A 230,686-nucleotide genomic window follows, 5' to 3' on the forward strand; every position below is an offset into this window, starting at 1 on the left:
TGGCGGAGTCCGAGTACATCTCGCTGCCCAGCGGGGCGCTTAGGGATAGCGGTCTCGAGTAGGTAGCTCTTAGCGGGCTGCTTACTCTTTGCCTTTCCCTGGGCACTTACGGCCCCCACCGAGAGGATCGTAGCCAGGAGTAGGGAGGCTACTTGCTTGATTGCTTTCATGTAATTGTGTAGAATTAAAATATGGTATTATTTACCGAATTCGGAGGTGAAGTGGAAGCGTATCTTGGGGAAGTCCTGCTGCGCCATCGTCAGTACATAGCCCGAGTCGGCCAGATAGACATCACGACCAATAAGGTCCTTCGCCATGAACTGAGACTTACGCTTCTTGAAGTTCTCGAGCTCTGCGGGATCATCGCTTTCGATCCAGCACGCCTTGTAGAGGCTGATAGGCTCCCAGCGACAGGCGGCGCCATACTCGTGGAGTAGGCGGTACTGGATGACTTCGAACTGGAGCTGGCCGACCGTGCCAATGATCTTACGACCGTTGAACTGATTGACGAAGAGCTGTGCTACGCCCTCGCCCATGAGCTGGTCGATACCCTTGGCGAGCTGCTTGGTCTTCATCGGATCTTGGTTCTCGATGTACTTGAAGAGCTCGGGGGAGAAGCTGGGGAGCCCCTTGAAGTGAAGCTCCTCGCCAGCCGTAATGGTATCACCGATGCGGAAGTTCCCCGTGTCAGGTAGACCGATGATGTCGCCTGCGAAGGCCTCCTCTACCGTCTCCTTGCGCTGGGCCATGAAGGCCGTTGGGCTGCTGAACTTCAAGCTCTTGCCGAGGCGTACGTATTTGTAGCTCGCATTACGCTCGAAGCGACCGGAGCAGATCTTGATGAAGGCGATACAGCTACGGTGGTTGGGATCCATGTTTGCATGGATCTTGAAAACAAAGCCAGTGAAGGCGGGTTCGTAGGGCGACACCTCACGTTCCTCGGCCTTGACGGGGCGTGGAGATGGGGCGATCTCTACGAAGCAGTTGAGGAGCTCTTGCACCCCGAAGTTGTTGAGTGCCGAGCCAAAGAATACGGGAGCAATATCGCCTGACAGATATTCTTCGCGGTCAAACTCGGGGTATACCCCATCAACAAGCTCCAGATCCATACGGAGCTTCTCTGCCTGCTCGGGCGTGATGTGCTGCTCGAGCTCAGAGGAGTTGAGGTCTGTGATCGTGACGCTCTCGGTGATACGCTGCTTGTCAGGCGTGAAGAGATTGAGTGCACCCTCGTGGATGTTGTAGACACCACGGAAGCGCTGCCCCATATCGATGGGCCAAGAGAGAGGGCGTACACGTATCTGCAGCTCCTTCTCGATCTCATCAAGTAGGTCGAAAGGATCCTGCCCCTCGCGGTCCATCTTATTGATGAAGACCATCACGGGCGTCTTGCGCATACGGCACACCTCCATGAGGCGGCGGGTCTGGGTCTCTACCCCCTTAGCTCCGTCGATGACGATGATGACGCTATCGACAGCGGTGAGGGTACGGAAGGTATCTTCAGCGAAGTCCTGGTGACCAGGGGTATCCAAGATGTTGATCTTGTAGCCAGCGTACTCAAATCCCATGACGGAGGTAGCTACGGAGATACCACGCTGCTTCTCAATCTCCATCCAGTCACTCGTCGCGGTCTTCTTGATCTTGTTACTCTTGACGGCACCTGCTACGTGGATAGCCCCCCCGAAGAGAAGGAGTTTCTCGGTGAGGGTCGTCTTACCGGCGTCAGGGTGACTGATGATAGCGAAGGTACGTCGCTGGTCGATCTCTTTCTTATATTCGTTCATGTAGGGGGATCTAATTATGAGTAGTGTCTTCGGCCTCGATGCCCTCTTGCTCCATCTTGTAGCGGTGAGCAAGCATAGCTAGGAAGGCGCTGATCTGCTTCATTGACTTCTTGGTCTCCTCGCTGACCTCCTTATGCTGGAGGCTGAGGGTGATATAGCCGTAGAGGGCATTAAAGCAAGTCTCAAGGTCACTCTCCACTGCTCCGTTATTCTTGCCTCGGAGCTGGATGAGAGCTGGGAGTATCTGCAGGTGCAGTCCCGAGTAGACGATGTCATTGGGATTGCTGATGAGGCGGCGGTGAAGCTCCTCGAGCTGCATCAGCACGATGCGGTTGACATCAAGATGCCCCGACTGTACCTTGCCCTCGGTGCGCATCATTTCGATAAGCTCTAGATACCATAAGCGGATCTTAGCACGCTTCTCTTCGTCGACGTCGTAGCGGGGGAGGAGGAGCTGATCGACTCCCTCAGGGGAGACGCCTGCAGCACGGATGAGGTCCTCTACCTGCCACATATAGAGCAGGTATTCTGCGATATTCTCTTTGCGCTTCTTCTGTGCAATGATCATAGGGGAGAGCGGCTACTTCTTCTTGAGGAGTGATGAGGCGAGGGCTTCGTCTGCATCATGTGCGCCGGGCTGGAGGCCGAGGATACGGCAGACGAGAGGGTAGAGGGTGATATTGGGGATGGGCTTAGAGACCTTTCTTCCAGGCTGGAAGTCTGGACCGACAGCCTTGAAGATGGCGTACATCTCAGGATTCTTATTGTCGAAGCCATGTCCAGCATAGAGGAAGTCCTTGGGGATGCCTTGAGGACGGAAGAAGATCTGCGTGCCGAGGTCTGCGATGAGTACCAGCTCACCGATGCGGGGGCTGCTACCGAAGTGTAGGCGAGCGGGTAGCTCATTCTTGCGGTATACCGATACGTGGGGTACCTTCTTCAGGATCTTATATGCCGTCTCGGTATAGCCCTTCTTGGGATAGAGGTGAGTGAAGGGCCCTGTAGCGACATGCTCAAAGCTATCAATAGGGAGGTAGTCTGCGAGGTTGACCGCCTTGCTGCGGTCGAAGGACTGCATCCCATGGTCTGAGACGAGGATGAAGTCTACCTGCTGATGGATGGGAAGCTTAGCGAGTCCCTTGCGGAAGTAGCCGATGACTGAGTCCATCTTCTCTACCATGCGAAGGGTCTTAGGTGACTCAGGGCCGTTGTGGTGGCCTGTATGGTCGGGCTCTTCGATATACCACATAACCAGATGTGGACGCTCTGCCGTAGGGAGGTTCAGCCAGCTAAGTACCGAGTCAGCACGATCCGTGTAGGGTACCTTGTCGTTGAACTTCTTCCAACGGTCGGGGTGGTGTCCCCCGACGGGTGTCTCACTACCGACCCAGAAGAAGCTGGCGGACTTCACTCCGTGGCGACGCGCTACATTCCACAGTGGCTCGCCCTTGTAGAAGGCGGGATCTGCTACGGCCTTGCGGTCGCCGAGGCGATAGCGTGCACCACGCTCGTCCCAGAACTCATTGCCGACGAGTCCATGATTATTGGGATAAAGCCCCGTAGCCATCGAGTAGTGGTTGGGGAAGGTCAGCGTGGGGTAGGAGGGGCGGAAGCGACCAGCAAGCCCCTCACGATCCATCGCATCGAGGTTGGGGGTAGCGCAACGCCCTTGGTAGTCGGGGCGGAAGCCATCAAGTGAGAGGATGACCACGTAGCGGTCTTGGCGTGGGGTAGGCTGTCTGAGAGCAGCTGTATGTTGTCTGGTCGTACCGCAGCCAGTGATAGCAGTAGCGGTAAGGGCCGTGGCGCAGAGGAGCGCACAGAGACTCGACTTCATCGGAGTGGCAGATCTATTTCGTAAGCGTGAAAAATGCTCCCTGTCGACCGAGGTGGAGGGCAAGGAGACCTATTGTTGTCTTTACTACAAAGTTAATGAAAAAGCCCCTTTGTGCGATGCCTCTTCGTTACGTGAGTGCTGAGCTTGAATATCAGGAATAGTCTCCTCCTATTTCTCTCGGTTATAGGGTCGTGATCCCCCTGGGCGGGGCAGTCGCTTAGTGCGACTTTGGAGGGGCTGTATAGTATCTTGGGATATAGCCTGTTAGAGTGGGGAATATGAAGGAGTACTGGTCACTAAGTAGACCAGTACTGGTCGGTGATATGTACCAGTACTGGTTCGATTGCTGACCAGTACTGCTCACTTCGTCGACCAGTACTGGTTGACATTCCTCTTTCAATCGTTCTTCTCTCAGTATAGGTTCGGATCCATACGTGTAGCCCCTTCTCCGAAGGCTGATGGCACTTTGGAGAAGGGGCTACACGTGTGGTAAAGAGAAGGGTGTCGGACTATGGACGCGAGTAGAGTAGTGGTGCCACCGATGGGCGTACCTCGCTGAGTGCTCCTGCGCGATACGCACAGTCTCCATTGATATAGGTAGCCTCGACGCGGTGACCGAAGGCGTGACCTTCGAAGGGTGACCAACCGCAGAGGGAGATGATGCTCTCAGTCTTGACGGGTGTCTTGCCCTCGGGATCGATGAGGACGAGGTCGGCATAGTAGCCTTCGCGCAGGTAGCCTCGCTTCTCGATAGCGAAGAGCTCGGCAGGGCGGTGTGCCATTTTCTCCACGACCAGCTCCTTCGTGAATACGCCTTCGCGAGCCATGTCAAGCATGGAGATGAGTGCATACTGCGTGAGCGGGCCTCCGCTGGCTGCGGTGAGGCAGTTGCCTTCCTTCTCAGAGAGGAGGTGTGGGGCGTGGTCAGTGGCTACGATGTCGACGAGTCCCGAGCGAACGGCTGCACGAAGCGCTTCACGATCTCGGAGGGTCTTGACAGCTGGATTCCACTTGATGCGGTTGCCTAAGCGGTCGTAGTCGGCATCGGTGAAGATGAGGTGGTGCACACAGACCTCGGCTGTGATCTTCTTCTCAGCAAGTGGGAGGTCATTGCGGAAGAGGGAGAGCTCACGCTCCGTCGAGACGTGGAGGATGTGCAGGCGGCTATCAAGGCGTGTCGCCAGCTCGACGGCTTCACTCGAGGAGCGATAGCATGCCTCTTCGCTGCGGATGAGAGGGTGGTAGTGTACATCGAGCTTCTCTTCGCCTACGGTGGCGAGGTAGTGCTCGCGGTTAGCACGGATGATCTCTTCCTTCTCGCAGTGCGTGGCGATGATGAGGTCGGTCTCAGAGAAGATACGCTCAAGGGTCTTCTTATCATCGACAAGCATATTACCCGTCGATGAGCCGAGGAAAAGCTTGAGCCCAGGGGTACGACGTGCATCAATTCGCTGGATCTCATCGGCATTATCATTACTCCCCCCGAAGAAGAAGGAGAAGTTGGCCCACGAGGTCTCGGCGGCACGCTGCATCTTCCATTCCCAGGCCTCGAGGTTGGTCGTAGGAGGCTTGGTATTGGGCATCTCCATGAAGGAGGTCGTGCCACCAGCGACAGCGGCACGGCTCTCACTCTCTATCGTAGCCTTGTGCGTGAGCCCAGGCTCGCGGAAGTGTACCTGATCATCGATGCAGCCTGGTAGGAGCCAGAGGCTTTCTGCTGGGATTACTTCATCGACTTCACAGAGGAGGCCTTCGGGGAAGCTGTTCTCTCCCTCGTATATGCGCTCGATGAGAGCCCCCGAGGTCAAGAGAGAAGCAGTGAAGGAGCGGCCTTCGTTGATGAGAGTAGCGTTGCGGAAGAGTCGTTTCATTGTAGTATTCTGTGAGATTAAAGGATGGAGAGGAGAGCTAATGTATTGTTGAGAAAGTGGAGGAGTATCGGAAGGCGGAGGTTGCGTGAGTCCACTGCGAGGTAGCCGAGCATCATCCCTAAGAGCATGCGACTGGGAAAGCCCACGATAGCTCCATGGAAGAGGGCGAAGATCCCTGCTGAGAGGATGATCGGGAGCCAACGCTTGTATGGGAGGATACGCTGCAGTGTGCCCTGGAGAAGGCCTCGGAAGAAGAACTCTTCGGTGATGGCAGGGACAACTGCCATCGTGAGGAAGAGTAGGGGGCGAGAGCCTTCTCCACTGCTGAGAAGCTGTAGTAGTCGAGCCTCAACAGCATCCTGTACAGGGTAGCCAAGCTTCTGAGCAAGGACTATAATTCCCATATAGAGGAGCTGAGCAAGAAGAAGGACAAGGAGAGAGAGCCCGAGGATGGTGAAGCTATGCTTAGGCTTTCGGTACTTGGCTGGTAGCGGTTGGGAGATCCTGCTCCAAGCAGCTTTCCCCGAGGGAAGGAAGAAGGTAGGAAGCAAAAAGATGCACAGCGAAATCACAGTATTCGTGATCAGCTGTGCATCTACTGATGGGGTCGGGAGGAGTGTCCCCCCGAGAAGCATGAGTCCAGGAGTGAAGAGACCTAATGAGATGAGTATCCATGCAGCGAGTGCCGCAAGCTCGGTCTGTGGCTTCATTCCTCGAGGTCTTCGGCTGTATCGTCTTGCTGTAAACCTTGTCCTCGGCGAATCTTCAGCGGGGAGAGACCGAACATACGACGGCAGAACGCTGACAGGTAGCCAGGTGAGGAGAAGTAATAGCGCTCAGAGATCTCCGTCAGTGATAGGTTGCTATCGACCAGATCCTTGTACACATGGCGGGCGCGCTGCTGGAGAAGCCACTTCAGTGGAGAGACACCGAACTCATCGTCGAACATACGCGTCAGCGTCGCTGGGGGTACGCCGAGCTTGCTGGCGAGATCCTCTACATTGCGACACGAGAGGTGATGCTTGAAGACCTGACAGCTGAAGCCTGAGCGCTTGCAGTGGAAGCCTCGAAGGAATTCCTCTTGGACGCGGCGAGCATAGTTCATGCGTAGCAGGAGGAAGAGTTCTTGAAGCTTTACGTCAAAGAGGCGCAGGTCAGAGAGGGAGTATTGTAAGTACTCTATGATGGCACATGTCCAGAGGTCAATACCATGGGACATAGGGAGCACCGTGAGATCCTTCCCCTTATGCAAATCTGGGAGCTGGAAGCTCTTCTTCTTTGGACGCTCTGGGCACTGACGAGCACAGAGATGTACGCTGGGGAGGAAGTGGAAGGTAATGCATGAAGTCTCTCCCTCGGCCACGATATTGAGGAGGGTACCCATCGGGACGAAGATCATACTCTTCGCTGCGAAGTGCTGAGACTCCTGCTCTCCATTCATGTAGGTAGTGATCTTCCCTGAGAGGAGGAAGATGAGGTAATAGTCACCTTGGCTCTTCAGATAGAGGTGCTCTCCATCGGCTAATTGCTTGTGCTGCGGGATGGAGATAAGGGCTGCTGACTGGTGCTTGAAGACCGAGTTGCCAGTGAATAAAGGCTCTTCGTCAAACCGAGGAGAGGCTACTGTCGGACGCATAAAATAATGGGTTGCAAAGGGTGCAAGGTAATGGATGCAGGGCTGATATTATAGTTCAAGTAGTCCTGTGGGGATATGCAGATAGAGGCGGTGCCCCTGGAGGTCAAGGCGCTCAATGAGCTCCTCGGAGATAGGGAGGATAAGCTCCTCGCCAGCAGTCGTCTCGACTCGCAGTAGAGTATTGATTGTCGATTCGTCGATCTCTACAGCACGCCCTACATAGCTTTGTGTAGAGGCATCGTAGAGGTCAAAGCCGACAAAGTGCTGAAGGTCGAAGAAGTCCTCGACATCTTCCTCACCAGAGAGGTAGTCACGATCCAGCCAAACGGGACGCCCCGTGAGAGCATCTGCTTCGTCCTTCGTCGTGATACCAGAGAAGGTGATGAGGTCGATATCCTCCCCTTTGGTGCGACGCTTTAGCACACGGTAGGGGATGAGCAGACCTTGCTCCTCCAGCATTAAAAAGAGTGAGGTGTCAGCCCCCTCCCATAGACCAGAGAGGTCTACGGAGAGCTTGGCTGACACTTCACCTTGCGTACCATGGGCACGGCCCAAGGTACCTATATGCTCGAAGTCTTCCTTACGCAGCATCGTTTAGAGGCGGGAGATACGGGCTCCAAGAGCATTCAGGCGGGCTGCGATGTCTTGATAGCCACGGTCGATCTGCTCGATATTATTGATCGTGCTGGTACCCTCTGCACTCATCGCTGCGATGAGTAGGGCGATACCTGCGCGGATGTCGGGAGAGGTCATCTTCGTAGCACGCAGCTGGTGCGACTGACCGAGACCGATGACGACGGCACGGTGGGGGTCACAGAGCATAATCTGAGCGCCCATATCGATGAGCTTATCTACGAAGAAGAGGCGGCTCTCAAACATCTTCTGATGGATGAGTACGCTACCCTTGGCCTGGGTGGCTGTGACGAGGAAGACGCTCAGGAGGTCTGGCGTCAGCCCAGGCCATGGAGCATCTGCTATGGTCAGGATAGAGCCGTCCATAAAGGTGTCGATCTCGTAGCCGTTGGGGTGGCGGGGGATGAAGAGGTCATCGCCCTGCTCTTCGATCGTGATACCCAGACGGCGGAAGGACTGTGGGATAATGCCGAGGTCAGGGATGCTGACGTTGGTGATGCGCAGCTCCGAGTTCGTCATAGCTGCCATACCGATGAAGCTACCGATCTCGATCATGTCGGGGAGCATAGTATGCTCTGCGCTATGGAGCTCCTTCACGCCCTGGATAGTGAGGCGGTTGGAGCCGATACCCTCGATCTGTGCACCCATACGTACCAGGAGCTTGGAGAGCTGCTGGAGGTAAGGCTCGCAGGCGGCATTGTAGATCGTCGTTGTCCCTTCGGCAAGAGCTGCTGCCATGAGGATGTTCGCCGTACCCGTGACAGAGGCTTCATCGAGGAGCATATACTTCCCCTGAAGCTTCTTAGCCTCGAGGATGTAGCTCTTCTTGTCGGAGTCATAGACACAGCTAGCACCGAGCTCCTGGAAGCCGATGAGATGCGTATCTAGACGGCGACGGCCGATCTTGTCGCCCCCAGGCTTGGGGAAGATAGCGTAGCCAAAGCGCCCAAGCAGAGCCCCAGCCATGAGGATGGATCCGCGCAGTGCTCGCGAGCGACTGAGGAACTCCTCACTGTGTAGATAGTCGATGTTGACTTCGTCGGCCTGGAAGGTATAGCTTCCCTCATCATTGAGGCGCGTCACCTTCACGCCGATGTGGCGCAGCAGGTCGATGAGGTTGTTTACATCGAGGATGTTGGGGATGTTGTGGATCGTCACGACCTCAGGGGTGAGGAGGACAGCGGAGATGATCTGGAGCGCTTCGTTCTTTGCGCCTTGGGGACGGATGCTACCCTGTAGGGAATAGCCGCCTTCAATTACGTAGGATGCCATATAGTAGTGAGTGGTATCGGAGCTTGAATTATTTCTTCTTAGCCTTCTTGCTGTTGAGAGGCTTCTGGAGCTTACCTGGTTTGTCTATTGTGTTGGGGTTGATGTTGAGCTTGCAGTTCTCAGGAGTGAGGAGGATCTGACCATCGGAGAGCTCGAAGAGGTCCTTGAAGATCTTGATATCCTCGACGTTCCCTTGGTTCCACGTCATGTAGTCGCGCTTCATCTGCAGTGCGATGAAGTACTCCGCAGCAGCACGCTCGGGTCCCATCTCCATAGCGCATACACGCTGGATCATGCCCTCGATGAAGTGACCGTAGTAGCGGTACTTGATGAAGTGGCCTGGGTACTCGGGCTTTTGCGTCTCGTGCTGGATCGCCTCCTTGGTGATGGTCCCCTCGGGGTAGTCGACATCAAGCTCGAAGTCGGACATGATAGCGAGGTGATCCCAGTAGATGGTCTCCTTGTCGATGCCAGCACCCTTCTCGGGTACGATGGCCTCCATGGAGCGTATGATACTGCGGGCACAAGCATTCCGCTCCTCACGATCCTCGATCGTCTTGCAGTGGGCTACCATATTCTGGATATGGCGGCCGTACTCGGGGAGAATGATGGTGGGCAGTTGATTGTTATATTCCATGCGGTGAGGAGAATTACTTCAGACGAGCCTTGATCGCCTCGGTCTCAGCCTCGAAGCCGGGCTTCTCGAGCAGGGCAAACATATTCTTCTTGTAGGCTTCGACACCGGGCTGGTTGAAGGGATTGACCTCAAGCATGTAGCCACTGATACCGACGGCCTTCTCAAAGAAGTAGAAGAGCTGCCCGATGTAGTAAGCATCCAGCTTGGGGAGTACGATGCGGATGTTGGGGACACCACCATCGATGTGTGCGACGCGTACGCCGAGCTCAGCCATTTTATTGACCTCATCGACGCGCTTGCCAGCGAGATAGTTCAGACCATCGAGGTTGGCTTCGTCTGACTCGATGCGTAGGGTGGTATCGGGCTCAGCGATGCTGACGATCGTCTCGAAGATGGAGCGCTCACCCTCCTGGATCCACTGCCCCATGGAGTGCAGGTCGGCAGAGAAGTCTACCGAGGCATTGAATATACCCTTGTGATCCTTCCCTTCGCTCTCACCATAGAGCTGCTTCCACCACTCACCGATATAGTGAAGACGTGGGTGGAAGTTGCCGAGGATCTCGATCTTCTTGCCTGCCTGATAGAGGCTGTTGCGAGCTGCAGCGTAGAGGGCTGAGGGATTCTCTGCGAAGGGGACGGACTCATCGACGAGTACCTTCATCTCACGAGCACCGCGGACGAGCTCACGGATATCGAAGCCAGCTACGGCGATAGGGAGCAAACCGACGGGGGTCAGTACAGAGAAGCGACCGCCGATGTCGTCGGGGATGATGAAGGTCTTATAGTCCTCCTTGTCTGCGAGAGTGCGCAGGGCGCCACGCGCCTTGTCGGTGACGGCGATGATGCGCTCGCGAGCTTCTTCGCGTCCTACCTGCTCTTCGAGGAGTGCCTTGAGGATGCGGAAGGCGATAGCGGGCTCAGTCGTCGTACCACTCTTGGAGATATTGATCAGACCGAAGCGCTTGTCACGGAGGAAGGCTACGAGCTCACAGAGGTAGTCCTCACCGATGTTGTGCCCAGCGAAGATCACCTGAGGAGCGGAGTGCTTCGTCTGATAGGCTTCGAAGGATGGGGTGAGTGCTTCGATGACAGCGCGTGCACCGAGGTAGCTCCCGCCGATACCGATGCTCACGACATAGTCGCAGCGCTCTTGCAGTCCACGGGCGGCCTCTTCGATGGATGAGAGTTGCTCTTCGCTGATCTCACAGGGGAGGTTGATCCACCCTAAGAAGTCATTACCCAGCCCTGTGCCAGCGTGGAGCTGCTGTTGGTACTGGTTACTCTTTTCTTCCCATGCTTGGACACTCTGGGGTGTGACAGCGGTGTAGATCCCGGAGAGATCTAATGTAAGCGTCTTCATTGTCTCTATGCTTAATTATGTATTCGCAATTATGTATCGCCGAGGCCTACTTGACGTAAGCCCGCGATGTCTCCTTCTCGTTGTGCCCATGACCTAAGCGGTGGGGACAACATGGATTTATGCAAAGATATGAAAAAGCCACTAAATTACACAGTTGCGTGGTCTATTTCCTGCATAAAAGAAGCACCTCCCATGCTCAGTCCTTAGACCAAGTATGGGAGGTGCGATTATCTCGCCTCCGAGGCGGGAGAGATGGACGTCGCTCCTACTTATATAGGTAGCGGCGAATGCTCTGCTTGGGAGTCTTCTCGAAGGGCTCGGTGCGAAGCTCGAAGCGCTGGATCTTCTCGTAGCTACCGACCTGCTCGTTGAGAGCAGCGCGCTGGCTCTGGATAGCTTCCCATGCTTCATCCAGCGTGATGCCTGCCTGCTCGATGAGCTGCATGTTGGGGACGATGAGTGCCTCCAGCTTCCCCTCGCGCATCAGTACGAGACTTTCCTGCACGTAGGGGAGCATACCGATCTTAGCCTCCAGCTCTTCGGGATAGATATTCTGCCCGTTGCTACCGAGGAGCATAGCCTTGGAGCGACCACGGATGTAGAGGAAGTGGTCGCTATCCATCGTGCCGAGGTCCCCCGTGCGCATCCAGCCATCTTCGGTGAAGAGTGCTGCCGTCTGCTCGGGGTTCTTGTAGTAGCCCATACAGACATTCTCCCCACGCACCTGGATCTCACCGATCTCGGAGGCGGTGGCAGAGGGTGTCTGCTCGTCATTGAGAGGAGCGATACGTGCCTCCATATAGGGCTCGAGCACACGACCGCAGGAGCGTAGACGCCATTCCTCAGCTTCGATGAAGGAGATGAGCGGTGCACACTCCGTCATACCATAGCCCACGGTGATGGGGAAACCAATGCGCTTGAGGAATTCGCCGACCTCGGGATTGAGGGCTGCACCCCCGACGATCACCTGACGGAATGCTCCGCCAAGTCCTTCGCAGAGCTGCTCGCGGATCTTACGATAGACCACATTGCGCAGGATGGGCAGGGAGAGCATAAAGCGTACCTTGCGGCTCTTGAGTATGGGCTGAAGCGTATTTTGATAGATCTTCTCCAGGACAAGCGGTACGGATATGATGACCGTGGGGCGCACCTTCTTGAAGGCTACACCGAGGATCTTGGGCGAAGGAATCTTACCCAGCACGACGACATGGGTACCCGAAGCCATCGCGAGGAAGAGGTTGATCATGCAGCTGTAGACGTGTGCCATCGGGAGGAAGCACAGCAGGGTCTCCTTAGCGCGGATGATATTTCGCTCAATACAGAAGGCGAGGTTCCCTGCGAAGTTATTGCCCGAGAGCATGACCCCCTTGCTGAAGCCCGTCGTACCGGAGGTGTAGTTCAGTACGAGAAGCTCTTCATTCGGGGTGTGGTAGTAGCTGACATCCTCGGGGCGCATACCTGTGGGGTACTGCGCCTTGTGGTTAGCCTTGGCATCGGCGAACTGCTGTACAGCTTCGGGCGTGCCGTGAAGGATATGCCCCTCTTGGAAGTCCAGGATCGTAGATGCTAAGGGGATGCCCTCTGGGCGCATGTTGCTCCACAGATTTGCATTGATCGCTAAGAGCTTCGACTCAGAGTGGTCGATGATCTGCATCGCATCAGCAGGAGGGAAGTCCTGCAAGATAGGCACGATCACCGCACCATAGGTAATGACGGCTATGAAGAAGATCGCCCATTCAGCAGAGTCCTTGCCCATGAGAGCGACCTTATCGCCACGCTGTAGCCCTTGGAGTCGGAAGAATTGGTGCCACTCGTCTATGGCTTCGGTCATCTGTCCGTAGGTATAGGTCTGTCCTTCGTAGTTGGACATCGCGGGCAGATCCCAGTGTTTCTTAAAGCTATCTTCGAAGAAGGATATTAAGTTCTTTGCTATCATTTCTTGAGTGGGGTGAGTCCCCATGTTCCGGTAAACCTTTGGGCAAAGGTACGGCTTTTTGCTTAGACCTGCACACTTCTTCTCATTGTGAGCATGTATAAGAGAGTAGCCCTCCCCATCACTGCTAAGCAAGATGATGGGGAGGGCTACTTGGTATCGTGTGGAGGAAGTCTTGCGGAGAGCTCCAGCTCAGAGACGGTAGTTGAAGCCGAAGCTCAGGAGCTCATTGTACTGGAGATGCTTATTCCATCCTGATGCGGGACGCACGGCATCGTCGTATCGGAGGTTGAGATTGAGGCGCGTGGAGAAGAAGCGCGTCAGCGCCATATCAAGCGTGTTCTCCCACTCGGCTTCGACTTGCTGGTAGGAGGTGTTGAAGTAGAATCGTGAGGTCCAAGTGAGGTTCATGTTCACGCGCCACTGCCAGTTCGCACGGATCGTGGAGCCGATGCGCTGATACCAGAGCTTGTCGGAGCTCAGACCGTGACGTCCTAAGTCAATGTGGCTATCCTTCGTCGCGCGGAAGGTGTAGGAGAGTGGAGCGACGTTGATCGAGAGGTCGAAGGAGCGACCGTAGACTCTCTTGGACTTCATCGAGTAGTCGTACTTCATCCCGAGCCCTACGTTGATCGTGTACGGAGCGAGGAAGTCGGACTGCAGGCTGCGCTTATTCTCCAGATAGGAGTGGAGGAGCTGCGTGCGGAGCTCAGCGTCGATGGTATAGTACATCTTGTTCCAAGCCTTCAGACCATAGTTGGAGCGCAGGCGCAGCAGGTCATCTGCGATGCGGTAGCGATGCACGCTATCCTTCTCGGCATTGTAGACGTTCAGCTTGCTCTCTATCTCGTTGGTCCACTGGACACGCTCGGTGACGTAGCGTAGCCCGAAGTACGTCCTCATAAAGAGGTTGAGGTTGGAGGCACCGCCCTTGTACCAGTTGTCCGAGACATAGTTCTGTGAGAACTGTATGCTACTCTCCAGTGCGGGGATCCAGTGGCGCTGCTGCAGGACCGACAGGCTGAGATCCTGGGGTAGCTGTATACCCAGCGTGGGGGTCTCCTTGGTATATTCGGAGAGGGCACGTTCGGCGGATTCGAAGCTGGGACGTGTCAGCACGAGGGTCTTGGGCTTGGAGCTGAACTCTCGTCCACCGATACCATCTCTCGAGGGCAGGATATGCGCGAGCATACGCTGGCGGAGTCCGTAGCTATAGCTATTAAGTCCCGAGAGGTCGATAGGAAGGTGCTCTAAAGTCGGGCCAGATGTCGGGGGGAGGAAGCTCAGCTCGGGGGCAGGAAGCTCAAGGCCTATCCCCGAGACGGGAGAGAAGTCGAGCCGGCTCTTCGTCGTCTTCTTCCTTAGAGTGGGGCTGATGAAGGGGAGGGTAGACTGGTAGGGATTGGTCCCTCCCGCCTGATAGTACTGCAGGAGCTGCTGAGAGAGACTGGGGGCTACGGCGAGAAGCTCCAGGAGAAGAGGCGAAGAGACAGGGGTAGGGGTATAGTAGTCCGTCCCTTGAGTCACGAGGCTGTCCAGGGCGAAGGCTTGGAGGGCGACCTCGTCGGTCGTAGGCTGTACCTGCTGTGCTGCCAGTCGGGGAGCCGCGAGGCTCATACTACTGAGGGTGAGGAGGAGTACGTGTCGTCGTATAAGCATTGTCTTCGTAGCATTGGCGCTCTTCATCGAGCGCTACAAAGGTAGTATAATAAGATGGGGTAATATCGCTCTATTCTGCTGACTCGTCAGTTTGGTGTGAGGTGAGCTGCGTAGATATGTCGCTACGGTGATTCGCCCTCGCTGTCTTTTGAGGTGAGGCGCACTACGGCGACCCTCACTGATCCTCTGTAGGGAAACTTGTTCTTTGCCTTAGATAAAGCTTCATTCTCGCTTGTAAAAAGTTCTCAGGCTATAGCTCTATAGCTTTGTCTATGTGCGAAGACCTAAGGACTACGTGCGTGGATGATAGGCTTCTCGTGCATGGACTTTAAGACTACGTGCATGGATCAAAGTATTTCCCTTGATCTTGAGGAGAATACAGCTATTGCGCGAGAGGAGATACCACCAGCTATCGAGGTTTTTTCTTGTGATGGCAGCCAAGGCTCTGCTATACCGCTCCGAGCGTATCTCTATGGAGGCGTATCGTCCGAGATTTAGTGGTGAGGTGTGAAGGGGAGTGGGGGACCTTCAATGAGGCTTATATAGGCGTCGTCTTTGCCCCAGGGATTCATTATCTTTGCGTAGCTAAGCAATAACAATAAGCATCATGGCATTCATACAGACTGTACGAGGCATCGCGCCTCAGATCGGTGAGGACTGCTTCCTCGCTGTCAACGCTACCATCGTCGGAGATGTCGTCCTCGGGAAGGGCTGCAGTATCTGGTTCAACTCCGTCCTCCGCGGTGACGTCAACTCCATCCGCATCGGCAACAACGTCAATATCCAGGACGGCTCCGTCCTCCATACCCTCTATCAGAAGTCCACGATCGAGATCGGTGACAATGTCTCCGTCGGGCACAATGTCACGCTCCACGGCTGCCATATCCGTGACTACGCCCTCATCGGCATGGGATCCGTCGTGATGGATGATGTCGTCGTCGGCGAAGGGGCTATCGTAGCTGCAGGCTCGGTCGTCTTGTCCAAGACCATCATCGAGCCTTACACCCTGTGGGCTGGCGTGCCTGCTAAGCTCGTCAAGAAGGTCTCCCCCGAGCAGGGACGCGAGCTGAACGAGCGCATCGCCAACAATTACCAGATGTACGCCTCGTGGTTCGACAAGGAAGAGAACCCCTAACCTCGCATACTTCAATAATTATAATAAGACCTATGAAATCAGTCCTAACGACTTCATTAGCCCTTCTCCTCTGCCTCGGTAGCTCTGCGACTGCACTGCACGCTCAGGCCTCGAAGGATGGGGCTATCACCCCCAAGCTCCTCGAAGAGCTTCGTCAGAGTGAGCCTAAGTCCTCTACCGAGAAGGCACTCCACAACGCCATCGCCGTACAAGGAATGCAGGACTTCTTCATCAACAATCAGCGCCCACGCTCGATCGAAGATAAGTTCTCCATCGAGGTACAGAGCTCCGGTATCACCGACCAGAAGCAGAGCGGACGCTGCTGGCTCTTCACGGGGCTCAATGTCCTGCGCGCTCAGCTGATGACTCGCGAGAAGTCCGGCACGTTCTTCTTCTCGCAGAACTACTCCTTCTTCTGGGACCAGCTTGAGAAGTCTAACCTCTTCCTCGAAGGGATCATCGAGACGCGCAAGCTCCCTATCAACGATACGAAGGTAGAGTGGCTCTTCAAGAACCCCATCAATGACGGTGGCCAGTTCACGGGGATCTCCGACAACCTCTATAAGTATGGTGTCGTACCTGCTGAGGTCATGCCCGAGACCGCCTCGAGTAACAATACCAAGCTGCTGGGTAAGATGCTCGCACGCACGCTCCGTCAGACGGGGATCCAGCTGCGTAAGGCTTCCGAGAAGGGCGAATCACTCGCTCAGCTTCGCAAGCGCAAGGAGGACGGTCTGAAGAAGGTCTACCGCCTGCTGAGCCTCAACCTCGGCATCCCTCCCACTTCCTTCACCTATACGCTGAAGGATAAGGACGGCAAGGCGATCTCTACCGAGACCTATACGCCTCAGTCCTTCTATGAACGCTTCGTCGGTGCTGACCTTCGTGGCCAGTTCATCATGCTGATGAATGATCCCTCTCGTCCTTACTACAAGGTCTATGAGATCGAGTACGACCGTCACGCCTATGATGGGAAGAACTGGACGTATGTGAACCTTCCCATGGATGAGATCAAGCAGATGGCTATCGCTTCGCTCAAGGACAATACGATGATGTACTACTCCTGCGATGTCGGCCGTGAGCTGGATCGCTCGCAGGGTATCGCTGCTCTTGATAACTACGATTACGCTTCGCTCCTCGGCTATCCCTTCGACATGGATAAGGCTGAGCGCATCCAGACCTTCGATAGTGGCTCGACGCACGCCATGACCCTCAAGGCTGTGGATCTTGATGCTTCGGGTAAGCCCGTGAAGTGGAAGGTAGAGAATAGCTGGGGTGAGAAGACGGGTGTCAAGGGCCATATCATCATGACAGATGCGTGGTTCGATGCCTACACCTTCCGCCTTGTAGTGAACAAGAAGTACGCTACGCAGAAGGTGCTTGACCTCTTGAAGACGAAGCCCGTACAGCTCCCTGCTTGGGACCCCATGTTCGCTCCTGATGCTCCCTAAGCCCTTGCACGAACATAACAAATAAGGCAGCGCCCCCTTAGCCACGTGCTAAGGGGGCGCTGCCTTATTTGTCCTTGTCTACCTCTTCTATTCGGTCTGCTGCATGATGCAGGGGGCAACTTCCAGCCAGAAGCGAGGGAAGCTCTTGGCTACCACCTCAGGCTCTTGCATCCGAAGCTTGGGGACACGAAGCGCAAGTAGAGCGAGTGCCATGGCTATGCGATGGTCACTATGCGGTGAGAGCGTCGGTGCTGAGCCGTGAGCTGTGAGCGGTGTCTTGCCATCCCAGCTAAGGCTATCGGGGCCAAGGGTGAGCTTGACACTGAGCTTCGCCAGCTCGTCAGCAAGCGCTTGGAGGCGGTCGGACTCCTTGATACGAAGATGAGCTACTCCCGAGAGCATGAATGATTCACCTCGACCGACGAGTGCTGCGACGACGGCAGGGACGAGATCGGGGCAGTCACTCATGTGCGCTGTGAAGTGCACGCGCTTGGCTTCCTCTGCGGTATGGGTGATGCATATCCCTGCTTCGGTCTTCTCGGTATGAACACCCAGCTGCTCAAAGAGCTGTACAAGATGGGCCGCATCCCCCTGTAGTGAGGGGAGTGCGAGTCCCGAGAGCTCGATGGTAGAGCCTATGGGCAAGAGGCTGAGGAGTGCATAGGCATAGGATGCTGCACTCCAATCGGCTTCATAGCCTTGATCAAGAGGCGATGTACTGCGGCTATCCTCTTCCACCTTCCCCCGATAGGCGAAGAGCCCGCTGGGAGCTTCCTCCCAGATGAAGCCTTGCTCTCGGAGCTGGGCTATGGTCATCAGCGCATAGGGGCGAGAGGCAAGGCCATAGCGCCGTGTGTCGACCTCGAAGCCTATGGGAAGTGTTGGCGCAAGAAGTAGGAGGGCACTCAGATACTGAGAGCTGGAAGAAGCATCCAGCACACAGCCCTGCCAAGCGAAGGTGCTGGGCTCGATGAGTAGCGGGGGATAGCCTTCATAGTTTAGGTAGGTGATCTTCGCTCCTTGGCTACGCAGGGCTTCTACCAGTGGAGCGATCGGTCGCTCATGTTGGCGCCCCGTACCAGAGAGCCTCACGGGGCGCTGGGTGGTGACCGCAAGATAAGCGCAGACGAAGCGCATCGCCGTGCCTGACTCTGAGACATTGATCTCCTCCGCTCCCTCTTGGTAAGTACGGAGCGCAGCGTGAAGAGCTAAGATATCCAGTGGAGTACCTTCGGCAAAGTCGAAGTGTGGAAGCTTGCCGCGAAGCGCGTCAAGTAGGAGGGCTCTCGCCCAAAGGCTCTTCGAGGGCGGTAGTGTCCAGCGAAGGTGTAGGGGGGCTGCTGGATCTCGGTAGGAGCGTGTGAGGGATGAAGTGGACTTCACTGCTTCGCCTTGGAGAATAGGGGAGCCAGGAGCAGAGCGATCCGCTCAAGGGCGGGGCGATCTACTTCCTCCGAGAAGTCCGAGAGCTGATCACTATCGATATCCAAGACGCCCGCGATCTCTCCTGCGGTATCTCTCAGCGGTACGACGATCTCGGAGCGTGATGCGGAGGAGCAGGCGATATGCCCAGGGAAGGCATCTACATCGGGGACGACAAGCGTCTTCCCCGTCAGCCAGCTCGCACCACAGACCCCTCGACCTCGTGCGATACGTGTGCAAGCAATATCTCCTTGGAATGGCCCAAGCACCAGCTCATCTCCTTCCACCAAGTAGAAGCCTACCCAGAAGAAGCCGAAGGCCTGGCGCAGTGCTGCCGCCGCGTTGGCAAGATTAGCGATGAGATTGGTCTCCCGACAAGTGAGGCTTTGTAGCTGGGGATAGAGCTCTTGGTAACGCTCTTCTCGAGAGGTCGCTTGGAGGTGAAGTTGCTCTGCCATCGTTGCTTCGTAATAATGGTGTCAGGGGTAGTGGCTACTCCATCTCGCGACGGAGCTCGATACGGAAGGTTGTGCCTACTCCCAGCTCAGAGTGCTTGACGTAGATGTGCCCACGGTGATACTCCTCGACGATACGGCGCGCCAAGGAGAGCCCGAGTCCCCACCCACGCTGACGGGTCGTCACCCCAGGGCGGAAGATATTGCGGTGCATCCCTCTGGGGATGCCTCTCCCCGTATCGGTGACATCAATGTAGACCCACTGATCTTTGAGGATGTACTGGAAGGTGATCTTTCCCTTGCCCTCCATAGCATCGACGGCGTTCTTGATGAGATTCTCGAAGACCCATGCCATGAGCGGCTCACTGAGCTTCACGACGATAGCTTCATCCAGTGATGTGGGAGGAATAAGCTCTACCTGAGAGGAAATACGTGGCTGCATGTAGTGGATGGCACGCAGGACGACCTCTTGCAGGTCAGCCGACTTGAGGTTGGGGGACGAACCGATCTTCTGGAAGCGGTCAGCGATGATGCCAAGGCGCTCAATATCCTTCTCCATTTCGTTGGTGACCATCTCTTCGGTCCCCGTGCTCTCAAGGTACTGCTTCCATGCCATGAGCGATGAGGTAGGAGTCCCCAGCTGATGCGCTGTCTCACGAGCCAGTCCCTCCCAGATGCGGTTCTGGTCTGACTTCTTCAAGCTAACGAGAGCCACGATAGCGACACCAAGGAAGAGGAAGAAGACAGCGAGCTGAATGTAGGGGAAGATGTGTAGCTGCTGGAGGACCTTACTATCGGAATAGTAGAGGTAGAGTGGATCGGTAAGCCCCTCCATGACGATAGGAGGGTAGCCTGTGCGGAAGGCTGCCAGCTTCTGATAGAGGAATTTCTCCGTATCCTCCTTCGGTAGCTCAATATTATTGTAGCTGATGATGCGCCCCTCCTTGTCCGTGATGATGGTCGGGATAGAAGGGTTGGACTCGAGGATACGCGAGAGGTAGATGAGTGTGGTGTTGATATCGTTCGTCGTGGTGGCCTGGGTAGCATTAGCCCAGATCTCCATATTCAGACGCTCAGCCTCTGCCATACGAGTGACCAAGCGGTCTGATGCCCAGAGGGAGACGATGATGAAGATGATCGATGCGATGATCATCCCCGTACGGACGTTGCTGTGTCTATTGAGCCATGCGCCTCCGCCGTGGGCCCACTGCTCTCCTATCTTACTGATGCGCATAGGTAGGGCGTATCCTTGGGCTTAGTGCTTGATCTTATTGGCCTTCATCACCTCCTCTGCGTAGCGGGCAAAAGTCGCCAGCCAGTGGTCACCACCATAGTCAGAGCGGAAGATCTGATCCATCCCGTGGGCATACATCTGAGCTGATGTACGAGCGAAGCGTGCCTTGAGCGGATGCCCCTGGGGCAGGTAGCCAGAGATGCGAGCCATCGTCCAAGCACGAGTATATGCAAGACCTACCAGATGCACGATGGTGTAGTCGGTGAGGTCGCTGACGACGGGCTTCTCGCAGAGGCGGTTGATGCCCTGTGGCGTGAAGTAAGTTGAGAGCCAGCGTACGTACTCTCGCTGGGGGAGTACACGCGTCATCAGGTCTGCTACCATCAGCGTAGGGGAGAAGAAGTCGGTAGCATTAGGCTCCCATTCGGCTGGTGCCTTCTTGTCGCCGAGGTGGAGCTGACGCGCTTTGGCGATGAGGGCCTGCTCGAATTCCTTGTCTCCACGAGCACGGGCAAAGTCAATAGCGAAGGCGAGTGCAAAGGCGGAGTTGGAGTGCGTGCCGATGCGGTTGGGGTAGGTCATCTTGGGCAGATAGGCCTTCCACTTTGTGACGATCTTATCCGAGAGGATATCGACGTGAGTAGCCCAGCCCTTAGCCTTCTCTTGCAGAGCCTTATCTGCACTATGCTCCGCGAGGTCATGTAGCTGTTCGCTGAGCTTTATAAGCCATGCCCAGCCGTAGGTGCGCTCATAGTTGCCCGAGAGCTTACGGTCAAAGTAAGCCGCTTCTCCACGCATCTTCTCCTCTGTGAAGTGCTCATCAAAGGCTGCGATGATCTCGCCTCGAGCAGAGATATCGGGGTAAGTTGATAGGATTTCGGCGAGCATCCAATGGCTATGTACGGAGCTGTGCCAGTCGAAGGAGCCGTAGAAAGCTGGGTGCAGGTCACGTGGAGTGAGTCGTGCATCGAGGCTGTCGAGGATATTGTGGCTCGTCTTATTGGGATACTCCACGAAGATATTTTTCAGGGGCATCTTGATAAGACGGAGTAGCTGGTCCTCGGGAGCCTGCTGTGCCATGCTGAGGGCGGGAAGGGCACAAGCCGTGAGGAGTACAAGCAGAGATCGCTTACAAGCCAAGTGGAGCTGCATAGTAATAGTATATGAGGTGTTAGGCGTTGGTGCTTAGCGTATTCTTATTGGGGAAGCCCTTGAAGCAGTGCCAGTAGCGGAGCTTGAAGACCCCGAGGAAAGCCTCCTTGAAGATCGAGGTATTCATCTTCGATGTACCCAGTACGCGGTCTTCGAAGGTGATGGGTACCTCCTTGATCTTGAAGCCAAGGCAGTAGGCGGTGTACTTCATCTCGATCTGGAAGGCATAGCCCTTGAAGTGTACTTCGGGAAGGACCATCGTCTCAAGTACTCGGCGACGATAGCAGACGAAGCCAGCCGTCGAGTCCTTGACAGGCATGAAGGTGATGAGGCGCACGTAGAGTGAAGCCCCATAGCTCATGAGGATGCGATCCAGCGGCCAGTTCTTCACACGTCCACCACGCGTATAGCGTGAGCCAACGGCTACATCTGCTCCTCCTTCGGCACATGCCTTATAGAGCTCCAGTAGCTTCATCGGAGGGTGGCTGAAGTCACAGTCCATCTCGAAGATATACTCGTAGTCGTGCTGTAGTGACCACTGGAATCCGGCGATGTAGGCTGTGCCGAGTCCGAGCTTGCCCGAGCGCTCCAAGAGATGTACCCGCCCAGGATATTCTGTTTGCTTCTCTCGGACGATGGCCGCGGTGCCATCGGGCGATCCATCATCGACGATGAGCAGGTGGAAGGGCTGGGGGAGTGCGAGTACGGTGTCGATCATCTGGGCGATGTTCTCCCGCTCGTTGTAGGTGGGTATAATGACTATGCTATCGCTATTCATATTAATATATGGGGATCGACTTCCTGCTGAGGTGGAGTCCAATTCCGAGCCTTTTGGTCGATGTCCAAGGCAAAGATACCAAGATTTGGTTAGTCTTGGACTGAAAAAGTACGATGGACTTGGGGGGGATCATGTGATGAAGGCCGAAGTATTTGCGGAGGTTGTTTGATGCGTCGCTACTGAGTGGTGCTTCAAACCAATAGTGGTCTACAATCAAAGCAGTATTGGTACAAGGGGCAAACCAATAGTGGTATGAGGGATAAACCAATATGAGACAGTTGAGAAGAGTCCTGTCCTCTCTTAGAGTGCTAAGACATCGCACGCCCAGCTCCCCGCCATATCTCTCCGAAGTGCTACACAAGCCCATCGCCTTATCGCGCATATTCCTCTTATTCAGCGGAGGGAAAAGTGTCCTTCTCGTGAAGAAAAAAGCGCCTTCACATAGTGGTTTTCCGCTGTCTATGCACGTAGTCTTAAAGACCAGGCACGTAAATCCAAATATCCACGTACGTAGATATTAGATCCATGTACGTAGTCCAAACTTACCTGCCACTCGTCCGCAACTTTTATCCCTACGCGGAGCAACAACCTGATAGAGGTCACTGCACAAAGCTATATAGGAATCAGTCCAAAGTTATATAGTTTGCTTCGCCATCCTATATAGCTCTACGCCACGCACCCATATACCTATTATGAGAGCATTGCGCAAGCCCACCTCTCCATTACTCGACCTTCTTTCCTCGAAAATCGGAGCCTTTAGGTTGAGAAGTTCGAAGGAGGAAAGTGCAAGCTGTAAAGGGATGGCCTTGCACAATGGTCTCAATATTGCTTCGAGTGCAAAGTCGTATTGCTTCACCCGCAGACCACTATTGGTTAGAAACAGCCCCCTGTAATAGGGGGAGCCTTATGAATCGGGGCTTAGGGCCTGAAGAAAGACGGGGCTTAATGAGCCAATGCATAGTGAGCTGTCGCCAATTTAATAGCCTCTTTCCCTCACTTACGGTCCCCAGTCTTAGGGTGTTTAAGAGCGACTGGAGGAGTCTTGCCTATTGGATGTCCGAAGCTCTCTGCTTGCTATTCGGTCAGTAGCTGCTATCGCCTTGTGGAGGAGGGGATGCATCCCCTATGCTTATGAAAATAATTAATTAAGTCGGGGTTTGGTGGGGTGTACTTTATTCGTTAGCTTTGCTTTGCATTTGCAGAACAAAATAAGCAATGGTGGCACGGCATGTCCTCTATCACTAACGGTACTATTCCTCACCAGAAGACACAACCTCCCATAGGTGGCTTTGGCCGTGCTAACATACGTATTATATAATTTGTAGTAGTAAAGCTATGGACGAACAGAAAGCGGTCAAAACCCTTAAAGACATCGTGATCCGCTTCTCCGGTGACTCGGGGGACGGTATGCAGCTCACAGGGACGATCTTCTCTGACCTCTCCGCCATGACGGGGAACACCATCTCGACACTCCCCGACTTCCCCGCTGAGATCCGCGCCCCACAGGGTACCCTGAGTGGTGTATCTGGATATCAAGTCCAGATCGGCTCTCGCTCGGTACGTACTCCAGGTGAGAATGCGGATATTCTTGTGGCGATGAATCCTGCCGCTCTTAAGGTTAGTGTCAAATACCTTAAGAAGGACTCGATCATCATCATCGACACAGACTCCTTCTCCACCAACGACCTGCGTAAGGCTGAGTTCCTGACTGAAGATCCCTTCGAAGAACTCGGACTGAAGACTCAGCAGGTCATCCCTGCTCCGATCTCTTCGATCGTGAAGGAAGGTCTTAAGGACTTTGGCCTCGACGCTAAGTCTGCCCTCCGATGCAAGAACATGTTTGCTCTTGGGCTCATCTGCTGGATCTGTGATCGTCCTCTTGGCCCCGCAGAGCAGTTCCTCGACCGTAAGTTCGGTAAGAAGCCTCAGCTCCGTGATGCTAACATCGCATCGCTGAACCACGGCTTTGACTTCGGTGCTAATACTCACGCCTCTGCCAGCATCTTCCGCATCGAAACGCAGAAGCCTGTACCAGGCCGCTACCTCGATATCAATGGTAACAAGGCTACTGCTTACGGGCTGATCGCAGCTTCTGAGCAAGCTGGTCTCGAACTCTTCCTCGGTAGCTATCCTATCACTCCTGCTACGGATATCCTCCATGAGCTCGCTAAGCACAAGGCTCTTGGCGTGAAGACCGTCCAGGCAGAAGACGAAATCGCTGGTATCTGTACCGCTATCGGTGCTTCGTTCGCTGGTGACCTCGCTGTGACGACTACTTCTGGTCCTGGTCTTGCCCTGAAGAGTGAAGCTATTGGCCTCGCTGTGATGGCTGAGCTTCCTTTGGTTATCATCGACGTACAGCGTGGTGGTCCTTCTACAGGTCTTCCTACGAAGAGTGAGCAGACCGACCTGATGCAGGCGCTCTATGGCCGCAACGGTGAAGCTCCTATCCCCGTCCTCGCTGCGACGACACCTGATACTTGCTTCCTCTATGCCTACTGGGCTGCTAAGATCGCCGTTGAGCATATGACTCCAGTTATCCTGCTTACGGATACCTTCGTAGCTAACGGTTCTTCGGCTTGGCGCATCCCCGACCTCCATGAGCTGCCTACGATCGAGCCTAACTACGTGTCTAAGCTCCCTGAAGGTGCAGCTGAGGGCTGGCGTCCTTACTTCCGCAACCCCGAAACAAAGGTTCGCTACTGGGCTGTACCAGGTACCCCAGGCTTCGAGCACCGTCTCGGTGGTCTTGAAAAGAACTTCACGACCAGTGCTATCAGTACCGACGCTGCTAACCACGCCCTTATGGTCAAGACTCGTCAGGAGAAGATCGACTACATCTCTAATGAGATCCCTCTCCTCGAGGTCGAAGGCGATCAGGATGCCGATACGCTGATCGTCGGCTGGGGTGGTACCTATGGGCACCTCTACGAAGCTTCCCATAAGGTCCGTGAGCAGGGCTACAAGATCGCTCATGCCCACTTCGCTTTCATCAACCCTCTGCCTAAGAACACAGAGGAAGTGCTGCGCCGCTACAAGAAGGTCATCATCGCTGAGCAGAATACGGGTATGTTCGCTCGTCACCTGCGTGGTCTGATCGACAACTTCGTGCCTCATCAGTACAACGAGGTGACTGGCCAGCCCTTCAGCCTCTCTCACTTAGTCGAAGAATTCATCAAACTTATCGAAGAATAGCCCTATGGAAACGAATGCAAACCCAGTGAAGTTAGACGCTAAGAGCTTCAAGAGCGACCAGTACGTACGCTGGTGTCCTGGCTGTGGTGACCATGGTGTCTTGGCTACTCTCCAGAAGTCTATGGCCGAGGTGGGTATCTCGACCGAGCAGACGGCAGTCATCTCGGGTATCGGGTGCTCCTCACGTCTGCCCTACTATGTGAATGCCTACGGCTTCCACACGATCCACGGGCGTGCTGCAGCTATCGCTACAGGTCTTAAGACCGCTCGCCCCGATCTCTGTGTATGGATCGCTACGGGGGACGGTGACAGCCTCGCTATCGGTGGTAACCACTTCATTCACGCTATCCGTCGTAATGTAGACCTCAACTTCATCCTCTTCAATAACCGTATCTATGGTCTGACGAAGGGTCAGTATTCACCTACCTCTGAGCGTGGCTTCGTCTCAAAGAGCTCACCCTTCGGTACGGTCGAAGATCCCTTCATCCCTGCAGAGCTCTGCTTCGGTGCACGTGGTCGCTTCTTCGCTCGCTCACTGGATATCGATATGAAGCTCCTCGGGCAGTGTATGGTAGCAAGTGCTCAGCATAAGGGCGCTGCTGTCGTCGAAGTCCTGGTGAACTGTGTGATCTTCAATGACGGTGTGCATAAGGGCGTAGCTCAGCGTGATACGCGTGAAGACCGCTCCATCGTACTTCGCCATGGCGAGAAGATGATCTTCGGTAAGGAGAAGAATAAGGGTATCGTCCTTGATGGCCTTCGCCTGAAAGTCGTGACCATCGGCGAAGATGGCTACACACTGGATGATGTCCTGACGCACGATGCTCACGAAGTCGATCCTACCCTCCACACGATGCTGGCGATGATGGGTACGAGCGATGATATGCCTGTAGCCTTCGGTGTCATTCGCGACGTCGAGGATATTTGCTATGACCAGGCTGTCACGCAGCAGATCGAGGAGGTCCGTGCTCAGAAGCCCGGTATCCGTAAGCTTGAAGATGTCCTGATGAAGGACGCCTATTGGGAAGTAAAGGAATAAGCTACTAAGGCTTATCCTCCGCTATAAGACGGCGCCCCCTCTCCACGATGGAGAGGGGGCGCTGTCGCTTTATGTGTGGGGTAGGCTTAGTAGCCTCTGCCTCGGGCTGAGCGAGTGATAGGTGTCGAGGATGACTTACTGGTAGAGCTGGCACTGCTATCTGAGGTAGGCTGGCTCTTGGACTTAGACTTGTTCCTCTTCTTGGGAGACTGCTTCGGCTGATGTAGCGTGCTGTCGGGGAGATAGAGCTGCACCTGGAAGTCTGATAGCTCTCGCTCGATATGCTCTTGCGCTTTCTTCTGGGCTTCAGGGCTCTGGTACTCTTGGGATAGCGTACGTCCACGTAGGTTCTCCGTCTTGACTATCTCCCCCTTGTAGAGTCCCAAGCGGAAGAAATCAAAGAGCGTACCTCGATAGGCGCTGTTTCCCTCACTTAGAGCGATGAGCCCCCTCTGTAGGTAAGGAGCCAGGTCACTGTACTTAATCCAGAAGAGAGGGAGGCGTAGCTCCCCATAGTCGCCTACACCTGAGAGGATGGGGCATAGGGCTTCTACTTGCGTCAAGTAGGTAGAGGTCCCTTCATCGAAGATATGTGCTTCCTTGATGTAGTAGCCCTTAACTTCGCTGGATGGGATGCTTTGAGGATCCCCTTCGATATAGCTGATCTGGAAGCGCTCTACGAAATCTTTGAAACTTAGGCGATGTGCCTCATCGAAGCGCTCGGGGCCATCAAGGTATTCATATACGGGGAGTCTGCCAGCAACATAGAGCTGGAAGATCTGTGCGAAGAGGTTCGCCTCTCGCTCAGTAGCTATTTCGGGACTATAAAGCGGAGCATTAGCAGGCTGCATAAGGTCAAGAGCTCGGTAGATCCCTCGGCGCCAGGCGACCTGATCTATCGTGATGGTGTCGGAGGATATGAAGGTCTTAGCGCGCTCAGTGAGCCTATGATTAGTGGCATGCTCTACGGCTTTCTTTTTCTCTCGTCGCTCCGTCTGCTGAGTACCCTTGCGTACGATAGGGGTACGAGGTGCATCTTGAGCAGAGAGCCCAAGTGAGGAGAGAAGAAGGGATGAGATGAATATAGTGGTTGTTCGCTTCATTGCTTTCGTAGGATAGGTGGGCTTTGGTCTATGCGATGACAAGCTCAAGAGAGGGAAGACGACGCTCGACGCCATCAGGGCCTCGAGCGATGATATCTGTGATGAAGAGGCGACGTCCGTGGGGCGTATTTTGGATGAGGCGTATCTGCCGGTCGGAGAAGTTTGCCCCTTGAGAGGGTTCGGGGAGTGCATTGCCCAGAGCGTCGAAGGCTAAGAGCTGGAAGCGCAGTACGCTGTAGTTGATATCAAGGAAGGAGTCATCAAGGGCTGCGCGGACACCGCCTGAAGCAAGTAGAGAGCTCTTTGCTATTCGCCCTCCCTTGAATCGGGTGCTTCCGCTCCCCACACTGATACTGAGATAGGGCATCGGGTCGGGGAGGCTACGTACTCGGAGCTTCGTCTGAGCTACGGGCTGGCTCTTTCCTCCGACGTTGGCTGTCACGGAGATGATGACTTCGCTCCCAGCCTTGGTCGGGTGAGCGATCCATAGATCTCCCTTTCGGATAAGGCTGCCCGAGGAGCTGGTCGCTGTGATATCCTGGAGTGGAATGCCTGGGACGGCTATTTGAATGGGGTTGTCAATCCCTGCATATAGGACGTTCATCATCGTAGGGGCGATGGTGGCTGTTGGCTCGATCACCGTGTAGCTACCCTCAAAGGGGCTGCGTACGATCGTCCCATCATTCAGCTCAGCCTCTATATGGCCTTTGATCGGGAAGGTGCCGGTCGATGGTGTCGCTAAGCTAATCCTTCCAGCTGAAGAGGTGGGCAAGGCATTCCCTTGGAGGTAGATTTTTGGGTGCTTCGTCGTGTCAATGCTGCTGAGTACGATGGCGGCTTGGTAAGGGACGCCGCGTAGGATAATGCGGCTGTCTGGGATGACTTGGGCCGTGAGCTTATTGGAGCGATAGTCCGAGGCTCCTATGCTGCGTAGCAGTTCGCTGAGTGTCTCGCCCTCGACATAGCGCAGGCTATTCTGCAGCTGGGTGAGCTGGGTGATAGCGGCTATGGCTGGCATGCTCTCAAAGCACTCTTCTTCCCAAGTCTTTCCTTCTCGCCCCTCAGGAGTACTAAGGCGAGAGAGAATCTTACCCTCTGAGTTGGAAGACTTCAGTAGGCTCCCGACCCAGGAGGTATAGCTATTGAGATGCTTGCGGAGCTCCTTCCCCTTGGGATGGATGGGGGCAAGTAATACGACAGAGGCTGCTGATAGATTGTCTCGATGCTCTAGGGAATCGGGGGATGCACCGCGCCCATCAGCTTCGATGGCGATGGCTTCCTTCAGCTGCTGGAGGTGCTGATAGAGTGAGTCAGTGCGTCGCTGTAGCTCTTGGCTCTGCTCGTAGTACATGCTTGCCTTCGCAGGATTGGTGCTGAAGGCGGCTTGCATGTCCGAGGCTAAGCGCCCATTCTGAGCCTCACTGGCCGCTGTCGCTTGGCGTAGCTCTCCCTCCACTTTGCTGAAGCCATCGAGTACCTCAGGTGATACATTGAGTGCCATCATTGCGATGAAGACGATGTACATGAGGTTGATCATGCGCTGTCTATTGGGATTGCTACCAGTGCCTACTGCCATGCTGAGGTGGGTTACTTCGTGTGAGTCGGTTCGTCAGCCCCTGAGGAGAGTGAGCTGTTAGGGGGATTCATATTCACCGTCAGGGCCTGTAGCATGCGAGCGTAGGCTGCATTGAGCTGCTCCAGCTGGCTGATGAGGCGCTCATTCTGTTGGCGGAAGGTCGAGCTATCCTTAGCACCAGCCTCATACATGGCATGCATGTGCTGTAGGTCTGTGCTGATCCGTTCGATGGTCTCCAGCTGAGCTCTGAGTTCCTTGACTTGGCGCGTATAGACGGCATTGAGCTCAGTGATATTGCTTGTCAAGGTATCTGTATCTCCCAGCCCTTGCAGTGGAAGGTCTGTGGACGTGACTACCGGTTGGTGCTGCTGATGGAGTATAGCTGAAGATGGATATGCTTTGTCGGAGGACTCCGCCTCCTTGCTGCCTATCTCTGGGCGTTCAAAGCCCGAGATGAAGAAGACGGCGAACTCAGTGAGCATGCTCACAAGGAGGATCTCATCGCCATAGCGTATGTGAAGGAGCTTGAAGAGCGCGCCTAAGATGACGAAGGCAGCTCCCCAGGAGTAGAAGTAGTTGAGTATACGCTTCCCTCGCTGGCTGGCGAGGAAGCGCTCGAGACGGCGTATAGGGCTAAGGCGCTTGGACATAGGTGGGTGGCTTAACACAAGATAGGAGCTAACTACTTACTGAACTCGACAGCCGAGCGTACACAGCGGAAGCCTATGTAGGAGTGTGCTGCATTCTGTGGAGCCTTCGTGCGATTATTGGCGCGTATATAGCGGGCTATATCCTTCCACGATCCGCCCTTGATGACCTTGAGGGTGCGGTCAATACTATCCTTATAATCTGCTTGATAGGATAGCTCAGGGTTCACATCATTGATGAGCTTGAGGCCGGCAGGAGTCCAAGTCGTGCTGGTCCATTCGGCCACATTACCAGCCATGTCAAAGAGTCCGAAGTCATTGGGTGGGTAGGAGGAAACTCGTGCCGTGATCAGATGCTTGTCAGCCGTGTAGTCACCGTCTCCAGGCTTGAAGTTGCCCACGAAGCACCCGTCACATGAGCGTACCTCGGCATTGCCCCAGGGGTAGCTGATGCTTGAGTTACCCATTCGTGCGGCATATTCCCATTCGGCTTCGGTCGGGAGGCGGAATTCCTCTACGATCTGACCCTCGGGGAGCTTGAGGCCCTTCTTGTAGGAGATGGTGCGCCAAGCGCAGTAGGCCTGCGCTTGCTCCCAAGTGACTCCCACAACAGGGTAGTCATTATACCCAGGATGGTTGAAGTACTTGGTGGTGTAAATGGCATTAGTTGACTGGGGGAAATCATTGACCCAGACGGTCTCGTCGGGGAGGACGGGTATGATATAGGTACTGAGGAAGTCGTACTCGCTACGCAGCGGACGGGTGAGCGTCTCGCGTACGATCTTGCCAGAGGAGTCTATGTAAGCCGTGTCCTTGGAGATGAGGACGGTCTCGGGTCGCTTCTTCTCCCATTGTGGATTGCCCTGTGCTTGGCGTAGCTGATTACGCCATAGGGCTGCCGCACGATGGTCATAGCGCTCGTAGCGGTAGTAGAGCTGCGTAGGATCCAGCTTCTTCTCTCCTGTGACAGGATTGGTGTAGTAGATACTCTGCAGGGCGCGTAGCTCTTCCTCTGTAGCTCGCTTCTCCGAGGGAATAGGGCGGCTCCAGTCCAGATGAGGTGTGGTGGGCTCTCCGTCTTTGTCTTCTGTGATCTTGTAGCTCTCGTCACCACCATAGGCTGGGTCTGCTAAGCGCTCACGTAGTATCGAGTCTCGTACGTAATATACGAATTGGCGATACTGCGCATTCGTCACCTCGGTACGATCCATCCAAAAGGCTTCGACTGATATGCCTCGGCTCACGGCAGGCGTTCCCCAGAGACTGTCAGCCTTAGCTTCTCCAAGAAGTATATGTCCGCGAGGGATGTGCACCATCCCATGTGGAGCTGGCTCATTCCACGATGCTAAGCGAGCAGTAGCTACTCCTCCCATAGATGTGGGGTGTGAGGAGCCACAGGAGCAGAGTGCGGAGCATAGGATGAAGGCGGTACTAAATTGGGTAAGTCGAAGTAGTAAGGATTGGGTCATGAGCATTGTATCATTTCTCAGAGCAGCCGAATACTCTTGTATCGGGGCTCTGTGTGCTTAGTCCTCCCATGAGGGAGTGTATAGCCGAGGAGTAGCTCGTGGTAAAAGCTACTTGATCGGGTGGAACGCTCGACTTGATAGCCGAGGGATAGCTCTCCGAGGCGAAGGCGGGTGTGAAGACCAAGAGCTTCGCCTGGGCGGTAGGAGCTACCGAGGGCTATGCGAGAGTGATACCATAGCGTACCTCGTACCTCCGATCGCCACTTCTCATCTTGGCTATAAGAGCCCCAGATGGCAGGGACAAAGGCCCAAGCTACAGCGGAGCCGATGTGGTAGCTAAGTGTGGCACTGTAGCGCGGAGGTAGCTGCGCTGTATAGCGCTCTCCGATGCGAGTGTGCACCCCGAAGAGGTCAGTCACAGCAATACCCGCAGAGAGGCGCTCTCCATAGTACTGTAGGCCTAAGCTAAGACCGAGTGCCTTACCCTCGCTCTTTGTCGTAGGGAGCTCACTATTGGTGATACCTTCTTCAAGGGCTTTCTTCCCATCGAAGGTAAGACGGTGCAGCGTACCTTCCATTCCTAATTGTAGGCGCTTCCCCTCGGATAAGGGTAGGCAAGCGCTCCCTCGTAGGGAGAAGGTCGAATGCTCCCACAGGTCTTGCTGGTGGTGTAGGAGCTGAGCTCCCACTACATGGCGCCCACCGAGGAGCTCCAGAGGTAGGTCTGTAAGGAGTAGGTAGTAGCTGTGTCGATGGTCTTCTCTTCCCCACAGGCCTGCGATTTGTCCTGTACCCAGAGGGGCTAAGGCTGCAGGATTGTAGTAGCCTAAAGCTTCATCCCACTGGCGAACTAAAGGGCGTGACTGGGATACGACTGGCTGCGCTGAGAACAAAAGAAGGGCAAGACAACCCACGAGACCAAGGTCTCTACGCCTACGACCATAGGTGAAGGTTGTCTTGCCCATCGGATTTATAGCCTCCGAAGTGAAGCTGACTAATATTCTTCTTCGTCGAAGAAGAAGTCTTCCTTACTTGGGTAGTCGGGCCAGATATCTTCGATGGATTCGTATAGCTCGCCCTCATCCTCCATTTCCTGGAGGTTCTCAATGACTTCGATGGGGGCGCCAGAGCGCTGGGCGTAGTCGATGAGTTCGTCACGGCTTGCGGGCCATGGTGCATCTTCGAGCTTAGATGCCAGTTCTAATGTCCAGTACATAGCTGATTGGTTTGTGTATAAGTCGTTATGTGCTTAGCGAATATCAGCCGCAAAAATACGAATTATTCATTAGGTAGCCTATGGATTAGGTTACGATATCAAAATACTAAGTATTCCGCTGCTTCCCACAGTGATTTTACTCTTCCTCCCATTACATTATCAGGTGTTTCGACATCAGAGAGCACACGCTTGGGTACCCCTCTATATTGTGGTAAGTGAAGCTCGTCGGGAGTGGTCCTATGAAGGGGAAAATCAACCAGTACTGGTCAGCGAGCGAACCAGTACTGGTCACCTATACCTACCAGTACTGGTCGAAGTCCTGACCAGTACTGCTCCGCGCAGTGACCAGTACTACTTCGTTCTTATATGCATAGAGTTTCGGAGTAGCTCTCTCTATGAGACTACTCTGATGGCTTTAGAGTATGGTGATAAAAGTTCGTGAGGATAGAGGAGCTGCTGGAGCTATCGCTGCCCCCAAGAAGCGCGGTCAAGACTGCGGTAGTGAATGGCCTCAGCGATGTGTTCCTTGCGGATCTCTTCGGAGCCAGCAAGGTCAGCGATGGTACGAGCTACCTTGAGGATGCGGTCGTAGGCACGTGCCGACAGATCCAATCGCTCCATGGCGAGACGGAGCTTCTCCAGCCCTTCGGCATCGGGGCGGGCAAAGAGCTGCATAAGCCGTGGGGTCATCTGCGCATTGCAGTGTACCTCGGGGTAGGAAGCAAAGCGCCGAGTCTGTATCTCGCGTGCGGCTAAGACACGCTCTCGGATGCGCTCACTACTCTCTGAGGGACGGGCATCGGAGAGCTTCTCAAAGTCCACAGGGACGATCTCTACCTGCAGGTCGATGCGGTCAAGCAGGGGGCCTGATACCTTCCCCAGATAACGCTGTACCTGCTGTGGGGTACATTCGCAGGCGTGGGTCGGGTGGTTGTAGTAGCCGCAAGGGCACGGATTCATCGCTGCTACCAGCATGAAGCTGGCGGGGTAGTCTACGGTATAGCGAGCTCGAGCGACTGTCACGATACGCTCCTCCAGTGGCTGACGCATGACCTCTAAGACATTGCGGCTGAACTCAGGAAGCTCGTCTAAGAAAAGCACTCCATTGTGTGCCAAGCTAATCTCTCCAGGCTGGGGATTGCTCCCACCACCGACCAGTGCAACGGGCGAAATGGAGTGGTGTGGGGCACGGAAGGGGCGTGTCGTCATCAAGGTGACGTCCTTACCCAGCTTCCCAGCTACCGAATAGATCTTCGTTGTCTCAAGGCTTTCACCGAGCGTGAAGGGCGGGAGAATGCTGGGCAGTCGCTTTGCCATCATAGACTTTCCGCTCCCTGGGGCACCGATCATCAGAAGGTTGTGTCCGCCAGCTGCCGCGACTTCGAGTGCTCGCTTCACGGTTTCTTGTCCCTTGACCTCGGAGAAGTCAAAGGTCTCGCTCTCTATCCCTCGATAGAATTCTCCACGTGTGTCGACCTCGACGATGGGTAGAGGCACCTCTCCTGTCAGCATCCCGATGACTTCGCGCAGGGTGCGGGCAGCATGTACCTCAAGCTTATTGACGACGGCGGCTTCCCGAGCATTGGCTTCGGGAAGAATGAAGCCGCGGTAGCCTTCGCTTCGGGCTTGGATGGCTATGGGTAGGGCACCATGAATAGGGCGAACGGCTCCATCGAGGGAGAGTTCGCCCATGATCATATAGTGCTCGAGTAGATCGGAGGGGATCTGTCCGTCAGCAGCTAAGAGTCCTATCGCAAGAGGTAGGTCATAGGCTGCCCCCTCTTTGCGTAGGTCAGCTGGACTCATGTTGATGACAATGCGCTTCCCTGGGAACTTGTATCCGCTACTCTCGATGGCCGAGATGATGCGGTCTTGACTCTCCTTGATAGCAGTGTCGGGGAGGCCAACAAGCTGGAAGTAAGAACCGCGAGTACAGCTTACCTCTATCGTCACCGTACGAGCTTGGATGCTCTGTAGGGCTGCAGCGTAGGTCTTGACAAGCATGGTGGTATAGATGTTGGGTAGGGGGATGGTGTTTGTGTTGCGGTGAGGTCAGCGCCGCTTGATTCGCCCTAAGGTATCGATCTGGAAGCGCACGGGTCGGTCGTTCCCTTGTACGCCGTACTCCCTTCGCAGTCGAGAGACTAAGCCTAAGCTATCAGAGAAAGCGATACCACGTAGGCTGTCACGGCGGAACTGACCTCGGGCTGCGCTATCAGACGGCGTAGGGTAGAGGATGACGAACTGGAGGCTGTCGGGACGAGCCTTGGCTTGCAGCCCCTCCTGCTCTCGGCGGGTGAGGCTTTGCAACCCTTCTGGTGAAGCAAATACAAGCTCAACGCTGTGATGCGTATAGAGCTCGGAGATTGTGTGGGACTTTCCCTGCAGATCAACCCCTTCAAAGGGAAGGACGCTCGTGAGCTTTGTCGTGTCGACCTGCATCGTCGTCACTTCCTTCCAAGTCTTCCCCTGGAGTATATAGTAATGTACGCGCGTAGCACCGTCATGTGAGAAGAAGACCGAGTGAAAGCGTGAGGTGTCGGGCGAGAGCTGGATCGTCGGCTCGAAGTGAAGTAGAGTGTCGGTCTGCTGCCCCTCGTGTCCCAAGTAGGTTACCCAAGCGATGGTGTCGCTGGGTGCTAACTTATCCAGCTTGATCGTAAGCTCAGGGTTGGACGAAGAGCAGGAGTATAGACCAGCTAAGAGGCTGGTAGCCGTGAGGGCAAGTAGAGAGCGTAGCTTATTGAGCGTCATGAGCATCGGTCTTGAGATCAATGGAGAAGGTGCTTACGGGGAGGCCCGTAGCGCCCGTGAGGTTAGCATCCGTGTAAGGACGCCATGCGTAGCGTAGACGCCATAGGTCTTTCCCTCGGAGTGTAGGAGGAAGCTGGAGGGTGACTGTTGCACCCTGCAGAGAGCCCGTGAGTGGATGAGTCTTCCCGTCGTAGGTGAGGACTTCGAAGCCTCTCAGCTCTTTCGCATCGGATGTGCGTAGCTCTGAGGTGCCTGCAAACGTGAGTTCGAGTACTTGTGCTTCCTGGCTTACACTGAGTAGCTCGGGGCTACGTGCTTCGAGGGACCGGTAGCCGTATTGTCCAGAGAGAGCGAGCAGTGCCAAGCGATGTCCGATGGGATACTTAATGGTAGGGTGGACATCCGCCTTGTCTCCGTGGTCCATTGAGACAACCATATCTATTCCTTGACTTGGTCGAGCAAGGCGTCGCTGGCTATCGCGGAAGGCGGCCCATGAAGGGCGGTTGATCGAGGAGAGCTGGACATAATAGAAGGGGAGGGTAGCACCGAAGGTCTTACGCCAACTCTTGACAAGAAGCGGGAAGAGTTGCTTATGTGCCTCGATGTTATGGGCGTTGGACTCTCCTTGATACCAGATAGCCCCTCGGAATGTGTAGCTGGAGAGTGGACGGATCCCCGTATCGTAGAGATAGGTCGGAGCGTAGGGATGGCGAGCAAGAGGTGTGTCTCGTGCTTGGAGGTTCTGCCCAGCGCGCTCACGTACCCATGGCATGATGAAGTCATTCTTCCTCCATTGGCGCAGGATCGCAGGGAGCTCCTGCTCAAGCGTGGCGCGGTCAATCCACGCCTCCGTGGGAGAGCCACCGATGGCATTGACTACGATACCGACGGGTATCTGGAGGCTATCTCTCAGCTCACGGGCGAAGTGATAGGCGATCGCTGAGATGTTTGTCTTAGAGGGACGGGCTCCTTCCCAGGTAGCAGGGAGGTAGTAGCGGAGCTGATCCAGGGAGTCTAAGAAGCTCACAGGCCAAGCTGTGGCAGTCGTCTCGTGGGCGGGCTGTATGTTGTAGATGCGCAGCATGCTGTCAGGCTGTATGGGACGATGCTCTTTATCCGTGCTTTGACTGAGCATGAAAGCCATGTTGGACTGCCCAGAGCATAGCCATACTTCCCCGACATAGACATTATTAAGCTTGATCTTTCGCTTGCTCTGTGGTGTACTTACCTCAAGGCTATAGGGTCCGCCAGCTGATTGAGCTGGGAGCGTGATAGCCCAAGAGCCGAGATGATTAGCCTTCGTCTTTCCGCTCCAGCCATGGAAGGAGAGTGTGACAAGTTCCCCTGCATTGGCTTTCCCTCGGATGGTCAGTGGACGCTGGCGCTGCAGGACCACCCCATCAGAATAGATGGCTGGGAGCTGTAGTCCTCCGAAGTCACCCGAGATAGCTTGGTAGGCAGTCTCTGCGAGGAAGTGCATACCAGCTGCTACGGGGTGCACTGCATCGGGAAAGTAATGGGGGTAGGGATAGAGTGGGGTGTGGAAGTCTATAAGCTCAACATCTGCACTCTTAGCCACCTGCTCAATGGCCTGCTGTATCTGCAGCTGCCAGTCTCGCGTACCCGACTCAAAGCGAGGATGCTCCACACCAATAGGTGTCGTGCGAGCGATGAGGATACGTACCTGAGGATTGACAGCGCGTAAGGTATCGATGAGGTGGTGATAATCGGGAATGAACTCATCCTGATAGTTCGGCCAATTGCGAGGGTCCGTGTCATTGACCCCGAGATGAATCACGGCGATGTCAGGACGGAAAGCCAGAGCCTTCTTGTACTCCTCCTGCTGGAAGTAGGGGCGATGCCCCCGAGCGAGCAGTGTAGCTCCAGACTTCCCGAAGTTCTCTACTTGGTACTTCGCTCCCAGCTTCTGCTGCAGGAGGACGGGATAGGCCTCGTGCTCTCGGTCTGCGAGTCCATAGCCATAGGTGATGCTATTGCCGATGCAGGCTACGCGGATAGGGCCTTTGGACTTCGCAGAAGTGGTGAAGCTGAGGCCTAAGAAGAGGGATAGGTAAAGGCCGTATTTAATTCTCATGGTGAATTGCTTGTCGTCAGAGTATGCGCTGATCGTAGAGGCGGACGATACGCTCGGTGAGTGCATCGTCGGGATCCGTCTGGGGACGGTAAGTAGCCTTGAGGCTGGCACCTGTGATACGGGCAAAGACCTGCCAAGTCCAAGCCTTGAAGCCCCCGAGGAAGGCTTGGACGAGCTCATAGCCCGTCATACCGCACTGTCGGTTGATTAGCTTGATGAGGAGCTTCCCTTGGTTGAGGGTCAGGTCTTTCATCTTAGGTTCCATATCTTCCTTGAGTTCCTTCTCGACTCGCTTGAGGTGGGGCTCTTGCTCCTTCTCGGGGAGGGTCTGCATATATTCGTAGGTCTCGATGATCGTGGCCGCTACGTATTTGGCGTAGGGATAGACCTTCTTGACATCACGTATGCGCCGCCAGAGCTGCCGTCGCTCCTCGATGGTGAGGGGACGGACAGTACGATTGGCGGAGATATATACCTCGGCAAACTGGATCACCAGAAGGCTGTCATTGACAGCCCGACTCACAGAGTCTGTGCGGGGAGCTTGCGCATGAAGCTCCATACTCACTCCGCCGAGAGCGAGGAGAAGTGAGGTAGAGAGGCTGAGGATGACAGAGCGAGGCGACATAGCTTTTGGGGGTATGGAGAATTACCAAGGGCGAGGAGGCTTCTTGGCAGAATACTCGGTAGCGAGACCGCCTGCAGAAGTCTCTCTGTAGAGGCTGGGAAGGTCATGCCCCGTCTTGCGCATCACCTCGACGACCTGGTCGAAGCTGACGCGATGACGCCCATCGCTGAAGGTCCCATAGGTGTTGGCATCTAAGGCACGAGCAGCAGCGAAGGCATTACGCTCAATGCAGGGGATCTGGACGAGTCCACAGACCGGGTCACAGGTGAGGCCTAAGTGATGCTCCAGCGCCATCTCTGCAGAGTACTCGATCTGGAGGTTGGAGCCACCGAAGAGCTGGCTGGCGGCAGCGGCTCCCATAGCACAGGCTACGCCGATCTCACCCTGGCAGCCGACTTCTGCGCCCGAGATGGAGGCATTGGTACGTACTACATTTGCGAAGAGGCCTGCGGTAGCTAAGGCACGCAGGATACTTTGTTCGGGGAAGTTGCGGCTCATCTTGAGGTGATAGAGTACCGCGGGGACTACTCCACAGCTCCCACAAGTCGGCGCCGTGACGACACGTCCGCCCGAAGCATTATGCTCGCTGACAGCGAGCGCATAGGCATAGACGAGGCCTCTATTCTTGATACTGGCAGAGCCGTAGCCCTCAGCCTTGACCTTGTAGAGAGCAGCCTTACGGCGGAGCCCCAAGCCACCAGGGAGGACTCCTTCTGCATTTAGTCCCGAATGGATGGCTTGCTGCATGACGTCCCAAATCTTAGCCAGATAGTCCCAGATCTCAGGGCCCTCATAGTGCTCTACATACTCCCAGTAGGTCGTATCTTCCTCATGCAGGCGGTGCATGATATCTACGATACGGCTATCAGGATAGATGGTCGCAGAGCGCTGCTCGTTGAAGTCTTCATTGGCGAGCGTCCCACCACCGATGCTGAAGACTGTATAGGTGTCGAGGAGCTTGCCCGCATCATCAAAGCCCTCGAACTTCATCCCATTAGGGTGGAAGGGGAGTATGATATCAGGTTTCCACAGAATCTCCGTGGGGGCTACAGGCGTCAGTGTCTCGAGGATAGCAGCATCAGTCATGTGCCCCTTACCTGTAGCCGCCAGGCTCCCATAGAGCGTGACGTCATAGCGCTTGGCTTGAGGACAACGATCTCTGAACTGCTCGGCGGCACGTCGCGGCCCCATGGTGTGGCTACTGCTGGGGCCACTCCCGATACGGAATATCTGCTTGATTGTCTCCATTAAAATTATAATCGGGCTCCACTGCGGAGCAGGGAGCTGGTGACGAGTGCTTAGTACACACGCTATCCCAAAGATACAAAATCTTGTACCTCGGCCTGTTTCACTCACCAGACTCCTATCATAACGCTCTAAATTGTCTATAGAGTCTACCCTGATTTGCTTCTAAGAATGAGCACCTTCCCAAGCAGATTGGGGGGGGCTTATCTAAGTTTTAGGTGCGTAGTGGTAAGTGGGTGGTAGATTGGATTGTATGGAAATGGAGTTTGTGCAACATTGGTGGTGGGTATAAAGCAATGTTGGAGACTGTTGTGCGGAGTCCTGTCCTCTATTTATTGTGCTAAGGCATCGTACGCTCAGTCCCACGATATACCTCTCCGAAGTGATACACAAGCCCTTCGCCTTATCGCGCGTATTCCTCTTATCCAGCGGAGGAAAAAGTGCTATTCTCGTGAAGAAAAAAGCGCCTTCATGTAGTGGTATTCTTCTATCTATGCACGTAGTCTTAAAGACCAGGCATGTAAATCCAAATATCCACGTACGTAGATATTAGAGCCACGTACGTAGTCCAAACTTATCTGCCACTCGTCCACAGCTTTTATCCCTATGCGGAGCAACAACCTAATAGAGGTTACTTCACAAAGCTATATAGTAATCAGCACAAAGCTATATAGGAATTAGTACAAAGCTATATAGCTTTCTTCGCCATCCTATATAGCTCTACCCACGCACCCATATACTTCTTATATATGAAATCATTGCGCAAGCTGTGAAGAGATGGACTTTCGCAATGGTCTCGTGAGGTGCCGTGCAATGATCTCATATTGGATCATGCTATGCGCATATCACAGAATGCCCCCTACACATGATTTGCATATCAATTCGTTTGTGAGGGAGAGCCTGCCATATTGGCGTAGAGTAGAGGTGTGGCATCCTCTTTGAATAAGGGAAGGCACTAACACGTATATCCATCATACAAGATAAACTATAGACTCTATGAGTAAGCAAGGTAAGATTGGGGTGACGAGTGAGAACATCTTCCCCGTCATCAAGAAGTTTCTCTACAGTGAACATGATATTTTCCTTCGTGAGCTGGTATCCAATGCCGTAGATGCTTCGCAGAAGCTGCGTGCACTGGCCTCGGCAGGCGAGTTCAAGGGTGAGCTGGGTGACTTGAAGGTCTCCATTAGCTTCGATGCTGATGCTAAGACGATCACTGTCAGTGACCGTGGTATCGGTATGACTGCTGAGGAGGTCGAGAAGTACATCAATCAGATAGCCTTCTCTGGAGCAGAGGAGTTCCTTGATAAGTATAAGGACGACAAGGTGGCTATCATTGGTCACTTTGGTTTGGGCTTCTACTCGTCCTTCATGGTGTCTTCGCGTGTCGAGATACAGTCGCTCTCTTATCGTGAGGGTGCAGAGCCTATCCACTGGAGCTGCGAAGGTAACCCAGAATACATCCTGGAGAAGGGGAGTCGTACGGAGCGAGGAACGGATATCATCCTGCATATTGACAGCGAGAGTGAAGAATTCCTCAGCAAGGATCGCCTCTCAACGCTCCTCAATAAGTACTGCAAATTCCTCCCTGTGCCCATCGTCTTTGGGAAGAAGCAGGAGTGGAAGGATGGTGCCTATGTCGATACCGACGAGGATAACCAGATCAATGATGTACACCCCGCTTGGACCAAGAAGCCCTCGGAGCTAAAGGATGAGGACTACATTGCCTTCTACCACCAGCTCTATCCTCAGACCTTTGAGGAGCCTCTTTTCTGGATCCACCTCAATGTAGACTATCCCTTCAATCTTACGGGGATCCTCTACTTCCCCAAGGTGAAGAATCAGATGGAGCTGCAGCGCAATAAGATCCAGCTCTATGCTAACCAAGTCTTCGTCACAGAAGACGTAGAAGGGATCGTCCCTGAGTACTTGACTCTGCTGCATGGGGTCATCGACTCTCCAGATATCCCGCTGAACGTCTCGCGCTCTTATCTGCAGAGTGACGCTCAGGTCAAGAAGATCTCCAATCATATCTCCAAGAAAGTCGCTGACCGACTTGATGAACTCTTCCGTAATGAGCGTAGCCTCTTCGAGGAGAAGTGGGAGAGTCTGAAGGTCTTCGTGCAGTATGGGATGCTCTCCGATGAGAAGTTCTACGATAGAGCCGTGAAGTTTGACCTCGTCACTGATATCGACGGGAAGCACTTCACCCTTGACGAATACCGCACCCTTACCGAAGGGGAGCAAACTGATAAGGAAGGCCAGCTCGTATGGCTCTATACGAATGACCGCAACAGTCAATATACAGCTATCGAGCGTGCTAAGGCTAAGGGCTACTCTGTCCTCCTCTTAGATGGTCCTCTGGATGTCCATGCGGTATCTCAGCTGGAGCAGAAGCTCGAGAAGACACGCTTCGTACGAGTAGACTCTGACTCTATCGATAAGCTTATCGCTAAGGATGAGCAGCGTGCTGTCAGTCTCTCCGATGTAGAGCAGAAGGCCTTGAAGGCCCTCTTTGAAGGGCGCCTACCTCGTGAGGAGAAGCGCAACTATAGCGTGAGCCTCGAAGCACTTGGTGCTGATGCTGATGCCGTGCTGATCACGCAAGGGGAGTTCATGCGCCGTATGCAGGAGATGGCTCGTCTGCAGCCTGGTATGAACTTCTATGGTGAGCTTCCCGAAGGCTACAACGTGGTACTCAATACTGAGCATCCATTGATCCAGCGTCTCCTTGCTTCGGAGAAGGAAGTTGTTGAGCCTAAGCTCTCGACTCTGCGCGCTGAGCTTCAGGAGCAAAGTGAGCTTGTCGAAGCTGCTCGCACGGTGCAGTCAGCTAAGAAGCCCGAAGAGGTGAGTGTGGCCGAACGTGAGGAGCTTGATGCTCTGACGAGTAAGCAAGCCGAACTCGAAGGGAAGATTTCTGAGGAGATCAAGAAGTTCGGTTCAGAAGAGCTTCTCGTGGGACAGCTCGTTGACCTTGCGCTCCTTGGTAATGGCCTACTCTCAGGTGAGGCACTTGCTGCCTTCATCCGCCGTAGTCAGCAGCTCCTGTAGTAGACCAAGGTATATTATAAGATAACTGAGGCTGTGCCTTCGGTATTCAGATCACATGTTGGTTGGATGCTGGAGGCACAGCCTTCTTCATTATAGCAGTTGTACCTTTGTGCTCATACATTACTATTTACATGATATGCGCTACCTCTATACATCACTCCGCCGCTGGAGTCTCTCTTTATTGACTTGCTCACTACTGGCTGGATCACTCTCTGCACAGACGGATAATGAAGTGCAACCCGACCGTCCTGACCATAGTGAAGGAACAAGTGTACTAAGCCCACGACGCCTACAGATCGAGTGGGGAGTAGGGACTTCCTCAGGGTATCATAACATGGGACTAATGCTTCGCTATGGCCTTGTGCCTGATCTTGAGCTCCGCTTAGAAGGTCTATTGCAGCGGCCTCATCGCGGGGCAGTACAGGTCTCAGATCTCACGCTCAGCTCCAAGCTTGCTCTCTTCTCTGGTGATGGCTGGGTCCCAGCCATGACGCTTGTCGGCTATCTGAACTACGCACCTCAAGAGGAGGCACGTAGGGTGACGGGATATCTTACACTTGCTCTTGAGAGAGAACTGATATCAGGTCTTTCCCTCACCTGTAACATCGGCTCAGCTGAGGGGATGCGTCGCCTCTCTCTGACCGCAGAGTTAGGCTATAACTTCACAGATCGACTAAGCTCCTTCGTGGAGTACTATGGAGTCTTTGGCCCTGCAGAGCATGGATGTGACTTGGGGCTAAGCTATGCTGTGACGAAGGACTTCCTCATAGACCTCTCTTGCGGTAGGACTTTTTTCGCCAGCGGAGCGGTGAACTATGCCTCCCTCGGAGCCACCTACAGACTATAGTTTGGAGCTAGTAAAAAAGGAGTGAGTGAAAACTTTTCGGCACGTTTCGTAAGCTCCGATATGTTGATTATCTTTGCTCCATAAAGCAAATAAGCTATTTCGTATCAACTAACTTTATAACCCCCAAGAAAGAACATGAACATTCCACAGGAACTGCGGTACACCAAGGACCACGAGTGGGCACGCCTCGAAGGTGATGTTGTCTACGTAGGTATCACGGACTACGCTCAGGGTGAGCTCGGCGAAATCGTCTATGTAGACGTCACGACCGAAGGTGAAAGCCTCAGCGCAGAAGAAGTCTTCGGCTCTATCGAAGCTGTAAAGACGGTATCTGACCTCCTCCTCCCTATCGAAGGGGAAATCCTCGAAGTCAACAGCGAGCTCGAAGACAGCCCTGAGCTGGTCAACAGCGATCCCTATGGTAAGGGGTGGCTCGTCAAGATTAAGCCCGCTAACGCTGACGACGTAGAAGGTCTGCTCAGCGCTGACGACTATAAGGCTCTCATCGCAGGATAAAGATGCAAGCATCTCCACTGGTCAGCATCATCATGGGCAGTACCTCCGATCTGCCCATCATGGAGAAAGCTGCCGCTCGTCTCGATGCCCTCGGCATTCCCTTTGAGATGCTCGCACTCTCTGCTCATCGCACGCCTCGTGAGGTAGAGGAGTTCGCCACTACGGCTAAGGAGCGTGGCGTCAAGGTAATCATCGGTGCTGCTGGTATGGCTGCCCATCTCTGTGGTGTCATCGCTTCGATGACTTCCATTCCAGTGATCGGTGTGCCTATCAAGGCTTCCCTGGAGGGCGTCGATGCTCTCTACTCTATGGTGCAGATGCCTCCAGGTATCCCCGTAGCGACCGTGGGAATTAATGCAGCAGAGAATGCTGCACTCCTGGCCGTACAGATGATGGCTACCTCTGATGAAGATCTCTATCGTAGACTCGAAGCCTACAAGGAGTCGCTCAAGGAGAAGGTCGTCAAGGCTAATCGAGAGCTTGCAGAGGTCAAGTTCGAGCACAAGACGAACTAACCCCCGCATACACATGTTGTAAACCCAGGAGGTGGAAGCACTTCCTGGGTTTACTTTTGCATTATTGTAAGACTTATTCATGGCAGAGAATCATCCCTCTCATACTACATCCGCTGAGCCTTGTCTCTATCACAGACGCCGTGCAGCGTTGGTTCATATTGGTGATACGCCTCTTGGCGATGACTATCCTGTGCGCGTCCAGTCAATGGCGACAGCTTCGACTCTGGATACGGAGGCTGCTGTCGCTCAAGCAGAGCGCATCATCTCCGCTGGTGCGGAGTATCTGCGCTATACTGCACAGGACAAGCGTGTGGCTACTAACCTCGGTGTGATCCATAAAGAGCTCCGTGCTCGTGGTATCACGACTCCCTTGGTAGCTGATATTCACTTCAACCCAACGGCAGCTGACACGGCACTGGAGTATGTAGAGAAGGTACGTGTCAATCCTGGTAACTACGTCGATAGTAAGGGTACGACCGAGTGGAATGATGAGGTCTATCGTGCCATGCATGAGAAGGTACGCGAGCGATTCGGCGCTTTTGTTGAGCGCGCCAAGACGCTGAAGCGTGCGATACGTATCGGTGTCAATCACGGCTCGCTCTCGGAGCGTATGGTGATGCTCTATGGCGATACGCCCGAGGGGATGGTACAGAGTTGCTTGGAATATCTGGATGTCTGTCGTGAGCATGACTTCCATGATATCGTCATCTCGATGAAGTCCTCCAATACCGTCGTGATGACTGCGGCAGTTCGCCTGCTTGTCGCTCGTCTCGATGAATTAGGCTACCCTGCCTATCCTCTGCATCTCGGTGTGACGGAGGCTGGTGAAGGCGAAGACGGTCGTATCAAAAGTGCTGTCGGTATCGGTTCGCTCCTGGCTGATGGTATCGGTGATACGATCCGCGTCTCCCTCAGCGAAGAGCCCGAGTGTGAGATCCCCGTGGCGCGTGCTCTTGTGGACTACATAGCACCTCGTGAGCATGTCGCGCTTTCGGTGGACGGATCGCTCCTTCCCTCATGGAAGGAGTATCGTGAGCTAACTCAAGATGCTCGCAAGAATACCACTTCTCTCGGAGCCCTCGCAGGTGGGAGCAACCTGCCCTTAGTGCTCTATCCGATGGAGAAGCCTTTAGATCTCTCCTCATTCACTCAGCGTCCCGATGCCATTCTCTCGCCCGAAGGACAGCTTCAGCTCGCAGGCGGTACGCCTATCGTAGGAATCTCCGTGAAGAGCATTGCTACGGACGAACTTACGGCTGAGTGTCTTGCTGAGCTTGCTGCCGCGCCTCAGACACTGCTTCTTCTTGAGAGCCGTGGCGATAATCCCGTCGCTGACTGGCGCTGGGGCTTCACACAGCTTCGCCGTGCAGGTGTCAATTGCCCCATTCTACTTCGTCGTCGCTACGAGACCACCGATCTGGAGCTCTTCCGCCTCTATGCAGCTGCCGACTGTGGTAGCATCTTCCTCGATGGCTGGGGTAATGGTCTTTGCCTTGAAGCCCCCCATCTCCCTGCCGAAGAGATCATCAAGACCGAGCTGGGTATCCTGCAGGCAGCTCGACTTCGGATGAGCAAGACGGAGTTCATCAGCTGTCCTGGCTGTGGCCGCACACTCTACAATCTGCAGAATACTATCGCCGAGATCAAGGCCGCTACCTCACACCTCAAGGGGCTCAAGGTCGGCATCATGGGCTGTATCGTCAATGGTCCTGGCGAAATGGCTGATGCGGACTATGGCTACGTAGGTGCTGCGCCTGGCAAGATCGATCTCTACAAGGGACAAGAATGTATTAAGAAGGGCGTACCTCAAGCTCAAGCCGTCGAGCATCTCATCGACCTCATCAAGGAAGGTGGCGACTGGAAGGACCCCGAATAAGCTCGTTCCCTTCGCCTTCATCTCTCATCCCCATCATTTATATCTCTCCTATGCGTGTCAAGCTGATCAATAAGTCTCACCATCCTGCTCCTCACTACGCCACATCTGGTGCTGCTGGCATGGACATCCGTGCTAATCTCTCGGAGCCGATTGTACTGGAGCCTCTCGAGCGCTGCCTTATTCCCACGGGCCTCTTCCTTGAGATCCCCGAAGGCTACGAAGCACAGATCCGACCTCGTAGTGGACTTGCACTGAAGCATGGTATTACCCTGCCCAATAGCCCTGGGACTATCGATTCGGATTATCGTGGTGAGCTGAAGATCCTTATGATCAATCTCTCCAAGGAGCCCTTTACGTTCAACGACGGCGAGCGCATCGCTCAGATGGTCGTTGCCCGTCATGAGGTCGTGGAGTGGGAGTTGGTCACGGAGCTTAATGAGAACACCGATCGCGGCACTGGCGGTTTTGGCCACACGGGCCGCGATTAGTTCACCCGCCCTCACATCAAAGATCAAGCCCCGGCTTCCTAATGGAGGTCGGGGCTTTCTCGTACCAATTCAAAGAGGGTGGAGCTTATTGCTTCCACCACAAGCGTCTCGAAGCTGCGGAATGTGGGTCCGTCGTCTCCACAGCTTGCTCAATGTCATCCGGCAGGTGATAGAAGAAGTCCAGTCCAGTGAACTGCTCCAGCTCGCGAATCGAGAGCGTCAGCCCATCGATGTGCTCACCCTTGCCGTAGTTTCTGTGTTCGGTGAGGAAGGCAATGCCTTCGTACGTCTTGCCCTTCTTCATCAGAAGCGCCATCCAGTAGTAGCGGGGGACGACCATCTTACCCTTGATGCGCTCGGCCTCGACCTGATCATCGCGGATCGTCCCACCCTTGGCGACGTAGAGCTGATCGCAGAAGGCGCGGTCGCGTGCCCATTCTTGGATGCGATTCTCCAGGCGGTGCCAGATGCCGGCATTATGAGTCTGGAGCTGCGGGCTCATATTCGTGTAGTAGAAGGTCTGCTCATTGGCAGCCTGTGAGAAGGTGCGGTCTTCCGAGGCTACCAGATGTCCGCGGCTGTAGCCACTTCGGCGGAAGAAGTTGGATGTGTCATACGCCGCAGGGATCTTAGGATCCCAGCTCCACGCGTCACTACGGCGCACGTTGTCCTCTGCCGTCGCAGCGTCGAAAGAGAATGCAACCCAGCGCGAATGGAGCTTTGTGATGTCGTACTCGAGCGAGTAGTTTACCTTCCCCGAAGCTCGGTGTGTGACGAAGTAGTTATTGTTGCCCCCAGCCAATCTTGGTAGCTCAAGCAGGGTCGTATCCCCATTGATGATCTCGTCCTCGATAGCGTCCTGAGGCGAATAGCTTGGGAGGCCTTGGGCTGAAGCCTGCTCTGCGGGCGCCGCTTCCTTGGTCATCTGCTTGTAGACCAAGATGCCTAAGGCGGCGACAGCGATGAGTAGGGTTAGTTTCTTCATTGAAGGGAGTAGTCTTACTTTAAATCCGCTGCAAAGGTAGTGACTTCGTTCCTTTCCTCCCAAGCTTTCCCTGCTTCGGGTCGGGGAGGAAGTCGTGGAGTGTCCGAGGGAAGAAATAAAAGAAGCCTAACCGCAAGGGACCATCGTCCACTTGATGTTAGGCTTCGACCGTTTAAGAGCTCGTCTGCTTCGCAGCTTCGTGTCCCGTTAGCCTTCTCTCGAAGGTGCTCAGGCTATAGCCTGCGATGTGGACGAGAAATAGTGCTCTCTCTCCGAAGGTGGAGAGGTTGTTTGTCTGTAATACAAAGGTACAAAAACGGCCTATATATACCTAATAGAGGGGAGAATTCTGTTGCTTTAGCTACCTACTTATTCCGATGCGGGAGTCTTGCTGGGTAGAATTGCTGGCGAAGTAGAGGAAGATGCTACCGTGAGGAATATACCTTTCTGTCTTGAGGAATATACTTTTCTGTCGTAGGGTATATACCATTAGCTCGAAGGGTATATACCATTAGCTCGAAGGGTATATACTATTTGCCTCAAGGGTATATACCCTTCTGCAGGATGGTATATTCCTTTTTCTCGGGGACTTCCTCTGAGCGCAGATCAAGAGAGGGGGCGAAGACGCAGAAAGGGCTCTCCCTTTCCTTTCGGAGGAGGGAGAGCCCTTGGTGTAAAGTGCAGTGAATGCGCGGCAGAAGCCTATTCGATAGCGGCTTGGGCCGCGGAGAGACGGGCGATGGGGACACGGAAGGGCGAGCAGCTGACGTAGCTGAGACCGATGTGATGACAGAACTTCACCGAGTGAGGATCGCCACCATGTTCGCCGCAGATACCGCAGGGCAGGTCGGGGCGTGTGCTGCGTCCGCGTTCGACAGCCATACGGATGAGCTGGCCCACACCTTCTTGGTCGAGTTCCTGGAAGGGGTCTACGCTCAGGATCTTCTTATCGAGGTAGACGGGCAGGAAGCTGGCGATGTCGTCGCGGCTATAGCCGAAGGTCATCTGCGTGAGGTCATTCGTCCCGAAGCTGAAGTACTCGGCGTGGCGAGCGATCTGGTCTGCCGTCAGCGCTGCACGAGGGATCTCGATCATCGTACCGACGCGGAAGTGGAGTTCAACTCCTTCTTCAGCGAAGAGCTGAAGAGCCGTATCGCGGATGACCTTCTCCTGCTCATCGAATTCATTGACGATCCCGATCAGAGGGATCATAATCTCGGGCTGTGGGTCATAGCCTTCCTTCTTGAGCTGAATAGCGGCCGAGAGGATGGCACGAGTCTGCATCACCGTGATCTCAGGGTAGGTGTTGCCGAGACGACAGCCACGATGGCCGAGCATAGGGTTGTGTTCGCTCAGCGAATTGACGCGGCGCTGGATCTCTTGTACCGAGATACCCATCTCATCGGCCATAATCTGCTGACCAGCCAAATCGTGGGGGACAAACTCATGAAGTGGTGGGTCGAGGAGACGCACATTCACAGGGCAGCCGTCCATTGACTTGAGGATGCCGTAGAAGTCTTGCTTCTGGTAGGGGAGGAGCTTAGCCAAGGCCTTTTCACGGCCTTCCTTCGTGTCAGCCAGAATCATTTCGCGCATGGCCTTGATCTTCTCATTCTCGAAGAACATATGCTCTGTGCGGCAAAGACCAATACCCACGGCGCCGAAGCTACGGGCAATAGCGGCATCGTGTGGAGTATCTGCGTTCGTGCGGACGACGAGCTTCGTGTACTTTTCACAGAGGGTCATCAGCTCTGCAAAGTCACCTGTGAGCTCTGCAGGCTGTGTCTTGACCAGACCCTGATAGACTTCGCCAGTGCTACCATTGAGCGAGAGGTAGTCGCCTTCCTTGAGTACCACGCCGTCGATCTCTACTGTGCGGTGCTTGTAGTCAATGTTGATGGCGCCTGCACCAGATACGCAGCACTTACCCATACCACGGGCTACGACGGCAGCATGCGAAGTCATCCCGCCACGTGCGGTGAGAATACCTTCAGCAGCTGACATCCCTGCGAGGTCTTCGGGGGAAGTCTCGATGCGAACCATGATCACACGGCGACCATCGTCATGCCAGCGAGTAGCATCATCAGCGAAGAATACGATCTGACCCGAAGCTGCACCAGGCGAAGCGGGAAGCCCGTGCGTGAGGACCTTAGCTTGGCTCTTGGCGACGGGATCAAATACGGGGTGGAGGAGCTCATCGAGCTTGTGAGGCTCACAGCGCAGGAGGGCGGTCTTCTCATCAATGACTCCGTCGCGAAGGAGGTCCATAGCGATCTTGACCATCGCAGTACCGGTGCGCTTCCCATTACGAGTCTGCAGGAACCACAGCTTGCCGTCCTGTACCGTGAACTCCATGTCCTGCATGTCCTTGTAGTGGGCTTCGAGGCGCTGCTGAAGCATATCGAGCTCGGCATAGATCTCGGGCATAGCTTCTTCCATCGATGGGTAGAGGCTGGCACGCACCTCTTCGCTGATGCCCTGCTGGTGTGCCCAGTCGAGAGAGCCAGCCTTCGTGATCTGCTGAGGAGTACGGATACCGGCTACCACGTCTTCGCCTTGAGCGTTGACGAGGTATTCGCCGTTGAAGACATTTTCACCCGTACCAGCATTTCGGCTAAAGCAAACCCCCGTAGCAGAGGTGTCGCCCATGTTCCCGAATACCATAGCCTGGACGTTGACAGCTGTCCCCCATTCAGCAGGGATACCTTCCATCTTACGATAGAGGATAGCACGCTCGTTCATCCAGCTATCGAAGACGGCGCAGATAGCACCCCAGAGCTGCTCCATAGGATCAGTGGGGAAGTCCTTGCCTGTGCGGCGCTTGATCTCTTGCTTGAAGAGTACGACCAGGCTCTTGAGTTCGTCGACGTTCAGCTCATTATCCAGGCGGACGCCACGCTGTGCTTTGACTCGGTCGATGATTTCTTCGAAGGGGGCGATATCTTCCTTCGTCTCGGGCTTCATGCCGAGGACGACATCACCATACATCTGTACGAAGCGGCGGTAGCTATCGTAGGCGAAGCGGGGATTGCCTGTCTTCTTTGCAAGGCCTTCGACGACGGTGTCATTGAGCCCGAGGTTGAGGATGGTGTCCATCATACCTGGCATGGAGGCGCGAGCACCAGAGCGGACAGATACAAGGAGTGGGTTGGTGGGATCGCCAAAGGTAGCTCCCATGAGGCCTTCGATATGATGCACTGCGCGCATCACTTCGTCTGAGAGAAGGGAGATAAGTGTGTCCTTTCCACGGGCGAAATACTCATTACAGGTCTCGGTCGTGATCGTGAAGCCAGGAGGTACTGGTACCCCGATACGATTCATTTCGGCGAGGTTGGCGCCTTTGCCTCCGAGGAGGTTTCTCATGTCTGCAGCACCTTCGGCGAGGCCGTTCCCGAAGGTATAGACTCTTTTGTTGTCTCTCATTGTTAGCAAGTGTTATGCGTTGGTTATGCTAATCCATAGGCAAATGTATCGATTATTATGGATAATCCCAGCGGTGTGACGGAATTTATTAAACGTAGGTACCGAATTGATTGCTCTTTTATTAAATGTGGGCTTGTGGTAGATGCTGTGATTGCTGAGTTTTGGTCGGATATATGCTGTCTTTCATAAATAATATGATATGATGTAAAAGGAAGCACCCTCATCTTCTACCCAAGGAGGATAGAGGATGAGGGTGCTTATGTGATAGCGTGTAGCTCGCGTGGGGGAGCTATCGAGAACTTAGAGAGCGTATTCGTTCATCTTGCAGAGGTACTTCCCGACGATGTCAAACTCTAAGTTAACCACCGTGCCGACTTGTATGTGCTTGAAGTTCGTGTGCTCGTGTGTGTAGGGGATGATAGCGACGCCGAAGGAGGTCTTCTCCGAGTTGCACACGGTGAGGCTCACGCCATTGACCGTTATTGAGCCCTTCTCGACTGTGATATAGCCCTTGCGAGCAAGCTCTGCATCCGTCTGGTGCTCGAAGCGATAGAGCCAGCTGCCATCAGCTTCTTCGACTGAGGTGCAGATGGCGGTCATATCGACGTGGCCCTGGACGATGTGTCCATCAAGGCGACCTCCGAGGAGCATGCTTCGCTCCAGGTTCACAAGGTCTCCGACAGAGAGCTTACCGAGGTTAGAGCGGTCCAGTGTCTCTTGGATGGCGGTCACGGTGTAGGTGTGCTCGTCATGAGCCACGACTGTGAGGCATACCCCGTTGTGAGCGACGCTTTGGTCGATCTTAAGTTCGCTGGCGAAAGGGCAGGAGAGTGTGAGATGAAGGTTTTCGCCTTCGCGTCGGAGAGCGACGACCTCGCCGCAAGCTTCTACGATACCTGAAAACATAGTCTGTATATGATGAGTGTTAGCTGTCGTGAGAATTGACGCTACAAAGATAAGACAACTCCCTTAGCCAGCCTCTCTATTGAGGTGATGATCTCTATATGTATATGTATAGGGGAGTGGTGTGAACCTATATTGGTCGTTGGGTGAACCTATAGTGGTCGCCATGACGACCTATATTGGTCACGACGCTGACCAATATAGATTCACCTCGCGACCAATACTGCTTTTACGGGGCATCCTACGAAAGCACTTGAATCCTTACCGTCAAGAGGCTGAGGAAGCCAATAGAGAGGAAACAATAAAGGCAGTAGTCACTACTGACCACTGCCTTTATCTTGATCTTCTTGGTCGGGATGAGAAGACTCGAACTTCCGACCTCCACGTCCCGAACGTGGCGCGCTACCAACTGTGCTACATCCCGAATGCACTCAGCGACTTCCCGCCGAGCCGCTGCAAAGTTAGATAAATAATCAGTACGATGAACCGTGGAAAGGCGTCTATATAAGCGCTCCCTCCTCGATACGACCAGAGAGCTTCTGGTGCATTGCCGTAGCTGCTCGGCGACCGTCTCCCATAGCGAGGATGACCGTGGCGGCACCGCGGACGATATCACCACCTGCATAGACGTCGGGCATCGAGGTCTTCTTACCCTCGTCCACGACGATATTGCCCCACTTGTTGACCTCCAGCTCAGGCATTGACTTAGTGACCAAGGTACTTGCGGAGTAGCCGATACAGATGATGACCTCATCGACGGGGACTGTGATGATCTCCCCAGTGGCGACCGGACGACGTCGGCCACTCTCGTCCGGTGCTCCCAGCTCCATACGCTCCAGGCGCATCGCAGTGACGTGGCCTGACTCATCCCCAAGATACTCCACGGGATTGTGTAGGTTGAAGAACTCTGTACCTTCCTCACGTGCATGCTTGATCTCTTCTGCACGGGCGGGCATCTCTTCTTCGCTACGACGATAGACGATGGTAGCCTGCTTGGCATCGAGACGAATGGCAGTACGTACGGCATCAATAGCGGTATTCCCACCGCCGATGACAGCCACACGCTTCCCACGTAGGGAGGGGAGTGCTTCGGCAAGCTCCTCGGGGGACATGAGATTGTACTTAGCCAGATACTCGCTGGCGGTATAGACCCCCTTGAGATCTTCCCCTGGGATACCCATGTAGTTAGCGACACCGACACCAGTTGCGATGAAAATGCCATCCATTCCATGGGCCTTGAGATCCTCATAGGTAATAGTCTTCCCTACGATCGTATTCGTTTGGAAGGTGACACCGAGATCGCGCATCTTGTCCAGCTCATCCTCGATGATACTATTGGGCAGACAGAACTCTGGGATCCCGTAGCGCAGGACGCCCCCGAGCTGGCTCTCGGCCTCGTAGACGGTCACATCATAGCCCCACTTAGCCATGTCGGTAGCGAAAGATAGACCAGCTGGGCCGCTACCAACGACAGCGATACGTCCCAGCTTGGGCTTATCTGAGTGCTTGGGCTTGGTAGAGTGATCTCGATGGATGCGCTCGTAGTCGGCGACATAGCGCTCCAGGTTGCCGATGGAGACAGCTTCTTTCTTGAGGCTGAGGGTGTAGATGCACTGGCTCTCGCACTGCTTCTCCTGTGGACAGACACGACCACAGACTGCGGGGAGTGAGCTGGTCTCACGGATGATACCAACGGCCTCAAGCATCTCACCTTTCTCGATGAGCTTGATGAAGGACGGGATATGAATGCCGACAGGGCAACCCTCGACACAGCCGGGATTAGGGCAGTCTAAGCAACGGCGAGCCTCAGCCATCGCTTCTTCGCGTGTGTAGCCGAGGCTTACTTCTTCATGGAATGAGGTGATACGCTCCGCTATAGGGAGCTCAGACATCTTCGTACGCTCGTAGGCGATACGCTCTTTATTGGGATGGGCTTTGCGTAGCTCTGTGCGCCAGTCCTGACTACGCCGCTCCTTGATTAGCTCTTGCTTGGTCATTGTATCGGGTGATCTTGTACAGTGTTACCTCGCTATAAGTGATAAAATGTTAGGGCAAAGATAAGCAAAGAAGAAGAGGAGGGAAAGAGCCTATCTATACAGAACAAGTGAGGCCAAGATCTCAGTCAGAGCATAGCTCCTCGAGATCTTGGCCTCACGATGTATGTGATCGGGTGGGGTCAAGCACCCGATGAAAGGTGTACTCTACTTGTTCAGGATGTCGTAGGTGTCACGAGCGATCATGTACTCTTCGTCGGTAGCGACGACGACGACCTTGACACGGCTGTCTGCAGCACTGATGACCTGGCTCTTGCCACCATAGGTGACTTCGTTGATAGACTCATCAAGCTTGATGCCGAGGAACTCCAGCCCTTGACAGACTTCTGTACGTAGAGCAGCACGGTTTTCACCGACACCAGCGGTGAAGACGAGGAGGTCGATACCGCCCAAAGCAGCGGCATAAGCTCCTACATACTTCTTGATGCGGTAGGCATGCATTGAGATAGCCAGACGATCGCGCTTAGAGCCTTCTTCGGCGGCCTTGGCGACGTCACGCATGTCAGAGCCCTGTGTGCTGATACCAGCGACACCGCTCTTCTTTGTCAGAAGGAAGGTCAGGTCTTCCAGATCAAGGTGGGTCTTACCAGGGGTAGCCTTCTTGAGGAAGGGTGCGAGGAACTCTGGATCGTAGTCCTTCTTATTCATCAGGTACTCGATGACGCCGCTGTCGATGTCACCAGCACGAGTACCCATCATAAGGCCTTCGCTGGGGGTCAAGCCCATTGAGGTGTCGATACTCTTCCCGTTGAGTACAGCTGCCATAGACGCTCCACTGCCGATGTGAGCTGTGACGATCTTGCATGAAGCACGATCCAGCCCTGCGATCTCAGCCCCCTTGGCGCTGACATAGTCGTGACTCGTACCGTGGAAGCCATAGCGGCGGATGCGGTATTTGTCATAGAATTCGTAGGGGAGCCCATACATATAGGCATGCTCGGGCATCGTCTGGTGGAAGGCCGTGTCAAATACCCCTACTTGAGGAATCTTGGGGAGTACCTTCGTCACGGCTTCGATACCGAGGATGTTGGCTGGGTTGTGAAGCGGAGCGAGCTGTGCGCACTCATGGAGCATATCTACTACCTCTGGGGTGATACGTACGCTCTGTGCAAAGCGCTCTGCACCGTGTACGAGGCGGTGACCGATGGCGTCGATCTCATCGAAGGACTCTACGAAGTGCTCTTCTTTGAGAATGTCGAGGATAATCTCTACGCCGCGTGTGTGGTTAGGAATGTCAAGGTGGCGCTCGATCTTCTTTCCTTCGGGGTTACGGAAGGTGATGAAGGAGTCGTTGATCCCTACGCGCTCTTCGTTCCCCGAGGTCAAGACCTTGTAGTTGGGGAGCTCGATGAGGGCGAACTTCAGGGAGGAGCTGCCACAGTTGAGGACCAGGATTTTCATAAGGTGTTGTATTATATGGTAAGGTGTGAGCTTATCCCTTCTTCGCCTTGAGAGCGATTGACTGGTTGGCTGTGATAGCTGCCATCTTATAGATGTCGTCTACTGAAGCCCCACGGCTGAGGTCGTTGACTGGTGCAGCCATACCCTGGAGGACAGGGCCGACAGCTTCGGCACCAGCGAGGCGCTGGACGAGTTTGTAGCCAATGTTCCCAGCTTCGAGGGTGGGGAAGATGAGTACGTTAGCCTTACCTGCTACGGGGCTGTCTGGAGCCTTGAGCGAAGCCACCTTCGAGACGAGAGCAGCATCAAGCTGGAGCTCGCCATCGAGCTGGAGCTCGGGGGCCATCTCCTTGGCGATACGTGTTGCTTCGACGACCTTATCTACTAGCTCATGCTTAGCGCTACCCTTCGTCGAGAAGCTGAGCATAGCGATGCGTGGCTCTACGTTAGCGATAGCGCGAGCTGATTCAGCTGAGGATACAGCGATCTGAGCGAGCTCTTCAGCGGTAGGATTGGGCATGACGGCGCAGTCAGCAAAGAGCAGAAGCCCGTTTTCGCCATAGGTGTTGTTGGGGAGGAACATCATGAAGATACCGCTGACGCAGCTGATGCCTGGGGTCGTCTTGACGATCTGCAGAGCTGGACGAAGCACGTCGCCAGTAGCATTGATAGCCCCTGCGAGTTCACCATCAGCATCCCCAGCCTTGATCATCAGACAGCCGAGGTATAGGGGATCTTCGACGAGGACTGCAGCCTGCTCTTCGGTAAGTCCCTTCTTGCGGCGGAGGTCCAGCAGAAGGTCAATATAGGCCTGCTTCTTTTCGTGGTTCTTAGGGTCGAGGAGGTTCGCCTTATCGATGTTTTGCAGACCCAATTCCTGGGCGTGCGAACGGATGGCGCTGGGATCCCCGATTAGGGTTAGGCGGACAACACCTTCTGCGAGGAGGCGGTCAGCAGCCTTGAGTGTTCTTTCTTCGGTTCCTTCAGGGAAGACAATGTGTTGAGGATTAGCCTTAGCCCTGCTGATAATGTCTTGGATCAAGTCCATAGTGATGGTAGATTTGATATTTGAGTATTCTGTATATCCCCAAAGTTACGGATTATCTCGCTTTATTGTGCAAGGCGCTCGGAGTCACGGCTCCACGCTTTGCTCTCCCAACTCTCAAGACACTCTTTTTCGCAGGATTTTTCGCTCTATTATGAATGCTAATATCGTCACCGCAATATGCTGTTTCTCAGTGGGGAAAGTGGGCTTTGGCGACGCTTGTTTGGTAGCTCGATTTTGTGACCAGTACTGGTCCACATTCCGACCAGTACTGGTACACACCTTCTACTTGTACTGGTTCGCGTTCTGACCAGTACTGCTTCGGTTGGTGACCAGTACTGGTTCGTTTTATGCTTCTCAAAGCCCTTGCAGGACCACCACCTGAAGAAAAAGAACTCCCCCGATAGATCACTGGATCTATCGGGGGAGTTTCTTGGGATAATGATAGTGGGGCTAGATTTTACTCGCGCTCCTTGATCAGGCCATGACGGTAGGCATGGAGGAGCTTCTTGAGCTCTTCGATCTGATCCTCAAGGATGAGGCCTTGGTCAGTGTCTCGGACAAGTATGCGGTCTGTGGAGTAGGCCTTGACAACAGAGGTGCTGGAGATGTCCTCCATGTGCTCAATGGCTTCGCGGGTCGAGCTGAAGGGCTCGTGCTTGACCAGATGAAGGCCCTGTGAATTGAAGATCAAGGTATAGCCTGCGATACCCGTGCTGGACTGGTAAGCTCGGCTGAAGCCGCCATCGATGAGCATAATCTTACCACCAGCCTGTACGGGATGCTCGCCCTTGACCTCACGGACGGGGACGTGACCATTGATGATGTGAGACTCGGTGCTCTTTAGGTCGAACTCTTCGAGGATCATATCACAGACCTGCTCCTCAGTACGGTAGACATAGTAGTAGCCCTTCTCTTCGTGGTGCGTAGCCTTATCGGCGATGAAGTAGCGCTCGAAGGTCGTCATCGCAGACTTATCAAAGAGAGGTGAGTCGGGGCCACACCATAGGTACCACATATAGTCAACAGCTTCCTTGTGCTCGGGGTGATCGGATGATGACCAGTGCGACTGGCGTACGAACTCATCGATACGGTCGAGGAGGGCACGACCAGAGAAGGCGCGACCACGAATCTTGACCTTACGGAAGGTGCGGTCCTCATTGAGGGGGACGGAGGCGTGGAAGAGGAGGTTGTGGTTGCACGTAAGGTACATACTCCCCTTCTTGAAGAGGAAGTTGATGTGGCGGAGAAGCTTCTCGCTGTGACGGAAGGAGTGCAGGAGCTTGGCTACGACATCAGCCTCAGCCTCGGTGAGCTTGTAGGGATCGTTGGGATCAATAGTGGGGAAGAAGGTATCCTTGAGGGGATAGGTCTCTCCATTGGGGAGGGTAATCGTCCCTTCTGCTTGGTTGATGCGGTGCAGAAGGTCACGATCCTCCATCCCATACTCGGGGTGACGCGCTATGATCTGATGCTCGAGCTTGAACTGTATGATGGCGATCGCCTTGTGCATCTGCCCCATGAGGAGAATGCTCTTCTCATCGTAGGTCTCGTCTGCATCGCCGAGCTTGGGGGTAAAGGGCGTACAAGGATCCTTGCCATAGACCTCCATTGCGAAGCGCGCCAGAGGAAGCATGTTGATCCCGTAGCCATTCTCCAGCGTGGAGAGGTTGGCATAGCGCAGGGCGATACGTATAGCGTTGGCCATGCTGGCGGTGTTCCCTACAGCAGCACCCATCCAGAGCATATCGTGGTTACCCCACTGGATGTCGACATTGTGGTAGGTCAGGAGCTTGTCCATGATGAACTGGGCGCCAGGACCTCGGTCGAAGACGTCCCCGACGATATGTAGGCGGTCAATGGCCAGACGCTGGATCGTCTCGCAGATCGCGATGATGAAGTCGTCGGCCTGCCCCGTATCGATGATCGTGTCAAGGATAGCTCCCACGTAAGCCGACTTCTTGGGATTCATGCTATCCTCATGAGTGAGTTCCTGAGTGATGTAGCTGTACTGTGCGGGAAGAGCCTTACGGACCTTGGAGCGCGTGTACTTCTCGCTGACGCACTGCAGGACCTTGATGAGCTGGTTGAGCGTGACTTTGTACCAATCCTTACGGAGATAATGCTGCTGGCTGAGTCGCTCAAGACTTTCCTTAGGGTAGTAGATGAGCGTGCAGAGCTGACGGAGCTCCTGCTCACGGATTTGTCCGAGGAAGAGGTTCTCTACCTTGATGCGAATTGTCCCTGATGCATTCTTCAGTACGTGGATGAAGGCTTCATATTCACCGTGGATGTCGGCGAGGAAGTGCTCGGTACCCTTAGGTAGGTTGAGGATAGCACTTAGGTTGATGATCTCAGCGGCGGCAGAGGCTGCACTGGGGTATTGCTTGGAGAGCAACCCGAGGTACTTGAGTTCACGTTCTGTGATATTCATAGTGATGATAAGTGTTGGGGGTGATTATTATAGGCGGGAGGTGAGCTCGGCATGCTTGACACCGGAGGCACTGCGTATCTTCTTGATGAGTACGGTCAGGGCTTCGCGACGCTCGACATAGAGTACGAAGGAGCCGTGGAAGAGGCCGTCCTTCGACTGGATCGAGTAGCTGCGGAGCTTGACTCCCGATTCTTTACGAATGAGAGATGTGATGTTGGTGGCGATGGAGAGCTCGTCTCGTCCGACGACTTCGATGGAGGCGACCTGCGAGCTACCGCTTTCACCATTCCACTTAGCACAGATGATCTTGTGCGGAGAGTGGGCAAACATATCGGGTGCATTGGGGCAGTTCATGCGGTGCACCTTGATGCCGCGGGTCGTCACAAGCCCGAAGACCTCGTCTCCATAGAGGGGACGGCAGCACTGGGCGAGGCTATAAGCAACTCCTGTGAGCCCTCTGTCGAGGATCAGCACCTCGGAGGTGTTGATCTGATTGGATTCGCTCTCGCTCTCCTGATAGGTGAAGTCTTCGGCAGAGCGAGCGGAGCCAATGGAGGGCTGCGCCTCAATGAGCGAGACTGCAGCCAGCTCCTGCTCATAGAGGTTGAGGAACTCCTGTACATCGACCTTACTGTGTGTTAGGTCGCGGTAGAAGTCGGAGAGCGTCTTGTAGCCTTTACGTAGGGTGATGCGTATGAAGGCAGCTTCATCGAAGGGGAGCTTGCGGTTCTTGATGCGGCGCTGGATCATCTCCTTGGCGACACCGATACCAGCCTCTTCCTCGGCGCGGAGCAGCTGACGAATCTTAGCTTTTGCCTTGGGGCTTACGACGATGGAGAGCCAGCCGGGCTTGGGGGACTGCTGCGGAGAGGTGAGGATCTCTACATTATCTCCATTCTTGAGCTGATGGCGCAGGGGGACGTTCTTCCCGTTGACCTTCCCAGATATAGCGCGAGCTCCTACTCGGCTGTGGATGGTGAAGGCGAAGTCAAGTAGGGTAGCACCTTGGGGGAGCTTCATGATCTCTCCCTTCGGGGTGAAGACATAGATCTCCTGTGCCTTGAGTGTAAGGAGGGAAGACTCCAGAGTCTGTCGCTTCTCCTCTTCGCCTGTGGCATCATCACGTACGGTCTCCAGGGCTTCGCGTACGGAGGCGAGGAAGTCATCCAGACCACCTTCACTGCGGATGCCCTTGTAGCGCCAGTGGGCAGCGACACCTTGCTCGGCGATGGCATCCATACGCTTGGAGCGTATCTGTACCTCTACCCAGCGGTTCTCCGGTCCGAGTACGGTCGTATGCAGACTCTCATACCCATTACTCTTGGGGATGGAGATCCAGTCCTTGAGTCGCTCGGGGTTGGGGCGATACATGTCGGTGACGATCGAGTAGATCTGCCAGCATACCTGACGCTCGCGCTCGGGAGGGACGTCCACGATGATGCGGATAGCGAAGACATCATAGATATCCTCGAAGGGAAGCTTCTTCAGCTTGTTGCTGATCGAGCTGACGCTCTTCACGCGTCCCTTCATCTCAAAGGGTACATCCTGGAGGTCTCTTAGCAAGGTCTCCCGTACGACGCGGATGAATTCGGCGATATAGGCATCACGTGCATCCTTCGTCTCACGTAGCTTGCGGGTGATGAAGCCGTAGATCTTCGGCTGCAGATACATGAGGCAGAGGTCCTCCATCTCGCCCTTGATCTTGTACAGCCCGAGGCGATGGGCGATAGGGGCATAGAGGAAGGACACTTCGGATGCCAGCTCCTTGCGATCCTCAGCACGACGGATCATCGAGGCATGGCGTAGTAGGTAGAGGCGGTAGGCGATGATGATGAGCACCACGCGCATATCCTCTGCCATCGAGATCAGCAGGTTGTGGAAGTTCTCCGAGCTGATGGCCTCCTTGCGCATATAGAGCTCGGAGGTGCGGGCGAGTAGCTGCAATAAGCGCAGTACCTCTTCGCCGCAGACGCTCTTGATCTCATTGGGTGAGATGCGCCCAGCGGAGAAGGGTATATATAGGAGTACAGCGAGGATCGAATGGACATTGAGCCCGAGCTCTCTGTGGATGAGGCAGGCGACCTCCAGCTGCACGATGAAGTTGGGGATGGTGTGTATCTCCTCAGCCTCTGAGACAAAGACCCCCTGCTCGAGGGCCTCGGCCAGCCACGTCCGTACCTGCAGGCGGCATACTCTATCCAGGCGAGGCTGGAGGAGGCCGAGAAGGTAGCGGCTGGTACGGTAAATCTGTTGCTCTTGGGCGGGACTAAACATACGTTACTCTGCTGCGGAGTGTGATAAAACTTCGTTTGGCGAAAGGTACGAAATAAACCTATACGAGTGGAGGCTACCCTGCTATGGCAAGATAGCCTCCATCAATGGTGAGACCCCTAGATGTGGATATGAGGCTACATACGCTCGGGCATCTCGATACCCAGGAGGGAGAAGCCAGCGGCGATCGTGCGAGCGACGACCTCGGAGAGTGCAAGGCGGAAGGCGCGCAGCTCTTCGTTCTCCTCCTTGAGGATGGAGAACTCGTGATAGAACTGATTATACTCCTTCACGAGGTCGTAGACGTAGTTCGCGATGACAGCAGGGCTATAGGTGCGAGCTGCTTCCTCTACGATGTCTGCATATTCAGCGACCTTAGCGATGAGCTCCTGCTCCTTGGTGGAGATGGTAAGCCCAGCGAAGGTCGCGGGGAGAGCGATACCCTGCTCCTCTGCTTTACGAAGGAGGCTGCGGATACGAGCGTAGGTGTACTGGATGAAGGAGCCTGTGTTCCCGTTGAAGTCAATACTTTCCTTGGGGTTGAAGGTCATGTTCTTGCGAGGGTCAACCTTGAGGATAAAGTACTTCAGCGAGCCCAGACCTACACGACGAGCGACTTCGGCGGCTTCTTCAGCGGGCATATCCTTGCCCTTACCTTGCTCTTCGGCGATGGCACGGGCCGTAGCGACCATCTCGTCCATAAGGTCATCGGCATCGACGACCGTACCTTCACGGCTCTTCATCTTGCCGTCGGGGAGCTCGACCATACCATAGCTGAAGTGCACGAGCCCCTTACCGAAGGCATAGCCCAGGCGATCAAGTAGGAGAGAGAGCACCTTGAAGTGATACTCCTGTTCATTGCCTACGACATAGACCATCTTATCAATGGGGTGCTTGTCGAAGCGCATCTTCGCCGTACCGATATCCTGCGTGATGTATACCGAAGTACCATCAGAGCGGAGGAGGATCTTGCGGTCAAGGCCTTCGTCTGTGAAGTCGGCCCATACCGATCCGTCAGGATCCTGGACGAACTTGCCTTCCTTCAGACCGCGCAAGACTTCTTCCTTACCGAGGAGGTAGGTCTCCGACTCGTAGTAAATCTCGTCGAAGCTAACGCCCATGCGCTTGTAGGTCTCGTCAAAGCCAGCATAGACCCAGGAGTTCATCCTGCTCCAGAGGCTGCGGATCTCTTCATCACCATCCTCCCAGCGGCGGAGCATAGCGCGAGCGTCAGCCATCAGAGGAGAAGCTGCTTCAGCTTCTTCCTTGGTCTTGCCTTCGTTCATGAGAGCCGTAAGCTCGGCCTTGTAGTGCTTGTCAAAGAGGACGTAGAAGTCGCCGATCAGGTGGTCGCCCTTCTTCCCCGTGCTCTCGGGCGTCGCACCATTACCCCAGCGCTGCCAAGCGAGCATGGACTTACAGATGTGGATCCCACGGTCGTTGACGATGTTGGTCTTGAAGACGCGGTTGCCTGATGCCTCAAGGATACGTGCGATGCTATACCCGAGGAGGTTGTTACGCACGTGCCCGAGGTGTAGAGGCTTATTCGTGTTGGGCGAGGAATACTCGACCATGACGAAGGGGGCATCTGCCGTAGCTTGCTTATGTCCAAAGGTCTTATCACTGCGGATCGCATTGAAGTCCTCGACCCAGGCAGCAGGTGCGATGCTTAGATTGAGGAAGCCCTTGACGATCTGAATGCCCTCAACGAGGCTGCAATGCTCCTGGAGATAGGCACCGATTTCTTGTGCCGTAGCTTCGGGGTTCTTGCGGGAAATCTTGAGGAGAGGGAAGGCTACTAAGGTCCACTGACCCTCAAATTCACTGCGGGTCTTTTGGAATTGGAGTTGCTCGGGCGTAGGCATCTGCCCGTATAGAGCCTGCACAGCTTCAGCCGTCGCCTGCTGCAGGGACTGTATGATCGACATAAGCGGTAGATATATTTGTGATAAGTGGCGGGGATAGTCGCGAGAGGTGCGCCGGTAGATCCCCGCTTTATAGAGGTACAAAGGTAGTATTAATTAAGTGTTTGCTGATGGATAATGCTTCTCCTTATTCAAAATCCAAGTGGCAGCTAAGTCTGGTGTGTATGTGTATAGAGGAAGATATCTCCATTGCACTCCCCTCAGTGGAAGCTTATCCTCTTTTGCTGGGGTGGGGAGGTCATAGATACCCTGTCTACATTCTCTCTTTGTGCGTGCTAAAAGAATACTAACGGAGGCTCAGGTAGGCTTGATAAACGAATATCTTAGAGGGATGGGGTAATCATATGCAAACGAATACTTTATAATGAAGTGTGTTCAGAAGCCTTGCCGTCTTTCTTAAGAAGATAGTATGAGCCTATATAGGTCCGCTCTGTGACCTATATGGGTGTGTGGGTAGAGCTATATAGGATGGTGAAGAAAGCTATATAGCTTTGGATCGATCCCTATATAGCTTTGTGAAGTCACCTATATTAGGTTGTTTCTCCGCGCAGGGATAAAAGTTGTGGACGAGTGGCAGAAAAGTTTGGGCTACGTGCGTGGCTCTAATATCTACGTACGTGGATATTTGGATTTACGTGCCTGGTCTTTAAGACTACGTGCGTAGATAGAGAAAAACCACTACGTGAAGGCGCTTTTTTTCTTCACGAAAACAACACTTTTTCCTCCGCTGGATAAGAGGAATACTCGCGATAAAGCGAAGGGCTTGCTCGGTCACTTCGGAGAGATATATCGGGGAGCTGGGCGTGCGATACCTTATCGGTTTGTACACGGGACAACTACTGCTCTGATGGCAAACGAATACGACTGTATATCTGACCTCTATAGCATCACTCCCGCGACTCTTAGAGAAGGAGGTTACGTGCTGTGGTTTTTCTTTACCTTTGGATATGTGATAAGCCCTCTATCATTTTGATTTTATGAGGGCTGACTTCTCTTAAAGCAACCTCTATGAACCGAACTCATATCGCGCTGCTCTTTGCAATCTTCTTCTCGGTCACGGCACTCTGCGCTCAGTCCCATCGCTTGATGCTCGATGTCGTGGGTATGAAGGAGAAGAAAGGCAACCTCCTTATCTCCGTATATGACTCTGCAGAAGACTACCTCAAGAAGCCCGTCAAGACGCTGACCACTCCTGCCGATGCCTTGACGAAGCGTGTTGTCCTCGAGCTGGAGTCTGGTACCTATGCTGTCGTCATCTATCAGGATCTGAATAGCAATGGGAAGGTGGATCGCAACTTCTTCCGTCTGCCGACTGAGCCTTGTGGCTTCAGTCGTGATGCGCGACCTAAGATGGGACCTCCCCGCTACAAGCCTGCTTCCTTCACTCTTAGCGAAGACACAGAGATGAGTATCAAGCTGAGGTAGTCATCCAGCCTGCAGCTTCTTAATACCAGCAAGACATGTATAGAAGCGTCATCCTAAGTATCCTCTTCCTTCTCGTCTGCAGTGTGCCTCTGCAAGCACAGGAGCCGCATGAACTCCAAGGGAGAGTCCTGAATAGCTCGGATAATCCGATCGCAAAGGTGCAGATCCTTGATCAAGCGACAGGGCTACTGCTCACCGAGACGGGGAAGGGTGGGGAATTTCAGCTCAGCTTCCCCGATAGTGTAGAGCGAGTCTCGCTGGTCTTCCTAGCCGAAGGCTATCAGTCGAAGGTGATGCTCCTTCGCCCTTCATCTCAGCTCTATCGGATCATCCTCTTTGAGGCGCAGCGGTCGATCGAGGGAGTCACCGTCTCCCGCCGAAGGCTTCTGCCGATCTCGGGCTATGCTCCACTTACCTCTCGCTTCACGACCATGGATATACTCATGACACCACGAGCCCTCGGTGATATCCTCGGTGGACTGATGGAGGATCCCGATGCTCAGAGCTCCGACACTGATGGGCGACTCAGTCTGCAGGGCGGTGCACCTCATGAGAGCCAAGTCTATATCGATGGCTTGCGTCTACCTAATCCCTACAGCATCAGCTCCAAGAATTCATCGGTACGAAGCATCCTCTCACCAAGCGAATGCAAGGAGATAAACCTCCTCTCTGGGGGCTACTCTGCTTCGATGGGACAAGCGCTCTCTGGCGTGATCCAGATCTTCTCTCGGGATACGAAGGATGTCAAGCCTGGGTGCTTCGTAAGTCTGAGTAGTATAGGCCCTAGCTTCACATGGGGGCTGGGAGCACCTTCCTCCTCTACGAAGCTGGAGCTCTCAGCCAGCTACACCGACCTCTCCCTCTATGATCGAGTCCTGCCAAGTGCCTACCCTTATACTCGGAGCTTCTATAGTCCTTCCCTCACCGCTTCCCTCTGGCATGATCTTCCTCAAGCGACGCTCAAGGCTCAGCTGAGCTATACAGGGATGGGCATAGGCTATAGACCTAATGCCTCTATGCCTACATTCAATAGCCGCCTTCGCGAAGATCGCTACTATGGGCGTCTGACCTATGTGCGAAGCCTAAGCACAGCGTGCCAGCTGGAGGTAGGTGCTCATACTCAGTACTCCGACTTCTCGGGCTCATCCCTAGTATCGCCACAGGACCAAGTTCTTGATCATGACCTCTACGCCGAAGCTCGTCTTGCCCTGAAGTACAGCGGAGAGCCCTTCTCCATCCTCGGCGGACTCGATTACAGCTGGAGGGACTATCGTGAGACCTACGAACTCACAGGAGATCGATATCAACTGAACTTCTCCAATCATCTCCCCGTGTCCTTCCTTGAGGTCAGCTACCTCCACCGTGGCCTAAGCCTCAGCGCAGGGCTTCGCGGTGAGTATGCGAGCGTCCTCAGTGTATGGAGTCTCTCCCCTCGCCTCTATGCAGGCTACAGACTTGGCAGACACGTCTTCTCCGCTTCGTGGGGGCGCTACACCCAGCTTCCCGAGAAGGAGATCCTCCGCTTCATGCCAGCGCTCAAGAGCAGCCGATCGGAGATCTCCCAGCTCTCCTATAGCTATGGCGACAAGACACCTCTCCTGCAGCTCTCCCTCTTCTACAAGAGCTACCAGCATCTCACCCGCAGTCTAGCAGAGGGCTACCCCAAGCACTTCGACGACCAAGGGGGAGGGGAGACCTACGGGCTTACGCTCTTCCATAAGGGAAACCTCGGAAGTATCAATTATTCGACTTCTTACTCCTATACCCAAGCTCGGCTGAGCTATGATCGCTACCTCCGCCCACTTGCCCCCAGCTATGTGAGTCCTCATACCTTCCGCCTCACGGCTAAGTACTGGTCGGGGACGCTGAAGAGTCTCCTGGGCTGTAGCTACTACATAGATGCTGGGGCGAAGGGCTATAGCTATGACCTCACCCCCATCCAGCTCCCTATGCGCTCTCGGCTGGACCTCTCTTGGAGCTACATTGCCTCCAAGAAGGTGCTTCTCCACCTGGGATGCACCAACGTCCTTGGGACGACGAACTACTGGGGTATCGAGCCCGATCCGCTTAGCCCCACAGAGGGGACGCGTATCTCGACACCCTCCTCACGCTTCTTCTACATCGGCTGCTTCATCACCCTCTCGGGGAAGCAGAAGAAGACTCCTTGATGATCACTCTATCCACCTCACTTTAATTCTCTTATGATCATGCGACACCTTAGACACCTCCTGCCCCTCCTAACTCTTGCGCTGGGGCTCCTCTCGCCTTCACTCAAGGCTCAAGGCACAGCGGAGAAGAAGACGCCTCCCACTCATCCTCTGACGCTCACTGTCGACGGAATTATCGAACCCAAGGGAGAGCTACTCATCGCCATCTACAGTTCAGCGGAGAGCTATCCCCAGAGCCCCTACAAGACGGCTATGGCAAAGGTCGACTCTCTCACTAAGACGGTCCTCATTGACCTCCCCGAGGGTTCCTATGGTATCAGCCTTTTCCAAGACGTCAATGGGAATAAGACCCTCGACTTCAATGGCTATATCCCCTCTGAGAAGTATGGCTTCAGCAATAATGCACCTGCTGACTATGGTCTCCCGAGCTTCAAGGATATTCTCTTTACCTTCAAGGCTGGAGATATCCAGTATATAACTCTGCGGTAGCTTGAGCCTACGCAGAATGAGCCCCCTTCGCCCGTGTGGTGAAGGGGGCTCTTTTCGTTTCAGCCTACCAAGAGGGGCGTGCTTTATCGTGAATCTTTTGGGCCTGTAGAATAGACGCTCCATATTTGTCTGGAGATAAGGTTTATATAGGGTAGGAAAACGAACCAGTACTGGTCGATTTGAGGTGTCGCTATAAGTCGCAGCTATCCTCTATGGTAACTTGCTTGTGTGTAGTGCGATAAATGATGAATTTCTTTTGCTGGGCAATCACTGATATTTGCGAGAGAGCGATGGTGGGATGCTTATGTATGGTGAGGGTGCTGGATGGGCGGTCGGGAAACGCCTCGGAATACGTATATTTGTTCCTCAAAGGACTGGCCGCTCAGAGGCTGGTCGCAGTATCTTGCTTCGCTTAGTACTACCATATTATATATGCAGTATCCTCTTCCTCGCTTTGAGCATCTTGCTGCCCTGCGTCAGGCTTGGCAGCTCCTCAAGCAGAATAAGTCCCTCTATCGCTATCCCCTCATCATCAGCCTTCTCACGCTGGGGACTCTGGGATATATGTTCTTCTCTGGACACGCTTCATCCTCTTCTCTGGCGTCCTATCTTCCGCTGGTCGTCGGGACGTTGAATGGGATCTTGACTTACCTCTTCCTTATGCGGGTGGTGAAGTTCTTCGCTGGCGAAGCTTATCCCGCGCGTACTCGTGTAGCCCGCCTGAAGCACTTCGCTGGCTTCGTCCTTCTGGCGGTACTCTTTGGCTTGGGGGCTGGTGTGGGCTTAGTGCTCTTCTTCGTGCCAGGCTTTTACTTCCTGAACCGCTGCTTCTTAGCACCTATGCTTTACCTCGATGGTAAGGCGGGCATCTTTGCTTCCTTCCGAGGGTCGTGGACGCGTACGAAGGGGCACTTCTACACGCTCCTCAGTGCACTTGGTATCGTGCTTCTTCTCGCGGCTGTGAATGCTGTGACACTGCAGCTGGCCACGGTCATCATCCTGCCTGTCGCGACCCTCTACCTCTTCATCATCTACCGCTACCTGCAGGAGATCCCGCAGGATAAGACACCTGCTCTCTAAGCTGAGATGAAGTCTCCGATCACGCTTCGTGGGGTCGTCCGACGCCTACAATACTCCAAGCGCCTACTCATCAACCGCCGTGGGGATGGCGTTCATTCCCCCTTTGCCTTCCACTTCATCACTCGAGTCGTACGAAATCGTCGTCCATACTACTGCTTTGAAGAGCTTCGTGGCGAGGTAAAGCGCCGTAGAAAGGACGCGAAGACTTGTCCTCCTATCCATCGAGCGCGTACACTGGAGCTACTCTTCCGTACGGCTCACGAGCTGGAGGCAAAGAATATCCTCGTCGTGACCTCTCAGCCTACGACGAGCCTATTGCCCGATTACCTACGCCATACGGGCTATGCCGAAGCCGTACACGTGCTTTCGGTGGACGAACTGCAAGGCGTGAGCCTTCCCTACTATGATCTTCTGATCTGCGAATACCTACCCGAACGGGAAGCATTGGAGCAGCTTCTCAGCCAATGTGTCTCTACCTCCCCGACGCTTGCTGTCGCACTCTATACGCCTAGCCCTCGCTGGCGTCGCTTCGTCAGTAGCCTCGATAAGCAGGTCGCTCCACGCCTCGCGCTCGACCTGATGGATCTCTGCCTGTACTTCTATGACAAGCGTCTGACACCATCTCGATACAAGGGGGTGTACTAAGCTTCCCTTACTAACTCAATTATTACCTATCCCATTCACTTTAGATGAAACGACTAACTTACCACCTTTGCCTTGTTCTGGGTACGCTCTCCAGCTGTGGTGCTTCTGCTACTCCTACTGCCCCCGAGCCCGAGAAGGCTCAGCCCCCTGTCACTCCAGGCATCCCTACAGTACGCGCCAGCGATGAGACCGTGCAGAGGTACTTCGCCGCAACTCTCTCTGGCAAAGAGGAAGCTTTACCTGTCTCTTCCCTCTCACTTGAGGATATCAAGAAGGCGCGTACTCAGGTATGGCGTCTCTGGGCAGAAGCAAATAAATCCCAGAGTGAAGAAAAGCTACCAGCACTCACGCCCCTCTCTAAGGAGAGTGTAGCTCATAGCTGGCTTCTAAAACCAGAGATCTATAATGGGGATAGCATTAAGGCCGTGATGCCTTTCTACTACGGCTCGAAGGGAGATAAGCCAGAAGCTGGCTACCCACTCTATCTCTATCTGCACGGATCGGGGGAGAAGAAGGGGGAATGGTCTACAGGTTTGGCGTTGGCTCTCTCTTTTCAGGATAGCCCCTCCGCCTACTTCATCCCACAGATACCTAATGGTGAAGGCGTAGCGGATGGTCAACTCTACCGCTGGTGGCAGAAGTCAAAGCTCGAAGCGTGGGAGAAACTCCTACGTCAAGCCTTCCTCTCTGATCAGATTGATCCGAAGCGCATCTACTTCTTTGGAATATCTGAGGGCGGATATGGCTCACAGCGCTTAGCTTCGTATTATCCCGATTACCTCGCTGCTGCTGGACCTATGGCTGGTGGTGAACCTCTTATCAATGCTCCGGTAGAGAACCTCCAACACGTAGCTTTCTCACTTCGCACGGGATACAATGATACTCAGTTCCACCGCAGCGAATTGACGGGTTACACGCGTGATGCTCTTCAGCGCTTAGCTGCACAATATCCTGGCTACTACAAGCACTTCATCGACATCATCCCGAAGTATGGTCACGCTATACCTTATCAGTATACGACGCCCTACCTCTCGCAGCACGTGCGTACTCCTCAGCCCAACCAAGTGAACTGGGAAGACTATCCCATCGATGGGCTCTACCGTAAGGGATGCTATAATCTTGCACCACTCAAGCGCCCCGAAGGAAAAGAGCGCATTTACTATCAGGAGAATATTATGGGGAATACCGTAGATCTGAAGATCAACACGGTGAAGTACGTAGAGAAGCTGGTCAGTGATTACTACAAGCAGTACTTCCATCTCGTCCTCCTCTATGATAAGGTCTACGAGCCAGCTAAGGGTGGGAAGCTCCGCATCTACCTAAGCCCCGAGCTGCTTGATCTTAGCAAGCCTGTCCGAGTCTTAGTCAATGGGCAGCAGGTCTATTCGGGGATGGTGAAGGCTGACTGGTCACATCTCGTGGAGAGCTGCTCACGCTTCTTTGATCCCGAGCGTCTCTTCCCTGCAGCTATCGACATAGCTTACTAAGGCGCACGCTGTAGCGCGCTACGTATATATACAGTGATCCCCCTTGGCTTATCTGCGGATGGCCAAGGGGGATCAGTTTATTTCTCCAGCTCAATATAGGCGGAGAAGTGGGCTTCACTACTTGTCAGTAGGAGTGGTATAATGCTTTGGCTCGGCTGCTGGCGTGGTCCTCGCTCAAGACGGAAGACACCTTTGCGACCATCTGGCACGTATTGCTCGTAGGCGAAGTGCGCGAGTACGCCCATAGTTGTTCGGAGGTTGATCTCCACACAAGGATGAAGGCGCAGACTCTCCCCATCGCGGTAGAAGAAGAGGTCGATGCCGATATAGCCTGTGTACTGAGAGTCGGAGAGCTCTTCCTCGAGCCACGTGCACTGGGCATTGATGAGGGCGAGCAGAGCTTCTTCACTCATGAGCGAAGTAAGTCGCTCCCAGAGGTCTTCTGGCGATGTGAGTATGTTGCCAAGATAGGCACGTCCCGAAGGGAGTGTATCGAAATGGGATAGGGCAAAGAAGCTTACCTCGCCGCTTTCACTTCGTGTGTACTCAAGCGCCCAATTATCTACGACCTCGAGGTAAGGTTCGATGCTGACGCTTCCACTTCGCGTACAGCTCCCGATAAGCGCTTCCAGGTGCTTCTCTTGCAGGGGAAGGGGGAGTGGAAATACTCCACGGCCCGAGGAACTATAAGGACGCTTGATGAGGACTCGAGTAGGATCGCCCAAGGGACGGGATTTGATGCCTTCGATAGCGGTACGCAGTCGTAGCTCGGTATCTGATTTGTCTACTCCCGCTTCGATCCAACGGGGGAGGAGGTCACTGGGATAGCCGAGCTGATCCGTCAGATATGCCAGCAGGTCATAGCTGGCGCGTCGGTGACTTAGCCGTAGATAGCTCGGTGTGATGGGCGGAAAGAGTAGGGTAGTAGAGAGGAAGAGTGGGCATTCTCTCAGCTCTCTCACGATATGGTCATCCAGTCCCCAGAGGACGACACTCAGCTCAGCGGGGAGATCGCATCCAGCCGGTAGGTCATCGCCCTCAGCATTCAGCAGGCGCGCTGGTATCCCATTGGGCGAAGCAGGTGCATAGATGAGGTCTTCTCCAGAAGCTAAGAGGCGCAAGAGCGGTGAGAGCTCGTAGCGCATCCATCGGATTTCCTTGGAGAGTGTGTAGCGCTTCTCCCGAGAGAAGCTTAGGGCTTCTTCGTGACCAGGGTTAAAGACCCACAGACGTGGGGTAGATGCGGTAGGATAAGCGTTCATATCAGGAGCAAAGATATGCAAAGTGCTCCGTCTTCCTGCGCTTACATCCCTCAGAGGTTATAGGTGAGCGAGGAGAAGAATGTGCGACCTGGTGAGAGGCTCCCCGTGATATTGACCTGCGTCGGGTGGTAGTCGAAGAGATTATCTGCTCCGACAGTGATCGTGAGTCGATGCTTATAGCGTGCCGAGACACTCATGCGGGAGAGGAGATAGCCTTCGTGCTCGAAGTAGGAATACTTACCCGTCGTCTCGTCCAGCTCGCTGAGCGTCACACTTCCTGCTCCACGCAGGGCGTAGGTCGCAGTGAGATCGCAGTCGCTCCCCGTCTTGGTCTCGTAGGAAAGAGCTGCAGTGTAGTTGTGCGGACGAAGAGGAGCGAAGGGCTGACCATTGGCACGGCTCTCGGCTCTGGAGAAGTCGTAGATATAGCTGTAGTCACCATTGAACGTCAGTCCAAGAGGAAGGCGCACGCGCAGGCTTGTCTGCAGGTTCAGTAGTCGGCTACGTTCGCTCACATTCGTATAATGATAGGTGTTCGTACTCTTGGTCATCAGCGTGCCTATCTGGTTGGAGATGACATTGTACGAAGCGATACCCGTCAGGCTCAAGTGCGAGGTCTGCCACTCAGGGGAGAAACTTAGCATCCGACTTACCTCGGGACGCAGGTGATCTGAGCCCTTGATGAAGAACATACCGAAGTGATCCCAGTCCATGAACTGCTCCTTGATCGATGGTGCACGGAAGCCTTCTGCGTAGGAAGTGCGGAGCCTTACACGCCCCAACTGATAGAGTACCGAAGCGCGTGGCGAGAAGTGTGCGCCGAAGCTGGAGTGTCTATCGAGGCGAAATCCCGTGACAAACGAGAGCTTCGGCACCAGATGCCATTCGGCCTGCCCGTAGAGTGTGCCGGCAGTAGCTTGGTGCCGTGTGGCGGCTGTAGTGAATCGCTCGCTGCGGAGACGCTCGTGGTAGAGCTCGATACCTGCATTGACGAGGACGGGTGTCTTCTCTTCGGCGCCGAAGTTGTACTGCAGGCGCACGGTATTGCCCGTGAAGTGGAAGATAGGTGTTCGCTCCTTGCTTACGGAGAGGAAATTATCGCGATTGTAGAGCTCGTGATTGTAGTCGAGGCGCAAGTTGTGCAGCTCGCCAAATGCCTGATAAACCTGCCCACCCAGCGAATGACTGAGGTACTTATTACGTCTAAGTCCGTCGCCATCTTGGTCACGATAGCCATAGCGAATATAGCCCGTCAGCTCGCGTCGTAAGTCTGAGGTGCGGTAGCGTAGACGCTGAGAGAGATTGAGGCTCTTGCTGCCCATGACGGGAGTGGTCTCAGGCCGGGTGCCTTGTGTGGCTACGCTGTAGGCCGCTTGGTCGATGTAGCTGATGGAGGTCATCGAGCTGAAGGCGCCACGTACGATTTGTCCCGACGCGCTGTATCTCGTGACGCCCTCGCTACTGTGGTCGAAGGTCGCCGAGAGCTCCTCTTTGTGCCGAGCACGGCGCGTGATGAAGTTGATGACGCCACCTATAGCGTTCGACCCGTACAGAGCCGAAGCTGCGCCACTAATCAGCTCGATACGCTCGACATTGGCCATATCGATGCGGTTAAGATCCACCACTCCGTTGCCCTCCGAGGTCAGTCGCTCGCCGTCGACAAGGAAGAGGACGTGATCTCCTGAGAAGCCTTGGACCGAGACACGATACTGAGCGCCGTGTGCCGTGACATTGATCCCGGGCAAACTCATTTGCAGGGCGTCGGCAGCAGAGCGTGGTGCGAGGCGATCCAGCTCAGTACGTGAGATGATACGGGTGATGATGGGGAGCTTCTTCAGTGTGCGGGGCGTCTGAGTACCTGTGACGACGACGTCTTCGACCCGATGATCTTGGGCGAGACTATCGCTCACGCTTTGGGCAAAGCCTTGAGTGAAGCTACCCGCTAACAGTGAAGGGAGGAGGAAGATATAGGTGTGCTTACAGCGCATACGTGGATCTATAACTGAATGGGCTACAAAGATAGACCGATTGCGAAGGCCTATCCATCCCCCGAAGTAGTGATATTTCCCGCCATCTATACCCGAAAGTAATTAGGAAATAAGGGGCTTCGGGTAGGCTTCTCTTTCCCTTTCGTAGCGCGGTATCTGGAGGGGCTGGCAAATGTAATATAACATTCGGTCAAATGTTATATTACTTTCAGTCGAATGTTATATTACTTTCGGTCAGAAGTTATATTACTTTTAGCTGAATGTTATATTACTTCTCTCCGAAAGTTCCTCTACTTCCTTTCGGAAATACCTCTACTTTCGATCAAAAATACCTCTACTTTTCAGAGGAAGTAGAGGAATATCCGAGAGGAGGTGCAATTACCTCCTGAAAGTGAGCGAATTACATCCCGTACGAAGTGCAGTGATTTCCCGTGCAAAGTGGAGGTACTTCCGGAGCCGCCTCAAGGCAATTGCACTGGGAAGCTCCTTGGCTTTGGTGCGCCTAAACCTTCACTCTCGGGTCGTTGTTTTAGAGATACATCCATCGCCCCAAGTTAGGTACGCGCGAGGCGGACTCATGGGGCCTTCCCAACACAAAGCAAATGAATAAGAAATCAGATATTGGCCTCATCGGCCTTGCAGTCATGGGCGAGAACCTCGCCCTCAACATGGAGCGCAATGGCTCTCAAGTCTCCGTCTACAACCGTGCAGAAGGCGCCGAAGCCACCGTCGTGGAGCGCTTCCTTCAAGGTCGTGGCGCAGGGAAGAACTTCCTTGGATTCACCGAAATCAAGCCCTTCGTCGAGAGCATAGAGCGTCCACGTAAGATTATGATGATGATCAGAGCCGGCAAGCCCGTCGACTACGTCATCGAGTCACTCCTGCCACATCTCGAGCCAGGTGATATCGTCATCGACGGCGGAAACTCGAATTGGGAGGACTCTGAGCGTCGAGAAGCTGAGCTACGTAATCACGGGATCTACTTCGTCGGCTGTGGTATCTCGGGCGGTGAAGAGGGTGCTCTAAACGGTCCTGCCATCATGCCTGGCGGCGCTGAAGAAGCTTGGCCCAGCATTGAGCCGATCTTCTCCCGCATTGCAGCTAAGGCTGAGGACGGGACTCCTTGCTGTGCCTGGGTAGGTAAGGGTGGTGCCGGTCACTTTGTCAAGATGGTGCACAACGGTATCGAGTATGGCGACATGCAGCTCATAGCTGATGCCTACGCTTATCTCCGCCACATCGGCGGCAAGACCAACGATGAGATGAGCGAAATCTTCGCTCGCTGGAACGAAGGGAAGCTCCGTAGCTACCTCGTAGAGATCACAGCCGAGATCCTTCGTCATCGTGATGCCGAGGGCGAATACCTTATCGACAAGATCCTCGATGCTGCAGGGCAGAAGGGGACTGGCAAGTGGTCGGTCATCAACTCCCTCGAGTACGGCCAGCCTCTTGGGCTCATCGCGACGGCGGTCTATGAGAGAAGCCTCTCCTCCACAGTAGACCTGCGCCACGAAGCTGCTGCACTCTACACCCCCTCGCAAGCAACAAGCCGCCCCGCCTTCGGTGACAGCGACGTCGATGCTCTTGAGCAAAGCCTCTACGCATCGAAGATCGTCTCCTACGCACAAGGCTTCTCGCTCCTCTCCGAAGCATCAAAGGCACGCGGATGGGAGCTGAATCTGGCATCCATCGCACGTATTTGGCGCAACGGCTGTATCATCCGTTCGGCCTTCCTCAACGATATTGCCTCGGCATACCAAGCTGATCCCAGCCTGCAGAACCTGCTCTTAGCTCCGTACTTCCAGCAGGAGATCACGGCTGCTCGCCCTTCTTGGCGTGAGACCATCGCTAAGGCGCTACTCTCGGACTGCCCAGTCCCAGCCTTCTCCTCAGCTCTTAGCTACTTCACATCACTGACGACGCGTCGCCTTCCTGCTTCACTTGTGCAGGCACAGCGAGACTATTTCGGTGCACACACCTTTGAGCGCACCGACCGTCCACGTGGAGAGTTCTTCCACGAAAATTGGACGGGCCACGGAAGTGATACCTCTTCGACCACGTATAATGTATAGTCCCCCCGAGAATATGCCACAGACCATGCAGCATCATCTGCCCGAGAGCCTCATCCTTGTGATATTCGGCGGGTCAGGTGACTTGACAAAGCGTAAGCTCATCCCTTCGCTCTATCAGCTTTTCAAGCAAGATAAGCTCCCCATTCGCTTCAGTGTCCTTGGACTTGGGCGTACGGAATACTCGGATGTAGCTTATCGCGAGCACCTCGACGAAGCTCTTCAGCGCTACCTCAGCGATGGAGAGTACGACGCTTCTCTTGCCGAGCAGTTCCTCTCAGGAGTGTATTACCTCCCGATGGACCCTGCTTCTGCCGAGGACTATCCTAAGCTCCGTGAGCAACTGAAGACACTTGACGAGCGAATCAATAATCCTGGACACTACATCTATTATCTCTCTACGCCGCCTTCTCTCTATGGCGTGATCCCACAGCACTTGGCTTCTGTCGGGCTCAACGAAGAGGGCGAAGAGGATACTAATGGTGAGCCCTCGGCGATCCGACGTATCGTCATCGAGAAGCCCTTCGGCTATGACCTCCAGTCAGCAAGAGAGCTGAATGAGATCTACCGCAAGTCCTTCCACGAACATCAGCTCTATCGTATCGATCACTTCCTCGGAAAGGAGACGGTGCAGGATATCATGGCGCTGCGTTTTGCTAATGGTATCTTCGAGCCTCTCTGGAATCGCAACTACATCGAGCGTGTGGAGATCACAGCGGTAGAGAATATGGGCATTGAGAGTCGAGGTGGATTCTACGACCAGACTGGTGCTTTGCGCGACATGGTGCAGAATCATCTGGCGCAGCTCGTAGCTCTTACCGCTATGGAACCGCCTGTGCAGTTCAACGCTGATCTATTTCGTAACGAGGTCGTGAAGGTATATCAGTCCTTCCGTCCAATGACTCCCGAGGAGATTCGTCGCCGTGTCGTCCGCGGACAATATACAGAGAGCGAGTGGAAGGGAGAGCATCAGCGTGCCTATCGTGAGGAAGATAAGATCGCTTCTGATAGCCGAACGGAGACCTTCGTCGCCATGAAGCTCTACATCGACAATTGGCGCTGGCAGGGAGTACCTTTTTATATCCGCACAGGTAAGATGATGCCGACCAAGGTCACCGAGATCGTCGTGCACTTTAAGCCTACACCTCACCGCGTATTTGCTACGGCTGACGGTAGCACCGTACCTAATCAGCTGGTGATTCGCATTCAGCCGAACGAAGGGATCTCCTTGAAGTTCGCAGCGAAAGTCCCAGGCTCTGGCTTCGAAGTCAAGAAGGTCTCCATGGACTTTACCTATGACCAGCAGATGGGTGGCTTAGCTTCGGGCGATGCTTACTCACGTTTGCTCGAGGACTGTATGCTGGGTGACCCGACTTTATTCACACGCAGCGACGCTGTAGAGATGAGTTGGCGCTTCTTTGATCCGATCCTTGATCTCTGGAAGGAGGAAGACTTCCCGCTTTATGGTTATCCTGCTGGCACATGGGGACCAAAGCAGAGTGACTTAATCATCGAGCGCGAGCACAGCTGGACGAATCCCTGCCGCAATCTTACTCACTCGGAGCTCTACTGCGAACTATGATCTACCATCATTATCCTTCCCCCGAGGCCGTCGCACGAGCCGTAGCTGAGACGGCCTTCGTGAAGCCTTCGCAGGCTGGCTGGGTACATATCGCACTCTCTGGAGGCTCTACGCCCCGCTTACTCTTTGAGTTGCTCGCCGAAGAGCCTCTACGTAGTGCCGTAGATTGGTCACACGTCCATCTCTATTGGGTAGATGAGCGCTGCGTACCACCTACAGATCCCGAGAGCAACTATGGTATGACCGAGGCGGCTCTCCTTCGATATGTACCCATTCCACAGGATCAGGTACATCGTATCGCAGGAGAGAAGCTCCCTGAGCGCGAAGCAAAGGATTACTGCTGGCTTGTGGGCTCGGAGCTTCCATTTGATGGTGCTTTCCCTGTCTTTGATATTGTGCTCTTAGGCTTGGGAGAAGACGGCCATACGTCCTCTATCTTCCCACATCAGATGGAGCTCCTCACGGAGGAAGCACCTTATGCTGTCGGGATAAGCCCAAAGGGACAGCCACGCATCGCAATGACTGGACCGACGATTCTTGCTGCAAAGCGCATCCTCTTCCATACGACTGGCGAGAAGAAAGCTCCTATCCTACGGCATATAGTAGAGCAAGCTCCCGAGGCAGAAACTTATCCTGCTGCTTATATCTTCCGCCAGCGAGCCGACGTCGAGCTCTATACTGACGTAGTTCTTCCTATTAAGTAGTAGCGCTCCAGCCTTACTAAGGCCGACAAGATAAAGTAAATCGCCCCGTCTGTAGCATCATACTTGCTACGGACGGGGCGATTGCTTTGAAGCATTCTCAAGGAGCTAATCCATACGCATACTCTCTGCGGGATGGATTCTGCTTACTAAGCTCGCAGGAACTAATACCATGAGGAGAATCACGATGAGTGTCCCGACATTGATAGCGATCCAGAGTGGAAGGTCAAAGTGGATGGGCACGGAGTCGGTGAAGTAGTTCGCTGGGTTAAGCTTGATGATCTTGAACTGACGCTGTGCGAGACTCAGCACGAGAGCAATTGCATTCCCCCAGAAGATCCCACGTAGGATGAGGCGAGCTGCTATCTGAAGGAAAGTCTGTCTGAGCTGTCTATTCGTTGCTCCAAGGGCCTTTAGGATACCGATCTGTTTACTCTTATCGAGCACGATGATGATGAGTCCAGTGATCATTGCAAAGCCTCCTACGAGTACCATCAGTGAGAGGAGCGCATAGACATTCGTGTCGAGGAAGGCAAGCCAATTGAAGAGCTCGGGCTGTAGCTCCTGACCGAGGTTGAGACCATAGTTCTCTTCGCCGATAAGATCTGGACGTGCCTGAAGAGTGGAGATGAGATGCTCCAGCGTCGGATAGGCTGCGTCGGGATCCTGAAGCATGATGATCAGTCGGCTGTAGGTATTCTCATCCCAGTGATTGAGACGCTGCAGGGATGAAATTGGGCAGAGTGCGGGGGAAAGCTCTAAGCCCGTCGACTCATATATTGCCTGAAGCTCAAAGACGCGTACCCGCATCTTTTCTCCGAAGAAGTAGATACGCACGGCATCACCTACCTTGTAGTTCATGCGCCGTGCCACATGTGAGGGCAGGACGATGGGTGGGCGACTGTATTCGCTCTCAGAGAAAGAGGGAAGTGTCCCCGACTTTACTTGCTCGGTGAAGTAGCGACTACGGAAGGTAGAGTCAATCCCATATAGGAGAATGCCAGAGAAGTCTCCCTCTGTTTTTAGAAGCCCTGCCTGCTGGATGAGAGGTGAGACGGAAGAGACCCCCTTCTCTTCTCTTAGGAAGGAGAGAAGCTCCGGAGATACATAGACTGGAGTCGTGGAGGTCTTCCAGTTGCTCCCATAGCCATTGAGGCTGATATGCCCTGTCTGACTAAAGGCGAACTCATGGATCTGTCGATGGAAACCTAAGATGATGGTGACCGATAGGAGCATCACTGAGAGGCTCAGTGCCACTCCAATCGTCGTCAAACGAAGTAGGGCAGAGACACGTCGTGTCCCTGCCTTATCACCTCGAGAGAGCCCTTGAGAGAGGAAGGTAGTAGCTGAAGAGAAGAGAGCCATCTACTTGTCTGACGTCGTTGATTCGCTATCTATCGCTCCACGCTTTTTGCGGCGGCTTTGCTTAGCCTTACGCTTTTCTTCCTGGAGGCGCATTTGCTCGATGTACTCCTCATCTTGGAGGACGTAGCGCATGTACAGCGAGTAGATGAACATAGTAATGGGCAGTGCAATGAGCATCCCGAAGAAACCCAGGAGGTAGCCCCAGATAGACAGGACCAAGAGAATGAGTGAGGGGCGCATACCCATCGTCTGTCCCATGATGTGCGGGACGATGATCATATCCTGGATAATCTGTACGATCATCAGGACCCCATAGGCAAGGAGCATACAGACGAAGGCATTCTCACCCGTCTGTGCAGCCATCAGCAGGCTGGCCAACCCGAGTGGGATGATACCCAGTGCCTGCATATAGGGGATGAAGTTGAGGATCCCAATAAAGATCCCCATAGCTGTAGCTAAGGGAAGACCAATGATATTGAACCCTATCGAGAGGAGAATACCTACGCTTATGGCGATGAGAGCCTGACCACGGAAGTAGTTATTCATGTAGCGATCCAGATCCATGCTGATCGTACGGATCGTAGGGCGGAGTGTCTTAGGGAAGAGGCTGATGAAGCCACGAGCAAGATTCTCGAAGTCCAGTAGGATGAATACGAAGTAGATAAAGCCGATGAGGAAGACAAGCCCCCAAGAGAATATGGAGAGGGTGCTATTGATAATCCCACCGACCTGATCGAGGAGGAGCTTAACGTTCTCCAAGACCTTCTCAAAAGACAGGTGCTGTGGGAAGTTTCCCCAGCGGAGTCCCCCATTGAGGTAGTTGCGGATATTGCGTGGTAGGATCATCGTCAGGATATCCTGTCCACTGCTATAGCCGGAGATCACTTGGAGGGTCTTCTCTATCTCAGCATTGATTGATGGTATGATAAAGATTACCGCAAGGTAAACGACTGCACCCAAGAGGAGCAATGTCAGGATGACTGACAGCCCTCTTGAGCGCAGGCGTAGTGTATACTGGAAGAATCGTACCAGCGGCATCATCACATAGGCGAAGATACCAGCCAGTAGGAAGGGTAGGATAATGCTCCAGATCGCTTGCACCGCCACATAGATCAAGAGTATAAGGACAGAGAGCACGAGCATCCGTGCTATGCGGTCAAAGGTGAACTCTCTACGGAAGAAATGTGACATAGGTGATGGGAGCGATATGCTGGAGAGATATACTGAAAAGGGATAAGATGACTAATGCTTGATGGGGATCTTTGCTACACGTGCTTCATGACGACCACCCTCAAAGGGGGTATCAAGGAAAGCTGCGAGGATAGCCTTGACCTGCTCTTCGCTGACGAAGCGTGCAGGGATAGAGAGGACGTTCGCATCGTTATGCTCACGAGCGAGCTTTGCCAACTCGACATCCCAGCAGAGGGCAGCACGTACCTTAGAGTACTTGTTCATGACCATTGAGATCCCATTGCCTGATCCGCAAACGGATATGCCACGGGCAAGTTCTCCAGATTCAATAGCCTGACCCATGGGGTGGGCATAGTCAGGATAGTCGCAGCGCTCGGGTGAAGGACAACCAAAGTCCTTCACCTCGAGGCCACGTGCGATGAGTAATGACTTGACCAGCTCCTTGACCTCATAGCCTGCGTGGTCGGAGCAGATACCGATCTTATTCATTGTCGTTGTACTGTAGTCGTTGGGTAGTGATTACTTGCTAAGCAGTGCCTTGACCTCCTTGTAGACATGGTCTGGAGTAAAGCCGAGCTTTTCGTCCAGCACCTTGTAGGGAGCCGAGAATCCGAAGGAGCTGAGTCCCCAGATGGCACCATTGTCACCGACGAGCCCCTGAAGAGTTACGGGGAGACCTGCGGTGAGACCGAAGCGACGAATACCGCGAGGAAGGACTTCATCCTGATACTCTTGGCTCTGGCGACGGAAGAGACCTTCGCTGGGTACAGCTACGATCTGCAGACGAATACCATCCTTGCGAAGGAGGGCGGCACCCTCGACGAGCGTAGACACCTCACTACCGTTTGCGATGAGTACGACCTCAGGGTTCTCGTCACGAAGTACGATGTAGCCACCGCGTGTAGCTGCTTCGGCAGCCTCCTTACGGCTCTTCCCTTCGGGAGCGGGCAGATCATTGATATTCTGGCGAGAGAGGATGAGTGCTGTGGGAGTGTGCGTGTTCTCCATAGCCATACGCCATGCGATGGTCGTTTCCTCGACATCGCTGGGGCGGAGTACACGTACGCTGTCAGCGCCATGGTGGTTCTGGAGCTTCTCCATCAGGCGGATCTGTGCTTCCTGTTCTACAGGCTCGTGCGTAGGACCATCTTCACCGACACGGAAGGCATCATGCGACCAGACGAACTTCACGGGGAGCTCCATGAGGGCTGCCATACGGATAGCGGGCTTCATGTAGTCAGAGAAGACAAAGAAGGTACCGCAGGCCGCGATGACACCACCATGAAGAGCCATACCGATACAGAGGCAAGCCATAGTGAGCTCAGCTACACCTGGCTGTAAGAAAGCCCCACCGAAGTCACCTCGTGCCAGTGCACGGGTCTTCTTGAGGAAGCCATCGGTCTTATCGGAGTTCGACAGGTCTGCTGAAGCTACGATCATATTCTCTATCTGCTCAGCCAGTGCGCTGAGGACGGTGGCAGAGGCGGCACGCGTAGCCTGATTAGGCTTCTGTTCGATGCTCTTCCAATTTACAGCAGGGGCTTCGCCAGCAAACCAGCGATCGAGCTTGCTTGCTCGATCTGGGTTCTCCTCACGCCAAGTCTTCTCTTCCTGCTTGCGAGCCTTAGCCAGCTCACGAAGCTCCTGAAGACGTGCTGCGTAGAGCTCCTGTACGTCGGGGAAGATCTGGAAGGGAGCTTCGGGATCACCACCGAGGTTCTTGATCGTGGCTTCGATAGAGGCTCCCGCAGCCGAGAGGGGCTGACCGTGTGTATTGACACGGTTTTCATAGTTCTCCCCATTAGGACCTACAGCACCACGACCCATAATGGTCTTGCCGATGATGAGGGTAGGCTGACCTACCGTAGCCTTAGCTTCTCGAAGAGCCTTACGGATCGCTTCGGGACAGCAACCATCGATCTCGATAACGTGCCAGCCCCAAGCCTTGTACTTAGCAGCTACATCTTCGCTGTCGACCTCCTCGACGGTGGTAGAGAGCTGGATATTATTGGCGTCATAGTACATGATGAGGTTGTCAAGCCCAAGGTGCCCAGCGATACGACCAGCCCCCTGAGAGATCTCTTCCTGTATCCCCCCGTCGGAGATATAGGCGTAGATCGTCTGACTCATGACCCAGCCAAGACGGTGAGCGAGGAACTTAGCTGCGATGGCTGCCCCTACGGCGAAGGTGTGACCTTGGCCGAGAGGGCCCGAGGTATTCTCTACACCACGCAGGACATCGACCTCAGGGTGCCCAGGCGTAGGGCTACCCCATTGGCGGAACTGCTGCAGCTCCTCCATCGAATAGCGACCGAGGAGGGCCAGCTGGGCGTAGAGCATGGGGGACATATGCCCAGGGTCCATGAAGAAACGGTCACGGCCAGACCACGTAGGTGCATCGGGATCGAAGATAAGGAACTCCGAGAAGAGGACGTTGACGAAGTCTGCGCCGCCCATGGCTCCACCTGGGTGACCGCTCTTAGCTCGCTCGACCATGCTGGCTGCCAAGATGCGGATGTTGTCAGCAGCACGGGTCATTAGTTGGTTGTTGTTCATTGAGGATGATGTGATTTGTAGCTTACAGCTTAGTTATATGTTGTGTAGATGTATCTGCTTTTAGACAGCTCAAAGATACAACAAATTAAGGGGTAGATAGCAGTGTCAAGCGCCTAATTTTAGACTTGTACACTCTACTCATCGGGCCAGTTCCTCAGGTCGGAGTATAGACGCATTGTTAGTGCTCTGATAGTGTGGACTAAAGAGGGGATAATGTATGATCTTCCGGACCTTCCTAAAGTGACCAGTACTGGTCACCGAGCGAACCAGTACTGGTGACATTATGCAACCAGTACTGGTCAAGAGTCGAAGTAGTACTGGTCGGATGAGTGACCAGTACTGGTAGTATTTTATGCCCTCATTGGTGTACGCAAAAGCTTCTATAGGAGAGGATCTTATCTCTGTTGATTCAGATATATGGAATGGGAGAGGTATCCTATTAGAGATGGTGACACAAAAGTTCCCTCTCTTTCGTACAAAGTATAAAGCCCCACTTAGTACGAGACTTAGTGGGGCTACTATGTGGAAGGTGAGGCTTCACTTTAGTTGAAGAAGTTGGCAACCATTGGCTCCGTGAGGCGCGTGATGATTGGCTTGCCAGAGGGCGTGAAGTAGGGATCACTACTCTGGAAGAGGTCACGGATCAGCTGCTCGAGCCCTTCGTCATCCTGCGGTAGGGGACGTTGGAGTGCTTCAGATTCAGCCGCAGCTTCAGCTAAGAACGTCTGCACGTAGTCAGCCCCTTCACGATGCGTATCTAAGCTATCAGCTACGATCAGACGGACGAAGCCTGTGGCATCGCGTGAGATGAAGGAGGGGGCTTCTACTATGGAGAAGTGTCCATCGCCTAAGTCTCCGAAGTCAAAGCCTGCATGACGTAGCTCTTCCATCAGAGTGAGTGCCGTCGGGAGCTCCTGAGGTGCAAACTCCAACACCTCGGGGAAGAGGGGCTGCTCGACATGGTAGCTGTGCGCACGGAGGTCTGCTCGATACTGCTCGAAAGTGACACGAAGTAGAGCACGTGTCAGGTCAATGAAAGCGAGTGCATCGCCCAGCGTCGTGATGACATAGCGACTTTGATAAAGCAGTAGTGACGAGGGTAGTGTGGGGCGCGTACGTAGTGATCCTGCCTGTGAGAGCCGTATACCATGGCTCTGAGGCTCCTCGGGCTCTTCCTCAAAGAGAGGTGTCTGCATCGTCGAGGGCGTCATGCTGTCGAAGTGCTCTCCGAGGTCATCCCAACTAATCTCGGGCTCCTTGGGGAGCTCACCCGTACGAGTGGTACCGAGGCGTATCCCTCCAAGCCGTGTCCCGGCCGAGGGTAGGGAGGCTCCATCTTCAGCTTGAAGGACTGCTTCTGCTCCCAGTGCCGTATCAAGGTCAGGAAGCACATCCTTGCGGCCAGAGTAGGCGGGTATCTCGATAGGCGAGGCGTTCTCAAAGTCAATGATAGGTGTCAGAGCGTGCGAGCTGAAGGCATCACGGATGAGGCTCTGCAGGACTTGGAAGATCGTTGACTCATCGAGGAAGCGAACATCCGTCTTCTGTGGATGGATGTTAACGTCTATATTCTCGGCTGGGATGGTGAAGTAAAGGAAGTACTGTGGCTGATTGCCTGCAGGGATGAAGTTCTCGTAAGCCAGACTGATCGCCTTATGGAAGTAAGGATGGCGAATGAAGCGGTCGTTGACGAAGAGATACTGCTGCGCTCCCTGCTTGAGAGAAGTCGTGGGGGTGCCGATGAAGCCACGTATTGTGCAGAAGGCACTCTCGTAGCTCACAGGAATGAGGGCACGAGAAAGCTTTGCTCCCCCGATGTCGATGATGCGCTCCTTGAGAGAACTTGCTGGGAGTATCTTATCGTACTTCCCTGCACCACGCAGCATGAATGAGATCTGCGGATTAGCTAAGGCGACCTTAGCGAACTCGCGCCAGATCTCCATGAGCTCAGTGGACTCCTTGCGGGCCTCGAGGTGCTTGCGACGACCAGGGGTGTTGTAGAATATATTCATCGCCTTGAGGCTCGTCCCTGGGGAGCAAGCTACTGGCATCTGCGAGCGCACCTTTGCCCCTTCGATGATGAGCTCAGTGCCTACCTCTTGGTCAGCCGTACGTGTGCGCAGCTCTACTTGACATACAGCAGCAATAGCAGCGAGGGCCTCGCCACGAAATCCCATCGTAGAGAGGCGCTGTAGGTCATCAATCGTCTGAAGCTTTGAGGTGGCATGACGCTCAAAAGCCATACGCGCATCAGTGGGCGACATCCCCTTGCCATCATCTGTGACGGAGATGGACTGGCGCCCTGCACCGACGACCTCAATCTGTATCTGCTTGGCTCCAGCATCGATCGAGTTCTCGACGAGTTCCTTGACGAGATAGGCTGGTGCAGGTACGACCTCACCAGCGGCTATCTGATTCGCAATGGACTCGGGGAGTAGGCGAATGATATCGCTCATCGCAGGAAGAAGAACCAGAAGACTAAGCCCAAGACCATGAGGGCCAGCATGAGCTTGATGATACGCTGGTCTCTATCGGAAGACGTGATACCACGCTTATGCTGTCGGCTCAGATGGCGAGCCGAGTGAATGAAGGCACCACGGATCTGCTCGCTACTGTCATAGCTCGAACTACTACCAGCCCCCTCATCCTTCGTCAAGGCTTCGGGAAGCTCTGCATCGGGATCGAGTTCACCGGCCTCGATCATCTCCTGACGGATACGTGCGACGCGCTTAGCTAGTTCTTCCTTTCGGGGATCCCAGTAGATGAGCTTGTGCTCGAATTGTCGAGGTCTTCTTTGCTTGAAAAAGGTCTGTATACCCATGAGTAGTCTAAATACGATTGAGGTGTGGAGGTAGCCCCACTATCACTGCTGGGGCGAAGGACGCACTGGTATACCTGGCGATACTCCTCGGGGCGAAGAGCACGATACTGGGTCAGCAGTGAGTCGGTGCGAAGCGCTTCTTCGCGAGCTACCCGCTCGAATGGCTCATAAGCAGCCAGTGCAGCCTTGGCTCCGCTGAAGCGCTTAAGGTCTGAGAGGGGACGTGAGTGCTGCTCTCTGGGAGGGAGGGAGTCTCCGACAGTCGTGATATCCTCCTTGCGCATGGGGCGACGATCTGCAGCCCACTGGAAGAGGGGGAGTCGATTGACCTCGGGACCGGAGGCCATCTCCAGAGGATAAGCCTTGCCCTCGACGGGGCCTCGCCAAATGGACTTCTTGACCTTGCCTGAGTCCAGGAGGACGTGCATCGTAGAGCTCGTCATGCGGTTGAGTCCATTGTAGTCATTGGTACCCTCCTCCTTCATGTAGTAGATCGATTCAACCTTACCGCTAACCAAGATCTCACGCACCGTACTATCCTGGACGTAGGCACGTAAGCTGTCTCCACTCATCTGGTTGTAGTAGTCGACGCTGTCAATATGCTCGACGACCAGAGCCTTACCGAGGACGTCTACGTAGTCAAGCTTCTTACCTCGGAAGTAGAAGTGAGTAGTATCACCTGAGAGCTGGCGCTCCTCACTCCAAAGGATCGGTTTCCCATAGAGCGATAGGGTAGAGTCCATGGAGACGTAGCTAAGCGAGTCTGCTACAGCCTGAGCATCTCGGCGGAAGACTCGCACGTTTCGATAACCACGTAGGTAACGCTGCATCGTATCGGGCTTAGCCTTACCTTCTTGAGCTGCTACGGCACGAAGGCTATCGAGGCGGAGGCGGTCAGGGATAGGGAGGCTGATGAGCTCTAATGTATCAGCTGATACATAGAGCGTATCCTTCTGCGAGTACTCTTCGGCGTGGGCACGCGAAGTCGCGAAAGCATAGTGGCGCTTGTCATCGAAGTACCCGTAGTCCCCGTAGAGAATAGCCTTCTGTGCGGTGTCGGAGAGCTCCATGCGCCCAAAGGCTTCACCGAACTTACTCATGCCATCGTAATAGATGGAGTCTCCGATGAGAGTCTTGGCGCCCGAGGTTACTTCGGAGCGATCAAGGAGAATCCCCACATCTCGACCGACATCATAGATGCCACGCTGCGAGATGATCTGCCCAGAGTCAGACTGGATGAGTGTCTGCCCCTCGTAGCTACTGATACGCGTATGGGTATTGTAGAAGAGATGCTCCGTCGTCATCGTCGTCTTGTCATTGACGAGCTTGACATTGTAGCGGAACTCAGCATCATTCGTAGCTGGGATGAACTGCCCATAGTCTGAGGTCAGCGTATTCTGCGCATCAGTGATCGTACCGCCCTCGAAATAGTAGGCTATATCCGCGATACGGTCATAGTCCAAGCTATCGGTATAGAGGTCAGTCGTCTTATTCGCCAGGTGCACATTATGGCGGAGACGCGCGAGCTTCGAGACGCCATCATAGTACAGATAGCGCGAATACATATGTACGGTGTCTCCCTGTACCATGTGTACCTCACCAAAGGCCTCGAAGATCTGGTCATCCTCATTGAGATAGGCGCTATCACAAGTCATGGTCGCATTGCCATGACGCAGGACGACACCACCCTTAAGGCGCTGCACCCCGGGCTGCAGAGCCGCATCGTACGTCAGCAGATCAGCATGCTCAAGGATAATCCTCGTACCGGCCTTTGCTGGACGAGGTGACTGCATCGTCGGTGACGTTCCTCGGTAGGAGGCACGAGAAGTCAGGTAGCTCCCACCCATCACAATGAGGGCAAGAGCTACACATAGCCTTAGACGTTGATTCTTCTCCTGAGGCATTTACTTCTTGTCCTCGTGGATCCAGTCTGGATATTGGAAGTGGCAGTTGCGATAGCGCTCGTTGATCTCGATGTGGGTCTGCTTCTGACGAGCACGGATCCATTCGTCGATGACTCGGGCACGCTTCTTCCCCAGTGCCATCTCCTTGATACGACGGAAGTCGCTGTTCATATTGGCGATATGCTCTGGGTGAATCTCCTTGATGCGTATGATCGCTACCTGCTCCAGTCCCTTATCGGTGTGCATGACGAAGGGCTTAGAGATTTCCCCTGGCTTGAGCTCATAGGCGATCTTCGCAATATCCTGTGGGAGGTCCTCATAGCGGAAGTTGGGAGATCCAGAGAACTCGCTCTCGTTAGAGGTATTGGTCATCAGACCACCATTGTTGAGCGTATTCTTATCATCCGAATAGAGCTGAGCGGCTACATCGAAGGTGATCTTCTCATCTCGGATGGCTGTAGCGATGGAGTCGATGCGAGCTGTGGCTGCCTTGATGGCACTCTCCTCGACCGTTGGACGCAGGAGGATGTGGCGGAAGTTCACCAGCTCACCGCGCTTCTCGATCAGCTGAGCGATGTGATAGCCTTCGTCCGTCTTGATGATAGGTGAGACACGAGTCTTATCCATCAGGTTGAAGACAGCGGTAGCAAAGGCAGGGTCAAGGTAAGCACGTCCGACGAAGCCATATTCACCACCTCGTGAAGCCGTACGCTTGTCCTCAGAGTACAGACGTGCGATCGTAGAGAACTCACGCTTACCTGAGTTCACGTCTTCGGCATATCCACGTAGGATTCCCTTGACTCGGTCCAGCTCGGAGAGGGGGACTTGGGGCTCCAGAGCGATGATCTGCAGCTCGACAGTCTTGGGGATGAAGGGAAGGCTATCCTTAGGTAGTTGCTTGTAGAAGGTGCTGATCTCGGAAGGCGTGACCTGCACGCCCTGAGAGATCTTAGACTTCATCATCTCTACGATAGCTTCATTGCGAGCCTGTACTGTACGCTCCTCGCGGATCTGAGAAAGCTTCTTATTGAAGTACTCCTCAAGCTTTTCCTTAGAGCCCAGCTCAGAGATCACGTTCTGTACCCACATGTCGACCATACGAGTGACCTGCGTGTCGTTAGCCTGGATACTATCGATCTTCGCTTGGTTGAGGAAGAGCTTCTGTACAGCTATCTGCTCAGGGATGATGCAGTCAGGGTCTCCCTCGAAGGTGAGTCCCTGACTCCGTGCAAAGAGCTTCTGATACTCAATATCCGAGAGGAGGATCGGTTCGTCACCAACCATCCATACGACCTCATCCACGATGGTCTTCTTCTGAGGTTCGTCTCGCTTGGTCTGTGCAAGACTCAGAGAGCCGAGAGCCATGAGGCTCAGGAGCACTATGGTTGTCTTTCTTTTCATCAAGGGAAAGGATCTGTTTAATACGTAGGTGAAGGCTTAGTTGGCAAGCTCTGAGAGGAACTTGATGCGAACTAAGCGAACTTCATCTTCGGAGTAATCGCTACCGAGCTCGGTGAGCGCTTCATTGATATCATCAGTCGTCGACTCCTTGAAGTATTCGTAGATATCTTCAATGCGATCTTCGTCGATGACCTCTTCGATGAAGTAGTTAATATTAATACGGGTACCCGAGTAGACGATAGCTTCGACCTCGCTGATGAGGACGTCGAAGTCAAGACCAAGAGCAATCGCGATATCGTCTAGAGCCACCTTGCGGTCGATCTGCTGGATGATATTGATCTTGAGCTTGGACTTATCGGGGCGAGTACGTACACGGATGTCAGCGGGGCGCTCAATGTCATTCTCCTCGACATGACGGCGAATGACCTCAAGGAACTTCTGTCCATAGCGCGCTGCCTTACCCGCTCCAACACCAGGGATGTTTTGAAGTTCATCCATGGTGATGGGGTAGAGGGTAGCCATCGCCTCGAGAGAGGCATCCTGGAAGATGACGTAGGGGGGGACATTATTCTGCTGACCCATCTTCTTCCGAAGGTCCTTCATGATCGAGAATAGGACGGGGTCAGTAGACTCACCTGAGCCTCCTGATCCTCCACCTGCGGGCTGATCTTCGCCCTCCTCATCGGAGTCCGTGATCTTGAAGCTCGTTGGCTTCTTGAGGAACTTCTTCCCTGCGGGAGTGAGCTTCAAGAGTCCATAGTTCTCCACGTCCTTCTTCAGGTAGCCTGCGATGAGTGCCTGACGAATGACCGTCGTCCACGTGGATTCTTCATGATCTTGACCTGATCCGAAGCACTCGAGTTCCTCATGATGGAAGGACTCAATGTCGGAGTTGGTCTCCCCGCGGAGTACTGCGATGACATAGTCAGCATTGAACTTCTCCTTGAGGCTGCTGACGACCTCGAGAAGGTTTACAAGCAATTCTTTAGCTTCCACTTTGGTTTTAGGTACTAAACAATTATCACAGCTACCGCAGTTCTCTGCCTCATAGCGCTCGCCGAAGTAGTTGAGGAGGAAGGACCGACGACAGATGCTGGTCTCAGCATAGTCGGCAGTCTCGCGGAGAAGAGCTCGGGCGATCTCCTGATCAGCGACGGACTTGCCTTTGGTGAAGCGCTCAAGCTTCTCCAGATCATCGTGATCATAATAGGCGATACATACACCCTCACCTCCATCACGTCCGGCGCGCCCTGTCTCTTGGTAGTATCCCTCGAGACTCTTGGGCATGTCGAAGTGTATGACGTAGCGTACGTCTGGCTTATCTATCCCCATACCGAAAGCGATCGTGGCTACTATGACCTCTGCTCGCTCTTCGATAAAGGCATCTTGATTCTCTGCTCGCTCCTTGGCATCCAATCCTGCATGATAGGGAAGTGCCTTGATCCCATTGGCCTGAAGGACCTCGGTGAGATTCATCACCTGGGTACGGCGCATGCAATAAACGATCCCGCTTTTCTTCGGATTGGACAATATGTAGCGTACTATATCCCGCTCTGATTCCGCCGTCTTGGGGTGGATTCGGTAGAGTAGGTTAGGGCGATTGAAGGAGCTTTGGAAGACCGCTGCTGACTCCATTCCCAAGTTCTTCATGATATCATGCTGTACCTTGGGGGTAGCTGTGGCCGTGAGGGCCATGATAGGGCGTTCAGCGATCTCGGTGACGATAGCACGTATCCGACGATATTCGGGGCGGAAGTCGTGCCCCCACTCAGATATACAGTGGGCTTCGTCTACGGCGTAGAATGAGATCGGGATCTCTTGTAGAAGCTTGATGTTCTCCTTCTTATGTAGAGACTCGGGAGCTACATAGAGCAGCTTGGTCCGCCCCTGGCGCACATCCTCCTTCACCTCCTCCAGTCGAGTACGGGAGAGGGAAGAGTTGAGGAAGTGAGCGACGGTATCCTCTTCACAGAAGCCTCGCACGGCATCGACCTGATTCTTCATCAAGGCGATCAGTGGGGAGATAATCACTGCTGTCCCAGGCATGAGAAGGGCTGGGAGTTGATAACAGAGACTCTTCCCGCCACCTGTGGGCATCAGGACAAAGGTATCTTGACCAGCAAGAATACTCTCGATGATCTCCTGCTGATTCCCCTTAAACTGGTCGAAGCCGAAGTGCTTCTTTAGTCCTTCCTTGAGGTTGATCCCGTCCATGGCCATACGCTTCGTGATTACTCGGAGTCTACTTGAGGGTAGAGATTAAGCTGCGACTGCGATATTCTATAACACGGAATGATATATCTTCTTAGTGTGCTCTCACGCTTCGGGGGTCAGTGTACCTCCTTAGTGGGAGAGCCATCCTTGGCGAGCTGTTGCTCGACGAAGGCAGCATCGACGACGAACTCTGTCACACCCTGTGAGGGGAGCTCATACATCGGCTCGACCATTACCTGCTCCATGATGGCACGAAGCCCACGGGCACCGAGCTTCTGCTCCATGGTCTTTGATACGACCAGGTCAAGAGCTTCGTCGGTGAAGGTAAGGTGGATCCCATCAAGCTCAAAGATCTTGGTGTACTGGCGTACCAGCGCATTCTTCGGCTCGGTGAGGATCATACGTAGTGTGTCGCGATGCAGAGGATGTAGATAGGTGATGATCGGTAGTCGTCCGATGATCTCAGGGATGAGACCGAAGCTCTTGAGGTCACGAGCATCTACATAGCGGAGGAGCTCCTCTTCTTCGCGCTTAGAGAGCTTAGCGCCGGGGCTGTTATACCCGACGACGCGTGTATTGAGGCGATGAGCGATCTTACGCTCAATACCGTCAAAGGCTCCTGCACAGATGAAGAGAATCTGCTTGGTATCTACCTGAATCATCTTCTGATCTGGATGCTTACGACCACCTTGAGGGGGGACGTTCACGATAGATCCCTCGAGAAGCTTCAGAAGCCCCTGCTGGACTCCTTCGCCACTGACATCACGAGTGATAGAAGGATTGTCTCCCTTACGAGCGATCTTATCGATCTCATCGATGAAGACGATCCCACGCTCAGCAGCCGCGACATCATAGTCGGCGACCTGGAGGAGGCGAGTGAGAAGGCTCTCAATATCCTCACCTACGTAACCAGCCTGTGTCAATACCGTAGCATCAACGATAGTGAAAGGTACGTGAAGGAGGCGAGCAATGGTCTTTGCCAAAAGTGTCTTACCCGTCCCTGTGGGGCCGAGCATGAGGATGTTGCTCTTCTCGATCTCTACGCCATCCGTCTCGGCACTTGGCTGAGCGAGGCGCTTGTAGTGGTTGTATACGGCGACCGAGAGATAGCGCTTGGCCTCATCTTGGCCGACGACATAGCCGTCAAGGAACTCTTTTATCTCACGTGGTTTGGGGAGATCCTTGAGCTCCTTCTGAGCAGCTTCTTCGGAGGCCTTTGCTTCGGCACCAGAGAGCTCTTCGAGGAGCTGGTGTCCTCGGTAGATGCACTCTGGACAGATGTGAGAGTTGATCCCCTCAAGGAGGCCTCCAGTCTCTTCTTCTGTCCTACCGCAGAAGCTGCATTGTTTCTGTTGCTTCTTTGCCATCTACTTCTCTGTGCGGGTGAGAACACGGTCGACCATCCCATAAGCCTGAGCTTCTGTGGCGGTCATCCAATAGTCGCGATCGCTATCACGCTGTATCGTTTCGAAGGGCTGTCCCGAGTGCTCGGAGAGGATGGTGTAGAGTTCCTCCTTGACCTTGAGGATCTCGCGAGCTGCGATCTCAAGGTCGCTGGCTTGCCCTTGCATGCCTCCGAGGGGCTGATGGATCATCACGCGAGAGTGGGGAAGGGCAAAGCGCTTCCCCTTGGTCCCTGCGACGAGTAGCACAGAGGCCATTGAGGCAGCCATACCTGTGCAAATCGTAGAGACATCGCAGCCGATGTACTGCATCGTGTCGTATATCCCGTAGCCCGCATATACCGAGCCTCCGGGGGAGTTGATATAGATGGATATATCCTTGCCTGGCTCGCTGCTATCGAGGAAGAGGAGCTGGGCTTGTATGACATTAGCCGTATAGTCATTGATCTGTGTCCCGAGGAAGATGATACGGTCCATCATCAGTCGAGAGAAGACATCCATCTGTGCGACGTTCATAGGGCGTTCCTCAATGATCGTCGGAGAGATGTAGCTACTCTGCACTTGCATATAGCTATCAAGTGCAAGGGAATTCATCCCCAAGTGACCTACGGCAAACTTCTTGAATTCGTTCATTTCTATTCTAGTAGTAATAGGGCCTTCTATCCATATTACGGCTCTATATAACAAAGGTATAAATAATTCTGAAATAGCCTAAGGAAATATAAAGCTCTACTTAGCGGTAGAATATACTGATCTTGTAGCTGAAAGTGCACTCTGCTGATAGCTCCAAGAAAGTCGATACCTAGTAGGAGACTGCCATCGCTATATAGCGGATATCCTGATACAAGAGGGAGCGATGTGCAGACTCACCTCATCAGGACTCATTCCAATAGTGGTTGGTGCTATGAACCACTATTGGAGACTGTTGCCTTAGAGCCCTTGCTCTCTATTTATTGTGCTAAGGCATCGCATGTCCAGCCCCCCCAATATACCTCTTCAAAGTGATACACAAGCCCTTCGCCTTATCGCGAGTATTCCTCTTATCCAGCAGAGGGGAAAGTGTCATTCTTGTGAAGAAAAAAGCACCTTCCCATAGTGGTTTTTCCGCATCTATGCACGTAGTCTTAAAGACCAGGTACGTAAATCTTAATATCCACGTACGTAGATATTAGAGCCACGTACGTAGCCCAAACTTATCTGCCACGCGTCCACAACTTTTATCCCTACGCGGAGCAACAACCTATATTGGTCGCGGAGCAACCCCGTATTGGTTCATATACGAACCACTATTGGTTGATACCCCTAACCTATATTGGTCGTCATGCTGACCAATATAGATTACTACCCCTCTCCTCTATAAGTCTACTTGTGACTTGCTGTAAGTACTCTTATTTCAGTGAATTATTGTATGGGGAGAACGAGTGCGGTTTGTTGTGACCTGTACACTCATAGTCCCTCTCAAAACGGCACAGTCCTGAGAGCAAAGACTCTCAGGACTGTGATATAGGTAGCTGAAGAAGCGGGTTCTTCTAAGTGCTATCGCTTCCAGAAGTGTGGGGTAAGGATGCCTATCACGGTAAAGACTTCGAGACGACCAGCCAACATTAGGAAGCATAATAGGCCTTTAGAAAAAGCCCCTGCACCTGCGACGCTGTTAGCATATTCACCAATACCTGGACCAGAGTTACTCACAGCTGAGCAAGCTATACTGATGCTGGAGACGAAGCCATTATTATCAAGCATCAGAAGCATAGATCCCACAAAGATTAAGCTTACATAGAGGACACAGAAGGCGAGAATCTGGTGTACCACACTCACACTGAGCTGACGGCCATTCATCAGTACGGGGGTGAGTAGGTGGGGGTGTATTTGCTTCTTAAACTCATTGTATAGGTTCTTGATCAGCACCAAGAAGCGCGAGGCCTTCAATCCGCCTGATGTAGATCCGGCACAGCCGTTGACGAACATCAAGAGTAGGGCAATCATCCAGAAGAAGGGCCCCCACAGTGTGATCTCCGCTGTGGAATATCCTGTACTTGATCCCAAGGTAAGCACCTCAAAGAGCGCATGACGGATATTCCCCTCCATGGTAGGATACTCTCCTTGTAGACTAATCCAAATGGTGGTAATGACTGTAGCGCCAAGAATGAAAATCGTGAAGAAGCGCGTCTCTTCATCCTTGAATAGGCGCATCGGCTTGCCGGTCACGGCGAAGTAGACCAGTGTGAGATTGAGGCTACCGATATACATGAAGAGTGCGAGGATATATTCCGTATAGATGGAGTCAAAGGCTGCTACACTCTCATCTCGGGTCGAATAGCCACCTGTCGAAATGCAAGTGAGCGCATGACAAACAGCATCAAAGAGATTCATCGGACCCACCCAAAGTAGGAGGATTAGCACAACGGTCTCTGCCAGATAGATAGCCCAAAGACGCTTAGCGACATCCGAGATACGTGGTAGGAAGCGGTCGTGTGTGATCCCTGTAGTCTCGGCATTGTAAATCTGACTTGCCCCACCGCCGAAGATGGGTAAGAGTGCTACTGTGAAGACCACAATACCGACACCTCCCTGCCACTGTGTGAGGCTACGCCAGAGGAGGACTGAGTGCGGTAATCCTTCCACCTTCGCAAAGATCGTGGCTCCCGTAGTTGTAAAGCCCGAGATCGTTTCAAAGAAGGCGTCCAAAGGAGAGGTCAATGCTCCCGTCAGCAAGAAGGGAAGCATCCCAATAGCAGAGAGGAGAAGCCACACCGATGTCACGGCAAGCATACCTTCACGGCGTGAGGCTCGCTTCTTGTGTAGCTTATAGCCCTGGTGTAGGAGGAGTGCACCGACGAAGACGAATACTCCGATAGTGATGATCCATGGGGTGGGAGACTCTTGATAGAGCAGTGCTACTATGAGGACAATGAGCATCATAGCCCCTTCGACGAAGCACATCATCCCGAGGATACGGCTAATGAATCGGAAGTTTATCGAGTGCATGGGTTGGTCGGGTGGGGGCTACTAAAAGAGCTCCTTGAGCGTATTGATCGTGAGGTCGTGATAGAAGATCACGACATGGTCATAGGGCTCGAAGACGGTATTCCCATCAATCATACAGGGGCGGCCATTGCGCATCATCCCCCCGAAGGTCATGTTTGCGGGGAGTTTCAGGTCACTAATGCGGCGCCCCACGATATGGGAGTCACGACGAGTGACGAGCTCAATAACTTCTGCATTATTGACCAAGGAGAGACAGGTCACTTGTCCCGTATCCTGCCCAAGGAGTGTACGGTAGATATAGCCTGCAGCAAGGAGCTTCTTGTTGATCAGTGTACCGACATCGAGACGATAGGCAAGCGGGATATAATCAATATTCTCCTCCTTAGCCACCGTCTTATAGACGTTGTAGCGCTTCGCCGCGAGACAAGCCAAGACGTTCGTCTCGGAGTTCTCTGTCAGCGCAATGAAGACTTGGGATCCTTCCAGATTTACTTCATCGACAATCTCTGGGTCGCGTCCATCGCCGTGATAGATCTCGACGTTGTGAGGAAGCTCCTGCGAGAGACGTAGGCACTTATCCTTATCAATATCGATGAGTGCCACCTGAATGTCTTCCGAAATTTTCGAGATGGTACGCAGTGCTACGGGGCTAGCTCCCATGATGACTACACGCTCGATCTTCGGCGCTTTCTTACCCGAGAGCTTGCGAACGAGATCAATATGATCTACGTCACAGGTGAAGAAGACGAGGTCATTGTGCTCAATGCGGGTATTCCCGCGTGGGATAAGCGTATCAAAATCGCGCTTAATTGCTACGACGTGGAAGTACTTGCCATCGTCGCCTGGCAGAAGCGTCTTTAAGTCTTTCAGATACTGCCCTACGATGGGGGCACCATTGCGAACCTTCACACCGACGAGCGCCAGTGCACCATTGAAGAGCGTGACGTACTGACGTGCCCAGGGGTACTCGATGATCGAACCAATCTCGCGAGCAGCGAGCTCCTCAGGATAGATCATAGAGTCTACACCAAGCTCCTCCATGAGGATGTTGTATTCACTCTCGAGGTACTCTGGGTTGTTGATGCGAGCAATGGTATGACGAGCTCCTACTCGCTTAGCAAGCATACATGCCATGACGTTGGTCGCTTCGTCGGGGGTAACCCCGACGAAGAGGTCTGCTCCAGCTACATGAGCACGCTCGAGATCAGAGAGTAGGGTAGGACTCCCCTCGATAGGTAGGACCTCCAGATGGTGACTGGCTCGCTCAAGCTTCTTGCCATCTTGATCCATCAAGACGATGTTCTGCTCCTCGTTGGAGAGCATCTTTGCCAAGTGCGTGCCGACTTCTCCGGCTCCTGCGATGACTATTCTCATGGTGTCGTTATCCTTCTATCGTAGTGCCAAGGAGTGCCTTTGCGGCATTATAAATAGAGTCTTCATCTAAGCCACAGTAGCGCTTCTGCTCGGCTGGTGTACCATGAGAGATGAACTCATCGGGCAAACCAAGCGTCTTGATACGCCCCTTGTAGCTAGCTTCCATAGCTAGCTGCAGTATAGCTGAGCCGACGCCACCACTGAGGCAACCTTCTTCTATGACAAGGAGGTCAGGGACGGAAGCAAAGAGCTTACGCAGGCACTCTTCGTCGAGAGGCTTGGCAAAGACCAAGTCAACATATGCTACACTGTGCCCCTCTGCTTGTAGGCGCTCTACAACTCTCGCTGCTGAGACACCGATGGGTCCCAGTGATAGGACGGCCAATGATGAGCCTTCTCGTAGTATGCGAGCCTTTGCAAAAGGATAGTGCTCCATAGGCTGCTTCCAGTCTACGACAGAGCCGGCACCACGAGGATAGCGGATAGCAATAGGCCCCGACCAGTCGAAGCAAGCCGAATACATCAGGTGACGGAGCTGTATCTCATCATATGGGGAGCAGACAGCCATCCCTGGGATCGTACGTAGGTATGCTATGTCGAATGCCCCCTGATGCGTAGCACCATCTTCCCCAACTAAGCCAGCACGATCTAAGCAGAAGACTACATGGCTCTCCGTCAAAGCAACGTCATGAATGAGCTGGTCATAAGCTCGCTGCATGAAGGTCGAGTAGATGTTGCACACGGGGATGAAGCCCTCTGCAGCCATACCCGAGGAGAAGGTCACCGCGTGCTCCTCGGCAATCCCTACGTCAAAGGAGCGCTTGGGATACTTCTCCATCATGTAGGTCATAGAGCAGCCCGTAGGCATAGCAGGTGTTACTGATACGATACGCTCATCCATATCCGCCAGCTCAACTAAGGTCTCGCCAAAGACATCTTGGAACTTTGGTGGCTGAGGCGTCGCTGAAGTCGAGCTGATGCGTTCGCCCGTCTTCGGGTCAAACTTCCCTGGAGCATGCCAGATCGTGGGCTCCTTCTCAGCTGGGGCATAGCCCTTACCCTTCATCGTGCTGATATGCAGTAGGCGAGGCCCCTTCATATCGCGGATATCCTGGAGGATCTGTACAAGATGGACGACATCGTGCCCATCCGTTGGCCCCAAATAGCGGATACTGAAGCTATCGAAGAAGTTCGTCTGCCCAGAGAGTAGCGCCTTGATGCGGTTGTTGAAGCGCTGCAGATCCTTATGCTGATCCTCATGAACGATATTGAGCTTGCGCAGCATACGGTACATATCGTAGCGCATGCTATTGTACGTGGGGTTGGTCAGCAAGTTGACCATATGACGATTGAGCCCACCGACATTTTTGTCGATAGACATGTTGTTATCGTTCAGTATGATCAGCAGGTTGTTGGGGTAGGAGGAGGCATTGTTCAGCCCTTCGAATGCCATGCCGCCACTCATAGCACCGTCCCCGATGAAGGCGACGACACGCCGATTCTCATCCTTGAGAGCAGCTGCTACAGCCATGCCCAGTGCTGCCGATATGGAGTTGGACGCATGCCCAGCAGCAAAGGTGTCGTATTCACTCTCCGAGGGGATGGGGAAGCCAGCCAGCCCGCCCCAAGTACGCAGCGTGTGGAAGTCACGACGACGTCCTGTGAGGATCTTGTGTACGTAGGCTTGATGCCCGACGTCCCAGACGATGCGGTCTTCGGGAGTATCAAAGACGTAGTGCATCGCCACGGTGATCTCTACGGCACCGAGGTTGGCGCCGAGATGCCCTGGTATCACGGAGAGAGTAGAGAGCATGAAGCGACGGATCTCCTCACAGAGCTCTGGGAGCTGATCGGGGCGGAGCCGTCTTAGGTCATGCGGAGTCTCTATCCCATCCAGGAGGGGGTAGGTCTGCTCTTGAGTGGTGCTATCTGGCATGATGATCGATGGGTTAGTGCTGAGCTGAGAGGTGGCTGATCAGCGCATCGAGCGTGAGCTTCTCTTGCTGTCCGCTCTGCATATCCTTTAGGGTAAAGGTACTTGTAGCACGCTCTTCTTCACCCACCAGTACGACGAAGGGGATCTTGAGACTATCAGCATAGCTCATCTGCTTCTTCATCTTCACGGGCTCTGGATAGATCTCAGAGCGGATGCCTTCTCGGCGTAGGCGTGCTACGATAGGCATCAAGTAGGCAGCATCCTCTTCGCTGAAGTTTGCAAAGAGGACTTGGGTACCGATCTCAGCTTCACTTGGGAAGAGTCCCAGCTCCAGGAGGACGTCATAGATACGGTCGGCGCCGAAGGAGATACCCACGCCACTGAGGCCATCAAGCCCGAAGATACCGGTGAGGTTATCATATCGCCCACCACCTGAGATACTGCCCATGGCAGCATCAAGGGCCTTAACTTCGAGGATGGCTCCTGTATAGTAGGATAGGCCGCGAGCTAAGCTCAAGTCCACCACAAGCTCAGCCTTGAGGTCAAGACGATCGATATGGTCAAGGATATACTCCAGCTCTTCGATACCCTTCTGCCCCTCTTCGGAGGTGGCTAAGAGCTCCTTAAGCTGCGTAAGCTTCTCGCTATTGCTCCCAGAGAGAGCCAGGAAGGGGCGGAGCTTGGACAACTCAGCCTCCGTGAAGCCCTTACTACGCAGCTCATCAAAGACCTTTTCTTCGCCGATCTTCTCAAGCTTATCGATAGCTGTCGTGATGTCAATTAGACGATCACCTCTGCCCGTAGCCTCTGCGATCCCCGCAAGGATCTTACGATTATTAAGTAGGATGCGTACACGCAAGCCAAAGCGACGGAAGACCTCGTCGATGATCTTCAGGAGCTCGACTTCGTTAATCAGTGAGGTTGATCCGATGACGTCAGCATCACACTGATAGAACTCTCTATAGCGACCCTTCTGCGGGCGATCAGCACGCCATACCGGCTGTATCTGGTAGCGACGGAAGGGGAGTGTAAGCTCAGAGCGGTGCATGACGACATAGCGTGCGAAGGGTACGGTAAGATCATAGCGAAGGCCCTTCTCGCAAGCCTTATTAGCAAAGTGAATAGCATTGCGCTCCAAGAGTTCCTCATCAGAGAGATCACGGAGAGCATCACCCGAATTGAGCACCTTGAAGAGGAGACGGTCACCCTCTTCTCCGTACTTACCGAGGAGGGTAGAGAGCTGCTCCATCGTAGGAGTCTCTATTTGGCGGTAGCCGTAGAGTGCATACACTTGGCGGATGGTGTCAAAGATATAATTGCGACGAGCCATCTCTACGGGGCCAAAGTCTCGCATGCCCTTCGGTATCGTTGGTTTCTGCATCTTCTTATGTAGATAGTCTATGATATTTCTTTACTGTGGCCTCACCCTCTGCGCTGTAGGAGGTGAAGCGTTGTGTCATATTCATTTTTCTCATCCCGAGGGAAGGTCTCGCTTGCCGTCTCGGTCCATTCTGAAGGATCAAGCTCGGGGAAGAAGACCTCGGCATCAGGGAAAGTAGCTTGGACGCGAGTCAGGTAGATCCGATCGGTATGAGGTAGGAGCTGGCGATAGATCTCTCCGCCTCCGATGATGAAGACCTCTTCATCTGATTCACAAGCCTTCAATGCCCCCTCTATCGTAGGGTAAACCTCTAGCCCCTCGCGAGCGGTTAGACTGCGACTGACAACGATATTACGTCGGTTGGGTAGGGGACCACGAGGCAGTGAGTCGAAGGTATTGCGACCCATAAGAATTGTGTGCCCAGTCGTGAGCTCTTTGAAGCGCTTGAGGTCAGCAGGTAGATGCCAGAGAAGGTCATTCCCACGGCCGATAGCTCCGTCTAAAGCTATGGCGACGACGATAGAGAGTATCATACCACGATGAATTATACTGAGACCTTACCTGCGATGTGGGGATAGGGGTTGTAGTCAAGGAGTTCGAAGTCCTCGTAGCGGAAGTCCTCCAGTCGTGTGATCTCAGGATTGAGACGAAGTCGGGGAAGAGGGCGTGGCTCACGAGTGAGCTGAAGCTCCACCTGCTCCATGTGATCTCGGTAGATATGGACGTCACCAAAGCTATGGACGAAATCACCCACCTCAAGCCCTGTGACCTGAGCGATCATATGGAGGAGGAGAGCATACGAAGCAATGTTGAATGGGACCCCGAGGAAGACGTCAGCACTGCGCTGATAGAGCTGGAGGCTCAGGCGCCCATCAGCCACATAGAACTGCATCAAGCAGTGGCAAGGCGCCAACGCCATATCATCAATCTGTGCCACATTCCACGCTGAGACGATCATCCGACGGCTTGTCGGATCACGGCGTAGCTGGTCGATGATCTGCTGGATCTGGTCAATATGCCCTCCTTGATAGTCTGGCCAAGAGCGCCACTGATAGCCGTAGATCGGCCCGAGAGAGCCATCTTCACGTGCCCACTCATTCCATATACGGACACCATGTTCCTGCAGGTACTGAACGTTCGTATCCCCACGCAGGAACCACAGGAGCTCATATATGATACTCTTCAGATGTAGCTTCTTCGTCGTCAAGAGCGGGAAGCCCTGACTTAGATCAAAGCGCATCTGATAGCCGAAGGTGCTGAGCGTCCCCGTACCGGTACGGTCACCCTTGAGATGTCCCTCGGAGAGGATATGACGGAGCAGATCCTGATATTGCTTCATATTCTATAATGATATAGGTGCACAAAGATACACAATAGCCCTCAGTTAGCCTGCTTTCGAGCTGAGGGTTACAGAGCTTCCACATCAAAATCTCCCCCCATCTACAAGTCGTATTGAAGCAGAGCTGATTTGCGAACGACTATTGCTCTGTAGGTTAACGACTATTTGCTCTCTACCATTTCGCACACGCTCCCCTGCTTTGCTATGCAATACTTAGGAGAGGAATGCTACCGAGATACTATGCTTTGATGCGGTTGCCCCTTGAGAGTTACCGTAGAGGATAGTACCACTCCAAGTAGATAGCCGAGGGAGGTCTCTGCGAAGCACCTCATATCTATACATCTTCTGCCCCATCACCACTGAGGGTATATCTATGCCAAATCAAGGAGAATAGAGGGGCATCCCATACCACTCTATAATAGGAGCTTTGCGGTCGCTGTTTCTGACCAGTACTGATTGATGAGGGAACCAGTACTGGTCACTCTATGCAAGTAGTACTGGTCACGATGCGAACCAGTACTGGTCAACTCACCGACCAGTACTGGTAGCTTTTAGGTGCAATAGCGGAGATGTGAAAATTAGCCTTGCAAATGCGTAACGAGCTCTCTTGCAAATATTATACGTTTCTCAGGTAATACTTTTTGCCTACCTTTGCCGACACCCCCTCGATATCACACTTGGGGGGAATGCATAAATACTATTGAAAATGAAGAAGATTCTGATGACTGTAGCTCTCGCAGCTACCGCGCTTGTCTCAGCACAGGCTCAGTCGGAGTTCAAGCCCCTCGCAGGGAGCGTGACGACCGACTTCTCTCTCTTTGCTAATGGGATTTTCAACCAGACTGAATCACCCGTAGCTCTCGGCTCACACGCTGGTATCAATGCTGGTCTCATCAAGGGCCGCTACTTCCTCCAGGACAACATCGCCCTGCGCCTTTCTCTGGGTCTGAACAACAGCTCCAGCACGCAGAAGACGACTGACCCCGTGACCGAAGCTACCACGAAGAGCAACGTCTTCACCTTCGGTCTTGGTCTCGAACACCACTTCGGTGGCACGGATCGCCTCTCTCCCTATATCGGTGCTGAGCTCTTCCTCGGTTCTGCTACGGGCTCTACGAAGAGCGTTAACAGCGCAGCAACTACCATCTCAAAGAATGCTCCTCGCTTCGTCTTCGGTGGTGACCTCCTCCTCGGTGCAGACTACTACGTCGCTCCTCACGTCTACCTCGGTGTAGAAGCTGGTCTGGAACTTCTCCATGCTTCTACCGGTAAGACCTCTACGACGGTAACGCCTGCAGGTGGTACGGCTACGACGAACGAATCTAAGTCAACGTCTTCTGCTGGAGGCTTCGCTACCGATGTCAAGGCTGGCTTCAAGGTAGGTTTCGTCTTCTAAGCGAACTCCCATACAAGCTCTTAGAGTAACTCTTAAGAGCAAAAGAAAATCCCCCTAAGGTCTCACCGACCTTAGGGGGATGTCTATTTAGCGCTCTTCTTTAGAGGGGGAGCGTTTTAGAGCGAAGCCAAGCTGCTTCGTCGCTGCTTAGTAGGGGAGCGATTGTCTGATAGACACGTTCCTGATAAGCATCGTACCAAGCGATTTCCTCTGCGGTGAGGAGATCCTTACGGACAAGCTGATTATCAAGATAGCACAGAGTCACCGTCTCGAAGCCGAAGAAGCGACCAAACTCAGTCTCTTCACGTAGCTCGGTGATGACGAGATTCTCGATACGGATGCCATACTTACCCGAGCGGTAGAGCCCTGGCTCGTTGCTGGTGATCATACCAAGCTCGAGAGGCGTGGGGTTGACTTCCATGCGGATGTTCTGAGGCCCTTCGTGGACGTTGAGGAAGAAGCCTACACCGTGTCCCGTACCGTGCCCATAGTTAAGGCCCTGCTGCCAGAGTGCATGGCGAGCGAGGATATCAAGCTGGCTACCACGCGTTCCTTCGAGGTACTGCACCAGGGCAAGCTGAATGTGGCCCTTCAAGACGAGCGTGTAGTCCGTACGGAGTTCTTCCGAAGGAGCGCTGAGCGCTACCGTGCGCGTGATATCCGTAGTCCCATCGACATACTGGCCACCACTATCAAGAAGGAGTACACCCTCTGGACGTACCGTAGCAGCCGTATCTTTCTGAGCGCTGTAGTGGACGATAGCCCCGTTACCGAGGTAGCCACAGATCGTGCCGAAGCTGTCACCGTAGAACTTATCATCCTTAGCACGGAACTCATTGAGGCGGATACCCAGCTCGTACTCTGTGTAAGTTTCACCACGTCCCAGAGCTTCCTCTAGCCACTTGAAGAAGCGGGTCAGAGAAGCGCCATCACGTGCCATGACCTTACGGAGGCAAGCGATCTCAGTCCCGTTCTTGATAGCCTTGAGCTGAGTCAGAGCTGAGACTCCCTCGATCTTACGGCAGTGTGCTGGGATTAGAGAATAGATGTGGTAGGTGATACGCTTGGTATCGACCAAGAGGCGGACTTCTGCAGGGAGTGCTGCGATGAAGCCATCCAACTCCGTGTAGCCCTTAAGGGTTACACCATTGCCCATGAGGTAAGAGCGAACTTCCTCTGGTACCTTAGCGGGGTCTACGAAGATGACTGCTTCCTTCTCGCCAATGTAGCCGAAGCCTACGGCTACGGGATTGAAGGAAACATCATTGCCTCGTACATTGAAGACCCACGCCAGTTCATCGATCATCGTGATGATCGTAGCATTGGCACCCTGGGCACGGAGCTTGCCACGGACTGCCTCGATGCGTTCCTTAGCACTAGCTCCTGAGTATTCCTCGGGGTGAAGGAAGAGTGGCTGATCGGGGAGAGCAGGACGATCTGCCCAAATACGCTCGATGAGATCCTGCGTGAGACGATACTCGATACCATAGACAGCAAGCTTACGCTCAGTGTCATCAGCCTCTGCAAAGGAGAGGCATGCGCCATCAGCACCGACGACTGCACCAGCTGGAAGCTCAGTGGCGAGGAAGCCTTCTATAGTGGGAACGCCAGGGACGCCCATCTTGAAAAGCTCGATAGAAGAGTCCTTCAGCTGCTCGCCTGCCTGCAGGAAGTAGCGGGAGTCAGTCCATAGACCGGCCTTATCTAAGGTCACAACGACAGTACCAGCTGAGCCATTGAAGCCGCTGATCCACGCACGACTCTTGAAGCGATCAGGCGTGTATTCGCTGAGGTGTGCGTCTGAAGAAGGGATGATGTAGGCCGAGAGACCTGCTGCCTTCATCTCCTTGCGGAGTAGCGCTAAGCGCTCGATGATTGTAGACATACGCTTATAGGTTTATGTGAGAAACAGGGTAGGGTTAGGCGGGATTCTGATGCTCCGTACGGAGGAGGTCATTGACTTCCTTCACGGGATTGAAGGTATCGAGAGGCACTTCAACAAAGGCGGTGTTCCAGTCATGCATGGCTCCATTCCATAGTCCAGGGAGCTCAAGAGCCAGGAGCTCACGACCGCTAAGGCTCTTATGCGAGATGAAGGCGGTCTTGGGATTGACAAACTTCGTCAAGTCAAAGGGCTGGCCCTTATAGTCACGTATAGAGCAGACAAGGTCTACTGGGTTGAAGTATCCTCCAGCTTCAAAGAAGGCGCGTTGTCCAGCATCCTCCATATCGATCTGCGAGCTCTCAAGGATCTGCAGAGAACTGCTACCGTCATGCTCACGGACGATGAAGGGGCCACCACCAGGCTCACCTTGGTTGCGCACCATACCGCAGACGCGTATGGGGCGATTGAGACGACCTTGGATCCATTTGATGGTACTACTATCCTCCTTATCCAAATCTTCAGGTACCGTGATGGATAGTTGCCCCTCAAGGAAGCCGAGGATTTCCTCGATCTGTACGTGTGAGGGCTTGCCCTTTTCCAAGAGGGTGAGGTAGCTGAAGATCTGCCGTCTCAGTGCGATGAGTACGCCTCCGAGGAACTTCTTATACATGATCGTTGTGCCCTTATAGGGATCGGGAACCACGTTGTCAATGTTCTTGATGAAGACCACATCGGTAGGGAGCTTCCCAAGGTTATGGATCAAGGCACCATGCCCACCTGGGCGGAAGAGTAGGTGGCCTGTATCCGTACGGAAGAGCTCGCCATCAGGTGTCAATGCCAACGTGTCTGTAGAAGGGAGCTGTTCGCTGAAGCTGATGTCATAGCGCACACCGTAGAGATCCTCATAGACAGGCTGGAGCGAGTGAACAAGAGCTTCAAAGTCTTTGCGATGCTCGGGTGATACGGTGAAATGCAGTCGTACCATACCCTCACGATCACGGGCATAGAGCGCTCCTTCGACGAGATGCTCCTCTGCCGAAGTACGTGGGGCTTCCTTATAGTTATGGAAGAGAAGTAGCGCCTTAGGCTTGCTACCATAACCCAGTCCCTTAGGGAGTAGGAGATTTTCTACGATCGTCTTATACTCTCCAGCTGCGATGAGCTTAGGGATGCTCTTCCAGTTATTACGGAGACAAGCTTCGTTGAGGCGCTCATAGAAAGCAAACTGATTGATGTGGCTAAAGAAGCGCTCTTCCTCAGGCTTCTCAGGAGCTGTATAAGGAGCTTCAAGAAAGTTGTAGAGCATCTTGAACATGCGTGAAGCTGCTCCAGATGCAGGCACCATCTTATAGACCGAAGCCTTGCCTGAGAGAAGATACTCTTCCCAGAGATCCATATAGCCAGCTTCTTCACTGGTCTCTACACGCAGGATACCCTGCTCAAGGGAAGCTGATGCCAAGATCTCCAAATAAGGAAATCCCTTGCGGATCTCCTCTACTTGGTGAGCTGCCGCCTCAGGAGTAATGCCACGAGCTGAGAGTTCTTCGAGGTCTTGTGGGGTGAATAGTCCGTTGTCCATAGGTAGTAGTATGTGTAGTGTGTTAGTTACTTCGTCTTTGTATAGCCCAGAGAAGGGAGGATCGTGAGGAGCTTCTGGCGCTGATCTCCCTGTATGATGATCTCACCGTCCTTGGCAGATCCACCGACACCACAGCGCTGACGTAGCGTTTTACCCAAGGCCTCAAGATCAGCTGAGCTACCGATAAAGCCCGTAATGAGCGTCACCTCCTTACCTCCACGCTGCTTCTTTGAGAGCGAGAGACGAAGGCGCTGCTCAGCGGCTGGTAGCGTCTCTGGTTCAGCCACCTCGGCTGTTGTGTATTCAAAGTCTGGGTTGGTACTGTAGAGTACCCCCAAGCGATTCTTCCAGTCCGACATAGTTGCTATACCATGGGTGAGATATCAAGTGAGAAGCCTACGGGCAGGAAGGCTGACACATCCCCTCCATAGTGTAGGAGCTCGCGTACAACAGTTGAGCTGATGTGTGTGAAGCGCTGGGAGGCTGGGAGAAGTACCGTCTCCATATCGGCAATGTGACGATTGAGGTCTGCCAGCGTACGCTCGTACTCCATATCTGTACTACTACGGACACCTCTAAGTAGGGCTCCGACCTGAAGCTCCTGAGCCAGAGATACGGTTAGTCCTGTGTAAGTCAAGACGCGCACACGAGGCTCATCTGCATAGTAACGAGAGATCTGCAGCAGGCGCTCCTCTGCAGAGAAGAGGTTGCGCTTCGCATCGTTAGTCCCGATCCCCACGATGACTTCATCAAAGAGACATAGGCCACGTGCCACGATGTCGGCGTGACCACGAGTAAAGGGATCAAAGGATCCTGCGTAGAGGGCAGTGCGTTTCATGTGCGTCATCGGGGAGATCTATCGCTGTGTCAAATCAATGATTTCCTCAGGAGCAGGTGTGAGGTTCTCTATACCCGTCTCTGTAACAAGATAGGTATTCTCTATGCCAACAGCTCCAATATGGGGGAGGACAAACTTGGGCTCAAAGGCGATGACCATACCAGGTTGTAAGCGATCCTTACTGCGCCCCATCAGTACGGGGAGCTCATTGATCTGTAGGCCCAAGCCATGACCAACGAACTGCGCTTGTAGCTCCGTCCCCATAAAGTAGGGGGTAGCACCAGCTTCCTCTACCATGCACAGACTCTCATTGTAGAGATCTGCACACGACGTCCCAGGGGCTGCCTTCTGCATCACCTGACGATGAATTTCAAGGCTGAGTTCGTGCAGGCGATAGGCCTCATCTGATAGGCGGCCAATAGAATAGGTACGCGTCATATCGGTGCAGTAGACCCCGTAGTTTCCAGCCATGTCGACCATCACGGCTTGCCCCTCGCGAAGGGGAGTCCCATTAGACCCTAAGGGGAGTGCCTGACTACCTGCTCCACCAAGAGCAAAGTCATAGGGGGAAGGAGCGCCTGCATTGTCGCCAGTAAGGAGGCTCCCCATATAGATCTCCATCGCTGAGCCGAAGCAGCGGAAGATACCAATAGATCCTCTACGACGCATCTCCCGCTCAATCTCGATCTGTAGATCTCGGTCGGTCATCCCATCTCGGTAGAGAGAAGGGATCGTAGCGTAGGTAGCGATATGATGACGCGCTCCCTCACGGATCTGCTCCAGCTCAAGTGGCGTCTTTACCATGCGTGCCTCACGTAGGAGAGCTGTCGCATTGTGTAGCTCAGCCTCGGGGAAGATCTTGCGCTGTCGCTGGATATCAGAGTAGCTCTGCTCATCGAGTTCTAAAGCCACCGAACGTAGGGCAGCGGTATCGATGTACTCTGTGATCTGCTCGATCTTACGCACATAGTGTACCGTAGCACTCTCGGGATGAAGCTGTGGACGGCGGATAAAGAACTGAGGCTCTCCCTCTCGAGGGATGAAGGCAAGACCAGAGAACACCTCTCCACAAACGTAGAGGAGGTTGACATTAGAGACCACAACGAGAGCCTCAATACCCTGACGCTGAAGAAGCGACTGGAGCTTAGCTACACGAAGACGATAGTCTGGCTGGAGAAATTCCATTGTATATCGGAGGATAGAGAACTAATTAAAATGGGGTTTCATTAGAGGGGAGGGGTCCGCTCATTGGATCAAAGCCTGCATCAAATCCTGGGTCTGAGGGGGCAAGAGGATCAGCTAAAGCATCAGCTCCACGAGCACCTCTACCGAGGCGTCCACCACGAGCATGCTTCTCATCAGCACCCAGCTGGGAGAGTTCTCCCTTGGGAGCAAAGCGAGCATAGTCAGCTTTGAAGGCCAGGCGCACGTCCCCGACAGGACCATTACGGTGCTTAGCTATGATGAACTCTCCGACACCTCGCAGGTCTTCTCCGGTCTCAGGATCACTGTAGATCTTGTAGTACTCAGGGCGATGGATGAAGCATACGATGTCGGCATCCTGCTCGATAGCACCTGACTCACGAAGGTCTGAGAGCTGTGGACGCTTGCTATTGGCATCACCTCCCTGCAGACGATTCTCTACGCCACGGTTGAGCTGCGAAAGGGCGATGATGGGGATGTTTAGCTCCTTGGCCAGCATCTTCAGCGAACGTGAGATGGTACTGACCTCCTGCTCACGGTTGCCGAAGCTCATACCGCTGGCATTCATCAGCTGGAGGTAGTCGATGATGATGATCTTGACCTGATGCTCACGGACAAGACGGCGCGCCTTGGTGCGTAGCTCAAAGACCGAGAGAGATGGGGTATCATTGATGTAGAGTGGGGCGCCCTCAAGCGTACCGATACGGTTGTTCAGACGTGTCCACTCCTCTTCATTGAGGCGACCACTCTTGATCTTCTGCCCGTCGATCTCACAGACGTTGGAGAGGAAACGCTTGACGAGCTGGACGGCACTCATTTCAAGGTTGAAGAGTGCTACGGGGATCTTATTGTCGACTGCCATATACTTCGCCATAGATACGACGAAGGCCGTCTTACCCATAGCAGGACGGGCGGCGATGATGATAAGGTCAGAGTTCTGCCAGCCGGAGGTCATCTGGTCGATGTCACCGAAGCCCGTCGTCAGCCCACTAATCCCTTCCTCTCGGTTTGCCGCTATCTGCATTTCATTGATAGCACCTTTGACGAGGGGATTAATAGGAACGAAGTCGCGAGTCGAATTCTGCTGAGCGATCTCGAAGAGCGAGCCTTCCGCCTGCTGGATCTGCTCCTGCACATCGACGACATCCTCATAGGCACCTTTAAGCGTAGAGGTTGCCATACCGATGAGTCGACGGCTAAGAGCCTTGTTGTAGAGCACCTCAGCGTGGGCTTCCAGGCTACCTGTAGACATCACCTTGGTTGTCAGACCTGCGATGTAGGCTGCATCACCGATCTCCTCGAGGACACCCATACGACGTAGTTCCTCGGTTACGGTGAGCATATCGATGGGCTGCTGAGCCATAGCCAGCGTCACCATCGCAGTATAGATCAGCTCGTGAGCCTTGACGTAGAAGGTCTCAGGGCGGAGCTTCTCACTGACACGCGCATAGGCATCCTTCTCAAGGAGGATCGCCCCGAGGACAGCCTCTTCGAAGTCTGGAGCCTGAGGAGGGATGCGTCCGTCCAGCTCCATCGGTACGACAGGGCTGGGCTTCTTGCTGCTACGCTTCTTTGCCGTTTCTGTGGCCATGGTTGTCTGTGATTAGCTTAGTCAAGCTTGAGGACTGCGAGGAAGGCCTTCTGAGGCACCTCGACCGTACCGATCTGCTTCATGCGCTTCTTACCCTCCTTCTGCTTCTCTAGGAGCTTACGCTTACGAGAGACGTCACCACCATAGCACTTAGCAGTCACGTCCTTACGCACAGCCTTGATGGTCTCACGAGCGATGACCTTAGCGCCGATAGCAGCCTGGATAGCGATGTCGAACTGCTGACGTGGGATGAGCTCCTTGAGCTTCTCACACATGCGGCGTCCGAAAGCTACGCTGTTATCGACGTGAGTCAGTGTCGAGAGAGCGTCCACAGGGTCTCCATTGAGTAGGATATCAAGCTTGGCGAGCTTCGAGGGACGGAAGTCGCTGATGTGGTAGTCGAAGGAAGCATAGCCCTTCGATACGCTCTTCAGCTTGTCATAGAAGTCGATGACGATCTCACCCAAGGGCAGGTCAAAGAAGATCTCGATACGGTCGCCCGAGATGTACTCCTGCTTGATGAGCTGTCCACGCTTACCGAGGCAGAGCGTCATGATAGGCCCGATGTAGGCGGTATTTGTGATGACCGAAGCACGGATATAGGGCTCCTCGATGTGGTCGATCGTCGTGATGTCGGGAAGCCCCGATGGGTTATGTACCTCCTTGCAGACGCCCTTCTTGTCGTAGACCTTGTAGGATACGTTGGGGACGGTCGTGATGACGTTCATGCCGAACTCACGGTCGAGTCGCTCCTGAATGATCTCCATGTGCAGGAGCCCAAGGAAGCCACAACGGAAGCCGAAGCCAAGAGCGATGGAGCTCTCGGGCTGGAAGGTCAGCGAAGCATCATTCAGCTGGAGCTTCTCCAGCGAAGCACGGAGGTTCTCAAAGTCTTCGCTCTCGATAGGGTAGAGCCCCGCGAAGACCATGGGCTTCACTTCCTCGAAGCCAGCGATAGCTTCCGAAGCACCGCCATCGACATGCGTGATGGTATCCCCGACCTTAACCTCGCGGCTCGTCTTGATACCCGAGATGATATAGCCGACGTCCCCCGTAGAGACCTCCTTGCGTGGCTCCATGTCGAGGCGCAGTACGCCGACTTCATCAGCGTCATACTCCTTGCCCGTAGCGATGAACTTCACGTGGTCACCCTTACGGATCTTACCATTCACCACCTTGAAGTAAGCGATGATACCGCGGAAGGGGTTAAAGACAGAGTCGAAGATCAAGCACTGCAGAGGTCCTTCGGGATCGCCCTTAGGAGTAGGGATGCGCTCGACGATTGCACGGAGGATGTCATCGACACCCAAGCCCGTCTTACCGCTGGCACGAATGATCTCCTCACGCTTGCAGCCAAGGAGCTCAATGATCTGATCCTCGACCTCTTCGGGCATAGCGCTTGGCAGGTCGACCTTATTGATGATAGGTATGATCTCGAGGTCATGCTCGAGAGCCATATAGAGATTAGAAATCGTCTGTGCCTGAATACCCTGAGCTGCGTCGACGATAAGCAGTGCGCCTTCGCATGCAGCGATGGAGCGGGAGACTTCGTAGGAGAAGTCCACGTGTCCTGGGGTATCAATCAGATTGAGTACGTAGTCCTCACCATCAAGCTTGTAGTTCATCTGGATGGCGTGGCTCTTAATGGTGATCCCGCGCTCGCGCTCGAGATCCATATTATCTAGTACCTGCTCCTGAAGATCCTTCCCAGAGACGGTCTGTGTCGTCTCCAGCAGGCGGTCAGCCAGGGTACTCTTCCCATGATCGATATGGGCTATAATGCAAAAGTTACGTATATGCTTCATCTTGATTACAAAGATACTACTAAGACGGGGAAATAGCCCTATACTTAGGCACATCCACAGCGCTTCCACGGCAAAATCCCCAAGTGACCTCCTACAGGGCTCCTGAGAACTCTTACCGAAAGGGGAACTTTTCCACAAATCGCAGCTCACAGCACAAGGCTCAGAGGTGCTAACTCTCACATGCCAAGGCACAGCTGAAGCGTCCATCTGGCAGATAGATGCTGGCCCTATCTCAGCTCTTATAAGACAGTTCCGTGAAGCTTAGAAGGGAAGCATAAAGCCGTATCGCAGGAGAAAGATATACGTTGGGTGAGCACGCGAAATACGTTGTGCGAACAAGACGTATACGTTTCGAGCTTAAAACGAGACTGTTGCATAGAGTCTTACTCTCTTTAGAGTGGTAAGGCATCGCACGACCAGTTCCCCGACATACTTCTCCGAAGTGACCGAGCAAGCCCTTCGCCTTATCGCACGTATTCCTCTTATCCAGCGGAGGGAAGAGTGCCATTCTCGTGAAGAAGAAAGTGCCTTCACGTAGTGGGTTTTCTCTATCTACGCACATAGTCTTAAAGACCAGGCACGTAAATCTAAATATCCACGTACGTAGCCCAAACTTATCTGCCACTCGTCCACAACTTTTATCCCTGCGTGGAGCAACAACCTAATATAGGTCACGTCACAAAGCTATATAGCTTCGCGCCGAAAGCTATATAGGAATCAGTCCAAAGCTATATAGCATTCTTCGCCATCCTATATAGCTCTACACACGTACCCATATACCTATAGAGAATATTGCGCAAGACCAACTCTTCATTACTCGTACCTTCTCCCTCGAAAATCGGAGCCTTTAGGCTGAGACGTTCGAAGGCGAAAAGTGCAAGCTGTGAAGAAATGGCCTTGCGTAATGGTCTCAAAATGTATAGGTTTCGGGCAAGAAACATATACGTATTGTGGCAAGACCGAATACCTGCCATTTAAGCCAGCATTCGGTCTTGCCACAAAAAGGGGAAGGGTAGGGGGCCGAACTATTCCATTTCTACGACCGTGATCCCTGCGCCTCCGAAGCGAACATCCTCATCACGGAAGTGCTGGACACCTCGTACTCCGCTCAGATACGTGCGGATAGACTCACGAAGAGCACCCGTACCCGTCCCGTGTAGGATGCGTACACTGCTCACACCGAGCTGGAGTGCTTCGTCGACGAAGTAAGCCACGGCATCGACTGCCTCATTGGCACGGAAACCTCTGACGTCGATCTCTTGGCGGAAGGTGAGGCGCTTCTGATGGATCTGGTCAATGATCCCCGAGGAGCGAACGGCCTGAGTAGGCGAAATCTTCTTGCGATGGCGCTCCGCTTCGGCAGGGGAGACGGCATGAAGGCGCTTAACGGGAATGGTGGTCTTCAGCTCTCCAAGAGCCACCGTTGCCTCACATCCCGAGAGGGAGATGATCGTACCAAGAGCTTTCTGTCCCTCGATACGCACGACACTGCCTTCGGTGAGTGGTGCTGTGGGTAGGGGAGTGGCGGAAGAAGGAGCTTCCTCAGAGGGCTGATGGAGTTTAGGTAGGGGTTCCTTCCCCTTGGCCTTGCGGTCGGCATGGCGCTGACGGCGTGCAAGTAGACGCTCTACCTCACGCTGCGTCTTCTTAGCCCGTGCCAGAGCCTCGGCTTCCTCTTCTGCCGAGAGGCCTTCTTTATAGTCAGCAAGGCGCTGACGGATGATACGCGTCTCATCCTTAGCAGCTTCGGCCTCACGGATCTCACGGATCGTGCGCTCGATCTGTCCGCCCGCCTCTTGGATAAGGCGCTGGGCTTCCTTCTTCGCTTCGGCGATGATGCGCTTACGCTCCTCGGCGATGCGCGTCATCTCCTCGGTGTACTTGCTCGAAGCCTCTTGGAGGAGCTTCTCTTCCTGGCGGATGCTCTGGCGCTTGCTCTCCCAGTAGCGCTTGTCACGTATGACGTCTTGCAGGTACTTGTCCATGTCGATGTAGTCTGCACCGACCGTCTCGCGGACTTCGCTGATGACCTCCTCTGGCAGACCGATCTTGCGGGCGATCTCAATGGCGAAGGAGCTACCAGGGCGACCAATAGAGAGACGGAAGAGCGGGCGCATCTCGTGACGGTCATAAAGCATCGCCCCATTGATAAGGCCAGCATGCTCCTCGGCGTAAGTCTTGAGGTTCTGATAGTGCGTGGTGATGACACCGAAGGCACCAGCATCATTGAAGCGATGCAGGAGAGCTTGTGCAATAGCCCCACCGATCGTAGGCTCCGTGCCTCCACCAAATTCGTCGATGAGTAGCAGGCTTCGTGCTCCGCCCTCACGGACGAAGTGCTTCATGTTGCGCAGGTGCGAGCTGTAGGTACTCAAGTCATCTTCTATGGACTGCTCATCCCCGATGTCTATGTAGAGACGGTCAAAGATACCGACCGAAGAGTGATCAGCCATAGGGACAGGTACGCCGCATTGTACGAGGTACTGCAGAAGACCGACCGTCTTGAGGCAAACGGACTTCCCCCCAGCATTAGGCCCTGATATCAGGAGGATACGAGCTTCGGGTGCTACCAGTCGGATATCCAAGGGCACGACATTGCGTCCTTGAGCACGTAGCGAACTTAGGAGAAGCGGGTGCTTTGCTCCCCACCATTCGACGATAGGGCTGTCTGAGATACGAGGACAGATACCGCCTATATCAGCTGCCCAGCGAGCCTTAGCACGGACAAAGTCATAGTGCGCGAGGAGGCTATAGGCGGTGAGGAGGTGAGGGATGTTGGGACGAAGACGGCTGGCCACTTCGGTGAGGATGCGGATAACCTCACGGCGCTCCTCACTCTCCAGCTCACGGATATGATTGTTGGCTTCGACCAACTCAACAGGCTCGACATAGACTGTCTTCCCCGTCGCTGACTCGTCGTGAATGATACCACGGAGCTTACGCTTGTGCATAGGGCTCATAGGGATGACCAAGCGACCATCACGCAGGGCGGGCTGTACATCTTGCTCCACCCAGCCCTCACGGCGTGCCGTCGAGAGGATGCGCTGTAGCATACCCGAGAGGCTACGCTCCGTCTCACGAATAGTCTGACGGATGCGCAGAAGATCACGCGAAGCATTGTCACGAAGCTTTCCCTCCTCAGTAAGCAGGGAGCGAAGGTGAGTCTCAATCTTAGGGAAGGAAGGCGTATCCTCAAGTAGAGAGGCAAGGCGGGGATAGGTATAGGCGAAGGTCTCCGCCGCACGCTCGCCCGTCGTATGCTCCTCGAGGAAGAAGCGCTGGAGGCTATGTAGCGTCTCCAGCATATGCAGTAGGTCAAGGAGTTCCTCCTCTTCGATGAACGTACCCTGAGGACGGATGCGACGCAGTACGTCACGGCAGTCCACAAGTGCCAAGGAGGGTAGAGGGGATTGACCTGCCATGATGGTGATCATCTCACGAGTCTCATCCAGCGCCCTTACTATATCTTCTTTATCTGCAGAGGCTTCAAGTGCCTGCATCTCTTCTCTTCCCAGAGAGGATGCACAGTATTCCTCCAGCAGGTGTCTGACCTCACTATAGCCGATCTTCTCAGAGAAGTTATGTGGGTAGACGTCTAATCTATTTATCTCCATATAGTGTCCCAAAGATAGGGGGCAGGTCGGCAGTGCGATCTACCCCCATAGTTGGTTGTATTGCTCTATTATTTAGTTAGCGGCGCTTGGTCTTCTTCTTACGTACGGACCAGCCGAAGTGGCCTATATATTCGCCCAAGCCAAAGTACTCGCCGTGGGCATAGACCAAGAGACCTGCGCGCTTCATATCAAAGGCTCCCGTCTCAGGATCAATGTACTGCTCGTTAGCTCGTACCCCGACGATATCGGCGAGGAAGAGATCATGACTTCCGAGAGAGGTAATCTCACGCACACGGCACTCCAGGCTAATGGGCGACTCTTCGATAAGTGGTACTCCCAGCACAGTGCCTGCTTCCTTCGTGAAGCCACAGGCAGCGAACTTATCTTCGCGCCTTCCCGATACGACACCACACCAGTCCGTCTCTCGGGCCATCGACACAGTAGAAAGGTTGATACCAAAGGCACCTTGCTCCTTGATGATGCTGTGTGAGTGACGCTCTGGGCGTATCCCGACGACACACATCGGGGGATTGGTACATGCCGTACTCACCCATGAGGCGGTCAGGAGATTAGCTCCGCCATCCTCCATCGTGCCACAGCTGATGAGGACAGCGGGTAGGGGATAGATAAGTGTTCCGGGCTTCCAGTCTACTCTCATAGTAGCTCGACCTCCTCAGCACGCGTCTTTCGTCCACAGTAGTGACACTCTAAGAGGCACTTCTGATCTGAGTCCTCCTCGGTAGACACATGGAATCGCGTCTGCATGGGCTCAGCGTTGGTGATGCACTTGGGGTTGGGGCAGCGCACTAAACCCTTGACTTCGCTGGGAAGAGCTACCTGTCGCTTCTCCGTGACCTGGTAGTCACGGATGACATTGAGATGAACCTCTGGCGCGAGTAGGGCGATCTTGTCGATCTCTTGGGAGGAGACGAAGTGGTCAGCCATCTTGATGATCCCCTTACGCTTGTGACGAGCACTCATGAGGTTGTTACCAATCGTCACAGGAGTCGTCAGCGTGTCAAGACGGAGAAGTGCCACGATCTTGAAGAGTTTCTCTGCGGGTATATGGTCTAAGACAATCCCATCACGGATCGCCTCGACGAGCATCTTGTCTTTGTTCATAGCTTATCTAATAGGAGGCGTGGGAAGGTTAGTCATTGACCTCAAGGCCGAGGACCTCGCAGAGGATGGACTGACGGACATATAGCCCGCCTTGAGCTTGCTCTACATAATAGGCATAGGGCGTATCGTCCACATCTTGAGCGATCTCGCCAACACGAGGTAGGGGATGAAGGATACGCAGGTGTTCTCGACAACCCTCCAGCATCGAAGCGGTGAGGACATAAACGTTCTTCACACGCTCATATTCCTCAAGGTCGATGAAGCGCTCTCGCTGTACGCGTGTCATATAGAGGACGTCAACACTTCGGATAATCTCCGGTGTGAAGTCCGTCGTCTCTGTAAATGGAATACCTGCACGGCGACAGAAGTCCTTGCACTCCTCGGGCATCATAAGCTCAGGGGGAGAGACAAAGATGAAGCGAGGACGGAAGGGAGCCATACCCACAATCAGCGAATGCACGGTACGGCCATACTTCAGGTCACCAACCAATGCAATGGTCTTATCGTAGAGAGTGCCCTGCGTCTTGCGTATCGCATAGAGGTCCAGCAGGGTCTGCGAGGGATGCTGGTTGGCACCATCTCCCGCATTGACGATGGGGGCACGCCCGAGCTCAGAGGCATAGAGTGCAGCTCCCTCAAGGTAGTGACGCATCACTATGGCATCAGCATAGTTGCCGACCATAGAGATGGTATCCTTGAGGGATTCGCCCTTAGCCGAGCTGGAAGTCGCTGCATCAGAGAAGCCGATGACACGACCTCCAAGGCGATTTACAGCGGTCTCAAAGCTTAATCTGGTACGGGTAGAGGGCTCAAAAAAGAGGGTTGCAATGACGCGCCCCTCGAGAAGCTTGCGATTGGGATTCTGCTCAAAGAGAGCTGCTCGATCAAGGAGCCGAAGGATATCCTCTGTAGAGAGTTGGTTGATCGATACTAAGTGCTTCATAACTCTGTCGTATAGTCCATGGTGCTAATCATGATATGTCTTAGCACCATACAAAGATACTCAGATTATGAAGAAGCCTGCTCATGCTATGCTTGGAAGAGAGTAGAGACCTCCTTTATGGAGCTTTCCTCACAAAACAACCTCCCGTCCTAAATAAACTAAACATAACACGTGGACTGGTGGTCGCGAGGGGATTCTACGGAGTAGCTTGAACTTTGGCTCGGGCTTAGCCGATATACTATACCTTATATATAGAGGGAAATCCCTCTAAGTTGGCCGTATCCTAAAATAGAGCTTATGACTTCTTGGGGATCTGCAAGGCACCGATAAGATCCTGAATATCCGTGAAGCCATGACGGCGCATGTAATCCTCGATGCCATCGACAATCTGGGTGGTCACGGAAGGATCCACGAAGTTGTACGTACCGACTTCAACAGCTGAGGCCCCTGCGAGCAGGAATTCAATCGCATCCGTAGCCGAGGCAATGCCCCCCATACCGATAATGGGAACCTTCACCGCCTGAGCCGTCTGCCAGACCATGCGAAGAGCCATGGGCTTCACCGCTGGGCCAGAGAGTCCACCCGTAATAGTCGAAAGTACTGGACGACGCTTCTCTGCGTCGATGGCCATCCCCAGGAGCGTGTTGATCATTGAGATCGAGTCAGCCCCTTCGGCTTCGACTGCTCGTGCGATCTCCGTGATGTCGGTGACATTGGGAGATAGCTTCACGATAAGCGTCTTGTCATAAACCGCACGCACCGCACGAACGACAGAGGCTGCGCCGGCACACGTCACACCAAAGGCCATCCCCCCCTCCTTCACATTGGGGCATGATATATTGAGCTCAATAGCTGGGATCCTCTCCAGGGCGTTGATCTTCTCAGCAGTCTCGATATAGTCCTCGACCTGCGAGCCACTGACATTGACGATCATCGCTGTGTCATAGCCAGATATCGTGGGATAGATATGCTCGCAGAAGTAGTCTACCCCCTTATTCTGAAGTCCGACGGCATTGAGCATCCCCGAAGGAGTCTCTGCCATGCGGGGATAAGGGTTTCCCTGACGAGGATGTAGCGTCGTTCCCTTGACGAGTACCCCACCAAGACGGTTGAGGTCGATGAAGTCACCATATTCGAGCCCATAACCAAAGGTCCCAGAGGCGGTCATCACGGGGTTCTTAATCGTGAGCCCACGGCCGATATGTACTTGAGTCTTGAGCATAATTAGCCTTTCTTGACGAGCTTAGAATTAAAGACGGGACCTTCGGTGCACACACAAGTATTCCCCCTCCCTTCGAGATCTTCTACACAGCATAGGCAAGCTCCGATACCGCATGCCATACTATTCTCCAGCGAGACTTCGCAGTCAATACCGCATGCCTCAGCCTCCTTTGCCACGGCGATCATCATGACCTTAGGGCCACAAGTAAAGACGCGGTCGAACGAGCCTTCATGAAGGATCGGATGATCCGTCACGCGACCCTCGACTCCCAGCTCGCCGTTGTCTGTCGTATAGTAGACGTCGCCAAGAGCTGCAAACTCCTCACGGAGCACAATGTGTCCCGCGGTACGTCCGCCAAGAAGAATCGTAGGACGGACACCTCGCTCAGCGAAGGTACGAGCCAAGAAGAGCATAGGAGCTATACCGACACCTCCACCGACCAGCAGTGGATGCTCAATGCCCTCTACGCTAAAGGTATTACCCAGCGGAATAAGCAGATCCAGCTCTGTGCCGTCTGCAAGCCCTGTAAGGATTGATGTCCCTTGACCAACACGCCCGATAAGTAGCCAAAGCTCGCGGCGCTCAGGGTACACATTACATATAGATATAGGACGACGCAGAAGGACGAAGCCTCCAGGGACCGCAACTTGGACGAACTGCCCAGCAGCCATAGCGGGGAAGGTGCCTGCGGCCTCGGGAAGTTGCAGCTTCAGCAGGTAGTTACCCGCACCCAGAGCCTGAGTGGAGAGAAGCGTAAACCGAAGAGAATACTTTTTCATAGAGTGAGATACCGTGACTTAGAGACACAAAGATACGCAGAATCCTGCGCCCTAAAGCTACTCCTCTGTGTCTTTGAAGGTCGCAAAACTATTATCGTCATAGAAGACCGTGATATGGGCAATTCCCTTCTCTCTACGCTCTCGCACCTCTGCCTTTAGGCGTGCTATTTCCTCAGCTTGAGCCTGAAGTATCGCGCGAAGGGTCTCTTTTTCCTCCCCCTTCACTCCTGTAGAAGCGAAGAGGTCCGCTCCCGAATCACTTGACACACCAGACACCCCAAAGACAAACTCCTCGGGACTCATAATGTCGGAGAAGTGCTCGACGATCTTGTTTATTGTCGCCACATTGATCTGTTGCTTCTCATTGAGATTGAGGGATAGCGTCGCAGGAGCAATTCCAGCCTTCATCGCAAAGTCTCTTGAAGTAAGCCCGCTCCTATCGACGACCTCTTTAAGGCGTTTTGTTATGGCTGATAGGTCTATATACTCTGACATAATGGCTGCTTGAACTATTGTTTTAAATCACAAAACAAAGATAGAGAATTAAATTCAATCGCACGAATAGTATGTGTTTTAAATCTAAAACCCACACGCGAATCTGACTCCGTTCCCACAAAGCCATGGCCATCCTGCACCCAAAATGGCTATAAGCTTTGCTTTACATAATAATAATAAGTTCCTCTTTTTCACATATATACCCACTACAAAACGAAGCATATGGAGACAAAATACGGGCTACCCCCTCTATACCGACACCTATAACTTCACATATCAGTATATAACCATTTGATTATTAATACACAGACGCACGTAGCAGAAAGACTTGCAGGAGTCCGCTTTGCTTTCGTGAAATATTAATTTGAATATTCGTAGCACTCCCCTACCTGCCCCATGAATTCACATTCACAAATCAAAACTCAAGAAGAGATTCAATGTAGAGACTTCTCCCTACGAGGTAAATTCATACGAGCAAACATAGTGACATATTGACATCACTAAAATTCGTACGTAGAGGCATGATCAAGGGGATGGTAAAGGCAGGGTATCATGGGAAGGAAGATCGCGGCTTAGAGGGCTTTTATGGAATTGGCGGTTCATATCCAAAGAAACTTTGCTGAGGTAAAGCATCCAAATAGAGACTGCTCCCTATAGTCCTGTCCTCTATTAGGGTGCTAAGGCATCGCACACCCAGCTCACACCGATATGCCTCTCCGAAGAGATACGCAAGCCCTTCGCCTTATCGTGAGTATTCCTCTTATCCAGCGGAGGGAAAAGTGTCCTTCTCATGAAGAAAAAGCGCCTTCACGGAGTGGTTTTTCTCTATCTATGCACGTAGTCTTAAAGACCAGGCACGCAAATCCAAATATCTACGTACGTAGATATTAGAGCTACGTATGTAGCCCAAACTTATCTGCCACTCCTCCACAACTTTTATCCCTACGCGGAGCAACAACCTAATAGAGGTCACTTCACAGAGCTATATAGCTTCGCACCGAAAGCTATACAGGAATCAGCCCAAAGCTATATAGCTTTCTTCGTCATCCCATATAGCTCTATCTATGCCCCATACACCTATTATGGAACCATTGCACAAGCCCACCTCTTCATTACTCGTACCTCCTTCCCTCGAAAATCGGAGTCTTTAGGCTGAGAAGTTCGAAGGGGAAATACGTGAAAAAGCAGTATTCACATCGCCATAGATTTGGCTTTTTAACACGAAATCATTCAAAGTGCAGGATATTTGGTAAAGATGATTTAACTTTAGCGACAGATAGAGTATCCCTCGACAGAGGGCTCTGCTCATATTTGATGTTTCACCTATATATATTGTATAGCGTATGAAGAAGATCATTGCATTGCTCAGCGCAGCATCACTTCTCACCCTCAGCTCGTGTGACCTGGCTATGCTGGGTGAAGGAACTATGGGACGTCGTGATACGCAGCGCATCGAGCGTGGTATGAGCCAAGAGCAAGTATATTCGCTCATGGGACGACCCACCTACCGCCGATTTGGAGACAATGGTATCGAAGAATGGGAATATCATAAGTCAGGCCTCTTCGAAAAGCGGATCACTGTCATCAGCTTTTCCTCTGGGCGCGTCGTACGTATGAATACGTACAATGGAGACTACAATGACTCCGATCGTGGACGCTATCCGAACCAAAGAGGGAACTATCCCTACGGCAATGGTGATTATGGAGGCTACGGTGGCAATGGCGGCTATGGTGGATACGGAGACTATGATGACTATGGGGACTACCGCAGTGACCGACAGAATGATCAGTGGTTCAGTCAGGTCTATCGCGAGGTCCAACGCAAGACATTCACGGATGACAAGATCCGCTATATCCGTGATGTAGCCCGTAGAAACCGATTCACGACGCAGCAGACGATCAAGCTACTCCGTCTCTTCAGCTTCGATGAAGAGAAACTCAAGGTCTTGGCTTGTGTAGCCTCTGGACTACGTGACCCGCGGAACTCCTATCGTATCGTTGATCAGTTCTCCTTCTCCAGTTCTCAGCAGGAGGCGCGTCGCCTCTTAGGTATCATTTGATGAGCCTATCTTGAGAGCTTCGCCTCTTTTATCCACGAGGAGCCTCCTCTTCAAGGGCTACCCCCATAGAGGAGGCTCCTCTCATATATACCGACACATCCACACATCATACACTATGAAGACCATTACAAGCCTCGCCGCTACTGTCGGCATCGTCATCACCATCAGCTCTTGTGGCCTCGGAAAAATACGCCAAGGAGTCAATAAGATCGAGCGTGGGATGACTAAGGAGCAAGTGACCTCACTCTTAGGTGCCCCTCTTAATCGCAGTATTCAGGCCGATCAATCTGAGCTTTGGGAATACAGCTTCTCTGACTTCCCGGGCAATACAATCACGGCACATGTGACCTTTGTCAATGATCGCGTGAGTCAGTTTGACAGCAAGGAGAATGCTCCTTTCCCTGCGAAGACTACCCCTTATCCAGAGACAGCACCTGTCATCATTGCGTCTCCTCATCCTCAGCCAACCTATCCGTATCCCAGCGATAGGCAGTACCCCGACCCAGGGTACTATCCTGGACGAGGCTATAGCGACCCCTACGGAGAAGATGCTCGTGCCTTTGAGCTATTCTATCACGATGTACAAGAGCTGATCTTCACGGGCGATCAGATTCGTTTCATCGAAGAGGTCGCCCGACGAAGCTACTTCACTACAGAGCAAGCTGCGCGCCTTATCAATCTATACTCTGACACAGAGCAGCGACTCAATGTCCTACGCACCTTGGCTCCCCGCTTACGAGACGTGTACAATTCACCCTATCTACTTGACCTCTTCCGCTACAGAGATCGCGAGCGCGCTGAGCGTATCCTCCGGCAATTCGGACCGGCTATTCCCCGCCAGTATGACCCACGCTATGGGGGGCAGGTACCTCGAGAAGAGGACTTCGAAGAGTTCCTACGAGGGATCAATCGCATATCATTTCCGAAGGATCAGATTCGCTACGTACAAGATGCTGCCCGCTTCAATACCTTTACGGTACGCCAGACAGAGCGTATTCTGAAGCAGTTTAACTGGGACGAAGAGCGCCTACAGGTCCTCGAGGCCATAGCTCCACACCTACGTGACGGGTACAATGCTTACCGACTCATCGAATGCTTTGATTTCCTGGATGCGCAGGAGAAGGCACGACGCCTTCTCGGTCTCTCACAGAGAGGACGCTACCGAGGCTACCTCAGCTCGTCTCACAGTACAAGCAATGAAGATTATGGTGCAGGTATCCTTGAGCACATGCAGCAGAATCAGGATGCTATCATGGATCAGATGACGTGGTATCAACCTCTACTCACAAAGCTGAGCTTGACTCACGAGCAGGGAGAGCGAATCCAAGTCCTTCGCTCGGAGCTTACGGGTCACAAGATCAGTATAGAGCAAGGCGTCGAGCTTCTCTCTCGCTACTTCTCTGGGGATGAACTACGACTTCAAGCCTTGGAGCTTATCGCTCCCCAACTCAATGAGAGCAAAGCCTCCCGAGCCCGCTTCTTGGATCTCTTCACTTACGCAGAGGCTAAGTCACGTGCCAGCTATCTTCTAAGGCTATAAAGGAGCTACCCTATTTCCTAAAGAAAAGAAGCCTGCCCAACGATAGAATTCGTGAGGCAGGCTTCTTTATTTCAAAACCATCTAACGTAGAGAAGATGCAGCTTATCCTTCAAGCGACTTCTGATAAGCTATACGCGGGCTACCGTCAGCTATATATACCGTTCCACAAGGGACGAAGCCCTCTGCCACGAGAAGCTGACGCATAGGAGCATTGTCTTCATGGGTATCAACTCTGATCTCAGAGCAGTGCTTAGAAGCAAATGCAAGGCATTCACGAAAGAGACCTCGCACACGTCCATCGGAGGCCAAGCGATGGATGATGCCATAAGGCTTATCATTGATCCACCGTCCCTCAATATGCTGATAGGTTGGCTCCTCTTCGACAGCAAAGTAAAAGGTACCGACAAGCCCCGCATACTCGGGAGCCACACAGACATAGCTATGGCCACGAGCGATATCTGAGCTTAGCTGCTCAGCCGATGGATAGCCCTCAGGCCACTGCGAGGGATTGCCGTGCTCAGCCATGAAGGCTCGCGCCGCTGAGATAAGACGCAGGATCTCGGGCAGATCCTCGGGAGTACTCTGACGTATCACCATAGTATAGCGATAAAAAGACCTCAGGGCTACCCCACAGCGAAGTCGGGTAGCCCTGAGGCTGATATTATAGTGCGATTTCGTTCCCTTAGAAGGAGCCTACGATGAGGATCGTCACCAGGAGGGCAAGGATCGCGTAAAGCTCAGGGAAGACGGCCATGACCATCGTAGCGCTGAAGACGTTCTCACCATTCCCGATAGCCTGGATCCCGTTAGCACAGACCTGAGCCTGGCGGATCGCGGAGTAAGCACCTACGATACCGAGGATGATCCCAGCAGCGAGGATAGCCCAAGCGGCATAGATCGATACAGGGCCAGCAGCGACGAGCTTGTCGAGAGCAGCCTTAGTCATAAAGAAGCCGACGAAGCCGTACAGCCCCTGAGAGCTAGGGAGTGCGGAGAGCCCGATATACTGCCCGAGGGCATCTGGGTTCTTCTTCATCGCGCCGACAGCAGCGTTACCGCAGATCGTCACACCGATGCTACTACCGATACCCGTCAGACCAACCATCAGCACAATGCCGAGGAAAGATAACATCTCATTCATAATCGTTACTTGTGTTTAAGAGAATATTTAGTTTGTTTTTACTTACGTGTGAAAGGGGTGTAGGGCTTACCGCCACCTTCGAACTCACTGTTCTTGTAGTACTCTACGAAGGTGAGACGTAGTGGGTGTACAAACGCACCGATCATAGCGATACCGAAGTTGATCCCATGCCCGAAGAGTAGGACGAGAAGTGCCATAACCCAGCCGATGATGTAGCTGAATACACTTGCACCGCTCCCCGCCTCAGGGACGCATGACATGGCGAGCTGATTGAAGACACTCCCGAGGATACCACCCGTCAGACCGATAGCGAAGAGACGGATGTATGAGAGCGAGTCCCCGAGAAGCCCTGAGGCTGTCTCATAGGTGCTCCAAAGCCCTGAACCGAAGTTGATGAAGGGGTTCTTCCCAGGGCTATTGTAGAAGAAGGCAACGAGCACCGAGAGGCCAGCTATACCATAGAGAATATAGGTCACAGGCTGTGGAAGTGTGATCGATGCCTTTGGCAAGGCGTAGATCAAGCCTACAGCTACGAGCAGGAGTACCCAAGCATAGCCAGCCAAGGAGTGACGCCAGCCCTTCTGAAGACCTTTCTTATAGGCCCCAATAGTCTTACCAAGGAGGATCTGTACCAAGCCGATGATGACAGAGATCATCATCATATTATCCTGGTTGAAGATGTACTCCTTGTTGTGAGCCCAGGGCAGCTCGATACCGAAGATCCCCCCCATAAGCATACCGACAACGAAGGCACCACCACCCAGCCATTGGCCAAGGCCCAAGAGGCTTGTGTCTCCACCTTTGCTACGCAGGCGGAAGTAGGTACATACGGCGAAGAGTAGAAGACCATACCCAGCATCCCCGAAGCACATGCCAAAGAAGAGCATGAAGAAGGGGGCGATGAGATATGTCTGGTCAATCTCTTGGTAGTTGGGCAGAGAGAAGAGGCCTGTGATGAACTCGAAGCAACGTGCGAATGCATTATTCTTCAGCTGGATGGGCACACGCTCCGTCTCGGGATCAAAGTCGACTTGACGGAAATAGTAGCCAGCTTCTTCCAGTGCAGCTTCAAAGGCTGGAGCATCGTCCGTAGGTACAAAGCCCTCCAGCAGAAGGAGCTTCTCATCAGCAAGGCGCTCCCCTTGGAGTCGCGTACGGCCGAAGGTAAAGCGGTTCTCCAGTAGGAGATCATAGCTGGCGAGCTGATCCTGCCAAAGCTTAGTCTGCTCGGTGAGCTTCTCCAGCTGCTGAGCTCGTGCAGCCTCAGCTTCAGCTACAAGTCCCTCGAGTTCTGCAATGCTACGTTTGGGAGTGGCAACATGCTCTGCCTCTGGTAGAGTCTGTGAAGCTCCAGCAGCATGTAGTTGAACGAAATAGACTCGACCTGAGAGCGTGGCAACGGGCACGACATCATACTCCGCTTCGAATGCCTCGGTAAAGCGCGCTTGAGGAATCGTGAAGAAGCTAAGAGCGTAGCCAGCTTCTGATAGCTGACTAACCGCAGCTGGATCAAAAGCCCCCCAAGGACGGACTTCGGTTGCTTCGAGACGAAGAGCTGCCAGCTCCTCATCTTGGACTGACAAGCGCCTCAGTTCTCCCTCGATCTCAGATATCAGAGCTTCACCCTCCGCCTCATTTTTGATAGGCTGGGAAAGCTCAGCTGCTCCGTCTGTGATATAGGGACGCAGGGCGCGCAAGGTATCCTTGATATGGGTACGCTCGGAGAGAATGCCACGCAACTCCTCGACCTCACGACTATCCTTCTGTTCATTGACATGTAGGACACCCAGGCTGCGTAGCTTGTGAAGGAAGCCTTCATAGTCCGAATGAAAGACCAGGAAGGCATATTTATTCATTGACCTAATCATTGTGCAGCCTCCTCTTCTTCTATCTGTTTACGCAGCTCAATGTTAGTGCGCATAATCTTCTGCGAGGCCTTCGATAAGCTCTCCTCATCTTCGAGGAAGCGCTTGATCTTACGGATCGCATCCTGATAACCAGGGATCTGAACCTTCTCGAAGAGATTTACCTTCTGCGTGGTCTTCTTTCGAGCATGCTCGAGGTACTCCATCTTCAGGCGGAGAAACTCTGCCTCGATACCAGTAGTTGCAAGAGTCTTGAGGAGCTCAATACCCTCTGCCCACCAACTTGGTGCATTGAAGATACTGAAGGGGCGTACCTCATAGTGAATACCATCAAGCACTGGGAGTAGAACCCCTGCAATCTTCTTCATCGACAGATCCACGCGATCGACAGTGATGAGCGAAGCATCAAATTCGTCCCACAGGCTGACCATTCCCTGGTATCCCCGCAGTTCTTGCTCGAGCTTCTCCTCGAGGAGATCCACCTCACGCTTGGTCTGCTTGACCTGCTGACGTAGGGCGCTCTCCTTACTCTTGATAGTGGGTAAGGTACGCAGGCGCATCTTCAGCGCCTTCTCCTGTTGTTGTAGTGAGGTCTTATTGTATTGGAATCGTATCGCCATAAGACGTTTAATGTCTAACTATTATTCCTTAGTTATGATGGAGAGCTCTCGGCCCCGGACAATTATCGCCTGATGGTTCGTGATCGGCACGAGAGAGAGCCGGCCTCCATACGTAGCGAGTACAGTCTCTCCTATTTCGACGAAGGGGAAGCACTGGTAGTGAGGCAAAGGATACTTCTCAATCAAGCCTAGTGCAGCAAAGGAGGTCAGCTCGGGAGCAGCCTGAGTCTCATTCATTAACTGAACATACTCAATGCTTGGAGCAAGAATCATCGCCCCAGCCGACTCCCCTATATAGGGCTTCCCTGTCTCGATCTCCCGCTGGATAAGCTTATCCGCCCCCTTGCGCTTCAGCTCCTGAAGGAGGAAAAAGGTATTTCCTCCTGAAATGTAGATAAGATCCCCACGATAGAGTGAGGCCTCAATCTCCTCGGCTGAAGCCTCTGCGACATCCAAAGGTTCGACTCTCAGCCCCAACGTCTCCAAAGCCTCTCGCCCCAGCCCAACATACTCAGTATAGGACTCCGGGATGCTAGCTGTGGGGATGAAGGTGACGACCTTCTCTCGCAGCTCCATAGGGCAAGCATGCTCTAGTAGAGGAGCTACATCGGCGAAAGAGGAGCAGAGGAACATAAAAATATTTGAGTTCATTCTCTGTCTTATTTGACTCTACCAGCTAGACCTATAGGGAGTGATGGCTCCCCATGGGCAAACATATTATCGCGAGCTTCTTAGGCTTTAGGCCAGTAAGTATCGATGAGTGACTGCTTGATATTGACTTCTGCAGGGCGGAAGTACTTACCGAAGAGTCCCCATGCAGTGTCGAGCATTCCTTCGATATCAACGTTGACGTCGATGGCAAGGAGCTCACGCGAATAGTCCGCAGCGAAGCGAAGTGTACGCTCGTCGTAGTCCGTTAGGTCGAAACCATTCTCCATCTTCGTCTGAGCACCTGCGGCATCGGAAAAAAGACGGACAGCGGCATTCATCACCTGTGGGTGATCCTCACGTGTCTTCTTCCCGATGACAAGCTGCTTGAGTCGAGAGAGCGAGCGGAAGGGGTCAATGATGACCTTACCCACATTGGAGTCACGACGCAGGTAGAGCTGACCTTCGGTAATGTACCCCGTATTGTCAGGTACAGCATGTGTGATATCACCACCAGAGAGCGTCGTCACAGCAATGATTGTGATCGAACCTCCATCGGGGAACTGCACAGCCTTCTCATAAATCTTAGCAAGGTCTGAGTACAGCGAACCTGGCATTGAGTCCTTAGAGGGGATCTGGTCCATACGGTTGGAGACGATAGCCAAGGCGTCGGCATAGTTTGTCATGTCCGTCAGAAGTACCAGGACCTTCTCCTTCTTTTCAACCGAGAAGTACTCAGCAGCCGTCAGCGCCATATCTGGGATGAGGAGGCGCTCAACGGAGGGGTCTTCAGTCGTATTGATAAAGCTGATAATACGGTCCAAAGCACCTGCATTGCTGAAGGTATTCTTGAAGAAGAGGTAGTCGTCATTCGTCATACCCATCCCCCCGAGAATAATCTTATCGCTCTTAGCTCGGAGTGCCACCATCGCCATGACCTCATTAAAGGGCTGGTCAGGGTCAGCAAAGAAGGGGATCTTCTGACCGGTGACGAGAGTATTATTGAGGTCAATCCCTGCAATACCCGTAGCGATCAGCTCAGAGGGTTGCTCACGACGCACGGGGTTCACTGATGGACCACCAATTTCCACCTCACGCCCCGTGACTGCGGGACCACCATCAATAGGCTCACCATAGGCATTGAAGAAGCGTCCGATGAGCTGATCTCCGACCTGGAGCGAAGGGGCCTTCCCGAGGAAGATCACTTCAGCATTGGTAGGGATCCCTTCTGTACCACCGAAGACCTGCAGTGTCACCTCATCTCCCATGATACGGACGACCTGTGCCAGACGGCCACCAATGGTAGCCAGCTCTTCATTACCTACTCCCGTAGCACGAAGCATACAGGTAGCCTTGGTGATGTTTTCTATCTTGGTATAAATTTTTTGAAATGCTTTTGCTGCCATAGCGCTGTTAGTTTTTAGCACGTTGGGATACCAGTTCATCGGCCTTAGCCTGCTGCTTGCGGAATTCGTCACTATCGAACTCAGCATAGTTCATCTGTCGGAAGGCATTGATCAGCTCCTTGAAGAAGTCACCAACCTCAACGAAGCCCTCGAATGAGAATTCAGTATGGCAGACCTGCATGACACGACGCACCATGAATTCCTGACGCTCAAGTGAGCAGTTGCAGTCAATGCTATCAAAAGCATCCTGCTGGCAGATGATGAAGTCAATGAGTTCTGACTTCCAGAAAGTCACGTGATAATCAAGAGGCACACCATCGTCCCCAAGAATATTGATCTGCTCTGAGATCTCCTTACCGCGGATGAGCCACTGTTTGAGTTCGCTCACTTGATCAATCCATCCAGCCCCTACTCGCTCAGCGACATAGTCTGCGAACTCAGGGTATTCGAGATACTTTGAATAGCTATCAATAGGGTTGATCGCGGGATAACGCTTGCGGTCTGCACGTTCCTGCTCTAGTGCATAGAAGCAGCGTGCTACCTTCTTAGTGTTTTCCGTCACAGGCTCCTTGAGGTTACCCCCAGCAGGAGAAACTGTACCGATGAAGGTTACGGACCCCGTCTGACCGTTCTTCAGATGAACGAAGCCGGCACGTGCATAGAAGTTTGCGACGATTGCCGAAAGGTCCATTGGGAAGGCGTCAGGACCAGGAAGTTCTTCGAGACGGTTGGACATTTCACGAAGAGCCTGTGCCCAGCGGGAAGTTGAGTCAGCCATCAGAAGAACCTTAAGCCCCATGCTACGATAATACTCTGCGATAGTCATCGCCGTGTATACCGAAGCTTCACGGGCTGCCACAGGCATGTTAGAGGTATTAGCGATGATGATCGTACGCTCCATCAAAGGACGCCCTGTGTTGGGGTCAAGAAGCTCAGGGAACTCCTTGAAGACTTCTACAACCTCGTTAGCACGTTCACCACAAGCTGCGATGATCACGATGTCAGCTTCAGCCTGCTTACTGATGGCATGCTGTAGGACGGTCTTACCCGTACCGAAAGGACCAGGGATAAAGCCCGTACCACCTTCGACGATGGGGTTCATCGTATCGATCATACGAACTCCTGTTTCGAGTAGCTTATGAGGACGTGGCTTGTCCGCGTAGCAGGTGATAGGACGCTTGACGGGCCACTTCTGCTTCATCGTGATGGGGTGCTCTACACCAGACTCATCGACGAGGACTGCGATATTGTCATCGACAGTATACTTACCCGCAGGTTGCAGACTCTTAAGCGTGTAGATACCCTCAAAGGTAAAGGGTACCATAACCTTGATTGACTGGAAGTTCTCTTCGACTTCACCAAGCCAAGCTCCTGCAGTGACGCGGTCGCCAATCGTAGCTAACGGCTTGAAGTCCCAGAGCTTCTCCTCATCCAAGGCGTAAGTATAGGAGCCTCGCTTGAGGAATACTCCATCCATCTTATCGAGGTCATTCTGCAGACCATCATAGTTCTTTGAGAGCATCCCTGGGCCGAGTGTAACCTCAAGCATGTGCCCCTCGAAGGTGACGGGGTCTCCGATGCGCATGCCACGGGTCGACTCGAAGACCTGAGCATAAGCGTTCTTGCCATTGACACGGATGACTTCGCTCATCAGTGGCACACCACCGACGGTGATGTAGCATATTTCGTTCTGGGCGACAGGACCGTCAGCCTCGATGGTCACGAGGTTCGAGACGATACCTTTTACACTACCTTTTGTTGCCATGTATCCCTTATTATTTTGCATGCGTCCCCTCACTGGTGAGGCAAGGCGCTTCATGTGATTATTCTGTTATCTGAGTATGTAGCTTAGCGTCTCTGAGCCTTCTTAAAGTCCTGGAGTACCTGGGCACTTTCACCCTTAAGCGAATGGACGATATTACGGAAAGTTGCTTCTCCCTTCGTCTCATTGAGATTAGCCCATCGCTCGAGGATCCCAAGGCGCAGATAGTAGCAGAGTACATTGTCAATATCAAAGACTCGGACAAAAGTCCACTCATCCATCCACTGCCACTTCAGTAGGTCGATCAAGCGTTCTCGGCGTGCGATATCTCGCTCTTCTGCGATCTGAAGGACCTTAGGCAGGTAGGGAAGCTTCTCCCCAAGATCAAAGTCCTTAGCCTTCGACTGCAAGAGCTGTGTTTCCACCTCACCCTTCCCGACAAGATAGCGCTGAGGATCCCAGCCTAATCGGCGACAAGTGAAGACAGCTAAGATATTGCGGATATTCTTATTCAAGGCAAACCATTCTGTGAGGAAGGCGCTACTTGAATCAGCGACCGAATCATAATAGTAGCTGGCGATCAAGTCTTCCAATGCTAAGCGATCACTACCGATCTCATCGAAGAGGCGTGGTGCTACAGCTTCAGAGCTATCTTGTTCATCGCTCTTCACCTCACGGTGATAGAGATCATAGACGAAGCGAGAGATATAGTCTGGAACCACCTTGGGGCGTGGATTACGCTTACCTTGGTTAGCCGCCGCAGACACAGACTGTAGAGCTTGCAGGCGAATTATCTCTGGGCTCAATGCCTCCGCGGCCTTCCCTGAGTAGTCCACCTCATAGCTTTGCTCAGGCTCTTGCTCTGGTGGAGTAAGCTCTCCTGCGACGATCCAATTAAGAAGCTCTTTATTCAGTGCTTCTTGACGCAGGACTTCCAGCAACTGGAGATCTTGCTTCGTGAGGATAGGGAGGAGTTCTTCGTAGAAGCTTGCAGTAGTGAACGGAGGCTTGGGGCTATCTACCGTGATATTGGGTAGTCCAGCGATTAGTGCATAATACTTAGCCATGAATGCTCTCCTTAATTTATAGAGTAGGTTAGAAGAGCATCTGGTTCATCTCGGGGCGGAGGAAGCTCTTGAAAAGCTCAATAAATTCAGCCTCGCCAAACTGTACCTTGAAGCTACCATCCTTGGGGGCGATGGAGAAGTCTGTGGGCTTACCTGCGACAGAGCGAATCGAAACGCCCGACTCAAGCAGGGACTTAGCGTGGGAGGTGAAGTAGGAGCGGAGGCCTTCTGCATCAGCGGTGGAGATCTCTACGCCACGAGTGAGATCAAAGCTTTCTGCGATCTTAAGGATGAAGCTTCGGATGAAGGCGGGGTCAGATGACAGTGCCTGTACGCTACTCTTAGCGACCTCGCCTTGGATCTGATCGGAGATACTACTCTTGAGGGAATCAACGAGCTGTGCCGTATAGAGGCGAAGCTCTGACTCTGTGTTTTTCTTTAGCTCGCTGGCTCGGCGCTCAGCAGACTTGATGATTTCTTCGGCGCGGGCTGTGGCATCTGCCTCTATCTTTCCAGCGCGTGTCTCAGCCTCAGCGATAAGGCGATCTGCTTCGGCTTGGCCTTGCTTGACGCCTTCGTTGTAGATCTTCTCGGTCAGTTCTTGAATCTTAGCATCCATATCTGATTGTGTTTACTTTGTCTACTGGTGCTATGGGTGAAGGGCTCTTCACTCGTGCATAGCAAAGTTAAGGAATTTATTTAGATAACAAAGGCCTTTTAAAGCCCGTGCAAAACAAAGATCAAGCGCCCTAAATATGCGGGATCTCAACTCCATTTCTATACCTCTCTAATTACCACATTTTAGCCAATTAACCAGACATATTGCAAGGCTGGGAGATTAAAATGAGTTAAGTTCGCTAACACAGCAAAGAGGCGCCCCTACCAAGTGGTAAGAGGCGCCTCTTTTATAGTTGTAGTACCCGTGGGGCTACTTGATCGTCATCTCATCGATCAGGCGAGAGCACTTGCCCCACTTATCGATGGTGAAGAGAACGTAGCGAATGTCGACTACGATCGTACGCTGGAGGTTGGGCTCGAACTCGATATCACCGCTCATAGCTTCCCAGTTCCCGTCGAAGGCGAGACCGAATACACGACCATTCTTATCGAAGACAGGGCTACCGGAGTTACCGCCTGTGATGTCGTTCGTCGAGATAAAGGCTACGTGGAGCTTACCATCCTTCTTGTCTGCCCAACGGCCCCAATCACCCTTCTTAATCAGCTCAAGGAAGGAGGGGAAGACGTTGAACTCCGTAGACTCGGGGTTATTCTTCTCGAGGATACCACGGCTGGTGGTGAAGTAGTCATACTCTACAGCGTCAGCGGGACTATAGCCTTTGATCGTACCATAGCTCATACGCATCGTAGAGTTAGCGTCACTAGGCATAGGCTTGGAGGGGTTCTGCTCACGACGGCCAGCGAAGTAAAGACGGTTGCCACGATCAATAGGTTCGTAGAGAGGCTTCAGCTCGTTAGAGAAGGCCGTATAGATCTCCCACACCTTATTCGAAAGCAGGACAGCGGGATCCTTGCTTAGGATTTCGGCAGCATTGGGCTGCTGAAGGGTCGCAAGAAGCTTATCCTTGTAGGGGACGACGCTATTAGCGAAGAGCGCATCAGCATAAGCCTTTGTATCGCCACCATACTCCTTATTAATAAGGTCAAAGATCGGAGCTACGCGATTAGCATCGACGCGCTGACGGACGATGTCAAGCATAGCAGGCAGGACCTTCTGGTCAAGTGCAGGCACATAGTCCTTGTAGAGATCATTGATCATCTGAGCGAGCTGCTCCTTAGGCTGAGAAGCGAGCTTCTTGACCTTAGCGGGATCGCCCAGACCACGTGCAGCGGAGACGATCTCTGTACCACCGATGAGGGCTTCGCGCAGGTACATAGACTGGCGCTCGATGTTACCAAGCTTCTTGTATGCACCTTCCATTTCGGAAAGAATACCCTTGTAAGCCTGAGCCTTCTTGCCCGAAGCAGCTACCCACTCTTCGAAGGAGGCTTCTTCAGCGCGCTTCTGATCGAGGACGCCGAGCTTGACGAGCGCCTTATTCATCCCGATAGAGTTCTTCCAATAGTTGGAGCTACGGGCGTACTTAGAGGCGTACTTGATGCGGGTAGCCTGATCAGCATTCATCGCTGCACGCCAGATATCCTGCTTGATGCCACGGACCTCGATACGAGGATCGTTCTGATCCTTCATGCGGTTCTCTACAGCGAAAGAAGGGATGTAGCGCGAGGTCGAGCCAGGGAAGCCGATAGTCATCGCGTAGTCATTCTTCTCGTAGCCTTCGGTAGATACGGTAGCGTGGTACTTGGGCTTGTAGGGGACATTGTCCTTGCTGTAGTTGGCTGGAGCATTGTCCTTGTTAGCATAGACACGGAAGACAGAGAAGTCGCCCGTGTGGCGGGGCCACATCCAGTTGTCCGTATCGCCACCGAACTTACCTACAGATCCCGGAGGAGCGAAGACGAGACGTACGTCGCTGAAGACATCGTAGGTAATGAGATAGTACTTGTTGTTGGCATAGTAGGGACGTACCTGTACACGCTTGTGCTCGCTCTTGAGGCGCTTGCTCTCAGCAGCCTCAAGGCTCTGACAGATCTTCTGGATCTGCGAGAGGCGCTCGATTTCATTCTTGGGCTTCTTGAGCTGAGCAAGGATCTCCTTCGTGACGTCACGGATAGAGGAGAGGTAGCTCACGGTGAGCCCTTCGATGGGGAGCTCTTCAGAGAAGCTCTGCGAGACAAAGCCGTCACGGAGATAGTCGTGGTCGACGGCGCTCTGCGACTGGATAGCGTCGAAGCCGCAGTGATGGTTGGTGAAGATGAGACCTTGGCTGGAGACAGTGACCCCGGTACAGCCACGACCGAAGATTACAACGGAGTTGGCCACGCTGGGCTTGTCCAGGTTGTAAAGGGAGTCAATGGGGAGACGGAAGCCCAGTTCCTTCATCTGAGCGACGTTCTCTCGCGTGAGCTCATTGAGCAGCCACATCCCCTTATCAGCCTTTGCTTGGTAGCCGATAGAGAGGGCGGCGGTCGCCAGCACGAGCCCCTTCTTTAGAAATTGATTCATAGACTTACGATCTGTAATATCTGTAGGACTTTAATACTGCACGCTACAGGTGTGCGGTGTAAAGATACGAATTATAATGGGCGACCCTATATAGAAAGGCGCTCTCACTCTATGATGTACGACCTTCACAAGGTCTAAGGGAAGTCTCTCCTTCCACCATAGGCAGAGCACCAAGCGACCCACACGAGGGACGGAAGCGAAGGAGCTCCTTCTCCTCATCTATTCCTCTAAAATAAAGCAGCTAAGCTCTGTGGCTGAAGGAGGCAAATTCGGCACCTGTCCAAGACGTATACGTTTCGTGCCTGAAACGTATACGTTTTGACTGCGAAACGTATACGTTCTGCTCCGAGAGCCCATACCTTAGACCTCCCTACCCTTGCCCCAAGCCCCTCCTTTGAGATGCCGCGCAATGGTCTCATATAGCTTTCTCTCGATTCCTATATAGCTTTGTGAAGTGACCTCTATTTAGGTAATTGCTCCACGTAAGAATAAAAGTTGTGGACGAGTGGCAGATAAGTTTGGGCTACGTACGTAGATTTAATGTCTACGTACGTGGATATTTAGATTGACGTGCCTGGTCTTTAAGACTACGTGCATAGATAGAAGAAAAACACTACGTGAAGGCGCTTTTTTCTTCATAAGAAGGACACTTTTCCCTCCGCTGAATAAGAGGAATACTCACGACAAGGCGAAGTGTTTGTGCATCTCTTTGGGGAGGCATATCGGGGGAGCTGGGCGTGTGATGCCTTAGCAGAATAAATAGAGAACAGGACTCTGCATACGAATACAGCAGCAATCCCCGTATAACACGTAGTGAAAAGGTGTACCTTTGCAGAGGCACACAGCGGTGCTGCCCCTTCCCCACGGGGCTTCTCTCGCACGACCACTACAATTAATATCCATTATGCAGATCAAAAAGCAACTCATCACGCTTGGTCTCAGCGCGCTCTTGGCACAGGGAGTTCTTCCCGCCAGCCTCAGTGCTCAGCAGACCAAGACCGAGAAGGTCCCAGGCATCAGCCTCTCCGATATGGACCGAAAGGTACGCCCTCAGGACGACTTCTACCGCTACAGCAACGGAGGCTGGATACGCAAGAATCCCCTCAAGCCTGCCTACAGCCGCTTCGGCACCTTCGACATCCTTCAGGATACAGCTACTTCGCAGATCCGCCACATCGTAGAAGAGCTGATCGCTAAGCCTCAGACTAAGGGCACGAACGACTATCGTGTCGCCGTCCTCTACAAGCAGTCTCTGGATAGCGCTGAGCGCAATCGCCAGGGCTACAAGCCCCTTATCCCCGAGCTCCAAGCCCTTCAGGGAATCCAAACCAAGGACGACCTCCTCAAGCACATCGCTCAGCAGGACCAGGTCTATGGTCAGGGCTGTCTCTTCGGCACGGGCGTCGCAGCTGACGAGAAGAATAGTACCATGAACATCTTCCTCTTCACGCAGACGTCTCTCGGCCTCGGTTCGCGCGACTACTACGTCGAGTCTACCCCCGAAGTCAAGCAGATCCTCGCCGGCTACGAAGCCTACCTCGTCCGCATCCTCAAGCTCTCGGGCTACTCTGACGCCGAAGCCAGCCGCATCGCTAAGGCTACCATTCGTATCGAGACGGAGCTGGCCCAGTTCTCTTACTCCAACACGGAGCTGCGCGACTCACAGAAGAACTACAACATCGTGACGATCGCTGACTTCGCACGAGACAATAAGGGCTTCGACTGGAGCGGCTACCTTCGTCTGCGTGGCCTTGACGTCGCCACGGCGAACTTCATGCAGCTGAACTTCTTCAAGGCCTTTGACAAGTGGTACTCCTCAGCTAAGGTCGAGGACCTACGTGACTTCCTCACGGGACGTACCATCAGCGGTGCTGCCAACTCGCTGAGTGATGACTTCGTCCAAGCTCACTTCGACTTCTTTGGCAAGCAGCTCAGTGGCCGCAAGGAGATGCACCCACGCTGGAGACGCAGCATAGGTGTCGTACAGAGCGTCCTCGGTGAAGCTCTCGGTGAAGTATACGTCAAGCGCTACTTCTCTCCCGAAGCCAAGGAGCGAATGATCGAGCTTGTGCACAACCTACAGAAGGCACTCGGTCAGCGCGTCGAAGCCCTCAGCTGGATGAGCCCAGAGACGAAGAAGCGTGCACAGGAGAAGCTGAGCAGCTTCGTCATCAAGATCGGTTACCCCGACAAGTGGATGGACTACAGCGCCCTCGACATCGATGAGAGCAAGACGTACTACCAGAACCTCGAGGCTGCTACACGCTTCATGCAGGCAGACAACCTCAAGGATCTCGGCAAGCCCGTTGACCGTACGAAGTGGCTCATGAGCCCTCAGGAGGTCAATGCCTACTACATGCCCACGACCAACGAGATCTGCTTCCCCGCAGGTATCCTGCAGCCTCCCTTCTTCAATATGGATGCAGATGACGCAGTGAACTATGGTGCGATCGGTGTCGTCATCGGCCACGAGATGACGCACGGCTTCGACGACGAAGGATCCAACTTCGATAAGGATGGGAACATGAACAACTGGTGGACACCCGAAGACCGTAAGAAGTTCGAAGCCACCACGCAGCGCCTCGCTAAGCAGTTCTCTGCTGTTACCGTCGCTCCAGGTCTCAAGGCCAATGGGGAGCTGACGCTCGGGGAGAACATCGCTGACCAGGGCGGTCTCACCATCGCTTACCTCGCTCTGCAGATGGCCAACGAAGGCAAGCAGGTCGCTAAGATCGACGGCTTCACTCCCGCTCAGCGCTTCTACATCGCCTATGCTCGCCTTTGGGGGCAGAACATCACGGAGGCCGAAATCCGTCGCCTCACGAAGCTTGACCCTCACAGCCTCGGTCTGCTTCGCGTGAACCAGGCTCTGAAGAATATTGATCCTTTCTACAAGGCATTCAATATCCGCCCAACGGACAAGATGTACATCGCACCTAAGGATCGTGTCGTCGTCTGGTAGCAGGGCTTAGGGGAGCTCGCTTCCCCACTCTACTATATAATAATGTAGTGCCCTCGCACGAGAGTGAATCTCTCCTGCGAGGGCACTTGTCTTAACATCCTCTTCCGTCATAAGGTCGTATCTTTGTGCCGAAAAATGAGTACAACAAACAGACTGACCCGCCAAGAGCTATCGCAGCTCTTCAGCATCTTCTTCAAGATAGGCATCACGACTATCGGTGGAGGGTATGCTATGATCCCGATGATGGAGCACGAGATCGTCAAGCGTACGGGATGGCTCACGCAGGAAGAGTTCCTCGACATACTGGCAGTAGCACAGGCTACCCCAGGGATCTTTGCAGTCGATATGGCTGGACATATCGGGCATAAGCTCGGTGGGCTACGTGGCGCCATCATCGCATCGGTAGCTAACGTCCTCCCCTCGTTCGTCATCATCCTCATCCTTGCGACAGTCTTCCAGCAGTTCAAGGAGCTTCCACTCGTGCAATATGCCTTCCGTGCGATACGACCCGTAGTGGTAGCACTCATTGCGGCTCCCGTCTTCTCGATGGCACGCTCCGCATCACTCTCCCGCTATACGATATGGATCCCTCTCGTAGCGGCCATCCTCATCTATTTCTTCGACGTCTCTCCAGTCTACATCATCCTCATCGCGGGGATCGCAGGGTGGATCTATGGTTACCTGCAGAGACGACGCTCTAACACAGATGCCCAATGATCTTCTTCCAGCTCTTCCTCATCTTCTCTAAGATCGGTATCGTCGGCTTCGGGGGAGGGTATGCTATGCTCTCCCTCATCCAGGACGACGTCGTCATAAAAGAGGGTTGGCTAAGCGCAGCTGAGTTCACCGACATCGTCGCCGTGAGCCAGATGACGCCTGGGCCTCTGGGCATCAACATGGCTACCTACGTAGGCTACACCTCGGTACTCAACGCGGGGTATCCACCCGCCATGGCTTTCTTAGGCTCGCTCCTCGCGACCTTCTCGATCCTTTGGCTACCCTTCATCCTAATGATGGTCGTCAGCCGCTTCCTTCTGAAGCATAAGGATAGTCCCCTGCTGAAGAGCGTCTTCGGTGCACTCCGTCCTACAGTCGTTGGGCTCGTCGCAGCAGCGGCTATGGTGCTGATGACAGCAGAGAACTTCGGTACGCCCGACACATCGCTCACACAGTTCATCGTCAGTCTCGCGCTCTTTGCTATAGCCTTCATCGCCGTCTTCCGCTTCCGTGTCAGTCCCTTGCTCATCTTGGCATTGGCTGGATGCTTCGGCGTGGTCTTCTATAGCTTCGTCCCAGCTTAACACCCGATACCTCTCTATATGTCTCATCCTACGACGCCCGCCCCTATCGGAGTCTTTGACTCGGGCTACGGCGGGCTCACCATACTCTCTGAGATCTGCCGACAGCTCCCTCAGTACGACTATATCTACCTCGGGGACAATGCACGATCGCCCTACGGCACACGCTCCTTCGATGTCATCAATGACTTCACACTCCAGGCCGTGAAGTATCTCTTCGACGCTGGCTGTCCGCTGGTCATCTTAGCTTGCAACACGGCTTCGGCCAAGGCACTTCGTGAGATCCAGCAGCACTACCTGCCCTACTCCGAAGATCCTACCCGTCGTGTCCTCGGTGTCATCCGCCCCACCGTAGAGGCGATCTCTCGCTTCACAAAGAGTCGTCATATCGGTGTCGTCGCCACACCAGGTACCGTCTCCTCACACTCCTATGCGACCGAGATCGGGAAGCTCTTCCCCGAAGTCACCGTAGAGGAGCAAGCTTGCCCCATGTGGGTGCCCCTGGTCGAGTACGGAGAGAGCAATGCGCCTGGTGCAGACTACTTCGTCGAGAAGTACACGGCCGAGCTCATGCAGCGCGACCCGAAGATCGATACCATCATCTTAGGCTGCACGCACTACCCGCTCCTTCGTCCGAAGATCAGAGAAGCCCTCCCCGAGTCCGTCGAGCTCATCTCTCAGGGTGAACTCGTAGCCTCTTCGCTGGCAGACTACCTCCTCCGACATCCCGAGATGGAGCATCGTCTGAGCCAAGGTGGAGAGATATCCTACCGCACGACCGAGTGCCCCGAGAAGTTCGAAGAATTAGCCTCCATCTTCACGGGAACGGAGGTCCGTGCCACCCGCGTCAAGATCACTGGATAGATGATGACCAAGAAGACCTTTGCTCTCCTCCTCGTAGGCGCCCTCTCTTGGGCTGCCTCTGCTCGTGCACAAAAGCTCCCCACACCTATCACCGTGGGTGCTGAGCGCATGGAGCTCCTCCTCCCCACCCTCCAGGGCAAGCGCGTCGCGCTGATGGTCAATCAGAGTTCGCTCGTCGGCAGTACGGGTACGCATCTTGTAGATACCCTCCTCTCCCAAGGAATCAATATTGTACGCCTCTTCGTCCCCGAGCATGGTCTTCGTGGCAAGGTCGATGCAGGGAAGAATGTACGTAGCGGTGTGGACGAGAAGACGGGACTTCCCGTAGTGAGCCTCTACGGACAGCGCAAGCGCCCGACCCCCGAGATGCTCGCCGATATTGACCTCCTCGTCTTCGACCTGCAGGATGTCGGTACGCGCTTCTATACCTATATCTCCTCGATGCACTACCTGATGGAGGCTTGTGCCGAAGAGGGGAAGACCTTCGTCGTCTGTGATCGCCCCAACCCCAATGACTTCATTGATGGCCCGATACTGGAGCCCGACTGTCGCTCCTTCATTGGCGTAGATCCACTGCCTGTAGCCCATGGGATGACCGTCGGAGAGCTGGCTCTGATGATCGATGGGGAGCGCTGGCTAAGAGGAGGAAATACCTGCCACGTGAAGGTCATCCCTATGGCTGGCTGGTCTCATGGTGATCCTTACGAACTGCCCGTGCGCCCGAGTCCGAACCTCCCCAATAGTCGCTCCATCGAGCTCTACCCCTCACTCTGCTTCTTCGAGGCAACTATCATGAGTGTGGGGCGTGGCACATCGAAGCCCTTCCAAGCTATCGGCTACCCCGACAAGCGCTTCGGGAGCATCGTTTATACCCCTCAGATCAAGCTCGGCGAGGACAGCAACCCTCGGCATAAGGGCAAGCTCTGCTATGGCACTGACTATACTTCGGTCAGCCTACCCAAGCGACAGATCGCACTCGGCCCGCTCCTGGACTACTATCGCAAGGCAGATAGTCTGGGGCTTCAGTTGATCAATCAGCGCCAACTCTTCGACCTCTTAGCTGGGACAAAGAAGCTCCGACAGCAGCTAAGCTCTGGCCTTAGCGAAGAGGAAATACGTGCTTCATGGCAAGCAGGCCTCAAGGATTTCCAAGCCAAGCGCGCTCGCTACCTTCTCTACACCGATTACCGCTAAGGCATTTTCGCCCTGAATAAATAGCCCCGACATACATGCTGTGTGTTGGGGCTTTCTTATGAAGTACAACGCCATCTACGAGCGATTTAGAGCAAGACGTATACCCTCCACGAGTGAAACGTATACGTTTCGAGCTTAAAACGTATACGTCTTGGGCATAAAACGTATACGTTTTGCCCAGACAAGGTATACGTATCACTCATCCCTATAGCCTCACGCATGCTTAAAGCCATACTGCTTCCCCGTAGAAACCCAGAGCATCATTATGAAGAGAAGAGCTACGTCACCATGCCACGGGGTGGGTTTTCAGCTGTGAAAGCTGTATTTTTGTCTTAGCATAATTATTCATTCATATACGACCAAGTTACCCATACACCCTATGGAACGATATAATATCGCCGTTATCGCTGGTGGATTCTCTGGCGAATACGCCGTATCTCTGCGCAGTGCTGCAGGCCTTCTCTCGTGGATTGATCGCAGCCGATTTACCCCCTACCTCATCGTCATTGAGCGCGATGGATGGTATGTACGCCCCGATGGAGAAGAGACGAAGGAATCTATCCTAGTTGATAAGTGCGACTTCAGCTTCACCCTCCGAGGTGAGCATATCAAGCTCGACTATGCCCTGATCACCGTGCACGGCACGCCCGGAGAAAATGGTCTCTTGCAGGGTTACCTTGACCTCGTCGGCGTCCCCTACAATACGGGTGGTACACTCACCGAAGCACTGACCTTCAACAAATACTACTGCAACCGCTACCTCTCCACCTATCCGAACCTGCGAGTAGCAGACTCCGTACGCCTGCTACGCAATGGCGCTCGCCCCTCCTCAGAGGAGCTTATCGAGCGCCTCGGTCTTCCTCTCTTTGCGAAGCCTAATGCAGGAGGCTCCAGTGTAGCAACCTCTAAGGTTGAGAGCCTGGAGGCACTGGACAAGGCCGTTACCCTCGCCTTTGACGAATGCGATGAGGTCCTCCTCGAGCGCTTCATTGCGGGCACAGAGGTGACCTGCGGGTGCTATCGTATTGGCGACACCATCACGGCTCTCCCCGTGACAGAGGTCGTGCCCAAGAATAGCTTCTTCGACTTCGAGGCGAAGTACAACGGCGCTGTCGAGGAGATTACCCCCGCACGCATTAGCCCCGAGCTCACAGCGCTGATACAAGAGCTCACCCGTGAGATCTATCAGCACGTCGATGCCCGCGGTATCATCCGTGTCGACTACATCATCGAAGCCGATGGTCGCCCAACCCTCCTCGAGGTCAATACCACTCCAGGTATGACCCCCACGAGCTTCATCCCCCAGCAGGTCAAGGCTGCAGGACTGACGATGCAGGACCTGCTGACCGACCTTATCCAGGATCATCTCTCCTAACCCTCACCAAGCACACCATCCACTATGGATCTCAAGAAATACGAAAGCATCCGTCCGCTGGCACCCGAAGAGGTACAGACGGCTATCCAGCACCTGACGAGTCTCGAGCCCCTTCGTGCCGTCTACGAGAGCCTACAGCTCGAGCAGTCGTGGGATGAATTGGTCGAAGTGCTCAGCGCCTGCCGTAGCGTCGAAGACTTCAAGCGTGCTGCGAGCTATCACTGGGTCAAGCATATCATGCGCAAGTGCTGTAGCTCTGTCGAGCTCACGGGTACCGACCACATCACGAAGGATGGCGCCTACACCTATATCTCCAATCACCGAGATATCATCCTCGACTCAGCTTTCCTCAATGTACTCGTAGCGGACATCGATGCGAAGTTCCCCGAGATCGCTATCGGTGACAACCTTATGCTCTACCCCTGGATCGAGACCTTGGTTAAGCTCAATGGGAGCTTCCTCGTGCGACGCAACCTCCAAGGGCGCGAAGTCCTACTGGCTGCTCGCCTACTCTCCGAGTACATGCACGATGCCATCGCCGAAGGGAAGAGCCTTTGGATCGCACAGCGTGAAGGTCGCTCAAAGGACTCCACCGACAAGACACAGCCCGCACTGCTGAAGATGCTTGCCCTCGGGGCAAAGAGCCGCCAGCCTCTTGAAGCCCTTGCACCACTGAACATTGTCCCCGTGACCTGCAGCTATGAGTATGACCCTTGCGACTACCTCAAGGCGCAGGAGATGCAGCTCAAGCGCGACGTCGAGGGCTTCAAGAAGAGCCCAGCTGACGATGGTATCAATATGCGTACAGGGATCTTCGGCTGGAAGGGTGAGGTCTCCTTCCACATCGGCCGTCCTCTCAATGAACTGATTGCCTCACGAGGCGAGACGGCAGAGCATTACAGCACTCCCGAAGCCATCGCTCTGCTCATTGACTCAGAGATCCACAGCCACTACAAGCTCTACTCCATCAACTACATCGCCCTCGACACCCTCGAGGGAGGCAAGCGAGGCATCTGCGACTACAGTGCTGAGGACGAAGCCAAGGCCCTCAAGTACATCGAGAGCCGCATCGATCTGGTCAAGCTCCCCGATGAACTTGCACTCGACCGCACCTATCTCCGCCACTGCCTGCTCACCATGTACGCTAACCCCGTACGAAGCATGCTTCAGGCACGACAGGGTAGCATAGCGAACTCAGGAGCATAGGATGAAGGCAAAGAAGATACACAAGTATCTGGGGATCCCACTCTGCTTTCTACTCTTCTTGGCAGCCCTCTCTGGGATCATCCTCAACCACCGAGACCTACTACAGAGCATAGACATTCCCCGTGCAGTCCTCCCCAGCGACTATAAGTTCGAGAAGTGGAATAATGGGGCTGTACGAGGTGTACTCCGCGCCGACAGCTTAGCCTATATCTATGGGGGCGCAGGCGTGTGGGTGACCGACAGTAGCCTACGGCGTGAGGCACGACCACTGCATACGGGCTTTGTCCGTGGCGGTGACGAAGCTAAGATTATGTCTATGGCGCGAGATACAATGGGCGGGATATGGGTCGCCTCGCAGTATCGCCTCTATCGCCTGGCTCCTCAGCGTGACCGATGGATCGAGCAACCCTTACCGAGCTCTGTACGTGGGCGCTTGGCTGATCTACAGATCACGGGCGACTCCGTACTGCTCCTGAGCCGCTCCCTACTCTACCGCCGTTCGCTTAGTGATCCCAGCTGGACGACCTACGAGCTGAAGAAGCCCGATGGATATACGGGGAAGATCCTACTCTTCCAGATCCTGTGGATGCTCCACAGTGGAGAGTACTTCGGCCTCACGGGACGAATCATCGTTGACATCATCGGGCTCTTCGTCATACTCCTCTCCATCACGGGGATCTTCTACACTATCTTCAGCCACCGCCTGATGGCGAAGAAGAATAAGCACGGGACGAAGGAGGCCACCGAGAAGAAGAGACAACTCTCACGCAAGCTCTCCATCCACTTCAAGTGGCATAAGGTCATCGGCCTTCACCTCTACTATATCCTCCTCTTCGTCTTCATCACGGGATGGGTACTCCGTCCTCCGCTGATGATTCCCTTCATCCTCACGAAGGCGCGTCCGAATACCTTTAGTACACTCTATAGCGCGAACCCTTGGTTCGACCGTCTGCGTGGTATTCGTGAGGATCACCAAAATGGCGGGTGGCTACTCTCGACGAGCGAGGGATTCTTCAAGCTCCGTGACTTCTCGGCTAAGCCGGAGAAGTGGGAGCTCCAGCCCGAGGTCAGCCCGATGGGAGTCAATGGCTTTGCTCAGCGTCCTGATGGGAGCTGGCTCATCGGCTCCTTTACTGGGCTCTTTGAGGTCTACCCTGGGGAGAAGGATCCTATACGCAACTACTTCACGGGTGAGGTCATCCGTGAGGTAAAGATGGGGCCTCCTATAAGTGACTACCTGGTCTCTGGACTTCTCGCAGGAGACACACCCAGCGAGGACTACGTTTTCCTCCACTACCGAGGTGCCGTACGTAGAGCCTCTGATCACAAGACGGGAGCACAAGAGCTCCCCTTCGTCCACCAGCCTGAGGCGCTCAATGAGATGCCTTATTCCCTGTGGCAGGCAGCTCTCGAGCTCCATGCTGGACGCCTCTATCGTCCTTTCCTCGGCAAGTGGGGGACGGATCTATTCATCTTCTTCCTCGGCCTCGCCTCTGTCATCGTCCTCATCACAGGGCAGAGGAACCGACGCAAGAAAAAGAAACAAGCTAAGTACGACTGATGATACCTATATATAAGGTATGGGAAGCCCTCACAGAGAAGCTCCCTACTGCACTACAAGAGAGCTACGACAACTGTGGCTTGCAGGTCGGCGACCCTTCGCAGATAGCTACGGGCGTACTCTGCTGTGTTGACATCACCGAGGCAGTCCTCCAAGAAGCTATCGCTAAGGGGTGCAACATAATCATCGCCCACCACCCCCTCCTCTTCAAGGGGCTAAAGCAGATCGGCACCTCCAGCTATATCGAGCGCTGCGTACGCCTGGCGATACGTCACGATCTCACGATCTATGCAGCTCACACCAATGCCGACAATGCGGATGGCGGGCTGAACTACCTCTTAGCCGAGGAGCTGGGACTAGAGTCCGTCACAGCCTTAGCCCCCATGTCCGACACGCTCATGGAGCTAGTGACCTTCGTCCCAGCGAAGGAGCTGAACCTAGTAGCCGAAGCACTTTGGGTCGCAGGTGCAGGCTCAATCGGGGCATACGACAGCTGTAGCTATCGTTGCTCCGGGCAGGGGACATTCCGTGCTCTTGACGGAGCTCATCCCTTCATAGGCGAGATCGGACAGCTCCATGTAGAGCCAGAGGAGCGGCTGAGCCTCACCTTCCCCGCCTACCTGCAACGTCAGGTGGAGAAAGCCTTGCTAACCAGCCATCCCTACGAGACACCCGCCTACAGCGTTACCCGACTGCAGAACGTCCATCCACGTATCGGTGCGGGCGTCATCGGGGAGCTCCCCGAAGCAGAGTCCGTAGAGAGCTTCCTACGCAGAGTAGCTGACTACTTCAAGACCGATCAGCTTCGTTACAGCGTGACTGAGAAGACCGCCATCAAGCGTGTCGCCATCTGTGGCGGAGCTGGTGCCTTTCTCTGGAAGCAGGCCAAGCGAACAGGTGCCGATATCCTCATTACAGGCGAAGCCAAGTACAACGATTACTTCGACTGTGAAGGAGCTCCCATCCTCTGTACGGTGGGGCACTACGAGAGCGAATGCATTGCGGCACAGCTCTTCGCACAGATCATCTCAGATAAAATGCCTAACTTTGCGGTCTATCAAAGCGAGTTAGACTCCAATCCTATAAAAGCGTTACAGCATCCATAATGGCGAAAGAAACAACGACAAAGAAGACGACCACCAAGAAGTCAACCAAGGCTAAGGAAGTAGCTACCCCAGAGGTGGCCACGACAGTAGCAAGCCCTGAAGCTAACGTTAGCTCTGCCGACCGGACGGTAGCAGACAAGCTCATCGCCCTGAGTCGCCTACAGGAGACCTTCACCAAGATCGACCATATCAAGACCCTCCGTGGTGAACTTCCCCTCGAAGTACAGGACCTCGAAGACGAGATCGAAGGTATGGAGACGCGCCTCAAGCACCTCGAAGAGGACAACAAGCGCCAGGTGCAGGCTGTAGCTACCGAGAAGGCTAAGATCCAGAAGGCTGAAGAGCGCATCGAGGAATATAAGGAGCAGCTCAACAACGTCAAGAACAACCGCGAGTACGACAACCTCTCCAAGGAAATCGAATTCCAAGGCCTCGAGATCGAGCTCTCTCAGAAGCGCATCGCCGAAGGGACGACCGAGATCCAGCACCGCAAGGAGCGTATCGCTACTCTCAAGGAAACTATCGGTGAGCGCCGTGTAGACCTGGAGGCTAAGCAGGAGGAGCTGGCACGTATCAAGGGTGAAACAAAGCAGGAAGAAGAATCTCTCCGTGCTGAAGCTATCCGCCTGGAGGAAGGTATCGAGGAGCGTCTTCTCCACGCCTTCACTCGTATCCGTGAAGGAGCCCGCAATGGTCTTGCTGTCGTACCCATCGATCGTGATGCTTGCGGTGGTTGCTTCAACAAGATCCCACCCCAGCGTCAGGTAGATCTGAAGCTTCATAAGAAGATCATCGTCTGCGAATACTGCGGTCGTATCCTCGTCGATCCCGAACTCGTAGAGGAAGCTCACCAGCACAACTAAGAAGGGAGATGCGCTCTCTTCTCGAAGCTCAGGTCGCCACGACCATCCAAGAGCATCGACTCATAGATAGCGCCACCCAGCGTATATACATAGCCATCAGCGGAGGGGCCGACTCGGTCGCTCTGCTGATGGCTATGCTTGCTTTAGGCTATGGCGAAAGACTCGAAGCGCTCCACTGCAACTTCACACTACGTGGCGAAGAGAGCGACTGCGATGAAGCCTTCGTGCGGGAGCTATGCACGAAGCTCAACGTTCCCTTGCAAATCAAGCACTTCGATACTCGAAACTATGCCGAGAATAAGGGCATATCTATCGAGATGGCAGCACGTGAGCTACGCTACCAGTGGTTTCGCTCCTTTACTGAAGGTAGTGAAGACAGAAAGGTCGTAGCCGTTGCCCACAATGCAGATGACCAAGTAGAGACCCTACTACTCAACCTCTCTATGGGTACAGGCATCCGTGGGCTCAGTGGTATGCCGTTCATCAAGCAGGCAGAAGGTATCATCCGCCCACTGCAAGGGACTCCCCGTGCACTCATACTTGACTATCTGAGCGCTCTTGGGCAAAGCTATCGTGAGGATAGCTCAAATAGCGATACCCGCTATAAGCGCAATCTGATTCGCCATCAGCTCATCCCCCTCTTTGAGGAGCTTAATCCTTCCTTTCGAGCGACGACCTACCGCACGATAGAGCACCTGCGCTCGACGGAGGCCCTCTATATGGAGGTGATCGAGCGCTACCGATCTGAGCTACTATCCCCCAACGGCTTGGAGTATAAGCCCCTTGCCACTCATCCCGAGCGAACGACCATCCTCTTCGAGCTCTTACGCCCCTATGGCTTCCAGCGCCCTGTCGTTGAGGAACTCAGTAAGCATCTTGCAGAGGGGACGGCTGGAGCAAAGTTCTACTCCCCCACCCACCTACTCATTCATGGTGTACAGCTGCTGGAGTTACTCCCACGTGAGGAGGGAGCAGCAGTATCCCTATCCATTGACATCAGCCAAGACGGGCAGTGCGCACTTCCCTTCGGAGGAGAACTACACTGGGAGCTCCTTTCCCTTAGTGCTCTAAAGGGTGTCTACCGCACACCTCGAGAGGTCGCAGTCTTTGACTACGATAGGTTAGAGTCCCAAAGGCTTACCATCCGTTCACGGCGTGAGGGCGACACCCTCCGCCCCTTCGGTATGTCGGGGAAGAAGCTCCTCAGACGCATACTCATTGACGGGAAGTTCTCTCACCGCTCGCGCCGTGAAGCCCTTTTGTTATGTCGAGAGGAAGCCCCCATCTGGCTCATCGGTCATGTGGCTGACCGCACCTTCGCACTCTCAGATACGACGCAGACTGTACTACGCTTCACCTACCACAAGTAGCAGCCAGACAAACGAAGTCGCCCGCTTGGCATGAGTACCAAGCGGGCGACTTCTTTATTTGTGAACGATTATGAGCTACTAATTGAGACCGACCTCACGAGCATAGATCTCCAGATCATCACGCTCCTGCAGAAGGAGTTCGACAGAGCAGCGGACAGGTGCTCCGAGACTCTTGAGCTTGGCGAGGCGATCAAGAGAGCGCAGTGCTAAAGAATAAAGTGTCTTAGAGAGGCTCCCCGTGATCTTCACCTGCGCAAGGGCCAAAGCTACGATGACACGATCCGTTCGGCGGAGCTGCTCCAGCAATGGGCGCCCCTCCAGAGTGAGGTTGCGCTGGGCTTCCAGCTCCTCATAGGTCTCTCCCTTAGGCGGGCAGAAGGGTAGATGATAGAGCTTGGATATCAATGAAGCTGGGTAATGAGTAAGGTCTGCCTTGGGTCGACGGCGCAGGAGGTCACTGAGCTCCCATAGGGCATCACTCCCCTCATCATTACCGAAGGGTGCTGCATCTTGGATACTGGAGTAATAGACCTCCGAGCCAAAGTACTTGCGGAAGGTCGGGTGGCTGGTCAGGGGATGCAGCCCCATCTCATCGTCGTCATAGTAGAAGGACTGCATCGGATCAAAGCCAGGGAAGTCCTGGAAGCCTGCCTTTAGCTTTGCGTCGACCAACTGCTGGGCACGCTCTTCGCACTCCGCTGCGTCGGCAAACGACTTGACCTCATAGCGCCCTGATGTAGATACCTTACCCCAGTTCGTCATAAGGTCTCCCCCCAGCGTCTCTATACGCCAGTAGCGGTCGGCCTGATGATCTGACAAACGCATTACTCTATTCATACTCATGCGATCAATTGATTGGTAGGAGCGCGCTGTATTGTGAGGTTACGATGGTAAGGCTTCCGGCGACGATGCTCCCTAATGTGGTAGACAAATGTAGTCATTTATAATATGAAAACCTATTTTACCACAAATTTGATCTCTTCCCTTTAAAAACATGAGTAGCTACACCCTACCCTTCCTAAAGCGAGCGAGAGCAAGGAGGCCCTTCGTAGGGCTATTCCTTGCTCTCTGCTGTATTTGTCCGGAGGTGTTTTTTCAGCCTGCTTTATCAAGCTGCTACTCGCCGAAACGCTCGCGGATGACCTCCATGAGTCCAGGGCGGAAGTCAGGGTGAGCGATACTTGTCAAGGCCAAGGCACGCTCACGAAGCGTCAGACCACGGAGACGGACCACACCGTATTCGGTAGCGATGTAGTCGACCTCATTGCGCCCTGAGGTCACTGTGGCTCCCGATGGCAAGACTGGGACAATGCGCGAGCAAGTGCCGTCCTTTGCCGTAGAGGTGAAGGCTAAGATGGAGCGACCGCCACGCGAGCGCTTTGCCCCACGCAGGTAGTCTACCTGCCCACCCGTGCCACTATATTGGTTGAGTCCAATAGCTTCGGATGCCACCTGCCCATAGAGGTCTATCTCCAGACAGGAGTTGATAGAGACCATGTTGTCATTCTGCCCGACCATATAGGGGTCATTCGTATGATCGACGGGGTACATCTCGATCATATCATTCTTATTGACGAAGTCATAAAGTGCCTTCGTACCCATAATGATGGAACTGACGACCTTACGTGGATGCAGGGTCTTCTTCTCACCCGTCACATTGCCAGAGTTAATCATGTGCATGACGCCATCGGTGAACATCTCCGTGTGCAAGCCCAGATCTTTTCGCTCTCGTAGGCTCTGAAGCACGGCATCGGGGATCGCCCCGATACCGATCTGGAGCGTATCTCCATCGTGGATGAGTTCGGCACACAGCTCACCGATGCGCTGCTCGACAGGCCCGATAGGAGCAAGAGGGAGCTCCACCAAGGGGCGGTCAACGGGGACGATATAGTCCAGCTTCGTCACATGGATGAGGTTGTCCCCTCCGATGAAGGGCATCTGCTTATTGATCTCTGCGATGACGATCCGCGCAGCCTCTGCGGCGGGCTTGGTATAGTCACACGACACCCCGAAGGAGCAGTAGCCCTCTTCATTGGGCTCGCTCACCGAGATCAGTGCGACATCGACAGGATAGATACCATTCCTAAAGAAATCTGGGAGTTCATGGAAGTGACAAGGGAGATAGTCGACACGCTTATCCAGGTAAGCGGGGCGGCTATTCTTGTCAAGGAAGTTAAGGACGGGATGTACATGCCCCACCATCTCTGGGCGGAGGTGCCAAGGCTCGGCAAAGTACAGCATGTGGAAGACTTTTACGTCCGTGAGGCGCTCGCGATCATCGTAGAGGGCTTTGGAGAGACTGCTGGGGGCTGCCACAGCATGGCCAAAGACCAAGAAGTCCCCGCTCTTTACTGCCGATCGCACGGCGTCAAGGGCGGTCGTAGTATGGCGAGCAATGTGCTCTTGCCAGGTAGTGCTCATTGATTTAGCTCTTATATGAAAAAGGGCTCCTGTGTAGTATTAGGAGGGCCATCTTCCCAAGAGACGTAGGCTAACGACCCCAGCACCCTGGGGTACAAAGCTGCGACTCCGATGAAGAAGCCTATCAAAGGTAAGTATTCTACTTTTCCCCAACAATACCCCCCTTCCACTCCTCACCAAAGCTGGCACACGCCCGCATACCTTAGTTGAAGTCGAGCGTGCTTCATCCGTCACATTTTGACGATAAGTTGAATAGATCTAACTTTATCGCAGAAATAAACATAGTGCATTCCGTACATAAGCGCTATAAGGAGCTTAACATCTCCAAGAGAAAACGCATCACCATCCACCCAACGCAGGGAAGCTACCCAAGGATCGCTTCAAAGAATAGACACAGATACCCCGCCTCATCTTAATTCAAATCAATATGAAATCACTAACGCCCCTACTTATTGCCGTGAGCATGCTACTCTCGAGCTTCGCTCTGCATGCTCAGCGAACCACAGAGTTCTTTTACCTCGGCAACGTGTACTGCAAGACTAAGACTGGAGTCGAGCAGCGCTTCCCCTATCTACCGGTCTACCTCTCCCTCCAAGATAAGCCCAATGACATCATCGCAGTCACGATGACTAATGCTAACGGAGAGGCTTCATTCAAGGGTGTCCCTATAGACCCGTACAAGCGCCATGTCCTCACGGTACATCTCCCGAGTGGTACATACCGCTTTGTCCGAATCCCTATTGAAAAGAATCCAGGCTTCACTGGTAATATCAGCACGCATATCCAGCTTGATGCCATGGAGAAGTACCTCACAGTATCTACAATTATTCCCAAGAAGGAAGATGGAGATAAGCTGGCACTTGACCTGGCGACGAGCGCTATCAAGGGTGCCCATCGGAAGGGGCTGACGATCTCCGATGCAGAAGGCCTTAACTACAAACTCTTCGTCTCAGGACGCATGGTGCAGGACAAGAAGCTGGCTGATGTGCTCCTCAAGATAACGGGAGAGATGCTCGATAAGATCGTCATCACACACCCGACACAGGCAAATGACTACTATGCGGGGTCTATAGACTTCATGATTCGAGACATACCTATTCAGAAGGTTGGTCCCACGACCTTTACCTTAGAGCGCCTATGAGCCGATCATTCCTAATCGCTCTCCTCTTATTGATTGCTCCCCTTCGCCTCCTCGCTCAGATCGAGGTGCGGGGGCAGGTAGAGGATGCGAAGACTAAGGAGCCGATCGCTCTTGCCTCCGTCACGCTGGTGAGTGAGCGAGACTCAACGCTCGTCCTCAGAGGGGCTACAGACCTGCAAGGGGGCTATCTCTTTAGTGAGGTCAAGGTCGGGCGCTATCTTCTACGTATTAGCTTCCTCGGCTACAAGCCTCTGGAGCGACGGCTTCGTATCGTGATGCCCAGCCAAGGCTTCACGGTGGAGCTTCTCGATCAGCTACAGCAAGATAGTCAGGTGCTGGAGGGTGTGGTCGTGGAGGCTCAAGCTACGCATCAGCGAGCCGACCGTAGGGTGATCACCTTTGCCCGTAAGGATGTCCAGGAGGCCCTACACAGCTATGATCTGCTCAAGACCCTACCCTCAGTCAGCTTCGATGTGATGAACGACCGTCTCAAGGGAGCTATGGGTGGGGAGGTGCAGCTCCTGATCAATGGGATACGCTCCACGAAGACGGATGTACTTATGCTGCCCAAAGAGAAGATCAAGCGAGTAGAGGTCTACGACATTCCCCCTGCTCGATATCGAGCAGTAGAGTGTGTGATCAATATCATCGTCTCCGGACTGGACGACGGCTACATCGCAGGTGGCTCACTCAAACATGCCTTCACTACAGGCTTCGGAAATGACGAGGCCTACGCCTCTCTGATCAGTGGGCGACATAAGCTGAGCCTTGAGTACACGCTGAACTATCGCGACTATCGTGACCGAGAGTCACTTGCGCAGTATAGCTATAGCCTCAATCAGCAGGCACTACAGCTCACCTACTCAGACCATGATGCTTTTGGCTATACGACACACAGCCCCGCCCTCAAGTACGCCTACGTAGTGGATGAACGCTACCTATGGGAGGCTCGCCTACAGCCGAGAGCTGAGCGACGCTTCTCTGACAATATCGGCTCGGGGCTCTACACTGTAGACGGTGTCGCTGGAGAGAAGCTGACTACCACGGGTAGAGATAGGACCCAGCAGTTCAATCCCTCGCTTGACCTCTACCATTGGCGCAAGCTTGGAGAGAAAGATGAGCTGAGCCTTAACCTTGTAGGGACGCTCTTCTCCACCAAGCGAGAGACGAAGACCCGAGAGCAGGGCATCACTACAGGGCTCACGAGCTACGAGGACTTCATGAAGCTGGACAATAGTAAGCGCTCGCTCATCCTCGAGCTAGCACACACCCGAGAGACGGGACGCTTACGGATCAGTTCGGGCTACAGGGGAGAGGTCTCCTTCCTACATTCACAGGTAGACAATCACTTCGGTGCCCTTGACTATACCAGCCGTACGTGGCAGAACTATGGCTACAGTGAGATCTCGGGGCGTAAGGGGAGACTACTGTATCGTGTGAGCCTAGGCTTGACCCACACGCACAATCATTCGAGCTACCGCTCCTACAGTAGCCTCGCCTTCACCCCGAAGGTCGTACTCGGCTATACCCTCGGTGGAGGTAGTGATCTGCGCTTGATGTACGATGACAAGCCCATCCTGCCTAGTCTGGATCAGCTCAGTAGCAACCGAAGACGAGCGACCCGTGATATCACTAGCGTAGGTAATCCCCAGCTAGAGAATGCGCATATGCGCCAACTGACCGCTATGTATACGTATGCTAAGGGGATCTTTGATATCAAGTTGGTAGGTCTCTATAGCCACACACATCGCCCGCATATCCAGGCTATGAAGCGTGAGGGGGCAGGGATCACGTTCGCTCCGATCAATGGAGCATGGAGTGACGAACTTGTTACGGCTGCTAGGGTGGTCGTCAAGCCCTTTGGTGACAATACCCTGAGCCTAGATACGTACCTCATACCTACGTATAGTCGACTTCGCTCATCGGAGATTAGTTATGATCGTAGTTCGCTCTATGGTGAGTTTTCGCTGACGGCCCAGCATAAGGGGCTACAGCTCTACTACAAGTACGCCCTCCCGACTTATACCTATGATTCGGGCTATGCCTCTCGTATGGAGCCAAAGCATACTGCCTCGATCTCCTACCGCTTGGGGAACTGGAAGTTCTCTGCCTCGATGCTATTCATCGGGACGCCGGCCTATTATCATGACTATACGCTCGGTGAGCGTCTCGTCCAGAGGGATAATAAGACGTGGATCCATGCCAATAAGAATATGATCCTCCTTGGGGTGTCCTATCACCTCTCACGAGGCAAGGATAAGACCTACTCGAAGAACCTTCAGAACGAAGATACCTCATCTCCTACGCTATAAGTAGCCGAGACACCCTCACCCCTGCGGGCCCATCTCTATAGAGCCCCCCTGTATGCTCCTTTTAAGGCGCATGCAGGGGGCTTTCTTTTCGGCAAATGCGACGAAGCATAGCGAAAGCACTCCCGATCCTATGCATACCAGAAGATCAAAGAGCTATTGTAAGTAGCTGTATACGCATACAGATAGAGTCGTAGATCTACAGAAAAGAAGTCCTGCACCAGTAGCTGTAATCCGCTATCTACGTGGGTAGTCCTAAAGTCTACGTGCGTAGATGATAAGTTCTCTGTACATAGATTTTAAATCCACGTACGTAGATATAACTTTTCTCGTAGAGCTATGACGGAAAAGCAGCTTGAGTATGGAGGAAATGCACCTCGACTTGATATGATTAACCAGTGCTCCAGCACCCATTATTAGGTATATAATAGAGGTACTTACATCTACCCTATACCTACATCTATGTATTTTGCAAAGGAGTAAGAGGAGGGGGCTATGAATGGCGTATTTTTTGCCCACGCGATATAGCAACTTTACTCACTATAAATCATAGTAATAACCATGCGTAAGCTTTACGCCCTCATGCTCTCACTGCAGATCCTTCTGGTCTCGGCCATCGGTCTCAGCAGTGAGCTGGCAGCACAAGAGCGGCCGACTGATGCCAACATTATTGGGCACGTCACAGATGCGAAGACTGGCGAACATCTCTCAGGTGTCACCATCGCTATCAAGGGTACGACCTTCGGTACGGCTACCGATGCCACAGGGCACTACATCCTCAAGAACCTCAAGCAGAAGAGCGTGACACTCGTCATGCGCGGTCTCGGTTATCTCAGCCAAGAGCGCACCGTGGAGATCATCCCTGGTAAGGTCGTCGAAGTGAACTTCGATGCAGAGCCAGACAACATCCGTATCGATGAGGTCGTCGTCTCCTCCAACCGTCAGGCTACCCTACGCCGTCTCGCTCCGACGCTCGTCACCGTGCTTGACGCCAAGCTCTTCGAGAGCACCAATGCTACTAACCTCGCCCAAGGGCTGATCTTCCAGCCAGGTGTGCGTGTCGAGAATAACTGCCAGAACTGCGGCTTCAATCAAGTACGTATCAATGGCCTCGACGGGCGCTACTCACAAATCCTCATCGACAGCCGTCCCATCATGAGTGCACTGGCAGGGGTCTATGGTCTGGAGCAGATCCCCACGAATATGATCGAGCGTGTCGAGGTCGTACGTGGCGGTGGCTCTGCCCTCTTCGGCTCCTCTGCTATCGCAGGGGTGATCAACATCATCACCAAGGAGCCTCAGCGCAATAGCTTCTCCTTCAATGAGAGCCTTGGCTTCTCGGGCTTCAAGGATCTGGACAATAACCTGAGCTTCAACGGCTCACTCGTCAGCGATGACAACCGTGCTGGCGCCATGGTCTTCGCACAGGCTCGCTACCGCAAGGAGCACGACGTCAATGGCGATGGCTACAGCGAGCTTGGTCGTCTTGACTCCCGCTCGCTCGGCTTCCGTGGCTACCTCCGCCCCACGGACTACACCCGTCTGACCGGCGAAGTCCATACCTTTAGCGAAGCCCGTCGCGGTGGTGACCACATCGACTGGCCCGAGCAGGTAGTCGGTGTAGCTGAGTCCATTCGCCACTCCGTATATAGCGGGAACCTGAAGTTCGACGGCTACAGCGAAGACTACAAGCACCACTTCCAGCTCTACGGCTCCGCTCAGCACGTCACCCGTAACAGCTACTACGGTGGTATCGGTGAGACGAAGCTCCGCAACAAAGCAGGCGACAAGTACATTGATAAGGATGGCAACGAGACTACAGATGAGGGCAAGGCAGTGAATGCAGGCTCTATCGGTCGCCCCATCCATACCTCTGACTATGGGAAGAACTTCGGTATTACCCGCGGGATGACGTGGGTCGGTGGTGCACAGTACACCTATGACTTCGACCACTTCCTCTTTATGCCTGCTCAGCTCCTCGCTGGTGCTGAATACAGCTATGACCGCCTCGAGGACAAGATGCCTCTAAGAGAATGGGAGACCGAGAAGACCGTCACCGATGGCTTCGACCTCAGCGCTAACCCCATCTCCCTCTCCCCTGCCCTGCGTCAGGTCATCCGCAACGCCAGCCAGTTCGCCCAGATCGAATGGAAGAACGATCGCTGGAGCGTCCTGCTCGGCACGCGTCTTGATGAGAACTCCGCCGTCAAGAAGGCCATCTTCAGCCCCCGCGCTACCCTGCGCTACAACCCCACGAAGAATATCAACATCCGCGCTACCTATGCCAAGGGCTTCCGTGCTCCTCAGGTCTTTGACGAAGACCTTCACGTCGGGGTCGTCGGTGGTGAAGCACAGCGTGTGACCAATGCTGAGGACCTTCGTCCTGAGATCTCCCACTCCTTCAGCCTGAGCAACGACATGTACTTCACCCTCGGTGGTGCACAGGTCAACGTCCTCGTCGAAGGCTTCTACACCCGTCTGCTCGACGTCTTCACGAACTACAAGGACAAGTCTGAGAACGGTATCTCCTACTACACGCGCCACAACTATGGGATCGATGACAATGGTCAGCAGGTCTCCTCGGGTGCCAAGGTCCTCGGGCTGAACCTCGAGGGTAAGATCGCCTATCGCTGGCTCTCCCTCCAGGCCGGCCTCACGCTCACCAGCAACAAGTACGACGTCAACCAGGAATGGGGCGTACGTCAGAAGGTCCAGGGCGACCACGATGCGGCCTACTACGAGTCCTTCATGCCTAAGGCTGACGGCTCTGACTTTGACAATGTCGCTGTAGACAATGAGCCTCAGACCATCTCGATGACCTCTAAGGAGATCACTCGCACGCCCTCTACCTACGGCTACTTCACGATCGGCATCAATCCCGTCCGTCCGCTGAACATCTCCCTCACGGGTACCTTCACGGGCTCGATGTACGTCCCTCACGTCGTCAAGTGGGGGCAGAACTCCGCAGTCACCGACCGCACGGCTATCGCTGCTGGTCTGCGCACCGAAGGCTATAAGCTTCCTCTCGTAGACGCTACGGGTGCTGCTATCCTCGAGGATGGCGCGCAGAAGGAGGTCGATGTCGAGTGGAACGAGCTGGTCAAGACCAAGAGCTTCTTTGATCTCGGCGCTAAGATCACCTATGACCTGCGTCTCTTCTCTAAGAGCAACGTCCAGCTCTACTGCGGTATCAACAACCTCTTCAACGCCTTCCAGAGCGACTACGACTTCGGTCCAGACCGTGACAGCGGCTATATCTACGGCCCCACGATCCCTCGCTCAGGCTACTTCGGGATGAAGTTTACCTTCTAATCCCACCCCTATCGCCCGAGGACAAGACGTCCCGAGTGCGACACGATTTAGAGGCTGCCCCTACCTTCTCCACAGAAGTGTAGGGGCAGCCTCTATATATAGGTATATAGACTATGCACCGAATATCTTAAATTTGCGGGTGAGTATATGCTGGGGTACGTACGCTCTGGCACAATCAAGACAAGCGAATGGACACTGAGACCACCTACCTCTTAGCCTCCCCAGACACGCTGGAGCCCGTAGCGCGCCAGTTCATCGAGGAGGTCCTCCCCTGGGGGGATATCTTCGCCTTCTATGCCCCCATGGGGACTGGCAAGACGACCTTCATCAAGACCCTCTGCGAAGCCCTCGGCGTGCAAGATGTCATCAATAGCCCGACCTTCTCTATTATCAATGAATATCGCGCTGAACCCTCGGGAGAACTCATCTACCACTTTGACTGCTATCGCCTGGAGAAGCTCAATGATGCGCTGAACCTCGGAACCGAAGATTACCTCCAGAGTGGCGCACTCTGCTTCATTGAGTGGCCAGAGGTCATGGAGGACATCCTACCAGCCGACACGGTACGCGTTACTATAGAGGAGATCGAAGGCGGGGCACGACGCCTCACCGCACGCTATAATAAGACGGAGGACAAGTAATGCTTAATCCATTTGAGACGGGTCAGGCCCGTGTACGCGGTAGCATCGAGGTGATCTGCGGCTCGATGTTCAGCGGTAAGACAGAGGAGCTCCTTCGTCGCCTGCGCCGTGCCAAGATCGCAGGGCTACGCGTAGAGATCTTCAAGCCCTCAGTAGACACCCGCTATGATGAGACCGAGGTAGTCTCCCACGACCGCAATGCGATCGCCTCTACTCCGATAGACAACTCGTCGAACCTTCTCCTCTTAGCTTCGGACGTCGACGTCATCGGCATCGACGAGGCACAGTTCTTCGATGAGCACCTCCCCGAGGTCGTCGAGCAGCTGGCAGACCAGGGGATCCGCATCATCCTCGCTGGACTGGATATGGACTTCCGTCGCCAGCCTTTCGGCCCTATGGCGCAGCTCTGTGCTATAGCTGACTCGGTAGACAAGATCCACGCGATCTGCGTAGGCTGTGGGAGCTGGGCGAACTACTCCTACCGCCTCGTCTCTGGTGAGCAGCAGGTCATGCTCGGCGAAGCCAAGGAGTACAGCCCGCTATGCCGTACCTGCTACCTCAAGCACACACAAACCAACAAGGAATCCTAACCCCACGACGATAATGAATACCAATAAACTCCTCACTCTCGGAGCTTCTACCGCACTATCACTCACGCTCCTCTCGAGCTGCGTCATCGCTATTGGCTCAAACAAAGAGCAGAATACGACCTACTCTCCAAGTGGGAAGGTAGCTTATGCGATGAGCCCTACCCTCGGTGGTAAGCTCTTCTCGGCAGCCTGGATCCAGCGCTCTGCCGAGTACAAGGCACTCTGCCAGCAGGCCTACAATATCGCGACCGAGCGTCTCGTAGCAGCGACATCAACTCCCTTAGCCTCGGGCGAAAAGCGCTGGGCTATCGTCACCGACATCGATGAGACCATCGTTGACAACACGGCGAACTCCGTCTACCAAGCACTCAAGGGCGAGGACTACTCTCAGCCCTCGTGGGACCGCTGGTGCGATCAAGCTGATGCCGTAGCTCTGCAGGGCGCTGTCGAGTTCTTCCGCAAGGCCGATGCCCTCGGTGTGGACATCTACTACATCTCCAACCGTGATGAGGTCAATCGTGCTGGTACGAAGAAGAACCTACGTGATCTGGGCTTCCCACAGGTAGAGGATAGCCACTTCATGTTCAAGGACAAGTCCTCCGACAAGACCTCTCGTCGCAATGAAGTCCTCAAGACACACAACATCCTGATGCTCCTCGGTGACAACCTGGGTGACTTCGACCACTTCTTCGATGTACGTAACGAGGCCGTGCGTGATCAGGGCGTCTTACGCTTCGCCGCTGAGTTCGGCAAGCGCTTCATCGTCCTACCCAACCCCAACTACGGTGCTTGGGAGCCTGCGATGAACGGAGGCTATCCCGACCTCAAGACCAAGGACGGCAAGCTCACTACGATCCTTCGCACTCAGCGGAAATAACACACTCTCCTACTACACTACTTACCTTAGACCATCAGAACCCCATGCTTACACCCACACAGATACGACAGATCACTGCTCTCATGCACCGTGAAGTCGTACCCGCTACAGGCTGTACCGAACCAGCAGCCGTAGCCCTCGCCGTAGCCTATGCTGCGGCACAGACGACCGCTGAGCCCCGCTCAATAGAAGTCCTACTCAGCGGCAATATGCTCAAGAACGCTATGGGCGTCGGTATCCCCGGCACGGGGACCTTCGGTATCCCTATCGCGATCGCTCTCGGTGCTATCTTAGCAGCACCCGAGAAGCAACTGGAGCTCCTCGACACTTTCACTGATGAGGAGCTTCATCAGGCCCAGAAGCTTGTAGCAAGCGGCTGCATCCAGATCGGGCTGAAGGAAGGTGACAACGTTGACCGCCTCTACGTCGAAGTCCTACTTACCGATACAGAGGGCCGTCTATCGACTGCCATCATCCAGGCTACTCATACAGGGCTCACAGCGCTCACCTATGATGGTGAAGACCGCTTCGTGCCACGTACCGCCGACACGCCCTGCACGAAGTGTCCCGAGAGTAAGGACGAAGAGGAGACGATCGCCTTGAACTTCGACCTCGTCTATGAGTATGCTCTGCATGGTCCTCTGGAGGAGCTTGACTTCATCTACGAGGCTGCACTGCAGAATAAGCGTGCCAGCGAGTTCTCCTTCACTCACAGCTATGGCCATAGCCTCGGCAATCTCATCAATAGCGATATGGGACGTCGCTACCTCGGCAATACGCCCCTTACGCAGATGCTGGCCTATACCAGCTCTGCCTGCGACGCCCGTATGGATGGTGCCCCCATCACGGTGATGAGTAATTCGGGTAGCGGCAATCAGGGGATCTCCTCGATGCTCCCCGTCCTGACCTTCGCCGAAGAGCAAGGCGCAAGTCGTGAGGTCGCCACTCGAGCTATCATGCTCAGTAGCCTCCTCGTCGTCTACATCAAGCAGCTCTTAGGTCGTCTCTCCTGCCTCTGCGGGATGGTCGTCTCAGGGATTGGCTCCGCCTGTGCTATCACCTACCTTATGGGAGGCACGAAGGAGCAGTCTATCGGAGCTGTGAAGAATATGATCGGCAACGTCTCGGGGATGATCTGTGACGGTGCTAAGCCCAGCTGTAGCCTCAAGGCTTCGACAGGCGTGAGCTCTGCACTCATCTCCGCTATGCTCTCTATGCAGGGACACGTCGTCACCGCTACCGAAGGTATCGTAGACGATGATATCGACGTCTGCATCCGCAACCTCGCAGACCTCGGTCGTGATGGCATGGCCCAGACCGACCTCAAGGTCCTCAAGATCATGACGAGCAAGGGCAAGCGTAATGCTTAGTCCCCGCTATTTGGGTTCACCGATAGTGTCCCGCTCGTCTCACATATGTAATCAGCTACTATTGGATGAACCCAAATAGAACGATGCACTTTGCGCTCAGCTTCCTGGCAGGATCCCTCCTGCTATGGGGCTGTGCGAACCAAGGTACACCCGAAGGTGGCCCCTTTGACACGGAGCCACCTCGCCTCCTACAGGCCTCACCTGCGGTGAAGGCTACGGGGGTCAATACGCGCCACTTCACCCTGACCTTCGATGAGAACGTCAAGCTCTCGAGCCAGACGGATAAGATCATCGTATCCCCACCCCAGCGTGAGGCAGCACGTATCACGGCCAACGGGCGGCACGTCTCCATCGTACTCTCCGACACCCTGCGCCCCAATACGACCTACAGCTTCTACTTCGATGATGTCATCGTAGACAACAACGAGGACAACCCACTCGAGGGCTTCAGCTACCTCATCTCCACAGGTGGGCAGATTGACTCGATGCAGCTGGCCGGTCGCGTCATCGATGCCTTGACCTTCGAGCCTGTCGAAGGGCTCATCGTAGGGGCTTATCCCGCCACAGACATCAACGACAGTACGCTCCGTAAGCGCCCCTTCCCCTTTGTCAGTAAGACCAATAAGCTGGGCTTCTTCACTATGCGTGGACTCCCCAATAGTACCTACAAGGTCTTTGCGACGAAGGACAACGATGCCAACTATCAGTACAGCGACCGCAGCGAAGGCCTTGCCTTCTCTCGCGAGAGCTTCCAGACGACGCTGCGTGACAGTATGCGTACCGACACGATACGCATCGACTCCATCGTGCGCCGTGACACGCTTCACCGCGACTCGCTCGTCACCTATCCCTTCACCTACTACTTCCCTCGCGACATCGCCCTACGCTATTCGGTAGCGAAGGTGCAGCAGTACGGCCTCGAGCGCCACAGCCGTCCCGATAGCTTGATCTGCCGAATGGAGTTCCTCGCTGAGCCCAAGAAGCTCCCTCGCCTCCGCTCGCTGGACAAGCCAACCGCACCAGCCGAATCCCTCTACTGGGCTACGGCTAAGGGCAAGGTCGTCGACCTATGGCTACGAGACAAGGAGCTTCTTGCGCGCGACTCGGTGCGCTTCGCCCTCACCTACGAGAAGACCGACTCACTACTTCGCCTACAAGAGAAGACTGATACGCTCGTCTTCATCAAGCCACAGGCACGAGCTAAGAAGCACGACAAGGCTGCTGAAACGGAGAAGTCACCTCTACAGATCACCCTCACCGGGGCTTCGGGGACTTTTGCTGGTACTCCAAGTGATAGCCTCTATGTGACGGCCTCACGTCCCCTTGTAGCCCTCCCCACCTCAGCGATTCGCCTGGAGGTACAGGAGGACTCACTCTACAAGCCTCAGGACTTCACTATCGTACAAGACTCACTGGATCACCTGCGCTATACGCTCCGCTTCCCACGTGCCTATGGCAAGAGCTATCGGGCGCGTATTGATTCGGCTGCCGTACGCGATATCTATGGCGCTGCCTGCGACTCTGTTGCTTTCACGCAGCAGATACAGAAGGAGGACGAGTTCGGTCAGCTCACCATCACCCTGCAGGGTATCCGCTCTCATGCCCTCGTCCAACTCATAGACAAGAGCGATGCTGTCCTCCAGCAGTTCTATGGACATGAGGTCAAGGCGGACACGACGCAGAAAGCACAGCCCACGGCAGCGTCTTCCAAAGGCGATAAGGTGCTCGCCGAGCTACTCTCTAAGCAAGCTCCTCAAGCCGCTAAGGCCGATAGCCTCCCCGAAGCAAAGACTCCAGCAGAGTCCTGTCAAGTCTCCTTCCACGACCTGAAGCCTGGTGAGTACTTCGTCCGACTCATCATCGATACGGACGACAACGCCGCCTTTACACCTGGAGACTACCCTGATCGTGCCCCCGAGGAGGTCTATTACTACCCGCAGGAGATCTCCATCAAGAAGGGCTTCACCTCCGAAGAGCGCTGGGACATCCTCACTCAGTCACCTCTGGGCAGCAAGCCCGATGCCCTGCGCAAGGTCAAGCCCGACGAGGCAAAGAAGAAGCGCGAGGATAAGAACATCGAGTACTACAAACGCTGGGGACGCAAGCGTCGCTAACTCCTCTCCTATCCACCCAAAACAGAAGCGGTACAACTCCCATCGGGAGCTGCACCGCTTCTGCTATTATATCACTATACCGTGGTAGGCTGTTCGCGTCTATCACCTTGGGAACATATCCGAGTTGATCGCCACGAAGATCCGATCATCATACTCCTTTTGATTGCTTTCCAGTCCGAGCGCATCGATAAGGTGCTGGCGAGCTCGTCTCTCCTTCCGCCTATCAAACTTCAATGCAGAATCGGCAGCTGGATCATAATGGAAGTAGAGCAAGATGACCTCTGGATTATCAAGAAAACGCTTCTTGATAGCCGTCCACCACATCTGATCTGTAGGCCCGAGGGATAAGCCAAAGAGACAAATCACATCAGCCCCCGCAATGAGTCTAAGACACTCCTCATCGACAAGCGTTCCACGGCCCTCATTGGCTTGTGGCTTAAGTAAGAGGTCTGCGACATAATCACACTGCCTGCACTGATCGTTTACTATTTGATCGCCATGATCTACACCAAGCAGAATTCCACCCTGACCTAATGATCCATGCACATGCTTCACCCCTTGATATATCACAGGGTGACCTTCATGCCCTTCCGCATAGGTGTACTCTCCGACCAACAAAGCATCCTGGCAGAGGCACTCAAATGATGAGGTATAGTTGAAGGAGATGACGTCAATATGCCATGCCTGAGCAATAGTCAGAGCACAAAGCTCTTTCTCCTCTCTCGGCTTGAAGTAGCGATAAGGGTAGGTCAGGTCTTCACGGAACTTCTCGACCTCCTCGGGAGTAGGCTCAAAACTATTGCACTGCGAAAGATAGGCCTCTAAGGCGCGATTCATATCCTCGTAGAAGTCACAGAACCCATCAGCATCATCACCAAAGGCTGTAGTAAACTCACCAAGAGCTATCTCTAAGTCCTTCCACTGCTCTTCGCCACGCCCCTCTCGCTCCGCCATCTCGGCAAAGAAGCGCTCCTTATACTTTTTGATAGCCTCCTCTTGCTGTATGCGATCAGTATCAAGCTTCGGGGTTTGCCCCTTATAGAACTCTAAAAAGTCTGCATAGCGAGTGGGGAGCCCAAGTCTAAGGTCAAAGCCATTGCCTATTAGGTAGAGGACATTCATAGCGATTCTATCAGTAGAGGGTCAGCGTGATGAGGTATATTGTGGTAGGCATCGTCCCGAGTGGAATGTGCGCATAAAGGTACGAAGAATGTGCGCACGCATAGCGAAGCGAGAGTGAACCAATAGTGGTAGGTGGTATGAACCTATATTGGTCACTGAGCGAACCTATACTGGTCTGCACGTGAACCAATAGTGGTCGGAGCACGAACCAATATAGGTTCGCACCCCTACCCGATATTGACTCAAACTATACACCGATATTGGGCGGCTCATAACTATCGTCAAGCCTACGCTGTTAGTAAGTCAGTAAACTACCATACCCCCTACACAGTCTAAAAGAACAGGCATTATGAAACGGAACAGTCTCCGTACACTGACCCTTCTGCTACTACTGGCAGCTGGAGCCTTAGGACTTCGAGCTATGCGCATGCAGACACACCCTTCACCCAACACTCCATCCACTTCACCTATGAAAGAGATCTATTTGGCCGGCGGTTGCTTCTGGGGCACCGAGCACTTCTTCAAGCAAGTACGTGGCGTCATCTCCACAGAGGTCGGCTACGCCAATGGCCATACCTCCCGCCCCAGCTACGAGGAAGTGTGTAGCCACACTACGGGCTTTGCCGAAGCAGTACACATCACCTACGCTCCCGATCAGGTGAGCCTCAGCAAGCTCCTTGAGCTCTACTTCCTGACGATTGATCCGACGTCGCTCAATAAGCAAGGTGGCGACGTGGGTGATCAATACCGCACGGGTATCTATTACACCGACACCACAGACCTACCGACGATCAAGAAAGCGATCGAGACGCTACAGCGTGAGCATGCACAGCCCATCGTCATCGAGGTAGAGCCCCTCCGCAACTTCTACGACGCAGAGACTTACCACCAAGACTATCTGGACAAGAACCCATCGGGGTACTGCCATATCCGCCCCGAACTCTTCCAGATCGCTCGCGAGGCCAATGCTTATGTCAAGCCTTCGGACGAAGAGCTACGCCGTCGGCTCACCCCCACTCAGTACGCTGTCACGCAGCATGCCGCCACGGAGCATCCCTTTGACAACGACTATTGGGACGAGAAGCGCGAAGGCATCTATGTCGATATCACGACGGGCGAACCGCTCTTCATCTCCACGGATAAGTTCGACTCGGGCTGCGGATGGCCCAGCTTCTCCCGCCCCATTGACTCCACCCTCATCAGCGAGCATCAGGACGACTCCCACGGCATGAAGCGTATCGAGGTGCGCAGTAAGACGGGTAAGGCTCATCTCGGCCATGTCTTCGAAGACGGCCCGCAGGAGCTCGGTGGCCTACGCTACTGCATCAATAGTGCAGCCCTGCGCTTCATTCCCCGCGAAGAGATGAAGCAAGCCGGCTACGCCAAGTACCTCTCCCTCCTCGAGAAGAAGCAGAGCAAGGCGGGGAAGTAGGATAAATATTATCTACATGCAAGTATAAATGATTGATTCGAGGATGATTATCGGCATCCTTGAATCAATCATTGTATAGAGGCATGAGCCTTATAGTTTTTTCCTCTTTTCCCCTTTTCCTCAAAAGACAAGAAGAATACTCTACGGAAGAGATGGCTGCACTACAATAAATCACAAGGTAATCCGTATATATATTTATATTAACTTTGACCATGAAATATAACCTATCATCTTATTATGGCGACGACCAGATACTATTACTCCAGTGCTATCTCTGAATTTATTCGAGAGGAAGAGACTTCTATCGTTGGGAAACTAACAGAATCTTCTCAACACGACATCAATAAGAAAACCTCCTCCTCCTGGAAGGAGGAGATAAACAGCTTAAAAGAGGCACTCAAAGACTACTCCGGTAGAGGAAGTATCTACCTAGAGTACAATATCCCACGCATGGGCCGTCGTGTGGATGCCATCGTTCTCATAGATGGCATTGTCTTTATCCTCGAGTATAAGACTGGAAGGCAGACATTCAATCAAAGCGCACGGAACCAGGTGTGGGACTATGCCCTAGATTTGAAGAACTTCCATGCAGATAGCAAAGATCGGATCCTTGCACCCATAGTTGTTGTCCCCTGTGCTCTTAATGAGGACTGTCAGCTCACCCCTAAATCTTCAGCGGACAAGGTATATGAACCTCTTTTCACTAATACTTCTCAATTAGGGACAGCCATTCAGAATATACTTGACCAAGTACAAGTAGCTGTTCAACCTTCACAGACTGATGATGCCTGGGCTAATAGTGGGTATGAGCCAACTCCTACAATCATAGAGGCAGCTATAGCCCTGTATGAAAAACATAGTGTCGCAGACATTACGAAGAGTGGAGGGGATATCGAAAAGGCCTCAAAAGCCCTGAATAGAATAATCGACCATTGTCAGAAAGAGAAACGCAAGGCTATTTGCTTCATCACAGGTGTACCTGGAGCAGGCAAGACTCTCATTGGATTAAATACTGCTATTGAGCTATTTAATCAAGGTATAGGAGCCGTTTATCTATCTGGGAACTATCCACTGGTCGAAGTCCTTCAGGAAGCCTTGACCCGTGATTATATAGAGCGTAAGAGAATCATCACATCTAATGAAGAGAAAAAAACTCGCACCAAAAAAGGAGACGCCAAACGCGAGGTAAAGGCTTTTATACAGATGATCCATCATTACCGCGACCAGTACCTGGAAGGAGTAGATATCACAGCTAATGATATCAGGCCCAAACCTGGATACTTCGAGAGCAATACAGATAAAGCCTACATACCAGCAGAACATGTAGCTATCTTTGATGAAGCTCAGAGAGCTTGGACCAAAGAGGAGTTGCAGCGCTTTATGCACGAGAAGAAGAACATACAAAACTTTCCCTATAGCGAACCCGAATATCTCATCTCTTGCATGGATCGCCAACGTGATTGGGGCGTTGTAGTCTGCCTTGTAGGTAATGGGCAAAGCATCAATAAGGGAGAGGCCGGTCTAAAAGAATGGATAGAAAGTATTCTCCGTAGATATAGGAGTTGGGATGTTTATATATCTCAGACTATCCTAGAGTCAGAAGAACTTAGCGATGAACAGAAAAGAGATATTAAACCACAACTCAAAGATGGAAAAGATCTACACCTTGAAATGTCAATGCGCTCATTTCGATCTGAGAGTGTAAGTCTCTTCATAAATCAACTCCTTGATTTAAAGGTTGAAGAAGCTAGGTCCACTCTGTATGAACTGAGAAAGAATAACTATCTTATAGTTCTAACTCGCTCTCTCGAAAGAGCCAAACGATGGCTCCGGAGCAAGAAACGAGGTAATGAGCGTATGGGCCTACTGGCTAGCAGTAAAGCGGAAAGGCTTAAAGCCATATCAATCAACGTAAAGTATAGCCCCAACTTCGTCCACTGGTTTCTAGAAAATAGCCAAGACATTCGGTCCAGCGATGCACTGGAGGATGCACTTACTGAGTTTGAAGTTCAAGGACTAGAAATAGACTGGGCATGTGTTGCCTGGGATGCTGATCTAAGGATAAATATGACTGGAAATGCTTGGGAGCATTTCCAGCTCCGAGGAGGGAATAAATGGCAAAACATCAATAAACCAGCCAATCAGGAGTATCAAATAAATGCCTATCGTGTACTACTTACGCGTGCTCGCCAAGGGATAGTTGTACTGATCCCCGAGGGTGATGACGTTGATACAACTCGCAAGCGAGAGTGGTATGATCGTACCTATAATTACTTGAAAGGAATAGGAATTCCGGAGATACAAGACCAAGATATCTAATCAACTAGCTCTGGTATTTTAGAGTAATCCCTAACCAACGAGCCTTACACGGTAAGGCATAGTAAAGAACAAGCGATCCGTAGTAGCTTATAGACTACTGCGGATCGCTTGTCTCTGAAAAGTAGTAACTACTTGCCGATGCAGAAGTGGGCGAAGATGTTGTGTAGGACGGAGTCACTTGTGATGTCGGCTCCGGTGACTTCGCCTATGGCCGTGATAGCTCCTCGAAGGTCGGGTGTCAGCAGGTCGGTGGGAAGGCCATCCGTTAGCCCCGTACGCACGGTCCTTAGGCTATGGAGAGCCGTCGTGAGAAGTGCATGATGGCGGGCATTGCTCACGACAAGGTCGGTAGACTTGAGCTCGGGAAGCACCAAGGCTTTGATCAGTGCCGCACGAAGTTCATCCAAGCCGTCCCCTCGCTGGGCCGATATGGGTAGGATCGAAGGCGCTTCACCCGAAGGCAAGTACTCGGTAAGTAGCGACGAAAGGTCCGTTAGTACAGCTTGCGTGGTCTGAGGATCGATGGCATCGACCTTGTTGAGCAAGACGAGGAAGGGCTTATTCTCCAGGCGAGGAAGGAGCTGGAGGAGCGCCGCACGATAGTCTTTATCGGCGATACGCAGGGCATCGACGAGGAGAAGAACAAGGCTCGCCTTATCGATCTTATCGTAGCTGCGATCAATACCCAGCGCCTCGATCGTGTCATCCGTTGAGCGCAAGCCCGCTGTATCGATGAAGCGGAAGAGGACACCATCAATATTCAGCACGTCCTCGATCGTGTCGCGGGTCGTACCATGGATATCACTGACGATAGCACGCTCTTCGCCTAAGAGAGCATTGAGCAGCGTGCTCTTCCCCACGTTCGTCGCACCAGCGATAGCCACTGGGATACCACGCTTGATCGCATTACCAAGGCGGAAGCTCTCGGTCAGCCGCTCGATCTTCGCCGTCAGTTCGTCGAGGAGCTGCAGAAGCTGTGTGCGATCAGCGAAGGTCACATCCTCCTCACTGAAGTCCAGCTCCAGCTCCATAAGACTGGTCAGCTGCAGGAGTCTCTCGCGTAGCTGGGCGAACTCCGCGCTATACCCGCCACGCATCTGAGTGAGTGCCATACGGTGCTGCGCTTCCGATTCGGATGCGATGAGGTCTGCGACGGCCTCTGCACGACTTAGATCCATCTTGCCATAGAGGTAAGCACGACGCGTGAACTCACCAGGGGTTGCCATACGACAGCCCTGATCAGTCAGAGCTTCGAGGAGTGCCTGCTGGATGAAGACCGAGCCGTGGCACGAGATCTCTACGACATCTTCACCCGTATAGGAGCGTGGGGCATGGAAGCAAGTGACCAGACCTTCGTCGATCGTCTTGCCCTCGTGAGAGAAGCGACCAAAGTAAGCCATTCGATCCTTAGCACGCTCGAGCGTACGGACTTCTCGACAGGAGAAGATCTGATCAACGATGCCGACGGCTTCGGAGCCTGACACACGGATAATAGCGATACCACCCATACCAGGCGCAGTAGCCACAGCACAGATCGTATCACTGCCGATAAGCGATGATATCATGAGATAGTAGGAAGTAAAGGTAGGGAGGAGAGAAGCGCTTATTCCTCAAGCTGACCACGCTTCAGGATCGAATGGATATTCTCAACGAGTAGCGAGAGTGCGACGGAGTTCATCCCCCCTTCGGGAATGATGATATCAGCGTAGCGCTTGGAGGGCTCGACGAAGTCACGATGCATGGGCTTCACCGTAGAGAAGTATTGTTTGAGCACCGAGTTCATATCACGTCCACGCTCCTGGACATCACGCACGAGGCGGCGAGCCAAGCGCACGTCATCATCGGTATCGACGAAGACCTTAACGTCCATCAGTTCGCGGAGCTCCTTGTTCTCAAGTATCAAGATACCATCAAGGATCAAGACCTTCGCGGGCTGGACACATACCGTCTGAGGTAGGCGGTTGTGGTCGGTGAAGGAGTAGACGGGGCGCTGGATACTCTGCCCCTGCTTGAGCTGGCGGATATGCTCGATCATCATATCCGTGTCGAAGGAGTGCGGGTGGTCGTAGTTGAGCTTGGAGCGCTCCTCGAGACTGAGATCATCGTGCGCCTTGTAGTAGAAGTCGTGGCAGAGCGTCGTGACGTGCTCATCGGCAAAGGCCTCCTGGAGCTTGCGCACGAGGGTTGACTTACCTGAGGCAGAGCCACCAGCGACACCGATAATCGTGGTGGATGTAGTATTTGCTTGGCTCATAGCTGTAGCGAGATGATAAGGGATCAAGTTTATCTGGGCGTGGTGGCTCCGACAGCCTCATAGACCAAGTCTTGGAGACGCTGACGGAGACGCTCACGTATGAGGGTCGTATTCTGACGTGTTGGGTAGGTGCGGTTGGAGAGGAAGATAAAGATGAGGTCATACTTGGGGTCTACCCAGAAGCACGTCCCCGTGAAGCCCTGGTGTCCGTAGGTCGCTGATGAGGCATAGATCCCCGTAGGACCACCCGAAGAGCGGGGCTTATCAAAGCCAAGAGCTCTGATGCCCGATGCACTCGTCGTCTCAGTGAAGAGGCGGACGGTAGAGCTGGGAATGACCTGCTTCTTACCCCATGCTCCATGCTGGAGAAGGAGTTGGCAAACCTTAGCGAGTTCTTCAGCCGCACCGAAGAGCCCCGCATTACCCGACACACCACCGAGACAAGCTGCAGCTTCATCATCGACCGTACCACGCAGGATCTCTCCACGCAGGAAGGTATCATGCTGTGCGGGTGCGATCTGCTGGATCTTTACGCCACGCTCCAAGGGATTGAAGTACAGACGTGCTTGGATGGGGCGATAGATATGCTTCGTGACGAACTCATCTAAGGGCTCACCAGAGACACGCTCGATGACTTGCTGGAGGAGGATGAAGTTCAGGTCGCTATAGCGGTAGCTCTTATCCGATGAGACACGAGCTGAGAGGAGGCGCTCCATCATCCGAGTCTTGAAAGAGGGCGATAGATACTTCTTTGAGCCAAAGCGCAGGGTATGCTCTTCGGTCGCCTTATCAGAGATGTACTTATCGAGGAAGCGGAAGTTCGGGTTACCCCAAGCCTTCCCTACGAGAGGCACACCACCTGCAAAGGACTTATAGCGGATGAGCGAGCCCTCATAGCTCGTATCATCAATAAGGTCGGTATAGAAGTTAATCCCCGCTGGTAGTCCAGACTGATGGAGCAGGAGCTGGCGAATAGTGACCATCCCAAGCAGGGTCTCCTTCGTCTCGGGGAGGTAACTCAGCAGTGGAGAATTAAGGTTGATCTTCTTCTCCCCGACGAGAAGCATCAGAGCAGGTGTCGTAGCAGCGGCCTTCGTGATAGAAGCTAAGTCATAGATACTCTGTGGCGTAGCAGGCTCCCCTTGTCGTCCCTTGAGACCCGTAAGCGAACCATAGGCTTTGTTCACAAGCACCTCACCTTGGTAGAAGGCAAAGATCTGACACCCAGGATAAGCCCCTATGCGAAGCCCAGCCTCAGCTAAGCTATCGATACGAGCTAAGGCTTTGGAGGATACTGATTCGGGAGCAAGGATATGCTCAGTAGCTGCTGGCAGGCTATCTACCAGCAGACTATCAGGCTGCTGAGGTGTCTGCCCATAGAGAGTACCCAGCTGAAGAAGCGAGAGGAGAGCAACGAGAGGACGGGAGCGCATAGACATATGGTTTAGCGACGAGCCTTCGACGTAGACTGAATAGCCTTGGTCTTTGCCGTAGGATCTTCTCCTTCACCAGCAGATACATCAGCTTGCCAGAGGCGGCTACGAAGCGAGGCTTCTTCGGGAGTCCATATCTGCTTCTTGACCTCAGCCGCAGAGGCTTCGGGAGACTTCTTCTTGATGATCAGCGCATACTTGAAGGCCAAGATACGACGGCACTTCTCTTCTACTTCGGCTTCACTCACCTCACCCGATCGGAGTGCTTGGATGATTGCATTACGAGCTTCTAAAGGCTGTGAAGGGCCGAGGAGGATATCATTACCAGCTTTCAGGGCTTCAACTGCTACCGAGGTCACGCCATTAGCCTGAGCACCGCGCATCTCCAGAGCATCCGTGATGACAAGTCCCTTGAAGCCCATATCGTGGCGTAGAAGATCTGTCGTGATCTTACGGCTAAGGGAGGCAGCACGTCCCGTGGCATCATAGGCTGGTACATGCAGGTGGGCAGTCATCACGCCACCCAGTCCCGCATCACGATAGGCACGGAAAGGATAGAGCTCGACACGCTGCATACGCTCACGTGAAGCCGATACCGTAGGAAGTGTCTTATGAGAGTCTTCGGAGGTGTCACCATGCCCAGGGAAGTGCTTAGCGACAGAGAGGACACCGCCCTCTTCGAGCCCCTGACCATAGGCAACAGCACAGCGAGCGACGAGCTCAGGGCTATCGCCAAAGCTGCGGGTACCGATGACGGGATTCTTAGGATTGATATTCACATCCACTACAGGAGCGAAATTGATGTGGATCCCCATCAGCTGGCACTGACGAGCGACCTCAGCACCATAGGCTTTGATGAGCTCCATATCTCCCTTGATACCCAGCCCCTTACTACGAGGATAGCGTGGTGCATCCTTGAGACGCATATAGAGCCCCCACTCCCCATCGAGAGAAATGAGCATGGGCACAGTACTAGCCTCTTGCAGAGTCTGTGTCAAGTCTCGCTGATCGGCAAGGAAACCCTTTTGGAAGAGTATCCCACCCCACTTCTCCTGCTTCATACGCTTCAGCAAAGCAGACTTGTCCTCTGGACGTGGGTAGATAATCGGCATGATCAACTGCCCCACACGTCCTTCTAAGTCGAGGCTCTTATAGACGCTGTCGACCCAGCGCTGCTGTGCAGTAGGATCAATACCACGGAAGACGAGGAGGGCTTCTTGTCGTGGCTCTGTCTTCTTGGGAGTCTTACTCTCCTTTGGTGCAGAGAAAGCATCAAAGCTAAGAGTGCAGCACAGAGCAAGGCCCAGTAAATATCTTGAGGGCTGGAAGGTGATTGTAGCCATTGAGAGATATAAATAAAGCGCTTAGGGCTTCTGCTTACGGAAGACCCAAAAGCGCTGTAGCGTATAATTGAAGAGTACGGAGACAAAGAGATCGCTGATGAGCTTCCCTATCTTATAGTCAATCCCAGCATAGTGCTCAAGAGCGTACGTGCCAAGATACTTTAGGAGGATACTACCTGCTACAGTCGTAGCGAACTTGAGGATCTGACCACCCAGGCCACTATCATAAGCCACCCCCTTATCTCGGAAGGTCCAATAGCGGTTGAGCGAGAAGTTAACGACTGCCCCCACTACCCCACCACAAGCGAGTGCCCAGAAGAGCTCCCAGCCGAAGACCTCGACGCCAAGGATCATCAATCCATAGTCCACGACAGAGCCAGCTCCAGCGGATATCTGGGCTTGGGTAAAGTTCAGGACAAGACGTCGAAGGCGCTGAAGCAAGGGAAAAAATGACCTTAGTTGGAAGCCTGCTGCTGCTCGCGACGAAGGGCGATATCGCGCTCATCTGCTGCAGCCAGGAGCTTACGGAAGTCTGAGACGAAGGAGAAGAAGAGGATGATCGAGATCACGAGACCGAACCACTGCATGCTCCCAGGGAAGAAGAATTCCGAACAGAAGAGCAAAGCTAAGATGATACGGACCTCCGTCGGACCGAGGATGCCCGAGTCAATCGAATACTTATCGGTGACCTTATAGCGGAGCTGTGAGATGATCATCTCAGCACCGTAGAGGACTACAAAGATGAACCCAACGACCTTCCATGCAGGCTGTACATAGGCGTAATAGCCCAAGCCGATAGCCACGATACCTATCCAGTCAACTACGATATCCAGACAGAAGCCAAACCACTTACGGGGCTTCTTACGGTAGTAAGCAAGACGCCCATCAAGGGAGTCTCCAAACCAGTTGATGAAAAAAGCGATGGGAGTAAATAGCAGGAGCCAAGAGCCCCAAACCGAGGCTAAGCACATAAGCGCCGCTACGAGTAGATTGCCGCAAAGGCCCAGCGAGGTAAGCATATTGGACGTCACCCAGCGAGGCATTCGCTCTACGAGATAGGCGATGAGAGCAAGCTCCTGATCATGAAGGATATTCGTTCGCTTACGATCTTGGCTTATCGCCTTTTTAGTTTCAGACATAACTCTGTATTATTCTATTGACTGGGTCCTCTGGGCTCAGCCTATCTACCGTTGTCAAATGAGGGACGGGACTTCCATTCTATAATGTTTGGAGGTCATACCACCCGAGTACCGACGGCCAGTCGGTGTCCCTACCACAAAGTTAACCTATATTTTCATATAGTACTCCGGCTTAGCATATGGTCTTGCTTATCATTTTGCACACCAAATCGAAATCACAGTTCAAGCACATTCTTCCCTCCTCTGAATCGAGGTGGAGAATAAGCATATCACCCAGGCATATACAAAAAAAGAGGAGCTATCGCTCCTCTCTCTGTTGTCTCATAAGGACTCGAACCTTAACAAACAGGACCAGAATCTGTTGTGCTACCATTACACCATGAGACAATACTCGGTGAACCTTGGCGGACTCGAACCGCCGACCCCTACCCTGTCAAGGTAGTGCTCTAAACCAACTGAGCTAAAGATTCATGTCGTTTTTGACACTGCAAAGGTAGGCAAATATTCCGAACCACCAAACATTCGGCGAAAAAAATCTCTCTACACCATCTATTGTATAGCGCCATTATATCAGAAGCATCATTTCTATCGGGTAACATCATTCCCCTTTTGAGAGTCATTGAAAAGACTGTAGCTTAGGATGTAGGGAGAGTGAAACTATCGTGACAGAACTAAAGCAATAGCCATTCGTCCCCAGACCTATAGTTGTCCCGTATGTGAACAACTATTCGTTCGCAGGTAGAACGAGTAGTGGATTAAACCCGAAACCAATAGTCGTTTGTGCATGGAGCAGTAGCTATTTTGAAATCGACTTAGCTAATCTCATCTTCAAATCGCTATCTAAAGAGTAGCAAGTGAGAAGCAACAAGGCACTTCAAGAAGAGAGAGATTCCTGAGCAAAGAGTTAGCTTCGTGTTAATAGTTGCCGACTCAATATGATCCTGAGATCTTGAGAAAGAGAGCACGGCAAAGCGCTGGCAGTATGATTCCAATTACCTTTTATTACCTCTGCTCACAAGAAGTCGGTCCCGAGACCACTCCAATAGTCTTAATTTACTATCTCTAAACTGTAAAGCGAATATGAAGAAGTTCATCCTCGCCGCAGCGTGCCTCTTCGCGCTCGGTGCAAATATCTCGGCTCAGAACCCCGAAAAGAAGGAACCCGTAAAAAAGGAATGTTCCAAGAACGATGCTAAGTCCTGCGATAAGAAGGACGCCAAGGATAAGCAGCAGGATTGCTGCAAGAAGCAGAAGAAGTAATCCCTCCTCTAACCTATAGCAAAGGCCCCGCTACTCAATGATTGAGTAGCGGGGCCTTTGCTTTTTATACAGCCGTATTACTAACGGCATCTATAGTGCGTGATCATTCATCGACGACGAGATTATCGATGATGAAGTTCTGACGCTCGGGAGTATTCTTACCCATATAGAACATAAGGAGGTTGCTTAGGTTATCCTCCTTGCGGATACGGATAGGATCCAGCTTGATATTCTCCTCGCTGATCCAATCCTTAAACTGCTCTGGAGAGATCTCTCCAAGCCCCTTGAATCGCGTGACCAGTGCTCGCTTGCCAAGTTTCTTCAGTGCAGCCTGCTTCTGAGCCTCATTGTAGCAGTAGATGTTTGTCACAAGTTCTTCGGCAGGTGCTTCCTCTGCAGTCTTCTTGGTACGGCCCCTCTTCTTAGCAGGGGCGCTCGTCATGAAGTTATCCGACTTCTTGTGCTCCTTGGGTAAGAAGACGCGGAAGAGCGGGGTCTCGAGGATGAAGACGTGCCCACGACGTACCAGCTCGGGGAAGAACTGCAGGAAGAAGGTAATCAGCAGTAGACGGATATGCATCCCGTCGTCATCAGCATCGGTCGCGATGATGATACGATTGTAGCGTAGCCCGTCGAGACCATCCTCGATATTGAGAGCAGCCTGAAGGAGGTTGAACTCTTCATTCTCATACACCACCTTCTTACTCTGTCCATAGCAATTAAGGGGCTTACCTCGGAGACTGAAGACGGCCTGATACTTAGGGTCACGACATGTGGTGATGGAGCCACTTGCAGAGTTACCCTCCGTGATGAAGAGGCTGGTACGCTCGGGCTCCTTGGCCTTAGGGTCATTGAAGTGAATCGTACAGTCACGAAGCTTCTTATTGTGCAGGCTGGCCTTCTTAGCTCGCTCGCGTGCAAGCTTTGCCACACCACTGAGAGACTTACGCTCACGCTCACTCTCCTGGATCTTCTGCAGCATGATGGCAGCATCCTCGGGGTGGATATGGAGATAGTTATCCAGCTCCTTACCGAGGAAGTCATTGAGGAACTTCTGAATACTCCGCCCATCAGGCTCCATATCCTTTGACCCAAGCTTCGTCTTCGTCTGGCTCTCGAAGACGGGCTCCTCGATCTTAATGCTGATGGCAGCTGCCATCCCATAGCGAATGTCACGGTAGTCGAAGTTCTTCCCATAGAAGTCCTTGATGACACGAGCTACGGCTTCCTTGAAGGCCGAGAGGTGTGTACCTCCCTGTGTAGTATTCTGTCCGTTGACAAAGCTATAGAAGTCCTCCCCTACCTGCGAGGTATGGGTCACGACGATCTCGACGTCGTCCTCCTTGAGGTGGATGATCGGATACAAGGGCTCCTCGGTGATGTTCTCCTCGAGGAGGTCTGCTAAGCCACGCTTCGAGAGATAGCGCTTGCCATTATAGATGAGAGCAAGACCTGCATTGAGGAAGGAGTAGTTCTTCACCATCGTCTCGACGAACTCATCCTTGTACTCGTAGTCGCGGAAGAGATCAGCATCGGGACGGAAGACGACTCGCGTGCCCGACGGTTCATCGGAGGGAACGGCCTCGGTCTCCTCTAAAAGCTTGGCATGGGAATAGCGAACAGTCTTCGTCAGACCTTCACGCCAGACGGTGATCTCACAGTGAATGGAGAGAGCATTAACAGCCTTGATACCGACACCATTAAGCCCGACAGACTTCTTGAAGGCCTTAGAATCAATCTTCCCCCCGGTGTTCATCTTGCTCGTAGCATCGATGAGCTTACCGAGAGGGATACCACGCCCGTAGTCACGCACAGTCACCTGACCGTCACGGATAGTGATCTCGACCTTCTTACCAGCACCCATGACATACTCGTCGATCGAGTTGTCAAGGACTTCCTTCAACAGGACATAGATACCGTCATCGGAATGGGAGCCATCTCCAAGCTTCCCGATATACATCCCTGGACGGCGACGAATATGCTCGTCCCACTCCAGGGTCTTGATGTCACTGTCGTTGTAGTCTACTGTCGTCTGTTCTAAAAGAGTCATGTGGTTGTAACGTCCGTCGTTGTTTTGCAGGTCAAAGATAGCAAAAAGCCCGCAGGAAACCGCCTGCGAGCCTATATAATACCCTCTAATATAGCCCTATGTCAACATACTCTCCACGACCTTCTCCATAAGCCTGCCCACTCAGGGTAACTACGCTACGTATAGCCTTGGCAGGCTGGTGCTACTTCGCAGACCTACCGCACGCTCTATCCGATCCTTACGGACGATATCCAGGCGAATCCCGAGCAACTCAAGCAGAACACGGGTTACTAAACCAGAGTAGGGCGCACTTCGCTCTCTCCGACGGCCTCGCCCCACTCGGGCGATCCATATAGAAGGCTTCCCTTGAGCTCCCACTGTGGAGCTCGAGGGCAAGCGGTTCTATATCATCTTCTTGCATGCCGATGTGTGGTTGCCTATGGAAGGGAGTGGTATGAACCTATATTGGTCATCGGGCTGACCTATATAGGTTGCTCTTCCGACCAATATAGGTCACGACGCGAACCTATATAGGTTGACTCAGTGACCAATATAGGTCGGTAGCACCTCCCCTCTCTCGTATATGCTATAGTAGGGTAAGACTACCCTCTCTTAGTGAAGCGAGATCCAAACGACTACTGGTCTGTGCACGGACGACTATTGGTTTGGGGGTCAAACTACTATTGGTTCGTTATCCAAACTACTATTGGTTCGAGCGCGGAGCACTACTGATTTGAGTGCGAACAACTATTGCTCTATGCTTGACATCTCTATTGCTTCGCTCCTTGGTCTTGAAGAAGTATGGCTTGCGCCTTGGTGTGGGGGCGCTACATACCCACGGCATAGATATTGGATGTATCACCGATATTGCTTACCTTTGCAACGCTTTAGAGTGCCTCCTGCAACATAGACACACTAAAAGCTTAGGTAGAATCAGTAGCTCAGTCGGTAGAGCACATCCCTTTTAAGGATGGGGTCCTGGGTTCGAACCCCAGCTGATTCACAGTGGGGATGTCGCAAGGCATCCCCACACTCTTTTATAAAGCATACGCCCCGCAAGACCTCTGTAGAGATCGTGCGGGGCGTATGCTTCATCGGGGAGGGAGTATCAGTCTCCGGCATGTGAAGCTCCTGTCTGTGGGACGTACTTACGCTTGCCACTATACTCCGTAATGTCAATACGAATGATCTCCGTCCGATGGAAGGACTTCTCTACATATGCCTTCCCCAGCTCCATATCATTAGGCGATAGCTTCTCTAAGAGAAGATGAAGCGCATGCCGGCGCTCCTCCTCGCTGAGGTCAATATGTGCAGTCCCTCGGAGGATGACGCTCTCATACTCGGTAGTAAACTTACTCGGAAGGAGATTCACGCGCCCGACGATACAGAGGGAGACCTCAGCATGACCAGCACGTATAGCACGGAGCTTCTTTCCCTCAGGGGCACAGTGGATATAGATGCAGTCTCCACCATCCCAGATATGATTGATGGGGAAGCCGTAGGGCTTACCCTCTTCATCGATCATCGAGAGGACACAGTACTCGCTCTCACGGAGTAGCTCCAGAGCTCGCTCTTCATTAAGTAGGCGATCACGACGCCGTACATCAGCATTATTATACTTCATCATCAGATATATCACTGGGCACAGATTGTAAAGACGACTGGAGAGTGGAGGTACCCTACTCTACCCTCTCAGATTTGCGAAAAACTATCTCGACAGTATCAGCTTTCCTTCATTCTCCAAGAGCAAACCACTCTGCTGTAATTGCTCAAGAGCGTAGGAGAAGGCAGCATCAACATTAGCTCCACGGCGAGAGAATCCCATGCGCTTTGCAGCAATAAGGGTCGCTGCATCAGGGGCGATCGACACATTCTGCTTCACCACTTCGAGGAGGACCTCCATCAGTTCGACCGAAGGGATCTCTTCTATTGAACGCCTTGTCACCACGGTATTGGGGCGGTAGCCCTTCCACTGCCCGCAGTCTTCCTGTGTAAGCCAAAGAGTCCAACCATCACGGTCAGAGACAGCGAAGAACATGGGCAGTAGGGCATCCACGATCCCCGTAATCGTCGAGCTAACTCGCGCAAAAGACTTGAAGGCCGCCACACGCTTTGAGAGGAGCGAATAGGTAATAGGCTGCTCTCGGGCTACGACCTCACGGACGAAGTCCTCCAGCGAAGTGCTGGTATAGCTATCGGTAGCGGGGTACTCCAGCGCCTCAGAAGAGCTTATCGGCTCAGCGATCAGATCTGCCTCAGTGATAGCGAAGGGAGAAGATACTGCTGTAGACTGCTGCTTCAGAGGGCGCTCTGAGAGCGACTTCAGTCGGGCAAGGATGCGCTCTATGACGAGGTCAGGCTGGCGGAACCAGTCCGGACTCCATACACGCATGACCTCCCAGTCAAGGCTCCCGAGTACGCTCGGCTGCACGACCTCACGATCTCGAGTCGTCTGAGTACGTCGGTAGGCTTCTCCATCGATCAAGATCCCTAAGCGATAGCAATCTGGTGCACTGGGCAAGGCTACAGCAAGATTGACCTTGAAGTTCGAGCGTCCCAGTTGAGTCATCGCAGGATAGCCAGCCTTCTGTAAGCGATTAGCTATCTGCTCGGCGATGATACGGTCGGCAGAGTCCGTATCGGGCTGAGGGCGCCGTACGAGCGTCTGTCGCTCAGCATACTCGAGGAAGTGCTTCAAGCCCTCTACGCCCTTAGCCTTCGTGCGGCGCAGATCGATCTGATCACTGGTCATCGTCGAGAAGACCAGCATTTCACAGCGAGCGCGACTGACGGCTACATTGAGGCGACGCTCACCCCCTGCCTTATTCAATGGGCCAAAGTTCATACTGACCTGCCCCGTAGTATCTGCACCATAGCCGATAGAGAAGAGGATGACATCACGCTCATCACCCTGCACATTCTCAAGGTTCTTGATGAAGATAGGCTCATAGAGCTGGTCAGCCAACTCTTGTAGCGAGGTATCACGAGCCATACGCTCGGTCAGCGTATCTTCAATAAGATTCTGCTGTGCGGCACTGAAAGCCACTATACCCATACTTTCCCCTCTCAAGCTATCATCACGCAGACGACGGCATATCTCATGGACGATCGCCTCTGCTTCGGCCTTATTCTGTCGGGTCTTCCCCTTGTCATAGGTCCCCTTAATGTGAATGAATCGCACCTTCGTCGCTTGGTCATCCACAGAGGGGAAGGTAATGAGTTCCCCATCATAGTACTCATGGTTACTGAAGGCGATAAGGCTCTCGTGGCGGGAGCGGTAGTGCCAATTCAGCTGTAGCGAAGGTAGACTGAGAGCCTGGCAGTCCTGCAGGATGCTCTCCAAGTCATCGATGCTCTCCTCTTCTTCCTCGACGGAGTTCGTACTGAAGAAGCTCGTTGGAGGCATCTGCTTGGGGTCTCCTACCACGATGAGGGCATTCCCTCGAGCTATAGCTCCTACAGCTTCACTGGTCGGCATCTGAGAGGCTTCGTCAAAGACCACTAAGTCGTACTTCTCCGCCCCTAAGTCTATATACTGTGCCACCGACATAGGGCTCATCAGCATACAAGGGCAGAGGCGCGGTAGAAGGTTAGGGATATCATCCAGCAGCTGGCGAATTGAAGTACCTCGCCCTCCATTGGCTATATTACGATTGAGGCGCCCGATCTCCGAGCTATTATCTATGTCCTCGTAGACATGGGGAAGCTGATTGGACAAGCGAGCATAGAGCATCTTCTTCGACAGCTCTTGGAACTCTGCCGTCAACTCCTTGTAGCGCTGTACCTGCTGATCAAAAAGCTCACCCTCAAACGTGCAGAGGAGCTCACTCCGAGCTATCTTCTGCTCGGCTAAGGCACGATAGAGTCCCTTGAAGAAGGCTTGCATAAGCTGCGCTGCATCTACTCGCTTCGCCTCCACCTCGCGAATGACGATATCAAGGCCCTGCGAAGAAAGTTCGCCTCGCAACTGTATCCAGCTATACCACTTCCCGACCAGCCCCTGATGAGTCTGCCAGCGAGAGAAGCACGAAGAGAGCGCAACAGAGAAGGAGCTATCGGAAGGGAACTGATACGACACCCAGGGCTCTGCCTCCTTTATATACTGCGACCACTCACCGGAGAGAGCATCGAGCCCTCGGAGCTGATGCTTTAGCTCTTCAGTGAAAGCAGGCTTAATGGACTCTCGGATAGCGGAGACTGAGAGCTGTAGCCCCTCAGCAAAAGCCTCTACAGCCTTCACCAAACGAGGGAGGTAATCCAAGAGGCTTCCCAGCTCCGAGGTCGAAAGGCTACGTCCCAAAAGCTGGTGTATCCCTCCGCTCTCTCCCGCACAGTGCTTAACTTCCTTCTGATACTCAAGCACACGTTCCAGATACTCTGCTACTGTCTGAGCTTGCAGCTTCTCACTGTAGAAGCGTATCTTCTTGAGGTAGCTACGAGAGGCAAAGAAGCGAGGTAAGAACCAAGAGTCTTCAATAGCCTTCCACTCCTGTAGGAGGCTCAGTGCATCTATCTCTAAGAACTCCTCACGGCAGTCAGCCGTGAGCATAGCACGGAGTTCATCGCGATGCTTCAGATGCTCCCAGCTCGAGCGCAACTGGGCGATCTGATGCTCATCAAATGCAATAGCGACGACAGATGAGTGCATCAGTGGAGAGGCTGAGATCTCTGAGAGGAGGTCTATACCAAGACGTAGACTTCGCTCACTATCCTCCAGATCTGCGCCAAAGATCTCCGTAAGGAGAATACGCGCACGCTGTATGCGTCCTGTGAGAGTCACACCTTCGTCAAGGAGACGTGCTAAGGTCTGGGGCTCTTGGATGCAGGCAAGTGTGGGCCATAGTCCAACCAGAGGATGCTCCGAGGGCTGCCCTGTGACATTGAGTACTGCGGGAAGCTTGCTACCGAGTAGCTCTTCGCAGTGTGTGATAAATCCCCCATCAAGATGTGCCAGCTGCTCGTTCAATGTGACCTCAAGAGGCTCTACCTCATACGATTCATAGCGCGATATACATTCGTAGAGGGAGAGCTTGGCTCCCTCTCGATCCTTATGAAGGCTCTCCATATACTGGATCAGCAGCGTACGACGCTCGTAGAGCTTCTGAGCTATGGTGTCATATTCCTCTGGCTCTCGGATCTTCGCCGCATGCAGAGCTTTATCCAGCTGCTCCAAGACATGCTTCTTTGTCACCTTGTTGGAGTGAAGCTCAAGGCAGAAGGGATCAAGGCCAATCTTCTCAAGTCGGCTCTGTACCACGCTGAGAGCAGCCATCTTCTCTGCTACGAAGAGCACTCGCCGCCCCTGGTAAAGTGCGTTGGCGATGAGGTTCGTGATCGTCTGCGACTTCCCCGTACCCGGAGGGCCATAGAGGATGAAGGAGGAGCCACGCCCTGCCTCCAAGACAGCAGATAGCTGTGACGAGTCTACGGGGACAGGTAGAGCAATGCTCCCTGGAGTCAGATGCTTATCCTCCTCTGCCAAGTTCGTCTGCAGAGGCTGAGGTTGCCACTGGAGCGAACCACTGACGAGGCTGGCGACGACAGGATGCGAGAGAAGCTCCTCACGGTGATTATGAATATCGTGCCACATCAGGTACTTATTGAAGGAGAATGCCCCAAGGACACACTCCTCCTCGACATCCCACTTACTCTGCTCTCGGAGAGCGTCTCGGACTTGCGCAAAGATGAGAGGCACATCGACACCATGCTCATCTCGGGGAAGGGGATCAATCCCCTTGATACGTATGCCGTAGGTCTGGCGGATATATTCGATGAGGGTGATATTGAGTGAGATCTCCTCATCTCGCTTGCGGATATAGTAGCGCCCACGCTTGTAGATGAGATCCACGGGTAGGAGAAGAAGTGGAGCATAGCGTGCTCGAGGGCTATTCTTCTTCTCATACCAGCGAAGGAGACCAATCGCCAGATAGAGCGGATTAGCCCCCGTCTCTTCCCTCGTCGTACGAGCATGACGATAGATATTCTTGAGGATCAACTGTGTCTCATCCTCAGCGTAGTAGGTATGTAAGAGCTTCTGCCTCGTGATATCATTTAGGATCAGCGGCTCCAGAGAGCTAATCATACTGGAGCGAAGTAAGCGCTCTTCTCTATCTACTCGTACGACTCCCTCAGGAATAGGATGGATGCAGTACTCCGTATTCTCCTGCAAGTAGTCCTCTATGGAAGCGACATCGAAGGAGATGAACTGTATGGCACGGCTACGGACAGAGAGATTGAGGAAATTGTTGCGCAGGGAGAAGTCCAAGAGCTTTCGCTCCCAGATATCAAGCTTATTGACCTCCGTCTTATCGTCATAGGCACGATCCAAATCATATCGAGTGCGATGGGTAGCCTCGATGGCACAGGCCGTATGCTTAGGAGCTTCCTCGGGAGCTAGCTTCCACGTACCGCCCTCACTGAGGCGAGTTGGTAGCGAGATAATACCCTCCAAGCGACAGCGAGCTATGTCTATGAACATCTGAAACTCATTATCCCTCTTGAGATGCTGCCGAGCGATCTCCTGTGCATGCTCAAAGGAAGCATAGTCCTTAGTAAGCTCCGTACACTCAAGTACAAGCATCTCGGAGATCCCCTCAGAGCAGACCTTCTCTAAGAAAGAAGCATCATCACAGATGCTCTGACGGTAGCACACTTCGCTGAGCCACACACCGAGGAAGGCATGCCCACGCATGATCACTACCCCACTATTGATCCCAACCGCCTCCAGTACAGAGGCCATCAAGAGGGTCAGCTCAATACAGTTCCCCTGATGACTCTCAAGGACCTGATCCGCGAGCGTGATGCGCTGCCCGATAGCCTCATAGCTGGCAGGCACTGCGCGGTAGATAATCCCTTCTTGATGGAGCGCAGCAAAGATGGCACTAACTTGCTCAACGACCGTATTGGGGTCTCCATCTTGATACTCGACAAAGGCACTTGCCCCTGTCATCCGCATGAGGAGAGCTGATGCCTTGACGACCATCCGCCCTACAGCAGGCTGATTGGGCACCACAAAAGAGGCCAGACACTGTGGAAGGATCTGCGTCCCCAGCCATTGATCAAATGCCATCAACTCCAGGTCATACTCCCGCGAAAGCAAGACTTCTTCCCCGCTATAGATCTGTACAGTGAAGGAGGAGATGACACGCTCTGAGAGCTCAAGCAAAGCATCAGCCTTGGGGAGAACAGCGACATCAGAGATACGTACCGTGCTCCCACGATCAATGCGGCTATATATAGCAGAGCACTGCTCTTGGACAAAGCGCCCCCCAATAGAGACACTGATATCCAGCAGGTCTTCCTCACCGACATTCGCGAGCTCTATACTGCTGCAGACTGGGATATGGTTGTGTAGGAGTGCGTAATTGACATTCTTGATATAGTCAATATGTAGCTCTATCATCATCGTAGGGGTCGTTAGTCAGGTCGATATGGGAAGGCAAAAGATAATGCCTCTCACCGCTATAACACTCAAAGGTAGCTATATTTCAGAAGGTAGCTACATAGGGAAATCCCCGCCTTTCCTCCAAGAAGAAGCCTTCCCTCAGAAGTGCAGTAGCTGAGAGAAATACCTCAGCAGAAAGCACTACTATGAAGTCAGGAAAGTAACCAGTACTGGTCCGAGAGGTGAGCAGTACTGCTCCACTCGCTGACCAGTACTGGTCGATATACCCAACCAGTACTGCTCACTTCAGCGACCAGTACTGGTCGCAAAAGGAACTAGCAGAGGGAGGGTCATCGCACTGCATTATACTCCCTATTTATCCATCAGATAATCAGCCAGCTATCTCTATAGCCCACTTCATAGCAGCACCTGAGAAAGAGGCCTCTCCCCTACCCTCGGCAAAAAAGAAGCCTCCCCACCGCTTCGTGCAAAAGCAGTGGGGAGGCTTGCCTTATCAGAGCATAGAGCTACAAAGAGCTCTACGAGAAGTTACTTCTTCTTAGCGGGAAGGTGAATAGCAAGGCCCAGAGCGTCAGCGATAGCTTCATAGAGAGCTTCGGAGTAGGTGGGGTGCCCGTAGATCGTAGCGATGACTTCCTCAGCGGTAGCTTCCATCTCCATAATCAGCGAAGCCTGGCTGATCATTTCAGCAGCCATAGCACCGATGATGTGGATACCAAGGATCTCACCGTACTTGTTGTCGAGGACAACCTTGACGAAGCCTTCCGTTTCACCAGAAGCGAGTGCACGACCGTTAGCTGCGAAGGCGAACTTACCGATGCGGACATCTCCGTACTTCTCACGTGCCTGGTCTTCGGTCAGACCGACCATAGCAACCTCTGGGCGCGTATAGACTACAGAAGGAGCGGAGAGCATCTTGAGTGCACGTTCGTTGCCCTGCAGAGCGTTCTCAGCAGCGACCTCACCCATACGGAATGCCGTGTGAGCAAGCATCTTCAGACCGTTGACATCACCAGGAGCATAGATGCCCTTGACGCTGGTCTCCATGAACTTGTCGACCTTGATGCGACCGCGCTCGATTTCGAATTCGATCTCACCGACCCCTTCGAGGTCAGGCACACGACCGATAGAGAGCAGAGCCTTTTCAGCTTCGATAGCCGTACCATCCTTGAGGATAGCAGCGAGCTTGCCCGAGCGGTCTTCGATCTTTTCGATAGCAGCACCAGTCAGGATCTTGATACCACGCTTTTCGAGTTCGCTACGGAGCGTCTTAGAAACTTCCTTATCGAGAGCAGGGATGATGTAGTCAGCCATCTCGATGATCGTCACCTTCGTACCGAGGGATACGAGGGCTTCAGCCATTTCGACACCGATGACACCACCGCCGATGACGACGAGACTTTCGGGACGTTCTTCGAGGCTGAGGATATCGTCACTGGTCAGGACTGCAGGATGATCAAGACCAGGGATAGGCAGACGACCTACCTTAGAGCCACCAGCGAGGATGATCTTATCAGCCTTGATGATGTCCTTGCCATCGACGACGACGTCCTTGTCACGGTTGATCTTACCGACACCGCGGAAGACTTCTACACCGTTGCTCTTGAGCAGCGAGTAGACACCGCCCGTGAGCTTCTTCACTACGCTGTTCTTGTAAGAGACGAGCTTCTTCATATCAACAGTGAAGCTGGTGTCAGCGAAGTTGATACCACGAGCTGCAGCCTGTGCTACACCGTCGAGGATCTCAGCATTGCGGAGGAACGTCTTGGTAGGGATACAGCCCTTGTTGAGGCAGGTACCACCGAACTCAGCCTTCTCAACGATAGCGACCTTTGCACCAAGCTGTGCAGCACGGATAGCAGCTACGTAGCCAGCAGGGCCACCACCGATGACGCAGAGGTGGTAGGAGCCTTCGAGATGTACCAGAGGAAGCGCAGCACCTTCGTGCTTAGGACCTTCCTGCTTTTCAGGTACGATCTCATCCTTGGTGCGGACGGTCTCAAGGCTTTCGCCAGCTTCACCGATGTAACCAATAACTTCGGCGATGGGTACCGTCTCACCAGCCTGGTGAGTGATCTTGAGGAGCACACCCGAAGCTTCAGCTTCGAGCTCCATGCTCGTCTTGTCGGTCATGATTTCGAGGAGGACTTCACCAGCCTGTACGGGGTCTCCCTCGTTCTTGCGCCAGCTGACGATCTCACCTTCGGTCATATCTAAGCCCGTCTTGGGCATGATGATCTCTGTTGCCATATCTATTTAGGATCTTCTTTTGTAGTTCGAGTGGTTGATTTAAACGAGGAGAGGGAGTGGAGACTCCAGGGTAGCCTTCAGCTCCTGCATGAACTTAGCTGCACCAAGACCGTTGATGACACGGTGGTCACTGGTCAAGCTCATCTTCATGATGGGGCGGATGACGACCTCACCGTTGCGTACGACGGGCATTTCCTTCGTCCCTGCTATGGAGAGGATAGCGGAGTTAGGCTGGTTGATGATCGAGGTGAAGGACTCGACACCATACATACCCAGGTTGGAGATGGTGAAGGTGCTACCTTCCTGATCCTGCGGCGTAAGCTTCTTGCCAACAGCACGCTCGGTGATGTCCTTGAGACGGAGCATCAGGTCTACGAGGCCAAGCTTCTCTGCCCCATGAACGACAGGCACCAGAAGGCCTTCATCCATACCGACTGCCATAGCGAGGTTCACATAGTTGTGAAGCTCGATCTGTGAGCCATCAGCAGAGAGAGAGGCATTGATGTAAGGGTGATTCATCAGCGTGCGCACGACAGCGATGGAGATGATATCCGTGACAGTGAGCTTCTTGCCCGTCTTCTCCTTGATAGGCTCGAGGAGCTGTTTGCGGAGCTTCGTAGCTTCATACATATCGACCTCATAGTTCAGGACGAAGGTAGGAGCTGAGAAATAGCTATCTGCCATACGCTTAGCGATGACACGACGCATCATGTTCATCGGTACGATCTCGACTTCACCTGGAGCGGCGGCGATTGCAGAGGCAGCAGGTGCAGGAGCTTGAGCTGAAGCAGCGGGAGCGGCTGCCGATGCTGCAGCTGGAGCGGCGGCAGGAGCAGCAGGCTTATCCTGCGTGAAGGGATCGATGATCCCCTCGAGGTTGGGGTAATAGCGATCTCCAAGGACAGCAGCTACATCAGATCGCGTGATCTTCCCTCGGAAGCCCGTCCCCTTAATCGTAGAGGTATCGACGCCAAAGGCATCAGCGATCTTCTTAGCCAGAGGAGTGATACCACCTGCCTTCTCGTAGCTGAACTCAGCTACGTCCTCAGCGTGGATACGCCCCTTGTAGCCAGAGCCTGCGATCGCATTCAGGTCGACTCCCATGCGGTGAGCCAATGAGCGAGCTGCAGGTGTGGCTCTTAGTTTATCATTTCCCATATTCAGATTATTCTTATGACGTATAGCCCTCACCTGTGATTGGGGTAGAGGGCTATACGCGGATAGTATCTTCGTGTACGACGATTAGCGCTTGTCGTAGAGTCGCTCGATATACTTCAGGATGCGATCAACATCGGGGAGCATAGCGACCTCGAGAGAGTGGTTGTAAGGCGTAGGGATATCCTCAGCGGCCAGACGCAGGATGCGGCTATCGAGATAGTCGAAGGCACCGCTCTCAGCGATAGAAGCTGCGATCTCACCGAGGAAACCACCCGTCTTGTGAGCATCGTTGACGAGGAGTACACGCCCCGTCTTGCGGACAGACTCGATGATCGTCTCACGATCCAGTGGAGCCAGCGTCATGAGGTCAACCACTTCGACCTCGATACCCTTCTCAGCAGCCTTGTCAGCAGCCTTGAGGACACGCTCCAGCATACGGCCATAGGTAACCACAGTGACATCCTTACCGACACGCTTGATATCAGCCTTGCCAATAGGCAGGACAAAGTCAGGAGAGGTGGGCACCTCGCCCTTCATATTGTACTGGGCCTTGTACTCAAGGAAGATCACGGGGTTGTTATCACGAATAGCAGCCTTCAGCAGCCCCTTGACATCTGCAGGGGTACCTGGAGCTACGACCTTGAGACCTGGGATGTGGCAGAACCATGATTCAAGGCTCTGAGAGTGCTGAGCAGCAGAGCCCAGACCCGAGCCAGCAGCGCAGCGGAAGACAACGGGCACAGAACCCTTACCACCGTACATATAGCGGGTCTTAGCAGCCTGGTTCACGATGTTGTCCATCATGTACACGACGAAGTCCATGAAGGTCACGTCGACGATAGGACGCATCCCCGTCAGAGCAGCACCGACAGCACAACCCGAGATAGCATTCTCGGAGATAGGCGTGTCACGTACACGCTCACTGCCGAATTCCTCCAGCATACCTACTGAGGTACCGAAGTCACCACCATAGACGCCGACATCTTCACCCATAAGGAAGACGTTCTCATCGCGACGCATCTCTTCGCTCATCGCTTCGATGATGGCGTCACGCACGGACATCACCTTTGTTTCTTGTCCTTCTATCATAATAGTTTATTCTTTTTCTTAGGGTTAGTGAAGAGCAGTGGCCTATTCGGTGAAGATATCTTCGAAGGCCGACTCAGGAGAGGGCTCGGGACCCTTGCGACCGTACTCTACGGCAGCGTCAATGGCCTTGTGGCTTGCAGCTTCGATAGCATCGAGCTCCTCAGCCTTGGCAAGCTTCTTATCAAGCAGGTAGTTACGGAACTTGAGGATAGGATCCTTCTTCTTCCACTCGTCTACCTCTTCCTTCGTACGATACTTACCAGGGTCAGAGGTCGAGTGACCGTACCAGCGGTAGGAGATAGCTTCGACGAGGACAGGCCCCTTGCCAGCGCGTACATCCTTGATCACCTTGTCCATCGTCTCACGTACAGCTAAGAGGTCATTACCATCTTCGATGAAGACGCCAGGTACACCATAGGCAGCAGCACGCTCATAGACGTGCTTCGTACGCATCACAGAGCTGATAGGCGTAGAGATGCCATAGCCGTTGTTGATACAATAGAAGATTACGGGGAGATTCCAGATGGCTGCCATGTTCAGCGTTTCATGGAAAGATCCTTCGTTGGTAGCGCCGTCACCGAAGCAACATACGACGATCTTGCCCGTGTTCTTCATCTTCTGAGTGAGGGCTGCACCGATAGCGATACCCATACCGCCACCGACGATCCCATTGGCGCCGAGGTTACCAGCATCGACATCAGCGATGTGCATCGAGCCGCCCTTACCCTTACAGACGCCGTTTGCCTTACCCATGATCTCAGCCATCATACCATTCAGGTCAATGCCCATAGCGATACTCTGACCGTGGCCACGGTGATTGGAGGTAATGAGGTCGCCCTTCTCCAGACCAGCAATAGCACCGACATTAGCAGCTTCTTCGCCCACGGAGAAGTGCGTCATACCAGGGACTTCCCCACGACGCACCAGCTGGTTGACCTTGTTGTCGAAGTTGCGAATGTCCTCCATCTTGCGGTACATCTCCAGCAGTTCTTCTTTCTTGAGTTTAGCCATAACTGTATTCTATTTAGATACTTATTTGATCTTCTATTTCTGCAATGCCTCGGCAGATACCTCCGTCTTAGCGTTCAAGAGGAGCACTACTACAGGCTCATGCGTCGTGATTCAGGAGCATCTCCATGCTCTAATAAGGGAAAATAATCCGCATTAACCCTCTGTATTGTCATATTGACTATGCAAAGATATGCATTACGCATAAATCCCATCACACCGCAGCCCCTTCAGACGAGTTTTCACCGCTCCTCAGACCCGATTTTAAGAGAATTTGTATCTTATTTTGAGCCTAAAATGCGGCTTTTAGCAAGTCAACCAAGAATCAGAAAAGTGACTTTCACTTAGAAAACAGCAAGAGAATCAGATGGTTCACTCATTAGCCACTCATTTTAATAAGCTTGAGCTATTCCTTCATTTACCCCATCAATAGCTGCTACTTTAAATAGAGACTGTTGACTTAGAGTCCTGTCCTCTTTTTAGAGTGCTAAGGCACCGTGCGCCCAGCTCCCTGATATACCTCTCCGAAGTGATACACAAGCCCTTCGCCTTATCGCGAGTATTCCTCTTATCCAGCGGAGGGAAAAGTATCGTTCTCGTCAAGAAAAAAGCGCCTTCCCGCAGTGGTACTCTTCTATCTATGCACGTAGTCTTAAAGACCAGGCACATAAACCCAAATATCCACGTACGTAGATATTAGAGCCACGTACGTAGATCAAGCTCATCTGCCACGCGTCCACAACTTTTATCCCTACGCGGAGGAACTACCTAATATAGGTCACTTCACAAAGCTATATAGGAATCAGTCCAAAACTATATAGCTTTCTTCGCCATCCTATATAGCTCTACCCACGTACTCAAATAGGTGCTTTAGCGAGAATCTCACTCCTCAGAGAGGCAACATGAATAGATTCCCCTACCCTATTTATCTATCTTAGATATATCAAGTAGAGCATGATGCCGCTAAGGGTGGATATAAAAAGCCACCGCACACAGCTGGGATAGCTGCGTGCGGTGGCACAATGATTCTTTCAGATAGCCGAGAGCTTACTCTGCTTCGTCCTGATCTGCAAAGTCCGTGATACCGGCCTCAATGAGGATGTTGTACCAAGTGTAAAGCTTCTTGATGTCCGAGGTGTAGACACGCTCGCGGTCAAAGTTAGGAATCACTTCACCGAACGAGTTGCGTAGCGCATCGCTATCCTTGAGGAGTTCTTCAGACACTGCTACACCAACCTGCTTCTCATGGAGATGCGTGAGGACTTCCGAGAGAGCAATATCTTCGCCGTCAGTGAACATGGAGATATCACCAAGCGATACCACACGGTCCTTAGGCAGAACGGGGATACGCTTCTGAGTCTGGAGAGACTCGACGATGAGCGTATTCTTGCCGGAGGAGAGGAGACGATAGAGTCCAGGCTTGCCTGAGATAGAGAGAATGGTCTTCAACATATAGGATCTTATTTGAGCGGAAGGCTGGCTGCCTCCCATGATGGGTGCAAAAATAGGGATATTTGAGTGAATAGCCACTGAGAAAGCTCAGTCGAGGAGCTTATCAAAGAGACTATCAAGTTGGGGGGGGAGAGGATGAGCCTCATCATTATATATCAGGAAGTCTGCACGCTGAGCTAATTCTTCCTGAGACATCTGATGCTGCATACGAGCACGGACAGCTTCCTCACTTGCGCCATCGCGCATCATAGCTCGCTGCAAACGTAGCGTATCATCCGCAAGGACGGCCAAGACTCCATCGGTATAGGCATCGAGTCCAGCATCCAGAAGCAAGGCACTCTCTAAGGCACACAGGCGTTTCCCTTCTGTGCTGAGCCCTTCACGCCAAGCGACAAAGTCGCGACGCACAGCGGGATGCACGAGGGTATTGACTTGCCCCAAAAGAGAGCGATCGGCGAAGATCAGTGATGCCAGCGCCTTCCGATCAAGCAATCCCGAAGGAGCATAGATACCTGCACCGCAAAGGCTAATCATCGCTTCTCGGAGCTCTCCATCAGTATCGTAGAGGGCCTTAGCACGGCTATCGGTATCATAGACGGGGATGCCACGCTCCTCAAGTAGACGAGCTATGTAACTTTTTCCGCTACCTATCCCCCCTGTGACCCCCAGCGTGTAGATGCCATGAGAGGTACGAGCTGAATGTAGAGGACTACTTGCGCTCTTCGATGACATACTGCACACGGTCTGGAGTCAAGCGATAGTGCTTGAGCCAATCAGGCTTCTGCACAAGAGTGATGGGGAGCTGACGAGGAGTTTCCCCAGAAGCATTGCCAGCCGTCACGAGATCGGGATAAGCTACAGCGATCTTCAGCTCCTCAGGCTTAATATCCTTGTAGCGAGAGCGAGGTAGCGTGAGCTGGATCGTAGCTACTCGAGGTAAGGGCAGAAGAACGAATCCCTCTGGAGCACCTGTCACCTCGACGGGGAGTGTGAAGGTCTGCTCCGTAAGCTGCTCTACGGGGACATGGACCTGCACCACATTGGTCGAGGCATATACTCCATCGGGCAGGAGAAGGCGTACCTTCGTCGTCGTCGTCGCCTTCAGCATGTGCTCCTCGAAGGGAGCTGTAAGAATCGTTGTCAACGTGTCTAAGGCCTTCCCCGAAGCAAATACGGTGATCTCCGTTGGAGTAAGCTCAATATCACCGATGGCATAGCCCGTAGCGACCTGCGGCAAACTTCCCAACGTGATCGGAAGCACCTTACGATGACGACGGTAAGCCGTCGCATTAATTGAAGCGGGCGAGATGGAGATGACACGAGCTGATGTAGCGAGTCGGCTACGCACTTCTCCCGAGAGGGCAGAAGCCGAAAGCGAGAAGCCTGCGATGATCTGATGATCACGCTGCAGGCGAAGGCGGATAGGAGCCAGTCCACGAGTCGTATACTCCAAGAGATGCCCCCCTTCATCCTCTAAGCTGACCTCAATGTACTCAGGTAGCTTCGTCTGCATACCCACCTCAGGTGGGATGGAATCATACACCACGGGGATATGCAGCGTATAGGTAAAGCGACGCTGAAGGCTCTGCACGAACCAGAAGGTAGCAGAGAGCAAGACAAAGACGAGGAAGATAAAGAGCTCCCTACTCCTACGACGCTTGGGCGGGGAGGAGTTCAGCTTTCGGGCTGATAATGGGACTCTCGGAGGCGAGTTCTTCAGATCTAATCGCATAGCTCGTAGACATTGGTCCGCACGATCACACGGCGGATATGAAGAGAGGCTGCCCGCACACTTGTAGCAGGCAGCCTCTTGTATTTATGAGACCGTAGGCTGTAGGCTACTTGGCAGCTGCCTCGGGATCCCCTGCAGGGAAGACAGAGCCCTTATCGACACGGACACGTACTCCGTCAGCGATCTCGACGACAAGCTCGGTCTGCTTGACATCCTTGATCACCCCGTAGAGGCCACCAGAGGTCACGATACGATCGTTGATGCCGAGTGCATCGCGCTTCTGCTGCAGTTCCTTCTGACGCTTCTGCTGGGGACGGATCATGAAGAGCCAGAAGATCACGAAGATTGCGACCATCATGATGATAGTAGAGTAGCCACCGCCAGCATTCTGTCCTGCGGCCTGGAGGAGAATCATTTCCATTCGTTATGTGTATTAAGTATTGGGTGAATATTGTACGTTACTATGGAGGACTATACTACTTGAGTATCTTCCCCTCCTCCTTCAACTTTCGTGCCAAGGCATCAAGAACGCCATTGACAAAGGAAGCACTATGGTTCGTCGAGTAGTGCTTTGCCAACTCGACATACTCATTGATCGTGATCTGAGTAGGGATAAGAGGGAAATAGAGGAACTCCGTCACGGCAAGATTCAGCAGAAGCGCATCAACATCAGCCAGACGCTCACTACTCCATCCTGCACTCAGCACGGGCTCAATGATCTTCATTTGATCATCGTACTTCAGCAGAGTCTGACGGAAGAGCAGACGAGCAAAGCGCTCATCATCCTCGTCCTTGAAGGCCGGACGGATATCATCGTCGATGGCCGTATCCTCTTCGCTCTTGCGCAGAGTCTTCTCGACGAAGTCCTTCACGACTTCTACAGGACCATTCTCCAAGCGTGCACTCTGATAAGCACCCGCCTCGCGAGCCTCATTGAGGGCAGCCTGTAGCGCTTCATCTTCTGTAGCGGGACGATCTTCGACCTCAGCCTTCTCGACTTCTCTCAAGTCATCCTGCCAGTAGATCGAATGCTGCTCCAGCCATTCGGCGAGCATCTCATCCGTCGTGATGATCTGTGTAAAGACATCGACCCAGAAAGCACGATCCTCTTCAAAGCCTACCTCAGTAGCCTTGAGATAATTTGCATAGATATCCGAAGCTTCGATGCGACGGAGGAGGTGGCGCAGGAGTGCTTCATCTTCCTCCCAGCGGAGGCTGAAGCCCTCATACCACGTATTCAGCTTCTCTGATGCCGCAAGCTTAGCAGCCAAGCGATTCTCCAGAAGGCGCAGATTGGGGCTACGCTCTGCCTTCGTCGCAAGATGCTTATTCTTACGGATCTCAAGCACCTCACGGTAGAACTCCGTGAAGGAAGGGATAAGCTGTAGGAGGAAGAGGTAAAGGTCGTACGTACGATGGAGACTGAGCAAGAGATCCTGCTCAGCAGCGGTCAGCTTCAGCTCACCACGATGGAGGTGAGCATAAGCCACCTGAAGTACACGGGTGCGTATTAGTACTCTATTGATCATAATTTCAAGTCGCTTACTCCTCTTCTGTGGCCTTACTCACATGCCCAGAGGACTCAGGGAAGTAGGACAAAGAACGCACAGATACTCAAGAAGTAGTACACAAAGATACGAGGATTTCGCCAAATAGCCACCCCATACCTCTGCACAACGGCTCATACCCCCACCTCCACTGACTAAGTTTTATATGAAGTGATATAGTGTCGCCTTTCTATGCTATAGCCCTCATCTAAGGGATCACTTCCATCGCATCTACTCTATGGGAGGGAAGCTACACTTACTATGGAAACAATCCATACCCACAGATGAGGATGAAACAAACCTATATTGGTCGCTGGGTGAACCTATATTGGTCACGGCGCTGACATATATAGGTTGTCCTGACGACCTATATAGGTTCACCCAACGACCAATATAGGTTGATGAAGCTCCTCTAAGAGGTCGCCCTTGAGGCGATCGTTTTCGCCCAATACCTAAACAGCAAATAGGGAGGATGAACCTCTTTTGGCTCATCCTCCCTATCCTATTCTGATGACAATACCTACTTGCCTACTACTGAGTCCAGACTACTGGGAAATACTGCTCAAGGATCTCCCGAGCAGCATCCACCTCCTCTGGGGTAGGCTCGTGGACATGCTCCAATGGGTACTCCCGTCCCAGCGTCTCATACTTATGCTTACCATAGGTATGGTAGGGCAAAAGCTCCAGACGCTCGATATTCTCATAGCTGCCGAAGCGCTCTCCAAGAGCATGGAGCACCTCGGGCTGATCGCTATAGCCTGGCACAAGCACATAGCGCATACGCACGGGCTTCCCCATCTGTCGGAGCAGCTCCGCCGTAGCAAATGTATTCGCGTTGGACTGAGTCGTCAGGCGACGATGCCCTTCGGGTAAGACGTGCTTGCAGTCAAGCAAGACCATATCGACGATCGAGAGGAGCTCGTCTACATAAGCATTGCGGATGCTACCCTGAGTATCGAGGCAGATATGTATCCCCTCTTCCTTGAGTTGGCGACAAAGAGGGATGAGCGCCTGCGCCTGCACAGTGGGTTCTCCTCCGCTAAAGGTAATCCCCCCACGCTTCCCGAAGAAAGGGCGCTCACTAATAGCCCGTCGTAGGACCTCAGCCTCCTCAATGAGCTTCCCACCCTTCCCAATAGGGATGGTATCAGGATTGGCACAATAGAGGCACTGGAAGTTGCATCCCTGGAGGAATACCACTAAGCGAAGCCCTGGACCATCGAAGGTCCCCATAGATTCAAAGGAGTGGATACGTAGCATAGCGAGCTATAAAAAGAGCGGGCGAAGGGTCGACACTGATCCTTCGCCCGCTACTATATTAATAGGTATTCGGAGAACTCCCCGCCTTAGCGCATGCGCTTATGGAAGGAGCGCGAGATGACCTCGAGCTGGTGCTCACGGCTGAGCTTGACGAAGTTCACGGCATAGCCAGAGACACGGATCGTCAGCTGAGGATAGTTCTCAGGGTGTACCATAGCATCCTCGAGCATCTCACGATTCAGGACATTCACATTGAGGTGGTGTGCACCCTTGGTGAAGTAGCCGTCCATCATCGAGATGAGATTCTCATTCTGCTCGCTCTTGCTGGAGCCGAGAGAGTGAGGGATGATACTGAAGGTGTTACTAATACCGTCGGCAGCATCGGTGTAGTCAAGCTTAGCTACTGAGCTGAGCGAAGCGATAGCACCGTGGTTGTCACGACCGTGCATGGGGTTAGCACCTGGAGCGAAGGCAACACCCTTACCACGACCGTCAGGCGTAGCACCCGTCTTCTTACCGTACATCACGTTAGAGGTGATCGTCAGGACAGAGAGCGTAGGCTCAGCGTTCTTGTACACGGGCAGCTCCTTGAGGAGGCCAGAGAAGATGTGGGTGATATCGTAAGCGATCGTATCGGCACGGTCGTCGTCATTACCGTAGCAGGGGAACTCACCTTCGATCTTGAAGTCTTCGGTCAGGCCCTGTTCATTGCGGATAGGCGTCACCTTAGCATAGCGGATAGCCGAGAGTGAGTCTGCTGCGATCGAGAGACCAGCGACACCATAAGCGAGGTTGATCTTAGGATCGGTATCGATGAATGCCATCTGTGCAGCCTCGTAGTAATACTTGTCGTGCATGTAGTGGATGATATTCATCGAGTCGTTGTAGACGCGAGCGATGACCTTGAGGACCTTGAGGTAGTTATCCCAGACCTGGTTGAAGTCGAGGACGTCACCCTTGAGTTCGGGGATCCCTTCGACCATGAGTGTACCAGAGATTTCGCAGCGACCACCATTGACAGCCAGGAGCAGAGCCTTAGCGAGGTTGGTACGTGCACCGAAGAACTGGATCTGCTTACCGATCTCCTGATAAGATACGCAGCAAGCGATACCGTAGTCATCAGAGTGACGGGTAGAGCGCATCAGGTCGTCATTCTCGTACTGGATAGAAGACGTATCGATAGATACCTGAGCAGCGAACTCCTTGAAGCCTTCGGGGAGCGAGGGGCTCCAGAGGACCGTGAGGTTAGGCTCGGGGCTTGGACCGAGGTTGTAGAGAGTCTGGAGGAAGCGGAAGCTCGTCTTCGTGACCTTGTGACGACCGTCAAAGAGGCGACCACCGATAGACTCAGTTACCCACGTGGGGTCACCAGCGAAGATCTCGTTGTATGAGTCCATACGCAGGTGGCGAACCATACGGAGCTTGATGACGAACTGGTCGATCAGCTCCTGAGCGAGTTCTTCGGTCAGCGTGCCGTGGTCGAGGTCATACTGGAGGTAGATGTCGAGGAAGCTTGATACGTTCCCGAGAGACATAGCAGCACCATCCTGATCCTTGATAGCAGCGAGGTAAGCGAAGTAAACCCACTGTACAGCTTCAGCTGCCGTGTAGGCGGGGCGACGAACATCGAAGCCATAGCCAGCGGCCATCTCTACGATCTTCTTCAGAGCACGGATCTGCTCAGCGACTTCTTCGCGCAGACGGATCGTGTGCTCGGTCATAGGACCGTGGATACCAGCGAGGTCTTCCGTCTTCCAAGCGATGAGACGATCAGCCCCATAGAGAGCCAGGCGACGGTAGTCACCGATGATACGGCCACGAGCATAGTTGTCAGGCAGCCCCGTGAGGAAGCTGTTGCTACGGAAGGAGCGGATCTCGTCGGTATATACATCGAAGACACCATCATTGTGGGTCTTGCGGTAGTGGGTGAAGATATCGGTAACGCGAGGGTCAACTTCGAGACCATTCTCATGGACTGCCTTCTCGACGACCTTGTACCCACCGAAGGGCTTCATGGCACGACGAAGGACCTGGTCAGTCTGCAGACCGACGATAACTTCGTTATCCTTATCAATATAGCCTGGAGCGAAGGCCGTGATACCAGAAATCGTGCTGGTATCGATAGAGCGTACGCCATGTGGATTTTCACGCTCTTCCTTGAGAGCCTGGAGGCAGTGCTCCCAGACGCGCTTGGTCTTCTCCGTAGGACCGGAGAGGAAGGAGGAGTCACCATCATAAGGGGTGACATTCTGAGAAACGAAGTCGCGGACGTTGAGTTCGACTTCCCACACGCCAGACTTAAATTGGGGCTGTTCTTGCATAACGCTAAAGAGGTTAGTTAAATGTAGTCTATACTACCTATGGTGTAGGCTAAAGAGAGTGGTAGTGCATCGCCTTAGACCACTCATCTCATCGCTTTCGGTGCAAAGATATAATAAACATTCGAATTGCAAACTACTAAGCGCAATATTCGCACTTAGCACACTCTCCGCGCACCTGTGCAATCTTTAACATCCTACATCAAGCAGCACAATCGTTCCTACATATATAATATAAGGTATAGGGAGGGTCCCGTCATCACATACCACACCTAAGAGAAGCAGCTCCCAGGAATCCACTCACCTCAGCCCAAGGCCCAGGCTGATGATATCCAGACCTATATTATATAGGGTATCAGAGATACGTACATACAGTGACTTTCAGAAGTCACAAAAAGAACCAGTACTGGTCAGCGAAGCGAGCAGTACTGGTAACACTGCGGACCAGTACTGGTAACTATCATCAACCAGTACTGGTCGGACGAGTGACCAGTACTGGTTCACATCATCCACCGATAGAACAATCCCCGCAAACCCTATATACATCTCACTATCGAAGAGCATACCAATCTCCCTTTCACTATACGATCAGGAGACGTAGCGACAAATTCTCCCCTCTCGAAAAGAAGGCCCCATAATTATAGTAAAGCTGAGGGGGGAGCAGAGAGCAAAGCCAAGAGTTTTTCTTCAAGAGGATCTTCTCAAGGTGAGTACGGCTTTTTGCATAACTTTGTAGATATGAACTTAGCTCAACTACAGACCGGGCAGAAGGCCGTCATCGTGCGAGTCGGTGGATCTGGTGCTTTCCGCAAGCGCATCCTTGAGATGGGTTTCGTGCAAGGCAAGGAGATCATGGCCGTGCACAATGCCCCCCTCCGAGATCCTATATACTACAAGATCCTGGACTATAATGTCTCGCTCCGACACTGCGATGCAGAGCGCATTGAGGTCCGTCTTCTCGAGCCTTTCGAGGAGCAGACTGATACCGTCGATGCCCCGCAAGAGTTACTTCCAGATCCCGAGCTGCATAGCCTCCACCGCATGGAGCTGGGACATATCAAGACCCGCGAGCTCCCCACCCTACGCATCGCCCTCCTCGGCAACCCCAACTGCGGGAAGACCTCCCTCTTCAACCAAGCCAGTGGTGCCCACGAGCACGTGGGGAACTACAGCGGTGTAACCATCGAGGCAAAGAGTGGATACATATACTATGGAGGCTACCGTATCGAGCTCATCGACCTACCAGGCTCCTACTCCCTCTCCCCTTATAGCCCCGAAGAGGTCTACATCCGTAACTATCTTACGGGTAAGGAGCGCCCAGATCTGGTGCTCAACGTCGTAGACACCTGCAATATCGAGCGCAACCTCTACCTCACACTCCAGATCAAGGAGCTCGGGCTACCTGTCGTCGTCGCACTGAATATGTTCGACGAGTTCATGCAGCGCAAGGAGTACTTCGACTACCCTCGTCTCTCGCGCCTTCTCGGTGTCCCGATGATCCCTACGATCTGTCGCACGGGTCTGGGGCTGGAAGCTCTATTTGATGAGATTATTAGCTTGGCTAAGGGACTGAAGGAAGGTGATGAGCAGCTGGTCGACATAGAGACAGGTAAGCTCCGCCCCCTACGCATCCCCTATGGCTCACTCCTCGAGCCTCTCATCAGCGAGCTGGAGAAGAAGATCAGAGAGCATACCGATATCACTGATCCTATCGTCGCACGCTCCACTGCCGTCAAGCTCCTTGAGCGCGACAGCGAGGTCGAGAAGCAACTCCTCTCACGCTACCCTCGTGGGGGCTTCCTCCTATCCGCTCGAGACTTTGCCCTGCGCAAGCTCCATGAGCAGACAGAGGAAGAGGCTGAATCCCTGATCACAGATGCCCGCTATGGCTTCATCTCGGGCGCACTCAAGGAGACCTACTTCCCTAAGCATACCGGCAAGCGAACACTCACCGACCGCATTGATGACATCGTCACCAGCCGTCTGTGGGGCTTCCCGCTCTTCCTCCTACTGATGGGGCTGATGTTCTTCTTCACCTTCACCCTCGGGCAATACCCGATGGATCTGATTGATGCTGGGGTGAATGCGCTCGGCGAATGGGTCGGTGGGGTGATGAGTGAAGGCCCACTACGTGACCTCATCGTCGATGGCATCATTGCTGGGGTCGGGGGCGTAATCGTCTTCCTCCCGCAGATCGTCATCCTCTACCTCTTCATTTCGCTCCTTGAGGATAGTGGGTACATGGCCCGCGCCGCCTTCATCATGGACAAGCTCATGCACCGCATGGGTCTACATGGTAAGTCCTTCATCCCGCTGATCATGGGCTTTGGCTGTAATGTACCAGCCGTGATGAGTACCCGTATGATCGAGAGTCGCAAGAGCAGACTGATCACGATGCTCGTCCTCCCATTCATGAGTTGCTCGGCACGCCTACCAGTCTATCTGCTCTTAGCTGGCGCCTTCTTCCCCATCCCTTGGCAGGCTACCTTGGTACTCTTCTCGCTCTACCTCATCGGTGTACTGATGGCTGTCATATCAGCCCGACTACTAAAGAGCGCTGTCTTCAAGGGAGAGGATATCCCCTTCGTCATGGAGCTTCCTCCCTACCGTCGCCCGACAGTGCGCTCGGTAGCCATCCACGTATGGATGCGCTCCAAGCAGTACCTTCAGAAGATGGGTACGGTGATCTTGGCAGCCTCCATCATCGTGTGGTTCATGAGCTACTATCCTCGTCAGAATGAGCTACGCGAGCAGAAGGACCAGCAGGTCGAAACACTCACCCAGTCTACCCTCCCCGAGGAGATCAAGCAGTCTCGCATTGATTCACTTGAGCATAGCTTCGCCACCTACCACCAAGAGCAGTCTATCATCGGGCGTATCGGGCACCTCAGTGAACCCGTGATCCGCCCCTTGGGCTTCGACTGGAAGATGGGCGTAAGCATCGTATCAGGCCTCATGGCTAAGGAGGTCGTCGTCAGCACAATGGGTGTCATCTACACGGGTAATGGAGGGGATGGCGACGAAGCTCTCTCTCAGCTCTCCACGCGCATGAAGCAGGAGGTCCGTGCTGATGGCTCGCCCTCCTTCACGCCCATCATCGCCTACACCTTCATGCTCTTTGTCCTGCTTTACTTCCCTTGTATCGCGACCCTCATCGCAATCGGTCGTGAGGCTGGACATTGGAAGTGGGGACTCTTCTCGGCGCTTTACTCTTGCGGGGTAGCGTGGCTCATCTGCTTCATCGTCTATCAGACCGCTCACCTATTAGGCTAAGCAATATCCTTATGACTCAAGAAATAGCTGTACTCATCATCCTTGCGATCGTGGTCTTCTTCATCGGACGAGCACTCTATCGCATGCTTCGCCCGAAGAAGGAGAACGACAATAATGGCGGTTGCTCGGGTTGCTCGGGCTGCTGCCACTAACTCCCCTATCTTCACGTCCACACCACTCTATCACCTCTGTATATATGCTTGTAGATATCCTACTCTTCCTACTTGGGATCATCCTGATTATAGTCGGGGCTAACTACCTCACCGAAGGAGCTTCGACCTTAGCACGTCGTATGGGGCTTTCGCCTCTGGTCGTGGGTCTCACGATCGTAGCCTTCGGCACCTCAACGCCTGAGCTTATCGTCAGCCTCATGTCCGCAATCAAGGGTAATGCTGATATCGCTATGGGGAACGTCGTCGGCTCTAATATCTTCAACCTCCTCGCTATCGGTGGGGTGACAGCAGTAGTAGCTCCGATCACCATCACCCAAAGTACCATCCGACGTGAGATACCTCTGATGCTCCTCTCCTTCTTGGTGCTCTTCTTCCTCTCCTACGATACGATCTTTGCCGGTACGGGAGCGACGGAGAACATCCTCTCACGAGGGGAAGGGCTTACTCTGCTGGGCTTCTTCCTCATCTTCCTCACCTATACCTTCGCCATCGCCAAGGATAGCCCCAACGATCCTCACGCAGACAACACGCCCCTCAAGCCTTACCCCATCTGGCTTCTCATCGTCTTCATCGTCGGTGGGCTCGCAGCACTGGTCTATGGCGGTGACCTCTTCGTCACCTCAGCATCAAGCATTGCACGCACCTTCGGTATGAGTGAGAGCTTCATCGGCCTGACTATCGTAGCTGCTGGCACATCACTCCCAGAACTGGCTACGTCCGTAGCAGCTGCCCTCAAGAAGCAGCCCGAGATAGCCGTAGGAAATATCGTCGGGTCAAATATCTTCAACGTCTTCCTTATCCTCGGTGTCAGCTCCAGCATCACCCCGATCCGCATCGGTGGTGTCACACCTCTGGACTTCCTCGTCATGATAGCCGCAGGTATCATGCTCTACATCTTCGCAGTCCTCTTCGGTCAGCGGGTAGTCAAGCGAGGCGAAGGTGCGATCCTTGCCCTTGGCTTCATAGCCTACACCGTCTACTTGATCATGCAGCTCTAATCCCCTAATCTTCTGGTATACCTCTACCTATGGCACAGATTAGCCTCAGCTTTTCCCCCGAGGAAGAAGCCCTCATCGACCAAGAGTATCAAGCCCTCATAGCGGACTATATAGCATCGCCTCACCGACAGAAGACTGAGATCATCGACCAGGCCTTTCGCCTGGCTCGTCATGCACACGGATTGGTACGCCGACGCAGTGGTGAGCCCTACATCCTCCACCCCATCGCAGTCGCTCGTATCGTGTGCAAGGAGATCGGCCTCGGGTCTACCTCGATCTGCTGCGCCCTCCTGCACGATGTCGTAGAGGATACCGAGTACACCGTAGAGGATATCCGCCGTGGCTTCGGTGATAAGATCGCACAGATCGTCGAAGGTCTTACGAAGATCTCCACCGAGCAGGTACCGCAGAACATCGATAGCCTGCAGGCGCAGAATATCCGAAAGCTCCTACTGACCATCGGTGATGATGCCCGTGTGATCCTCATCAAGATCGCCGACCGCCTGCACAACATGCGCACGCTCGGCTCGATGAAGCCCGACAAGCAGCTTAAGATCGCAGGTGAGACCTCCTTCTTCTACGCACCGCTGGCCGACCGCCTCGGGCTCTTCTCCATCAAAACCGAACTGGAGGACCTCAGCTTCCGCTACGAGCACCCTGAGGCCTACGCAGAGATCAAGCGCAAGGTCAAGGAGAGCGAAGCTGGTCGTGAGGATCTCTTCCATCGCTTCGCTGCACCACTGAAGGCACGCTTTGACTCTATGGGCCTCAGCTATGAGATGAAGACACGTGTCAAGGGATGCTTCTCTATCTGGCGTAAGATGCAGATTAAGGGGATTCCCTTTGAGGAAGTCTATGACCTCTTCGCCGTGCGTATCATCTTTGATAGTCAAGATGGGTACCCAGAGAAGAATCGTTGCTGGGACATCTACACGGCTATTACAGAGATCTACCGCAATCGCCCCGACCGCCTGCGTGACTGGCTCTCCACACCTAAGGGGAATGGCTACCAAGCTCTACACCTAACCGTGCTGGGCCCTGATGCGCAGTGGGTCGAAGTACAGATCCGTAGTCGTCGGATGGATGAGATCGCCGAGCAGGGGCTCGCTGCCCACTGGCGCTATAAGAGAGACGTAGTCGAAGAAGACCACGAGCTGGAGATCTGGCTGGATACCATCCGCGAAGTCCTCAATCACCCCGACTCGAAGGGGATGGAGTTCCTCGACACGGTACATCTCAGTCTCTACGCCCACGACATCACCGTCTTCACGCCTAAGGGGCGCCCCATCACCCTACCACTTGATGCCTCTGTCCTGGACTTCGCCTATGCTGTCCACACCGATCTCGGAGACACCTGTATCGGGGCGAAGGTCAATCACAAGGTGCTCCCTCTCTCCTACCGCCTCTCCAATGGAGATCAAGTCGAGATCTTGACGAGTAAGATGGTACAGCCCGAGCCTGGATGGCTCAACTTCGTGGCGACCGCTTATGCGAAGGTCAAGATCGAGACAGCACTTCGTAGACGCCAACGCGAAGCCATCGCACAGGGTGAAGCCCTCCTCACAGAGCGACTCAAGAGCCAGGGAGAGCAGCTTACCTCCTCGCTCCTCAACCGCCTCACCCACCTCTACCGCTACGACAAGCCTGATACCTTCCTCCGACACATCGGTGATGGGACCTTCGAGTTCCCCGAAGACTTTGATCGAGTCGTCCAAGGGAAGACACCAAAGAGTGGCGGTAATCGTGTCACGCGTGTCTTCTCTTCGCTCTTCTCCAGCAAGGAACGCGAAGGTCAGACCCTTAGCGGAACGATTGTACAGCGTCCTACAATTGATAAGTCTCATCCCTATGAGCTCATCGAGCAAGACGGCTTACTCAACTATAAGATAGCACCCTGCTGCCATCCCATCCCTGGCGATGACGCCCTCGGTATCATCAGCGACGAGAGTGAAGTCATCGTACATAAATGCTCCTGCCCAGAGGCGACACGATACAAGACAGTGCAGGGCGACCGCCTGCTCTCGGTACACTGGAGCACACATCACACTCCACTCTTCGAGACGACACTCGTCATCCGTGGGATCGACTCCAAGGGACTGCTCAACGCTATATCGCAGATCTTCTTAGAAGACTTCAAGGTCAGCATCACAGCTATCGACTTGAAGGCACACGATGGAGTGTTCCAGGGGACGATCTCTGTGAAGGTATTAGACACACGCCAGGTCGAAGCTATCTGCCAGATCCTACGCCGCAACCCTGCTATCCACGAGGTCTACCGCCTCTCAGAGCTGGAAGCAGGGCGTAGCTAATCACCGCCAAGTACTCTCCCTCATACAAAGACAGCCGCCCCCTCGCACGATGAGATGCGAGGGGGCGGCTGTCTTTATTTCGAATTGTATCTACGTGTCTACGTGGACTCCTAGAACCACTTAATCTTACGGAAGAGATAGAAGGCCAAGCCTGATATCGTCACCGATACAGCGAAGATCGCAAGGAAGGCCCAGTACCATTCGCCAAGGTAGACGTTGACGTTCATCCCGAAGAAGCTCGAGATCATCGTCGGTACCGTCAGCACAATGGAGATACTCGTCATGCGCTTCATAATCGTATTCACATTGTTGGAGATGATATTGGCCGAGGCATCCATCATACTCGTGACGATATCGGTGTAGATATTGATCGTATTGTAAGCCTGACGAAGCTCAATGCTCACGTCTTCGAAGAGATCTGGATCGACGCTCGAAGCACGTGAGGTCGTGCGCAGACGCCCAAGCATAGCTTCATTGCCTCGTATAGAGGTACTGAAGTAAACCAGAGATCGCTGCAGACGCATGATGCGGAGGAGGTCCTCATTACGAATGCTAAGCTCCAGCTCCTTCTCTGCACGATTGATCTCAAGATACATCAGCTTCAGGTACTTCAGGAACCATACCGCTGACGAGTAAATCATACGTGTGACGAACTCGGTCTGGTTGGCAATACCGATATTCTTTCGTCGGATATGATTGATGAAGTCAGGTAAGAGCTGTGTACGTCTGTAGCAAACAGAGACCGTAGCGCGATGCCCTGTGATGATCCCCAGAGGGACGGTCTGATAAGGCATACCTGGTCCGCCTCCGTCCATCGGTATGCGGAGAATCGTTAGGAGCCAATCATCCTCGCGCTCTGCACGTGGACGCTCATCAATATCGGCTATGTCGGATAGGAATTCTCTTGGTATCCCCAGCTCCTTCGTCAGGAACATGAAGTCATCTTCATCGGGGCACTCGACGTGCACCCAGCAGTGGGGGGCAAACTCTTCCAGCTCGGGTACACCCGGCTCGAAGGTGAGGTAGCTCTTCATTATATCGCTTAGCTGTATATGGTGGGACTATTACACTCCGAGCATCCCAGTGCTTACGGAGTGGATACTGTCGGCTCACCTCATACAGCTCCCTCCTCAGAGGCAGGGAAGTCCGTAGGGCAAGACGACGGAGCGAGAGGCGCTTACACAGCGCTCATTCGGCGGGAGGGAATCGTCCATCTGTCTTATCTTCCTTAGCGGTTATACTTAACGATGAAGCTCTCTATAGGGGGCTATTCACAGCTCCTTCACTAAAAAGCTTCGTGCAAAGGTAAGAAAAAGCGCCCAGCTGAAGCGCCTGCCCAGAGAGAAAGCGAGGGAAACACACCAAAGGATAAGTAGCTGATGCTCAATATAGCTCCACAATCCATTCCCCATTTGAGGGCTATCGAGAGGATAATCGCTTAGTAATCAGAAGGCCATTGCGCAAGGCCATATCTTCACTGCCTGCACTTTCCTCCTTCGAACTTCTCAGCCTAAAGACTCCGATTTTCGAGGGAAGAAGGTATGAGTAATGAAGAGGTGACCTTGCACAATAGTCTCATATAGGTATATGGGTGTGTGGGTAGAGCTATATAGGATGGCGAAGAAAGCTATATAGCTTTGGATCGATTCCTATATAGCTTTGGACTGATTACTATATAGCTTTGCACCGATTACTATATAGCTTTGGACTGATTACTATATAGCTTTGCACCGATTACTATATAGCTTTGTACTGATTACTATATAGCTTTGAGAAGTGACCTCTATTAGGTTATTGCTCCGCGTAGGGATAAAAATTGTGGACGAGTAGCAGATAAGTTTGGACTACGTACGTGGCTCTAATATCTACGTACGTGGATATTTGGATTTATGTACCCGGCCTTTAAGGCTACGTACATAGATGCGGAAAAAGCACTACGGGAAGGCGCTTTTTCTTCGCGAGAAAGACACTTTACCCTCCGCTGGATAAGAGGAATACTCGCAATAAAGCGAAGTGCTTTCTGATGTGAGCGGTACTGGTTCATTTATCCCTCCTTATACGGATCCCAATGAATAGCCATTATAGGACCGCACCTTGGCACCCACAATAATCTAATTTACAAACAGATAACAAGCTACTCCATACGACCATCATAGGACTTCTGACATTCCACTCTTGTTGTGCTCCCCATCAAGGCTGTAGCAGGAGTACCCTATGCAACCCCCTGCACAAGGAAGTAGTCATTAATTATGAGTTAGCCCCTGAAATGTGGCTTTTTGTATACCTTTTCTTAGGAAAGAAGAGCGGATAGGCATAGGTAATCCGAGCCGTTTCCGTTATCTTTGTCTAAGTGACGGGGGCTCCCTCCTCTATACTGAGGCACAGATTGACCTCGTTCCTTCTAAGCGACACTCAGTGATCACCCTCCGAGCTTGCCGTGGGGCAGTAGCGAAGAGCTTCTCTCCTGCCTCAATGAGTATCGGAGACGACTAACAAGAAACAACTATGCGACCTATCCATTCGAAGATAACCCTCCTGCTGGCTGCCCTCAGCCTCTCCCTATCCGTCCCATCGATAGGAGAAGCACGTAGCCGCAAGAAGCCTACGACCTCTACGAGTAAGAAGGCCTCCTCTAAGTCATCCAAGAGTAAGAGCTCGGCGAAGAGCAGTCACAGCTCCTCACGTCGCGGCCGCCACTCCTATAATATACGTTCGCGCGCACGTGGCCGCTACTATGCAGCCCAAGCTCCCAGTGAGGAGCAACTTGAGATGATGCGTCAGGACAGCATTCGCCTGCGTACGGGGGGGACAGCACCTGTACAGAAGGTAAGCGAAAAGAGTGCACAGTCCAATGAGCTCTTGACGACACGCTTCCGTCGCGCAGACTCTACGCTCAGTCGCGCAGATATCAGAGAGCTATACTTCTCAGTAGATGGACGTGAAGACACAGCGCCCTTCCTCAGCAAGATAGAGGCTGAGGCCGATCGCCTTATCGAGGGGAAGAACTTCACTGAGGCACTCAAGACCGTCCAACAAGGGCTGTGGCGTACCCCCACGCATATTGGGCTCATCAAGCGCGCCTGCGACCTCTCGCTTCACCTCAAGAGCTCACGATTCAATACCTACATGTACCAGCTCGTCGAGCTTCTCAGCATGATCGCCCACACGGGTGATGGCTCGAGCTTTGATAAGGCCATTCAAGTGCGCTCACTTGACGATGCTCTTCTCTTTGAGCAGCATTGGAATGAAACACCTCGCGAGGAAATCCTCGCCAGCCGTGAGCAAACGAACAAAGGCAAGGACTATGTCGTTGTAGAGATACAAGGCTCCGGGAAGGGTAAGACACAGCAACATTACTATCTGATCCAGCCTACCCTGACGCCCAGCGCCACCACAAAGAAGTAGTAGCAATAGCAAGGAGATATAAGCATGTCCCAAAGCTGGGAGATAAGACAATATACCACAGATGAGGAGACCCAAGCTTGTGAATTAGCCACACGCTTGGGGCTCTTCCCTGCTATGGGGCGCCTCCTGGTAGCAAGAGGTATACGTACTTATGAGGAGGCACAGAGCTTTTTCTCTCCACGCCTTGAGGAGCTACATGATCCCTTCGCTATGGAGGATATGCTGGTCGCTGTCGAGCGGCTGAATAGAGCTATTGAGCAGCGGGAGCATATCTTGATCTACGGAGACTATGATGTCGATGGCACCACAGCCGTAGCCCTACTCTACCGCTATCTGCGAGCACAATGCTTGCCCGAGGAATACCTCCACTACTATATTCCAGATCGCTATGACGATGGCTATGGTATCACGTTGCAGGGCATAGACTATGCACGGCAGTTAGGTGTCAGCCTCATCATATCGGTAGACACGGGGATCAAGGCGTTTGAGGAAATCACCTACGCTCGAGAGCATGGGATGGACTTCATCGTCTGCGACCACCACACGCCCGATGATAGCCTTCCTCCAGCTACTGCTATCCTCAACCCGAAGCGTCACGACAACCACTACCCCTTCACCGAGCTCTCGGGCTGTGGGGTAGCTTTCAAGCTTGTACAAGGGCTTGCCTCCCATCGAAACCTCCCTTTTGAATCTCTTTTTCCCTTGCTGGAGCTTCTCGTCCTAAGTATCGCTCAGGACCGTGTTTCTATACTTGGGGAGAACCGTATCTTCATATCTCACGGCCTGCAGCAGATCAATAGCCACCCCTCGGTAGCTATCACCTATCTCATGCGCTTAGGGAAGATCCAGCCTGGTCGCGTCGATATGGCGAGCATCTACTACGAGCTCGGACCACGTATCAATGCCGCAGGGCGTATGGCACACGGCGCTGAGTCTGTCAAGCTCCTCATTGCCGAGGATGCTGCTACAGCGGAGGCACAGAGCCAGATACTCGACGAATACAATCGCCAGCGTCAAGAGCTCGATCAGCAGGTCACACGTGAGGCCATTGCCCTCGTCGAGAGTGACCCACAGCTCCAGAAGCAGCGACTCATCATCCTCTACCGCCCAGAGTGGAACAAGGGAGTCATGGGCATCGTAGCAGCACGACTGGCCGATCGCTTCCACCGCCCTGTGCTCATCCTCTCCCATAGTACAGGTGACTTCCTCGCCGGATCAGGACGCTCTGCAGGAGGCTTTGACTTATACCAAGCCATCCAAGCTTGCAGTGACTGCTTGGAGAACTTCGGCGGACACATCTTTGCCGCAGGGCTGACAATCCGTGAGGACCGCCTCCCTGAGTTTATGCGACGCATACAGGAGTATGCTGATAGTGTGGAGCAAATCACCTCGCAACCATTCACTCCGACCCTCCAAATCGATGCAGAGCTCAAGCCTTCCGAGGTGTCACGCACGCTCCTCCGTCAGGTAGAGATGCTCTATCCCTTCGGCACGGACAACGAGCGTCCCATCTTCATGACTCGTAACATGCGAGATGCCGGTGGCACACGTGCTGTAGGCAAGGCACTTCAGCATCTGAGCCTACGTATGACCGACAGCTATCAGCGCATCCGTCCCCTTCATGGCTTCGCTCTGGGGCTGGCTCGCTATGCTCCCGAGATCACACGGCACAGCGCCTTTGCCCTGTGCTTTGAGCTTGAGGAAAACAACTTCTATCCGCAGAGCTTCCTACAGCTACGTGTCAAGGATCTCTGCCTTGAGAGTGAGCTGTCAGAGCGACTCACGGACCGCTAGATCACGCTGGACGCCACCATGAGACCGACCTCTACCGAAGACTTTGAGGAGCTCTTAGGTCCAGATCCAAGTGCCGATGATCCGTTCATTGAGCATCATGAACTCTGGCCTGAAGACCTATTCGATGAAGATCCCCTCTCCATCTCCCCCGTCACACCTGGGCATGATCCTCGACCAGGAGTAGCCGACAGCGACCTCTCCCCCGAAGAAGTGCTGGAGCGCTACTGGGGCTACTCTACCTTCCGACCTCTACAAAGAGAGATCGTACAAGCAGCACTAGATGGACGAGACACCTTAGGACTTATGCCGACTGGAGGAGGAAAGAGCATCACCTTCCAAGTACCAGGGCTCATACTCCCAGGGCTGACACTTGTCATCACGCCCCTCATCTCTCTGATGAAGGATCAGGTAGACCACCTACGAGCTCGGGGAATACGTGCTACAGCGATCCACTCGGGCATGTCGCAAGAGAAGGTACAGACGGCTCTGGATAATTGCCTCTTCGGAAAGTACAAGTTCCTCTATGTCTCTCCTGAGCGTGTAGGTAGTGAGCGCTTCCAAGCGTGGCTTCATGCCCTGACCGTATCACTCATTGTCATCGACGAATGTCACTGCGTGTGTCAGTGGGGGTATGACTTCCGCCCCTCCTACCTTGAGCTACCGAAGCTCCGTGAGCAGCTTCCCGAGGTACCCATCTTGGCTCTTACAGCGACAGCAACAAGCGAGGTCGTCGAGGATATCAAGCATGTCCTTCACTTCCGCCCAGGCTATGCCTTCTATCAGAAGAGCTTTCTTCGCCCCAACATCTCCTATTCGATACGTCGTAGCGATGACAAGCCTGCGATGATGCGCTTCATACTCTCCCGAGTAGAAGGAGCTGCCATCATCTACTGCCGCAATAGACAGCTCTGTCAGACGGTCTCCGAAGCTCTCCTTGCCGAAGGAATTAGTGCAACCTACTATCATGCAGGGCTAACCTATACCGAGCGTGAGATGCGCCAAGGGCGATGGATGCGAGGAGAAGTGCGTGTCATGGTCGCAACGAATGCCTTCGGTATGGGCATCGATAAGCCCGATGTGCGCCTGGTCATCCATCTCACCATGCCCTCTTCCCTCGAGGAATACTATCAGGAGGCAGGGCGTGCAGGGCGTGATGGTGAGCACTCCTACGCTGTGGCTATCGTCGGTAGCCAGGACTCCAGGATGCTACATCGGCGCCTGCAGGATACCTTCCCCGAGAAGGAATACATCCGCAAGGTATATGATCAGATCTGCAACTTCCTCGCTATCGGAGAAGGAGAGGGGCTGGATCGCACGTATGACTTTGATATCGAGCTCTTCATACGACGCTTCCATATGCGTCCCGTGCAGACCCGTCACGCTATCGAGATCATGCAGCTGGCGAAGTGGCTGGAGTACCACGATGATGACAGCCGCTCAATGCTCCGCTTCCTCATCCCGAGTAAGGAGCTTTACCAGCCCCATATCGGTCCCGACCGCCTCATCCGCACGATACTGCGTAGCTATACAGGACTCTTCTCTGACTACGTGTCCATCAGCGAGCGCGACCTATCTACCCTCTCGGGCTACAGCGAAGATGAGGTCTACACCTCCCTTGTGGCACTATCTCGCCAAGGCGTCCTGCACTACATCCCGAAAAAGGATATCCCACGCCTACACTTCCTCATCCGACGTGAAGACAGCCAGTATCTCCGTATACCCTATGCCGCCTATCAGGAGCGTCGCGACAAGATGAGTGACCGCATCGGGGCTGTACGTACCTATATAGAAGAGGAAGAGACCTGCCGCTCTCGTATGCTTCTCGCTTACTTTGGAGAGACTGAGAGTACCCCCTGTGGAGCATGTGATGTTTGTCTTCGCAAGCATCCTTCGGGACTACATCAATATATCATCGATGCCGTAGGCGAGGAGCTTGAGCGCTCCTTCCTCGGTACCACCGCAGAGAGCTATCCCGTCGAGAAAATCATCGCAGCCCTCCCCTACCATCCTCTAGACACGATGGCTGCTATACGCTATTGGGCAGGAGAGCTCAGCGAAGGGCTTGAGATCGATGGCTCTCATCTACGACGCCAAATGCCTTAGAGGCTGATGGCACTATCCCCCACTAAGACTATCATCATTATCAACCTATGCTTAAGATTCACCAGTTTACCTTCGGGCCTGTACAAGAGAATACCTACGTCCTCTACGATGAAGAGAGCCGTGAGGCTGCCATCGTTGACCCAGGCTGCATGCGCCACTCTGAGGAAGAGAAGCTCCGTGACTTTATCACGGAGCAAGGTCTGACACCGACTCTGATGCTCTGCACCCATCAGCACTTCGATCATGTATGGGGAGCCGCATACGTCCTCAAGGAGTGGCCTCATATCACAGCCTATGCCAACGCTATTGACTTCGAGAAGCTACCCCTGCCCTCTGAGCAACTCAAGGGCTATGCTATTCCCCTACCACTGGAAGATGTCCCAGCAGACCGCTATACGATGGTAGGGCAGGATGATCTCATTCGCCTCGGCAGTGAAGAGCTGCGAGTTCTCTTTGTCCCTGGGCATGCGCCAGGTCACCTCGCTTACTATGCACCTGAGTCTGGTATTCTACTCTCTGGGGACACCCTACTCCAGGGGACAATTGGTCGCACGGACTTCTGGTATGGGAGCTATGATCAGCTTGTTGAGTCAATCCGTACCCAGTATCTCCCGCTACCCGATGAGACGATTGTCTTCAGCGGACACGGACCAGAGACTACTATCGGATACGAGCGCCGTAAGAATCCCTTCCTCCAATAGTTTTGCCTCCCCTCCCAGAGGCAACCTACTCCCGAGCCACAGCTTTGCGGCTGTCTGACTACGAGTTGACGAAGCGAATTATTGTGTATCTTTGGATACCCTTGTGGCAAATACCCATGGGGAATAGGCACTTGATGTAACTCGTAACTATTACATATACCCATCAAAGATGAAGAAACTTATCGCTATCATGGCCATCGCAGGGATGACTTCTTCCCTGGCTCTGGCACAAGCACCCACTCAGTCTAAGGACGCTGGACAGCCTAACGTCTTCACGACCGTCAAGGACGCACGCATCACCTCAATCAAAAATCAGGCAAACTCAGGTACTTGCTGGGCTTACTCAGGCCAGAGCTTCCTGGAAGATGAGCTGATCCGCATCGGTAAGGGTGAGTATGACCTCTCTGAGATGTTCGTAGTCAGCCACTCCTACCGCGACAAGGCACGTAAGTATGTCCGTCTGCACGGCAAGCTGAACTTCGCACAGGGTGGTTCTTTCTACGATGTACTCTATGTACTCAAGGAGTATGGTGCCGTTCCCCAGTCAGTCCTCCCTGGTCTTAACTATGGGACAACTAAGAATCAGCACGGCGAAATGGAAGCTGCCCTCAAGGGCTTCCTTGATGCTATCGTCAGCAACCCTAACGGCAAGCTCTCCCCAGCATGGTACCCTGCCTTCGAGTCTATCCTCGACCAGTATCTCGGCAAGCTCCCCGAGAGCTTCACGTACAATGGCAAGAAGTACACGCCTAAGAGCTATGCTCAGGAAATGGGTCTGAATGCAGACGACTACGTTTCACTGACCTCCTTCACTCATCACCCCTTCTACAGCAAGTTCGCCCTCGAAATTGAAGACAACTGGCGTTGGGCTGAGTCCTATAACCTCCCCATCGATGAATTTATGCGCACCATGGAGTATGCCATCGATAAGGGCTACACGATCGCTTGGGGCTCTGACGTGAGTGAAAAGGGCTTCACCCGTGACGGTATCGCTGTCCTCCCCGACGTGGAAGAAATTGAGACGAAGGGCTCTGACCAGGCTCGCTGGATCGGTCTTAACTCCTCAGACAAGCAGCGCCTGCTGAATCAGCTCATCCACACGGCTGATGTGCCCGAAATCGAACCCACCCAGGAATATCGTCAGAAGGGCTTTGACAACTACGAGCTCACCGACGACCATGGTATGGTCATCTACGGTATCGCAAAGAACCAGATTGGCCGCAAGTTCTTTATGGTAAAGAACTCATGGGGTGAAGCTGGTGCCTACAAGGGACACTGGTATGCTTCTTACAACTTCGTAAAGGGCAAGACGATGAACATCGTACTTCATCGCTCAGCTATTCCTGAAGACATCGCCAAGAAGCTCGGCATCAAGACCAAGTAAAAGCTTCTGATCTCCAACACTAAATAGGCCCTCAGTATATCCTGAGGGCCTATTTTTTTATCCATCTATCAGCACCAAGCAGATATTTCGTCTCTTTCAAGAAAGTTCTCTCATCAGAGGAATACTCTCTCCAACAATGACATACGAAACAAAGGTAAATAAAGATCAAGAAATATTTGGCAGACTCAAATTATTTAACGTATATTTGCAGTGTGTTTTTCATGGTATTAGATTTAAGGTTAACGAAGGGTGTTGGCTGTCGGGAGACAGTCAACACTCGTTTTATAGCACCTGCTCATCTGGTCAGATAGCATACCGATCTCCTCCTCTTCTTCCTTTAGAATCTGTTAGATAAAGAGTAACTTTGTGCAATCCTCATTAGGTGAAGTATCGCTATGAGGCCAATGCACAGGAGTAATCACTATGGAACAGAGCAACCAAAACCCACTGATCGCCCGTGTCTGCGCAGAGAAGCGACATGAGCGAGCCCTGCTATTAGTCACTTTTGGGAGTACCTATGAAGGGCCATACAAAACCTTTGCGACATTGCGCAATGCCTTTACAGAGAGTTTCCCCGATAGAGATATCTATATGGCCTTCACCTCCAAGTTCTGCATCCGCAAATGGCTTGAGAAAACAGGCGAAGAATACTATACCACAGATAAGTGGCTCGAAGCCATTGGTGAAGCTGGCTATAAAGCTGTAAGTATCCAGTCTCTACACGTCATCCCTGGTCTGGAGTACTCTTTCATTGATGACCGCTACGTTCCGCAGTTCCATCGTCTCTATCCTCAGATACCGACTACAGTCGGCGTACCCCTACTTTGGAGCCAAGCTGATATTGAGCGTGTCGGGGACTGTATCTATTCACTCTTCCGCGAGCGCTTGGAGCGAGGGGAAGCTCTCATCCTCATGGGACATGGCAACAATACAGATAAGCATCCCGAAGCCAATGGTCGCTATCGCCGCCTACATGACTACCTGCAGGGGCGCTGCTCGCGTATACTCATCGGGACGGTAGACTTTGAAGACATGCTCTTTGAGGACGTCGCTGAGCGATTAGCTGAGGTATGTCCAGTGGGTACGACGCTTAACCTCCTCCCCCTCATGTCTGTAGCGGGTGACCATGCTCTCAATGATATGGCGGGTGACGAAGAAGAGGATACCCCCCTGGAAGAGCAAAGCTGGAAGATCCGCTTCAAGGCCCTTGGCTACAAGATCGAAGAAGAAAATTGCCACCTTCACGGACTGGCAGACTATGCCTCCCTCCGTCAGGTATGGCTTGATCATCTGATGGCAGCAGAACGCGAGCAGTAATTGCGATCGGCCCTACATATCCATATATACATCGACAACCTCAACTATGAATAAGCGTATCTATCTACTGCTCCTCATGCTCGCTTTGGGACTAGAGCCACTTGGAGCTATGCACATCATGGAAGGATTCATTCCCCTGAAGTGGTGCATCATTTGGTATCTCATAGCTCTCCCCTTTGTGGTCTTCAGCTATCGCTTTGTAGCCCGTCAGATCAAGGCTTCTCCTCGCATGAAGAGTTCCTTCGCCTTGGCAGCTGCTTATACGTTCATTCTCTCAGCTCTAAAGATGCCCTCTGTCGCGGGGAGTAGCTCACACCTTACAGGGACCACATTAGGTACGCTTACGATTGGTCCCATGGCAATGCCTTTAGTCGGAGCTATCGTGCTTCTCTTCCAAGCTCTACTATTGGCTCATGGGGGGATCAGTACACTGGGGGCAAATATCTTCTCCCTATCTATTGCAGGCCCTTTTGTTGCCTACGCACTCTATCGCCTTCTAACCTCTGCTCGCTTACCAAAGAGTCTGGTCATCTTCATCGCAACCTTCTGCGGATCGATGGCAACCTATATCGTCACCTCTTTCCAGCTTGCTGTTGTCTACCCCGATACTGTCACAGGCGTTATGGGAGCTGCATGGAAGTTCCTCGGAATCTTCGCTATCACACAGGTGCCACTCTCTATTATTGAAGGTATCTTGACCGTCATTGTACTCCGCCTCCTTGAAAAGAGCCAAGCAAAAACGGCTACCAGCGCGAAAGCATCCAGCACGCAGTCCTCGACAAAGAGCAGCCTACGCCCACAATTCATTTGGCTCTCAATTCTCGCTGTAGTCTGCCTTGCATTACCCATCTTAGCTGGCCTCTTCGACATCGGAGCAGGCACAGACGACCAAGCCGGAAAAATGATTGGGCAATTGACTCCTGGCTTCAATCCAACTCCATTCCTTGAGAGCTTCGAGCCTTCAGAGTTTGCAGAGCCTCTTCTCTTCGCACTGCAGGTAGCTATTGGTATTGCTCTATTCGCCTGGGGATACTACCAGCTCATTTATAAGAGACATCAATCCAAGCAGAAGGAGCAAGAAGCCTAATGTCCCACACGAAGCACTGCTCTCGACGCCCTACGCTCCGTGAGGAGCAGGGATACTTATTCTTGTGTCTACTTCTCCTTGGGGTAGCACTTGTACTGCAACATACAGCTCACCTCCTCATACTTGCAGCTGCTATCATTGGCTTGACTTTTGCTCGAAGCACGGGAAAAAGATGGCTTTTGACACGCAGACTCCTCATCCTCTCATTCTTCATTCTCCTCTCAATTCTACCGATTGCCTTAGGCCGTGGAGAAGAGAGTTCTCTATGGATAGACTTCGGAGGCTGGGGTGTCACGAAGGAGGGAAGTGTACAGGCTCTCAAGACGGGGCTTCGCTGCTTAGCCTCCGCCTCCTCGATGATGCTCCTCCTACAGCTTCTTCCGCTCCATCGACTCTACACAGTGCTACGCAGCCTTGGTACTCCCAAGCTCTTCATTGAGCTCATTGAGCTCACCTACCGCTATATCTTCGTCCTGGAGGAAACAGCGGGGCAGATTCGCCTGGCACAGACGAGCCGTCTGGGTTACCAAGGGAGCTTGAGCGAGAAGCTCCAGCACTTCGGCATGCTCCTCTCGCGTACTTTTATATTGAGTCAAGTGGAATCAGACAAACTTTACCTTGGGCTCCAATCTCGAGGATACGAAGATGAGGGGCTAAGAAGTAGCTCACACAACAGCACTGAGAGTATGAATCATTTTCCTCTACTGCAAGTCAAAGAGCTATCCTTCCACTATGAAGATGGATATGAGGCTCTCCGCGGTGTCACCTGCACCATACAGAGAGGAGAGCGCATAGCTCTCATCGGTCATAATGGCGCAGGGAAGTCTACCCTCTTCCTTCTACTCTCAGGACTCCAACCCTCATGGAGCGGAGAAGTCTATCTCCATGGGCAACTAATTCATCCACAAGAGCGAGTCGCGCTAAGGCAACAAGTAGCACTCGTACTACAAAACTCCAATTACCAGCTCTTCACTCCCTCTGTCGAGGATGAGATCGCCTTCGGGCTTAAGAATATGGGTCTGCGTGAGGAAGCCCTCCATAAGCGACTTGAGGAACTCTTGACTCGCTACAACCTTGCCGAGCTCCGCCACAAGCCTCCCCATGAACTGAGCGAAGGCCAAAAGAAGTGGGTAGCTCTTGTATCTGTCCTCGCTACCGATCCTGAGGTTCTAATCCTGGACGAACCTACGGCGGCACTTGACGCGTTGTACACGGAGCGTGTGTTGGACTTACTGGAGCAGCTACATCTTGCAGGGAAGACCATCATCATCTCCACCCACGATATGGAACTGGCCAGCCGCTTCGCCGATCGAGTATTACTGATGGAGGCAGGCAAACTGATTTGTGATCGCAAGGCTCCTGATCTTTGGTCCGATAGTATCCTGCTAAAGGATAAGCACCTTCCACAACCCTGGGCATGGCGAACTCGTACGCATCAGCAGGCGCCTTCCCACCCAATCCGTACGGAGCTACAGCAGTATCACCTCCCGCTCTTCCTATCATCGGAGACTCTCCCCATACTCCTCGTCGGAGGAGGAAAGGGAATTTGGCGCAAAGCCCAAGGACTTATTGAGCGTCGCATCCCATTCAAAGTTATGGCACCAGCTCTCTGTGATGAGCTCACAGAAGCAGCACGACAAGGTGACTTTGAGTGGATTCCTCGTGCTTACACAGGGATCTCCGATGTAGGCGAAGCACGTATCATCATCTTAGGAATAGGAGACGGTGGTGAGGAGCTTCGCTTTGCTCAAGAGCTTGAGGCTGCAGGCTACCTCTTCTCCCTGCTCAGCGATGCAACACGAGGGAACTTACAGTTTGGCGCTACCGCACACAAGGAAGGCATTACCCTATCAGTGCACAGCGACTACCGCCTCCCCGAGATCACACAGCAGCTCAAGACGGCATGGAGTGAAACACTTCCCGATGGCTTCGAAGCACGTCTACGAGCCCTCTCGCAATATCGTCAAGCACTACAAGAGGCTACCGATGAGGCTGAGCGTACTCGTCTGCGTCAGGCCTACGACAAACTAAAAGAATCACTACTACAGGATACGATCCATGATCGGACTCATTAGTATCAACCATAAGACAGCCTCCCTATCGAGACGTGAGCAGTTCGCCCTCGGAGAGGAAGAAGCTGTCCAACTTATCTCACAGTGGCAAGGGGAGCAAGGTCTACTTGGTGGCTTTGTCCTCTCTACTTGCAACCGCTTGGAGATCTATTACGAGGCTCCCAGCCAAGTAACTCAAGAGCTTGAGTCTACACTCATCCGCAGCCTCTATCGCTTCAAGCGCATACGTCACTCTGGGGACGAATCGATCTTCACGACGCTACATCACACAGAGGCCATACGCCACCTCTTCCGCTTGGCTTGTGGGCTGGAGTCAATGGTCCTTGGAGAAACCCAAATCCTCGGACAGCTGAAGGAAGCCTATCGTCGTGCTACGACTCACGAGCAGAGTACAGCCGTGATCTCTCGCCTCTGTCATCGAGCCTTCGAGACTGCTAAGAAGGTACGCAGTGAGTACCTACTCTCAGGGACACCGATCTCTGCAGGGACAGCAGCCGTAGACTACCTACGACAGCGTATAACTAACTTCTCCGAGCAGCCCGTACTCATTCTCGGAGCGGGACAGATGGCAGAAGTCATTGCCCACCGCCTACAGGAGCTCCAGCATCCTATGGTGAGCATCTACAATCGTACCCGCGAGCGAGCCATGGCCTTTGCTGAGAAACATCAGATCTCCTCGGTGTACTCGGATGATCATCTTCCTCAGGCGCTCACGACCTCTCCTATCACCTTCGTCGCTACCTCTTCTCTTACTCCGATTATCACGGAGGAGCTCCTTGTACATATACCACAAGGGGAGCGCTACTTCTTCGACATGGCCGTGCCACGCAATGTCGATCCATCGCTGGACGAAGTACCTTACCTCCATCTCTATACGATCGATGATCTGAGGAGTCAGCAGTATCTCTCGGGCGAAGAGATTCATCAGCATGAGGAGATACGTAGCTACATCCAGTCGATGGTACAGGACTTCCTCCAATGGTGTGATGCGGCGGAGGTGAGACAAACGATCGGTCTCATCCAGCAGGTATCCCATCAGCTTCTCGACAAGGAGCTCTCTGCCCTTCCTCACGACTTAAGCGAAGAGGAACGTAAGCTCATCTCGCACTGGGACGAACATCTACGCACCACTTACACGACTGCGATCGTCTCTGCACTGCGAGAGCTGAGCGAGACGACAGGGCTTAAGACCTACTCCAAGACACTCCTCCAGCTCTTCACCCATATACAAGGCAAGCTCCCATCACATGACTCCTAAGACCTTCATCCTCGGGACGCGAGGAAGCCAGCTCGCGCTGCGCCAGAGCGAGATGGTACGCGATGCCCTCCTCCAGCACTTTCCTACCCTTCAGATCGAGCTCAAGATCATCAAGACTAAGGGGGACAAGCTCCAGCATCTCTCCCTGGATGCCTCGGGAGACAAGGGACTCTTCACGGGAGCTCTTGAGGAAGCACTGCGAGCTGGAGAGATAGACTTCGCCGTGCACAGCCTCAAGGACCTTCCCGTTGATCCTGCTCCTGGCACCCGCATAGCAGCTTATCTGCCCCGTGCCGTCACGCACGACACCCTCATAGGTCCGATGCCTCTCGAGGCTTTGCCTGAAGGTGCTCTCATCGGGACATCAAGTCGGCGCCGCGCCTATCAGATAGCTCTCCACTATCCTCATCTGCGCACCGAGCCCATCCGAGGGAATGTAGAGACTCGCATGGGAAAGGTCGACGCTGGACTCTTCGATGCCACCCTCCTCGCAGAAGCTGGTCTCACTCGTCTGGATATGAAGGACGTCACCCGCTATCCCATCAGTGAAGAGATCATCGTACCTGCTCCTGGGCAGGCAGCTATTGCCGTCCAGACGCGAGACGAAGATGGTGAGCTGCAGACCCTACTTCAGCAGATCCATGACGCGAAGACTGAGCGAGAGGTTAACATTGAGCGAAGCCTCCTCAAGCGCTTAGGTGGCGGCTGTGCCCTCCCCTTGGGCTGCGTCTGCCATATCGAGGGCGAGATGGCAGAGCTTCGTGTATTCTATGCGAACGCTTCGGGGACGGAGCACTATCTGGCTACGCACCGCACCCCACTCTCTGATATTGACACCCTACTCTCGCAGCTCATCGAGCGCCTTCAGCATATCACCACAGCATGAGTACCGTATATCTCGTCGGAGCTGGTCCTGGTGACCCCAAGCTCCTTACCCGTCGTGCCTACGAACTGATCACCTCAGCGGAGATCGTCGTCTATGACGCTCTCGTCTCTCCCCGCATTATCGAGCTCATCCCCCCGACTACCCGCCTCTACAATGTAGGGAAGCGCTATGGCGCACACTCTATGAAGCAGCCCGAGATCAATGCGCTGCTCGTCGAGCTGGCTTCTAAAGGGGCGGGCAAGATCGTACGTCTCAAGGGCGGTGACCCCTTTGTCTTTGCTCACGGAGGAGAGGAGATGAACGTGCTCCGCGAAGCTGGTATCCGCTATGAGATTGTGCCAGGGATCACGGCAGGGCTTGCTGCTCCCGCCTACTTCGATATTCCCGTGACGCACCGAGCTGTCAGTCGTTCGTTCACTTGCCTTACTGCCCACTCGGAGTCAGGAGAGCTCCCTGCCTTCGACTGGCAAGCTCTTGCCAAGCTCGGCGGTACGCTGATCTTCTACATGGGTGTTCGCCAAATCTCTTCGATTAGCCAAGCTCTCATCGAGGCGGGATGCTCCGCAGCGACCCCAGCAGCTTTGGTTAGCCGAGGGACGACCCCACAGCAGGCACTCTTAGCACGCACCCTCGGGGAGTTCACTGATCCCGAAGAAGACTTCACGGCCTATACGCCCGCCCTCTTCGTCATTGGTGAGGTGATTCGTCTGAGTGAAGGTCGCACGTCACGCCCCTTGGCTGGGAAGAAGGTCATCGTCACGCGAGCCCGCCATCAAGCCTCCTCACTGCAGGAAGCCCTCGAAAGTGAAGGCGCCGAGGCACTCCTTCTCCCGACCATCGAACTATCATCCAACGAAGCCATCAACGCAGAAGTCGCCACGCACCTCAGTCAGCTGGCGCGCTACGGCTGGGTCTTCTTCACCTCGCCCAATGCCGTGGAGTTCTTCTTCGCAGCACTGCACCGAGCTGGACTTGATGCCCGTGCGCTCTCACCCTGCCGTATTGCGTCGCTGGGACCGATGACCACGGCAGCGCTCGAAGCTCAAGGAATCAAGCCCGACTTCATGCCCAGCGAGTACCACGCTAAGGCCTTCGCCCGCGAATTTGTGGAGCAAGTCTCTGCCCCCCACGATAAGCCCCTGCTTCTACCAGCTTCGGCACTGGCGCATGACGACCATGCTCACCTCCTTCAGGAAGCAGGCTACCGCTGCGAGCGACTTCCGCTCTACACCAATAGCCCAATTCATTACGAAGCGGAGGAGCTTCGGGCGACGCTGGCATCAGCTGACTACCTGACGGCATGCAGCTCATCGGCGATCCATCACCTTGTAGAGCTACTGGAGCAATATCAGCTGACCGACCTGCTACGTGAGCTTCCCATCGCAGTTCTTGGAGAGCAAACGGCAGGTGCCGTACGAAGCTACGGCCTTGAGCCCCAGCTCATCGCACCGCAGGCGACCATCCCATCGCTCGTCGGAGCTCTCATAGAGCGCCTCGGCTAAGGCATTCTTCATTATCCATCACCAAGTAGTAGCGGGGTGTAGGGCATAAGGTCCTGCGCCCCGCTTTCGTATGCCGTGGAGTGCCTTTCTGTAGGAAGCCGTAGCAAACATATAGGGAGGAGAGAAGAAGGTATATACCTCACCATCGCGAGGAATATACCTTACTGCCGTGAGGAATATACCTTACCGCCGTGAGGAACATACCTTACCGCCGTGAGGAACATACCTTTCTGCCGTGAGGAATATACCTTACCGCCGTGAGGAATATACCTTACCGCCGTGAGGAATATACCTTACTGCCGCGAGGAATATACCTTTCTATCGTAGGGTATATACCTTTTGCTCGAAAGGTATATACTATTCAGCCGAAGGGTATATACTATTTGCTCCAAGGGTATATACTATTTGACCGAAGGGTATATACCTTTTCATTCCACCTCAATAAAGCCAAGGACGAGAGGTCGGGAAGCTACCGCAAGCCCCTCAGGAGATTTGCGCCGCCAGTAGCGGACAATATTGTCTTAAAACGGGGGGAAAAGAGTATATTTGTACGTGAGCAAGCCAAGGATTTCGCCCTCGATGACGCGACGAGCTACCACTGAGATGCCGACCCGCTAAGCACCGCTCATACGCTGGGCATAGAGCCACAGCGCAAGCTGACAACAAACAATACAGCAAATACACATACAATGGAACAAGTCGATGTGCTCCTCGGGCTGCAGTGGGGCGATGAAGGCAAAGGGAAGATCGTCGATGTACTGACGCCCTCCTATGATATTATTGCACGCTTCCAAGGCGGTCCCAACGCGGGGCATACGCTGGAATTCGAAGGAGAAAAGTACATCCTTCGCTCCATCCCCTCAGGTATCTTCCAGGGCGACAAGATCAACGTCATCGGTAATGGTGTGGTCCTTGACCCCATCCTCTTTGCTGAAGAAGCTCGCGCACTCTCCCGTAGCGGACACGATCTGCGTAAGCGCCTCGTCATCTCTCGCAAGGCACACCTGATCCTCCCCACGCACCGTATGATCGATGCTGCACAAGAGGCAGCCAAGGGCGGTGCTAAGATCGGGACGACAGGGAAGGGTATTGGCCCTACCTATACGGATAAGGTCAGCCGCACAGGGCTGCGCGTCGGGGACATTCACTCCGACTTCCTCCGCAAGTACCAAGAGGCGAAGGATCGTCACCTGACCCTTCTCCGCGCTTATCAGCACCCCACGGAGGGCCTCGAAGCTCTCGAAGCTCAGTGGATGGATGCGATCAAGTACCTCGAAGAGTTCACCTTCATTGATAGCGAAGAGTATATCAACGATGCACTTCGCTCCTCACGCCGCGTCTTAGCAGAGGGTGCACAAGGCTCGCTCTTAGATATCGACTTCGGCTCCTATCCCTTCGTCACCTCGAGCAACACAGTCTGCGCAGGCTGCTGCACGGGTCTCGGCATCGCTCCTCGACAGATCGGCGAGGTCTACGGGATCTTCAAAGCTTACTGCACCCGTGTCGGTGCGGGTCCCTTCCCTACGGAGCTCTTTGACGAAACGGGTGAGCAGCTCTGCTCGCTGGGTCATGAGTTCGGCTCTGTGACAGGTCGCCGCCGCCGCTGCGGTTGGCTCGACCTCGTAGCTCTGCGCTATACGGTGATGCTCAATGGTGTCACCCGCCTGATCATAATGAAGAGCGACGTCCTCGATAGCTTCGCCACGATCCGCGTCTGCACAGACTACGAGATCGATGGTAAGAAGACGCGCAACTTCCCCTATGAGCTTACCGACGCGGTACGCCCTGTCTACGCCGAGCTCAAGGGTTGGCAGTGCGACACGACCAAGCTCACCTCTGCAGCGGAGTTCCCTCAGGAGCTCAAGGACTACATAGCCTTCGTAGAGCGTGAGATCGGTGTACCCATCACGATCATCTCCGTTGGGCCAGATAGAGATCAGACGATTACCCTCCATCCTGAGCTCCTGCCCCAGATACACTGAATAGACTTCAATGACCTATCAAGAAGCTATTGAGTATCTCTATGCGGCTACGCCCGTCTTCCAGCAGGTAGGCACCACGGCATACAAGCCTGGCTTAGAGACAACACATACCCTGGACACACACTACGGCCATCCCCACCGTTGCTACCACACGATACATGTCGGTGGCACGAATGGTAAGGGGTCGACCTCCCACACGATAGCAGCCGTCTTACAGGCCTCTGGCTATCGTGTGGGGCTCTTCACATCCCCCCACCTCTTAGACTTCCGTGAGCGCATCCGAGTGAATGGAGAGATGGTGAGCGAAGACTTCGTTTGTCGCTTCGTAGAGGACGCTAAGCCCCTCATCGAAGAGCGCTCGCCCTCTTTCTTCGAGATCACGACGCTCATGGCTTTCGACTACTTCCGCCAAGCGCAGGTAGACTTTGCTGTCATCGAGGTTGGGCTGGGAGGACGACTTGACTGCACCAACATCATCTCCCCCATTGTCTCCGTCATCACCAGTATCAGCAAGGATCATACCCAGCTACTCGGAGATACGCTCGAGGCAATAGCTCGGGAGAAAGCGGGTATCATCAAGCCTCATACGCCTGTCATCATCGGGCGAGGCGAATCCCCTGAAGTGCGCGAGGTCTTCGTGAAGAAGGCAGCCGAAGAGGAGGCTCCCATCATCTTCGCCGAAGAAGCCGTACACATCAAGGCACAGACTCCCGAGTTCCCTGGCCAGAGCTTTACACTCGAGGGAAAGGAAGCTCTCCCCTACTACTTCGGCTTAGGTGGACTCGTACAGCGGGATAACTTCCGAGCTATCTACGCTACGATCCAAGAGCTACGTAGGCAAGGAATCACCATCTCCGAGGAAGCATTCCGTGATGGGCTACGTGATGTCGTTTCGCTCACAGGGCTGCGCGGACGCTGGGAAGTACTATCTCAGCACCCCACACTCATCTGCGACACGGCACACAACGAAGATGGCGTCCGCTATATCGTAGACCAACTCCGTAGCCTACAGCGTCCTCTGCACATCATCTTCGGCATGGTTAATGACAAAGATATCCGCGGAGTACTACAACGTCTACCGAAAGAAGCACGTTATTACTTCACCGCAGCCTCCGTACCACGTGCCCTCTCACCAGAGGAGTTACAAGCTCTCGCTGAGCAGTATGGACTACAAGGTGCCACTTATCCGAACGTCCACGAGGCGCTCATCGCTGCTCGCAAGGCGGCAACCCCAGATACAGATGTCCTCTTCGTCGGAGGGAGCAACTTCCTCATCTCCGATCTCTTGGCGGACCTCTCTAACACAGATATCAACTAACTAATAATTCTATCGATATGGAACAAGCAAAGCTGTCACTGCGTGACAAGCCAGCCGCCCGCTGGGGTGCGCTGGCACTCCTCTCGCTGACGATGTTCTTCGCCTACATGTTCGTAGACGTACTCTCTCCTGTGAAGACGCTCGTTGAGACCGAGCTCGGCTGGGACTCTACTGTCTTCGGACTCTATGGTGGGAGTGAATTCTTCCTCAACGTCTTCGTCGGCTTCCTCATCCTCGCAGGTATCATCCTCGACAAAATGGGGGTACGCTTCACGGCGCTACTATCGGGTAGTCTTATGGTCATTGGGGCCCTTATCAAAGTCTATGCCCTGAGTGCGACCTTCCGCAATGGTGGTCCTGGCTACGATGCTATCAATAGCTTCAGCAGCTTCATCCATGGTATCACGGGATGGAATCTCCCTCCCACAGCTCTCTGTGCCTGCCTCGGATTCATGCTCTTCGGCTGTGGTACCGAGATGGCTGGTGTGACGGTATCACGAGCTATCGTCAAGTGGTTCAAGGGTAAGGAAATGGCACTGGCTATGGGCATTGAGATGGCACTGGCTCGCTTCGGTGTCTTCGCTATCTTCCGCCTCTCTCCTTGGCTCGCTAAGGAGTTTGAGTCAGTACAAGCTCCTGTCATATTCTGTGCTCTACTTCTTTGTATCGGGCTAATGCTGTATGTCGTCTACTACTTTATGGACAAGGCACTGGATAAGGACCTCGAAGGCGAAGAAGAAGAGGCAGAAGAGCCCTTCAAGTTCTCCGACCTCGGCAAGGTCTTCGGAAGTGGTGTCTTCTGGGTCGTCGCTATCCTCTGTGTGCTCTACTATTCAGCGATCTTCCCCTTCCAGAAGTTCGCGACCGAGATGCTTCACTACAAGGTCGGCTTTGAAACGACAGAGGCTGCTGCTTACTTCAGCTACTTCCCCATTGGTGCGATGATCGTCACGCCTATCCTTGGCTTCTACCTTGACCGCAAGGGTAAGGGGGCTACGATGCTTATCCTCGGATCAATTCTTATGATCATCTGCCACCTGATCTTTGCTCTCTATCCCTTCGTGCCTGGTAGCACCAATAGCACCATCGTTGCAATGAGTGCGATTGTCCTCCTTGGGATCTCCTTCTCACTCGTACCTGCTACGCTGTGGCCCTCTGTACCCAAACTCATTGACAATAAGGTATTGGGCTCTGCCTATTCAGCTATCTTCTGGATCCAGAACGTTGGTCTGATGTCTGTGCCTATCATCATCGGTAGCATCCTTGACTCAGTCAATAAAGATGTGCCCGAAGGTCAACCCAAGGACTATACGCTTGCCATGCTTGTCTTCGCCAGCTTCGGTGTCATAGCCCTGCTGATGAGCCTCCTCCTCAAGGCTATCGACAAGAAGAAGCAGTACGGTCTCGAGCTGCCCAATGTGAAGTAGTAATCGCCCCCTTCATCCTAATGCATCGCGAGGTGCCGCTCCCTTGGCTGGGGCGGCACCTCGCTGCTTTTAGATACACAAGCCCTTCGCCTTATCGCAAATACTCCTCTTATTCAGCGGAGGGAAAAGTGCCATTATCGTGAAGGGAAAAGCACCTTCACGTAGTGGTTTTCCTCTGTCTATGTACGTAGTCTTAAAGACCAGGCACGCAAATCCAAATATCCACGTACGTAGATATTAGAGCCACATACGTAGCCCAAACTTATCTGCCACTCGTCCACAACTTTTATCCATACGCGAAGCAACAACCCAATATAGGCCATTTCACAAAGCTATATAGGAATCAGTCCAAAGCTATATAGCTTTCTTCTCCATCCTATATAGCTCTACCCACGCATCCATATACCTATATATGAATCAGTACAGGTTCATTTTCCATCCTCCTTTGGCTTTCTACTTTTAGAGCAAGACAGGAAAACCGCTCCAAGGTACTCACAGCTGGCACTCGATACTGCTTTACACCGAATAGCCTCGAGTAAGTAAATCGAAATGAGCGAGGTGCAAGACTACAGCAATAGTCATTCCCTCTAAAAGCAGTAGTTGTTCCGAGTACGAACCAATAGTCGTTCATACCCCGAACGAGTAGTCGTTTGCCCTCGTAGCAATAGTGGTTCGAGCAGAGAGCAGTAGTCGTTTACGAAGTGACTATCCACAAAGCACTATGATAATGGGACGACATACTACAAGGACAGCATCATGAGAGAAGCTATAAGAAGCCTTATCTCCACGAAGCTCATACCTCGGCATCTTAGCTTTTTACCGTATCTTTGTGCACATTGTGTAAGCCTCACCGAGGCACAAGAGACAACGATAATATATGGCAGTCGAAATAAGACAGATTACGGAAAAGGCAGACTTGCGGAAGTTCGTCAAGTTCAACCTCAAGCTCTACAAGGGCAATCCGTATCACGTACCTGGGCTCATCGAGGACGAACTCCTCACGCTGGATCCAGCACGCAACCCCGCCTTTAAGTTCTGCGAAGCCGCATACTTCCTCGCCTACCGTGATGGGCGTATCGTCGGGCGTATCGCAGGGATCATCAATCACCGCGCCAACGAGACGTGGAACCAAAACAACGTACGCTTTGGCTTCGTCGACTTCATCAATGACAATGAAGTCGTCGATGCACTCTTCAAGGCTGTTGCCGACTGGGGTAAGGCCCGCGGCAAGGATATGCTCCAGGGGCCCATGGGCTTCTCTGACCTTGACCACGAAGGGATGCTTATCGAGGGCTTCGACCAGCTCGGCACGATGGCTACGATCTACAACTATGCCTACTACCCCAAGCATATGCAGCGTATGGGCTTTGTCAAGGATCAGGACTGGCAGGAGTATAAGATTATGATCCCCGAGGAGATCCCCGAGAAGCACAAGCGTATCGCCGAGATCGTCCGCAAGAAGTACGGGCTCAAGACACTGAAGTTCAAGAATCAGCAGGAGATCCTCCCCTATGCACACCGTATCTTCGACACGCTGAACCAAGCCTACTCAGTCCTCTACGGGGTCTCTGAGCTATCACGTGAGCAGATCGACTACTACGTGCGTATGTACATCCCCATGCTACGCTACGACTTTGTGACTGTCATCGTCCGCGAGGAAGATGATAAGGTCATTGGCTTCGGCATCACGCTGCCCAACCTCAGCCGTGCGCTACAGAAAGCTAAGGGAAGCCTCTTCCCCTTCGGATGGATCCACCTACTGAAGGCGCTGAAGATGAAGAACCCCATCGTCGACCTCTACCTCGTCGGGGTCATCCCAGAGTATCAGAACAAGGGTGTCAATGCACTTCTCTTCGACGACCTCATCCCTGTCTTCCAGAAGAACGGCGTACGCTATGCCGAGAGCAATCCAGAGCTCGAGACCAACGCTGCTGTACAGATGCAGTGGAACTACTTCGAGCGTAAGCACCACAAGACCCGTCGTGCCTGGATCAAAGAAATATAAGAGATATGCTTGTTGAATTACTGAAGTCCAAGATTCACCGCGTCACAGTCACCGAAGCTAACCTCTCTTACATCGGGAGTATCACTATCGACACCGACCTCATCGAGGCCGCGAATATCCTCCCAGGAGAGAAGGTACAGATCGTCAATAATAACAATGGGGCTCGCCTCGAGACCTACGTCA

At 53.4% G+C, this 230,686-nt stretch carries 169 protein-coding genes and 3 tRNA genes (2 of these 172 cut by a window edge); 65 read left to right on the forward strand and 107 right to left on the reverse strand.

Annotated features, from left to right (window positions below; translation table 11 throughout):
• The 13 genes from KO088_RS01645 to KO088_RS01705 form a co-directional block, all read right to left on the reverse strand.
• Window positions 1–170, reverse strand: the 5' end (the start) of a protein-coding gene (locus tag KO088_RS01645) for a Gfo/Idh/MocA family protein (RefSeq protein WP_188807372.1). The gene continues 1,252 nt to the left of window position 1, outside the view; only the first 170 of its 1,422 coding nucleotides appear in the window; its start codon is at window positions 168–170; its stop codon lies beyond the left edge, outside the window.
• A 27-nt stretch (window positions 171–197) separates the two neighbouring features.
• Entirely contained in the window at window positions 198–1,784 is a 1,587-nt protein-coding gene (locus KO088_RS01650) for a peptide chain release factor 3 (RefSeq protein WP_215493103.1), read from the reverse strand.
• Window positions 1,785–1,794: 10 nt separating this feature from the next.
• The gene (locus KO088_RS01655) at window positions 1,795–2,352 is read right to left on the reverse strand and encodes a DUF4924 family protein (protein ID WP_215493104.1); all 558 of its coding nucleotides are present in this window, start codon (window positions 2,350–2,352) and stop codon (window positions 1,795–1,797) included.
• 12 nt (window positions 2,353–2,364) lie between these two features.
• Complete coding sequence (locus tag KO088_RS01660) at window positions 2,365–3,621, reverse strand: alkaline phosphatase family protein (protein WP_251419713.1); 1,257 nt, start codon at window positions 3,619–3,621, stop codon at window positions 2,365–2,367.
• 509 nt (window positions 3,622–4,130) lie between these two features.
• The gene (locus KO088_RS01665) at window positions 4,131–5,492 is read right to left on the reverse strand and encodes a dihydroorotase (RefSeq protein WP_215493106.1); all 1,362 of its coding nucleotides are present in this window, start codon (window positions 5,490–5,492) and stop codon (window positions 4,131–4,133) included.
• 17 nt (window positions 5,493–5,509) lie between these two features.
• Window positions 5,510–6,202 (reverse strand): CPBP family intramembrane glutamic endopeptidase, encoded by a 693-nt coding sequence (locus tag KO088_RS01670; protein ID WP_215493108.1) that lies wholly within the window; start codon window positions 6,200–6,202, stop codon window positions 5,510–5,512.
• Complete coding sequence (locus KO088_RS01675) at window positions 6,199–7,128, reverse strand: helix-turn-helix transcriptional regulator (protein ID WP_215493110.1); 930 nt, start codon at window positions 7,126–7,128, stop codon at window positions 6,199–6,201. The genes KO088_RS01670 and KO088_RS01675 overlap by 4 nt, the downstream gene beginning before the upstream one ends.
• Before the next feature lie 48 nt (window positions 7,129–7,176).
• Window positions 7,177–7,719, reverse strand: a complete 543-nt coding sequence (locus KO088_RS01680) for a ribosome maturation factor RimM (RefSeq protein WP_215493111.1) — start codon at window positions 7,717–7,719, stop codon at window positions 7,177–7,179.
• A gap of 3 nt (window positions 7,720–7,722) precedes the next feature.
• Window positions 7,723–9,033, reverse strand: coding sequence for a UDP-N-acetylglucosamine 1-carboxyvinyltransferase (gene murA / locus KO088_RS01685; RefSeq protein WP_215493112.1), 1,311 nt, complete (start codon window positions 9,031–9,033; stop codon window positions 7,723–7,725).
• A 28-nt stretch (window positions 9,034–9,061) separates the two neighbouring features.
• Window positions 9,062–9,670, reverse strand: a complete 609-nt coding sequence (locus KO088_RS01690) for a DUF4290 domain-containing protein (RefSeq protein WP_215493113.1) — start codon at window positions 9,668–9,670, stop codon at window positions 9,062–9,064.
• A 13-nt stretch (window positions 9,671–9,683) separates the two neighbouring features.
• Complete coding sequence (locus KO088_RS01695; RefSeq protein ID WP_215493114.1) at window positions 9,684–11,030, reverse strand: glucose-6-phosphate isomerase; 1,347 nt, start codon at window positions 11,028–11,030, stop codon at window positions 9,684–9,686.
• A gap of 265 nt (window positions 11,031–11,295) precedes the next feature.
• Complete coding sequence (locus tag KO088_RS01700) at window positions 11,296–12,966, reverse strand: AMP-binding protein (protein ID WP_215493115.1); 1,671 nt, start codon at window positions 12,964–12,966, stop codon at window positions 11,296–11,298.
• Window positions 12,967–13,155: 189 nt separating this feature from the next.
• On the reverse strand, window positions 13,156–14,622 hold the full coding sequence (locus tag KO088_RS01705) for a DUF3078 domain-containing protein (protein ID WP_251419716.1): 1,467 nt from the start codon (window positions 14,620–14,622) through the stop codon (window positions 13,156–13,158).
• Window positions 14,623–15,229: 607 nt separating this feature from the next.
• Here KO088_RS01705 and KO088_RS01710 point away from each other — a divergent pair.
• On the forward strand, window positions 15,230–15,757 hold the full coding sequence (locus tag KO088_RS01710; protein WP_009433152.1) for a gamma carbonic anhydrase family protein: 528 nt from the start codon (window positions 15,230–15,232) through the stop codon (window positions 15,755–15,757).
• A gap of 32 nt (window positions 15,758–15,789) precedes the next feature.
• Window positions 15,790–17,208, forward strand: a complete 1,419-nt coding sequence (locus KO088_RS01715) for a C1 family peptidase (RefSeq protein WP_215493117.1) — start codon at window positions 15,790–15,792, stop codon at window positions 17,206–17,208.
• 87 nt (window positions 17,209–17,295) lie between these two features.
• Here the strand turns inward: KO088_RS01715 and KO088_RS01720 are convergent, their stop codons facing one another.
• From KO088_RS01720 to KO088_RS01740, 5 genes are read right to left on the reverse strand one after another with little or no spacing between them, the layout of a single operon-like run.
• On the reverse strand, window positions 17,296–18,591 hold the full coding sequence (locus KO088_RS01720; protein ID WP_215493118.1) for a 3-phosphoshikimate 1-carboxyvinyltransferase: 1,296 nt from the start codon (window positions 18,589–18,591) through the stop codon (window positions 17,296–17,298).
• The gene (locus KO088_RS01725; RefSeq protein ID WP_215493119.1) at window positions 18,588–19,088 is read right to left on the reverse strand and encodes a GAF domain-containing protein; all 501 of its coding nucleotides are present in this window, start codon (window positions 19,086–19,088) and stop codon (window positions 18,588–18,590) included. The genes KO088_RS01720 and KO088_RS01725 overlap by 4 nt, the downstream gene beginning before the upstream one ends.
• A gap of 34 nt (window positions 19,089–19,122) precedes the next feature.
• Window positions 19,123–20,319 carry a sensor histidine kinase gene (locus KO088_RS01730; protein ID WP_215493120.1) on the reverse strand — a complete coding sequence of 399 codons (1,197 nt, stop codon included), beginning with the start codon at window positions 20,317–20,319 and terminating at the stop codon, window positions 19,123–19,125.
• Window positions 20,320–20,340: 21 nt separating this feature from the next.
• Window positions 20,341–21,471, reverse strand: coding sequence for a DUF2891 domain-containing protein (locus tag KO088_RS01735; protein WP_215493121.1), 1,131 nt, complete (start codon window positions 21,469–21,471; stop codon window positions 20,341–20,343).
• Between the two features lie 19 nt (window positions 21,472–21,490).
• Window positions 21,491–22,249, reverse strand: coding sequence for a polyprenol monophosphomannose synthase (locus KO088_RS01740; protein WP_215493122.1), 759 nt, complete (start codon window positions 22,247–22,249; stop codon window positions 21,491–21,493).
• A gap of 1,335 nt (window positions 22,250–23,584) precedes the next feature.
• Here KO088_RS01740 and KO088_RS01745 point away from each other — a divergent pair.
• Window positions 23,585–25,444, forward strand: a complete 1,860-nt coding sequence (locus tag KO088_RS01745) for a 2-oxoacid:acceptor oxidoreductase subunit alpha (protein ID WP_188807390.1) — start codon at window positions 23,585–23,587, stop codon at window positions 25,442–25,444.
• Window positions 25,445–25,448: 4 nt separating this feature from the next.
• Window positions 25,449–26,483: a 2-oxoacid:ferredoxin oxidoreductase subunit beta gene (locus KO088_RS01750; RefSeq protein WP_215493123.1), complete on the forward strand. Its 1,035-nt coding sequence runs from the start codon at window positions 25,449–25,451 to the stop codon at window positions 26,481–26,483.
• A gap of 86 nt (window positions 26,484–26,569) precedes the next feature.
• On the opposite strand, the gene porN is transcribed toward KO088_RS01750, so the two are convergent.
• The 11 genes from porN to KO088_RS01805 form a co-directional block, all read right to left on the reverse strand.
• A complete protein-coding gene (gene porN, locus KO088_RS01755) occupies window positions 26,570–27,586 on the reverse strand; it encodes a type IX secretion system ring subunit PorN/GldN (protein ID WP_215493124.1) in 1,017 nt (338 codons plus the stop codon).
• 28 nt (window positions 27,587–27,614) lie between these two features.
• The gene (porM, locus tag KO088_RS01760; RefSeq protein WP_215493125.1) at window positions 27,615–29,162 is read right to left on the reverse strand and encodes a type IX secretion system motor protein PorM/GldM; all 1,548 of its coding nucleotides are present in this window, start codon (window positions 29,160–29,162) and stop codon (window positions 27,615–27,617) included.
• An 11-nt stretch (window positions 29,163–29,173) separates the two neighbouring features.
• Window positions 29,174–29,812 carry a type IX secretion system motor protein PorL/GldL gene (gene porL, locus KO088_RS01765; protein WP_215493126.1) on the reverse strand — a complete coding sequence of 213 codons (639 nt, stop codon included), beginning with the start codon at window positions 29,810–29,812 and terminating at the stop codon, window positions 29,174–29,176.
• Window positions 29,813–29,844: 32 nt separating this feature from the next.
• Complete coding sequence (gene porK / locus KO088_RS01770) at window positions 29,845–31,278, reverse strand: T9SS ring complex lipoprotein PorK/GldK (RefSeq protein WP_215493127.1); 1,434 nt, start codon at window positions 31,276–31,278, stop codon at window positions 29,845–29,847.
• A 17-nt stretch (window positions 31,279–31,295) separates the two neighbouring features.
• Window positions 31,296–32,243: a type IX secretion system membrane protein PorP/SprF gene (locus KO088_RS01775; RefSeq protein WP_215493130.1), complete on the reverse strand. Its 948-nt coding sequence runs from the start codon at window positions 32,241–32,243 to the stop codon at window positions 31,296–31,298.
• 29 nt (window positions 32,244–32,272) lie between these two features.
• Window positions 32,273–32,494, reverse strand: a complete 222-nt coding sequence (locus tag KO088_RS01780) for a DUF2795 domain-containing protein (RefSeq protein ID WP_005467333.1) — start codon at window positions 32,492–32,494, stop codon at window positions 32,273–32,275.
• 462 nt (window positions 32,495–32,956) lie between these two features.
• Window positions 32,957–34,498 carry a YifB family Mg chelatase-like AAA ATPase gene (locus KO088_RS01785; RefSeq protein ID WP_215493132.1) on the reverse strand — a complete coding sequence of 514 codons (1,542 nt, stop codon included), beginning with the start codon at window positions 34,496–34,498 and terminating at the stop codon, window positions 32,957–32,959.
• Between the two features lie 48 nt (window positions 34,499–34,546).
• Complete coding sequence (locus KO088_RS01790) at window positions 34,547–35,248, reverse strand: hypothetical protein (protein WP_215493134.1); 702 nt, start codon at window positions 35,246–35,248, stop codon at window positions 34,547–34,549.
• The gene (locus KO088_RS01795; RefSeq protein ID WP_215493136.1) at window positions 35,235–37,343 is read right to left on the reverse strand and encodes a GDSL-type esterase/lipase family protein; all 2,109 of its coding nucleotides are present in this window, start codon (window positions 37,341–37,343) and stop codon (window positions 35,235–35,237) included. The genes KO088_RS01790 and KO088_RS01795 overlap by 14 nt, the downstream gene beginning before the upstream one ends.
• Before the next feature lie 16 nt (window positions 37,344–37,359).
• On the reverse strand, window positions 37,360–37,968 hold the full coding sequence (locus tag KO088_RS01800) for a DUF4294 domain-containing protein (protein ID WP_188807395.1): 609 nt from the start codon (window positions 37,966–37,968) through the stop codon (window positions 37,360–37,362).
• 21 nt (window positions 37,969–37,989) lie between these two features.
• On the reverse strand, window positions 37,990–39,216 hold the full coding sequence (locus KO088_RS01805; RefSeq protein WP_215493137.1) for an L-serine ammonia-lyase, iron-sulfur-dependent, subunit alpha: 1,227 nt from the start codon (window positions 39,214–39,216) through the stop codon (window positions 37,990–37,992).
• 993 nt (window positions 39,217–40,209) lie between these two features.
• Here KO088_RS01805 and htpG point away from each other — a divergent pair.
• From htpG to dut, 6 genes are all read left to right on the forward strand, one after another.
• Window positions 40,210–42,267: a molecular chaperone HtpG gene (gene htpG / locus KO088_RS01810; RefSeq protein WP_215493139.1), complete on the forward strand. Its 2,058-nt coding sequence runs from the start codon at window positions 40,210–40,212 to the stop codon at window positions 42,265–42,267.
• A gap of 136 nt (window positions 42,268–42,403) precedes the next feature.
• Window positions 42,404–43,114 carry a transporter gene (locus KO088_RS01815; protein ID WP_215493141.1) on the forward strand — a complete coding sequence of 237 codons (711 nt, stop codon included), beginning with the start codon at window positions 42,404–42,406 and terminating at the stop codon, window positions 43,112–43,114.
• Between the two features lie 135 nt (window positions 43,115–43,249).
• Window positions 43,250–43,630: a glycine cleavage system protein GcvH gene (gcvH, locus tag KO088_RS01820; RefSeq protein WP_009433119.1), complete on the forward strand. Its 381-nt coding sequence runs from the start codon at window positions 43,250–43,252 to the stop codon at window positions 43,628–43,630.
• Between the two features lie 2 nt (window positions 43,631–43,632).
• Complete coding sequence (gene purE / locus KO088_RS01825; protein ID WP_215493143.1) at window positions 43,633–44,145, forward strand: 5-(carboxyamino)imidazole ribonucleotide mutase; 513 nt, start codon at window positions 43,633–43,635, stop codon at window positions 44,143–44,145.
• 79 nt (window positions 44,146–44,224) lie between these two features.
• Complete coding sequence (gene ispG, locus KO088_RS01830) at window positions 44,225–46,021, forward strand: (E)-4-hydroxy-3-methylbut-2-enyl-diphosphate synthase (RefSeq protein WP_215493144.1); 1,797 nt, start codon at window positions 44,225–44,227, stop codon at window positions 46,019–46,021.
• Between the two features lie 50 nt (window positions 46,022–46,071).
• Complete coding sequence (dut, locus tag KO088_RS01835; protein WP_215493145.1) at window positions 46,072–46,509, forward strand: dUTP diphosphatase; 438 nt, start codon at window positions 46,072–46,074, stop codon at window positions 46,507–46,509.
• 85 nt (window positions 46,510–46,594) lie between these two features.
• Here the strand turns inward: dut and KO088_RS01840 are convergent, their stop codons facing one another.
• From KO088_RS01840 to argS, 10 genes are all read right to left on the reverse strand, one after another.
• Window positions 46,595–47,494 (reverse strand): DNA/RNA non-specific endonuclease, encoded by a 900-nt coding sequence (locus tag KO088_RS01840; RefSeq protein WP_215493146.1) that lies wholly within the window; start codon window positions 47,492–47,494, stop codon window positions 46,595–46,597.
• 702 nt (window positions 47,495–48,196) lie between these two features.
• Window positions 48,197–50,917, reverse strand: coding sequence for a pyruvate, phosphate dikinase (ppdK, locus tag KO088_RS01845; protein ID WP_215493147.1), 2,721 nt, complete (start codon window positions 50,915–50,917; stop codon window positions 48,197–48,199).
• A 300-nt stretch (window positions 50,918–51,217) separates the two neighbouring features.
• Window positions 51,218–51,823, reverse strand: coding sequence for a riboflavin synthase (locus KO088_RS01850; protein ID WP_009433081.1), 606 nt, complete (start codon window positions 51,821–51,823; stop codon window positions 51,218–51,220).
• 345 nt (window positions 51,824–52,168) lie between these two features.
• Window positions 52,169–52,244 (reverse strand) — tRNA-Pro (locus KO088_RS01855).
• A gap of 76 nt (window positions 52,245–52,320) precedes the next feature.
• A complete protein-coding gene (gene gltA, locus KO088_RS01860; protein ID WP_215493148.1) occupies window positions 52,321–53,817 on the reverse strand; it encodes an NADPH-dependent glutamate synthase in 1,497 nt (498 codons plus the stop codon).
• Between the two features lie 204 nt (window positions 53,818–54,021).
• Entirely contained in the window at window positions 54,022–55,275 is a 1,254-nt protein-coding gene (locus KO088_RS01865) for an acetate/propionate family kinase (protein ID WP_060936068.1), read from the reverse strand.
• A gap of 31 nt (window positions 55,276–55,306) precedes the next feature.
• On the reverse strand, window positions 55,307–56,323 hold the full coding sequence (pta, locus tag KO088_RS01870) for a phosphate acetyltransferase (RefSeq protein WP_060936067.1): 1,017 nt from the start codon (window positions 56,321–56,323) through the stop codon (window positions 55,307–55,309).
• 457 nt (window positions 56,324–56,780) lie between these two features.
• A complete protein-coding gene (locus tag KO088_RS01875) occupies window positions 56,781–58,754 on the reverse strand; it encodes a fructose-1,6-bisphosphatase (RefSeq protein ID WP_251419718.1) in 1,974 nt (657 codons plus the stop codon).
• Between the two features lie 27 nt (window positions 58,755–58,781).
• On the reverse strand, window positions 58,782–61,028 hold the full coding sequence (locus tag KO088_RS01880) for a RelA/SpoT family protein (protein ID WP_215493149.1): 2,247 nt from the start codon (window positions 61,026–61,028) through the stop codon (window positions 58,782–58,784).
• A gap of 134 nt (window positions 61,029–61,162) precedes the next feature.
• Complete coding sequence (gene argS / locus KO088_RS01885; protein ID WP_215493151.1) at window positions 61,163–62,953, reverse strand: arginine--tRNA ligase; 1,791 nt, start codon at window positions 62,951–62,953, stop codon at window positions 61,163–61,165.
• A gap of 1,005 nt (window positions 62,954–63,958) precedes the next feature.
• Here argS and KO088_RS01890 point away from each other — a divergent pair.
• The 6 genes from KO088_RS01890 to KO088_RS01915 all read left to right on the forward strand — a co-directional run bounded on the left by KO088_RS01890 (window position 63,959) and on the right by KO088_RS01915 (window position 70,244).
• Complete coding sequence (locus tag KO088_RS01890) at window positions 63,959–64,375, forward strand: DUF2141 domain-containing protein (protein WP_215493152.1); 417 nt, start codon at window positions 63,959–63,961, stop codon at window positions 64,373–64,375.
• A 35-nt stretch (window positions 64,376–64,410) separates the two neighbouring features.
• The gene (locus tag KO088_RS01895) at window positions 64,411–66,543 is read left to right on the forward strand and encodes a TonB-dependent receptor (protein ID WP_215493153.1); all 2,133 of its coding nucleotides are present in this window, start codon (window positions 64,411–64,413) and stop codon (window positions 66,541–66,543) included.
• A gap of 39 nt (window positions 66,544–66,582) precedes the next feature.
• On the forward strand, window positions 66,583–67,032 hold the full coding sequence (locus KO088_RS01900; protein ID WP_188807408.1) for a DUF2141 domain-containing protein: 450 nt from the start codon (window positions 66,583–66,585) through the stop codon (window positions 67,030–67,032).
• A 432-nt stretch (window positions 67,033–67,464) separates the two neighbouring features.
• Window positions 67,465–68,112, forward strand: coding sequence for a hypothetical protein (locus tag KO088_RS01905; RefSeq protein WP_215493154.1), 648 nt, complete (start codon window positions 67,465–67,467; stop codon window positions 68,110–68,112).
• Between the two features lie 6 nt (window positions 68,113–68,118).
• Window positions 68,119–68,757 (forward strand): hypothetical protein, encoded by a 639-nt coding sequence (locus tag KO088_RS01910; RefSeq protein WP_215493155.1) that lies wholly within the window; start codon window positions 68,119–68,121, stop codon window positions 68,755–68,757.
• Window positions 68,758–68,801: 44 nt separating this feature from the next.
• On the forward strand, window positions 68,802–70,244 hold the full coding sequence (locus tag KO088_RS01915) for a carboxylesterase family protein (protein WP_215493156.1): 1,443 nt from the start codon (window positions 68,802–68,804) through the stop codon (window positions 70,242–70,244).
• 77 nt (window positions 70,245–70,321) lie between these two features.
• On the opposite strand, the gene KO088_RS01920 is transcribed toward KO088_RS01915, so the two are convergent.
• Both KO088_RS01920 and KO088_RS01925 read right to left on the reverse strand, forming a co-directional pair.
• Complete coding sequence (locus KO088_RS01920; RefSeq protein ID WP_215493157.1) at window positions 70,322–71,506, reverse strand: hypothetical protein; 1,185 nt, start codon at window positions 71,504–71,506, stop codon at window positions 70,322–70,324.
• A 50-nt stretch (window positions 71,507–71,556) separates the two neighbouring features.
• On the reverse strand, window positions 71,557–73,494 hold the full coding sequence (locus KO088_RS01925) for a TonB-dependent receptor plug domain-containing protein (protein WP_215493158.1): 1,938 nt from the start codon (window positions 73,492–73,494) through the stop codon (window positions 71,557–71,559).
• A gap of 602 nt (window positions 73,495–74,096) precedes the next feature.
• On the opposite strand from KO088_RS01925, the gene gnd reads away from it, so the two are divergent.
• The 3 genes from gnd to pgl are packed head-to-tail and all read left to right on the forward strand — an operon-like array spanning window position 74,097 to window position 77,849.
• Window positions 74,097–75,566, forward strand: coding sequence for a decarboxylating NADP(+)-dependent phosphogluconate dehydrogenase (gene gnd / locus KO088_RS01930; RefSeq protein ID WP_215493160.1), 1,470 nt, complete (start codon window positions 74,097–74,099; stop codon window positions 75,564–75,566).
• A gap of 13 nt (window positions 75,567–75,579) precedes the next feature.
• Window positions 75,580–77,145 carry a glucose-6-phosphate dehydrogenase gene (zwf, locus tag KO088_RS01935; protein ID WP_251419720.1) on the forward strand — a complete coding sequence of 522 codons (1,566 nt, stop codon included), beginning with the start codon at window positions 75,580–75,582 and terminating at the stop codon, window positions 77,143–77,145.
• Complete coding sequence (gene pgl / locus KO088_RS01940) at window positions 77,142–77,849, forward strand: 6-phosphogluconolactonase (RefSeq protein ID WP_215493162.1); 708 nt, start codon at window positions 77,142–77,144, stop codon at window positions 77,847–77,849. Before zwf ends, pgl begins: the two co-directional genes overlap by 4 nt.
• A gap of 105 nt (window positions 77,850–77,954) precedes the next feature.
• Here pgl and KO088_RS01945 read toward each other — a convergent pair whose 3' ends face one another.
• From KO088_RS01945 to KO088_RS02025, 17 genes are all read right to left on the reverse strand, one after another.
• Window positions 77,955–79,211, reverse strand: coding sequence for an ABC transporter permease (locus KO088_RS01945; protein ID WP_215493164.1), 1,257 nt, complete (start codon window positions 79,209–79,211; stop codon window positions 77,955–77,957).
• Complete coding sequence (locus tag KO088_RS01950; RefSeq protein WP_251419722.1) at window positions 79,212–80,402, reverse strand: AI-2E family transporter; 1,191 nt, start codon at window positions 80,400–80,402, stop codon at window positions 79,212–79,214.
• A gap of 51 nt (window positions 80,403–80,453) precedes the next feature.
• A complete protein-coding gene (gene rpiB / locus KO088_RS01955; protein WP_215493167.1) occupies window positions 80,454–80,891 on the reverse strand; it encodes a ribose 5-phosphate isomerase B in 438 nt (145 codons plus the stop codon).
• Between the two features lie 30 nt (window positions 80,892–80,921).
• Window positions 80,922–82,958 carry a transketolase family protein gene (locus KO088_RS01960; protein WP_215493169.1) on the reverse strand — a complete coding sequence of 679 codons (2,037 nt, stop codon included), beginning with the start codon at window positions 82,956–82,958 and terminating at the stop codon, window positions 80,922–80,924.
• A gap of 542 nt (window positions 82,959–83,500) precedes the next feature.
• The gene (mutL, locus tag KO088_RS01965) at window positions 83,501–85,414 is read right to left on the reverse strand and encodes a DNA mismatch repair endonuclease MutL (protein ID WP_215493171.1); all 1,914 of its coding nucleotides are present in this window, start codon (window positions 85,412–85,414) and stop codon (window positions 83,501–83,503) included.
• Window positions 85,411–85,662: a hypothetical protein gene (locus KO088_RS01970; protein WP_060935899.1), complete on the reverse strand. Its 252-nt coding sequence runs from the start codon at window positions 85,660–85,662 to the stop codon at window positions 85,411–85,413. Before KO088_RS01970 ends, mutL begins: the two co-directional genes overlap by 4 nt.
• Window positions 85,663–85,691: 29 nt before the next feature.
• Window positions 85,692–87,683 carry an OstA-like protein gene (locus tag KO088_RS01975; RefSeq protein ID WP_215493173.1) on the reverse strand — a complete coding sequence of 664 codons (1,992 nt, stop codon included), beginning with the start codon at window positions 87,681–87,683 and terminating at the stop codon, window positions 85,692–85,694.
• Entirely contained in the window at window positions 87,684–89,084 is a 1,401-nt protein-coding gene (locus tag KO088_RS01980) for a peptidylprolyl isomerase (RefSeq protein ID WP_060935897.1), read from the reverse strand.
• Between the two features lie 36 nt (window positions 89,085–89,120).
• Window positions 89,121–91,304 (reverse strand): DNA helicase RecQ, encoded by a 2,184-nt coding sequence (gene recQ / locus KO088_RS01985; RefSeq protein WP_215493174.1) that lies wholly within the window; start codon window positions 91,302–91,304, stop codon window positions 89,121–89,123.
• 110 nt (window positions 91,305–91,414) lie between these two features.
• Complete coding sequence (gene clpX, locus KO088_RS01990) at window positions 91,415–92,665, reverse strand: ATP-dependent Clp protease ATP-binding subunit ClpX (RefSeq protein ID WP_215493176.1); 1,251 nt, start codon at window positions 92,663–92,665, stop codon at window positions 91,415–91,417.
• A complete protein-coding gene (gene clpP, locus KO088_RS01995) occupies window positions 92,666–93,334 on the reverse strand; it encodes an ATP-dependent Clp endopeptidase proteolytic subunit ClpP (RefSeq protein WP_009433051.1) in 669 nt (222 codons plus the stop codon).
• A gap of 903 nt (window positions 93,335–94,237) precedes the next feature.
• The gene (locus tag KO088_RS02000) at window positions 94,238–95,689 is read right to left on the reverse strand and encodes a TrkH family potassium uptake protein (protein WP_215493177.1); all 1,452 of its coding nucleotides are present in this window, start codon (window positions 95,687–95,689) and stop codon (window positions 94,238–94,240) included.
• Between the two features lie 21 nt (window positions 95,690–95,710).
• On the reverse strand, window positions 95,711–97,063 hold the full coding sequence (gene trkA, locus KO088_RS02005; RefSeq protein WP_188807426.1) for a Trk system potassium transporter TrkA: 1,353 nt from the start codon (window positions 97,061–97,063) through the stop codon (window positions 95,711–95,713).
• 7 nt (window positions 97,064–97,070) lie between these two features.
• On the reverse strand, window positions 97,071–98,999 hold the full coding sequence (dxs, locus tag KO088_RS02010; protein ID WP_215493178.1) for a 1-deoxy-D-xylulose-5-phosphate synthase: 1,929 nt from the start codon (window positions 98,997–98,999) through the stop codon (window positions 97,071–97,073).
• Window positions 99,000–99,012: 13 nt separating this feature from the next.
• Window positions 99,013–100,380 (reverse strand): histidine--tRNA ligase, encoded by a 1,368-nt coding sequence (gene hisS / locus KO088_RS02015; protein WP_215493179.1) that lies wholly within the window; start codon window positions 100,378–100,380, stop codon window positions 99,013–99,015.
• A gap of 41 nt (window positions 100,381–100,421) precedes the next feature.
• A complete protein-coding gene (locus tag KO088_RS02020; RefSeq protein ID WP_421957755.1) occupies window positions 100,422–100,910 on the reverse strand; it encodes a dihydrofolate reductase in 489 nt (162 codons plus the stop codon).
• Between the two features lie 14 nt (window positions 100,911–100,924).
• The gene (locus KO088_RS02025) at window positions 100,925–101,719 is read right to left on the reverse strand and encodes a thymidylate synthase (RefSeq protein WP_215493181.1); all 795 of its coding nucleotides are present in this window, start codon (window positions 101,717–101,719) and stop codon (window positions 100,925–100,927) included.
• Between the two features lie 706 nt (window positions 101,720–102,425).
• Between KO088_RS02025 and KO088_RS02030 the strand changes: the two genes are divergently transcribed.
• Window positions 102,426–103,115 (forward strand): BT1926 family outer membrane beta-barrel protein, encoded by a 690-nt coding sequence (locus KO088_RS02030; RefSeq protein WP_215493183.1) that lies wholly within the window; start codon window positions 102,426–102,428, stop codon window positions 103,113–103,115.
• Between the two features lie 100 nt (window positions 103,116–103,215).
• Here the strand turns inward: KO088_RS02030 and KO088_RS02035 are convergent, their stop codons facing one another.
• From KO088_RS02035 to KO088_RS02100, 14 genes are all read right to left on the reverse strand, one after another.
• Complete coding sequence (locus KO088_RS02035) at window positions 103,216–105,000, reverse strand: aminopeptidase P family protein (protein ID WP_215493185.1); 1,785 nt, start codon at window positions 104,998–105,000, stop codon at window positions 103,216–103,218.
• A gap of 34 nt (window positions 105,001–105,034) precedes the next feature.
• Complete coding sequence (locus KO088_RS02040) at window positions 105,035–106,579, reverse strand: DUF4301 family protein (RefSeq protein WP_215493187.1); 1,545 nt, start codon at window positions 106,577–106,579, stop codon at window positions 105,035–105,037.
• 26 nt (window positions 106,580–106,605) lie between these two features.
• The gene (locus KO088_RS02045; RefSeq protein WP_009433102.1) at window positions 106,606–106,938 is read right to left on the reverse strand and encodes a translation initiation factor; all 333 of its coding nucleotides are present in this window, start codon (window positions 106,936–106,938) and stop codon (window positions 106,606–106,608) included.
• Window positions 106,939–106,943: 5 nt separating this feature from the next.
• The gene (gene coaD / locus KO088_RS02050) at window positions 106,944–107,417 is read right to left on the reverse strand and encodes a pantetheine-phosphate adenylyltransferase (RefSeq protein WP_215493350.1); all 474 of its coding nucleotides are present in this window, start codon (window positions 107,415–107,417) and stop codon (window positions 106,944–106,946) included.
• Window positions 107,418–107,435: 18 nt separating this feature from the next.
• Window positions 107,436–108,602, reverse strand: coding sequence for a M24 family metallopeptidase (locus KO088_RS02055; RefSeq protein WP_215493189.1), 1,167 nt, complete (start codon window positions 108,600–108,602; stop codon window positions 107,436–107,438).
• 25 nt (window positions 108,603–108,627) lie between these two features.
• A complete protein-coding gene (gene dnaB / locus KO088_RS02060; RefSeq protein WP_215493191.1) occupies window positions 108,628–110,211 on the reverse strand; it encodes a replicative DNA helicase in 1,584 nt (527 codons plus the stop codon).
• Between the two features lie 17 nt (window positions 110,212–110,228).
• On the reverse strand, window positions 110,229–112,016 hold the full coding sequence (gene lepA, locus KO088_RS02065) for a translation elongation factor 4 (protein ID WP_215493193.1): 1,788 nt from the start codon (window positions 112,014–112,016) through the stop codon (window positions 110,229–110,231).
• Between the two features lie 1,025 nt (window positions 112,017–113,041).
• Window positions 113,042–115,630 (reverse strand): endonuclease MutS2, encoded by a 2,589-nt coding sequence (locus tag KO088_RS02070; RefSeq protein ID WP_215493194.1) that lies wholly within the window; start codon window positions 115,628–115,630, stop codon window positions 113,042–113,044.
• Window positions 115,631–115,706: 76 nt separating this feature from the next.
• Entirely contained in the window at window positions 115,707–116,288 is a 582-nt protein-coding gene (locus KO088_RS02075) for a flavin reductase family protein (RefSeq protein ID WP_215493196.1), read from the reverse strand.
• The gene (locus KO088_RS02080) at window positions 116,285–116,752 is read right to left on the reverse strand and encodes an aspartate carbamoyltransferase regulatory subunit (protein WP_044124056.1); all 468 of its coding nucleotides are present in this window, start codon (window positions 116,750–116,752) and stop codon (window positions 116,285–116,287) included. Before KO088_RS02080 ends, KO088_RS02075 begins: the two co-directional genes overlap by 4 nt.
• A gap of 28 nt (window positions 116,753–116,780) precedes the next feature.
• Window positions 116,781–117,695 (reverse strand): aspartate carbamoyltransferase, encoded by a 915-nt coding sequence (gene pyrB, locus KO088_RS02085; protein ID WP_215493198.1) that lies wholly within the window; start codon window positions 117,693–117,695, stop codon window positions 116,781–116,783.
• Window positions 117,696–117,990: 295 nt separating this feature from the next.
• Window positions 117,991–118,917, reverse strand: a complete 927-nt coding sequence (locus KO088_RS02090) for a dihydroorotate dehydrogenase (protein ID WP_215493201.1) — start codon at window positions 118,915–118,917, stop codon at window positions 117,991–117,993.
• Window positions 118,918–118,919: 2 nt separating this feature from the next.
• Window positions 118,920–119,696, reverse strand: coding sequence for a dihydroorotate dehydrogenase electron transfer subunit (locus KO088_RS02095; protein ID WP_215493203.1), 777 nt, complete (start codon window positions 119,694–119,696; stop codon window positions 118,920–118,922).
• Between the two features lie 57 nt (window positions 119,697–119,753).
• Window positions 119,754–120,191 (reverse strand): helix-turn-helix domain-containing protein, encoded by a 438-nt coding sequence (locus tag KO088_RS02100; RefSeq protein ID WP_251419724.1) that lies wholly within the window; start codon window positions 120,189–120,191, stop codon window positions 119,754–119,756.
• 1,343 nt (window positions 120,192–121,534) lie between these two features.
• Between KO088_RS02100 and KO088_RS02105 the strand changes: the two genes are divergently transcribed.
• Both KO088_RS02105 and KO088_RS02110 read left to right on the forward strand, forming a co-directional pair.
• A complete protein-coding gene (locus tag KO088_RS02105) occupies window positions 121,535–122,251 on the forward strand; it encodes a DUF4476 domain-containing protein (protein WP_215493205.1) in 717 nt (238 codons plus the stop codon).
• Between the two features lie 115 nt (window positions 122,252–122,366).
• Complete coding sequence (locus KO088_RS02110; protein ID WP_215493207.1) at window positions 122,367–123,791, forward strand: DUF4476 domain-containing protein; 1,425 nt, start codon at window positions 122,367–122,369, stop codon at window positions 123,789–123,791.
• Between the two features lie 102 nt (window positions 123,792–123,893).
• On the opposite strand, the gene KO088_RS02115 is transcribed toward KO088_RS02110, so the two are convergent.
• From KO088_RS02115 to KO088_RS02160, 10 genes are all read right to left on the reverse strand, one after another.
• Window positions 123,894–124,388: a GNAT family N-acetyltransferase gene (locus tag KO088_RS02115; RefSeq protein ID WP_215493209.1), complete on the reverse strand. Its 495-nt coding sequence runs from the start codon at window positions 124,386–124,388 to the stop codon at window positions 123,894–123,896.
• Window positions 124,389–124,473: 85 nt separating this feature from the next.
• The gene (locus KO088_RS02120) at window positions 124,474–124,932 is read right to left on the reverse strand and encodes an ATPase (RefSeq protein ID WP_215493211.1); all 459 of its coding nucleotides are present in this window, start codon (window positions 124,930–124,932) and stop codon (window positions 124,474–124,476) included.
• Window positions 124,933–124,970: 38 nt separating this feature from the next.
• Entirely contained in the window at window positions 124,971–126,788 is a 1,818-nt protein-coding gene (locus KO088_RS02125) for a V-type ATP synthase subunit I (RefSeq protein ID WP_215493212.1), read from the reverse strand.
• An 8-nt stretch (window positions 126,789–126,796) separates the two neighbouring features.
• A complete protein-coding gene (locus KO088_RS02130) occupies window positions 126,797–127,417 on the reverse strand; it encodes a V-type ATP synthase subunit D (protein WP_215493214.1) in 621 nt (206 codons plus the stop codon).
• Window positions 127,418–127,438: 21 nt separating this feature from the next.
• A complete protein-coding gene (locus tag KO088_RS02135; protein WP_285814628.1) occupies window positions 127,439–128,068 on the reverse strand; it encodes a Type 1 glutamine amidotransferase-like domain-containing protein in 630 nt (209 codons plus the stop codon).
• Window positions 128,069–128,148: 80 nt separating this feature from the next.
• Window positions 128,149–129,471 (reverse strand): V-type ATP synthase subunit B, encoded by a 1,323-nt coding sequence (locus KO088_RS02140; protein ID WP_188807448.1) that lies wholly within the window; start codon window positions 129,469–129,471, stop codon window positions 128,149–128,151.
• Window positions 129,472–129,478: 7 nt separating this feature from the next.
• On the reverse strand, window positions 129,479–131,236 hold the full coding sequence (locus tag KO088_RS02145; RefSeq protein WP_215493215.1) for a V-type ATP synthase subunit A: 1,758 nt from the start codon (window positions 131,234–131,236) through the stop codon (window positions 129,479–129,481).
• 83 nt (window positions 131,237–131,319) lie between these two features.
• Window positions 131,320–132,300, reverse strand: a complete 981-nt coding sequence (locus KO088_RS02150; protein ID WP_215493216.1) for a DUF2764 family protein — start codon at window positions 132,298–132,300, stop codon at window positions 131,320–131,322.
• 28 nt (window positions 132,301–132,328) lie between these two features.
• Window positions 132,329–132,919: a hypothetical protein gene (locus KO088_RS02155; RefSeq protein WP_215493217.1), complete on the reverse strand. Its 591-nt coding sequence runs from the start codon at window positions 132,917–132,919 to the stop codon at window positions 132,329–132,331.
• Window positions 132,920–133,228: 309 nt separating this feature from the next.
• Window positions 133,229–135,385, reverse strand: coding sequence for a S46 family peptidase (locus KO088_RS02160; RefSeq protein WP_215493218.1), 2,157 nt, complete (start codon window positions 135,383–135,385; stop codon window positions 133,229–133,231).
• A gap of 904 nt (window positions 135,386–136,289) precedes the next feature.
• On the opposite strand from KO088_RS02160, the gene KO088_RS02165 reads away from it, so the two are divergent.
• The 11 genes from KO088_RS02165 to tilS all read left to right on the forward strand — a co-directional run bounded on the left by KO088_RS02165 (window position 136,290) and on the right by tilS (window position 149,184).
• A complete protein-coding gene (locus tag KO088_RS02165) occupies window positions 136,290–138,347 on the forward strand; it encodes a M13 family metallopeptidase (protein ID WP_215493219.1) in 2,058 nt (685 codons plus the stop codon).
• A gap of 135 nt (window positions 138,348–138,482) precedes the next feature.
• Window positions 138,483–139,064: a chromate transporter gene (locus KO088_RS02170; protein ID WP_188807453.1), complete on the forward strand. Its 582-nt coding sequence runs from the start codon at window positions 138,483–138,485 to the stop codon at window positions 139,062–139,064.
• Window positions 139,061–139,648 (forward strand): chromate transporter, encoded by a 588-nt coding sequence (locus KO088_RS02175; protein WP_215493220.1) that lies wholly within the window; start codon window positions 139,061–139,063, stop codon window positions 139,646–139,648. Before KO088_RS02170 ends, KO088_RS02175 begins: the two co-directional genes overlap by 4 nt.
• An 18-nt stretch (window positions 139,649–139,666) precedes the next feature.
• Window positions 139,667–140,509 carry a glutamate racemase gene (gene murI, locus KO088_RS02180; RefSeq protein WP_060935866.1) on the forward strand — a complete coding sequence of 281 codons (843 nt, stop codon included), beginning with the start codon at window positions 139,667–139,669 and terminating at the stop codon, window positions 140,507–140,509.
• Window positions 140,510–141,703 carry an exo-beta-N-acetylmuramidase NamZ family protein gene (locus KO088_RS02185; RefSeq protein WP_215493221.1) on the forward strand — a complete coding sequence of 398 codons (1,194 nt, stop codon included), beginning with the start codon at window positions 140,510–140,512 and terminating at the stop codon, window positions 141,701–141,703. It begins immediately after the preceding gene.
• A gap of 379 nt (window positions 141,704–142,082) precedes the next feature.
• Complete coding sequence (locus KO088_RS02190) at window positions 142,083–143,078, forward strand: D-alanine--D-alanine ligase (protein ID WP_215493222.1); 996 nt, start codon at window positions 142,083–142,085, stop codon at window positions 143,076–143,078.
• Between the two features lie 24 nt (window positions 143,079–143,102).
• On the forward strand, window positions 143,103–144,284 hold the full coding sequence (locus tag KO088_RS02195; protein ID WP_215493224.1) for a 1-acyl-sn-glycerol-3-phosphate acyltransferase: 1,182 nt from the start codon (window positions 143,103–143,105) through the stop codon (window positions 144,282–144,284).
• 1 nt (window position 144,285) lies between these two features.
• Window positions 144,286–145,845, forward strand: coding sequence for a PepSY-associated TM helix domain-containing protein (locus KO088_RS02200; RefSeq protein ID WP_215493226.1), 1,560 nt, complete (start codon window positions 144,286–144,288; stop codon window positions 145,843–145,845).
• Window positions 145,845–146,951 (forward strand): Nif3-like dinuclear metal center hexameric protein, encoded by a 1,107-nt coding sequence (locus tag KO088_RS02205; RefSeq protein WP_215493228.1) that lies wholly within the window; start codon window positions 145,845–145,847, stop codon window positions 146,949–146,951. The genes KO088_RS02200 and KO088_RS02205 overlap by 1 nt, the downstream gene beginning before the upstream one ends.
• Window positions 146,951–147,814 (forward strand): zinc ribbon domain-containing protein, encoded by an 864-nt coding sequence (locus KO088_RS02210; protein WP_229770771.1) that lies wholly within the window; start codon window positions 146,951–146,953, stop codon window positions 147,812–147,814. Before KO088_RS02205 ends, KO088_RS02210 begins: the two co-directional genes overlap by 1 nt.
• A gap of 8 nt (window positions 147,815–147,822) precedes the next feature.
• Window positions 147,823–149,184, forward strand: a complete 1,362-nt coding sequence (gene tilS / locus KO088_RS02215; protein ID WP_215493230.1) for a tRNA lysidine(34) synthetase TilS — start codon at window positions 147,823–147,825, stop codon at window positions 149,182–149,184.
• Between the two features lie 78 nt (window positions 149,185–149,262).
• On the opposite strand, the gene KO088_RS02220 is transcribed toward tilS, so the two are convergent.
• Window positions 149,263–150,021 (reverse strand): WGR domain-containing protein, encoded by a 759-nt coding sequence (locus tag KO088_RS02220; protein ID WP_251419728.1) that lies wholly within the window; start codon window positions 150,019–150,021, stop codon window positions 149,263–149,265.
• A gap of 279 nt (window positions 150,022–150,300) precedes the next feature.
• On the reverse strand, window positions 150,301–151,605 hold the full coding sequence (locus KO088_RS02225; RefSeq protein ID WP_215493231.1) for an acetyl-CoA hydrolase/transferase family protein: 1,305 nt from the start codon (window positions 151,603–151,605) through the stop codon (window positions 150,301–150,303).
• A gap of 427 nt (window positions 151,606–152,032) precedes the next feature.
• Here KO088_RS02225 and KO088_RS02230 point away from each other — a divergent pair, with 427 nt between their 5' ends.
• The 8 genes from KO088_RS02230 to KO088_RS02265 all read left to right on the forward strand — a co-directional run bounded on the left by KO088_RS02230 (window position 152,033) and on the right by KO088_RS02265 (window position 163,959).
• The gene (locus KO088_RS02230; RefSeq protein WP_215493232.1) at window positions 152,033–152,746 is read left to right on the forward strand and encodes a hypothetical protein; all 714 of its coding nucleotides are present in this window, start codon (window positions 152,033–152,035) and stop codon (window positions 152,744–152,746) included.
• Window positions 152,743–155,058: a TonB-dependent receptor gene (locus KO088_RS02235; RefSeq protein WP_215493233.1), complete on the forward strand. Its 2,316-nt coding sequence runs from the start codon at window positions 152,743–152,745 to the stop codon at window positions 155,056–155,058. Before KO088_RS02230 ends, KO088_RS02235 begins: the two co-directional genes overlap by 4 nt.
• A gap of 558 nt (window positions 155,059–155,616) precedes the next feature.
• On the forward strand, window positions 155,617–158,367 hold the full coding sequence (locus tag KO088_RS02240) for a TonB-dependent receptor (RefSeq protein ID WP_251419730.1): 2,751 nt from the start codon (window positions 155,617–155,619) through the stop codon (window positions 158,365–158,367).
• Between the two features lie 188 nt (window positions 158,368–158,555).
• On the forward strand, window positions 158,556–159,008 hold the full coding sequence (gene tsaE, locus KO088_RS02245; protein ID WP_215493234.1) for a tRNA (adenosine(37)-N6)-threonylcarbamoyltransferase complex ATPase subunit type 1 TsaE: 453 nt from the start codon (window positions 158,556–158,558) through the stop codon (window positions 159,006–159,008).
• Window positions 159,008–159,598 carry a thymidine kinase gene (locus KO088_RS02250; protein ID WP_009433191.1) on the forward strand — a complete coding sequence of 197 codons (591 nt, stop codon included), beginning with the start codon at window positions 159,008–159,010 and terminating at the stop codon, window positions 159,596–159,598. Before tsaE ends, KO088_RS02250 begins: the two co-directional genes overlap by 1 nt.
• A gap of 13 nt (window positions 159,599–159,611) precedes the next feature.
• The gene (locus KO088_RS02255) at window positions 159,612–160,475 is read left to right on the forward strand and encodes a 5'-nucleotidase, lipoprotein e(P4) family (RefSeq protein ID WP_060935854.1); all 864 of its coding nucleotides are present in this window, start codon (window positions 159,612–159,614) and stop codon (window positions 160,473–160,475) included.
• Window positions 160,476–160,519: 44 nt separating this feature from the next.
• Entirely contained in the window at window positions 160,520–161,845 is a 1,326-nt protein-coding gene (locus KO088_RS02260; RefSeq protein WP_215493235.1) for an L-cysteine desulfidase family protein, read from the forward strand.
• 65 nt (window positions 161,846–161,910) lie between these two features.
• Window positions 161,911–163,959 carry an Ig-like domain-containing domain gene (locus tag KO088_RS02265; RefSeq protein ID WP_251419732.1) on the forward strand — a complete coding sequence of 683 codons (2,049 nt, stop codon included), beginning with the start codon at window positions 161,911–161,913 and terminating at the stop codon, window positions 163,957–163,959.
• Between the two features lie 102 nt (window positions 163,960–164,061).
• Here the strand turns inward: KO088_RS02265 and KO088_RS02270 are convergent, their stop codons facing one another.
• The gene (locus KO088_RS02270) at window positions 164,062–165,081 is read right to left on the reverse strand and encodes an AbiH family protein (RefSeq protein WP_215493236.1); all 1,020 of its coding nucleotides are present in this window, start codon (window positions 165,079–165,081) and stop codon (window positions 164,062–164,064) included.
• 349 nt (window positions 165,082–165,430) lie between these two features.
• On the opposite strand from KO088_RS02270, the gene msrB reads away from it, so the two are divergent.
• Both msrB and KO088_RS02280 read left to right on the forward strand, forming a co-directional pair.
• Complete coding sequence (gene msrB / locus KO088_RS02275) at window positions 165,431–166,513, forward strand: peptide-methionine (R)-S-oxide reductase MsrB (RefSeq protein WP_215493237.1); 1,083 nt, start codon at window positions 165,431–165,433, stop codon at window positions 166,511–166,513.
• Window positions 166,514–166,750: 237 nt separating this feature from the next.
• Entirely contained in the window at window positions 166,751–168,832 is a 2,082-nt protein-coding gene (locus KO088_RS02280) for a DNA/RNA helicase domain-containing protein (protein ID WP_215493238.1), read from the forward strand.
• Window positions 168,833–168,960: 128 nt separating this feature from the next.
• On the opposite strand, the gene mnmE is transcribed toward KO088_RS02280, so the two are convergent.
• The 7 genes from mnmE to KO088_RS02315 all read right to left on the reverse strand — a co-directional run bounded on the left by mnmE (window position 168,961) and on the right by KO088_RS02315 (window position 175,471).
• Window positions 168,961–170,397: a tRNA uridine-5-carboxymethylaminomethyl(34) synthesis GTPase MnmE gene (mnmE, locus tag KO088_RS02285; protein WP_215493239.1), complete on the reverse strand. Its 1,437-nt coding sequence runs from the start codon at window positions 170,395–170,397 to the stop codon at window positions 168,961–168,963.
• A 38-nt stretch (window positions 170,398–170,435) separates the two neighbouring features.
• On the reverse strand, window positions 170,436–171,086 hold the full coding sequence (gene udk, locus KO088_RS02290; protein ID WP_009432959.1) for a uridine kinase: 651 nt from the start codon (window positions 171,084–171,086) through the stop codon (window positions 170,436–170,438).
• Between the two features lie 29 nt (window positions 171,087–171,115).
• Entirely contained in the window at window positions 171,116–172,525 is a 1,410-nt protein-coding gene (locus KO088_RS02295; protein ID WP_251419734.1) for a serine hydrolase domain-containing protein, read from the reverse strand.
• A 5-nt stretch (window positions 172,526–172,530) separates the two neighbouring features.
• Window positions 172,531–173,862: a glycoside hydrolase family 3 protein gene (locus tag KO088_RS02300; RefSeq protein ID WP_215493240.1), complete on the reverse strand. Its 1,332-nt coding sequence runs from the start codon at window positions 173,860–173,862 to the stop codon at window positions 172,531–172,533.
• Between the two features lie 21 nt (window positions 173,863–173,883).
• Window positions 173,884–174,303 carry a GtrA family protein gene (locus KO088_RS02305; RefSeq protein ID WP_009433072.1) on the reverse strand — a complete coding sequence of 140 codons (420 nt, stop codon included), beginning with the start codon at window positions 174,301–174,303 and terminating at the stop codon, window positions 173,884–173,886.
• 14 nt (window positions 174,304–174,317) lie between these two features.
• A complete protein-coding gene (locus KO088_RS02310) occupies window positions 174,318–175,001 on the reverse strand; it encodes a CDP-alcohol phosphatidyltransferase family protein (protein ID WP_215493241.1) in 684 nt (227 codons plus the stop codon).
• Between the two features lie 395 nt (window positions 175,002–175,396).
• Window positions 175,397–175,471 (reverse strand) — tRNA-Val (locus KO088_RS02315).
• A 610-nt stretch (window positions 175,472–176,081) separates the two neighbouring features.
• On the opposite strand from KO088_RS02315, the gene KO088_RS02320 reads away from it, so the two are divergent.
• A complete protein-coding gene (locus KO088_RS02320) occupies window positions 176,082–176,261 on the forward strand; it encodes a hypothetical protein (RefSeq protein WP_215493243.1) in 180 nt (59 codons plus the stop codon).
• Window positions 176,262–176,364: 103 nt separating this feature from the next.
• Here KO088_RS02320 and KO088_RS02325 read toward each other — a convergent pair whose 3' ends face one another.
• Window positions 176,365–178,311, reverse strand: a complete 1,947-nt coding sequence (locus KO088_RS02325; protein ID WP_215493244.1) for a DNA topoisomerase IV subunit B — start codon at window positions 178,309–178,311, stop codon at window positions 176,365–176,367.
• Window positions 178,312–179,220: 909 nt separating this feature from the next.
• Between KO088_RS02325 and KO088_RS02330 the strand changes: the two genes are divergently transcribed.
• A tRNA-Lys gene (locus KO088_RS02330) sits at window positions 179,221–179,293 on the forward strand.
• Between the two features lie 105 nt (window positions 179,294–179,398).
• On the opposite strand, the gene KO088_RS02335 is transcribed toward KO088_RS02330, so the two are convergent.
• The 13 genes from KO088_RS02335 to pflB form a co-directional block, all read right to left on the reverse strand.
• Window positions 179,399–179,914, reverse strand: a complete 516-nt coding sequence (locus KO088_RS02335; RefSeq protein ID WP_215493363.1) for a pyridoxamine 5'-phosphate oxidase family protein — start codon at window positions 179,912–179,914, stop codon at window positions 179,399–179,401.
• Window positions 179,915–179,998: 84 nt separating this feature from the next.
• Window positions 179,999–185,695, reverse strand: a complete 5,697-nt coding sequence (gene proA / locus KO088_RS02340; RefSeq protein WP_215493245.1) for an anti-phage protein ProA — start codon at window positions 185,693–185,695, stop codon at window positions 179,999–180,001.
• A gap of 528 nt (window positions 185,696–186,223) precedes the next feature.
• Complete coding sequence (gene lpdA, locus KO088_RS02345; protein ID WP_215493246.1) at window positions 186,224–187,945, reverse strand: dihydrolipoyl dehydrogenase; 1,722 nt, start codon at window positions 187,943–187,945, stop codon at window positions 186,224–186,226.
• A gap of 39 nt (window positions 187,946–187,984) precedes the next feature.
• Window positions 187,985–189,103 (reverse strand): dihydrolipoamide acetyltransferase, encoded by a 1,119-nt coding sequence (locus KO088_RS02350; protein ID WP_215493248.1) that lies wholly within the window; start codon window positions 189,101–189,103, stop codon window positions 187,985–187,987.
• An 84-nt stretch (window positions 189,104–189,187) separates the two neighbouring features.
• Window positions 189,188–190,192 carry an alpha-ketoacid dehydrogenase subunit beta gene (locus tag KO088_RS02355; RefSeq protein WP_188807491.1) on the reverse strand — a complete coding sequence of 335 codons (1,005 nt, stop codon included), beginning with the start codon at window positions 190,190–190,192 and terminating at the stop codon, window positions 189,188–189,190.
• A gap of 42 nt (window positions 190,193–190,234) precedes the next feature.
• Complete coding sequence (locus KO088_RS02360; protein ID WP_044114448.1) at window positions 190,235–191,203, reverse strand: thiamine pyrophosphate-dependent dehydrogenase E1 component subunit alpha; 969 nt, start codon at window positions 191,201–191,203, stop codon at window positions 190,235–190,237.
• Window positions 191,204–192,247: 1,044 nt separating this feature from the next.
• The gene (locus KO088_RS02365; protein WP_215493249.1) at window positions 192,248–192,652 is read right to left on the reverse strand and encodes a DUF5606 family protein; all 405 of its coding nucleotides are present in this window, start codon (window positions 192,650–192,652) and stop codon (window positions 192,248–192,250) included.
• An 87-nt stretch (window positions 192,653–192,739) separates the two neighbouring features.
• Window positions 192,740–193,384 carry a dephospho-CoA kinase gene (gene coaE, locus KO088_RS02370; RefSeq protein ID WP_215493251.1) on the reverse strand — a complete coding sequence of 215 codons (645 nt, stop codon included), beginning with the start codon at window positions 193,382–193,384 and terminating at the stop codon, window positions 192,740–192,742.
• On the reverse strand, window positions 193,362–194,384 hold the full coding sequence (locus tag KO088_RS02375) for a CdaR family protein (protein WP_215493253.1): 1,023 nt from the start codon (window positions 194,382–194,384) through the stop codon (window positions 193,362–193,364). The genes coaE and KO088_RS02375 overlap by 23 nt, the downstream gene beginning before the upstream one ends.
• A gap of 106 nt (window positions 194,385–194,490) precedes the next feature.
• On the reverse strand, window positions 194,491–194,805 hold the full coding sequence (yajC, locus tag KO088_RS02380) for a preprotein translocase subunit YajC (protein ID WP_215493255.1): 315 nt from the start codon (window positions 194,803–194,805) through the stop codon (window positions 194,491–194,493).
• A gap of 55 nt (window positions 194,806–194,860) precedes the next feature.
• Window positions 194,861–195,913 (reverse strand): transcription antitermination factor NusB, encoded by a 1,053-nt coding sequence (gene nusB / locus KO088_RS02385; protein WP_215493257.1) that lies wholly within the window; start codon window positions 195,911–195,913, stop codon window positions 194,861–194,863.
• Window positions 195,914–196,462: 549 nt separating this feature from the next.
• On the reverse strand, window positions 196,463–197,191 hold the full coding sequence (pflA, locus tag KO088_RS02390; RefSeq protein ID WP_215493259.1) for a pyruvate formate-lyase-activating protein: 729 nt from the start codon (window positions 197,189–197,191) through the stop codon (window positions 196,463–196,465).
• An 86-nt stretch (window positions 197,192–197,277) separates the two neighbouring features.
• Entirely contained in the window at window positions 197,278–199,512 is a 2,235-nt protein-coding gene (pflB, locus tag KO088_RS02395) for a formate C-acetyltransferase (protein ID WP_215493261.1), read from the reverse strand.
• A gap of 735 nt (window positions 199,513–200,247) precedes the next feature.
• Between pflB and feoB the strand changes: the two genes are divergently transcribed.
• From feoB to KO088_RS02415, 4 genes are read left to right on the forward strand one after another with little or no spacing between them, the layout of a single operon-like run.
• A complete protein-coding gene (gene feoB / locus KO088_RS02400; RefSeq protein WP_215493264.1) occupies window positions 200,248–202,782 on the forward strand; it encodes a ferrous iron transport protein B in 2,535 nt (844 codons plus the stop codon).
• Between the two features lie 11 nt (window positions 202,783–202,793).
• Window positions 202,794–202,934 (forward strand): FeoB-associated Cys-rich membrane protein, encoded by a 141-nt coding sequence (locus KO088_RS02405; RefSeq protein ID WP_215493266.1) that lies wholly within the window; start codon window positions 202,794–202,796, stop codon window positions 202,932–202,934.
• 44 nt (window positions 202,935–202,978) lie between these two features.
• Window positions 202,979–203,953, forward strand: coding sequence for a calcium/sodium antiporter (locus tag KO088_RS02410; protein WP_215493268.1), 975 nt, complete (start codon window positions 202,979–202,981; stop codon window positions 203,951–203,953).
• 29 nt (window positions 203,954–203,982) lie between these two features.
• Window positions 203,983–206,262, forward strand: a complete 2,280-nt coding sequence (locus tag KO088_RS02415) for a RelA/SpoT family protein (RefSeq protein ID WP_215493270.1) — start codon at window positions 203,983–203,985, stop codon at window positions 206,260–206,262.
• A 110-nt stretch (window positions 206,263–206,372) separates the two neighbouring features.
• Here KO088_RS02415 and KO088_RS02420 read toward each other — a convergent pair whose 3' ends face one another.
• The gene (locus KO088_RS02420) at window positions 206,373–207,296 is read right to left on the reverse strand and encodes a magnesium transporter CorA family protein (RefSeq protein ID WP_215493272.1); all 924 of its coding nucleotides are present in this window, start codon (window positions 207,294–207,296) and stop codon (window positions 206,373–206,375) included.
• Between the two features lie 1,471 nt (window positions 207,297–208,767).
• Here KO088_RS02420 and KO088_RS02425 point away from each other — a divergent pair.
• The 16 genes from KO088_RS02425 to panD form a co-directional block, all read left to right on the forward strand.
• A complete protein-coding gene (locus tag KO088_RS02425; RefSeq protein WP_215493274.1) occupies window positions 208,768–209,667 on the forward strand; it encodes a DUF4919 domain-containing protein in 900 nt (299 codons plus the stop codon).
• Window positions 209,668–209,691: 24 nt separating this feature from the next.
• Window positions 209,692–211,461: a single-stranded-DNA-specific exonuclease RecJ gene (recJ, locus tag KO088_RS02430; RefSeq protein ID WP_215493276.1), complete on the forward strand. Its 1,770-nt coding sequence runs from the start codon at window positions 209,692–209,694 to the stop codon at window positions 211,459–211,461.
• A gap of 18 nt (window positions 211,462–211,479) precedes the next feature.
• Window positions 211,480–213,564, forward strand: coding sequence for a RecQ family ATP-dependent DNA helicase (locus KO088_RS02435; protein WP_215493278.1), 2,085 nt, complete (start codon window positions 211,480–211,482; stop codon window positions 213,562–213,564).
• Window positions 213,565–213,611: 47 nt separating this feature from the next.
• Window positions 213,612–214,265 carry an MBL fold metallo-hydrolase gene (locus KO088_RS02440; RefSeq protein ID WP_215493280.1) on the forward strand — a complete coding sequence of 218 codons (654 nt, stop codon included), beginning with the start codon at window positions 213,612–213,614 and terminating at the stop codon, window positions 214,263–214,265.
• Between the two features lie 169 nt (window positions 214,266–214,434).
• Entirely contained in the window at window positions 214,435–215,649 is a 1,215-nt protein-coding gene (locus tag KO088_RS02445) for a C1 family peptidase (protein ID WP_215493282.1), read from the forward strand.
• Window positions 215,650–216,072: 423 nt separating this feature from the next.
• Window positions 216,073–216,966, forward strand: coding sequence for a sirohydrochlorin cobaltochelatase (locus KO088_RS02450; RefSeq protein ID WP_215493284.1), 894 nt, complete (start codon window positions 216,073–216,075; stop codon window positions 216,964–216,966).
• Between the two features lie 46 nt (window positions 216,967–217,012).
• Window positions 217,013–218,053 carry an energy-coupling factor ABC transporter permease gene (locus KO088_RS02455; protein WP_215493286.1) on the forward strand — a complete coding sequence of 347 codons (1,041 nt, stop codon included), beginning with the start codon at window positions 217,013–217,015 and terminating at the stop codon, window positions 218,051–218,053.
• On the forward strand, window positions 218,053–220,128 hold the full coding sequence (gene cbiQ, locus KO088_RS02460; RefSeq protein ID WP_215493289.1) for a cobalt ECF transporter T component CbiQ: 2,076 nt from the start codon (window positions 218,053–218,055) through the stop codon (window positions 220,126–220,128). The genes KO088_RS02455 and cbiQ overlap by 1 nt, the downstream gene beginning before the upstream one ends.
• A complete protein-coding gene (gene hemA, locus KO088_RS02465) occupies window positions 220,112–221,383 on the forward strand; it encodes a glutamyl-tRNA reductase (protein ID WP_215493290.1) in 1,272 nt (423 codons plus the stop codon). The genes cbiQ and hemA overlap by 17 nt, the downstream gene beginning before the upstream one ends.
• Entirely contained in the window at window positions 221,373–222,269 is an 897-nt protein-coding gene (gene hemC, locus KO088_RS02470; RefSeq protein ID WP_215493293.1) for a hydroxymethylbilane synthase, read from the forward strand. Before hemA ends, hemC begins: the two co-directional genes overlap by 11 nt.
• Window positions 222,266–223,771: a uroporphyrinogen-III C-methyltransferase gene (gene cobA, locus KO088_RS02475; RefSeq protein ID WP_215493295.1), complete on the forward strand. Its 1,506-nt coding sequence runs from the start codon at window positions 222,266–222,268 to the stop codon at window positions 223,769–223,771. Before hemC ends, cobA begins: the two co-directional genes overlap by 4 nt.
• Before the next feature lie 689 nt (window positions 223,772–224,460).
• Window positions 224,461–225,753: an adenylosuccinate synthase gene (locus tag KO088_RS02480; protein ID WP_215493297.1), complete on the forward strand. Its 1,293-nt coding sequence runs from the start codon at window positions 224,461–224,463 to the stop codon at window positions 225,751–225,753.
• A gap of 10 nt (window positions 225,754–225,763) precedes the next feature.
• Entirely contained in the window at window positions 225,764–227,071 is a 1,308-nt protein-coding gene (locus KO088_RS02485) for a bifunctional folylpolyglutamate synthase/dihydrofolate synthase (protein ID WP_215493299.1), read from the forward strand.
• 17 nt (window positions 227,072–227,088) lie between these two features.
• Entirely contained in the window at window positions 227,089–228,498 is a 1,410-nt protein-coding gene (locus KO088_RS02490) for an MFS transporter (protein ID WP_215493302.1), read from the forward strand.
• Window positions 228,499–229,375: 877 nt separating this feature from the next.
• Window positions 229,376–230,503, forward strand: coding sequence for a GNAT family N-acetyltransferase (locus KO088_RS02495; protein ID WP_060935799.1), 1,128 nt, complete (start codon window positions 229,376–229,378; stop codon window positions 230,501–230,503).
• 5 nt (window positions 230,504–230,508) lie between these two features.
• On the forward strand, window positions 230,509–230,686 hold the 5' portion of the coding sequence (gene panD / locus KO088_RS02500; protein ID WP_009432887.1) for an aspartate 1-decarboxylase. The gene runs 173 nt beyond the window's last position; 178 of the gene's 351 nt are visible here — the first part of the coding sequence; its start codon is at window positions 230,509–230,511; its stop codon lies off the right edge, out of view.

The organism is Porphyromonas bobii (genome assembly GCF_943169685.1).
Classification (GTDB): Bacteria; Bacteroidota; Bacteroidia; order Bacteroidales; family Porphyromonadaceae; genus Porphyromonas; species Porphyromonas pasteri.

Coding starts and splice junctions, on each gene's coding strand:
- KO088_RS01650 (WP_215493103.1), bottom strand. CDS start 1,784: ATGAACGAATATAAGAAAGAGATCGACCAGCGACGTACCTTCGCTATC.
- KO088_RS01655 (WP_215493104.1), bottom strand. CDS start 2,352: ATGATCATTGCACAGAAGAAGCGCAAAGAGAATATCGCAGAATACCTG.
- KO088_RS01660 (WP_251419713.1), bottom strand. CDS start 3,621: ATGAAGTCGAGTCTCTGTGCGCTCCTCTGCGCCACGGCCCTTACCGCT.
- KO088_RS01665 (WP_215493106.1), bottom strand. CDS start 5,492: ATGAAACGACTCTTCCGCAACGCTACTCTCATCAACGAAGGCCGCTCC.
- KO088_RS01670 (WP_215493108.1), bottom strand. CDS start 6,202: ATGAAGCCACAGACCGAGCTTGCGGCACTCGCTGCATGGATACTCATC.
- KO088_RS01675 (WP_215493110.1), bottom strand. CDS start 7,128: ATGCGTCCGACAGTAGCCTCTCCTCGGTTTGACGAAGAGCCTTTATTC.
- KO088_RS01680 (WP_215493111.1), bottom strand. CDS start 7,719: ATGCTGCGTAAGGAAGACTTCGAGCATATAGGTACCTTGGGCCGTGCC.
- murA (WP_215493112.1), bottom strand. CDS start 9,033: ATGGCATCCTACGTAATTGAAGGCGGCTATTCCCTACAGGGTAGCATC.
- KO088_RS01690 (WP_215493113.1), bottom strand. CDS start 9,670: ATGGAATATAACAATCAACTGCCCACCATCATTCTCCCCGAGTACGGC.
- KO088_RS01695 (WP_215493114.1), bottom strand. CDS start 11,030: ATGAAGACGCTTACATTAGATCTCTCCGGGATCTACACCGCTGTCACA.
- KO088_RS01700 (WP_215493115.1), bottom strand. CDS start 12,966: ATGATAGCAAAGAACTTAATATCCTTCTTCGAAGATAGCTTTAAGAAA.
- KO088_RS01705 (WP_251419716.1), bottom strand. CDS start 14,622: ATGCTTATACGACGACACGTACTCCTCCTCACCCTCAGTAGTATGAGC.
- KO088_RS01710 (WP_009433152.1), top strand. CDS start 15,230: ATGGCATTCATACAGACTGTACGAGGCATCGCGCCTCAGATCGGTGAG.
- KO088_RS01715 (WP_215493117.1), top strand. CDS start 15,790: ATGAAATCAGTCCTAACGACTTCATTAGCCCTTCTCCTCTGCCTCGGT.
- KO088_RS01725 (WP_215493119.1), bottom strand. CDS start 19,088: ATGGCAGAGCAACTTCACCTCCAAGCGACCTCTCGAGAAGAGCGTTAC.
- KO088_RS01730 (WP_215493120.1), bottom strand. CDS start 20,319: ATGCGCATCAGTAAGATAGGAGAGCAGTGGGCCCACGGCGGAGGCGCA.
- KO088_RS01735 (WP_215493121.1), bottom strand. CDS start 21,471: ATGCAGCTCCACTTGGCTTGTAAGCGATCTCTGCTTGTACTCCTCACG.
- KO088_RS01740 (WP_215493122.1), bottom strand. CDS start 22,249: ATGAATAGCGATAGCATAGTCATTATACCCACCTACAACGAGCGGGAG.
- KO088_RS01745 (WP_188807390.1), top strand. CDS start 23,585: ATGGACGAACAGAAAGCGGTCAAAACCCTTAAAGACATCGTGATCCGC.
- KO088_RS01750 (WP_215493123.1), top strand. CDS start 25,449: ATGGAAACGAATGCAAACCCAGTGAAGTTAGACGCTAAGAGCTTCAAG.
- porN (WP_215493124.1), bottom strand. CDS start 27,586: ATGAAGCGAACAACCACTATATTCATCTCATCCCTTCTTCTCTCCTCA.
- porM (WP_215493125.1), bottom strand. CDS start 29,162: ATGGCAGTAGGCACTGGTAGCAATCCCAATAGACAGCGCATGATCAAC.
- porL (WP_215493126.1), bottom strand. CDS start 29,812: ATGTCCAAGCGCCTTAGCCCTATACGCCGTCTCGAGCGCTTCCTCGCC.
- porK (WP_215493127.1), bottom strand. CDS start 31,278: ATGACCCAATCCTTACTACTTCGACTTACCCAATTTAGTACCGCCTTC.
- KO088_RS01775 (WP_215493130.1), bottom strand. CDS start 32,243: ATGGGCAAGACAACCTTCACCTATGGTCGTAGGCGTAGAGACCTTGGT.
- KO088_RS01780 (WP_005467333.1), bottom strand. CDS start 32,494: ATGTACTGGACATTAGAACTGGCATCTAAGCTCGAAGATGCACCATGG.
- KO088_RS01785 (WP_215493132.1), bottom strand. CDS start 34,498: ATGCTTGTCAAGACCTACGCTGCAGCCCTACAGAGCATCCAAGCTCGT.
- KO088_RS01790 (WP_215493134.1), bottom strand. CDS start 35,248: ATGACGCTCAATAAGCTACGCTCTCTACTTGCCCTCACGGCTACCAGC.
- KO088_RS01795 (WP_215493136.1), bottom strand. CDS start 37,343: ATGAGAATTAAATACGGCCTTTACCTATCCCTCTTCTTAGGCCTCAGC.
- KO088_RS01800 (WP_188807395.1), bottom strand. CDS start 37,968: ATGTCGCCTCGCTCTGTCATCCTCAGCCTCTCTACCTCACTTCTCCTC.
- KO088_RS01805 (WP_215493137.1), bottom strand. CDS start 39,216: ATGGAGACAATCAAGCAGATATTCCGTATCGGGAGTGGCCCCAGCAGT.
- htpG (WP_215493139.1), top strand. CDS start 40,210: ATGAGTAAGCAAGGTAAGATTGGGGTGACGAGTGAGAACATCTTCCCC.
- KO088_RS01815 (WP_215493141.1), top strand. CDS start 42,404: ATGCGCTACCTCTATACATCACTCCGCCGCTGGAGTCTCTCTTTATTG.
- gcvH (WP_009433119.1), top strand. CDS start 43,250: ATGAACATTCCACAGGAACTGCGGTACACCAAGGACCACGAGTGGGCA.
- purE (WP_215493143.1), top strand. CDS start 43,633: ATGCAAGCATCTCCACTGGTCAGCATCATCATGGGCAGTACCTCCGAT.
- ispG (WP_215493144.1), top strand. CDS start 44,225: ATGGCAGAGAATCATCCCTCTCATACTACATCCGCTGAGCCTTGTCTC.
- dut (WP_215493145.1), top strand. CDS start 46,072: ATGCGTGTCAAGCTGATCAATAAGTCTCACCATCCTGCTCCTCACTAC.
- KO088_RS01840 (WP_215493146.1), bottom strand. CDS start 47,494: ATGAAGAAACTAACCCTACTCATCGCTGTCGCCGCCTTAGGCATCTTG.
- ppdK (WP_215493147.1), bottom strand. CDS start 50,917: ATGAGAGACAACAAAAGAGTCTATACCTTCGGGAACGGCCTCGCCGAA.
- KO088_RS01850 (WP_009433081.1), bottom strand. CDS start 51,823: ATGTTTTCAGGTATCGTAGAAGCTTGCGGCGAGGTCGTCGCTCTCCGA.
- gltA (WP_215493148.1), bottom strand. CDS start 53,817: ATGACCAAGCAAGAGCTAATCAAGGAGCGGCGTAGTCAGGACTGGCGC.
- KO088_RS01865 (WP_060936068.1), bottom strand. CDS start 55,275: ATGAAAATCCTGGTCCTCAACTGTGGCAGCTCCTCCCTGAAGTTCGCC.
- pta (WP_060936067.1), bottom strand. CDS start 56,323: ATGGACTTGATCCAAGACATTATCAGCAGGGCTAAGGCTAATCCTCAA.
- KO088_RS01875 (WP_251419718.1), bottom strand. CDS start 58,754: ATGAATATCACAGAACGTGAACTCAAGTACCTCGGGTTGCTCTCCAAG.
- KO088_RS01880 (WP_215493149.1), bottom strand. CDS start 61,028: ATGTTTAGTCCCGCCCAAGAGCAACAGATTTACCGTACCAGCCGCTAC.
- argS (WP_215493151.1), bottom strand. CDS start 62,953: ATGTCGATCATACAGTCCCTGCAGCAGGCGACGGCTGAAGCTGTGCAG.
- KO088_RS01890 (WP_215493152.1), top strand. CDS start 63,959: ATGAACCGAACTCATATCGCGCTGCTCTTTGCAATCTTCTTCTCGGTC.
- KO088_RS01895 (WP_215493153.1), top strand. CDS start 64,411: ATGTATAGAAGCGTCATCCTAAGTATCCTCTTCCTTCTCGTCTGCAGT.
- KO088_RS01900 (WP_188807408.1), top strand. CDS start 66,583: ATGCGACACCTTAGACACCTCCTGCCCCTCCTAACTCTTGCGCTGGGG.
- KO088_RS01905 (WP_215493154.1), top strand. CDS start 67,465: ATGCAGTATCCTCTTCCTCGCTTTGAGCATCTTGCTGCCCTGCGTCAG.
- KO088_RS01910 (WP_215493155.1), top strand. CDS start 68,119: ATGAAGTCTCCGATCACGCTTCGTGGGGTCGTCCGACGCCTACAATAC.
- KO088_RS01915 (WP_215493156.1), top strand. CDS start 68,802: ATGAAACGACTAACTTACCACCTTTGCCTTGTTCTGGGTACGCTCTCC.
- KO088_RS01920 (WP_215493157.1), bottom strand. CDS start 71,506: ATGAACGCTTATCCTACCGCATCTACCCCACGTCTGTGGGTCTTTAAC.
- KO088_RS01925 (WP_215493158.1), bottom strand. CDS start 73,494: ATGCGCTGTAAGCACACCTATATCTTCCTCCTCCCTTCACTGTTAGCG.
- gnd (WP_215493160.1), top strand. CDS start 74,097: ATGAATAAGAAATCAGATATTGGCCTCATCGGCCTTGCAGTCATGGGC.
- zwf (WP_251419720.1), top strand. CDS start 75,580: ATGCCACAGACCATGCAGCATCATCTGCCCGAGAGCCTCATCCTTGTG.
- pgl (WP_215493162.1), top strand. CDS start 77,142: ATGATCTACCATCATTATCCTTCCCCCGAGGCCGTCGCACGAGCCGTA.
- KO088_RS01945 (WP_215493164.1), bottom strand. CDS start 79,211: ATGGCTCTCTTCTCTTCAGCTACTACCTTCCTCTCTCAAGGGCTCTCT.
- KO088_RS01950 (WP_251419722.1), bottom strand. CDS start 80,402: ATGTCACATTTCTTCCGTAGAGAGTTCACCTTTGACCGCATAGCACGG.
- rpiB (WP_215493167.1), bottom strand. CDS start 80,891: ATGAATAAGATCGGTATCTGCTCCGACCACGCAGGCTATGAGGTCAAG.
- KO088_RS01960 (WP_215493169.1), bottom strand. CDS start 82,958: ATGAACAACAACCAACTAATGACCCGTGCTGCTGACAACATCCGCATC.
- mutL (WP_215493171.1), bottom strand. CDS start 85,414: ATGAGCGATATCATTCGCCTACTCCCCGAGTCCATTGCGAATCAGATA.
- KO088_RS01970 (WP_060935899.1), bottom strand. CDS start 85,662: ATGATCGAGGCCGGTGAACTCGATCCCGATGCAGAGCTTCCCGAAGCC.
- KO088_RS01975 (WP_215493173.1), bottom strand. CDS start 87,683: ATGCCTCAGGAGAAGAATCAACGTCTAAGGCTATGTGTAGCTCTTGCC.
- KO088_RS01980 (WP_060935897.1), bottom strand. CDS start 89,084: ATGAAAAGAAAGACAACCATAGTGCTCCTGAGCCTCATGGCTCTCGGC.
- recQ (WP_215493174.1), bottom strand. CDS start 91,304: ATGGCCATGGACGGGATCAACCTCAAGGAAGGACTAAAGAAGCACTTC.
- clpX (WP_215493176.1), bottom strand. CDS start 92,665: ATGGCAAAGAAGCAACAGAAACAATGCAGCTTCTGCGGTAGGACAGAA.
- clpP (WP_009433051.1), bottom strand. CDS start 93,334: ATGAACGAATTCAAGAAGTTTGCCGTAGGTCACTTGGGGATGAATTCC.
- KO088_RS02000 (WP_215493177.1), bottom strand. CDS start 95,689: ATGCACTCGATAAACTTCCGATTCATTAGCCGTATCCTCGGGATGATG.
- trkA (WP_188807426.1), bottom strand. CDS start 97,063: ATGAGAATAGTCATCGCAGGAGCCGGAGAAGTCGGCACGCACTTGGCA.
- dxs (WP_215493178.1), bottom strand. CDS start 98,999: ATGCCAGATAGCACCACTCAAGAGCAGACCTACCCCCTCCTGGATGGG.
- hisS (WP_215493179.1), bottom strand. CDS start 100,380: ATGCAGAAACCAACGATACCGAAGGGCATGCGAGACTTTGGCCCCGTA.
- KO088_RS02025 (WP_215493181.1), bottom strand. CDS start 101,719: ATGAAGCAATATCAGGATCTGCTCCGTCATATCCTCTCCGAGGGACAT.
- KO088_RS02030 (WP_215493183.1), top strand. CDS start 102,426: ATGAAGAAGATTCTGATGACTGTAGCTCTCGCAGCTACCGCGCTTGTC.
- KO088_RS02035 (WP_215493185.1), bottom strand. CDS start 105,000: ATGTCTACAATCATCGAGCGCTTAGCGCTACTCCGCAAGGAGATGAAG.
- KO088_RS02040 (WP_215493187.1), bottom strand. CDS start 106,579: ATGGACAACGGACTATTCACCCCACAAGACCTCGAAGAACTCTCAGCT.
- KO088_RS02045 (WP_009433102.1), bottom strand. CDS start 106,938: ATGTCGGACTGGAAGAATCGCTTGGGGGTACTCTACAGTACCAACCCA.
- coaD (WP_215493350.1), bottom strand. CDS start 107,417: ATGAAACGCACTGCCCTCTACGCAGGATCCTTTGATCCCTTTACTCGT.
- KO088_RS02055 (WP_215493189.1), bottom strand. CDS start 108,602: ATGGAATTTCTCCAGCCAGACTATCGTCTTCGTGTAGCTAAGCTCCAG.
- dnaB (WP_215493191.1), bottom strand. CDS start 110,211: ATGGCCACAGAAACGGCAAAGAAGCGTAGCAGCAAGAAGCCCAGCCCT.
- lepA (WP_215493193.1), bottom strand. CDS start 112,016: ATGAAGCATATACGTAACTTTTGCATTATAGCCCATATCGATCATGGG.
- KO088_RS02070 (WP_215493194.1), bottom strand. CDS start 115,630: ATGGAGATAAATAGATTAGACGTCTACCCACATAACTTCTCTGAGAAG.
- KO088_RS02075 (WP_215493196.1), bottom strand. CDS start 116,288: ATGAGAGTAGACTGGAAGCCCGGAACACTTATCTATCCCCTACCCGCT.
- KO088_RS02080 (WP_044124056.1), bottom strand. CDS start 116,752: ATGAACAAAGACAAGATGCTCGTCGAGGCGATCCGTGATGGGATTGTC.
- pyrB (WP_215493198.1), bottom strand. CDS start 117,695: ATGAAGCACTTAGTATCGATCAACCAACTCTCTACAGAGGATATCCTT.
- KO088_RS02090 (WP_215493201.1), bottom strand. CDS start 118,917: ATGCTCAAGACTCAAGTACATATCGGCCGTGGGCTCACGATTAAGAAC.
- KO088_RS02095 (WP_215493203.1), bottom strand. CDS start 119,696: ATGAAAAAGTATTCTCTTCGGTTTACGCTTCTCTCCACTCAGGCTCTG.
- KO088_RS02100 (WP_251419724.1), bottom strand. CDS start 120,191: ATGTCAGAGTATATAGACCTATCAGCCATAACAAAACGCCTTAAAGAG.
- KO088_RS02105 (WP_215493205.1), top strand. CDS start 121,535: ATGAAGAAGATCATTGCATTGCTCAGCGCAGCATCACTTCTCACCCTC.
- KO088_RS02110 (WP_215493207.1), top strand. CDS start 122,367: ATGAAGACCATTACAAGCCTCGCCGCTACTGTCGGCATCGTCATCACC.
- KO088_RS02115 (WP_215493209.1), bottom strand. CDS start 124,388: ATGGTGATACGTCAGAGTACTCCCGAGGATCTGCCCGAGATCCTGCGT.
- KO088_RS02120 (WP_215493211.1), bottom strand. CDS start 124,932: ATGAATGAGATGTTATCTTTCCTCGGCATTGTGCTGATGGTTGGTCTG.
- KO088_RS02125 (WP_215493212.1), bottom strand. CDS start 126,788: ATGAATAAATATGCCTTCCTGGTCTTTCATTCGGACTATGAAGGCTTC.
- KO088_RS02130 (WP_215493214.1), bottom strand. CDS start 127,417: ATGGCGATACGATTCCAATACAATAAGACCTCACTACAACAACAGGAG.
- KO088_RS02135 (WP_285814628.1), bottom strand. CDS start 128,068: ATGAACTCAAATATTTTTATGTTCCTCTGCTCCTCTTTCGCCGATGTA.
- KO088_RS02140 (WP_188807448.1), bottom strand. CDS start 129,471: ATGGCAGCAAAAGCATTTCAAAAAATTTATACCAAGATAGAAAACATC.
- KO088_RS02145 (WP_215493215.1), bottom strand. CDS start 131,236: ATGGCAACAAAAGGTAGTGTAAAAGGTATCGTCTCGAACCTCGTGACC.
- KO088_RS02150 (WP_215493216.1), bottom strand. CDS start 132,300: ATGGCTAAGTATTATGCACTAATCGCTGGACTACCCAATATCACGGTA.
- KO088_RS02155 (WP_215493217.1), bottom strand. CDS start 132,919: ATGGATGCTAAGATTCAAGAACTGACCGAGAAGATCTACAACGAAGGC.
- KO088_RS02160 (WP_215493218.1), bottom strand. CDS start 135,385: ATGAATCAATTTCTAAAGAAGGGGCTCGTGCTGGCGACCGCCGCCCTC.
- KO088_RS02165 (WP_215493219.1), top strand. CDS start 136,290: ATGCAGATCAAAAAGCAACTCATCACGCTTGGTCTCAGCGCGCTCTTG.
- KO088_RS02170 (WP_188807453.1), top strand. CDS start 138,483: ATGAGTACAACAAACAGACTGACCCGCCAAGAGCTATCGCAGCTCTTC.
- KO088_RS02175 (WP_215493220.1), top strand. CDS start 139,061: ATGATCTTCTTCCAGCTCTTCCTCATCTTCTCTAAGATCGGTATCGTC.
- murI (WP_060935866.1), top strand. CDS start 139,667: ATGTCTCATCCTACGACGCCCGCCCCTATCGGAGTCTTTGACTCGGGC.
- KO088_RS02185 (WP_215493221.1), top strand. CDS start 140,510: ATGATGACCAAGAAGACCTTTGCTCTCCTCCTCGTAGGCGCCCTCTCT.
- KO088_RS02190 (WP_215493222.1), top strand. CDS start 142,083: ATGGAACGATATAATATCGCCGTTATCGCTGGTGGATTCTCTGGCGAA.
- KO088_RS02195 (WP_215493224.1), top strand. CDS start 143,103: ATGGATCTCAAGAAATACGAAAGCATCCGTCCGCTGGCACCCGAAGAG.
- KO088_RS02200 (WP_215493226.1), top strand. CDS start 144,286: ATGAAGGCAAAGAAGATACACAAGTATCTGGGGATCCCACTCTGCTTT.
- KO088_RS02205 (WP_215493228.1), top strand. CDS start 145,845: ATGATACCTATATATAAGGTATGGGAAGCCCTCACAGAGAAGCTCCCT.
- KO088_RS02210 (WP_229770771.1), top strand. CDS start 146,951: ATGGCGAAAGAAACAACGACAAAGAAGACGACCACCAAGAAGTCAACC.
- tilS (WP_215493230.1), top strand. CDS start 147,823: ATGCGCTCTCTTCTCGAAGCTCAGGTCGCCACGACCATCCAAGAGCAT.
- KO088_RS02220 (WP_251419728.1), bottom strand. CDS start 150,021: ATGAATAGAGTAATGCGTTTGTCAGATCATCAGGCCGACCGCTACTGG.
- KO088_RS02225 (WP_215493231.1), bottom strand. CDS start 151,605: ATGAGCACTACCTGGCAAGAGCACATTGCTCGCCATACTACGACCGCC.
- KO088_RS02230 (WP_215493232.1), top strand. CDS start 152,033: ATGAAATCACTAACGCCCCTACTTATTGCCGTGAGCATGCTACTCTCG.
- KO088_RS02235 (WP_215493233.1), top strand. CDS start 152,743: ATGAGCCGATCATTCCTAATCGCTCTCCTCTTATTGATTGCTCCCCTT.
- KO088_RS02240 (WP_251419730.1), top strand. CDS start 155,617: ATGCGTAAGCTTTACGCCCTCATGCTCTCACTGCAGATCCTTCTGGTC.
- tsaE (WP_215493234.1), top strand. CDS start 158,556: ATGGACACTGAGACCACCTACCTCTTAGCCTCCCCAGACACGCTGGAG.
- KO088_RS02250 (WP_009433191.1), top strand. CDS start 159,008: ATGCTTAATCCATTTGAGACGGGTCAGGCCCGTGTACGCGGTAGCATC.
- KO088_RS02255 (WP_060935854.1), top strand. CDS start 159,612: ATGAATACCAATAAACTCCTCACTCTCGGAGCTTCTACCGCACTATCA.
- KO088_RS02260 (WP_215493235.1), top strand. CDS start 160,520: ATGCTTACACCCACACAGATACGACAGATCACTGCTCTCATGCACCGT.
- KO088_RS02265 (WP_251419732.1), top strand. CDS start 161,911: ATGAACCCAAATAGAACGATGCACTTTGCGCTCAGCTTCCTGGCAGGA.
- KO088_RS02270 (WP_215493236.1), bottom strand. CDS start 165,081: ATGAATGTCCTCTACCTAATAGGCAATGGCTTTGACCTTAGACTTGGG.
- msrB (WP_215493237.1), top strand. CDS start 165,431: ATGAAACGGAACAGTCTCCGTACACTGACCCTTCTGCTACTACTGGCA.
- KO088_RS02280 (WP_215493238.1), top strand. CDS start 166,751: ATGGCGACGACCAGATACTATTACTCCAGTGCTATCTCTGAATTTATT.
- mnmE (WP_215493239.1), bottom strand. CDS start 170,397: ATGATATCATCGCTTATCGGCAGTGATACGATCTGTGCTGTGGCTACT.
- udk (WP_009432959.1), bottom strand. CDS start 171,086: ATGAGCCAAGCAAATACTACATCCACCACGATTATCGGTGTCGCTGGT.
- KO088_RS02295 (WP_251419734.1), bottom strand. CDS start 172,525: ATGTCTATGCGCTCCCGTCCTCTCGTTGCTCTCCTCTCGCTTCTTCAG.
- KO088_RS02300 (WP_215493240.1), bottom strand. CDS start 173,862: ATGGCTACAATCACCTTCCAGCCCTCAAGATATTTACTGGGCCTTGCT.
- KO088_RS02310 (WP_215493241.1), bottom strand. CDS start 175,001: ATGTCTGAAACTAAAAAGGCGATAAGCCAAGATCGTAAGCGAACGAAT.
- KO088_RS02320 (WP_215493243.1), top strand. CDS start 176,082: ATGAAGAAGTTCATCCTCGCCGCAGCGTGCCTCTTCGCGCTCGGTGCA.
- KO088_RS02325 (WP_215493244.1), bottom strand. CDS start 178,311: ATGACTCTTTTAGAACAGACGACAGTAGACTACAACGACAGTGACATC.
- KO088_RS02335 (WP_215493363.1), bottom strand. CDS start 179,914: ATGAAGTATAATAATGCTGATGTACGGCGTCGTGATCGCCTACTTAAT.
- proA (WP_215493245.1), bottom strand. CDS start 185,695: ATGATGATAGAGCTACATATTGACTATATCAAGAATGTCAATTACGCA.
- lpdA (WP_215493246.1), bottom strand. CDS start 187,945: ATGGCAACAGAGATCATCATGCCCAAGACGGGCTTAGATATGACCGAA.
- KO088_RS02350 (WP_215493248.1), bottom strand. CDS start 189,103: ATGGGAAATGATAAACTAAGAGCCACACCTGCAGCTCGCTCATTGGCT.
- KO088_RS02355 (WP_188807491.1), bottom strand. CDS start 190,192: ATGATAGAAGGACAAGAAACAAAGGTGATGTCCGTGCGTGACGCCATC.
- KO088_RS02360 (WP_044114448.1), bottom strand. CDS start 191,203: ATGGCTAAACTCAAGAAAGAAGAACTGCTGGAGATGTACCGCAAGATG.
- KO088_RS02365 (WP_215493249.1), bottom strand. CDS start 192,652: ATGTTGAAGACCATTCTCTCTATCTCAGGCAAGCCTGGACTCTATCGT.
- coaE (WP_215493251.1), bottom strand. CDS start 193,384: ATGTCATCGAAGAGCGCAAGTAGTCCTCTACATTCAGCTCGTACCTCT.
- KO088_RS02375 (WP_215493253.1), bottom strand. CDS start 194,384: ATGCGATTAGATCTGAAGAACTCGCCTCCGAGAGTCCCATTATCAGCC.
- yajC (WP_215493255.1), bottom strand. CDS start 194,805: ATGGAAATGATTCTCCTCCAGGCCGCAGGACAGAATGCTGGCGGTGGC.
- nusB (WP_215493257.1), bottom strand. CDS start 195,913: ATGATCAATAGAGTACTAATACGCACCCGTGTACTTCAGGTGGCTTAT.
- pflA (WP_215493259.1), bottom strand. CDS start 197,191: ATGCTACGTATCCACTCCTTTGAATCTATGGGGACCTTCGATGGTCCA.
- pflB (WP_215493261.1), bottom strand. CDS start 199,512: ATGCAAGAACAGCCCCAATTTAAGTCTGGCGTGTGGGAAGTCGAACTC.
- feoB (WP_215493264.1), top strand. CDS start 200,248: ATGAACTTAGCTCAACTACAGACCGGGCAGAAGGCCGTCATCGTGCGA.
- KO088_RS02405 (WP_215493266.1), top strand. CDS start 202,794: ATGACTCAAGAAATAGCTGTACTCATCATCCTTGCGATCGTGGTCTTC.
- KO088_RS02410 (WP_215493268.1), top strand. CDS start 202,979: ATGCTTGTAGATATCCTACTCTTCCTACTTGGGATCATCCTGATTATA.
- KO088_RS02415 (WP_215493270.1), top strand. CDS start 203,983: ATGGCACAGATTAGCCTCAGCTTTTCCCCCGAGGAAGAAGCCCTCATC.
- KO088_RS02420 (WP_215493272.1), bottom strand. CDS start 207,296: ATGAAGAGCTACCTCACCTTCGAGCCGGGTGTACCCGAGCTGGAAGAG.
- KO088_RS02425 (WP_215493274.1), top strand. CDS start 208,768: ATGCGACCTATCCATTCGAAGATAACCCTCCTGCTGGCTGCCCTCAGC.
- recJ (WP_215493276.1), top strand. CDS start 209,692: ATGTCCCAAAGCTGGGAGATAAGACAATATACCACAGATGAGGAGACC.
- KO088_RS02435 (WP_215493278.1), top strand. CDS start 211,480: ATGAGACCGACCTCTACCGAAGACTTTGAGGAGCTCTTAGGTCCAGAT.
- KO088_RS02440 (WP_215493280.1), top strand. CDS start 213,612: ATGCTTAAGATTCACCAGTTTACCTTCGGGCCTGTACAAGAGAATACC.
- KO088_RS02445 (WP_215493282.1), top strand. CDS start 214,435: ATGAAGAAACTTATCGCTATCATGGCCATCGCAGGGATGACTTCTTCC.
- KO088_RS02450 (WP_215493284.1), top strand. CDS start 216,073: ATGGAACAGAGCAACCAAAACCCACTGATCGCCCGTGTCTGCGCAGAG.
- KO088_RS02455 (WP_215493286.1), top strand. CDS start 217,013: ATGAATAAGCGTATCTATCTACTGCTCCTCATGCTCGCTTTGGGACTA.
- cbiQ (WP_215493289.1), top strand. CDS start 218,053: ATGTCCCACACGAAGCACTGCTCTCGACGCCCTACGCTCCGTGAGGAG.
- hemA (WP_215493290.1), top strand. CDS start 220,112: ATGATCGGACTCATTAGTATCAACCATAAGACAGCCTCCCTATCGAGA.
- hemC (WP_215493293.1), top strand. CDS start 221,373: ATGACTCCTAAGACCTTCATCCTCGGGACGCGAGGAAGCCAGCTCGCG.
- cobA (WP_215493295.1), top strand. CDS start 222,266: ATGAGTACCGTATATCTCGTCGGAGCTGGTCCTGGTGACCCCAAGCTC.
- KO088_RS02480 (WP_215493297.1), top strand. CDS start 224,461: ATGGAACAAGTCGATGTGCTCCTCGGGCTGCAGTGGGGCGATGAAGGC.
- KO088_RS02485 (WP_215493299.1), top strand. CDS start 225,764: ATGACCTATCAAGAAGCTATTGAGTATCTCTATGCGGCTACGCCCGTC.
- KO088_RS02490 (WP_215493302.1), top strand. CDS start 227,089: ATGGAACAAGCAAAGCTGTCACTGCGTGACAAGCCAGCCGCCCGCTGG.
- KO088_RS02495 (WP_060935799.1), top strand. CDS start 229,376: ATGGCAGTCGAAATAAGACAGATTACGGAAAAGGCAGACTTGCGGAAG.